The organism is Bradyrhizobium sp. Ce-3, assembly GCF_022835695.1.
Lineage (GTDB): Bacteria > Pseudomonadota > Alphaproteobacteria > Rhizobiales > Xanthobacteraceae > Bradyrhizobium.
This window is the reverse complement of the sequence record NZ_BQUV01000012.1, coordinates 1-200,005: the sequence shown is the minus strand read 5'-3', so window position 1 is coordinate 200,005 and position 200,005 is coordinate 1. Positions and strand designations below refer to the sequence as shown.

Below are 200,005 nucleotides of genomic sequence, written 5' to 3'. Positions count from 1 at the left end.
AGCTCGCCCTCATTGCCGTTGCTCGAAAGCTGCTCACCATCCTCAACGCCATGATGCGCGACAGAAAGCCCTATCGGACAGCCCCTTCAACATAACAGTTGCCTGCTTTCGCAGGGACGACACCGACTGTGTTGGATGGCCACTGGGCGCGTAGGCGCCCCCCGTTGGCTCATCCGGGCTACAAACTACAAACGATCTCCGTCACATCAGCTTCAGCGGCGCGTCGTGCACCAGGCGCAGGTCGATGCCGCCGATCAGCCGCGCGCGGCGCGCCTCGGCGGTGCTGATCGCGGCCTCGGTCTGCCGCAGCGTGCTGACATTCGACCCGAGCGACACGATGCCGCCGAGCACCAGCGCGATCGATCCGAGTGCTGCCGTCTCACCGGAACTGAACAGGCCAAGCAGCGCAGTGAACAACAAGACGAACCCGCCGGCGATCGCGATCTTCGAGCCGAGAATGATCCGCCGGGATCGCTCGGCGCTCTCGGCAAGCTCCTCGATCTGCGCCTCGATCTCGGAAATCTCGTCGGCCGGCTCGTCTTCGGTCATCAGACTGAAACCTGTAGGGCGGGTTAGGCGTAAGCCGTAACCCGCCGCGGATCGTGCGGAGCGAAGTTGGCGGGTTACGGTTGCGCTAACCCACCCTACGCTCTCGTCACAACGGCAGATTGTCGTGCTTCTTCGCGGGGATCTCGACCTTCTTATCCCTGAGCATCGCGAGCGCCCGCGCGATGCGGCGTCGGGTCGAATGCGGCATGATCACGTCGTCGATGTAGCCGCGCTCGGCGGCGATGAAGGGCGACAGGAAGCGGTCTTCGTATTCCTTGGTGCGCGCGGCGATCTTGTCGGGGTCGCCGATGTCGGAGCGGAAGATGATCTCCACCGCGCCCTTGGCGCCCATCACGGCGATCTGGGCGGTCGGCCAGGCGTAGTTCAGATCGGCGCCGATCTCCTTCGAGGCCATCACGTCGAAGGCGCCGCCATAGGCCTTGCGGGTGATGATGGTGACGAGCGGCACCGTGCATTGCGAATAGGCGAATAGCAGTTTCGCGCCGTGCTTGATCAGGCCGCCATATTCCTGCGCGGTGCCGGGCAGGAAGCCCGGCACGTCGACGAAGGTGACGATCGGGATGTTGAAGGCATCGCAGAAGCGGACGAAGCGCGCCGCCTTGCGTGAGGCATCGCTGTCGAGCACGCCCGCGAGCACCATCGGCTGGTTGGCGACGAAGCCGACGGTGCGGCCGGCGATGCGGCCGAAGCCGGTGACGATGTTTTTCGCAAAGGTCTCCGAGATCTCGAAGAAGTCGCCCTCGTCGACCACCTTCAGGATCAGCTCCTTCATGTCATAGGGCTTGTTCGGATTGTCGGGGATCAGCGTGTCCAAGGACATGTCGAGGCGGCCGATATCGTCGAAGCTCGGCCACTCCGGCACGCCGTCGGTGTTGTTCGACGGCAGAAAGTCGATCAGGCGGCGCATCTGCAACAGCGCATCGACGTCGTTCTCGAACGCGCCGTCGGCGATCGAGGAGCGCGTCGCGTGCACCGAGGCGCCGCCGAGCTCCTCCGCGGTCACCACCTCGTTGGTGACGGTCTTCACCACGTCCGGGCCGGTGACGAACATGTAAGAGGTGTTCTTCACCATGAAGATGAAGTCGGTCATCGCGGGCGAATAGACGTCGCCGCCGGCGCAGGGGCCCATGATGACCGAGATCTGCGGGATCACGCCGGAGGCCTGCACGTTGCGGCGGAACACATAGGAATAGCCCGCCAGCGCGGCGACACCCTCCTGGATGCGCGCGCCGCCGGCGTCATAGAGGCCGATGATCGGCGCCCTCGCCTTCATCGCCATGTCCTGAAGTTTTGTAATTTTCAGCGCGTGCGTTTCGGAGAGCGAGCCGCCGAACACGGTAAAATCCTTGGCAAAGACAAAGGTCTTGCGGCCGTTGACCGTGCCCCAGCCGGTGACGACGCCATCGCCGGGAACCTTGGTCTTCTCCATGCCGAACTCGGTCGAGCGGTGCTCGACGAACATGTCGAATTCCTCGAACGAACCCTTGTCCAGCAACAGCTCGATCCGCTCGCGGGCGGTCAGCTTGCCACGGGCGTGCTGCGCCTCGATGCGCTTTTCGCCGCCGCCCAGCTTGGCGCCGGCGCGCCGCTCTTCGAGGGTATCGAGGATGTCTTTCATTTGTTTCCGCCCGTGTTAGCTACAGTCCGCGGACCGGCGCGAGCCAGGTCCGCTTCGTTCGGAATGGCTTTAGCACGGCCATTTCGGAACCGGAAAGGCGCTTGTGGGCAGGTTTGGGCGCCAAAACGGTAGGATTTTCCGACATCTGGGGAGACAGCGATGACTGATACGACCACGGCCGAGACCGGCGCTGCGACCGGCGGGGTGCGCACCCTGCTCCGGCTGGAGGGGCTGGTGCTGTTCGTCGGGATGACCGTGCTCTATTACAAGTGGGAAGGCTCCTGGCTGATCTACGTCCTGCTGTTCCTGGTGCCGGACATCAGCTTCGCCGCCTACCTGATCAGCCCGCGGGCCGGCGCCATCGCTTACAACGCCGCCCACACCTATCTGGCGCCGGTGGCGCTGATGACGCTGGGCTTTGCCGGCGAAGGCCCCTTGGTGCTCTCGATCGCGATGATCTGGCTCGCCCATATCGGGATCGACCGCGCCCTCGGCTACGGGCTGAAATACTCCAAAGGCTTTGGCTTCACCCATCTCGGGCGGATCGGGAAAGCGCAGGAGCCGGCGTAGCGCCCTCCGCCTTTTCAAACGCGCCATGCCCGGCCTTGAGCCGGGCATCCACGTCTTCACTTTCGATCAGAGAGGACCGACTTGCTCAGGCGAAGCGGCGCGCGAATACGACGCAGGCGACGACCAGCATGGTCGCCGCGATCATCGACCAGGCGACCGGCTCATGCAGCAGCAGCCCGGCGAGCGCGAGGCCGAAGAACGGCTGCAACAGCTGCAACTGGCCGACGCTGGCGATGCCGCCGAGCGCAAGGCCGCGATACCAGAACACGAAGCCGACCAGCATGCTGAAGATCGAAACATAAGCGAGCCCAAGCCAGGCCGGCGCGCCGATGCCTTGCCAGCTCGGCGGCAGCGTCATGATCGTCATCACGAGCACCACCGGCATCGAGAGCACCAGCGCCCAGGAGATCACCTGCCAGCCGCCGAGCCGCCGCGACAGCGCCGCCCCCTCGGCATAGCCGAGGCCGCAGACGATGATGGCGGCGACCATCAGCAGGTCGCCGGCCAGCGACGCCGATCCGTCGCCCGACAGCGCGAAGGCGCCGACCGTCGCGCTGCCGATGCAGGAGAACAGCCAGAACAGCGGCTTCGGCCGCTCGCCGCCGCGCAGCACGCCGAACACCGCGGTCGACAGCGGCAACAGCCCGATGAACACGATCGAATGTGCCGAGGTGATGTGCTGCAGCGCGAGCGCAGTCAGCAGCGGAAAGCCGATTACGACGCCGAGGGCGACGATGGTCAGCGACACCAGGTCCCTGCGCTGCGGCCAGGGCTGCCGCAGCCCCGCCAGCAGCACAGCACCAAGCAGCGCCGCGATCGCAGCCCGCGCCGAGGTCAGGAACAGCGGTGTGAACCCGGCGACCGCGACGCGGGTGGCGGGCAGCGAGCCGCTGAAGATGATCACGCCGAGCAGGCCGCTGCCCCAGCCTTCCAGCGAGGTGCCGCTACTGCCCGTCCAGGATTTCCCTGACAACGTCTTCCCCGACAATGTCTTCGAATCGCTCATCGCGCACCTCATCTTTCGCAAGCGAGGATAGCGGCGGCGGGCTGGCCAAGGCAGCTACGGATCAGTACAATATCGCCAAACTGTATGGGTAAAGGTAGGCATACACTTGCGAGAGCCATCCAACGCGCCGAAGGCGACCCGGACCACCGACGTCATGAATGCGATCCGCGCCAGGATCGCGAGCCGCGCGCTCGCCGCCGACGACCGCTTGCCCTCGATCCGCAGCTTTGCCGCGACCATGGGCGTCTCGCCCTCGACCGTGGTCGAGGCCTATGACCGGCTCGCTGCCGAGGGCCTGATCCGGGCGCGGCCGGGCTCGGGATTCTATGTCTCCTCCGCGGCGCTGCCGCCGCTTTCGCTGGCCAAGGACCAGCCGCAGCACGACCGCGCCGTCGATCCGTTCTGGGTGTCGCGGCAATCGCTCGACGCCGCGAGCGGCGCGCTGAAGCCGGGCTGCGGCTGGCTGCCCGCCGACTGGATGCCGACCGAGGCGCTGCGGCGCGCATTCCGCGGCCTGGCGCGGGCCGACGACGCCGTGCTCGCCGATTACGGCGCGACGCGCGGCTCGCTGGCGCTGCGCCGCATGCTGATGGCACGGTTCGCCGACGAGGGCCTCGAAGTGTCGCCCGAGCAGGTGCTGCTGACGATGTCCGGCACCCAGGCGATCGACCTGATCTGCCGCTTCCTGCTGCGGCCCGGCGACACGGTGCTGGTCGACGATCCCTGCTATTTCAATTTCCGCGCGCTGCTGCGCGCCCATCAGGTCAAGCTCGTCAGCGTGCCGTACACCCCGTCGGGGCCCGATGTCGCACGCTTCGAGGCGGTGCTCGAAGCCGACCGGCCACGGCTCTACATCACGGTCTCAGGACTGCACAATCCGACCGGGGCGACGATGTCCCCGCAGACCGCGCACCGCGTGCTGAATGCTGCTGCCGCCTACGACCTCACCATCGTCGAGGACGACATCTTCGCGGATTTCGAGCCGGAGCCGTCGGCGCGGCTCGCGGCGCTCGACGGGCTGAACCGCGTGATCCGGATCGGCAGCTTCTCCAAGACGTTGTCGGCATCGTTGCGCTGCGGCTTCATCGCGGCGCGCGCCGACTGGATCGAGCAGCTGGTCGATCTGCAGGTCGCGACCGGGTTCGGCGGCCCCTGCGCGGTCGCGACCGAAATCATCGCCAGCGTGCTCGCGACCGGCTTCTACCGCAAGCACGTCGAGCAGCTGCGCCGGCGGCTGGTGCGCGCCCGCCGCGACGTCGGCGAGAAGCTGCAGCGCATCGGCATCGAGCCGTGGCTGATGCCGCGCGGGGGCTTTCAGCTCTGGTGCCGCCTGCCCGACGGCTGCGACTCCGCCGACGTGGCGCGCGCCGCGCTCGCCGACAACATCGTCCTGGCGCCGGGCAACGTATTCTCGACCACGCAATCGGCCACCGGCTTCATGCGCTTCAACGTCGCGCAATGCCGTGATCCGAAACTGATGCCGGCGTTGCAGCGCGCGATCGCGCGCTAGTCGAACCGATCGCCGTAGTGCTCCCTCTCCCCGTTCTTACGGGGAGAGGGTTGGGGTGAGGGGCTACGTCCGCACATTCGGCAATTGCTGCGTTCGCGGAGGCTCCCCCTCACCCGGATCGCATCTGGCGATGCGATCCGACCTCTCCCCGCAAGCGGGGCGAGGTGAAGCGGAGTGCGCTTCGCTACTTCTCGCCGACCTTGAACGGCTCTTCCTTGCCCGGCGGCACCGTCTCCTCGGCCATCGCCAGGATCATTGCCACCATCACGTAATTGCCGGCGAGCGCCGTGAGATCGACGATCTGCTGGTCGTTGAAGAACTTCTTGGCTCGCGCATAGGTCTCATCGGAGACCTTCTTGGTCGTGGTCAGCTCGGTGACGAAGTCGTACACGACGGCCTCATCGTCGGCCATCTTCGACGGCCGGGTGCCGGCCTTGAGCTCGGCGATCACATCGGCCGACAGCCCGGCCTTGGCCGCGAGCGGCGCGTGCGCGAACCATTCGACCTGCGAGCGCCACTGCCGGCCGATGATCAGGATCGCGAATTCGTTGAGCCTGGTCGGCACCGAGGTCTGCCAGCGCAGGTAATAGAACAGATCGTAGAGCCGCTGGCCGAGCACCGGGCTGCGGATGATCGGATTGTAGGGCCCGCCGATGCCGACGCTCGACACCTTCATGATCTGCTCGCCGAGCGGCTTCTGCTGGTCGTTGAGCTGATCCATGGTGAGCTGCGGAAAGCGCGGCTCCTTGCTGGTGGCCGGCGCCGAGAACATCGTGGCCGCGAGCCAGCCACCGGCCGCGGCCAGCGTGAGCGACGAAAGCCAGACGGTTGCCGAATGCATGATTTCCTCCGATTTGCTTTTATCGGAGGATGCTAGTGGAGGCGCGAGGTCACGACCAGCCGCGGCGCGCGCAAGTCAGCCCCTCACAGCGCGACGATATCGGTGAGGCACTGCTGCGTGACGCTCATCCGCGCGTCGATCTGCGCCTGGGTCTTGCAGTCCATGTTCATCGCGAACACCGTGACGTCGCTGCCCTTCTCGGCCCAGCCGACCAGCCAGCCGAGCGAGCCGTGCTCCTTGTCGGTGAGGCCGGTCTTGGCGCGAATGACGGCGTCACCGACTTTGGTGACAGGGAGGATGTCGCAGACCAGCTGCTGGCTGCGCTTGCCGACGGGCAGCACGCCGCGGCGCAGCCGGTCGAGGAAATCGATCTGCTGCACCGGATCGATCCTTAAGCTGCCCGCCACCCAGAACTGATCGATGCCGCCGCCGATGTCGCGGTTGCCGTAGTCGATGATGTCGACATACTTCTTCATCCGCTCTTCGCCGATCCGGCGGGCGATCTCCTGGAACACCGGGAATGCCGACACCGCGATCGCCGAACGCAGCGTATGATCCTTGTTCCAGGCCTCGATGCTGCGGGTTGTGCCGTCCCACTTGAAGACGTCCTTGTCGGGGTCCTGCACCACGCCGGTCTCGAGCGCGATCAGCGCGTTCGGGATCTTGAAGGTCGAGGCCGGCAATTTGCCCTCGCCCGAGCGGGTCTTGTCGCTGGCGATGATCAGATAGTCGTCGATCTTGTAGCCGACAAAGGTGCCTTCAGTTCCGAGATCGAAGAACCGCTTTTGCAGATCCTCGCGAAACTCGCTGCGCTGGTACGATACGTTGGCGAAGCTGCGCTGTGGCAGGATGCTCGCGGCGGCAAGCAGACCGAGCGCATGGCGGCGATGGATCACGACAGGACCTGAGCTTGTTCGGGTTGACGACGATGCTGATGCCATCGTGGTGAAAGGATGGCAATGAGGCTCTCTTGTCTGACGCGCTTTCTTCACGCGAACCGGTGCCCACTTCGCTTGAAAACGCTATGCTACCGCGCCCGTCCCGACATTCGCAGCACGAACACCAGCACCTCGGCGACGGCCTTGTAGAGCTCGGCCGGGATCTCGTCGCCGAGCTCGACGTTGGAGAGCGCGCCGGCCAAGACCTCGTTCTCCTCGATCGGGATGTCGTTGGCCTTGGCGACCTCGATGATCTTGGCGCCGATCGCGCCCTTGCCCTTGGCCACCACGCGCGGCGCGCCGGCGTGGTCGTAATGCAGCGCGACCGCGAGCTGGTTCTGCGTCTCGCTCATGATGCGCGGTCCAGGAAATGGCCGGCGCGCGCCGGCGCAGGCTGCGGTGGGCTGCCGTCGCGAATCTCGATGTCGCCGGGCGTAAGCTCTGCCCGGGTCAGCGCCTGGCTCAGCTCGGAAGCACCGGCGCGCAATTGCGCGGCGGTCGAGGGACGCTCGGCCCACATCCGCACCGAGGTGCGCTCGCCGGTCAGCGAGACCAGCGCGTGCACCGGCCCGGCCGGCTCGACGTCGAGCGTGAAGCGCGCCCGCCACACCCGCTTGGCGGCCTCGACCTCGTTGCCGCCGCCGTCGCGGGAGATCTCGAACTGCGCCATCGCCGTGCCCTGCTGGGTCAGGAACGGGATCTCGAAATTCCAGCGCGGCACCATGGCGTCGAGCTGCGGGCGCGTGCCGTCGCCACGATCGGGCAGCGAGGCGATTTGGAGCAGCGTCTGCCGCGAAAGTGCGGCGTCGGTGTTTTCCAACAGGCGATGCGCGGCGGTTGTGAGTGGCGTGCCAGGCGCAATCGACGGCTCCGCAACGGGCTGGGCCGACGGCAGCGCGCCGTGAAGCGGCGGTGGCGGCGTGCTGCCGCGTGCGGACATATCGCCGGGTAGCATCTCCCGCGGCGCGGCGCCCTGCCGTGCCGGATTGCCGAGCTCGTGCAGCGCTTCCTGGATGAGATTGAGCGCACCGCCCGATGACGGGCCGGCATCGAGCGCCTCCGCGAGCGCGCCGGCGAGGCTCGTAGCGCTGCGAGTCATATCCTCGGCAACTGGCACGCGCGCCTGCGGCAGCAAGATCTCCTGAACTTCGAGCTCGGGCATGGACGGCGGCACGAGGCTCGGAGCTGTTCCGACATTGGCAAGCGCCGGCTGCTGCAACGGCGTGGATGGCGGCTTGGCGGCCTCTCCGGCGCCGAGCGAGGTCAGCGCCTGGCGCAGCACGATCAGCGCGGCCTTCAGGTCGGGCGCGCTGCTGCTCGCCGGCGCTATGCCCGAGGCCAGCGTCGCCTCGAACAGCAGTCCGGATTTCTGGAAGCCGGTCTTGACGGTGTCGCCGCTCAAATTCTCGTCGAGGCCGGTCTGCTGCGCCAGCACCTGCGCGATCGCGGCCTGCAGCTTGGGCGGCAGATTGGCTGATACGACCGCAGCGAGATTGGCGAACAGCGGCGCCTGGCTGCCCTGCACGGCGGCCGCATGCTGCGCCGTCGCGGTGATGGTGACGCGCTCGAGCGGCGTCAATGCAACCCTCGGCGCCGCGACAGCGGGCTGAGCGGCCGACGAGACGTTGGCCGCCTGTGGCGACAGCTGCACCGCATCGCCACTGTCCGCGCCCGGTCCGACCAGTTGCAGGCGAACGCCACCGTCATTGCCCTGCGAGACCGCGAGTTGCAGGGTCTGGCCCTGCTGCAGCGGCACCTCGGTCTGGACGTCGATCGACAGGCTCGCGATCGCGATCCGCACCAGGTCGGCGGACAAGACCTTCAGCACCTGCGCATTGACGACGCTGCCCGCCTCAAGCGTGAGATCAGGCGCAACGCTGTCGGCCTCCTTCGAGGCAAGCACCGGCAGCACGGGATTGATGGCGAGTGCCATGTCAGGGGTCTCGGCCAGACGCGAGGGACATGCCGCAGGCTAGCCCGGCGCCGTAAACCCCTCGTTAACCGGCAGCCGGCCGGAGCTGCCTGAGAACGCCGGCGGCGGCCTTGAAATCGAGCTGGCGGGCGGCGCGGCGCGCCGCCACCTCCTCGTCGACGCCCCATTTCTCGATGTTCCAGTCCTCGTCGACATGGGCGGCGGCCCAGACCTGGTCCTCGTCGCGGGCGCCAAGCGCCAGCGCCAGCGCCAGCAACGCCGAGCCGGTCAGGGTCGTCACCACGTGGAGTGCCGCGACCGACCACGGATCGGTCGGGAACGCCGCACGCGCCGCCCTGACCGCGGGCTCGGGCTGGCCGACATGCATGACGCCCTCGGCCATCACGAAATGGGCGCCGAGCGCATCGGCCGCCCAGAACAGGATCGGGTCCCAATGCTGGGCCTCGCGCGCCACCAGCGTCTCGGGATGGCCGGCGCGGTAGAACAGCAGATCGCTGCCGAGGAATTTTGCCGCATCGTCGGCGACCTCGTCGACGCGATCGATCACCCCCTCGATCACGCTGTTGGCAAGGCGCGTCAGCGGCATGGTCATGGGATCGATGGTCTCGCCTTGCGCATTCCACTCCGCCGCGACCGCATCGGCAATGGCCCGGGTCGGCACCACGATCGGTTTGCCGGACGGCGAGCGGATCTGCTTGCCGTCGAGCGTGACCGCAAATCCGCCATCGGCCTCGGCAACGCCCACGCTGGTGTAGAAGCGCTTGCGCTGGGGCGTGCGGATGTGGCGCCGCACCGCCTCCTGCGGGTCGAGCGGGGCTTGTTCAGGGATATCGTCGAAGAGTTCGCGCATCGCGCCGGCCGGCTTTCGTTCGGAAGGATTTCCCTGCAAGATATGTCAGCGGCAACGGCAAATAAAGCTGATGGGACGCGCCAACTTCCTCGCGGGTTTTTCGCTGGTTGCGGCGGTTTTCGCGGCCGCCACCGCCTGCGCCGGGTTCCGGTCGCCGGAATCGCTGATCCGCAACGTCTACGCCCATTATGGGCAAGGCAGCGCCGAATTCTCCAACGGCCTGCCGCGGGACGAAGAGACGGCCCGGCGCTTCTTCGACCCCGCCCTGCGCCGCGCCTGGACCGCGCTGCACGATGCGCCCTACGATTTCCTGGTGCAGAGCCCGAGCTGGCGGCTCGGCCCGATCTCGATCGCAATCCCGCGCCGGCAGTTCGACAGGACCGACGTGACGGTGACATTCGACAATGAAGGCCGCGCGGTCACGCTCAATTTCGTCGTCGTCAACAGTCCCGACGGCTGGGTGATTTCGGACGTCGAGAGCCCGCACGATTCGCTGCGGATGTTCCTTGTCCAGTTCCGGCGCTAGGCCACGACGATCCGCGGATGTGCCAACCGCCGCGCATCGCGAACTGGAGGCAGCCTTTCCGCTTGCTTTGCTGTAAGGCTGGTGGGCGGCATCGACGCAAAGGAATGGATCGTGGCCAACGAACCTGACAGCTCCAATGACGGGCCACTGGATCGGGCCATCGCGATCCTGACCTTTGTCGCCGAACAGAAGAAGGCGCTGTCGGCAGCCGAGATCGCCACAGCGCTTTCCCTCCCTCTTCCGACCGCGCATCGGTTGATCGGCAATCTCGAAACCCGGGGCCTGATCCAGAAGGCGCTCGGCACCAAGCGCTACGTGGTCGGAAGCAGACTGGTGACACTCGCCGCCAAGACGATCGGTGCCGCGTTTCGCACCGTGCGGCGGCATGCTGTCCTGAGTGCGGTGGCCGACCGCATCGGCGAGCAGTGCGAGATCGGCGTCGTCCGCGACAACGTCGTGGTCTATGTCGACAGCGTTCGCTCCAAGCAGCAGCAGGCGTTGCAGTTCAATCCAGGCGAAGCGGCACCGCTGCATTGTACGTCGACGGGCAAGATCTACATGAGCCGGCTGCCCGCGAAGGTCCGCGAGCGGCTGGTCAGATCACTCCCGCTCGTCCGCTACACCCCGACCACCATCGCCGATCCCGACGCGCTCTTGGCATTGCTCGAGGAGACGCGGCGAAGGGGCTGGGCCAAGACCAACGAGGAATTCGTGCGGGGCGTCGTCGGCTGCGCGGTGCCGATCGTCTCACCGGACGGGGATCTAATCGCGTGCCTCGGCGTCTCCGTGCCGGCGGCGCGGGTCGGCTTCGCCGGGCTCGACGCATTCATCGCCCCATTGCAGGAGGCAGCAACGCTGCTGTCCGAGACCATCCTACAGGATCATGAAGAAGAATTCTCATATTCTCATTTTTCGGAATAAATACTCTCGTTTTTCGAAGTAAGCCTCGCGCTCGTGCCGATCCTGTGTATCCTTGAGGCAGTTGATTGCACTGACCATGATTGAGGCAGCGCGCTCCAAGTCCACTTTGCGACTTCAGACCTGATCGCGCCGCCGGCCCGTCCGGCGGGACGTCTTGCCGTGCCCAAAGCCACCGGAGTGATCATGCGCCAGCACTACGACATTGCAGCCGTTCGCAAGGCCTTCCCGGCCGCCGAGCACGTGGTGTACCTCGACAGCGGCTTTCAGACGCCTCTCTCGCGTCCGGTAAAGGACGCCTACGAACGATTCCTGTGTGAAAGCTTCGAAAACGCCGGCCCCAAGCAGATCTGGCTCAACCGTCTCGAACAGACCCGCGCCAAGGTCGCCGATTTCCTCGGGGTCAAGCCGCACGAAATCGCCTTCACCAAGAACACCTCCGAGAGCATGAACATCGCCGCCAATGCGCTGCCGCTTCGTGCCGGCGACAAGGTTCTGATGATTCACGGCGATCATCCCAACAACGCCTACGCCTTCCTCAATCTGCGCAGGAAGGGCGTCGAGATCGTCTTCATTCCGATGACCGACGTGGTGGATGCGGAAAGCTTCAGGCCGCATATCGACGAACGAACGCGGGCGATCTCGATGTCGTACGTCACCTTTCATGCCGGCCATCGCTTCGATGTCGCGAGCGTCGGCGAACTCTGCGCGCAGCATTCGCTGTACTTCGTCGTCGACGCGATGCAGGGCATCGGCGTGGTGCCGATCGATGCCAAGGCCATCAAGGCCACCTTCATCGGGTCCGGCACGCACAAGGGCCTGCTCGTGCCGCAAGGGCTCGGTCTGCTGTATTGGGACGCGACGCGGACCGAGCTGGAGCCGGCCTATCTCGCGGCAGCAAGTCTTGCCGAACCGCCGCTCGACTTCATCGCCAGGGCGGACAACATGGCCCTGCCCGCGACCGCGGGCCGCTTCGAGCTCGGCAATTTCAACCTGCCGGCCATCCAGGCTCTGGGCGCCGCGATCGACTTCATCAATCAGATCGGGATCGAGAAGATCCAGCAGCACTGCTTCGACCTCGGCGACGACCTGATCGAACGCCTCGATCAACTCGATATCGGCCTGGTCGGTCCGCGAGAGCGGCAGCACCGCGCGCCGCACATCTACGTCATCGCTCTGCCGGCTGCCGACTGGCTGGACTACTTCACCCGGAACGGCATCCGCGTCTCGCCAGAGCGCGACGGCATTCGCGTGTCGCTCGGCATGTTCAATACCGCTGATGATATCGACCGCCTCATCGACGCCATCCGCAGTCGCAACGCGCCAACAACCCAGGCCCGCACGGCCGTCTTGTCCAAGCTCGGTTAGCCGTACCGGCTCTCCGTTTTAGATTCAGCGGCACCCCGAGACGCCGGAAGGCGCGCCACAGCTCGGATGCCGTAACTCCCGGTGGCGAAGGATCACGTCATGCAGGCAGGCAGCAGAACCCAGACTTCGAGCACGCTGACCACATACATCATGGTGAGCCTGTTGCTCGGCATCGCCGTGGGTTACGCGTGCAACACTCTCGCGAGCCCCGAACAGGCCAAGGCGATCGCCGGCTATTTCGCCATTATCTCCGACATCTTCCTGCGCATGATCAAGATGATCATCGCGCCGCTGGTGTTCGCCACCATCGTCTCCGGCATTTCCAGCCTTGGTGCCAGCGGCGGTGCGGTGGGACGGATCGCGGTCAAATCGCTGGCCTGGTTCATCACCGCCTCGGTGGCGTCGCTGACGGTCGGGCTCGTGCTCGCGAACCTGCTGCAGCCGGGGCACGGCCTCGGTCTCGCGCTGCCCGACGCGAATGCCACCGCCAATGTCCAGACCAGCGCCCTGAACGTCAAGGATTTCGCCGCGCACGTCTTCCCGATCAGCGTCGTGCAGGCGATGGCCGGCAACGAAGTGCTGCAGATCCTCGTGTTTTCGATGTTCTTCGGCTTTGCGCTCAGCGCCGTCAAAGGCACGCTGGCCCCCGACATCGCGCGCTCGATCGACCAGATCGTCCCGGTCATGCTGAAATTCACCGACTATGTGATGCGCTTTGCGCCGGTTGGCGTGTTCGCAGCGATGGCCGCGGTCATCACCACGCAGGGGCTTGGGGTGCTCATCACCTACGGCAAGTTCGTCAGCGCCTTCTACTTCGGTCTGGTGGTGTTGTGGGCGATCATCATCGGTGCCGGCAGCGTTGTGCTCGGCGGCTCGATCAGGAACCTGCTTCGCCTGCTCCGGCAACCGATGATGATCGCGTTCTCGACATCCAGCAGCGAGGCCGCGTTCCCGAAGATGATCGAGCAGCTGATGAAGTTCGGCGTATCGGAGCGGATCACCGGCTTCGTGCTGCCGCTCGGCTATTCGTTCAATCTCGACGGTTCGATGATGTATCAGACCTTCGCCGCGCTGTTCGTCGCGCAGGCCTTCAACATCGAGATGCCGATCACGACCCAGATCGCGATGCTGCTGCTGCTGATGATCACCAGCAAGGGCATCGCCGGCGTGCCGCGCGCGTCGCTCGTGGTTGCCGCCGCTACCCTCCCCACCTTTGGCCTGCCTGCGGGCGGCCTCGTCCTGCTGATCGGAATCGACGCCTTTCTCGACATGGGGCGGACGATGACCAACGTGATCGGAAACGGCGTCGCGACCGCCGTCGTTGCAAAATGGGAGAACGAACTCGGCGAGCCTGCCGAGCAGGACGCCAAATTCCTGCCGACGGCTGTGCCGGGGTAGCGACGATTGCGAGCTAGCGGCGCTTCTGTGAAAGAGCGGGATCGATCGGCGGCAACATCGGCTACGAGTTGATGCCTTGGCGCAACCGCCCGGCCCGGCCCGTCATCCAGTGACGTCTACTTGCTGCGGTCACCGCCAAGAAGGTTCTTGTAGACCTTTCCGTCTTTCATGATGACCAGGAAGTTCTTTGCCGGGTCCTCGATCAGCTTGATGTTGTCGAGCGGATTGCCGTCGACCAGCACAAGGTCGGCCAGCGCACCTTCCTCCACCACGCCCAGCCTGCCCGGATACGGATTTCTAAGCCCGGACAGGCTGAGCAACTCGGCGTTCGTCGATGTCGCCATCGCGAGCGTTTCGGCCGGCGTATACCATCGCGTCAGCGTCGTCAGCATGGCGCCTTGCCGGTCGGCGAGCGCCTTCGAGAACAGAACGTCGGTGCCGAATGCCGTCTTCAGCTTGTACTTCTTCGCGAAGCCGTAGACCCTGTCGGTGCCGGCAACGACCTGCCGCATCTTCTCCTGCTCGGCAGGTCCAAGGGCACTGGCGCCCGACAGATCGAGGAAAGGCTGGGTGCTGAGCCAAATTCCCTTCTCGGCCATCAGACGGGCCGATGCGTCGTCCATCAGGTGACCGTGCTCGATCACCTTGACGCCGGCTGCGATCGATCGCTGGATCGCGGCCGACGTATAGGCGTGGACGGCGACATAGGTACCCCAGTTCTCGGCGGCTTCGACCGCGGCACGCACCTCCGGTTCGGTGAAGGTCGAGACATCGATCGGACTGAACGGTGACGCCACCCCGCCGCCCGCCGTCAGCTTGACCTGCGTCGCGCCTTGCATGAGCTGCTCGCGCGCGCGGACGCGGACCTCATCCGGGCTGTCGGCGACCATGGCGCCGCCGATCCGCTCCATACGGCTGAGCATGCCGCCGATCGTTCTGGGTAGTTCGGACAGCTGCCGGAAGTCGCCATGGCCGCCGGTGATGGTGATGATGGCACCGGATGGGTAGATGCGCGGACCAACGACCAGCCCCTCGTCGATCGCCCGCTTGAGGGAAAATGCCGGTCCGCCCATGTCGCGTACGGTGGTGAAGCCTCGCATCAGCGTGGCTGTTGCCTCGGCGGCCGCAAGAAGGTTGGTGTAGCCGACGTCGCCGGCTATCGCAGCCGCCGGCGTCGGGCGCACCAGCATCGCGTGCCAATGCGCGTCGATCAGCCCGGGCATCAGCACCCGTCCGTCGCCCGCGATGATTTGGGCGTCGGCCGTGATCGCCGCCGTCGAAATCTTCTCGATCTTGTTGTTGCGGATCAGCACATTGGAGGGTGCCGAGAGCGCGCTATTCCTGCCATCAAAAATGCGGACGTTCTGGAACAGCACGCCGGCGTCCTGCTGCGCGCGCGCCGGCGGCGAACCAGCGAGGCTCGTCCCGACCAAGGCGACCAGTGCCGAAATGCAGAGGCTCTTGCTCAAACCTGGCATGTCCGCTCTCCGGCGATAGGGCATCGTTCGAGATCGTCATTTGATCCCGCAGCGTGCGGGACCTGATGGCTGATTGCAGTTCCTTGACGGCCTACCGAGCCGTCCTGGCGACAGGCTGCAAGGCGTAGGACAGCCATCCCACGCCATGAGACAGCAAATCGATCCCCAGCAGCAGCCCGAGCACCCACAGCCCGGTGACCGGAAACCCGGTCAGAATGACGAGACCTGCGAGCATACCAAACACGCCGGATGCCAGCATGATCCAGCCGGACTGCTGCCAATGGCCGATGCCGACCAGCATACGCACAACCCCGGAGACCAAAAGCAGAAGACCCAGAGCATAGGTCAGAAGCAGCGCGCTCGCCACCGGCTGGCTCAGCAGGACGATCCCGCACGCAAGGTAGAGCACCCCGAGCAGAAGCTGCCACACGAATCCGCCCCAGCCCTTGGTCCAGAACGCGTGCACGATTTCGAACGCGCCGGCGACGACGGCGGTCCAGCCGATGAAGATCGCGCTGATCACGGTGAAAAGCACGACGTCCCCCAGGACCAGAAGGCCCGCGCCGATCATGACGAGGCCAAGCAGAACGCAGACCCATAAAGGCGGCCCAGGCAGGCCGCGGAGCATCGTGGAACTGTTCTCATAGGTGGCCATGTCGTCCTCCCTTAATCCCAGGCGACAACGGCACGGTCATGCATTCCATTTCTTCCATGCCCGGCTCCTCGCAGTTGTTGCTGAGAGTTTCCTGCGGCGAGGCCAGCATCCAATCAGGCCGATCGCTCGCCCTCGCCTGTCGCTGCGTCATCAGGTATTTCTCCCGGCCGGTAGTCCGGCAGCCGGCCTGCGGGAATGATCGCAAGCAGCGCCAGGCCGGCCATGAACAGCAATCCGATCTTCAGCGCGCGCAGGCGCGCCTCGGTGTTGACCCGAACCGCCTCCTCGACCTGCTGCGGCGTACCGCTGGTGCCCTCGAGCACACCGCGCAGCCGGTCATTGCTGACGAAGGTGATGTTGCTCAGGTCGACCTGGCTCTGAAGCTCCTTGGTCAGCACCGGACTGGCCGTGATCTTACCGAGCGCGATCGTGCTCAGGAGACCGACGAGAAGAGCTCCGGCCACCGCGGTACCGACCGCAGCCGCCAGATTCTGTGTGGTTCCGCGCACCGACCCGACATCCCCCGCCAATTGCTTGGGCGAGGCCGTGACCAGAACGTTGAACAACAGCGTCACCAGGGAGCCCTGACCGATGCCGAACAGCACGAGCCCAAACAGAACTGGAATCTCGCTCCAGTCGTTGCGCACGACGAACGCGAGCCATAGCAACGCGACGGTACACAGACCGAAGCCGAAGCGTCCGATCTGGCGAGGCGTCAGTTTGTCGTAAAGATTGACGATCAGCATCGCCGCGACAAAAACGGTCAGATTGAAGGGCATCATCGCGATCGCGGTCGCGATCGGCGAACGTCCCTGCACGATCTGGATGTAGAGCGGCACCGTAAAGTTCAGGGCGGCCTCGAGCGCCACGACCGCGAACAGCGCGTAGACGGCGCACCTCTCCTGTGGCGAGTCGATCACCTCCAGCGCCAGCAGCGGCGTCCTGCCTGCGGCTTGCTGCCGATGCGTCCACATCAGGAATCCCTGCCCGAGCACAATACCGAGGACGATCAGGATCGGTGCCGGCGAAACGCCCAGCAAGTCGAACGGTGCGTTGGCGGTCGCCAGGATCACGCCCCATCCATTCAGATTGTTGAATCCGAAACTGATGAAGATGATTGCGCTCGCGGCAAGGGCAACGCCGATCAGATCGATCTGAACATCCGGGCGCCCGCGGTCCGGCCGCAGACGGAAACTCAGCGCGAAAGCGATCGCCGAGGCAGCGATGAGAATTGCAAACGCGGGGCGCCAGCCGATATAGGTGCCGAGCAGCCCGCCGATGACAAATGCCAGCACGCCGGCGGCAGCCCGCGCCGAGCCAAGCGCACCAAGGGCCGTCGCCTGCTGGCGTCCGGCATAATTCTCGGCAATCAGCGCGACGAGCGACGGCACAATCACCGCGCCTGCGGCGCCGCACAGCGCCTGAGCGGAAATCATGACGGAGGCCGTGGGGCTGAACGTCATCGCGATCTGCGCTATCAGGAATAGTACGACGGCAGCACGAAATACCTGCACCGCCCCGAACCTCTGGGCGAGCTTCGCGCCCAGCATCACGAACCCGGCGACCAGCATCGAGTAGGCCACGATTCCGGTCGCGACCGTGGTCGGCGGCACCCCGAAGCTCGCCACCATTCCCCCCATCGCAACCGGCAGCGATGCGACGTTGAACGACATGATCATCTGACCGCATGCGATCGCGATCATGGGGACCCATGATGCGCGCGCGTCCTGCCCAATGTCGCCGATCGAGATTGCTTGAGTTGCCATCGCGTCCTCCAACCTGCCCGGCCTTGCGATCGACTGAGCCATAGCTCCACCGATCCCCGGTGCCTCTTGTTCACTCGTCCGGTTGGGACACGAACAGATCCATGCCCAGTCTCTGCGACAGGAACTTGGCGGCGAGCTGCCCTCGCACGCTGTTGCCGGCCGCATCCAGTGGTGGCCCGAAGGTGCCGAAACCACCTTTTCCCGGCGCCACCGCGACGATGCCGCCACCGATGCCACTCTTGCCGGGCAGACCGATGTCGTACAGCCAGTCGCCCGACGTCTCGTACAATCCGGCGGTCACCATGACGGCCAGCGCATAATGGCAGATAGCCGCATCGACCACCCGCTGCCGGGTGACCGGATTGACCCCGCCATCAGCCAGCGTCGCGCCCATCACGGCGAGATCCCTGGCGCTCACATTCAGGGAACATTGCCTCGTGTAAAGATCGGTCGCCTGCTTGGCGTCGCAGTAGATCCGGTCGTAGCTCTCCAGCAGCCGCGCGATGCTTCGATTGCGAAAATTGGTCTTCGAGGCCGACGCATAGACTTCCTCGTTGAGCGGGAGCTTGCGGCCCGCGAAGCGCGACAGACCGTCATGGATGAACCGCCATTGCTCCTCCGCGCTTGCGCCCGGCACCAGGCTTGTGGTCGCGATCGCGCCCGCATTCACCATCGGGTTGGTCCGCCCGGTCCCGTGCTCGATCGCGGCCAGCGAATTGAACGGCAGCCCGGTGGCATTGGCACCCAATTTCTCCCGGGCCGCTTCGGGACCGATCGCCTCGCACACCAGCGCGAACACGAACGGCTTCGATACGCTCATGATGGAGAATTCATATTCGATATCGCCGGCGCCATAGACGCGCCCGCTGGTCCCGGCCACGCAGACGCCGAACAGCTCGCTCGGCACCCTGGCCAGCGCCGGGTAGACCTGAGAATTGTTCCCTTCGCTGTTCGACTTGAAGCGCAGGTGAGCTTCAGACACGAGCTCCCGCACCATCTCGGGATCGGGCAAGTGCCCCGTCGAGATGAAAGGCCGCTCCGCTTGTTCCGCGATCGAAGGTCGCCACATTGGCCCTCCTTCCGGATTTCGACCTTACTGTTTCAGGTCTTCTAGTCGGCAACCCAAAGTAGGCGCCCAAAAAAACACGGAGTCAACGATCCGCACCTACAGCATTTGCAATGCTTGCGTTGGTCTAGATTACTTTACGATAAATGGGCCGAACACGCTGCGCGGCGCAGAATTACAGCGCTATGCAAGTTGTGCCATTCCATCGACCGCTGCGACGTTCAAGCGCCGCTGTGTCAGCAGCGCTGCCCAATCGCCATTGGCGCAATTGAATCAAAAGAGAAGTCATCATTCACAAACGAACAATTTCCATCATTGGCGTGCGAGAGTACGATCGTCGCGTGCGGATGTGAGCCTGCCGTTTGTCCGAGCAACACCGGCACGCGGCGATGGTGGGATGACCGCATCACTTGCAGAGTGAGGTTGATCATGGTGGCGCGCGCAAGCGACGGGCAGTTTCTGCTGGTAAAGAAACTTGGTGGGCTGTTTGCTATCGTTCTTGGCTGCTTGTTGACGGCGGTGGGTGTGACGTTCGAATCCACGAGCACAACCGTTGTCGGCGTCCTGTTTCTTGCGCTTGGAGCGGTGCTACTCACGCTCAAGATCATGCGACGAAATCAAAGCGGTCCGTTTGGATAGCCAAACGGATTCGCCCGTTCGACCGCCTTGAAGCCGATCGCCGCGCACGTCTCGTGCATCGGAACGGTGTGCTCATCAGACGGCCCTGCCCTGGTTCCATGCTGTTGGCGCAGCACTGCGGACAGGGCGACAGGCTCGGCGACGGAAAAAAATCTGAGGCTCGCCTGCGCGTCCTGCTTTCTCCGCAATTCAGTCCGCAAGTGATCCATCCGATTGATCGCTCAGCAGGTTTGAACGTCGCGCGCAGTTCTGCGTCGAAGTGCCGCAAGTTTCTGTCATCTACGTGTTAAAAACCTGCCAGATTTCGGCAACAACGCACGGCTAGCCTCCCGACACCAAACAGAAGCATTTGTCGACCATCGCGGTCGCAAGACGTGGACTGACGTCACGCGTGGCGTCGGTAGCGCGCTTGCGCGCCTATGTCGACGTATTGGCGGGGCGGCGTGGCACGACGACTTTCGACCGCATGTTGTGTCATCGCCGCGACCTGCCTCGGGCTTGCCGTGAGCGGGATGACGGCCTGGCTCGGCGCAACGGGCTTGCAGAATGTGTCGCCCACGCAACCGGACGTTTGTGCGCGGCCTGAGCCGGGAAGCGCGATCGAGGAATCCGCCGAATTGCGTAGCCGCGACGGCGTGCTCGAAACCGACCTCGGCATCCACGACGAGAAGCTGCCGGATGGAACGAGCCGCTATTGCTATCTGACGCCGGACGGCAAGCCGTCGCCAACTCTGCGCCTGAAGCCGGGCGATCAGCTGGTCATCCATTTCAAGAACGACCTCGTCGACCTCGACACCACAACGCCGGCGATCGACCGCCCGCTCGCCGGCGCGCCGATCTGCACGACGCGAAAGCCGGCCGATATTTGCGAAAGCGGCGCGATGAAGCCGGTCTCGACCAATCTGCATTTCCACGGACTAACCGTGCCGCCGATCTGCCACCAGGATGACGTGCTGAAGACCTCAATCCAGCCCGACGATGCGCCGTTCGAGTATCGGCTGCGGATTCCGGATGACGCGCCACCGGGGCTGTACTGGTATCACCCGCATCTGCACGGCTTCAGCAAGACGCAGGTGCTCGGCGGCGCCTCCGGCGCCATCATCATCGAGGGCATCGAGCGCGCCGATCCACAGCTCGCCGGCCTGCCCGAGCGCGTGCTCGTGATCCGCGACCAGGATCTCGTCAATCCCGACGCCCCGCCGTCGAAGTCCGAGCCGGTCATGACGAAGAGCCAGCTCGACAATGATGGCGACGTCGCCAACTCCGGCACCGGATTCGGCAAGCCGTCGAAGGATCTCTCCGTCAACTTCGTGCCGGTGCCCTATCCGAATTATCCGCCGGCCAGGCTGAAGATGAAGCCGGGTGAGCGGCAGCTCTGGCGCGTGCTGAACGCATCCGCGATCACCTATCTCAACCTCGCGCTGCTGGTCGGTCGCGCGCCGCAGCAGATCGGCATCGTCGGGATCGACGGCGTGCCGCTGCAGTTCGGCGGCAGCCCGTCGCCGTCAGTGCAATGGGTGAACCACATCGGCCTGCCGCCGGGCTCACGCGCCGAGTTCATCGTCGAAGGACCGCCGGCCGGCGCGCAAGCCTTGCTGGTGACCCGCGCGGTCGACACCGGGCCCGCCGGCGAGAACGACCCCAACCGCGCGCTGGTTGCGATTACCGCTTCAGCCGATGCAAGCGAGCCGCAGGCCGCGCTGCCGAGCCACGCCGAACCGCTGCCGAAGCCGGAGCGGCCATGGGTCGGGACCGTCGCACCGGTGCGCGTCCGAAAACTGTTCTTCTCAGAGCAGCCGGAGAATCCAAACGATCCGAACAGTCCGACCAAGTTCTTCATGACCCTCGACGGAGAGACGCCAAAGCCGTTCGATCCGCACTCGGACATTCCCGACATCATCGTGCGGCAGGGCGACGTCGAGGACTGGATCATCGAGAACCGCTCGATGGAACTGCATGACTTCCATATCCATCAGCTTCACTTCCAGCTGCTCGACTGGTCCGGCGTCGCCGTCAACGAGCCGTTCCTGCGCGATACCGTCAACGTCCCCTACTACAACACCCGGATGCTGAAATATCCGAGCGTGCGGCTGCGGATGGATTTCCGCGATCCGAACATCGTCGGCACCTTCGTCTACCACTGCCACGTCCTCGAGCATGAGGACGGCGGCATGATGGGACGGATCAAGGTCGTGCCGCGGGACACTGCAAGTTCTACCAAGCCACTTAGTCTGCAAAAAGGAGAGCTTTAATGCGCGACAGGCACAAGTCACGTTGGCTGCAGGGTTGCCGCCTCACCCTCAGCGCGCTTGCGCTGGGTCAATTCACCGCCGGCCCGGTGCTCGCGGAGGATTGGAATCACCACGGTGGACACGAGACCCGGTCGCCGATCAAGCACGTGATCGTCATCATCGGCGAGAACCGCAGCTTCGACCACGTGTTCGCGACCTACGTGCCTGAGCGGCGCGAGGAGAGCGTGTTCAACCTGCTGTCGCAGGGCATCGTCAAGCTCGACGGCAACAAGAACGCGATCCCCGGCCCCAACTTCGAGAAGGCGCATCAACAGGCGGCGACCGATACCGGCCTGAACGATGCGTTCCTGCTGAGCCCGCCGAAGCAGAACTTCCCCAAGGATCAACTGCCGGCGCCGCTGGTCGGCGGCCCCAAGGTCGCCTACATCCCGAACAAATGCGGCAGCTCGCCGATCACCACCTGCGAAGCCTCGCTTGCGCTGGCGCAGCAGTCGGAATCCGGCCTGCCGTCCGACTACTACCAGTTCCTGCTCTCCGGAGGCACCGGTCAGTCGTCGCAGACCCCCGACCAGCGCATCACCAATGTCAGCGCGCTGCCGGCCGGTCCGTTCCAGCTCACCAACAACGATGCGATGCCCTATGACTCCTATTCGGCAAGCCCGGTGCATCGCTTCTATCAGATGTGGCAGCAGCTGAACTGCAACCATTCGGCGGCCAGCCGCGACAATCCGTCGGGCTGCGGCGGCAACCTGTTCGCCTGGGTCGAAGTGACCGTCGGCGCCGGCTCCAACGGCGCGGCGCAGCCCTCCAACTTCTCGACCGAATATTCGCCGACGGCGACGACCACGGGCGAAGGTTCGACGGCGCTCGGCTTCTACAACGTGCAGAAGGGTGACGTGCCGTACTTCACGTCGCTCGCGCAGAAATACGCGATGAGCGACAACTTCCACCAGTCGGTCAACGGCGGCACCGGTGCCAACCACATCATGTTCGGCCATGCCGACATGCTCTATTTCAGCGACACCTACGGCAACGCCGCCGTGCCGCCGAACGGCACGCAGGTGTTCGGCGGCACGCCCGACGCCGGCATCGTGCATCAGATCGAGAATCCGAATCCGGCTTCCGGCACCAACAACTGGTACACCGAGGACGGCTACGGCGCCGGCGGGAATGGCGGCTTCCCGCCGCCCTACCAGACGAACCCGGTCTCCGGCGGCGGCTCCTACAGCGACTGCTCGGATCCGGGCCAGCCCGGCGTCAAGCCGATCCTGGACTATCTGAAGGGGATCCACATCAACGCGAATTGCGAACCCGGCCACTACTATCTCCTGAACAACTACAATCCGGGTTATTTCGGCAACGGCAAGAACGCCTACACCGACACCAACCCGTCCAACACGCCGTTCACGATCCCGCCGTCGACCCGCAAGAGCATCGGCGACAGCCTGAACGAGCGAAGCATCTCCTGGAAGTATTACGGCGACCAGTGGAACAACTACGTCAACGATCCGTACCAGCTCAACTGGGGCGTCGCTGGTCCGACCGCGGACGAATACTGCAACATCTGCAATCCGTTCCAGTACGACACCTCGATCATGTCGCACCCGGATCAGGTCGCGGCCCATATCAAGGACTCGGTTGATCTGTACTCCGACATCTCCAAGCACTCGCTGCCGGCGGTTTCGATCGTCAAGCCGAGCGGCTTCACCGACGGTCACCCGTCGTCGTCCAAGCTCAACCTGTTCGAAGGCTTCACCAAGAAGATCGTCGACCAGGTCCAGGCTTCGGACTATGCGAAGGACACCGCGATCTTCATCACCTTCGACGAGGGTGGCGGTTACTTCGACTCCGGCTATGTGCAGCCGCTCGACTATTTCGGCGACGGCACCCGCATTCCGCTGATCGTGGTGTCGCCGTTCCTGCGGCAGGGCCACATCTCGCATGAATATGCCGATCACGTCTCGATCATCAAATTCATCGAGCGGAATTGGCGGCTGGAGCCGATCACCCATCGCAGCCGCGACAACTTCCCGAACCCGGTTGCGGTGCCCGGCAATCCTTATGTTCCCGTCAACAGCCCGGCGCTCAGCGACCTGTTCGACTTCTTCGACTTCGACGACGGCGGTCATCATGGCGGCGGCTGGGATCACGGCGGAGGCTGGGATCACTGACGACCGCACCTCGCGACACACCGATCCGCCGGCCCGAAAGGCCGGCGGATCTCGTTTGCGCCGGGCCGGACGATTGATTTTTCAGGTCAGGCAGGAATTGCGGGCACCTGTGCGGCTGCGCTGGCGGCGATATTCGGGCGGGGATAGCAGCCCTCACGCGCCAGCATGTCCAGCGCGGCAAGCTCGGCGGAGATGCGGCGTTCAACATATGCGCGCTCGAGATCGGAAAGATAGGTCTCGAGCAGCCGGCGGTAGCGATGGATATTGTCGCGGTGGCCCCGCGAGCGCGCTAACTTTTCTTCAGGTGACATCGTCGTCCTCCCTCGCCACCCATGCGAACCAAGGAGTTCGAAGGAGCCGGATCGGACGCCGTGTCGACATGGGTGCGATAATGGCTTAACCCGTGCTCTACGTCGCTGCGCCAGCGCAATTGCCGTAGCTGCAGAGCCATTGCTGCTGTTGCAGGCGCGACCTGCTCCATGGAGATGATCTCAATGACGCGGATCGCCTTCCGCCAGGCCCGCCCCGCCGACCTTCCGGCGATCATCGCACTGCTTGCCAATGATGTGCTGGGGCAGCAGCGCGAGGATGCCAGCTCCCCGCCAAACCCGAGATATGTCGATGCATTCACGGCCATCCTCGCCGATCCCAACCAGCTGCAGGTCGTGGCGACCTTGGACGACGAGGTGATCGGAGTCCTGCAACTCACCTTCATTCCGGGGCTGGCGCGCCTGGGCGCATGGCGCGGGCAGATCGAGGCGGTCCGAATTGCGGAGGCGCACCGCAGCTCGGGCGTGGGGCAGCAGATGTTCGAATGGGCGATCGCGCAATGCAGGGCGAAGGGCTGCCAGCTCGTGCAACTGACGACCGACAAGGCCCGCCCCGACGCACACCGCTTCTACGAGCGACTGGGATTCGTCGGCAGCCATATCGGCTATAAGCTGACGCTTTGAGCGTGCCGTAGCGCGTTCAGGCACCAGCCGGCGGCGCGATCACAACACCTCGATGCGGCGCGGCCGAGCGTTGTGATATGGCGCCGGCTTTGGCAGTGTCGGTAAACACCGGAACGATGCGGGAGCCGACAGCATGCGGCGCTTCATTCTTGCGACACCCTTGCTGGCCGTCATCTGGCTGCTGCTGCCGCTTCCCGCCCAATCGGCGCCGTGCCTGCTCGTCACCTTGACCGGCACCATGAGCGGTCCCGCCTTGATCAATGGAGTCGCCGGCGCCGGCACGCTTGTGCGCTATGGAGACGACGGTAACGACTGCGGCGCGCTCAAGCTGCAGTTCGACGCAGGCCGCGGCACCTTGTTGCGGCTGTCACAACTGAACGTCGATCCCGGCAAGATCGACGCCGTCTTCCTCACGCACATGCACTCGGATCACACCGAGGGCTTCGCCGACCTGCTGCTTGCGCGCTGGAACTGGAATTCCGGCGGGCCCAAGCTCGATGTCGTCTGCAGCGGCGATGCCCCCTCACCGCTCGGCTTCACCTTGAGCTGCGGCAAGTTTGTCGCGCATATCGGCGACGCCTTCGTTCAGTCCGGCGAAATCGCACAGCGGGTCTCGGAGGACAAGACGCGACTGGCGGGCGGTCCTGCCGAGCTTGCGCATCTCATCACATTCGAGCCAAATGACGAGCCGCAGGTGATCTGGTCGAAGGGCGATGTCAGCGTGAGCGCGATCCGCTCGACCCACATCGCAGGCCATGCCTCCTATCGCGTCGACACGCCCGCCGGCAGCGTCGTGATCGGCGGCGATGCCAGCAATGACAGCACAGCTCCGCCACGTCCAACGTCGACTTCAGCGCAAGTCGAGAAACTGGCGCAAGGCGCCGACGTGATCGTGCACTCGACCATGCATCCGGTCATGGGTCCGGAGCGCGATAGCGGCATGCCGCCACCCGTATTCTACCGCCAGAGCCTGACGCCCGACCTTGGCGCCATGGCAAAACGCACGGGCGCCAAATACCTGATGCTGACCCATCTCGCGCCCCAGGTCGGAGCGACGCACCACGGCCCGTACCATGTACCAGGCGGTGCGCTAACCGAAGCGGACTATCGCGCCGCCGCCGAGGCAGGCGGATTCACCGGCACGACGGTCGTCGGCTCGGATCTCGCCACGCTGCGCCTTCCCGCCAGATAGGCCGACGAAGCGCGCCAATGGATCGATGTCACGCCCTCGCGCCTCAGTCACGGCTGTTGGCGCAGGATCGCGAATAGGCGGCGCGATCGCCGGGGTGCACACCGGCGGCTGCGGCCTGGTCCAGGCACCGGCCGACGCGGTCACCGAACGAACTGCGCGGCGGGGAGCGGAGGTTCGGTTGCGTCACCGCGTCCATCTTGGGGACGGGCGGCACCTCGATCTTCGGCGACGGCAGCGGCGGAGGCGGCGGTGGCAGCGACGGGCTCAAGATGATCGAGGCGCCGGGCTGAACGGGTTGCGCAGGGCCGGCGAACGCGCCCGCCGCCCAGAGCAAGGTGCCGGCAACAATCAGGGATCGCTTCATGGTCCATATCTCGTGACGGAGCGGCCACGGTTCAAGTGACCGCCGCATACGTCAACGCCGCCCTTGACATGCGAGTTCCCCGGCCAGCGTTCACGGCTTCTGATAGATCACGTGACCGGCACGGATGGTGGTGCTCACTTTCGCGAGATTGGCGACGTCGCTGAGCGGATCGCCGTCGAGCACCACGAGATCGGCGTCAAAGCCCTGCTCCACCCTGCCCTTCTTCGCCGCCTTGAAGAACCGCGCCGGATTGGTGGTCAGCGAGGCCAGCACCTGGCGCTCCGACAGCACGCGGTGCATCAGCTGGAATTCCTGCGTGGTGTCGTATTGCTTGGTGAAGCCGACATCGGTGCCGAACAGCACGGTGCCGCCATTCTCCGAGAACTGCTTGAGCTGGTTGACGGTCGCGGCCACCAGACGGTTGGTGACGTTGGGGTCGAGCACGACGGTGGTGAACAGCCCCAGTGTCGGAATCAGCGCCGTCCCCTGCGCCTTGAACCGCGCCAGCTGGTCATCGCTGTAGCTCCGCTCGCTCGGCGTGGTGTGCGCGAGCACGTCGACGTCGGATGCAATCACCGTCTCGACGCCGATCTTGTTCTGCGGGTGCGCGAACACCGGCCTGCCCTGCGCATGCGCGACATCGACGGCTGCCTTGGCGATCGCGGGGTCCATGTTGATGACGGGCTTGTCGCCCATGAAGGCGCCGGTGAACAGCTTGATGCCATCCTCGCCCATCGCCAGCCAGTCGCGTGCCCACTTCGCCGCCTCCTCGGGCGTCGCGGCCTCGGGAAGCTGAATTTCAGGCGGCAGGTAGACCGGGTGACCACCCTTGGGAAACACGTTGCCGGCAAGCAGGATGTTGGGACCGGCGACTTCACCGGCGGCGATGCGCTTGCGCAGCGGCAGCGTGTTCCTGGGATCGGAGCCGAGGTCCCAGACCGTGGTGAAGCCCCAGCGCGTCAGCATCTCCTGCATGTGCTGCGTCAGCGGTGCAGCCGGCGTCTCGCCGGCGTTGTGCCAGACATGTTCGGTGAAATGCACGTGGCTGTTCCAGAACCCGGCAACCACGGTCTTGCCGCCGCAATCGATCACCCGTGCATCCGGGGGCACCGTGACATCGCCGGATTTGCCGACCGCGCTGATGACGCCGTCTGAGATCACGATCACCGCATCCGGCAGCGCGGCCGCATCGGGCGATACGTAAAGCGTGCCGCCGCGGAGCACCACGGTCTCGGCATGTGCCGCCACCGAGGCGAGCGCCGAGCCGACGAGGAAGAGCGCGATGCGCAGCCAGATCCCGATCATGGACAACCTCTTCGATGATTGCATGCCGGCGATGGCCGGCGCGCGGCAACATAGCCGCGGCGCTCCGAGCCGCTTTGATCGTTCTTGCTGTCGGCGCCGATATCAGGAGGCCACGCCCCGGGGGCGTCACTCCTCGGGCGCGTTCTCGATCGGGTCGAAGCGGTCGGCCTCGAGCCCGAGCAGATTCCAGGATTGCAGCATGTGCGGCGGCAGCGGCGCGGTGGCGTCGATCACGCCGCCGCGCGGGTGCGGAATCACGATGCGGCGGGCGAGCAGATGCAGCCGGTTCTGCAGGCCGCCCGGCAGCTGCCAGTTCTCCTTGTTGAAGTATTTGGGGTCGCCGACGATGGCGTGATCGATATGGGCCATATGGGCGCGCAATTGATGGGTGCGGCCGGTGACCGGCTTGAGCGAGACCCAGGCGAGCTTGGTCGCTGATGTTTCGACGACGGCATAGTAGGTCACCGCGTGGCTGGCGCCCTCGTCGCCATGCGCCGCGATCCGCATGATGCTGTCCTCCTCGCTCTCCTCCTTGGCGAGGTAGGTCGAGATCCGGCCCTGCTTCGGCTTCGGCACGCCGGCGACCAGCGCCCAGTAGATCTTGCGCGCCGAGCGATGGCGGAACGAGCCGGTCAGAGCGGTCGCGGCAAAGCGTGTCTTGGCGATCAGGAGGCAGCCCGAGGTCTCGCGGTCGAGCCGATGCACCAGCCGCGGCTTCTGGCCCTTGGCGTCGCGCATCACCTCAAGCATGTCGTCGACATTGCGCGTGATGCCGGAGCCGCCCTGAACCGCCAGACCTGCGGGCTTGTTCAGCACCATCACGTCGGCGTCCTCGAACAGGGTCATGTCCTTGAGGTCCTGGAGGGTCTTCTTCGCTGCTTCGGAGAGGCTGGCGGCTGCCTTCGGCGTATCGAGCTTGAGCGGCGGAATGCGGACGCTCTGCCCTTCTTCCAACCGGTCCTTGCTGTCTGCGCGCTTGCCGTTGACGCGCAGCTCGCCCTTACGAACGATGCGCTGGATGTGGGAAAAGGACAGGCCGGGGAAGCGCGCCTCCAGAAAGCGGTCGACGCGCATGTTGTCCTCGTCCGCCGTCACCACCACGGTCTGCACCTTGGTCGGCAGCGGCGGCGGCTCGGCCACGCTCTTCTCCGGCTCGGGCACGAACGGCTTGGGCGCCCGCTGCTTGTCGCCGAGGCGCACCGCCGGCTTGCCGCCGCCACGATGCGCCGGCCCCCGCTCGGCTGCCGGGCCGCGATGGGGCCGCGCGCCTTTGGCGCGGTCGCTCGCTGGGCGGAGAGGTCTCTTGACGCGGCGGCTCATGGGGTTGCAACTCCGAAGTTAAGCCCGTGGGTAGCGCAAATGCCGCGAATCGTCACGGCGAAATCGGTACAAATCCGGCGCAACGTCGGCGATGTTCGGCCGCGTCCGCGATCGAGCAGAGCCCTGGAATGCCCCTTGGAAGCCCCCTTGGAAGGACCCTTGGAATGAGACTAGCAGTATCGGCTTTGGCGACGGCCCTGATGCTCGCGGGCCCGGCGCTGGCCCAGCAAAGCCCGATGCCGCAAGATCCGATGCCGGAAGATCTGGCCTGGAAGCTCCTGGAACTCGGCCGCGTCGTCGACCTGCCCAGGACGGCCGCGCTCTACGCACCGCTGCAACAGAAGGAGCCCTATCAGGGCGTCAAGGTCGAGCGCGACCTCAAATACGGCCCCGCCGACCGCCATCTGCTCGACGTCTTCACGCCGGACACCGCCTCGCCGCCGCGGCCGGTGCTGATCTACATCCATGGCGGCGGCTTCATCGCCGGCAACAAGCGCGCCCCCGGCAGCCCGTTCTACGACAACGTCATGCTGTGGGCGGCGAAGAGCGGCTTTGTCGGCGTCAATGCCACCTACCGCCTGGCGCCGGCCTTTCCGTGGCCGGCAGGCGCCGAAGACATCGGCGCAATCGTGCAATGGGTCGCGGAGAACATCGCCTCCCGCGGCGGCGACCCCAGCCGCATCTTCCTGATGGGCCAGTCGGCCGGCGCGATCCATGTCGCGAGCTATGTCTCGCATGGCGAATTCCACAAAGTGAAGGGCGGCGGCCTCGCCGGCGCGATCATGGTGTCGGGCATCTACGATCTGACGGCTTCGCCCGCCGGCGATGCCGAACTCGCCTATTACGGCTCGGACCCGTCGCGTTATGCCGAGCGCTCGTCGCTGCAGGGCCTGGTCGCGAGCCCGATCCCGTTCCTGATCACCGCGGCCGAACTCGATCCGCCGCGCTTCGTCGAGCAGTTCGAGCTGTTGAAGCAGGCCAGCTGCAAGCGGCCCGCCGGCTGCGCCCGCAGCTTCATGCTGCCGCAGCACAGCCATATGTCGGAGGTCTATGCGATCAACACCCCGGATACGCGGCTGACGAATGAGATTCTGGAGTTCGTGAAGAGCGTCAAGTGACACGCGGAGCAATATGAAGTACGGGCCGTCGCAGCGGGCGTTGCCAAAATATCGAAAACAACCCCATGCACAGTAGCCGGCGGGGCCGCCGGCGTCCGACCAAAGACTTGACACGTCGGGCAACTCAGGGATACATTTCGAATATTCCGAAGTCGCGCAAGCGTCCCTCGCCCAAGGCCGTGTACATTTGCGGGCTTCTGCAACTGACGCTCCCACGCTAGCGGGCGGGAACGGGAACGCGCATTATTCGCGGCCGCAGCCTCTCGTCTAGGACGCGGACTCACCAGGGCGCAGCCGCAACCGGATTGACGCGAGTTGAACAAATGCAAGGTAGCTGGCGGCGAGCCTGTCAATTGCTCGGCTGTCAGGCGCAGCTGATCGCTATGCACCCGAAAGCGGACCTATTGTGCTTACCTTGAGTTTTATCGTTCATGACCCGAAGCGAACATGCATCCTTCAGGCGTTCAGAGAGCGTGTAGTAGACAGCTTAACTCACGCAGCAGTTAGGGAGGCCAATGAGCAGTCGAAACGATATCGAAAACCGCCTTGCAGGTAATCCAAGGTCGGCTCGCACTTAAGCTCGCGCCCAATCACCGTTGTGACCATGACCGTGCCAAAGCCCTGCTTTCCAGGTGGCTGGATGGGTGGGCCGCCGATCTCCGTCCACGTCAGGGAAAACCGATCGTCCTTAATCTCCCAGGCGACATCCGCACGGCCCGCCGACACGGAAAGAGCGCCGTATTTTGCGGCGTTCGTTGCCAGTTCATGGACCACCAGCGCAAGGGTTTGTGCTGTCCTTGCCGGAACCAAAACATCAGGTCCGCTCACGATGATGCGCTCGCCGTGAGATCGAAGCTCTGCGGTCATGATGTCTTTCAGTTGAACGCTTTCGGCGGATTCATCGGTGAGCGTGCTGTAGGTGTTGGCCAAAGCGCCGAGGCGTCCGATAAAAACCTCCCGGGCCTCATCGAGCGTGCGCTCGCCGCTCAGCGAGCGCCGTGCGATGGACTGAATAACCTGGAGGAGGTTCTTTCCGCGATGTGCGAGTTCGCGCATCAGCAGCGCCTGGCGTTGCTCGTGCTCGAGCAATTTTCTCGCCGCGATACTGCGCTCAACGTGGCGACCCGCAAGCTCTGCACAGAGATCCAGGCCTGCCAGCTCACGGCTGTCTGGCCGATGCTCTTCGGGCCAATACACGGAAAACATCGCCAGCACATTTCCCGCTTTGTCCAGGACGGGAGTGGAGACGGCACCTACCGCGCCATATGAACGGAGGGCTGCGGCGATCTCGGTGAAATCATGATCTTTGCGCAGGTCGCGAACGATCACGCGGGCGCGGCGGTTCAAGGCCACCGCACAGGTTGAACAGTCGCGCAGCGTGACCACGGCAAACTCGTCGAGGATGCTCGCGCCGAAACCTACCTGGCCGACCATTTCGAGCTGGCCGTCGCCATCGAGTAACTGCACCGAGCCGAGAGGGGCATCGACCAGCTTCACAGCAGTCTTCAGCACGTCCTTGAGACCTTCGGCCAACGTGGAGGCCTCACCAAGCCGAAGGCTTAGACCGTGAATTTCTCTGAGATCTTCAATTTTGGCTGTTAGCAGCCGCTCGTTAGCGGAGAGATAGTCGGTTTCCAAGGCTAGAGTCATTGGTGGCGCTCCACGTTACAGGCGGGAGCGCAATTGTCTCTCAGCCACCAACGCCTGCAGGCGAAAAGCCGCTGCGGATGGTGTTCCCATGATGCATGAAACTTCGAGGGGAGCAAAGACCCTCTTTCGCAGGGCGCCGGCGTTCCCTCTGTGTTCTCCGGGGCAGCCCAATGGAAGTTCCATAAATGACTCGGAACGATTGGGTTACCGGGCTATTAATAGTCCATCACCGTCCGACCCGTGGCTTTTATCGGTGATGAGAACGCCCGGTTAGCGCTCCCGCCTTCCTCTTGATGGAAAGGAGCGCGCCATGAGCATCGAGCGGCGTCGTTTCAGGCAGACAAAACCACTCCGAGAGCGACTTCTGGCTTTTGCAAAAGAGGCCCGGGAAGAGGCTTCGCGCATGCCGGTCAGCGAGGAACGAGAGGCACTCTTGAAGCATGCGCGGCAAGCCGAGACGGCCTCGCACCTTGACGAATGGATCAGTTCGCCCGGATTGAAGTCGCCGACATAAGTCGGCGCGCATGGCTCTCTATTTTTTCGATTTCAGAGCGAGAGAGACATTCTCAAAGGACACGCTGGGCGTCGAACTGCCGGACGCCGAGGCGGCGCACGACATGGCGCTGGGCGCACTCGTTGATGCGGCTCGCGACGCGGTTGTGGAAGGCTCGCTTATCCAGCGCTTCGCGGTGGAAGTCCGCAACGGGACCGGCCCGGTGCTGGAGGTTTCTGCCGTCTTCAGCTCCAGGATTTTCAGAAAACAGTAACGGAGAAGCACGAGTCATTTGTGCCGGTCTTTCTCCGTTTGGTAGCAATTCGATTCACGTGCGTGCAGCTGAACAGACCAGTGCCGTAGCAGGCCGCCGCGGTGCTTCGACCACAAGTAGACTTGAGACGACTGGCCTTTGCCACCGGTGCCGGGATGTTTTTGAAACGACGGAACGAACCGGGCCCAGGCAATGTTGGCTTCCATGGCGACCGAATCTGCACGAGGAGCGGGACAGTCACCATCGCAGCCGGAGCGGTAACGCCGCATGGTCGCGATCAAGCCCATCCCTTCATCGCCAGAGAATCACCATGAACAGACCCAAGCCGACCTATTTTCGCAATTCGTTGGATTTAAGAAGCAAAGTTCAGGTCAAGATCCTGCGCAAGCGACTGAAGCTTTCCGATGAGCAGTTTGCCAATATCGTTCGCAAGTCGGGCAGTTCGATCTCAGCCATCACCAAGGAAGCCTCTACCTTGAAGTAGTCCGCGTGTCTCGTGAGGTATGTAGCGGAGGAAAGGTGGCGGCATCCGGCAAAGCCAAAGATCTGGTGCTGGTGGTCGAGGATGAGACCCTGATCCGTATGGATTCGGCCGATGTCATTCGCGATCTGGGGCTCGAGGTCCTGGAAGCGGTCGACGCCGATCACGCAATCTTTCTTCTGGAATCCGTCCCGGGTGTAACCGTCATGTTCACGGACATTCAAATGCCCGGATCAATGGATGGCCTGCTGCTTGCCACCGTTGTACGGGAGCGCTGGCCGCTGATTTCCCTCTTAGTCACTTCCGGGAGAACGCGTCCTGCGTCATCCGATATGCCGATAGGCGCCCAATTCATTTCCAAACCATATTCGTCATTCGAACTGCGACGGCAGCTTCAGACACTCACGGGACGACGCTGACCTGGGGCGAACGAGGTTCGATTTTCTGCTCTCCACCGGCCGCCCAACGCATTTGCTAAATTTGGTCTGCAGCGGCCCTTTTGCGATCGTGCCGGGGCCGGTTCCGGTATTGGCCCTTCTCCGCTTTCGCGCCGCTGTTGGGGGACAAGCGGACATCGATTCACGCGGTCAATTTAAGAGTACGCGGCCTAGGACGCGGACTCATTGCGACGCAACCATAGCCTGATTGACGCGAGCTGAACGAAGGCAAGGTAGTTGGCGGCCGGCCTGTCCTAGCGCGTCGCCACGCGACGACATTGTTTGATCCTGTTGAAGAACCGCTCGACCTGGTTGCGAGCGCGATAGAGATAGGGGCTAAAGCAGATCGGATCGCTGCGATTGCTTTTCGGCGGGATGTTGGCCCATGCGCCCTTCTTCATGGCAAGTTCTCTGATCCAGTCCGCGTCATAGCCACGGTCGGCAAGCAGCATTGACCCGGATTTCAGACGAGACAGCAGTTTTCCGGCAAGTCGAACGTCATGGGCTTCACCCGAGCTCAGCGCCAGCCTTACCGGCAGACCATTGCCATCGACCACCGCATGGATTTTGCTCGTCAACCCGCCGCGAGACCTTCCAATCGATTGGCGCTGGTTCGCTGTGATGCAGGCTCCATGCTGATGCACGCGGACAATGGAGGTGTCGATCATCTGGACAGCGGCATCATGAGCAGTGGCAAGCGTTTCAACGATGCGGCCCCAAACGCCGGCCCGCCGCCACCTGACGAAGCGGTTGTAGCAAGTGGTGTATGGGCCAAACGCCGTCGGCAGATCACGCCAAGGTGCTCCTGATCGGAGGACCCAGAAGATGCCATCCAGGACCCGTCTGTCGTTCACCCGACGAACGCCACGCGGCTTGTTCGGTAGCATCGGCTTGATGGCGGTCCATTCATGGTCCGTGAGTTCGTAGCGCATGATTCGAGCCTCCAGTTCAGGAGTTTGAATCACGGTAGTCGGGCCAAACGCAACGATCCTGGCTCGCTCCTGGTACGGCGCTTATGGACAGGAGCGGACATCAACCAGTCCTCAATTTCTGCCAAATGCGTCGAAAATGACCCGAATGTGGAAACCAGTCCCTCACAAACCTACATTCCTGTAGTCTGGCGACTTGAAAGGCGGAGGAGACATGAGGACGCACCGTAGAGTTCTTGGAGCGTGCATGGTCGCGGCTTTCGGGCTGTCCTTGCATGCAAATAGCGCCGCCGGGCAGCAGCCATCGATGAAGGAAGGCCTCGTCGGAACATGGATCGCGGCATCCTGGGAGCAGAAGAAAAACGATGGCACCATGTTGCGGCAATTCGGAGAGAGCCCAGCGGGAATGGCCATTTTTGATGCAGGTGGGCGATACATCATCACGGTCATGCGCCCAGACCGCGCCAAATACAAAAGCAATGCGCTGTGGCGCGGTACTCCGGAAGAAAATGAAACAACAGCTAATGGGACCCAGACCTACTTCGGGACGTACACCGTGAATGAGGCAGACCGCAGCATCGCAATCCATGTTGAAGGTAGCTCCTTTCCCAACTGGAACGGGTCAGATCAGAAGCGCTTCGTTACGATCACTGGGGATCAACTCACACTGACCATTCGCCCTCCGAGCGGAGAAAATGTCGATGTGACCTGGAAGCGAGCAAAGTGAATTACTTTCCAAGTATCAACAATGCCGCGACTCGATCAGATTGAAGCGGCCGGCGCGGAGAACCGCGATGGGACGGAAGCCGCTCTCGGTCAGGAGCCGGCAATATTCCCTTTCCGTCCGTTCCCGTCCACCTGGACCGCGCAGCATGTTTAAATCGCTCATCGCGCACGACCTGCCCGCGTCATCGTTACCAGGCAATTCCGGCATCGCACGTTCGACCAATAGCAGTCTACCTTTTTGGGGAAGCGCTTTGCGGCAGTTTCCCAAAATGATGCGGCTGCGCGCATCATCCCAGTCGTGAATAATGCTTTTCAGCATGATCGCGTCGGCCACCGCAGGCACCGCGTGAAAGAAATCGCCTGCAACAAAGTCGACGCGGTCGGAGATTCCGAGGTGCCCGAAATGCTGGTTGGCGGCCTCGGCGCATCTCGGAAGATCGAAAACCGTTCCTTTGATATTCGAGTATTCTCTCGCCACGGCGCCCATGAGTTCCCCGGAGCCGCCTCCGACATCCATCAAGTGAGAGACCGTGCCAAAGTCGTAGGCCTGCAGCAGATCGTGCGTGACCAGCCGTGTCAGGTCCGCCATCGCGTCATTGAATATCCGCACATGCTCTGGCGTGCGCGCCATCAGATCGAAATTGTCGTCGACGTCCTGGAGTTGGGCAGCCGTCTTCCCCGACATGATCGAATCCAGAAGACCATCCCACCTCTTGACCAGCATGGAGCCTTCAAAGATGACCCAGTTCTTGCATGATCGTTCAGCAGCACCGTCGAGTCCGGCCCCGAGTTCGGTCAGCACGTAGCGGCCTTCGCCGACGCGAGAGCAAATGCCGACGGTCGAGAGAGCGACGAGCAAACGGGCCAGTGCGTCCAAGTCCGCGTGAGTTCTATTCGCGAGCTCTTCGACCGTTCGCGGTCCGTCGCGCAGCAATTCGGCAAGGCCCAGCCTGGCAGCGACATAGATCACAGCCGTCACGCGGTGCGATTGAACAAGGTCCAACAACTTTTCGCGGGGATCGGTGGTCATGTGCCGCTTTAGTCCTCGATCGGGAATCCTGACGCCCTGACGATCGGTCCCCAGCGTTCGAACTCGGCACGCTGGATATGTTTAAGCTCGTCCGATGTCGTTCCTGTCGGCTCGCAGCCCATGGCATGAATCTTTGCGCGCATTTCGGGATCGCTCCCGATTGCAATGATCTCCTTGCCCAGGCGCTCAACGAACTGACGCGAGGAATGGGCAGGCGCATAGAATGCGAACCACCCGGCCGCGTCGATATCGATCCCGCTCTCCTTGAGCGTCGCGGTTTGGGGCAGGAAGGAGGATCGAGCGGCGGCTGCGGTGGCGATGATGCGTATGCCACCATCCCGGTGCTGCTCCAGGAGTTCGGAAACAAACGCCATATACATCGGGACCCGGCCGGCCAGCACATCCGGGAGGGCAGCGGGCGTACCCTTGTAGGGCGTATGGCGCAGGTTCAGGCTTGTGATCCGGCCAAACTCGCCGCAGATAAAATGAGGTGCCGTACCCGCTCCGGGCGAGCCGTACACGGCTTGTGCGGGATTGGCCTTCATCCAGTCGATGAGCTCATGCGCCGAATGGATGGGCAGCTTCCCGCTGACCGCCAGAGCCAGATCCACCGTCATCACCTGCGAAAGAGGCACAAAATCACGCTCTGCATCGTATCCCAGGCTCCTGAAGAGATGCGGCTGAAGTGTGAATTGGGAAGCGGAAGCAAACAGCACTGTCTCCTCGCTTGGTGCGGCATTCTTGACCGCCTGAGCGCCGATGCGCCCGCCAGCGCCAGCAAGGTTCTCCACGATGGCCACCTTCCCGAGCCTGCTATGGAGTTGCTCGGCGAACAGCCGGGCGATCGAATCTCCCGACCCGCCAGGCGCGAATGGAAATACGATCTTCAGCGGCTGGTCAGCAGCAACAACGGGTAAAGGAAGAGCCAGAGCCGAAAACCCGCCCAGTATGGCGCGACGCGAGTAAAGCTGCATGGCGTTCTCCATGTGCTTCGGACAGCAACGCAATGAACCGGCCGGCTTTCCATCTCGCTATCCTGAGGCAACAACGCTATAACCCAAAATCGCAATTCCCTATCGGGCTATAACGTGAGGTGAATACTCATGCAGTGGCAGGACCGCATCGGCCGACGCCTGCGCCTCAAGGATCTGCATACGCTCCAGACTGTCGCAGAGGTCGGCAGCATGGCCAAAGCGTCTCACCGTCTTGGATTGTCGCAGCCGGCGATCTCCAAGGCCATCACCGACATGGAGCACGCCGTCGGCGCTGCGCTGCTGGATCGCACCTCGCGCGGGGTTGAACTCACTGAGTGTGGTCGCCTTCTTGTCGATCGCACGCGCGTCGCTTTCGACGAAATAAAGCTGGGTGTTGCCGACATTGTGCAAAGGTCGGATCCGGCGCAAGGGCTCGTTGCGATCGGTACAACCGAGCCGGTCACCGCGATCGTTACAGAAATTATCGGACATCTCGTCCGCAGATATCCAGGCATCAGGTATCATATCACGATAGGTGATCGGGATGCGCTGGAGCATGCTCTGCGCCAGAGAATGCTCGATCTGGCCATCACGCGCTGGGCGCCGTTGCCTGTCGCCGATGACCTGTCCGCGGAGGTGCTGTTTAGATCCTCCCTTGCGGTGATGGCGGAGCGACGGCATCCGCTCCTGCGATCGAGGAAGAAGTTGAAGCTCGCAGAACTTATGCAAGAGCAATGGACGCTCTCGCCGCCCGATTCTTTTTTGGGGCGTACCGGGGTCGAGCTATTTCGACGCCATAACCTGCCGCTTCCGCCAACGACCGTCACCACGATTTCAATCTACATGCGGTTGAATCTGCTGGCGAGCAGCCGATTTATAACCCTGTTGCCGATGCAGATACTGAGAATGCGATCGAGTAGCGCATGGCTGCGCGCGCTGAACGTCGATCTTGGCGATACTTCCGCCCCGATAGCCTCAATCACCTTGAAGGGACGACGGGCCGGAGGTGCTGTCAAGTTATTCCAAGAGGCCAGCCGGGAGGTCTGTAAGGCGCTGGTTGGAGTGAACTGATTGGTCCGAGCGGACTGTTCATCAGCGGAACTGACGAGTTTATGAGTACGCGGCCTAGCTCCCGCCGCGCTCCTTGCGCAGCCTGCTCCAGTAATCCAGCCGCTTGCGGATCTCGCGCTCGAAGCCGCGGTCGGGCGGATCGTAGAAGGTCTGGCGGCCCAGCGCTTCCGGGAAATAGTCCTGACCGGAGAACGCGTCGGGCGCATCGTGATCGTATTGATAGCCCGAGCCGTAGCCTTCCGACTTCATCAGCTTGGTCGGCGAATTCAGGATGTGCTTCGGCGGCAGCAGTGAGCCGCCCTGCTTCGCAGTCTGCATCGCGGCGCCAAACGCGGTGTAGACCGCGTTCGATTTCGGCGCGGTGGCGAGATAGACCACGGCCTGCGCGATCGCGAGCTCGCCCTCGGGCGAGCCCAGGAAATCATAGGCGTCCTTGGCGGCGTTGCAGACCGCCAGCGCCTGCGGATCGGCGAGACCGATGTCCTCGACCGCCATCCGCACCACGCGCCGCGCGAGGAACAGCGGATCCTCGCCGGCATCGAGCATCCGCGCCAGATAATACAGCGCCGCATCAGGATCGGAGCCGCGCACCGACTTATGCAGCGCCGAGATCAGATTGTAATGCCCGTCGGCCGATTTGTCGTAGATCGGCGCGCGGCGCTGCAGGATGTCCTGCAGCTGCTCGGCATTGAACACCTCGCCCTTGCGCGCGGCGCGCCAGACCTCCTCGGCCAATGTCAGCGAGGCGCGGCCGTCGCCGTCGGCCATTCGCACCAGCACCGCACGCGCCTCCGCATCGAGCGGCAGCGCCTTGCCTTCGATCTTCTCGGCATTGGCGAACAGTTTTTCGATCGCCGCGGTGTCGAGCGAGTGAAACACCAGCACGCGGGCGCGCGACAAGAGCGCCGCGTTGAGCTCGAAGGACGGGTTCTCCGTGGTGGCGCCGACCAGCACCACGGTGCCGTCCTCCATCACGGGCAGGAAGGAATCCTGCTGCGCGCGGTTGAACCGGTGCACCTCGTCGACGAACAGCAGCGTGCCCTTTCCGGTCTCGCGGCGGGCCCGCGCGGCATCGAACGCCTTCTTCAGGTCAGCGACGCCGGAGAACACCGCGGAGATCTGCTCGAAATGCAGCTCGGTGGCGTCGGCCAGCAGCCGCGCCACGGTCGTCTTGCCGGTGCCGGGCGGGCCCCAGAACACCAGCGAGCCGAGCGTGCGCGTCTCCAGCATGCGGGTCAGCGCGCCGTCGGGGCCGAGGATGTGATCCTGGCCGACGACGTCGGCCAGCGTGCGCGGGCGCAACCGGTCCGGCAGCGGGTGTGGCGCGTCCTGCTCCATCCCCGCCGCAGCAAAGAGATTGCTGGCCTCGCGCGGTTGCTTCGGGCTCACTTGCGGTTCACCTTGGGGCTCATCCGCCGAGCGTCACGTTGATCTGCTGGCCGCCGCGCACCAGCGTGATGCGCCAGACCCGCGAGCCGCCCTTCGATACCTTGTCGAGGTCGCTGGTTCGCACGATCTTCTCATTGTTGACGGCGAGGATGATGTCGCCCTTCTGGAAGCCGACATTGGCTGCGGTGCCGTCATCGGCGAGCTCGGTCACGACGACGCCCTCGGCACCGGCGTCGAGATGCAGCTCGTCGGCCAGCGCCGGCGAGATGTTGGCGACCCTGGCGCCCTGGAACGGCGAGCGCGCGGTCAGCACGATCTCGTCGCGGTTGGTATCGGGCGCGGTCTCCAGCGGCACCGTGAGCTTCACCGGCTTGCCGGCGCGTTGCACCTCGATCTCGGCGTTGCCGCCGAGCGGACGGGTGGCGAAACGATAGTCGAACGCGTTGGGATCGTCGATCGCCGTGCCGTCGATCCCGACGATCAGGTCGGAGAGCTTGAGCCCGGCCTTCGCCGCGGGGCTGTTCGGCGCGACATTGGCGACCAGTGCGCCGGTCGGCAGCTTCAGCCCCAGCGTCTCCGCGATCTCCGGCGTCACCGCCTGCAGCCGCGCACCGAGCCATGGCCGCTTCACATTCTTGCCGCCGCTCTTGGCGGAGGCCACCACCACCCGCACCATGTTGGCCGGGATCGCAAAGCCGATGCCCTGCGAGCCGCCGGAGCGCGAGAAGATCGCGGTGTTGATGCCGGCGAGCCGGCCGGTCATGTCGACCAGCGCGCCGCCGGAATTGCCGGGATTGATCGCGGCGTCGGTCTGAATGAAGAATTGATAATCCGTGATCCCGACTTGAGTGCGCGCCAGCGCCGAGATGATGCCATGCGTCACGGTCTGGCCGACGCCGAACGGATTGCCGATCGCGAGCACGACGTCACCGACCTGGAGCTGGTCGGAATTGGCGAAGTCGAGCGTGGCGAACTTCTCCTTGTTGGTGCCCTTCAGCCGTAGCACCGCAAGGTCGGTGCGGCTGTCCTTCAGCACGATCTCGGCCTCATATTCGCGCTTGTCGGCGAGCGAGACCTTCACCTGGTCGGCGCCTTCGATCACGTGATTGTTTGTGACCACGAGGCCCGACGCATCGACCATGACGCCGGAGCCGAGCGAGCGCTGCATCTGCTCGGGCTGCTGCCCCGGCACGCCGAAAAAGCGGCGGAAAATCGGGTCATCCAGGAACGGATTGCGGCTCTGCACCGTCTTGGCGGCGTAGACATTGACCACCGCCGGCTGAACTCGCTGCACGATCGGCGCATAGGATAGCTGCAGCTCGGCCTGCGAGGACGGCACGCGGCGGTCCTGGGCTGCGGCCGGGGAAAGTGTCCCCATGAAAGCCAACGTGCACAGAGCGGATATGGCAGCAAAGCGGACAGGTCGGAGCATTCTCACCTCTCGAGGAAACGCCGGAATATAGGCGTGTTCGCTGGGCAATTGAAGGGCGCCCGGCCGGATAAACGCCCCCCGCCGGACCGGTGCAAAACCCGCGGCTGCCGCGTTGAAGCGCCCCGCCAAACTTCTATGATGGCTGTCATCTCACTGCGCTGCTCCGCCTGTTGCCTGCGGACAACAAGCGGAACTGCGATGCCTGGAAAGCGCTGTCGTGCGTCAGTCACGTTCAACTCCTAGGACGCTTTGGTGAGTGAGTGGGGAAGTCAAACACAACAGGGGTGCACAATGGGTGCGACAAAAGTTGGTGCAATCGCCATCGGGCTTGCGGGGGCACTCGCCGCCTCGCCGGCCTATTCGCAATCGGCCGGCGGCGGCAGTGATGCCGAGATCGCGCTGCTCAAGCAGCAGCTGAAGATGCTCGAGCAGAAGCTCGATAAACTGCAGAAGCAGACCAATGCCAACACCGCGACCGCGGCCAGCGCAAATGCCAACGCGAAGGCGGCCGATGCCAAGGCCGCGCGGGTCGCAAGCGCGAACGCCGCGATCCCGGTCAAGGGCCCGGTCGCGCCGTCCGGCGTCGTGGTGACGATGCCGAACAACCGGCCGACGATCTGCACCGCGGACGAACAGAACTGCGTTGCGATCACCAGCCGCGTGCACTGGGATGTCGGCGGCTACGACTATCGTCCGAACACCGCGGCGACCTCTCCGCAGAAGCTCGACAGCGGCGAGAATCTGCGCCGCGCGCGTATCGGCATCGTCGGAAAATTCTTCGGCGACTGGAATTACGCGCTGATCTACGACTTCGGCGGCTCGTCCGATGGCTTCGGAGGCGCAGCGGCGGGATCGCTGCCCGGCGGCGGCACCTCCGGCGTCGAGAATGCCTATCTGAGCTACACCGGCCTGAAGCCGTTCGGTGGCAAGATGGCGATCGAAGGCGGCATCATGGACCTGCTCTGGACCATGGACGAATCGACCAGCTCCAACGACATCCTGTTCATGGAGCGCGCCTCGGCCGGCATCATCGCGCAGAACGTCGCGGCCGGCGACTTCCGTTCCGCGATCGGCACCCGCTGGTGGAACGACCAGCTCTGGCTCGGCGGCTATGCCACCGGACCGACCACCGGCCAGATTCATTCGGCCTCCAGCGTCACCCCGGCCGGATCATCCGAGCAGTATGGCGCGGTGGTCCGCGTCGCCGGCAATCCGATCAGCGGCAAGGACTATTCGGTGCATATCGGCGCCGATGCCGAATGGCTGGTGCAGCCGCCGCGCAACCAGCTGACGCAGGCGCAGACGTTGACGCTGAGCGACCGGCCCGAGCTGCGCATCGATCCGACGACATTGATCTCGACCGGTGCGATCGCCAACGTCTCAGGCGCCCAGGTCTACGGCGTCGAGGCGGCGGCGACCTACGGCTCGTTCATCGCACAAGGCGAATACTACTGGTTCAATGTCGATCGCACTGCGAATACCGGGCTGCCGCCGTTCGGCGCGCCGAGCCTGAAATTCGACGGCGGCTACGCGCAGGTCGGCTACGTGCTGACCGGCGAGAACCACGCCTACAACCCGTCAACGGCCTCCTACAGCGGGATCAAGCCGCATGATCCGTTCTCGCTCGCCGGCGGCGGCATCGGCGCCTGGGAAATCGCCGGCCGGGTCAGCCAGATGAACCTCAACGACCAGGTCGGCCAGGCCGTCGGCGTCGCCGGCGGACGGCAGACCGTCTACACCGCCGCGCTGAACTGGTACGTCAACAACAACGTCCGCTTCATGCTGAACTATCTGCACGGCGACGTCGCCAAGCAGGTCTCGTCGACCTCGACCGCGGATGCCGGCTCGAAGTTCGACGCGGTCGCGCTGCGCACGCAGGTTGCGTTCTGACGCGATCAGAGTAGCGCCGACAACAAGCAGACGGCCGGGGCATCGCTCCGGCCGTTTTCATTGTGCGTTTGCCAGAGGCGGCGTCGTCACGCGAACGGCACCCACTTCGCTCGATATGCCTCTGCGCGTGATGGGATCGGCCGAATGGCGACCACGACCGCACCGCGCTCCCTCGCCCCGTTCTTACGGGGAGAGGTGAAGCAGAGCCCGCCGCTCGGTTCGCTTTAGGCCGCGCGCTTCTTCTTCACGACGGCTTCCGGCGCGGGCGCGCAGGACAGCCGCTCCTGGTGGCCCTCGCCCCAGGCTTTCAGAATATCGATCACCGGGCGCAGGCTCTCGCCGAGTTCGGAGAGCGTGTATTCGACCCGCGGCGGCACCTCGGCGTAGACCTTGCGGGTCACGAGGCCGTCGTCCTCGAGCGCCCGCAGCTGCTTGGTCAGCATGCGCTGGGTGATGCCGGGCATCCGCCGCCGCAACTCGCCGAAACGCTGGGTGCCGGCCTGCAGGTGATAGAGGATCACGCCCTTCCATTTGCCGTCGATCAGGTCGAGCGCCGCCTCGACCGCGCAGCCCGGCCGGCGGGCGAAATTCTTCCGTTTCATCGGATATTTCCCAATAGTATACAAACAGGGACTAGTTCCCCGAAATTACAGTACTTGCCAAAAGGACGCCAGCGCGACAGGTAACACGGCAGGCAACCGCCCACCACGGAGACCAGGCATGAAGGCCGTCGGATACCAAAAATCGCTGCCGATCGAGGCGGCGGATTCGCTCGTCGATTTCGAGATCGCCACGCCCGAGCCGAAGGGGCGCGACATCAGGGTCGCGGTGAAGGCCATCTCGGCCAACCCGGTCGACTACAAGGTGCGCAAGCGCGCCGCGCCGACCGACGGCGGCTACAAGATCCTCGGCTTCGACGCGGCCGGCGTGGTCGACGCGGTCGGGCCCGACGTCTCGCTGTTCAAGCCCGGCGACGAGGTGTTCTACGCGGGCTCGATCCTGCGCCAGGGCACCAATTCGGAATTTCATCTGGTCGATGAGCGCATCGTCGGCAACAAGCCGGCCTCGCTGACCTTCGCGCAGGCCGCCGCCCTGCCCCTGACCTCGATCACCGCCTGGGAATTGCTGTTCGACCGGCTCGGCGCGGTGCCGGGCAAGAGCCTCGATCCGCGCACGCTGCTGATCACCGGCGGCGCCGGCGGCGTCGGCTCGATCCTGATCCAGTTGGCGCGTCGCCTCACCGGCCTGACGATCGTCGCCACCGCGACGCGGCCGGAATCGCAAAAGTGGTGCCGCGATCTCGGCGCGCATGCGGTGATCGATCACTCGCAGCCGATGAAGGAGCAGATCGAGAAGTTGAAGCTGCCCCCGGTCGGCCTCGTCGCCAGCCTCACCTTCACCGACCAGCACTACAAGTCGATCGCCGACTTCATCGCGCCGCAGGGCAAGTTCGGCCTGATCGACGATCCCGCCGAATTCAACGTCGCCGCCTTCAAGGGCAAGGCGGTGTCGGTGCACTGGGAATCGATGTTCACGCGCTCGTCGTTCCAGACGCCCGACATGATCGCGCAGCATCACCTGCTCAACGATGTCGCCGACCTGATCGACAAGGGCGTGCTGCGCACCACGCTCGACCAGACCTTCGGCACCATCAACGCCGCCAACCTCAAGCGTGCCCACGCGCTGCTGGAGAGCGGCAAGTCGCGCGGCAAGATCGTGCTGGAAGGCTGGTAGGACGATCTGAACGAATACGCAGGGCAAGCGCCAGCGCAACTCGCCCTGCGCACTTCCCAAGATATCCCCACAGGCCGATGCGCGGCTTTGCCAAAGCCGCGGCATCGCCTGTATGATTTGCGCAACGATCACCCCGCCCTCAATCCAGCCGCGCAAGTCGCGGCGGAGCGGTGGTGACGCCCCAAGGGGCTGCAAAGGGGATGGGAGGAAACCGATGAATTTGCTCACGGCCGATCCGTCGCGGATCGATCCGGAGTGGATGACGCGGGCGCTGCGCGCGGCCGGTGTGATCGACCAGGCCGGGGTCGTCGATCTCGTCTGCAAGCCGGTCGGCAATGGCCTGGTCGGCGACAGCTATCGATTTCACCTGACTTATGACGGCGACGAGCCGAACGCGCCCGCGAGCGTCGTCGGCAAATTCCCGGCCGCGGATCCCGACAGCCGCCGTTCCGGTTCCGCGCATACGCTTTATGTCCGCGAGGTCGCATTCTATCGCGAGCTGGCGGCGACCGTCGCGATTCACACCCCGCGGCCGATCCTCGCCGAGATCGATCCGGCAACCGACGACTTCACACTGATCCTAGAAGACCTGGCGCCGGCACGCCCGGGCGACCAGCTCGCCGGCTGCGCGATCAGCGACTGCCTGACCGCGATGCGTGAGGCCGCCGCGCTGCATGCGCCGCGATGGAACGATCCGACGCTCGACGCCGTGCATTGCTTCACGGTTGCCGCCAGCCGGCGCAGAGACCTTCGCGCGGTGCTGCCCGGCATCATCGGTCACTACAAGGAGCGCTATCACGGCGTGATCGAGCCGGAATTCCTTGATCTGATCGACCGGCTTCCGGACGCGATCCCGCGCTACCAGTCCGATCGGTCCGCGCCGCGAACGCTGCAGCATGCAGACTTCCGGCTCGACAACATGCTGTTCGAGGTGCGCGGCAACACGCATCCGATGGCGACGCTGGACTGGCAGACGCTGACGGTCGGGCCTGGCATCGTCGATGTGGCCTATTTCCTGTCAGCCGGGATCGATCCGTCCGAACGGCGGCTTCATGAAGGCGATTTGGTGCGGTTCTATCATTCAGAGCTGATCCGGCGCGGGGTGCGGGACTATGGCTGGGATGATTGCTGGCGGGATTACCGGCGCTACACGCTGCACGGCATCATGATGGGCGTGGTCTCGGCGCTCAGCGTGCAGCGCTCCGAGCGCGGCGACGCGCTGTTCCTGAAAATGACCCGCGGCGCCTGCGCGCAAGCGCTGGACCACGACAGTTTCTCATACTGGCGGGAATGAGGACTATCGAAAGGAAGCGGCGTGCTCAACAAACTGGACGACTTCCCGATCCACCAGACGCCGGAGCCGATCGCGGTTCCCGCAACCAGCGACCGCAACGTCTACGACCGGACCTGGTTCAACGGCTACACCGCCGACGGCGCGTGTTATTTCGGCATCGGGATTGCGATCTACCCGCACCGCAGGATCCTCGATTGCGCCTTCAGCGTGGTGGAGCGCGGCGGACGGCAGCATTGCTTCTACGGCTCACGGCGGGCGCCGCTCGAGCGCACCGAGATGCAGGTCGGCCCGTTCAGGCTCGAGGTCATCGAACCGATGCTGCGGACCCGCGTCGTGCTCGACGACAATGCAGCGGGGCTTTCCTGCGACCTCACCTTCTCGGCGCGGACCGCCGCGATCCAGGAGGCGCGGCAGACGCTGTGGTCGGGCGACCGCCGCGCGATGGATGCAACCCGGTTCGACCAGTTCGGCCGCTGGCACGGCGTCGTGCGTCACCCCGATGGCGAGATCAAGGTCGACGATCACGCCTGCTACGGCACCAAGGATCGCTCCTGGGGCGTGCGCAATGTCGGCGAGCGCGACGTCGGCGGCGCGCCGATGCCGCCGCCGAGCGTGTTCTTCCTGTGGGCGCCGCTGGTCTGGGACGACCACATCTCGCACGCCATCTTCTTCGACGGGCCGCAGGGCGAGGCGCTGGTCCGCGAAGGCATCACCGCGCCGCTCTACCGCAGCGAAGCCGAGATCCCGGGCGTCGTCGACGGGCTCGACCGCCGCATGGCGACCGCGCGCCATCGCGTCAGCTATGTGCCGAACACGCGGCTGGCGCGCTCGGCCGAGATCGACCTGGTCGATCTCGACGGCCACACCGCGACCATCGCGCTCGACCCGATCCTGAAATTCCAGATGAAGGGTCTCGGCTATGGCCATCCGCAATGGGGCCAGGGCATGTGGAAGGGCGAACTCGAGATCAGCGGCGAGTCGTTCGATCCCCTGACGCTCGACCCGCTGGCGCGCGAGAACGTGCACGTGCAACAGGTGGTGCGCGCCCGTCAGGGCGACAGGACCGGAATCGGCGTGCTGGAGCAGATCTGCTTCGGCCCCTACCGCCCGGCCGGCTTCAGCGAGTTCCTCGACGGCGCCAAGGGATAGCCAAGATTAGCCGAGGGTTAGCTCGGCGGCACGCCTTCCACAAACATCAGCCGCCGGTCGAGCGCCGTCCGCCGATGCTTGAGCGCCTCGGCATATTCCGGCGACCCGTACCATTCGCGCAGACGCGACATTGAAGGAAACTCGACGACGATGATGTTCTTCGGCGGCGGTCCGCCTTCGACCAGTTCAGCGGCCCCGCCGCGTACCAGATAACGCCCGCCATACTGCGCGATCGCCTTGGCGGCGATCGTGCGATAGGCCTCGAAACCCGCGGCATCCTTCACGTCGACCTCGGAAATCACATAGGCGGACATCGCCGCACCTCAGGCAATGGTGTTGACGATGCCGCCCTCGGCGCGCAGCGCGGCGCCGTTGGTCGCGGAGGCCTGCTTCGAGCAGACATAGACCACGAGGTTGGCGATCTCCTCGGTGCTGGCAAAGCGCTGCAACAGCGAGGTCGGCCGGTGCTGCTTGACGAAGTTGGAGGCCGCCTCCTCGACCGACTGGCCGTTCTGCCTGGCGAGATCCTTGACGAAGGTTTCGACGCCCTCGGACATGGTCGGTCCGGGCAGCACGGAGTTGACGGTGACTGCGGTGCCCTTGGTCAGCTCCGCGAGCCCGCGCGAGATCGCGAGCTGCGCGGTCTTGGTCATGCCGTACTGGATCATCTCGGTCGGGATGTTGAGGCCGGATTCCGAGGAGATGAAGACAATGCGGCCCCAGTTGCGCTTCAGCATGCCCTGCATGTAGCCGCGCGACAGCCGCACGCCCGACATCACATTGACCTCGTAGAAGCGGCTCCAGTCCTCGTCCGGAATGTCGAAGAAGCCCTTCGGCTCGAAGATGCCGGCGTTGTTGACGAGGATGTCGACCTCAGGCAGCGCCGCCAGCAGCGCCTTGCAACCGGCCGCGGTCGAGACGTCGGCGGCGATGCCGCGGACTTTCGCGCCCGGCACCGCCTTGGTGATCGCGGCAACCGCCGCATCGACCTTGGCCTGACCGCGGCCGTTGACGACGACTTCGGCGCCGGTTCCTGCCAGCCCCTTGGCAATGGCGTTGCCGATGCCCGCGGTCGAGCCGGTCACCAGCGCTGTCTTTCCGGAAAGGTCGATCTTCATCTGTCATCTCCATTGATGTCGATGGGATATCGGGCGCGGCATCATGCACTGCAATTGTGTCTCACCGATGCGTGAGGAAGTAGAACACCCCCCGTCGTCCTGGCGAAAGCCAGGACGACGCGGATGGAGCGTGGGCACCAAACAAAAACGGCGCCCGAAGGCGCCGTTCTCAAAACTCTCGCTCAAGAGCGGCTTACGCCGCCTCGGCTTCCTTGTCCTGGGTCGGACCGGAATCCTGGCCCTTGGCGTCGACGTCGCGGTCGACGAACTCGATCACGGCCATCGCCGCGTTGTCGCCGTAGCGGAAGCCGGCCTTGATGATGCGGGTGTAGCCGCCCTGGCGGTCCTTGTAGCGGGTCGCCAGCGTGTCGAACAGCTTCTTGACCTGGTCGAGGTCGCGCAGCTCGGAGATCGCCTGGCGGCGCAGCGACAGACCGCCCTTCTTGCCGAGGGTGACGAGCTTCTCGACGATCGGCCGCAGCTCCTTGGCCTTCGGCAGCGTGGTGACGATCTGCTCGTGCTTGATCAGCGCGGCCGCCATGTTGGCGAACATCGCACGCCGGTGCTCGGCGGTGCGGTTGAGCTTCCGATGAACCTTGCCGTGACGCATTGACTCATTCCTTCTTCAATTCTGCCGCGGTGGTTCAGCGACAAGTTTTGCAGGTGGGCATCCTGCGTTCGCCCGCAAAAGCCGCGAGGTCGCGCTTTAGCTACTTGGTCTGGGCATGATCCTCTTCGGAAAACCGCTGCGCACTTTTCCGGGATCGTGCCGTAAAAAATCGTGGCCGGAGATTCTCCGGCCACGACGGTGAAAACGGATCAGTAGTGATCCTCGAAGCGCTTGGCGAGCTCGTCGATGTTCTCCGGCGGCCAGCCCGGCACTTCCATGCCGAGGTGCAGACCCATCTGGGCCAGCACTTCCTTGATCTCGTTCAGCGACTTGCGGCCGAAGTTCGGGGTGCGGAGCATTTCCGCTTCCGACTTCTGCACGAGGTCGCCGATGTAGACGATGTTGTCGTTCTTCAGGCAGTTTGCCGAACGCACCGACAGCTCGAGCTCGTCGACCTTCTTGAGGAACGCCGGGTTGAACGCGAGATCGGGGATGATCTCCTGCGTGACTTCCTTGCGCGGCTCTTCGAAGTTGACGAACACGTTGAGCTGATCCTGCAGGATGCGCGCAGCGTAGGCCACCGCGTCCTCCGGCGTGATCGCGCCGTTGGTCTCGATCGTCATGGTCAGCTTGTCGTAGTCGAGGATCTGGCCCTCACGGGTATTCTCGACCTTGTAGGAGACCTTGCGGACCGGCGAGAACAGGCTGTCGACCGGGATCAGGCCGATCGGCGCATCTTCGGGACGGTTGCGCTCGGCGGCAACGTAGCCCTTGCCGGTGGTCACCGTGAATTCCATGCGGATCTCGGCGCCGTCGTCCAGCGTGCAGAGCTGCAGGTCGGGGTTGAGCACGGTGACGTCGCCGACGGTCTGGATGTCGCCGGCGGTGACGGCGCCCGGGCCCTGCTTCTTCACGACCATGCGCTTCGGGCCTTCGCCCTGCATCTTGATCGAGATGTCCTTGATGTTGAGGACCATGTCGGTGACGTCTTCACGGACACCGGCGATCGAGGAGAACTCGTGCAGCACGCCGTCGATGTGCACCGACTGCACCGCTGCACCTTGCAGCGACGACAGCAGGATGCGGCGCAGCGCGTTGCCGAGCGTCTGGCCGAAGCCACGCTCGAGCGGCTCGGCGACCACGGTGGCGAACCGGCTCGCGTCCGAGCCCGGCGTCACCTGCAGCTTGTTCGGTCGAATGAGTTCTTGCCAATTTTTCTGGATCGTCACTTGTTCACCCATGTGCCAGTCGCAGGGCCCGTCGAATGGCCGAACCTGGCGTTGGAGATCGCGGAACAGTCCGCGCGGTCAATTCCAAAAACCATCGCAGGGCGGCCAGCGGCCGCCCGCGACTTACAGATCAAACGCGCCGACGCTTGCGCGGACGGCAGCCATTATGCGGGATCGTGGTCACGTCGCGGATCGAGGTGACGGTGAAGCCCGCAGCCTGCAGCGCACGCAGCGCCGACTCACGGCCCGAACCCGGGCCGGCCACTTCAACCTCCAGCGTGCGCATGCCGTGTTCCTGCGCCTTCTTGGAGACGTCTTCGGCCGCGACCTGCGCGGCATAGGGGGTCGACTTGCGCGAGCCCTTGAAGCCCATCGTGCCGGCCGACGACCAGGCGATGGTGTTGCCCTGCGCGTCGGTGATGGTGATGGTCGTGTTGTTGAACGACGAATTCACGTGCGCGATGCCGGAGGCGATGTTCTTGCGTTCGCGGCGGCGTACGCGGGTGGCTTCCTTGCCCATTTCAAACCTTTCCTGTGATCTCAACGCCGCCGTAGTGCCAGCGGCTACACCTCAAAACGCAAATGGCGAGTAGCGAATTTCCATTCGCTACCCCCCACCTGCAATTCGCAAAACTTACTTCTTCTTGCCGGCGATCGCCTTGGCCGGCCCCTTGCGCGTGCGCGCATTGGTGTGGGTGCGCTGGCCGCGCACCGGCAGGCCGCGGCGATGACGCAGGCCGCGATAGCAGCCGAGGTCCATCAGCCGCTTGATGTTGATGCCGACCTCGCGACGGAGGTCGCCCTCGACCAGATAGTCGCGGTCGATGACTTCACGGATCTGGAGGACCTCCTGGTCGGTCAACTGATTGACGCGACGGTCCACCGGGATCTTGACCTTCTCGATGATGTCGGCCGCGTTCTTCTGGCCGATACCATGGATGTACTGAAGCGCGATCAGGACGCGCTTGTTGGTAGGAATGTTGACGCCGGCAATACGGGCCACGGACTTCTCTCCTGTCGCCGCTCCATCACGGATACGGGCTTCTCAAGTTCTTGCTCTCTGCGGGCTTGTGTCCACAAACGCGAACACGACGCCCTTCCCCTCATGTCCTTCGGGGCCCGGCATCGTCATAAAACTATCCAACTTGGATGCGGGGCTTATTAAAGGATTCATGTCGGTTTCGTCAACCGCTCCTAGCGTTTAGCTCGCTTTTTCGTGAGCTTTTTTGCTGCCTTTTTGGCGGCTTTTGCCCCCTTGCGGGCATTCGAGGAGCGGACGGTGGTCTTCGCAGCCCTTTTGGCCGGCTTCTTCGCGGCTTTTGCGGCTGACTTGGCCTTGGAAGCCGGCTTGGCAGCCCCCTTGGCGGCCTTCCGGGCCGGTTTGGCGGCCTTTTTAGCCGATTTGGCTGCCTTGTTGGCGGGCTTCTTGCTGGTCTTCCTGGTCCCCTTGGCGGCCTTCCGGGCCGACTTGGGCGCCTGATCCTCATGTTCCTTCGGTTCCAGCGCGCCGAGCGCGGTCAGGATCCGGTTGATCTCGCGGGTGACGTGCTCGATGGTCATCATGCCATCGACCGTCAAAAGCTTGCGCCGCTCCGAATAATAGTGAATCAGCGGTTCCGTCAGCGAACGGTACTGCGCCAGCCGCTTGGTCAGCACTTCCGGCGTGTCGTCGAGGCGGACGTCCTCGCCGCGCGCGCGGGTTTCCTCGGCACGCTTCTCGACGCGGGCGAGCAGCGCGCTCTCGTTGACGCGCAGCTCGACGACGGCATCGAGCTTGAGGTGCTTCTTCCGGAGCAGCTCGTCCAGCGCCTCGGCCTGCGGGACGGTGCGCGGGAAGCCGTCGAGAATGAAGCCCTTCTTGGCATCGGGCTCCTCGATTCGGTCGGCGATGATTCCCACCACGACCTCGTCGGGAACCAGGCCGCCATTGGCCATGATCTCCTTGGCCTGCAGACCGACCGGGGTGCCCGCGGCAACCGCGGCACGCAGCATCTCGCCGGTCGAGAGCTGAACGATGCCGTGCCGGTGCACCAGCCGCTGCGCCTGGGTTCCCTTGCCCGAGCCCGGCGGCCCCAAAAGGATCAATCTCATATCTGTTTCGCCCCCCGGCTAGGTGGGCGAATTCCGCACACCTGTGTTTTGAGTTCGGCGCCGCGCCGCGATCAGCGGCGGCGGCCTCCCCTGAGCTTCGACTTCCTGATCAGCCCTTCATACTGATGAGCGAGCAGATAGCCCTGCACCTGCGACACCGTATCCATCGTCACGCTGACGACGATCAGGAGCGAAGTGCCACCAAAGTAGAACGGGACCGATGCGTAGGAAATCAGAATTTCAGGAATCAGGCAGACGATCGCGAGGTAGATCGCGCCGAGCACCGTGATGCGCGACAGCACGTAGTCGATATATTCCGCCGTGCGCTCACCGGGGCGGATGCCCGGGATGAAGCCGCCGTGCTTCTTCAGATTGTCCGCGGTCTCGGTCGGGTTGAACACGATCGCGGTGTAGAAGAAGGCGAAGAACACGATCAGCGCCAGATACATCAGCAGGAACAGCGGACGGCCGTGGCTGAGCTGGGTGGTGAGCCACTGGAACCACTCCGGCCCCTTGCCGGCATTGAAGTTCGCAACCGTGGTCGGCAGCAGCAGCAGCGACGAGGCGAAGATCGGCGGAATCACGCCCGAGGTGTTGAGCTTGAGCGGCAGATGCGAGGACTGGCCCTCGAACATCTTGTTGCCGACCTGGCGCTTCGGATACTGGATCAGCAGCCGGCGCTGCGCCCGCTCCATGAACACGATGAAGGCGATCACGGCGACCGCCATCACGATGACGATCAGGATCAGGCCGGTCGACATCGCGCCCTGGCGGCCGAGTTCCAGCATGTTGGCAAGCGCCGACGGTAGTTCGGCGACGATGCCGGACAGGATGATCAGCGAGATACCGTTGCCGATGCCGCGGGAGGTGATCTGCTCGCCGAGCCACATCAGGAACATGGTGCCGCCGGTCAGCGTGATCGCGGTCGATATCCGGAAGAACATGCCGGGGTCGCTGACGACGTTGCCGGCACCCTCGAGGCCGATCGCGATGCCGTAGGACTGGAACAGCGCCAGGATCACCGTCAAATAGCGGGTGTACTGGTTCAGCGTCTTGCGGCCCGCCTCGCCTTCCTTCTTCAGCGCCTCGAGCTGCGGCGACACGGTGGTCAACAGCTGCACGATGATCGATGCCGAGATGTACGGCATGATGTTGAGCGCGAAGATCGCCATACGGTGGATGCCGCCGCCGGCGAACATGTTGAACATGCCGAGGATGCCGCCGGACTGGCTGCGGAACACCTGCTCCCAGATGTTGGGGTCGATGCCCGGCAGCGGGATGTAGGTGCCGAGCCGATAAACAAGCAGCGCACCCAGGGTGAACCAGATGCGCTTCTTCAGCTCGTCGGCTTTCGCCAGCTGTCCGAAATTGAGGTTGGCGGCAAGTTGTTCGGCTGCTGAGACCATGGTTCGGCTTTCTTCCCGGAGCCCCTTCGCCGGTGCCCCCTCTGGGCAGCCGGCAGACGCCGGACATTATCTGGTGCTCGGCCTCGATAAGTCCATCATTCGATCTGCGGATTGCCCGCGCAGGAAGCGGGCAATGACGCAGATGTTACGCCGCCTCGCCTTCGTCCTTGGCGGGCGCCAGGATCTTGACCGAGCCGCCGGCCTTCTCGACCGCGGCAATGGCCGACTTGGAGGCGCCGTGCACCTCGATGGTCAGCTTGGTCTTGATCTCGCCACGGCCGAGCAGCCGCAGGCCGTCCTTGGCGCGGCGCAGCACGCCGGCCTTCACGAGCGACTCGGCGTTCACCGTCGCGCCGGCATCGACCAGCTTGTTGTCGATCGCTTCCTGCAGACGGTCGAGATTGATCTCGGCGAAGTCGAGCCGGAAGATGTTGTTGAAGCCGCGCTTCGGCAGACGGCGATGCATCGGCATCTGGCCGCCTTCGAAACCCTTGATGCGGACGCCCGAACGCGCGGTCTGGCCCTTGCCGCCGCGGCCCGAGGTCTTGCCCTTGCCGGAACCGATGCCACGGCCGACACGCATGCGCTTCTTGCGCGAGCCGGCGTTGTCGGCGATATCGCTGAGCTTCATCGCCCTTCTCCTTATCTCTGCTTACTCGCCGACGACGCGGACGAGATGCTGAACCTTGCTGATCATGCCGCGAACTTCAGGGGTGTCCTGCAGCTCGGCAACCCGGCCGATCTTGTTGAGCTTGAGGCCGATCAGCGTCGAACGCTGCGAGTGATGGCGGCGGATTGCGCTGCCGGTCTGCTCGACCTTGATCGTCTTGCTGGCCTTGGCCATCGTCTTGAACTCCAGAAAGCGCTGGTCGCGCGGGTTATTCCGCCACCACTTCGGCGTCGCCGCCGACGCGGCGCGACTGCAGGGTGGAGACCTTGATGTTGCGGCGCGCAGCCACCGAGCGCGGCGAATCCTGATGCTTCAGCGCGTCGAAAGTCGCGCGAACCATGTTGTAGGGATTCGACGAGCCGATCGACTTCGCCACCACGTCCTGGATGCCGAGCGTCTCGAACACCGCGCGCATCGGGCCGCCGGCGATGATGCCGGTACCCGCCGGAGCGGTACGCAGATAGACGCGGCCGGCACCGTGACGACCGGCGACGTCGTGATGCAGCGTGCGGCCTTCGCGAAGGGCAACGCGCGTCAAATTGCGCTTCGCCGACTCGGTCGCCTTGCGGATCGCTTCCGGAACTTCGCGCGCCTTGCCGTGGCCGAACCCGACCCGGCCCTTCTGATCGCCGATCACGACCAGCGCCGCGAAGCCGAAGCGCTTGCCGCCCTTGACGACCTTCGCCACGCGATTGATGTGGACGAGCTTGTCGACGAACTCGCTGTCGCGCTCCTCGCGCTCCCTGCTCCGTTCGCGTCCGCCGCGTTCGCGTTCACCTGCCATGGTGTTTTCCAATCTCTAGGAGGCCTTACGCCTCTTTCCTTGTAATCGATCGATTCGTTTAGAAGCTCAATCCGCCTTCGCGCGCCGCATCCGCGAGCGCCTTGACGCGCCCGTGATAGATGTAGGCGCCGCGATCGAACACGACTTCCTTGACACCCTTCTGCGCCGCGCGCTCCGCCAGCAGCTTGCCGACGGCCTTCGCCGCATCGATGTCGGCGCCGGTCTTGCCAGCGTCGCGCAGGGTCTTCTCCAGCGACGAGGCGGAGGCGAGCGTCTCGCCCTTCTGGTCGTCGATGACCTGGGCGTAGATGTGCTTGGACGAGCGGAACACCGACAGCCGCGGACGGCCGCCTGCCGAGCGGCGAAGCGCAAGGCGCACGCGCTGCTTGCGCCGGGCATTCGTAACCTTGAGTGACATGACCGGCTCCGTTACTTCTTCTTGCCTTCCTTGCGGAAGATGAATTCGTTGGCGTACTTCACGCCCTTGCCCTTGTAGGGCTCCGGCGGACGGTAGGCGCGGATCTCGGCGGCGACCTGGCCGACGCGCTGCGGATCGTTGCCAGTGATCATGATCTCGGTCGGCTTCGGCACCGCGATGGTGATGCCTTCCGGGATCGCATAGACCACGTCGTGGCTGTAGCCGAGCGCGAGCTGCAGGTTCTTGCCCTGCATCGCGGCGCGGTAGCCGACGCCGGTGATCTCGAGCTTCTTCTCGAAGCCCTTGGTGACGCCCTCGACGAGGTTGGCGACCTGCGCGCGCGCGGTGCCGTACATCGCCTGCGCGCGGTTGGTCTTGACGCGCGGCGCGACCTTGACCTGGCCGTTCTCGAACTTCACCTCGACGTCGTCGTGCACGACGAACTGAAGCTGGCCCTTCGGCCCCTTCACCTTGACGGTCTGGCCCTCGACGGTCGCCGTCACACCCGACGGGATCGCCACCGGCCTTTTGCCGATACGTGACATCGTAAAATCCTTCCTCAGAACACCGTGAAGAGAACTTCGCCGCCCACGTTGGCGTCGCGCGCCTCGTGGTCAGCCATGATTCCCTTCGGCGTCGACAACACCGAAATGCCGAGACCGTTGTTCACGCGCGGCAGGTTCTTCACCGAGGCGTAAACGCGGCGGCCCGGCTTCGACACCCGCTCGATCTCGCGGATGACCGGCTCGCCATCGAAATACTTCAGCTCGATCTCGAGCTCGCTGCGGCCCGAGGCATGCTCGACGCTGGCGTAGCCGCGGATGTAACCCTCGGACTTCAGCACTTCGAGCACGTTGGCGCGCATCTTCGAGCCGGGGCTCGAGACCTTGGACTTCGAACGCATCTGCGCGTTGCGGATGCGGGTGATGAGATCGCTGATCGGATCGTGCGTAGACATTGTTCCGACCCTCCCCTTACCAGCTCGACTTCACGAGGCCGGGAACCAGGCCCTTGGAGCCGAGTTCACGCAGCGCGATGCGCGAGAGCTTGTTCTTGCGATAGTTCGAGCGCGGACGCCCGGTCAGCTCGCAACGGTTGCGGATGCGCGTCGGCGACGAGTTGCGCGGCATCTCGGCGAGCTTCAGCGTCGCCGCGAAGCGCTCTTCCATCGGCTTGGTCTTGTCGGCGATGATCGCCTTCAGCTTCTCACGCTGCGGAGCGGCGTTCTTCGCCATCCGCTTGCGCCGGTTGTTCTTCTCGACTGAACTCTTCTTTGCCATGCTTGGCTCCTGGGTATCCGCGTTTGAGTGGCTTTGGCTCAGCTACTCACTGCCGGAACGGGAAATTGAAAGCGGTCAACAAGGCACGCGCCTCGTCGTCGGTCTTGGCGGTGGTGCAGACCGTGATGTCCATGCCACGCGCTTCCGAGACCTTGTCGAAGTCGATCTCGGGGAAAATGATGTGCTCTTTGATGCCGAGCGAATAGTTGCCGCGGCCGTCGAAGCTCTTCGGGTTCAGGCCGCGGAAGTCGCGGACGCGGGGCAGCGCCACGTTCACCAGGCGGTCGATGAACTCGTACATATGGGTCTTGCGCAGCGTGACCTTGCAGCCGATCGGCTGGTTCTCGCGCAGCTTGAAGGTCGCGATCGCGATCCGCGAATAGGTCACGATCGCCTTCTGGCCGGCGATCTGGCTCAGCTCGGCGGCGGCGGTCTCGGCCTTCTTGCGGTCGTTGACGGAATCGCCCACGCCCATGTTGAGCACGACCTTGTCGAGGCGCGGCACCTGCATCACGTTGGCATAACCGAACTTCTCGGTCATCATGCCGCGGATCTTCTTGTCGTACTCCGTGCGCAGGCGCGGAATGTAAGCGGTATCAGCCATCGATCTCTGCTCCCGAGCTCTTGGCAACACGAACCTTCTTGCCATCGGCCTGAATCTTGAACCCGATGCGGGTCGGCTTTCCGTCCTTGCCGACATACGCGACGTTCGAAAGGTCGATCGGCATCTCCTTGGAGATGATGCCGCCTTCCTGGTTCTGGGTCTGCTTCTGGTGACGCTTCACCATGTTGATGCCGCGAACGAGAGCCTTGTTCTCGTCCGGACGCACCTCGAACACCTCGCCGGTGCGACCCTTGTCGCGCCCGGTGAGCACCATCACCTTGTCGCCCTTGCGGATCTTGGCAGCCATCACAGCACCTCCGGGGCGAGCGAAATGATCTTCATGTGGTTCTTGGCGCGCAGCTCGCGCGGCACCGGCCCGAAGATACGGGTGCCGACCGGCTCGGACTGATTGTTGATCAGCACGGCGGCGTTGCGGTCGAAACGGATGACCGAACCGTCGGCGCGGCGGATGTCCTTGCGGACCCGGACCACGACGGCCTTCATCACGTCGCCCTTCTTCACCTTGCCACGCGGAATGGCTTCCTTGATCGACACAACGATAACGTCGCCCACGGTGGCATAGCGGCGCTTGGAACCTCCAAGAACCTTGATGCACATGACACGGCGTGCGCCTGAATTATCGGCCACGTCGAGGTTGGTCTGCATCTGAATCATTGATGCACCTCGTCCTCTTTCTGCGCTTTAGCGCGCCCAAAATTTCCCTGAATGACTTCGGCCAGGCCGAGGTAATCAGGCCGTTTTCTTGTGTTCGCCCCGGACCACGGTCCAGCGCTTCAGCTTCGAGATCGGCTTCGATTCCTCGATCCAGACCATGTCACCCGGCTTGAACTCGTTGCTCTCGTCGTGCGCGTGGTAGTTCTTGGAACGGCGGATCGTCTTCTTGTAGATCGGGTGGGTGAAGCGGCGATCGACGCGCACCACGATGGTCTTGGCTTGCTTGTCGCTGACGACCACGCCCTGCAGAGTACGTTTCGGCATAGCCTAGCCCCTTACTTCTTCTTCGCGCGCAACTGCGCGGCGATGGTCTTGATACGAGCGATATCGCGGCGGGCTTCCCGCATCCGCGAGGTGTTCTCCAGCTGCCCGGTGGCGCGCTGGAAACGCAGGTTGAAGCGTTCCTTCTTCAGGTTAAGGACCGCGTCTTCCCGCTGGTCGTCGCTCATCGCGCGAATGTCTTCAACTTTCATCTCGGCCATGGCGATTACTCCGCAATGCGCGCAACGAAGCGCGTCTTGATCGGCAGCTTGGCGGCGGCGAGGGTCAGCGCTTCCTTCGCAGTCTGCACCGGCACGCCGTCGATCTCGAACATCACGCGGCCCGGCTTGACGCGGACCACCCACAATTCCGGGGCGCCCTTGCCGGAGCCCATGCGGACTTCGGCGGGCTTCTTCGACACCGGCACGTCCGGGAACACGCGGATCCAGACGCGGCCGGCGCGCTTCATGTGACGGGTCAGCGCGCGGCGGGCGGCTTCGATCTGACGGGCGGTGACGCGCTCAGGCTCCATCGCCTTCAGGCCGAACTGGCCAAACGCCAACGTCGCGCCAGAGGTCGCAACGCCGTGGATACGGCCCTTATGCGCCTTCCGGAACTTCGTTTTCTTAGGTTGCATCATGGCTTTAAGCCCTCAAATTCCTGCTTTGCCTCAAGCGGCGTCGCGGCGCGAACGCGGCGTGTTGTCGCCCTCGGCCATCTTCTTGTCCTGGGCCATCGGATCGTGCTCGAGGATCTCGCCCTTGAAGATCCAGACCTTGACGCCGCAGGTGCCGAAGGTCGTGAACGCGGTGGCAACGCCGTAGTCGACGTCGGCGCGCAGCGTGTGCAGCGGCACGCGACCTTCGCGGTACCACTCCATGCGCGCGATTTCGGCGCCGCCGAGACGGCCCGAGCAGTTGATACGGATACCCTCGGCGCCGAGACGCATCGCCGACTGCACGGCGCGCTTCATGGCACGGCGGAACGCAACGCGGCGCTCGAGCTGCTGGGCGATCGATTCAGCGACCAGGGTCGCGTCGAGCTCCGGCTTGCGGATTTCGACGATGTTGATGACGACGTCCGACGAGGTGATGTCGGCAACCTTCTTGCGCAGCTTGTCGATGTCGGCGCCCTTCTTGCCGATCACGACACCCGGACGGGCCGAATGGATCGTCACGCGGCACTTCTTGTGCGGACGCTCGATCACGATGCGGGCGACGGCCGCCTGCTTGAGCTCCTTGTGCAGGATCTCGCGGATCTTGACGTCCTCGTGCAGCAGCTTGCCGTATTCCTGCTTGCCGGCGAACCAACGGGAGTCCCAGGTCCGGTTGATGCCGAGACGCAGCCCGATTGGATTGATCTTTTGACCCATCGTCTTCTCCTGCGCCCTTCTTAGGCGCTTGCCTCGGCCTCGACCTGACGAACCACGATGGTCAGGTGCGAGAACGGTTTGAACACACGGCCCGAACGGCCACGGCCGCGCGGAGCAAAACGCTTCATCACGATGCCGTTGCCGACATGCGCCTCGGCAACGACGAGATCGTCGACATCGAGGTCATGGTTGTTCTCGGCGTTGGCGATCGCCGATTCCAAGCACTTCTTGACGTCGACCGCGATCCGCTTGCGCGAGAACTGCAGGTCGGCGAGCGCAGCGGACGCCTTGCGGCCGCGGATCAGCTGCGCCACCAGGTTCAGCTTCTGCGGGCTGACGCGCAGCATGCGGGCGACGGCCTTGGCCTCATTGTCCGCGAGGCTACGTTCGCGCTTTGGTTTGCTCATCGTCTATTCCTCAAGCCTTCTTGGCTTTCTTGTCGCCCGAGTGGCCGTGGAAGGTCCGGGTCGGCGAGAACTCGCCGAACTTGTGACCCACCATTTCCTCGTTGATCGCCACCGGCACATGCTTCTGGCCGTTGTAGACACCGAAGGTCAGGCCGACGAACTGCGGCAGGATGGTGGAGCGGCGGCTCCAGATCTTGATGACGTCGTGACGGCCGGACGCACGGGCGGCATCTGCCTTCTTGAGCAGAGAACCCTCGACGAACGGGCCTTTCCAGACTGAACGAACCATGTCCGGCGTTCCTTACTTCTTCCGCTTGTGGCGGCTGAGGAGAATGAATTTGTTGGTCGACTTGTTGGTGCGGGTCTTCTTGCCCTTGGTCGGCTTGCCCCACGGAGTAACCGGGTGACGACCGCCCGAGGTACGACCTTCACCACCGCCGTGCGGGTGATCGATCGGGTTCATGACGACGCCGCGGTTGTGCGGACGCCAGCCGAGCCAGCGGGTACGACCGGCCTTGCCGATCGAGATGTTCATGTGATCCGGGTTCGAGACCGCGCCGATCGTGCCGCGGCAACGGCCGTGCACGAGACGCTGCTCGCCCGAGTTCAGGCGGACGATCACGTAGTCCTGGTCGCGGCCGACGATCTGGGCATAGGTGCCGGCGGAGCGCGCCAGCTGGCCGCCCTTGCCGATCTTCAGCTCGATGTTGTGCACGATGGTGCCGACCGGCATGTTGCCGAGCGGCATGACGTTGCCCGGCTTGACGTCGACGTAGTTGCCGGCGACGACGGTGTCGCCCGCGGCCAGACGCTGCGGCGCCAGGATGTAGGCCAGCTCACCGTCCTGATACTTGATCAGCGCGATGAACGCGGTGCGGTTCGGATCGTACTCGAGCCGCTCCACGACCGCCGGCATGTCCACCTTGTCGCGGCGGAAGTCGACGGTGCGGTAGGCCTTCTTGTGGCCGCCGCCGCGGAAGCGCACGGTGATGCGACCGGTGTTGTTACGACCGCCGTTGCCGAGCTTGCCCTCGGTCAGGGTCTTCACCGGCTTGCCCTTGTAGAGCGCCGAACGATCGACCATGACCAGCTGGCGCTGGCCCGGCGTCGTGGGATTAAAGGTTTTCAATGCCATCGTCGTTGCGCCTTATAGTCCGGTAGTCACGTCGATGCGGTGGCCCTCTTCCAGGGTCACGATCGCGCGCTTGATATCCGACTGCGAGCCGAGATTGCCGCGGAACACCTTGGTCTTGCCCTTGCGGACGAGGGTGTTGACGCTCTTCACCTTGACGTCGAACAGCTTCTCGACCGCTTCCTTGATCTGCGGCTTGGTCGCCTTGGCGGCGACCTTGAACAGCACCTTGTTGTGCTCCGAGGCGAGCGTCGCCTTTTCGGTCACGACCGGCGAGATGATGATGTCGTAGTGGCGCGGATCGATGTTCTTCATTTGAAGCGCGCCTCCAGCGCATCAACCGCAGCCTTGGTCAGCACCAGCTTGTGGCGGCGGAGAATGTCGTAGACGTTGATGCCCTGGATCGGCAGCACGTCGATGTTCGGGATGTTGCGGGCCGCGGTCGCGAAACCGTTGTTCAGCTCCGCGCCGTCGATGATCAGCGCGTTGGTCAGGCCGAGACCCGAGAAGTGACCGAGCAGCGCCTTGGTCTTGGCGGCCTCGAGCTGCGCGTTGTCGATCACGATCAACCCGCCGTCCTTGGCCTTGGCCGACAGCGCATGCTTCAGCGCCAGCGCGCGCACCTTCTTCGGCAGGTCGGTCGCATGGGAGCGAACCACCGGACCGAACGCACGGCCACCGCCGCGGAACTGCGGCACGCGGGCCGAGCCGTGACGGGCGCCGCCGGTGCCCTTCTGCTTGTACATCTTCTTGCCGGTGCGCCAGACGTCGGCGCGGCCCTGGGCCTTGTGGGTGCCGGCCTGACGCTTGTTCAGCTGCCACTGCACGCAGCGCTGAATGATGTCGGCGCGCGGCTCGAGACCGAAGATCGCGTCCGACAGCTGGACCGAACCAGCGTCCTTGCCTTCAAGGGTGGTGACTTTCAATTCCATCTCACACCCCCTCCTTCTCGGCCGAAGCCTCGACAGCCTCGCCGCCGGCAACCTTGAACTTGCCGGGCTTCGGGGCTTCCTTCGGCAGCGGCTTCTTGACGGCGTCGCGCACCGAGATCCAGCCGCCCTTGGAGCCGGGAACGGCACCTTCGACGAGGATCAGGCCGCGCTCGACGTCGGTCTGCACCACGCGCAGATTGAGCGTGGTGATGCGGTCGACGCCCATGTGACCGGGCATCTTCTTGTTCTTGAAGGTCTTGCCGGGGTCCTGACGGCCACCGGTCGAACCGATCGAACGGTGCGAGATCGACACACCGTGGGTGGCGCGCAGACCGCCGAAATTCCAGCGCTTCATGCCGCCGGCAAAGCCCTTGCCGATCGAGGTGCCGGTCACGTCGACGAACTGGCCGACCACGAAATGGTCCGCCTGGATTTCCGCGCCGACCGGGATCAGCGCGTCCTCGGACACGCGGAACTCGGCGACCTTGCGCTTCGGCTCGACCTTGGCGACCGCGAACTGGCCGCGTTCGGCCTTCGGCATGTACACCGTCTTGCGGGCGCCCGAGCCGAGCTGAAGCGCGACATAGCCGTTCTTCTCGGTCGTGCGGTGGCCCAGCACCTGGCAGTTGCCCAACTTCAGCACGGTCACAGGGATATGCTCGCCGGTCTCCGTAAAGACCCGCGTCATCCCGACCTTCTGTGCGATCACTCCGGAGCGCATCGGCGTGCTTCCTGTCTTTCTGTCCGCAAGCGGCGGACGTAAAAATCCAAAACCTTAGAGCTTGATCTCGACGTCGACACCGGCGGCCAGGTCGAGCTTCATCAGCGCATCGACGGTCTGCGGGGTCGGGTCGACAATGTCGAGGAGGCGCTTGTGAGTGCGCATCTCGAATTGCTCGCGGCTCTTCTTGTCAACGTGCGGCGAACGGTTGACGGTGAACTTCTCGATGCGGGTCGGCAGCGGAATCGGTCCGCGAACCTGCGCACCGGTGCGCTTCGCCGTGTTCACGATCTCACGGGTCGACGTATCGAGGATTCGATGGTCGAACGCTTTGAGACGGATGCGAATATTTTGGCCGTTCATTGCCGGATTCTTTCTTTAGTGAGTGGCGAGTAGCGAATAGCGAATGGTGATCCACCCGCTACTCGCCATTCCCTATTCGCGTACTTACTCGATGATGGCGGCGACGACGCCGGCGCCGACGGTGCGGCCGCCTTCGCGGATCGCGAAGCGCAGCTTCTCTTCCATCGCGATCGGCACGATCAGGTGCACTTCCATCGCGATGTTGTCGCCCGGCATCACCATCTCGGTGCCTTCCGGCAGATGCACGACACCGGTCACGTCGGTGGTGCGGAAGTAGAACTGCGGACGGTAGTTGGTGAAGAACGGGGTGTGACGACCGCCCTCTTCCTTGGTGAGGATGTAGGCCTCAGCCTTGAACTTGGTGTGCGGCTTGACCGAACCGGGCTTGCACAGCACCTGGCCACGCTCGACTTCCTCGCGCTTGGTGCCGCGGAGCAGCGCACCGATGTTGTCGCCGGCCTGGCCCTGATCGAGCAGCTTGCGGAACATTTCGACGCCGGTGACGATGGTCTTCTGGGTGTCGCGGATACCGACGATCTCGATTTCCTCGCCGACCTTGATGATGCCGCGCTCGACACGGCCGGTGACGACGGTGCCGCGGCCCGAGATCGAGAACACGTCTTCAACCGGCATCAGGAACGGCTGGTCGATCGGGCGCTCCGGCTGCGGGATATACTCGTCGACATTGCGCATCAGCTCGAGGATGGCGTCGTGGCCGAGTGTCTTGTCCTTGTCTTCGAGGGCGGCGAGCGCCGAACCCTTGATGATCGGGATCGTGTCGCCCGGGAACTCGTACCGCGAGAGCAGCTCGCGGACTTCGAGCTCGACGAGCTCGAGCAGTTCCGGATCGTCGACCATGTCGCACTTGTTGAGGAACACGACGAGCGCGGGCACGCCGACTTGGCGGGCGAGCAGGATGTGCTCGCGGGTCTGCGGCATCGGGCCGTCAGCAGCCGACACGACCAGGATCGCGCCGTCCATCTGGGCGGCACCGGTGATCATGTTCTTGACGTAGTCGGCGTGGCCGGGGCAGTCGACGTGGGCATAGTGACGATTCTTCGTCTCGTACTCGACGTGAGCGGTCGAGATCGTGATGCCGCGCGCCTTCTCTTCCGGCGCCTTGTCGATCTGGTCGTAGGCGGTGAACGTCGCGCCGCCGGTCTCTGCAAGCACCTTGGTGATCGCTGCGGTCAGCGAGGTCTTGCCATGGTCGACGTGACCGATGGTGCCGATGTTGCAGTGGGGCTTGTTACGCTCGAATTTTGCTTTGGCCATTTGACTCTCCGTTCAGTCGTTAGTTGCGAACCAACGACAATCAAGCAAACTTTTTCTGGACTTCAGCCGACACGTTCGCCGGTGCTTCGGCGTAGTGATCGAACTGCATAGTGAAGGTCGCGCGACCCTGGCTCATCGAGCGCAGGTTGTTCACGTAACCGAACATGTTCATGAGCGGCACCATCGCGTTGATGACGTTGGCGTTGCCGCGCATGTCTTGGCCCTGGATCTGGCCGCGCCGGGAATTCAGGTCGCCGATGACCGAACCGGTGTAGTCTTCCGGGGTCACCACCTCGACCTTCATGATCGGCTCGAGCAGGACGGACTTGCCCTTCGTCAGCGCCTCGCGGAACGCGGCCCGCGACGCGATTTCGAAGGCCAGCGCCGACGAGTCGACGTCGTGATACTTGCCGTCGACCAGCTGCACCTTGACGTCCACCACCGGGAAGCCGGCGACGACACCGGAGCCCATCACGCTGTTGAGGCCCTTTTCGACGCCGGGGATGTATTCCTTCGGCACCGCGCCGCCGACGATCTTCGATTCGAACTCATAGCCCTTGCCGGGCTCGTTCGGCTCGACGACGATCGACACTTCGGCGAACTGACCGGTACCGCCGGTCTGCTTCTTGTGCGTGTACTTGACTTCGGCCTTCTTGGTCACGCGCTCACGGAACGCCACCTGCGGCGCGCCGATGTTGGCATCGACCTTGTAGGTGCGCTTGAGGATGTCGACCTTGATGTCGAGATGCAGTTCGCCCATGCCTTTGAGAATGGTCTGGCCGGACTCCTGATCGGTCGACACGCGGAACGACGGATCCTCCGCGGCGAGCTTGGCGAGCGCCACGCCCAGCTTTTCCTGGTCGGCCTTCGACTTCGGCTCGATCGCGATTTCGATCACCGGCTCCGGGAATTCCATCTTTTCGAGGATCACCGGCTTGTCGGGATCGCACAGCGTGTCACCGGTGCGCGCTTCCTTCAGGCCCGCCAGCGCGACGATGTCGCCGGCATAGGCTTCCTTGATGTCTTCGCGGTTGTTCGCATGCATCAGCAGCATCCGCCCGATCCGCTCCTTCTTGTCGCGGGTCGAGTTCACCACGCCGGTGCCCGAGGCCAGAATGCCCGAGTAGATGCGGCAGAAAGTGATGGTGCCGACGAAGGGGTCGTCCATGATCTTGAACGCGAGCAGCGCCAGCGGCTCCTTGTCATCCGCCTTGCGGATGACTTCGTTGCCGTCATCATCGATGCCCTTGATCGCGGGCACGTCGATCGGCGACGGCAGGTAGTCGACCACGGCGTCGAGCAGCGGCTGCACGCCCTTGTTCTTGAACGCGGAGCCGCACAGCACCGGATAGAACGCACCGGTCAGCACGGCCTTGCGGATCAGACGCTTCAGGGTCGCCTCGTCCGGCTCCTTGCCGTCGAGGAAGGCGGCCAAAGCGTCGTCGTCGAGCTCGACGGCGGCTTCCACCATCTTCTCGCGATATTCCTTGGCCTGCTCGATCATGTCTTCCGGGATGTCGACATAGTCGAACTTGGCGCCGAGCGATTCATCGTTCCAGACGATGCCCTTCATGACGACCAGGTCGACGAGACCCTTGAAGTTGTTCTCGGCACCGATCGGCAGCTGGATCGCGATCGGCTTGGCGCCGAGGCGGTCGACGATGTCGGACAGGCACTTGAAGAAGTCGGCACCGGTCTTGTCCATCTTGTTGGCGAAGACGATGCGCGGAACCTTGTACTTGTCGCCCTGGCGCCAGACGGTCTCGGTCTGCGGCTCGACGCCCTGGTTGGAGTCGAGAACGCAAACGGCGCCGTCGAGCACGCGCAGCGAACGCTCGACTTCAATGGTGAAGTCGACGTGGCCGGGGGTGTCGATGATGTTCAGGCGCTTGCCGTTCCAGAACGCGGTGGTCGCAGCCGAAGTGATCGTGATGCCACGCTCCTGCTCCTGCTCCATCCAGTCCATCGTCGCGGCACCTTCGTGCACTTCGCCGATCTTGTGGCTCTTGCCGGTGTAATACAGGATGCGCTCGGTGGTCGTGGTCTTGCCGGCATCGATATGCGCCATGATACCGAAGTTGCGGTAGTTCTCTATGGCATGAACGCGAGGCATAAGGCTGTTCCTTAAATTCCGTGTTTCGCCGTTACCAGCGATAGTGCGAGAACGCGCGGTTGGCTTCCGCCATCCGGTGCACGTCTTCACGCTTCTTGACCGCGTTGCCGCGATTGTTCGAGGCGTCGAGCAGCTCCGCCGAGAGACGCTCCGTCATGGTCTTCTCGTTGCGCTCGCGGGCGGCCGAGATCAGCCAGCGGATGCCGAGCGCCTGACGGCGCACCGAGCGGACTTCCACCGGCACCTGGTAGGTCGCACCACCGACGCGGCGGGAACGAACCTCGATGGTCGGCATCACGTTCTCGAGCGCCTGCTCGAACACGCCGAGCGGCGGCTGCTTGGTCTTGGCCTCGATCATGCCGAGCGCACCGTAGACGATGTTTTCGGCGACCGACTTCTTCCCGGCGTACATCACCGAGTTCATGAACTTCGTAATGATGATGTTCCCGAACTTCGGATCCGGAAGAACTTCACGCTTCTCAGCAGAATGGCGACGCGACATCTGATCGTTTCCCGCTTACTTAGGACGCTTCGCGCCGTACTTCGAACGACGCTGCTTACGGTTCTTGACGCCCTGGGTATCCAGCACGCCGCGGAGGATGTGGTAGCGCACGCCGGGCAAGTCCTTGACGCGGCCGCCGCGGATCATCACCACCGAGTGCTCCTGAAGGTTATGGCCTTCACCCGGGATGTAGCCGATCACCTCGAAGCCGTTGGTCAGGCGCACCTTGGCGACCTTACGAAGCGCCGAGTTCGGCTTCTTCGGGGTCGTGGTGTAGACGCGCGTGCACACGCCGCGCTTCTGCGGCGACTGCTGCAGCGCCGGCACCTTCTTGCGCGACTTCTGCACTTCACGTGGTTTTGCGATCAGCTGGTTGATCGTCGGCATGCAGCCTTCACCCTTTAGTTCGCGCGAAAACCTTGAATGGCTCCGCAAATTTCTTCTCGGGACTAGCCGCCCCGCACGGCCCGCTCGACGCGGAACAAACACCCGCGCAAAGCGAAATCGCGCCAACCACCCATCGCTGAGCGGAAAGCGCATCGACGCCACAGAGGACCGCGATTCCGAACCGTTCAGCGTTCGCTGTCCGGTCCACCACCGAGGTCATGCATCCGAATTCACTCTCAAGAGGACGTGCTCAAGAGAACCAAAATCGTCCTGGCATTGCCTAGCTATCATCGACAGCGTTTGAGCGGCATTCGTCGAGGTTGGTGCCCGTCCGGCGCCTGAAAAAGGGCCTTCGGGTGTTCCGTTCCGACGCTGGCGTAGCTCACCGCCTGTCGTTAAGTGGCCGCCTTGTATAATCGAGAGATAGTGAAGTCAAGCAAAACGACAAGCAAAGAAACGCCTCTGGCACTTGCAGATTTCGCATTTCGCCAACGCTCGGCGCAACCTGAAATATGACGGCCGACGGGCCTCCCCTCGCCGTCATCCGAATCTCGGGCACATGCCCGATGGCGTATTGTACCCGGATAAAATAAGAATAGAAACAACTCTCCCCAACTTAGCCCCGAAGGCAAACTTCGAAACTAAGCCTTTATTTGCCATTCGCAGCGCAAAAATTGCGGTCTACGGCCACGGAAACCCTCATGCGGTACACGGACATCGCGATCATCGGCGGAGGTCTTGCGGGCTCGACCGCGGCCGCCATGCTCGGCCGTGCCGGGATACCGACCGTCGTGATCGACCCGCATCAGGTCTATCCGTTCGATTTCCGCGTCGAAAAGATCGGCGGCGACCTCCAGCTCGCGCGATTCGCCAGCACCGGGCTTGCCGAATCCGTGCTGCGTTCGGCGACACTCGACGGCGAGAACTGGATCGCGCGATTCGGCCATCTGCTCGACCGGCAGCCAAGCCGGCAATACGGCATCATGTACGACGCGCTGATCGCAGCGATTCGGGCCGAGATCGCAGCACCGGCTGAATTCATCTGCGACAAGGTGGTCAATGTCGCGACCAGCTCCGAGCGACAGCGGCTCGTGCTGTCCGGCGGCGAGGAAATCTCGGGACGCCTCGTGGTGCTCGCCAACGGGCTCAATGTCGGGCTGCGCCGGATGCTCGGCATCGAGCGGCTGGTCACCAGCGTCTGCCACTCGATCTCGATCGGCTTCGATTTCGTGCCCGTCGGCCGCCCCGCCTTCCCGTTCGCGGCCATGACCTACTTCTCGGAGCGGCCGAGCGACCGCATCCCCTACATCACGCTGTTTCCGGTCGGGAACCGGATGCGCGCCAACCTCTTCACCTATCGCCCGGCGGACGATCCCTGGCTGCGGGCCATGCGCCGCAATCCGGTCGAGACGCTGAACGCCGCGCTGCCGCGGCTGCGCCGGCTGACCGGCGAGTTCGACGTCGCCGGCGACATCAAGATCAGGCCCGCGGACGTCTATGTCAGCACCGGCTATCGGCAGGCCGGCGTCGCGCTGGTCGGAGATGCCTTCGCCAGCACCTGCCCGGTCACCGGCACCGGGACCGACAAGGTGTTCACCGACGTCGCCCAGCTCTGCAACGTCCATATCCCGGCCTGGCTGTCGACCGACGGCATGGGTGAGGAGAAGATCACCGCGTTCTACGACGATCCGGTCAAGACCGAATGCGACGCCTGGTCGAACGCCAAGGCGTTCGACTTCCGCCAGGTCTCGATCGGCACCACGCCCTACTGGCAAGCCCAGCGCTGGGCGCGCTTCCTCGGCTATCTCGGCCGCGGCTGGCTGCGCCGTCTGTACAGCCCGCCGGCGGCCGCATCAGCGGCACGGCCGGCCAGTCGCTTCCGGCAGCATCCGCACGCGGCGGACAGGGTGTAAACTGGCGCCCGACCGGGACCGGCAAGGCGGCGTGCGCGTCACGCCTCCTCGTCTTCGTCCTCATCCTCGTCGTCTTCATCATCGTCCGCGTCGTCGTCATCCTCGTCGTCGGCGTCGTGATGCTTATGCCCCTGGTCGTCCCACAGTTTGCGGTAGACGCCGCCCTGCGCCAGCAGCTCCGCGTGCGAGCCGCGCTCGATCGCCCGGCCGCCGGAGATCACGATGATCTCGTCCATCTCGACCACCGAGGTCAGGCGGTGCGTCGACCAGATCATGGTGCGGCCCTCGGCGACCTTGAGCAGCGTGCGGTTGATCGCCGCCTCCGTGGTCTGGTCGAGCGCCGAGGTCGCCTCGTCGAGCAGCAGCACCGACGGGTTGCGGATGATCGCGCGCGCGATCGCGATGCGCTGGCGCTGGCCGCCGGACAGGGTGTCGCCGCGCTCGCCGACCGGCGTGTCGTAGCGCTGCGGCAGGCTCATGATGTAGCGATGGATCTCGGCCTTCTTGGCGGCGTCCTCGACTTCCGCGTCGGTGGCCCCCTCCTTGCCGAGCCGGATGTTCTCGCGGATCGACATGTTGAACAGCATGTTCTCCTGGAACACGACCGCCATGCTGGCGCGCAGCGATTCCCGTGTCACCCGGCGGATGTCGACGCCGTCGATGGCGACGCGGCCTTCGTCCGGCACGTAGAGCCGCAGGATCAGGTTGATCAGCGTGCTCTTGCCGGAGCCGCTGGGACCGACGATCGCGATGCTCTTGCCGGCGTTGAGCTTGAGGCTGAGATTGTCGAGCACCGGCGTCTGCGCCCCCTCATACTGGAAGGTGACGCGATCGAACGAGATGTCGTTGGTGATGCGCGGCAGATCCGGCGCGCCGGGACGGTCGGCGCCGCGGGTCGGCTCTTCGAGCAGCTCCTGGATGTGCCGCACCGCCGCCGCCGACTGGATCGAGACCGGGATGAAATGCATGAGATGGGCGATGTTGTACGACACCTCCCAGAATGCGCTCTCGAAGGTCACAAAGGTGCCGACCGTGATCTGCCCCTTGGTCGCGAGATAGGCGCCGATCGCCAGCACCACGAGGTGGAGCAGCAGCACCGCGATGGTGACGGTGCGCTCCACCATGGTCGACAGGAACATGGCCGAGGCGGCCTTGGCGCGCACGTCGCGGTTGCGCAGCGTGAACCAGCCGAGCGCCCGGCGCTGCAGATTGAACGCCTTCACCACCGCCTGCGCGGCGACGTTCTCCTGCACCATTCCGAGCAGCGCGGCTTCGTTCTGCTTCTGCTCGTAATTGGCCTGCACCGCCTTCGGCGTCAGGATGCGCGGCCCGATCAGCGTGATCGGAAACACCAGCAAGGCGACCACGGCGAGCTGCCAGTTCAGGAACAGCATCAGGATGATGCCGGCGATCAACTCGAGGCCCGGCAGCGCCGCGCTGTTGGCGAAGGTCTTGACCGAGCCCTCGAAGGCCGAGAGGTCGATCGAGAAGCGGGACAAGATCTCGCCGCGCTTGGTGCGCGCGAAATAGGCCGAGGGCAGGTTCTGGACGTGGTCGAAGATCCGCGTCCGGACGTCGGCGATGATGCCGGCGCCGAGCCGCGCATCCCAGCGCTCGTACCAGACCGCGATGATCGAGGTGACGATGCCGGCCACCGCGAGCACGCCGAGGATCTTGTAGAGGGCCTGGAAGTCCTCCTCGCCGAGCGCGTCGTCGATCAGGAATTTCAGGCTGAGCGGCATGATGACGTTGAACAACGTCTCGACCAGCACGCCGAAGGCGACGAAGGCGAGCGGCTTCTTGTAGTTCGTCAGGATCGGCCTGACGAAGCCGAAGATCGTGGAGAGCGCGCCGGCGGCTTCCTTGGCGGTGAAGACGACGAGGTCCTCGTCATCATCGTCGTCGAGCTCGAACTCGTCGTCCTCATCCTCGTCGTCGTCAGCGGGCGCAGCGGCGGGCTTCGCGGAGGCGGCTGGCGCTGGCGGACCGGCCACGACCGCGGGCTTCTTCAGCTCGGGATCGTCAGCCGCCGCTCGCGTCGGATCGTCTGATGCAGGAGGTTTTGGCGCCATGAAACCAACCGTTGCTCCACGGCCGGCATGACCGCAAATCGAAACCGCAGCCGATAACGCTGCCGGTACAATCCTATGCGATCACAATGAATTCGGCAAAGCGTTTGGCGCGCGCGGCACGCGACCACAAGGTCGCCGTGGATTCGCGATCACAGCGCGGCTGCCGTTTGACGATTGGTTGACGCAAGGCCGATCGCCTTGCGCCCGGTGTCGTCGGTCGGCGCGGTCAGCCGGCGCCGTTAGTCGTCGAGGTCGGCTTCGACCTTGTCGAAGAACGAATAGCGCAGGCTGTCGGAGTCGGCGTACCACTGCCCCGGCCCCTTGTTGGCGGCCAGCGTCAGCGTCCACAGCGCGTCGGTGCAGTCGCGGCGATGCATCGACAGGTCGAAGCCGTTGCCGAAGAACAGTTCCGACCACTCCCACCAGGTGCCGAGCTTCTTCACCCCGCGCAGCAGGTCGTAGCGATCGATCACCGCCGGCGCCATGTCCGAGGTCACCGACGCGAACACGACACCGGTCTTGACGACACGATTGAGCTCGCGCACGCCGCGCACCACCTGCTTTTCGCCGAGATGGCACAGCGAGGTCTCGAACACGAAGTCGAACTCGTTGTCCTTGAACGGCATGTCGGCGACCGAGCCGAGCTTGTTGTACTTCTTCAGCGCCTTCGGCGTCTTGCCGTGGATGTAGCGGTTGTTCTCGATGCCCCAGGCATCGATGCCCCGCTCGCGCAGCGCGCCGACCAGCTCGCCGCTGGCCGAGCCTGCGATCAAAAGCTTGTAGCCCTTCGCCCTGCCCCACACCGTCTTGATCAGATCCGTCAGATAGGCCGGGTCGGTGAAGGTGCGCCAGGCTTCGCTGTAGGGGCCGACGCCGCGATAATTCTCGAAATAGCTGCGGTCGATCTTGTCGGACAGCGAACTTTCGTCCTGCGCGCGGCTGCGGCGCAGCCGCATCATCTCGGTGACGATGATGTCGGTCGCGGCATCGGAGGAATCGAGCAGCCCGTTCAGCGTCGAATCGAACAGATAGTCGCCGACCACCACGATGCCGGGATGCTCCTTCGGCTCGGGGCGGTGATTGGTCATGACGTCGCGCACCGGCAGGCCGCCCGGCAGCGCGTTGACCGACGACAGCCAGCGATGGGTCTTGCCCTCGAGGAAATGCGCGCGCGCATCGCCGAGCGAGGCCGGCAGCGTCTTCAGCGCGGCGTCGATCAGCTCCTGGTCGCTGAGATTGGCGAAGGCGAGCGCATCGGAGCCCGCGATCAGCCAGTTCAGCACGCCATGCTTGCCGACATCGTGGCGCGCGCCTTCGTTGTAGACGCAGCAGCCGCCGAACGCTTCCGACATGAACCAGGCGCCCGGGATCTTCTCGCCCCAGAACGGCTCGTCGAACAGGATCGAGACCCGCAGATAGTGCGCGGGACGGTCGAAATAGGCGACGTGCTTGACCATCGATTTGCGCAGCTGTTCGCCGTCCCAGCGCATGGTCGCGAGCCAGGAGTGCGGCAGGCAGACCAGCACGAGATCGAAGTCACGCGTCTCCGGCCCCTTGCCGTTCATCATGTTGAGCTGGTAGCGGCCGCTGGCCGTCTTGCCGACCTTGAGGACGCGGTGGTTGAGCTGGATGTCGGCGCTGACTTCCGAGCGCAGGCAATCGATCAGCTGCTCGTTGCCGTTCTGGATCGAGTACAGCCCGATATAGCCGTCGACATCCATCACGTAGTTCTTCAGCGCGTTGAGGCCGTTGGTGTTGTGGCTCTCGGTCGCGAGATCGGAACGCGCCATCACCTTGAAGAAGCGCTTCGCGGTCGCGTCTTCGACCTCCTCGTCGAGGACCTGCTCGGCGGTCTTGTAGGCCCACGGATGCTCGTTGTCGTGAGATCCGATGCCCTCGTAATATTCGTGCGGCGATACCAGCTCGCTGCAGCGCTTGCGGAACGCCTCGATCGCGGCTGCGGTCTTCGCGCCGTATTTGCGGCGCATGCCGGGAACGTCAGCGAGCAGCTCGCCATCGAGCTGCACCTGCTCGGCGTCCATCGGGATCGTCTGCAGACCGAAATGCTGGATCAGCTCGCGCAGCGGGTCAGGGCCCGTCATCGAGTAGTCGTAGATCTCGGCAACGCCGGCCTCGTACATCGCCGGCGCGCTGTCGAATTTGCGCGTGACGATCTTGCCGCCGAGGCGGTTCGACGCCTCGAAGATGGTGATGCGGCAGAGGTCGCCGAGTTTGCGCTTCAGATACCAGGCGCTCATCAGCCCCCCGGGGCCGCCGCCTACAATAGCCAAGTCGAGCATATCGATTCCGTCGTCTCCGGCGCGAGCCAAACGGCCGGTCTAAGTCACCTTAGCAAAAGCACTTTTTTGCCTGAAGGAAAGATGAACAAACTGCGTCCCTGCACCGCAGCAGGGAAAGAAAGCAGCAAAAAGGCCGGCTAAACGCCGGCCTTCTCGCCATATCCGTAGTCTTGCGGATGCCTATTCCGCGGGCGGCAGCGCCAGCGGTTCCGCTTCCGGAGCCGTCGGCACGATCGCCGCCTGCTGCTTCTCGCGCTCGTCGAGGATCAGCTTGTCGCGCTTGACCGCGACTTCGCGGATCCGCGCCATCGAGGCGCCGGTGCCGGCCGGGATCAGGCGGCCGACGATGACGTTCTCCTTGAGGCCCTCGAGCGGATCGATCTTGCCGTTAACGGCCGCCTCGGTGAGCACGCGCGTGGTCTCCTGGAACGACGCCGCCGAGAAGAACGAGCGGGTCTGCAAGCTCGCCTTGGTGATGCCGAGCAGAACCGGCGTACCCGTGGCGGGCTTCTTGCCCTCCTCCTTGGCCTTGGTGTTGAGCGCGTCGAACTCGATCTTGTCGACCTGCTCGCCGGAGATCATGTCGGTGTCGCCCTGATCGGTGACCTCGACCTTCTGCAGCATCTGACGGACAATCACCTCGATGTGCTTGTCGTTGATGAGCACGCCCTGCAACCGGTAGACCTCCTGGATTTCGTTGACGAGATAGGCAGCGAGCTCCTCGATGCCCTTGATCGCCAGGATGTCGTGCGGCGCCGGATTGCCTTCGACGATGAAATCGCCCTTTTCGACGATATCGCCGTCCTGAAGGTGGATGTGCTTGCCCTTCGGGATCAGGTACTCGCGCGGCTCCTCGGTCTTATCCATCGGCTCGATCGAGATGCGGCGCTTGTTCTTGTAGTCGCGGCCGAAGCGGATCGTTCCCGCGGTCTCCGCGATGATCGCCGCATCCTTCGGCTTGCGAGCCTCGAACAGTTCCGCCACCCGCGGCAGACCGCCGGTGATGTCACGCGTCTTGGCGCTCTCGGTCGAGATACGCGCCAGGATATCGCCCGGCATCACCTTCGCATTGATGTCCACCGACAGAATGGCGTCGACCGACAGCATGTAGCGGGCATCACCGCCACGTGCGAGCTTGAGCACCTTGCCGTCCTTGCCCTTGACCACGATGGCCGGACGCAGGTCCGAACCGCCGCGCGTCGTGCGCCAGTCGATGACCACGCGCTTGGCGATACCGGTCGATTCGTCGAGCGTTTCCGAGATCGACTGGCCTTCGACCAGGTCCTCGAACCCGATCGTGCCCTCGACTTCGGTGAGCACCGGGCGGGTGTAGGGATCCCACTCGGCGATGCGCTGGCCGCGCTTGACGGTGTCGCCTTCGTCGACGTGCATCTTCGAACCGTACTGAATACGGTGGGTTGCACGCTCGGTGCCGTCGGCATCGACGATCGCAACGACCATGTTGCGTACCATCGCGATCAGGCTGCCTTCGCTGTTGCGGGCGATCGCCTTGTTCCTGATCACGATCTTGCCGTCGAAGTTCGATTCGACGAACGACTGCTCGTTGAGCTGGGCGGCGCCGCCGATGTGGAACGTGCGCATCGTCAGCTGCGTGCCCGGCTCACCGATCGACTGTGCCGCGATGACGCCGACGGCCTCACCGTGGTTGACCGGGGTGCCGCGGGCTAGGTCGCGGCCGTAGCACTTGGCGCAGATGCCGTTGATCAGCTCGCAGGTCAGCGCCGAGCGGATCTTCACTTCCTGGATGCCGGCCTGCTGGATCGCGTCGACGTGGCTCTCCTCCATCAAGGTGTCACGCTTGATGATCACCTCGTTGGTGGCGGGATCGCGCACGTCATCGCAGGCCGTACGGCCCAGGATGCGCGAGCCGAGCGAGGCAACGACCGTGCCGGCGTCGACGATGGCGCGCATCTTGATGCCGAGCGTGGTGCCGCAGTCGGTCTGCGTGATGATGCAGTCCTGCGCGACGTCGACCAGACGCCGGGTCAGGTAGCCCGAGTTCGCGGTCTTCAACGCGGTGTCCGCGAGGCCCTTGCGGGCGCCGTGGGTCGAGTTGAAGTACTCGAGCACCGACAGACCTTCCTTGAAGTTGGAAATGATCGGCGTCTCGATGATCTCGCCCGACGGCTTGGCCATCAGGCCGCGCATGCCGGCGAGCTGGCGCATCTGGGCCGGCGAACCACGCGCACCGGAGTGCGCCATCATGTAGATCGAGTTGATGTCGGCGTCCGCGCCCGCCGCCGTCTTCTTGGTCGACGAGATCTCCTTCATCATCGCCTTGGCGACTTCTTCACCGGCCTTCGACCAGGCGTCGACGACCTTGTTGTACTTCTCGCCATGGGTGATCAGGCCGTCATTGTACTGCTGCTCGAAATCCTTCGCCAGCGTACGGGTCTGGTCCACGATCTTCCACTTCGACGCCGGCACGACCATGTCGTCCTTGCCGAACGAGATGCCAGCCTTGAAGGCGTTGTAGAAGCCGAGCGCCATGATGCGGTCGCAGAAGATCACCGTCTCCTTCTGACCGCAGTGCCGGTAGACCTGATCGATCACGCCGGAGATCTCGCGCTTGGTCATCAGCTTGTTGATGATGTCGTACGAGATCTTGGTGCTCTTCGGCAGCAGGTTGCCGAGCATGACGCGGCCGGCGGTGGTTTCGATCCACCGCTTCGACATCTTGCCTTCCTCGTCCATGCCTTCCCACCGGTACTTGATCTTGGTGTGGAGGTGGATGACCTTCGAATGCAGGGCGTGCTCGAGCTCGGCCATGTCGCCGAAGATCTTGCCCTCGCCGGGCAGGCCTTCACGCATGATCGAGACGTAGTAGAGACCGAGCACGATGTCCTGCGACGGCACGATGATCGGCTGGCCGTTCGCCGGATGCAGGATGTTGTTGGTCGACATCATCAGGACGCGCGCTTCCAGCTGCGCTTCGAGCGACAGCGGAACGTGCACGGCCATCTGGTCGCCGTCGAAGTCGGCGTTGAAGGCGGCGCAGACCAGCGGATGCAGCTGGATCGCCTTGCCTTCGATCAGCACCGGCTCGAACGCCTGGATGCCCAACCGATGCAGCGTCGGCGCGCGGTTCAGCAGCACCGGATGCTCGCGGATCACCTCATCGAGGATATCCCAGACCTCCGGACGCTCCTTCTCGACCAGCTTCTTGGCCTGCTTCACCGTGGTGGACAGACCCTTGGCGTCGAGCCGCGAGTAGATGAACGGCTTGAAAAGCTCGAGCGCCATCTTCTTCGGCAGGCCGCACTGATGCAGGCGCAGCTCGGGACCGACCACGATCACCGAACGGCCCGAATAGTCGACGCGCTTGCCGAGCAGGTTCTGACGGAACCGGCCCTGCTTGCCCTTCAGCATGTCGGCGAGCGACTTCAGCGGGCGCTTGTTGGCACCCGTGATGACGCGGCCGCGGCGGCCGTTGTCGAACAGCGCGTCGACGGCCTCCTGCAGCATGCGCTTTTCGTTGCGGATGATGATGTCCGGCGCACGCAGCTCCATCAGCCGCTTCAAGCGGTTGTTGCGGTTGATGACGCGGCGATACAGGTCGTTGAGGTCAGAGGTCGCGAACCGGCCGCCGTCGAGCGGCACCAGCGGACGCAGGTCCGGCGGAATCACCGGCACCACCGTCATGATCATCCATTCCGGCTTGTTGCCGGAGACGCGGAACGCCTCGACGATCTTCAGACGCTTGGCGAGCTTCTTGTGCTTGATGTCGGAGTCGGTCTCCGCCATGTCGGCACGCAGCGTCGCCTCGAGCTTTTCGAGCTCGAGTCCCTTGAGCAACTCGCGGATCGCTTCCGCGCCGATCATGGCGGTGAAGCTGTCCTGGCCGTACTCGTCCTGCGCCTTCAGATACTCGTCTTCCGACAGCAGCTGACGGTCCTTCAGCGCGGTGAGACCCGGCTCGAGCACGACGTAATATTCGAAGTACAGGATCCGCTCGAGATCCTTCAGCGTCATGTCGAGCAAGAGGCCGATGCGCGACGGCAGCGACTTCAGGAACCAGATGTGAGCGACCGGGGCCGCCAGCTCGATATGGCCCATGCGCTCGCGCCGGACGCGCGACAGCGTCACCTCGACCGAGCACTTCTCGCAGATGATGCCCTTGTACTTCATCCGCTTGTACTTGCCGCACAGGCACTCGTAGTCCTTGATCGGCCCGAAGATGCGCGCGCAGAACAGGCCGTCACGCTCCGGCTTGAAGGTGCGGTAGTTGATGGTCTCCGGCTTCTTGATCTCGCCGTAGGACCAGGACAGAATCTTCTCCGGAGACGCGATCGAAATCCGGATCTGGTCGAAGACCTGGGCCGGCGTCGTCGGATTGAAAAGATTCATAATCTCTTGATTCATGGTCTTCTCCTCGCGTGCCGGTCGTCACCGGCAGCAAATTCGAAAGTTTTATTCAGCGCGCGCCCCACTCAACGTCCGAGCGGAGCGCGAAGGCCCGGCGCTGTCGCGCCGGGCGTCAATCAACGCGTTACTCGGCCGCTTCCGACGTCGACGCCGGTCCCACCTTGGAATTGTGCAGGTCGACGTTGAGGCCGAGCGAGCGCATTTCCTTGACCAGCACGTTGAACGATTCCGGAATACCGGCCTCGAAGGTGTCGTCGCCGCGCACGATCGCCTCGTACACCTTGGTACGGCCGGCGACGTCGTCCGACTTCACGGTCAGCATCTCCTGCAGCGTGTAGGCGGCGCCGTAGGCTTCCAGCGCCCAGACCTCCATTTCGCCGAAGCGCTGGCCACCGAACTGCGCTTTGCCGCCCAGCGGCTGCTGGGTGACGAGCGAGTACGGGCCGATCGAACGCGCGTGGATCTTGTCGTCCACGAGATGGTGCAGCTTGAGCATGTAGATGTAGCCCATCGTCACCTTGCGATCGAATTGGTCGCCGGTACGGCCGTCATAGACGGTCGACTGGCCGGAGGCGTCGAAGCCCGCGAGCTTCAGCATCTCCTCGATGTCGGCTTCCTTGGCGCCGTCGAACACCGGCGTCGCGATCGGCACGCCGTGGCTCAGATTGCGGCCGAGTTCGACCAGCTCGTTGTCGTTCAGCGACTTGATGGTTTCATCCTCGCCGTAGATCTTCTTCAGGGTCTCGCGCAGCGGCTTGAGGTCCTGCTTCTGATAGTAGGCGTCGATGGTCTGGCCGATGCGCTTGCCGAGGCCGGCGCAGGCCCAACCGAGATGGGTCTCAAGGATCTGACCGACGTTCATGCGCGACGGCACGCCGAGCGGATTGAGCACGATGTCGGCATGCGTACCGTCCTCGAGGAACGGCATGTCCTCGATCGGCACGATCTTCGACACCACGCCCTTGTTGCCGTGACGGCCGGCCATCTTGTCGCCGGGCTGGATCTTGCGCTTCACCGCGACGAAGACCTTGACCATCTTCATCACGCCGGGCGGCAGCTCGTCGCCACGCTGCAGCTTCTCGACCTTGTCGAGGAAGCGCTGCTCGAGGCCCTTCTTCGACTCGTCGTACTGCTTCCGCATGGCCTCGATCTCGGCCATCAGCTTGTCGTTCGGCGAGGCGAACAGCCACCACTGCGACTTCGGATACTCGTCGAGCACCGCACGGGTGATCTTGGTATCCTTCTTGAAGCCCTTCGGGCCGGCGATGCCCTGGCGGTTCTCCAGGAGCTCGGCGAGGCGGTTGTAGACGTTGCGGTCCAGGATCGCCTGCTCGTCGTCGCGGTCCTTGGCCAGACGCTCGATCTCCTCCCGCTCGATCGCCAGCGCACGCTCGTCCTTGTCGACGCCGTGGCGGTTGAACACGCGGACTTCCACGATGGTGCCCTGCACGCCCGGAGGCACGCGCAGCGAGGTATCGCGGACGTCGGAGGCCTTTTCGCCGAAGATGGCGCGGAGCAGCTTCTCTTCCGGCGTCATCGGGCTCTCGCCCTTCGGCGTGATCTTGCCGACCAGGATGTCGCCGGCGCGGACTTCCGCACCGATGTAGACGATACCGGCTTCGTCGAGGTTCTTCAGCGCTTCTTCCGAGACGTTCGGAATGTCGCGGGTGATTTCCTCGGGCCCGAGCTTGGTGTCGCGGGCCATCACCTCGAATTCTTCGATATGAATTGAGGTAAACACGTCGTCCTTCACGATCCGCTCGGAGAGCAGGATCGAGTCCTCGAAGTTGTAGCCGTTCCACGGCATGAACGCGACCAGCACGTTGCGGCCGAGCGCGAGCTCGCCGAGATCGGTCGACGGACCGTCAGCGATGATGTCGCCCTTCTTGACGATGTCGCCGACCTTCACCAGCGGACGCTGGTTGATGCAGGTCGACTGGTTCGAGCGCTGGTACTTCATCAGCCGGTAGATATCGACGCCCGACTTGGTCGGATCGAGATCCTCGGTGGCGCGGATCACGACGCGGGTGGCGTCGATCTGGTCGATCACGCCCGAGCGGCGCGCGGCAATCGCCGCGCCCGAGTCGCGGGCGACCACGCCTTCCATGCCGGTGCCGACGAACGGCGCCTCGGCGCGGACCAGCGGCACCGCCTGGCGCTGCATGTTCGAGCCCATCAGCGCGCGGTTGGCGTCGTCGTTCTCGAGGAACGGGATCAGCGCCGCGGCGACCGAAACCAGCTGCTTCGGCGACACGTCCATGTAATCGACCTTGTCCGGCGTCACCGGCAGCACTTCGCCGGCATGACGGCAGACCACCAGATCGTCGGTGAAGCGGCCCTTGGCATCGAGCGGCACGTTGGCCTGCGCGACGCGGTAGCGACCCTCTTCCATCGCCGACAGATAGACCACCTCGTCGGTGACCCGGCCGTCCTTGATCTTGCGATAGGGCGTCTCGACGAAACCGTACTTGTTGACGCGCGCGAACGTCGCCAGCGAGTTGATCAGGCCGATGTTCGGACCTTCCGGCGTTTCGATCGGGCAGATCCGGCCGTAATGCGTCGGATGCACGTCGCGGACTTCGAAGCCGGCACGCTCGCGGGTCAGACCGCCGGGGCCAAGCGCCGACAGGCGCCGCTTGTGGGTGATCTCCGACAGCGGGTTGGTCTGGTCCATGAACTGCGACAGCTGCGAGGAACCGAAGAACTCGCGCACCGCGGCGGCCGCGGGCTTGGCGTTGATCAGGTCCTGCGGCATCACGGTGTCGATATCGACGCTCGACATGCGCTCCTTGATGGCGCGCTCCATGCGGAGCAGGCCGATCCGGTACTGGTTCTCCATCAGCTCGCCGACCGAGCGCACCCGGCGGTTGCCGAGATGGTCGATGTCGTCGATCTCGCCCTTGCCGTCGCGCAGGTCGACCAGCGTCTTGATCACCGCCAGGATGTCTTCCTTGCGCAGCGTGCGATGGGTATCGGGCGCATCGAGCTCGAGGCGCATGTTCATCTTGACGCGGCCGACCGCGGAGAGGTCGTAGCGCTCGGAATCGAAGAACAGCGACTGGAACATCGCCTGCGCCGAATCCAGCGTCGGCGGCTCGCCCGGACGCATCACGCGGTAGATGTCGAACAGCGCGTCTTCACGCGTCATGTTCTTGTCGGCCGACAGCGTGTTGCGGATGTAGGCGCCGACATTGACGTGATCGATGTCGAGCAACGGCAGGTCCTTGTAGCCCTGCTCGTTCAGCACCTTGAGCGACTTCTCGGTGATCTCCTCGCCGGCTTCGGCGTAGATCTCACCGGTCTTCGGGTTGACGAGGTCCTCGGCGAGATAGTTGCCGACGAGTTCCTCGTCCGACATCCGCAGCGCCTTGAGGCCCTTCTCCTGCAGCTGGCGCGCCTGGCGCACGGTCAGCTTCTTGCCGGCCTCGAGCACCACCTTGCCGGTGTCGGCGTCGATCAGGTCGTTGACGGTCGAATAGCCGCGGAAGCGGTTGGCGTCGAACGGCACGCGCCATCCGTCCTTGGTCCGCTTGTAGGTGATCTTCTTGTAGAAGGTCGACAGGATCTGCTCGCCGTCGAGACCGAGCGCGTACATCAGCGAGGTCACGGGGATCTTGCGGCGGCGGTCGATGCGCGCGAACACGATGTCCTTGGCGTCGAACTCGATGTCGAGCCAGGAACCGCGATACGGAATCACGCGCGCGGCAAACAGCAGCTTGCCGGACGAATGGGTCTTGCCCTTGTCGTGGTCGAAGAACACGCCGGGCGAACGGTGCATCTGCGAGACGATGACGCGCTCGGTGCCGTTGACGACGAAGGTGCCGTTCATCGTCATGAGCGGGATGTCGCCCATGTAGACGTCCTGCTCCTTGATGTCCTTCACCGACTTGGCGCCGGTTTCCTCGTCGATATCGAACACGATCAGGCGCAGCGTCACCTTGAGCGGCGCAGCGAAGGTCATGCCGCGCTGACGGCACTCGTCGACGTCGTATTTCGGCTGTTCGAACTCGTAACGGACGAATTCGAGCATCGAGGTGCCGGAGAAGTCCGAGATCGGGAATACCGAGCGGAACACCGCCTGCAGGCCCTCATCGAGCCGACCGCCGGTCGGCTCGTCGACCATCAGGAACTGGTCATAGGATGCCTTCTGAACCTCGATGAGGTTCGGCATCTCGGCGACTTCCTTGATGTGACCGAAAAACTTGCGTACGCGTTTGCGACCGGTGAATGTCTGCTGCGCCATCGTGGCCTCTCATTTTCGTCGCCTTTGTGGGGCGAACCTTCCGGGAGCGACTGCCATCGACCCCGGGTTGAATTTCGAATCGTCCCGAAGGAACGAAGCGCAAAGTCAGGAATTAAATCCCCGGCCCGGCCCCCATTGCCTCCAAAACGCAAAACGACGCGCGGGGCGCATCACTGCACCCGCTCGTCCAAACGCTCCGCTTTACGGACTGAAAAAGCCCGAAATCTGACTGTCTCCCAACGGCTCCCGCCGGGTGCCCTGCCGCCCCCGCCGCCTACCGTGTTTTTCCGCTGCCAACCCGATATGGGATGGCAATAAAGGAGATTCGAGGGTTAAGTCCACGGATCCCCACACTTTTTTGTGTCCGGCGCGCCACGTGACAACCTGTCGCACGCCGCTTGCATGGCCCGGGAGCGCCCAGAGGCGCTCCCGGATCGCGCATTACTTGAGGTCGACCTTGGCGCCAGCCTTCTCGAGCTGGGCCTTGATCTTGTCGGCTTCTTCCTTGTTCACGCCTTCCTTGACGGGCTTCGGAGCGCCTTCGACGAGGTCCTTGGCTTCCTTCAGGCCCAGGCCGGTGATGGCGCGGACTTCCTTGATGACTTCGATCTTCTTGTCGCCCGCCGAAGCCAGCACAACAGTGAATTCGGTCTTCTCTTCAGCCGGAGCAGCGGCAGCGCCGCCAGCGGCCGGGCCGGCCACCGCAACGGCGGCAGCGGCGGACACGCCCCACTTTTCTTCGAGGAGCTTGGCGAGTTCGGCGGCTTCGAGCACGGTGAGGCTCGAGAGGTCGTCGACGATTTTCTGCAGATCAGCCATTGTTCAGTTCCTTAAACGTTTGGTTCGAACCAGGTTTGAGATTAGCGAAGGGTCAGGCCGCTTCGCCCTTTGAGGCATGAGCCTGAATGACACGTGCGAGCTTGGCCGCAGGCGCGTTCGACAGCTGAGCGAGCTTGGTCGCCGGCGCCACGAGGAGGCCCACGATCTTGCTGCGCAGTTCGTCGAGCGACGGCAGTGAGGCAAGCGCCTTCACGCTGTCGACATTCAGGACGGTTTTACCCATCGAGCCGCCGAGGATGACGAACTTCTCGTTCGCCTTGGCGAATTCGATGGCAACCTTTGGCGCCGCAACCGGATCGTTCGAAGTAGCGATCACGGTCGGCCCCTTCAGCAGGGAACCGATGGCAGCGACGTCAGTGCCTTCAAGAGCAATTTTGGCGAGACGGTTCTTCGAGACCTTCACCGACGCGCCCGCCTGCTTCATCTGCATGCGCAGCTTCTGCATCTGGGCCACGGTGAGGCCGGAATAATGAGCAACGATCGCAACCGACGTGGTCTTGAAGACCTCGTTGAGTTGTTCGACCGACTCTTTTTTTGCCGCTCGTTCCACAGCAAGCTCTTTCCGGTTGGCGGCCTTTCCGCGAAGGCAGGACCGCCGGGTTGCACCCATCGTCCCGCCCTAAACCTGATCCGCAGGGTGCAAGACCCTTCGGACATGCCGGGCAAGACGACATCTAGAAGCCTGCCCTCCCAGAGCCTTGCGGCCATGGGCTGTCGAGGTTCGAACCAAACCAGCCTCTCAAGCCGCGAACTGATCGCGACCTGGAGTACAAAATCCGGTCTTCACCCGTCTATGCAGGCCATGCGATTAAGCCGTTGAAAACACGAGGTTCTCGCGGGCGCCTGCAGTCTTGGACAGGATCGGGCTATCGGCCGAGGCCGAACGCCCTGCTCTCATTCCTCTGGAGGCGACGGGTCTCCTTCCTTTCGAGCATCCTTGCGGGCATGCGGAAAGGAATGATCTCCTATCATCTCAGGTTTTCGGAATGCGAGCACGGACATGCCAGCAAGTGCCAGCACGCCCGGAAGGCGCTATGTAACCGGTCTCGCCCTGCTTGCCAAGAGCAAATTTCAGACCAGTTTCATATAGCGGCCGGGAACCGGTTCCAAGGCCGGAACCGGCAGCCGCTCAGGCGTCCCTCACCTCATATGGCAGCGGCCTGCCGGCAAAGAACGCGGCAAGATTGGCAAGGACGCAGTCCTGCATCGCGACATGCGATTCCAGGGTGTGGCCGCCGAGATGCGGCGACAGCGCCACGTTCGGCAGCGCGGTCAGCGCGCCGGGCGGATGCGGCTCCCGGGCGAACACGTCGAGCCCGGCGCCGGCGATGGTGCCGTCGGTCAGAGCCGCGACCAGCGCCTGCTCGTCGATCACCGAGCCGCGCGAGATGTTGACGACGAAGCCGTCGCTGCCGAGCCGGCGCAGGATGTCGGCATTGACCGCATGGGCGTTGTCAGCGCCAGCGCGCACCGCGATCATCAGCACGCTGCACCAGTCGGCCAGCGCCTCCAGGCTCGGCAGGTACTGATACGGCAGGTCGTATCGGGTGCGGCTGAAATAGCCGACCTCGGTTTCGAAGGCAGCGACACGCGCGGCGATCTTGCGGCCGATCTCGCCCATGCCGTAGACGCCGACCTTGCGACCGCGCATGCCGGCCTGCGGCCGCATCATCGGCGACGGCTTTGCACCGGCCCAGTCGCCGCTCCGGACATAATTGTCGGCCACATGCAGGCGCCGCACCGACGCCAGCATCAGGGTCAGCGCCGTGTCGGCGACCGACGCCGCGTTCGCCCCCGGGCTGTGGCCGACCGCGATGCCGCGCCTGGCGGCGGCGGCGAGATCGACGCCGTCATAGCCGGTGCCGTAGCAGACGATCGCGCCGAGCTTCGGCAGCATGGCCATCGCCTCGGCGCCGAGCGCCGTGCCGCCTGCGGTGATCATGGCTCTGACGTCGGCGAGCTCGGCGGCCGGGAACGCTTCGTCGAGCCGCTTGCCCGCTGCGTTCAGCAGCTCATAGCGCTCGCCGAAGCCGGTCAGCTGGGCCTTGGGAAAGCGCGAATAAACCAGGACCTTATCGGGCATTGTTGTCGTTTCCTGTGAGAGGCTTCGCCCCCCAAGAGAGCGGAAAGACAAAGGGCGGAACCGGTTGCCCGATCCCGCCCCTCTTTATCTCGTCACGGCCAAAGACCTTAGCCGAGGATCGTGCCCGGCTCGACCTTCACGCCCGGGCCCATGGTGGAGGAAACCGCCACGCGCTGGATGTAGGTGCCCTTGGAACCCGCCGGCTTCGCCTTGGAGACCGCGTCGGCGAGCGCCTTGACGTTCTCGACCAGCTTGTCCTCGGAAAACGAGGCCTTGCCGATGCCGGCCTGCACGATGCCGGCCTTCTCGACGCGGAACTCGACCGAGCCGCCCTTGGCGCCCTTCACGGCGTTGGTGACGTCCATGGTCACGGTGCCGATCTTCGGGTTCGGCATCATGCCGCGCGGACCGAGCACCTTACCGAGGCGGCCGACCAGCGGCATCATGTCGGGCGTGGCGATACAACGATCGAAATCGATCGCACCGCCCTGCACCTTCTCGACCAGGTCTTCCGCACCGACGACGTCGGCGCCGGCGGCCTTGGCTTCCTCAGCCTTGGCGCCGCGCGCGAACACGCCGACGCGCAGCGTGCGGCCGGTGCCGTTCGGCAGGTTGACGACGCCGCGGACCATCTGGTCGGCGTGGCGCGGGTCGACGCCGAGATTGATCGCGATCTCGATCGTCTCGTCGAACTTCGACTTGGCGCGCTCCTTGACCATCTTGATGGCGTCCGCGAGCGGGTAGAGCTTCTCACGATCGACGCCCTCGCGGGCCTTCTTCAAACGCTTTCCGATTGTCATGGCCCGTTACCCCGCAACTTCCAGACCCATCGAACGGGCAGAGCCCTCGACCATCTTCATGGCCGATTCGATGGTGTCGCAATTCAAGTCCTTCATCTTCTTCTCGGCGATCTCGCGCACCTGCGCCTTGGTCACCTGGCCGGCCTTGTCGCGGCCCGGCGCCTTCGATCCGGACTGGATCTTGGCGGCCTGCTTGAGGAAGTAGGACATCGGAGGGGTCTTCATCTCGAAGGTGAAGGACCGGTCCGCATAGATCGTGATGATCACCGGGATCGGGGTGTTCTTCTCTTCCTTCTGGGTCTGCGCGTTGAACGCCTTGCAGAACTCCATGATGTTCAGACCGCGCTGACCAAGCGCGGGACCGATCGGGGGCGAAGGATTCGCCGCACCGGCCGGGACCTGAAGCTTCAGGTATCCGGTCACTTTCTTTGCCATTTATCACTCCTGTTGTGCCGGACGGGGCCGGCGGTTTCAGGTTCCGTGGTTCGGTTGAAGGGGCTGGCGACCGCCTCCTCCCTCCCACGGCCTCTCACTTGACGGGGGGCATATAACCCCACGCCGTCCGGTCAGACCACCTTTTCGACCTGACCGAATTCCAGTTCCACGGGGGTCGCGCGGCCGAAGATCGACACCGCGACCTTCACGCGCGAACGCGCCTCGTCGATTTCTTCCACCACGCCGGAGAACGAGGCGAACGGGCCGTCGGCCACGCGCACGTTCTCGCCGATCTCGAACGACACCGACGCCTTGGGACGCTCCACGCCCTCCTGCACCTGGTGCAGGATCCGCATCGCTTCCGATTCCGAGATCGGCATCGGCTTGTTTTCCGCGCCGAGGAAGCCGGTCACCTTCGGGGTGTTCTTGATCAGATGGAACGCCTCGTCGGTCAGCTTCATCTTCACCAGCACATAGCCCGGGAAGAACTTGCGCTCGGCGTCGATCTTGCGGCCGCGGCGCACCTCGGTGACCTTCTCGGTCGGCACCAGCACCTGCTCGAACAGCTCTTCCAGCCCGCGCTGCTTGGCCTGCTCACGGATCGATTCCGCGACCTTCTTCTCGAAGTTCGAATAGGCGTGAACGATGTACCAGCGCTTGTCCATCAATTGAGTTCCCATGCTCATCAGTGGATGCCCAGTATCAGGGTGATGAGGTAGCGGATGACCTGGTCCGCGGCGAAGAAGAAGATCGAGGCCAGCGCCACCATCACGAACACCATGATGGTGGTGATGGTCGTCTCGCGGCGCGTCGGCCAGGTGACCTTGGCGGTCTCCGAGCGCACTTCCTGCAGGAATTTGAACGGGCTGAAAGCCATCGTGAGATCCGCGTCCGTCTCCGGACGATTGCAACGTTTCAAGGAATCCGAACAGCCGACCTTGCGGACCCAGCCCTCGTTTGGAAGGTTGAGCCGATAAACGAGCTCGAATGTTCGGGGAATTAGGCCGCGCCGGATATCCGCCATCGAAGCGGGCCGGCTGCGAGTGGGCGGTATCTACTGCGAGACCGGCCAAACGTCAAGGTCGGCGAGATCGCATCCGGCGCCCACCCGGTTCGGACCGATCGGGCATTGGCCTCTCCGGATCAAGGGCTTAGCCGGCATCCCGGGGCCGTGCCGGACTTCCCGTCAGCGTCAGGACGACGCTCCGGTCGCGCGCGGCCCCAGTCTGGCCTCCCCTAGGCCAGGACGGGCGTGGGTGGCAGCAGCATCGAGACAAGCAATCCGCTCGGCTCGCCCGGCTTCAACGCGATGCTGCCGCCGTGCCGTTTGACGATATCCTGGGCGATCGACAGCCCCAGCCCAAAGCCGCCGCTGCCCTGGCGCGCGCTGTCGGCCTTGAAGAAGGGTTCGAACACCTTGTCGCGCAGCGCCGGTGGGATGCCGGGGCCATCGTCGGCCACCGCGATCTCGACATGGTCGGCCTCCGCAAGGCGGAGCGTCACCGCGACCAGGCCGCCGTGCTTGACTGCATTCTCCACGACGTTGGTGACGGCGCGCGACAGCGCGCGAGGCCGGCAGACATAGGGCAGCCGCGCCGGCCCGGCATAGGACACCGCATGGCCGGTATCGGCGAAGTCCGAGCAGATGGTCTGCAGAAAGCTCGGCAGGTCGATGCACGATGCCGCCTCCGTGCGGGCATCCTCGCGCAGAAACTCCAGCGTCTCGTTGATCATGCGCGTCACCTTGGCGATATCGCCAAGCATCGCCGTGCGCAGCGCATCTTCGCGGACACGCTCGGAGCGCAACCTGAGCCGCGTCAGCGGCGTCCGCAGGTCATGGCTGATCGCCGCGAGCATGCGGGTGCGGTCGTCGAGCAGCGCGGCGATACGGGTGCGCATGTCGTTGAGCGCGTCGGCGACCTGGGCGATTTCGCGCGGCCCGCGGCGGCGCAGCACCTCGGAAGTCCGCGGCGAGCGGCCGAACGAGGTCGCAGCGCGCGCGACGTCGGCCAGCGGCGCGATCACCCAGCGCACCGCATAGACCGACAGCAGCAGCATGGAGATCAGCACGACGATCCCGCCCCCGGCCGCCGGGCGGAGCAAAGTGGACCAAAGGCCGCCTTTGACCGCAACGTCGGCCATCAACGCGTGGCCGTCGTCGAGCCTCACGATCACCTGTGACGACGAGCCTGCCGGATGGCGCAGGTCTTCCAGCGACTCAATTCCGGGCTCGGCAGCCAGTTGCCGGAACGCTCTCATGGAAAACGACCGCGTCTCTGCGGATGTTCGAGGCACCAATTCGCCCAGGGCGACGCGCCTGACGTCGAGACCGCCGCGCCTGGCCGCGGCCAGCAGTTCATCTGCGTCTGCCGGCGTCTTCGTGGAACGCACAAGCTGTGTCAGCTCCGCGACCCGCCCGGCCAGAAACTTCTGCGTGTCGGTGATCGAGGGAGAATCGAACAAATAGATGATGGTCACCGCCGCGAGCGTGATGCCGATCAGCTCGGAGACTGCGACGAGGCTCATCAGTTGCGCGGCGACGCTGCGCGGCATCAGCCGCTGTGCCCATCCCATCAGATCTGCTCGACCGCCGGCGTGAACAGGTAGCCGCCGAGCCGCACCGTCTTGATCATCGAGCGGTCCTTCGGATCCGGCTCGATCTTCTGCCTGATGCGGCTGATATGGACGTCGACGCTGCGCTCGACCGATGCAATCAGGCCACCGAACGCCTGCTCGATCAGCTGCTCGCGCGACAGCACCTGGCCGGGATTGCGGCAGAACGCCAGCAGCAGATCGAACTCGGCCCCGGTCAGCGTGATGCGGACGCCGGCCGGGTCATGCAGTTCGCGCGTGGTGGGATTGATGCGCCATCCGGCGAAGGTCAAAGGACGCGGTCGCGAGCGCGCCACCGAGCCGCTCTCGACCCGGCGCAACAGTGCGCGGATGCGAGCCACCAGCTCGCGCGAATTGAACGGCTTGGTGACATAGTCGTCGGCGCCGAGTTCGAGGCCGAGAATCCGGTCGATATCCTCGCCCCGCGCCGTCACCATGATGATGGGGATCGAGGACACCATGCGCAGGCGCCGGCAGATGCTCAGTCCATCCTCGCCCGGCAGCATCACATCGAGCACGATGAGATCGAAGCTCTCGCGCTTGAGCAATGCATCCATCTCCATGGCCGAACCGACCAGCACTGCTCTGAAGCCGTTGTCCTGCAATACCTCGGCCAGCATGCGCGCGATATCGGCGTCGTCCTCGACGCAGAGAATGCGCGCGTTGGTGACGGGGAGAGCCACGAGGTCGTATTCCAGGATCTGCATCACGGCATTTTAGAGGCGTTTGCCTCCGATGCGCAGTGCGCAAATATAGCGTTTTGTTAAGGCTGCACGGCCAAATGTGGCTCAAATAGGTCGCGCGGTTTCGCAGTCTATATCTGACTTAATATCTCTTAATCCCGGCCTCGGCGGCCCCGCCCTATCGTGACACGCGATCGGTTCTGGGGTGAGCGGTCGTTCGAGGGGTGACATGAAAATCAAGTTTCGACCGGACTCTGCCGCTGACGCGCAGGGCACCGACCGGGTTTGGCTCGATCGCCGGTACAATCGGCCATCCGCACTCGCCGGAGCCGCGGTCGCGGCCGCGTTGTTATCGGGCTGCGCCAGCGCGCCGATGACCAAAGGCGGATCACTGGCATCCTACGACAAACTGACCCCGTCCGACGGGCTGCTGGCGAAATCGCTGGTTCACGTCAACAAGGAGGACGTGCTCGCCGCGAAGACGGTACGGATCGTGCCGACGACCTTCGCGCAGACAGCCTCGCCGACGCTTTCGCAAGAGCAGCGGCGCCTGGTCGCCAACGTGATCGACCGTTCGCTCTGCGTCGGCCTCAGCGATCGGCTCGAAGTCGTTGCTCCCGATCAGCCAGCCGATCTGACCGCGCACGCGCTCGTCACCCAGGCGGCGCCCACCGACGAGGTCGCCGCAGGCGCCTCCAAGGTGCTCGGCTTTCTGCCGACCGCACTTAGCGCCAGCGTGCCAGTGCCGGTGCCGCGGTTGCCGGTCGGCCTCGGCAGCCTGACGGTCGAAGCCGAGGTGCGCGATCCAGCCAGCCGCCAGCAGGCGGCGATGGTGTGGGCGCGGGGCGCAAATTCATTCACCAACTCGCCGAGGGTTTCGAGCGCCGCCGACGCCTACGACCTCGCCTCCTCCTTCAGCGACGATTTCAGCAAGCTGGTCGTCACCGGCGCGACGCCGTTCGGCAAGCCGCCGGAACTGCCGTCATTCGACAAGATCGGCGCCACGCTCGGCGGCAAGCCGAAATATGCGGCCTGTGAGGCGTACGGCCGCAATCCCGGCCTGATCGGCATGGCCGCCGGCAAGCTTGGCCTGCCGCCGGAGTGGTCGGACAAGGCGCCGAAGACAGCCGGCCAATAGCCGGGCTATCCGGCAAAGCTCCTCTGCACCGCCTGATCCAGCGTCGCGCCGCCGACATAGCGCTGCCGCAGCTCCCGCTTCAGCAGCTTGCCGCTCGGGTTCTTCGGCAGGCTGTCGACGAAGATGACCTGCTTCGGCACCTTGAAATGGGCCATCGACGCCGCACAATGCTTGATGACGGCGTCGGCCTCCAGGCTCGCACCGGCCTTGACCACGACGATCGCGGTCACCGCCTCGATCCAGCGCGGATCGGGCAACCCGACCACAGCAACCTCGGACACCGCGGGCATCCGGTAGATCATCTCCTCGACCTCGCGGCTCGCGACATTCTCGCCGCCGCTCTTGATCATGTCCTTCACCCGATCGACGACGGTGATGTAGCCGTCCGCATCGACCGTCGCGAGATCGCCGGAATGAAACCAGCCGCCGGCGAACGCCGCCGCGGTCTTGACCGGATCCTTGTAGTAGCCGGACAACAGATGCGGCGAGCGGTGCACGATCTCGCCGACCTCCCCGACCCCGACGTCGGTCATGTCAGGCCTGACCACCCGCGTCTCGACATTGATCGCGGGCTTGCCGGCCGAGCCTGCCTTCGGCAGCTGATCCTCCGGCGAAAGCACGGTCGCGAGCGGCGCGATCTCAGTCTGGCCGTAGAAATTCCAGAACTTCACCTCGGGCAGCCGGCGCTGCAATTCGAGCAGCACCTCGACCGGCATGATCGAGGCGCCGTAATAGCCCTTGCGCAGGGTCGACAGGTCGGTGCGGTCGAACGCCGGCGAACGCAACATCGCGATCCAGATCGTCGGCGGCGCGAAGAACGCGTTGATCTTGTGGGCCGCGATCAGCGCCAGGACGTTGTCGGGCACCGGCTTGCCGGTGATCAGGCTGGTGGCGCCGAGATAGATCGCGGGCCCGAGGAAGACGTCGAGCTGCGCGCAGTGGTAGAGCGGCAGCGCGTGCAGCACCGTGTCGTCGGTCGCCATGCCGCCGTCGATGATGCAGCTGACATACTGCCACATCACGGCTTCATGGGTGAGGATCGCGCCCTTCGGCAGCGACTCGGTGCCGCTGGTGTAGATGATCTGCGCGGGATCGCGGCTGTCGACCGACGCATCCGGCACCGAAGCGTCGCTGTGCAGCAGGCTGTCGAAGGTCGTGATGCCCTCGGGCGCGGTGGCGGGATCCTCGCCGGGCAGCCAGATCAGGGTTTCGACCGCCGAGCCCTTGGCGGCCGCGGCGTGCGCGGTCTCCACGAAATCCGGGCCGACGGCGAGCAGCTTGGCGCCGGAATTGGCCAGGATGAAATTGATCTCGTCGGGATTGAGCATGAAGTTGATCGGCACCAGGATGGCGCCGATCCGCGCCACCGCGAAACGCAACGCGGCGAAGCCGTGCGAGTTGCGCGACAGCACCGCGACGCGGTCGCCCTTCGCGATGCCGAGCGCGAGCAAGCCTCGTCCGAGCCGATTGCAGATCGCGTCCATCTCCGCGAAGGTCCAGCTCACCTCGCCGCAAATCAGCGCGGTCTTGGTGGGATAGCGTTTCGCGGACCGGCGCAGCAGGTCGCCGATGCTGTGCTCGCGGGCGCGCTGGATGGTCGCTGCGATGTCGTCGCTCATATGTCCCTCCCGAATGTGCTTTTTGTCGTTGTCTTGTCTTCGACCGCGCCGTCGCTACTGCCGGGCGGCGTAGGCGTGTTCCATGTAGGTGTGCTCGACCGAGCGATCGAGCGAGGCGATCTTCTCGAAGCCGCGCCGCCAGTCCTGCAGATGCCGCCGCGTCCACAACACGCCGGCCTCCTTGTCGCGTCCCCTGATCGCATCGAGGATGTGGCGATGCGCCTCGACGAGGCGCGCGCCACCCTCCCGCACGCCGCCGACGATCATCTCGGTGGTCGGAAAGAACAGCTGCGCGGCGGGCTCGCGGGCGAGCTGCAGCACGCGGTTCTGCGAGGCCTTGGCCATCAGCACGTGGAATTCCGCGTCGAGCTCGGCGAGCTCGGCGGGATTTCCAACCAGCGCGGCGCTGCGCGCGAGATTGCCGGCGAGCTCGGCGATGTTCTCCTCGGTCGCACGCTCCACCGCGCCCTCGACGCTCGCGACCTCCAGCGTCATCGAGGTCTCGAACAATTCGCGGAACGTCACCTCATGCAGGATCAGCGCGCGCGACAGCCGGGTTGCGAGCTTGTTGTAGCGCGGCAGGCAGGCCTGCAGCCGGCGGCTCGAATCGCGGCGGATCAGCCCACCCTCCTCAAGCACGCGGATGCCTTCGCGGACCGTCGAGCGGTTGACGCCGAACTGCGCGACCAGTTGCTGCTCGGTGCCGATCGGCTCGCCCGGCTTGATCCGGCCGTTGATGATCTCGCGCTCGATCGCGTCGGCGACCTTCTGGTAGGCGGGCGCGACATCGATGCGCCGGAACAGCGGCGTGGCGGGCATCCTCGGCTCCCTGGATCTCTCGGTTGTTGTTTGTCGGACAAAGGATAGGCGAAAGGCCGTTGGAGCGTCAAATGGCCTCGCTGCAGCCGGATTGTCGCACCCGGCCGGCCGGAATTGACACCGGAACCGGGCAAATCTAGCTTTGTCGGACAAACGGATAAAAACACCCGGGGAGGCGCATCACCATGAAATCCATCGTCACGAGTCTGTCCGCTGCCGGCCTGCTCACAGCCGTCCTGGCGGGCCCCGCGCTCGCGCAACAGGCGCCGCTCAAGATCGGCGTGCTGACCGATTTCCAGTCGGTCTATTCCGACATCGGCGGTGCCGGAAATGTCGAGGCCACCAAGATGGCCATCGAGGAGTTCGGCGGCTCGATGTTCGGCAAGCCGATCGAGCTCGTCACCGCCGACGCCCTCAACAAGGCCGACGTCGCCGCCACCATCACCCGCAAATGGTACGAGGCCGAGAATGTCGACATGATCATCGACATGCCGACCTCGGCGACCGCGCTCGCCGGCATGGAGATGTCGAAGCAGTTCGAGAAGATCATGATCGTGACGGATGCGGCGAGCTCCGACATCACCGGCAAGTCCTGCTCGCCCTACACGCTGCACTGGACCTACGACACCTACGCCAACGCCCACACCGTCGGCAGCGCGATCGTGAAGAACGGCGGCGACAGCTGGTTCTTCATCACCGCCGACTACGTGTTCGGCCATTCGATCGAGCGCGACACCGGCGACGTGGTCCGCGCCGCCGGCGGCAAGGTGCTCGGCAGCGCCCGGCACCCGCTCAACACGCCGGACTTCTCATCCTTCCTGCTGCAGGCGCAATCGTCGAAGGCCAAGATCGTCGGCCTCGCCAATGGCGGCGGCGACACCATCAACGCGATCAAGCAGGCGGCCGAATTCGGCATCGTCGCGGGCGGGCAGAACCTCGCCGGCATCGTGATGTTCATCTCCGACATCCACAGCCTCGGGCTGAAGCTCGCGCAGGGCCTGATCATCACCGAGGCCTACTACTGGGATCTCAACGACCGCACCCGCGCCTTCGGCAAGCGCTTCTTCGAGCGCATGAAGCGGATGCCGACCATGAACCAGGCCGCGACCTACAGCGCCACCCTGCACTACCTCAACGCCGTGAAGGCCGCCGGTACCAAGGAGACCAAGCCGGTGCTGGCCAAGATGCGCGCGACCCCGGTCCGCGACGCCTTCACCGACAATGGCGTGGTGCGCGAGGACGGCCGCATGGTGCACTCGATGTTCCTGTTCGAGGTCAAGAAGCCGGAGGAATCGAAGGCGCCGTGGGATTACTACAAGGTGCTCGCCGAGGTCCCCGGCGACCAGGCGTTCCGGCCGCTGAAGGACGGCGGCTGCCCGCTGATCAAGTAGGTCAAAATGATCATGGCCGGGGTCCGGGACCTCGGCCAAGGCATTTAAATTAAGACATTCCAATTGTTGGCTAAAAGCTGGCAGGAGTGGCAGGGCTCGAACCTGCGACCCCCGGTTTTGGAGACCGGTGCTCTACCAATTGAGCTACACTCCTGCAGGGAACCGGCGTCGCCGCCGGTTCGCGCCGTTTCAAGCACAGGGCATGGCCGGTTTGCAAGGGCGAAGCGGTGAAGCTTCTGTTCATTGCAAAACTTCTGCGCCAGACTTGGGTCATCACGCCACGTCGGCACTCCGCCGCAAGAATCAAGAACCAGGGAGAGACCATGAACGCCCAGACCGCCACCAAGCACGCCGCCAGCCAGACCACCCCGTCCCTCCCGCTCGCCAAGCCCGAATCAATCGGGCTGTCGAGCACGCGGCTGCAGGCGCTGTCCGACACCTTCAAGCGCGAGGTCGACAAGGGAACCGTTCCCGGCGTGACGGTGCTGGTGGCGCGGCGCGGCCAGATCGGCTGGTTCGACGCGATCGGCCGGCAAAGCGCGGCAGCCGCCGCTCCGATGGAGCATGACACGATCTTCCGCATCTTCTCGATGACCAAGCCGATCGTCTCGGTCGGCATCATGCAGCTGCTGGAGGACGGCCACTTCCTGCTCAACGACCCCGTCGCGAAGTTCATTCCCGAATTCGCCGAGACCAAGGTCGGCGTCGAGCACAACGGCAAGCTCGAGCTGGTCCCGGTGCAGCGGCAGATGACGATCCAGGACCTGCTGCGCCACACGTCCGGGCTGACCTATGACCACACCGGCAACGGCCAGGTGCAGCAGCTCTACCAGCAATCGCGGCTGCGCAGCCGCAAGATCACCAATGCCGAGCACGCCACCATGCTGGCCGCCATGCCGCTGGTCTGCCAGCCCGGCGCCGAGTGGAACTACAGCCGCTCCACCGACATCCTCGGCCGCATCATCGAAGTCGTCAGCGGCCAGACGCTCGGCGCGTTCCTGACCGAGCGCATCCTCGCGCCCCTGCAGATGACCGAGACCGCCTTCCATACCGGGGAAGCCAATGCCGGCCGCCTCGCCGAGGCCTTCGCCAACGATCCCTGGACCAGCGAGAAGGTGCAGCTGTTCAACATGCTGGAGAAGCCGGCGATGGAATCCGGCGGCGGCGGACTGGTCTCGACCACGATGGACTATGCCCGTTTCGCCCAGATGCTGCTCAACGGCGGCGCGCTCGACGGCACCAGGATCATCGGCCGCAAGACGCTGGAATTCATGGCCTCCGATCACCTCGGCGCCGGCGTCAAGGTCCAGGGCACGCTGGTGTCGCCCGGCCACAGTTTCGGCCTCGGCTTCGCGGTGCGCATGCAGCAGGGTATCGCGCCGTTCTCCGGCTCGGTCGGCCAGTATTTCTGGAGCGGCATGGCCGGCACGTTCTTCTGGATCGATCCGAGCGAAGACCTGATCGCGGTCTTCATGATGCAGGGCCCGGGCCAACGCGAATATACCCGCTCGCTGGTGCGCAACGGCGTGTACGCGGCGGTGGAGTGAGGCGAGCCCGCCTCCCTCCTCACCCAACACCGTCATGCCCCGCGCATGCGGGGCATCCAGTACGCCGCGGCCCATCGGCTCAAGCACAGCCGTCGCTGGAATACTGGATCACCCGCTTTCGCGGGTGATGACGAGTTGAGCCGGTGGCGCGCTTTGCGCATCAACGCCGGCGTCAGCTGATCGTCGCGCCGCCGTCGATCACCACGGTCTGGCCGGTCATGAAGTCACCGGCGCGCGAGCCCATGAACACGGCGGCGCCCGCGATCTCGTCGGGCACGCCGATCCGCAGCAGCGGCGAGCGCGCGGTCGAGGCCTTCAGATTGTCCGGATTGTCCCACAGCGCCTTGGCGAAGTCGGTCTTGATCAGGCCGGGCGCGATGCAGTTCACGCGAATGTTGTGCTTGCCGTATTCGCAGGCGAGGTTGCGCGCGAGCTGCATGTCGGCCGCCTTCGAGATCGCATAGGCGCCGAGGATGGTCGAGCCCTTCAGGCCGCCGATCGAGGACACGATGATGATGGAGCCGTCCTTGCGCTCGATCATCTGCGGCACCACCATCGAGATCAGCCAGTTGTTGGCGACGATGTTGTTGTCGAGAATTTTTCTGAACTGATCGTCGGAGATGCCGGCGAGCGGACCGTAATACGGGTTCGACGCCGCGTTGCAGACCAGCACGTCGATCTTGCCGAAGGCGCGGTTGCTCTCGTCGATCAGGTTCTGCAGGTTCTCCTTCGACGAGATGTTGGCCGCGATCGCGACCGCGGTGCCCTTGCCGTAGCTGTCGTTGATCTCCTTCGCCACCTGCTCGCAGACATCGGCCTTGCGCGAGGAGATCACCACCTTGGCGCCGTGCTCGGCCATCCGCTCGGCGATCGCGCGCCCGATGCCGCGCGTCGACCCGGTGATGACGGCGACTTTCCCCTTCATGTCGAACAAGGTCATGGTTCTCTCCCTGATGTAAGCGTTTGAATTCTGTTTCGAGCTTAGGCAGCGTTCCTGTCTTGCGATAGCGGCAATCACGCAAGCTTGCTGGCCGGGCGGACTTCAGGTCCGGACGGCTGATGCATCGCGGCGTGCCTGGGATCGGCGATCCAGGGCTGCTGGTTCACCATCGGCAGCCGCCAGGTCGACAGGCCGATGCCTGCGATGTGATCGAGCCGCGTCACCGAGACATTGTCGATGTCGAAGGACAGGCCACGGTCCGGCTGGCCGCCGAGCGCGAGGCCGACCGCGGCCCGGATCACGCCGCCATGGCCGACCGCGATGATGTTTTTGCCGGGCTCTGCGGCCGTGATCCGCACGATGGTGCGACACACCCGCGTGTAGAGATCCATGAAGCTCTCGCCGCCGGGTGCGGGCTCGTTGACGTCGGCAAACCAGCTTCGGCCGGGCGGCTGGCTCGCAAGCAACGCGGCGCGGTTCATGCCCTGCCACCGGCCGAGATGCTGCTCGGCGAAATCGCGTTCCTGCGTCATGTTGGCCGGCTTCGGAAATCCTGCGGCCCAGATCGCTTCCGCGGTCTTGTGCGTGCGCTTCAGATTGCTCGAATACCAGACTGCATCGCGCGGCAGCATCTTGGCGACCGCCTCGAACACCTCGACGTCGCCGGTGTCACAGTCGATGTCTTCTTGTCCGTAGATGTTGCCGCCGTCGCTGCGCACCGGCGCGTGACGGACCCACCACCATCGCGTCACCGTCACGTTAGGCTTGTCTGGATTGGACATCGGATGAGCCCTTCAATATTGTCCCCCGTCGCTGTACGTCACGCCGCACCTCGTCTCAAGTGCTTCGGACGTTTGAAATTTTGTTTGAATTCCGTCGCGCGGCAGACGCGCCACGGATCACGTGAACAGGGAGAAAAACATGGGCCGCCTCGAAGGCAAATCCGTCATCATCACCGGCGCCGGCAGCGGGATCGGCCGTGCGGCGTCGCTGCTGTTCACCAAAGAAGGCGCCAGACTGATCGCGGTCGATCGCACCGATGGCGTCAACGAGACCGCGAAGCTGGTTCGCGATGCCGGCGGCACCGTCGAGGCCGTCACTGCGGACGCCGGCTCGGAGAGCGATGTGAGGGCCTTCATCGAGAAGGCAATTTCGAAATACGGCAAGCTCGATGCGATCTGGGCCAATGCCGGCGTCAGCGGTGGCCTCGTGCCGCTCGCCGATCAGACTCCGGAACATTGGCAGGAAGTGCTGCGCGTCAATCTGATCGGCCCGTTCCTCGCGATCAAGCATTCGATCCCGCACATGACCAAGCAGGGCTTTGGCTCGATCGTCTGTACCGCCTCGGTCGCAGGTCTGAAGTCGGGCGCCAGCGGCCACCCCTACGGCGCCAGCAAGGCCGGCGTCATCAGCCTGGTGCAGACCACCGCCTACTCGCTGTCCGGCACCGGCGTCCGCATCAACGCAGTCTGCCCCGGCCTGATCGAGACCGGCATGACCAAGCCGGTGTTCGATCGCGCCAAGGAGCGCGGCACCCAGGACAAGATCGGCCAGCTCAATCCGCTGAAACGTCCCGGCCAGCCGCACGAGCTCGCCGCGATGGGATTGTTCCTGGCGAGCGACGAAGCGTCCTACGTCAACGGCCAGGCCATCCCGGTCGACGGCGGGCTGACGGCGTCGATGCCGTATACGGGCAAGCCGATTTAGTAGCGGAAGTCTCCGTTCGCGGCGCTGGCCAAGTCCGGACGACGCGATAACGTCGCCACATTCACCGCTGTCGTCCCGGCGAAAGCCGGGACCCATGCTCCGCGGCCGGGGTTGTGAACGGGACTCGTCGTTCCGACGTCGCGCAACAAGCTGGATTGGTGGTTATGGGTCCCGGCCTTCGCCGGGACGACACTGAATGTCTTGCATGGTCTGTGAGCCATACTTCTGCATTCTTGCGAGATGACATCCGGCAGCGGTCCGAATATTGCTTGGCCTTGGCAGGCAAACCAGCTGTTATACTTTGCTGGCAGGATCGCCACCACGCTCACAATCCCTGCACAATCCCTCGCAAACGAACAGGCCATGCAAAATCAACGCCCCGACCGTATCCGCAAGCTATTGGCCGACCTCGTCGCGTTCGACACCATCAGCGATCGCAGCAACCTGCCCCTGATCGACTACATCGAACGCTACCTCGCCTCGCTTGGCGTCGGCAGCCAGCGCATCGTCGATGACACCGGACAGAAGGCCTCGCTGTGGGTCACGGTCGGCCCGGAGGACAAGGCTGGCCTCGTGCTCTCAGGGCATACCGATGTGGTGCCGGTCGTAGGACAGGTCTGGAGCCACGACCCGTTCGAGCTCGTGGAGCGTGACGGCCGGCTGTACGGCCGCGGCACCACCGACATGAAGGGCTTTGTCGCGGTCTGTCTCGCGATGGTTCCGGAAATGCTCGCGGCCAACCTCAAGACGCCGATCAATCTTGCGATCTCCTATGACGAGGAGATCGGCTGCGTCGGCGTGCGCCCGATGCTGCGCGAGGTCGCACGCAAGCCGGTCAAGCCGCTCGGCTGTTTCGTCGGCGAGCCGACCCAGATGCAGGTGATCGTCGGCCACAAGGGCAAGCACGGCGTGCGCGCCACCTTCCGCGGGCTCGCCCGGCATTCCTCGATCGCGCCCGACGGCGTCAACGCCATCGAATACGCGGCCGACCTGATCACCGAGATCCGCCGCCGCGCTGCGGTGCTGGCGGCGGATGCCGAGCGCGACAGCCTTTACGACGTCCCGCACTCGACCCTGCTCACCAGCATCGTGCATGGCGGCGCCGCGCTGAACATCGTGCCTGACAGTTGCGTGGTGGAATTCGAATGCCGCGGCATCGGCATCACCGAGTCCAGAGAGGTGACGGACGCGATCATCGCCTGGGCCAAGGCCGAGATCGAGCCTGCCATGCGCAAGCGGCATCCGGACTGCGGCATCGATTTCGAGGAGATCCTCGACTATCCCGCGCTCGACACCGAGGCCGACGCCGCCATCGTCACGCTCGCCAAGCAGCTTGCCGGCCGCAACGACCACGCCAAGGTCGCGTTCGGCACCGAAGCCAGCCTGTTCGTCAGCATGGCGGATGTGCCGTCGGTCGTGGTCGGCCCCGGCGGAATCGCGCAGGCGCACACGCCGGACGAGTTCGTCGAGATGTCGCAGCTCGCAGCCTGCGGCGATTTCGTCGCACGGCTGATCGCGCATTGCGCGAAGTGATAGTCTGATGCGTAGGGCGTGAAACAGGAGCCCGGGACCGTGTCGACCGAGAAGCAACGTCAGCAAGGCGGAGTGGCGGAAACCCTCCGCGTGGTCGTGCAGGCGCTGATCCTCGCGCTGGTGATCCGCACCCTGCTGTTCCAGTCGTTCAACATTCCGTCCGAGTCGATGGAATCGACGTTGCTGGTCGGCGACTACCTGTTCCTCTCGAAGTACAGCTACGGATACACGCACTACTCTCTGCCCTTCTCGCCGCGACTGTTCTCCGGCCGCATCTTCGGCTCCGAACCCCAGCCGGGCGACGTCGTGGTGTTCCGCCTGCCGAGCGACGATTCCGTCGATTTCATCAAGCGCGTGATCGGCCTGCCCGGCGATCGCATTCAGATGATCGACGGTGCGCTCTACATCAACGGGACCGCGGTCAAGCGCGAACGCGTCGACGACTATGTCGATCGCGACGAGGGGCCGCGCCCGGTCCGCGTCAAGCGCTGGCGCGAGACGCTGCCGAACGGCGTCAGCTACGACACGCTCGATCGCATCGAACGTTCCGAATACGACAACACGCAGACCTATGTGGTGCCGCCGGGGCATTTCTTCGCGATGGGCGACAACCGCGACAACTCGGCCGACAGCCGCGTGCCGCCGGCGCGCGGCGGGGTCGGCTACGTTCCGTTCGAGAACGTCATCGGGCAAGCCAAGATGATCTTCTTCTCGATCGGCAACGACGCTCCGGCATGGCAGGTGTGGCGCTGGCCGTCCTCGGTACGCTGGAATCGGCTGTTCACGGGCATTCACTGAGGCAAGTCGGCCAGCGACAGGTCGAAAACCCGGATCACGGCGTAGCCCGCATGAGCGGAGCGATATGCGAGAGCACCTTCCCGGGTATCGCTTTCGCCTACGCTCTTCGAGCTACGGCGGACAAGTCGCTCACCCAGGCTACGAAGAGCGCTACGGACGACGATCACAACCCATCCGGCGGCAGGCCCGGGCCCGTGGCGGCCGGGCGGAGCTTGTCGCGCTGGCGCTCGCGGTAGAAGGCGTAGAGGCCGGAGGCGACGATGATCGCAGCACCGGCGAGCATCGCGCCGTCGGGCTTGTGGCCGAAGGCGAGATAGCCGGTCAGCATCGCCCATGGCAGCGCGGTGTAGCGGAACGGCGCCACCGCCGAGATGTCGCCGGTGCGCAGCGACACGATGATGCATTGATAGCCGATCAGGATCAGCACTGCGGCGAATGTGAGCAGGCCGAGCGCGTGGCCGGACGGCGGCTTCCAGCCGCCGAGCGGGACCAGGACGACGGCGCCCGCCGTCGTCACCGTCACTGTCGTGAGCAGCGTGATGAACACGGTCGGCAAATGCTTCGGGATGCGGCGGGTGGCGAGATCGCGCACCGCGCAGAAGCCGACCGACGCCAGCGCCAGCAGCGCAGGCTGGCTAAAACCCTCAGCCCCCGGCCGAACGATGACGAGCACGCCGATGAAGCCGGCGGCGATCGCAAGCCAGCGCCGCCAGCCGACCGGCTCGCCGAACACCAGCGCCGCGCCGAGCGTGATGACGAGCGGCAGCGCCTGAAAGATCGCCGAGGCATTGGCGAGCGGGATCTGGGCGATCGCGGACAGATAGGTCAGCGTGCCGCCGATCTCGCCCATGACGCGCAGCCCGACCGGCCAGATCAGCAGCGCACTGAAGCTGCGCAGCGCGTCGCGGTACCAGGCGAGTGCCGCGACCAGCACCATCGCAACCAGGCCGCGGACCAGCAGGACCTCCCCGATGTTGAACTCCGCCGACACCGCCTTGGTGATGGTGTCGTTGACCGTGAAGCTGGCCATGGCGGCCGCCATGAACAGGCTGCCGCGAAGATTCGGGGAAAGGGGCAAGGTGAAAATGTCCGATCAGGACCAGGGCGGGCGTTGATCGGACTGACTTGCCAAAGCGGCACCGCGAACTCAAGTCACAGATGGCTACAATGCGGAAACATGCCGCAGTTCGCAGCAGCGGCGCGAACCCTGGGGGATCGCGCCGCGTTCTCGGATCAGGTTGCGCCGGCCTTCTGCGCGTATTCCCATGACGCCTGCGACAGCGGCACGGTGCGCTTGGCCGACTCAAGGGCCTTCGCATTGGCAGCGGTGCCGTCGCGGACGCGGCCCGCAATGCCCTGCGTGATGCCGGCGAGGCGGAACAGGTTGTAGGAGAAGTACCAGTTCAGATCCGGCACAGCCATGCCGGTGACGTTGCAGTAGATCTGCGCCGCCTCATCCTGGCTCGGAATGTTCAACGCCTTGAGGTCGGCGTTGGCGAGGCCCGGCATCGTCCACTGCATCAACAGATAGGTGAAGTCGGCCATGGGATCGCCGAGCGTCGACAATTCCCAGTCCAGCACCGCCTGTACCCGAGGCTCGATAGCGTGGAAGATCATGTTGTCGAGGCGATAGTCGCCATGCACGACCGAGACGCGCTTCTGCTCCGGCACCGTCTTCGGCAGCCACTCCGCGAGCTTCTCGAATTCGGGAATGTGCTGCGTCTCGGACGCACGATACTGCTTGGTCCAGCGATCAACCTGGCGCGCGAAATAATTGCCGGGCTTGCCGAAATCGCCGAGGCCGATCTTTTCGGGATCGAGGATGTGCAATTTCGCCAGCGTCTCGATCTTGCTGGTAAAGATTTTCCGCCGCGCATCCGGCTCCTGGCTCGGTAGCGTCGGATCCCAGAACACCCGCCCCTCTTCCATCGACATGATGTAGAAGGCCGAGCCGACCACCGCGTCGTCGGTGCACAGCGCATAGGCTTTCGCGACCGGGAAATTCTGCTTGCCGAGCGCCGCGATGACGCGGAACTCGCGATCCACCGCATGGGCCGACGGCAACAATTTACCGAACGGACGGCGGCGCATCACGTAGTTGCGGCCAGGGGTCTCGAGCTTGTAGGTCGGGTTGGACTGGCCACCCTTGAACTGCAGGACCTTGAGCGGGCCCTGATAACCCTCGACGTGTTCCTGCATCCAGGCCGAGAGGTTCGCCTCGTTGATACGATGGCGCTCCTCGACTTCCCTTGTGCCGGAAAATTCTTCGTCTTTCCTGACGCCGTCCGCCACGGTGACGCTCCCTCAACTCGATTTTTCAGGGAGCGCATCGGGGCGCCCCCTCAATCAGGCTGGTACGCCAGCCTGATTTCTCTTTTCATTCTGAGCACGACGTCAGCGTGAACGCCATGCGTTCCGCGTCATGCTCAGTGCGACGTGTTTGCATACTTCCGAAGTTCAAGTCTGGCAATGGCGCGATTGTGCACCTCGTCCGGACCATCCGCCAAGCGAAGCGTGCGGATGTGGGCGTAGTCCTTGGCGAGCCCGGCTTCGTCGGAGACGCCGCCGCCGCCATAGGCCTGGATCGCCTGGTCGATGATCTTCAGCGCCATGTTGGGTGCTGCGACCTTGATCATCGCGATCTCGGCCTGCGCGGTCTTGTTGCCGACCTTGTCCATCATGTCGGCGGCCTTGAGGCACAGCAGGCGGTTCATCTCGATGTCGGTGCGGGCCTCGCCGATGCGCTGCTCCCAGACCGAATGCTCGATGATCTTCTTGCCGAATGCGGTACGCGAGGCGAGCCGCTTCACCATCTTCTCCAGCGCCTCCTCGGCCTTGCCGATGGTGCGCATGCAGTGATGGATGCGGCCCGGACCGAGCCGGCCCTGCGCGATCTCGAAGCCGCGGCCTTCGCCGAGCAGGATGTTCTCCTTCGGCACGCGGACGTTCTCGAGCAGCACCTGGGCGTGGCCGTGCGGCGCATCGTCGAAACCGAACACCGGCAGCATCTTCTCGACCTTGATGCCGGGGGTGTCGAGCGGCACCAGGATCTGCGACTGCTGCTGATGCTTGGCGGCGTTGAAATCGGTCTTGCCCATCAGGATCGCGATCTTGCAACGGGGATCGCCGACGCCCGACGACCACCATTTGCGGCCGTTGATGACGTAGTGATCGCCGTCCTTCTCGATCCGGGTCTCGATGTTGGTGGCGTCAGACGAGGCAACCGCCGGCTCGGTCATCAGGAAGGCGGAGCGGATCTCGCCGTCCATCAGCGGGCGCAGCCATTTGCGCTTCTGTTCCTTGGTGCCGTAGCGGATGAACACTTCCATGTTACCGGTATCGGGGGCGGAGCAGTTGAAGACCTCAGACGCCCAGGAGATGTGGCCCATCTCTTCCGACAGCAGCGCGTATTCGAGGTTGCTCAATCCCGCGCCGTGGAATTCGTCATCCTCATGCGAGGACGGCGGCATGAACATGTTCCAGAGACCTTCGGCCTTCGCCTTCTTCTTCAGATCCTCGAGGATCGGGATCACCTTCCAGCGCGGACCTTCGGCGTCCTGCTTGTCGTAGATCGGCACGGCGGGACGGACATGCGTTTTCATGAAGGCCTGAACGCGCTCAAGCCATTCCTTCTGCCTGGCCGACATCGTGAAATCCATGGGACGCTCCTCGTTTCCTAGACTTGGGCCGTGGCCTTTTTGGGCCACACTCTTCACCTCGCCTCCGCGCGCCGCAAGGGCCTTCGCAAGATCGGCGGCGGTGGTGTGCCAGAATGCCGTCCGCATTGTTGCGGATTGACATTGCCGACTGTTCAAACGATAGTTTCATACAAATGTTTGAAATGCAACTCCCTGTCGTCTTCCTCATTCCCCGGCGCACCGCGGAATAACGGAAAGGCTCTCAGCCATGGCCAGCGACCAGACCCGATCCGCAATTCTCGCCGCCGCCGAACGGCTCTATGCCGACCGCGGCTTCGGCGACGTCACGCTGCGCGACATCGTCGCGGAGGCGAACGTCAACCTCGCGGCGGTGAACTATCATTTCGGCTCCAAGGACGAATTGATCGCGGAGCTGTTCGTCACCCGCAGCATCCAGACCAACCGCGAACGTCTCAACGAATTGAAGGCGGCGGAAGAGGCCGGCGGCGGCCGCGCCTCGATCGAGGACATCATGCGCGCCCTCGTCGGCCCCACCTTGCGCGGCTGCCTCGGGCCCGATCGCGAGGGCTCGACCGCGGCGCGCTTCATGATCCGGGCCTCGATCGAATCGGTGCCGCCGATCCGCCGCATCAAGAACCGCGAGGTCGATCACTTACGCAAATTCGCCGCCGCAATGCGCCGCGCGATGCCCGGCCGCGACGACACCGAACTCTATTGGGGTCTGCACTTCGCGCTCGCGATGGCGCACCACACCATCCGCGAGAAGGAACGCCTGCTGCGGCTGTCGGAAGGCAAATGCGATCTCGACGACGTCCGCGCCATCATCGATCGCGTGGTCACGGTCTCGGTGATGGCGCTGACGATGGGCGACGCTCCGAGCAAGCCGGCCGCGCGGCCGGTCCTGGTGCACGGCCGGCTGACGCGGCAGGATTTGTGAGAGCCCTGCCCTCACACCATCGCGATGCAGTCGATCTCGATGTCGAACGGCCCGGTCCATTCCGGGATGCAGACGAAGATCCGCGCCGGCAGATCGTCCGCGAAATATCTCCGGTAGATCGCATTGAAGGTCGCGAAGTGTTTTGCCGATGTGCAGAAGATGTTGCACTTCATCACATTGTCGAACGACGCGCCGGCGGCCTCAAGGCACTGCTTGAGCTGCTCCATCACGAGTTCGCTCTGCCGCTCGATCGACGCCCCGGCGGCGATCTCGCCGGTTGCGGGATCGAACGGCGGCAGGCCGGAGACGAAGATCATGTTGCCAGCGCGCGTGACCGCCGACGCCGGCGCCTTCCAGCGCTCCAACCAGCTCGAGATCGGTTCGACGCGGATCACTTCCCGTTTCATGATTGGCACCTTCGATAGGGATCGATGGCGCCAATCTAGCAAGTAGGTGTCAATGATGCTTCGGTAGCGATCGAAGTGTCACTAGCGGAACCACTGTCGAACCGTCGCCCTGAGGAGGCCGCGCCGTCTCGAAGGGTCGACGGCCACCAGCCGGGCCGTGCATCCTTCGGAGACGCCGCCAAGTGGCCGCTCCTCAGGATTACGGGGAATCCGCTCCGCCTAGCTCGGAATGCAGGCCTACAGAATCCCCTGCGCCTTCAAGCCTTCGACCTTGGCGTCGTCGTAGCCGATGGTCGCCAGCACGTCCTTGGTGTCGGCGCCGAGCAGCGGCGGGGCGCGGTAGTCGGTGATCGGCGTGCCTGAGAAGGTCAGCGCATTGCGGATCAGCGACAGGTTCGGCTCGAAGGGATGATCGACCTTGACCCGCATGCCGCGCGACTGCACGTGCGGATCGCTGAACACCTGCTCGAAATTGTTGATCGGGCCGGATGGCACGCCGGCCTCCTCGAGCTTGTCCAGCCAGTAGGCGACCGGATGCTTCAGGAACAGGCCGGCGAAGATCGCCATGATCTCCTTGCCGTGCACGACGCGGTCGTTGTTCTTGACGAAGCGCTTGTCGTTGGCGAGCTCGGGCTCGCCAAGCACGGCGCAGGTGCGCTGGAACTGGCCGTCATTGCCGACCACCAGCATCAGCTCGCCGTCGGTGCAGCGGAACACGCCGGCCGGCATGCCGCCATTGCCCCAGGTGCCGCGGCGCGGCGGCATGTTGCCGTTGACGAGGTAGATCTGCAGCCAGTGCGACAGCGAGGCGATCACGGTGTCGAACAGGCAGACGTCGACATGCTGCCCTTCGCCGTTGTTGGCGTCGCGATGGTACAGCGCCGAGAGAATGCCGATCGAGGTGTTCATGCCCGTCATGTAGTCGACGATCGAGGGGCCGACCTTCATCGGGCCCGCGCCGGGCTCGCCGTCGATATGGCCGGTCACGCTCATCAGACCGCCCATCGCCTGCAGGATGGCGTCGTAACCGGCGCGCGTGGCGTACGGGCCGGTCTGGCCGAATCCGGTCACCGAGCAATAGATGATGCCGGGGTTGAGCTGCTTGATGGTGTCGTAGTCGAGGCCGTAGCGCTTGAGATCGCCGACCTTGTAGTTCTCCATCATCACGTCGACCGACTTGGCGAGCTCGCGGATGATCGCCTGCCCTTCGGGCTTGGCGATATTGACCGTGACGGACTTCTTGTTGCGGTTGGCGCAGAGGTAGAACGAGTTGTTGTTGTTCGCCTTGCCGTCGGGATCTTTGAGATAAGGCGGGCCAAAGGCGCGGGCGTCGTCGCCGCCGCCGGGCCGCTCGATCTTGATCACCTCGGCGCCGAGATCCGCCAGCATCTGGGCCGACAGCGGGCCTGCGAGCACCCGCGTCAGGTCGAGAATCTTGATGCCCGAAAGTGGCAGAGCCGACATGAACGTTCCTCCGATATCCTTGCAAGATCTTGATTATGTGGCGCCGGACCGGGTCCTGCCCGTGTCTTTGGCGCGCCAGAGCTTGCCGATACACCATTTTGCTGCCGCGAGCACTGCATTGTCGGCATGAAGCCATCCCCGGACGGCCTATGTGCGGCCACGCTGGCGGGAACCGGGCCGATTGCCGCCACGCGAAATTGTGAATATCAACGACACCGATTTGTCTCAACGCCGACGGTATCCTGCCGAGACGAGGATGACCGCCTGCTCAACAGCAAGCTGAAGAGCATCTGCCGCGGCTGCTAGGACACGGACTCATTCTAGAGTCAAAACACGTCGATCGTCGGAAACCGGGCATCCCCGGTGATGCAATCCCAAAGGTAGATTGCAAGGCCGATGTCGCCAGTCCAAAGCGAATACCGACCGCGGCCGGTAACCATCTGAGCGCCACGAAACTGGACGATGGCCGTCATGGCGAACTGGCGCGCGCGGTCGAGCCAGATCGGGTCATTCGTGCGTCGGTAGAGCTTGAGGAACGCGTAGCCATTTCCTGCCGTGCCGTGGCAGAGGTTCGAGCCCTTTGTCAGCGGTCCGGCGGCCCAGACAAAGCGCCCGCCATCCAGCAGCAGCGCGTCAAATTCCGGCGTCGCGAACGGCGCGTCCGCAAAGCTCGTCACCATTCCCGGCGCACCGTGACAATGCTGACATATGAAAAGCCGTTTCTCGCGCTTGCTTCTCGGGCCCCATGTTGTGCCAATGTCGTACCGCCACGCATTTGCTTCAAGCGACTTCGGCACGAACTCGGCGACGTGCGCCTGCTGCGCCGCCGTCAACCAGTCCCATCCGAGCAATAGCGGGACCACGTTGCCGGCAAAGCCGTGAACCGGCCCGAGAAAGCGATCCGTGGCACCGTAGAGATCCTGGGTCCAAAGCGGACCCTGCGGCGTGTCCTCCAGTTCGGCCAACAGCCGCGCCGCCTGCACTTCGAACAGGCCGCGCCATCGCGATTCCCCGGTCATCCTGCTGATGTGGACTGCCGCGATCATCGATCCCGGCATTCCCCACATCAGCTCCCGGATCGGCAGTTCATTGTTTGCTTCGGCCCGCCTATAGACCAGGTCGGCGAGGCTCGATGTCGGCTCAAGGCGCATTGCGAGAAGTGCCGCCCCCATGTCGCCGCGAAGCAGCGAACCATGCTTCTCATAATCGGGCAGCGAACTGGTGTTGTGGTCGATGACAGTCCGCTCGATCAGCTTCGGCAGCACGGGGCGGAAATCGCGGGCGACCTGGGTAGCCCCCGTGCGGTGCAAGTAATCCAGTGCCCAAATGACCCCGGCCGCCCCCTTATAGAAGCTGGGATCACCGTCTCCTCCGCCGTCTTCACTCGGGTGAGCCGGCCAGAACGTATCGGGATGGAAATGTGCGACCGCATCGACCGCAATTTCTTCGATCGTGCCTCGAACAGCCGCTTCATTCCAGGCGTCCTGTACAAGCGGACGATGACGTCCCGCGGTTATCATGGCGTCGGGGCTCCTGCTCCTGAGCGCGGTCCATTTGCAGATAAGGCAAGGAAGAATGGCACGATTGAACGAAAGCTCTATCCAAAAGCACGCCCCGCGGCAAACCAGCTGCCCCTGAGATGATTCAGCGCGACGCAGCCGTGAGGCGTCAATGGCTGCACCTGCCCCATCGGGACATTGGCAAAGGCGATGAGTATCGCAGCCGAACGGACGTTGACGAAGATTTATGAGCACGCGCCCTGGTTCGCCTGGCTCAAGCCGGCGCCGGGACTTTAGGACGCGATTGCCTGCCGCGGCTGCGCGGTGGCGCCGATCAGCTTGCCGATCTCCGGCTTGCAGCCGCCGCAATTGGTGCCGGCCTTCAGGCAGCGGCCGATCGCCTCGACGCTGTCGGCGCCCTTCCTGATCTCGGCGGTGATCTGGTGCCGTCCGACGCTGTAGCAGGAGCACACGATCGGGCCGACATCCTCGCCCGCGCCGAACGGCCGTCCGGCGAGCAATGCCATCCGCGCATTGGCCGACAATTGCTGTTCCGCGAACAGCCCGGTCAGCCAGGCGCGCGAGGGCAGCGCATGATCGGGCGCGATGAAGACGCAGCCCTCGAGCCGGCCGTCACGCACCGCCGCGTAGCGGAAGCGGCCGGCGGCCGGATCGCGATAGGCGATCCATTCGATCTCGACGCCCTCGAGGCCAAGTTGCGCCCTCGCCCAGTCGCGCCAGCTCTCGGGGCGAACGTCGAGCGCGAGCTCCAGCCGCGTGCAGTCACCGGCCTTGCCGTAGACCCAGTAGCCGCTCGCCGGACGCCTGATCGCATCGCGGCTCAGGATGAAGGCATGCCACTTCGGCATATAAGGATCGGCCTTGACCGGCGTGTGCTTGGACTCCGGCTGGCCGGACAGCGGATCGACCGCCGGGTTGACCAGCGCGTTGACGCGCCCTTCCCCGGCGAACTCCTCGTTCCAATGCATCGGCACGAACACGCAGCCGCGGCGCTGGTCGGCGCTGACCACGACGCGCGCGATCATCTCGCCCCAACTGCTGGTCAACCGCACCAGGCCTTCGCTTTGCAGCCCGGCCTGCCGCGCATCCTCCGGATGAAACTCGGCATAGGGCTCGAAGATGTGCGACAGCAGCCGTCCGGTCTTCCCGGTCCGGGTCATGGTGTGCCACTGATCCCTGACACGACCGGTGTTGAGCACCAGCGGATAATCACGGCTGGTCGCATGCCGCGCCGCGCGCGGCGCGACCGGCACGAAGCGCGCCTTGCGGTCGGGCGTGAAAAACTTTTGGCTCTCGAACATCCGCGGCGTACCGGCCGGATGCTCCGAGGTCACCGGCCACTGCACCGGCGCCAGCGCGTCATAGCCGCCGTCGTCGAGCCCAGCCAGCGCCGAGATGTCGAAATCGCGTTGGCCGTTATTCTCGAAGCCCGACAGCTCGGCGTGCTCGCGGAATACCTCGGCAGCTGACGCGTAATCGAAGCCGGCATATCCCATGTTTCGCGCGACGTCGCAGATGATCTGCCAGTCGGCGCGCGCTTCGCCCGGCGCTGACAGGAACGGGCGCTGCCGCGAGATCCGCCGCTCGGAATTGGTGACGGTGCCGTCCTTCTCGCCCCACGCCAGAGCCGGCAACAGCACATCGGCATGGCGCGTGGTGTCGGTGTCGCGCATGCAATCCGTCACCACGACGAGCTCGCAGGCTTCCAGCGCGGCACGGGCGCGGTCCGCATCGGGCAGGCTCACCACCGGATTGGTCGAGATGATCCAAACCGCCTTGATGCGGCCGTCGGCGATCGCATCGAACATGTCGACCGCCTTCAGCCCGCCCTTCTCCGCGATCACAGGCGCGCGCCAGAACCGCTGCACCAGCTCGCGATGCGCGGGGTTCTCGATCTCCATATGCGCAGCCAGCTGGTTGGCGAGCCCGCCGACCTCGCGGCCGCCCATCGCGTTGGGCTGACCGGTCAGCGAGAACGGCCCCATGCCGGGACGGCCGATCCGCCCGGTCACAAGATGGCAATTGATGATGGCGTTGACCTTGTCGACCCCGCTCGACGACTGGTTGATGCCCTGCGAATACAGCGTGACGACGCGCTCGGTCTTCGTGAACCAGTCGAAGAACAGCCCGACCGCGCCTTCAGTCAGGCCGCAGGTCGCGGCGGTCTGCGCCAGCGTTTGCCCGGCCACCTGCTTGAGCGCGTCGACAATCCCTGTGGTGCAATTGCCGACAAAGCCGCGATCGACCGCATTGCTGCCGGCCAAATACGCGAACAGCCCGTTGAACAGCACGGAGTCACTACCGGAACGCAGCGGCAGATGCAGATCGGCGCCCTCGCAGGTCGCGGTGCGGCGCGGATCGATCACCACGATCTTGCAGGCCGGGTTCTTCTCCTTGGCCGCCAGCATGCGCTGGTGCAGGATCGGATGGCACCAGGCGGCGTTGGAGCCGACCAGCACCAGAAGCTCCGCCTGTTCGAGATCTTCATAGCAGCCCGGCACCGTGTCGCTGCCGAAGGCGCGCTTGTGCCCGGCGACGCTGGAGGCCATGCACAGCCGCGAATTGGTGTCGATATTGGCGGTGCCGACGAAGCCTTTCGCCAGTTTGTTGATGACGTAATAGTCCTCGGTCAGGAGCTGGCCGGAGACATAGAACGCGACCGCGTCGGGTCCGTGCTCGCGGATGACCTTGTTAAAGCCATCGGCGACGCGATCGAGCGCGTCGTCCCACGCCACCGGCACGCCGTCGACCATCGGCTCCAGCAGGCGTCCGTCGAGATCGATGGTCTCGGCGAGCGCCGAGCCCTTGCTGCACAGCCGGCCGAAATTGGCCGGATGCTGCTTGTCTCCCTCGACCCGAACGGCGCCCGCCGCGTCCCTCGACGCGATGACGCCACAGCCGACACCGCAATAGGGACACGTGGTCTTGACGGACATTGCCTGACCCGACCGTTCAGCTCACCGCAGCCGCCTGCCGCACCGACAGCCAGACAACGCCGTTCTCGACCTTGGCCGGATGGGTATGCGTGCAGCCCTCGTCGGGCGCGACCGCCTGCCCGCTCGCCAGCTCGATGACGAAATTATGCAGCGGACAGGTCACGCGCTTGTTGTGCACGATGCCCTGCGACAGCGGTCCGCCCTTGTGCGGGCAGCGGTCGTCGAGCGCGAACACCTCGTCGCTCTCGGTGCGGAACACCGCGATGTTGCCGCCCGGCGTGCGCACCACGCGCGAGCCGAGCCGCGGGATGTCGTCGAGCGCGCCGATTTCGATCCAGCTGGTCATGCGAGCTCCAATTCGGCGAGAGGCGCGAACTCGTTGCGGTCGACGCCGCGGCTGGCGCGCTCGGCCCACGGATCGGTCTGCGCGAACTGCTGCGAATGGGCAAAGCGGGCGAACAGTGCCTTGCGGTTCGCGACGTCGTCGACCACCCGCTTCCTGATCTGCTCCAGACCGACGCGGTCGCACCATTTGTACATGCGCTCGAGATACCAGCCCTCCTCGCGATAGAGCTGGGTCAGCGCCACGATCACCTCGAGCGTCTCGTCCTCGGTCTCGACCTTGGTCAGGAACTCGGTGCCCTTGATGTGCAGGCCGGCGGCGCCGGCGAAATGGATCTCGTAACCGGAATCGACGCAGACCACCCCGACGTCCTTGCAGGTCGCCTCCGCGCAGTTGCGCGGGCAGCCGGAGACGCCGAGCTTGACCTTGGCCGGTGTCCACGAGCCCCACATGAACTTCTCGAGCTTGACGCCGAGGCCGGTGGAGTCCTGGGTTCCGAAGCGGCACCATTCCGAGCCGACGCAGGTCTTCACCGTGCGCAGGCCCTTGGCGTAGGCGTGGCCCGACACCATGCCGGCGTCATTGAGATCGGCCCACACTGCAGGCAGGTCTTCCTTCTTGACGCCGAGCAGGTCGATGCGCTGGCCGCCGGTGACCTTCACCGTCGGGATGTTGAACTTCTCGGCAACGTCGGCGATGGCACGCAGCTCGCCCGGCGTGGTGACGCCGCCCCACATCCGCGGCACCACCGAATAAGTGCCGTCCTTCTGGATGTTGGCGTGGACGCGCTCATTGATGAAGCGCGACTGCTGGTCGTCGCGATATTCGCCGGGCCAGGTCGCGAGCAGATAGTAGTTCAGCGCCGGACGGCAGGAATGGCAGCCGTTGAGCGTCTTCCACTCCATGAAGCGCATCACGGCCGGAATGGTCTTGAGCTGCTGCTCGACGATGACGCGGCGGACGTCGTCATGGCTGTGATCGGTGCACTTGCACAGCGGCTTGACCTTCGGCGCCGCCGAATAGTCGCCGCCGAGCGTGAACGCCAGCACCTGCTCGACGAGGCCGGTGCAGGAGCCGCAGGACGACGACGCCTTGGTATGGGCGCGGACGTCGTCGAGCGTGAACAGCTTCTTCTCGGAGATCGCCTTGACGATCGCGCCCTTGCAGACGCCGTTGCAGCCGCAGATCTCGGTCTCGTCGCTCATCGCCGCGACCGAGTTCTGGCCGCTGACGCCGCCGTCGCCGAGATTGGCGGCGCCGAACACCAGGCGCTCGCGCATATGCGAGACGTCGGTGCCGTCACGCAGATGCTGGAAGTACCAGGGGCCGTCGATGGTGTCGCCGTAGAGCACGGCGCCGACGATCTTCTTGTCCTTCAGGATGATGCGCTTGTAGACGCCGCGATTGGCGTCCTGCAGCACGATCTCTTCCTTGTCCGGCCCCGGCGCGAAGTCGCCGGCCGAGAACAGGTCAATGCCGGTGACCTTCAGCTTGGTCGAGGTGACCGAGCCGTCATAGGTGGCAAAGCCCTTCATCGCGAGATGGTTGGCGCAGACCTTGGCCTGGTCGAACAGCGGTGCAACCAGACCGTAGGTCTGGCGGCGGTGCTGCACGCATTCGCCGACCGCATAGATGCGGCCGTCATAGGTCTGCATGGTGTCGGAGACGACGATGCCGCGCTCGCAGTAAAGCCCGGCCTTCTTGGCGAGCTCGAAGTTCGGGCGGATACCGACCGCCATCACCACGAGATCGGCCGCCAGCTCGGTGCCGTCGCCGAAGCGCACGCCGGTGACACGGTCCTCGCCCAGGATCGCCTGGGTCTGCGCCGGCATCTTGAACACCATGCCGCGCTCTTCCAGCGACTTGCGCAGGAGACCGCCGGCCACCGGATCGAGCTGGCGCTCCATCAGGGTGTCGAGCAGATGCACCACCGTGACGTTCATGCCGCGCTTCATCAGCCCGTTGGCGGCTTCGAGGCCGAGCAGGCCGCCGCCGATCACGACGGCGTTGCGATAGTCGGTCGAGGCCTTGATCATGCGGTCGACATCATAGATATCGCGGAAACCGATCACGCCCGGCAGGTCCTTGCCCGGCAGCGGCAGCATGATCGGATTTGAGCCGGTCGCGATCAGCAGGCGGTCATAGGGAACGCGATCGCCGGCATCGGTCACGACTTCGCAGGTCCGGCGATCGATCATCGCGATCGTCTCGCCCTTGCGCAGCGTGATGTTGTTGTCCTCGTACCAGTCGACGGTATTGAGCATGATGTCGTCGACGGTCTTCTCGCCGGCGAGCACCGGCGACAGCAGGATGCGGTTGTAATTGCCGTAGGGCTCGGAGCCGAACACCGTGATGTCGTAGAGATCGGGCGCGCGCTCCAGCAGCGCCTCGACCGTGCGGATGCCGGCCATTCCGTTGCCGATCACCACGAGCTTCTGCTTGGTCACCTTGTCGAGCATGGTCTGCCTTTCAATTCCGACGGCGCTAGGCAGCGACGCGACGTGCGTCGTTGATGGGCACCGATAAAGGTTGGAGTTGTAGGAAGCCCAGCCGCGGGCGCAGACCGTCTTCGATGACGACCGATGTTCCGTTACTGACTGATATTCAAAACGCGTGCCAACTCGGCGAGGACGAATCTCATTGCAAAATCAACGAGTTTTCTGCGACCTCGCATGTGCCTGATGACGCATCGCGCGGCTGTCTGGCCGAATTTTTAGCCACGCCGATGATCTCTTGTGCATCACAGCATGGCCGGCTGCGACGGCAATCGCGACTCCGCGATCGATACGCCATCGCGCACGCGTGACGCATCGCACAAGAAAGCATCAGCATGCGCGTTTGCGCGGCGGCGCTTGCCGCAAGCCACGCCAATCCCGAGCGCGCGATGCGGTTCGCGATCTCGCGGCAACGTCTTGCGACTGCAAGGCAAAGCGACGCGATCGATTCGATGGCACGCAAATTGCTGACCTGAACTCTTGACGGAGTGCGTCTCAACGACGAGCGCACTCACCATTCACCCACATTCGATTGATCTGCGCCCGAGACGACCGCACGCGTGCGGCTGTCTCCGCCGCATCACCGCGAGACGTTGCGATGAAGCTAGCCGAGTTCAAGAAGGCAGGTCACTGGCCAACCCTGCTCGCCGCGTTCCTGTATTTCGACATCAGTTTCATGGCCTGGGTCGCGCTCGGACCGCTGATCGTCTACATCGCGCGCGACATGAATCTGGCAGTGAACGAGAAGTTCACCCTGGTCGCCATTCCCGTGCTGGCCGGCGCGCTGCTCCGCGTGCCGATGGGCATCCTCGCCGACATCATCGGCGCCAAGCGCACCGGCATCATCGCCCAGCTCGTCGTCATCGCGGCGACCGCGTCGGTCTGGCATTTCGGACTGACCAGCAAGCTCGCGATCGAGCTGTTCGGGCTGGCGCTCGGCGTCGGCGGCGCCTCGTTCGCGGTCGCCCTGCCCCAGGCCAGCCGCTGGTATCCGCCGCAATATCAGGGCGTGGTGATGGGGATCGCCGGCGCCGGCAACATGGGCGTCGTGCTCGACACGCTGCTGGCGCCGACCATTGCCGAGCATTGGGGCTGGCAGGCCGTGTTCGGCTGCCTGTTGATCCCGATGCTGATGGTGCTCGCCTATTACGCGGTCGCGGCCAAGGACGCGCCCGGCGAGCGCAAGAAGATCTCGCTGAAAGCCTATGGCGCACTGCTGAAGGATTCCGACAGCCGCTGGTTCATGTTCTTCTACTTCATCACCTTCGGCGGTTTCGTCGGCCTCGCCAACGCGCTGCCGCTCTATTTCACCGTGCAGTATCATGTCTCCGGCGTCGCGGCCGGCATGCTGGTCGCGCTGATCGTCGCGTTCGGCTCCGGCTTCCGCCCCGTCGGCGGCATGATCGCCGACCGCATCGGCGGCATTCGTTCGCTGTCGATCCTGTTCGGTGTGGTCGTGGCTGCCTATCTCGTCATCGCCTTCATGCCCGAGGGCCCGACTGCGCCGGCTGCGGGCGGCTGGGCGTTGACCGAATTGCCGCGGATCGCCTGGGTCTCGGTGCTGCTGTTCTCGATCGGCGTGCTGGCGCTCGGCATGGGCAATGGCGCGGTGTTCCAGCTGATCCCGCTGCGCTTCCGCCACGAGATCGGCCTGATGACCGGGCTGGTCGGCTGCGCCGGCGGCGTCGGCGGCTTCTTCCTGGCGCAGACGCTCGGTTACGCCAGGGGCATGACCGGCAGCTTCGGCGCCGGCTTCCTGTTCTTCGGCGCGCTGGCGTTGCTTGGCTTCATCGGACTTGCCATGGTCAAGGTCCGCTGGCGCACCACCTGGGGCGCAGTGTCGGGAGCGCGCGTCTAGGGGCTCGCTCCGGAGAGGACGAGTTCGGACGTGGCAAACGGCGCGCAACACGACCTCGGCGTTCGCGTTGGCTTTGCCAGCGAGACCGGCAAGCGCGCCGCCAATGAGGACTACGTCGCAGTGTGCCTCGGCCAGCCGGGCACGCTGCATCGCGACGTCGTGGCCGCGGTCGCCGACGGGGTCGGCGGCCACAAGGGAGGCCGCGAGGCCGCGGAGGTCGCGGTCCGCAGCTTCATCGATGCCTATTATTCGCTGCCCGAGACGCTCGGCGTCCGCCGTCGCGCCGCGCGGGCGCTGGAGGCCGCCAACAGCTGGATCTACGGCCAGGGCCGGGTCGATGCCGCGCGCAGCGGCATGGCCTGTGCGTTCTCCGCGAACATCCTGTCGCGGCGGCAATGCCATGTGATCCATATCGGCGACACCCGCGCCTATCGCCTGAGCGACGGACGGCTGGAGCGGCTGACGCAGGACCATATCGCCGGCCGCGGCGACCTCGCCCACATGCTGAGCCGCGCCATCGGCTTCGAGGAGTTCGCCCGGTTCGACTACACTTCCGTCGGGCTGCGGCAACATGACCGTCTCGTGATCTGCAGCGACGGGGTTCACGGCGCGCTCTCCGATTCCCGTCTCCAGCAGCTGCTGGAGGAACGCACGCCGCCCGACGAATCGGCGCGCAGCATCGTCGATGCCGCGCTCGCGGCCGGCAGTAGCGACAACACGACCGCGCTGGTGCTCGACGTCGTCGACCTGCCCCCGGCGGATCGCGAAGACCTCACCCACGCAATCGCGACGCTGCCGATCCTCGATTTGCCGCTGAGCGGCGACACGATCGACGATTTCGCGCTCGGCGACGTGCTGTCCGACGGACGCTACAGCCGCCTGTTCAGGGCTGTCGACAAGCGCGCCGGCCGCGAAGTCGTGCTGAAATTTCCGCATCCGCGGGTCGCCAGCGAGGGCTCCTACCGCCTCGCCTTCGTGCGCGAGGCCTGGGTCGCCGCGCGGGTGCGCAGCCTGTGGATCGGCGAGATCATCGAAGTGCCGGCAGAGCGGCAGACCCGGCTCTATTCGGCGATGCCGCTCTACGAGGGCGAAACGCTGGAGCAGCGGCTCAAGCGCGCGCCACGGCTGTCGCTCACCGACGGCATCGCGATCGCAACCAAGCTGGTCCGCGCGGTCACCGCGTTGCATCGCGCCGGCATCATCCATCGCGACATCAAGCCCGACAACGTGATCCTGCTGAAGGACGGCGGATTGCGCCTGGTCGACCTCGGCGTCGCGCGCGTGCCGCTGCTGGAGGATTTCCCCGCCGAGGACATTCCGGGCACCGCGAGCTACATGGCGCCAGAACTGTTCGGCGGCAAGGCCGGCGACGAGGCCTCCGACCTGTTTGCGCTCGGCGTCACCGTCTACCGGATGTTCACCGCGAACTATCCGTTCGGCGAGATCGAGCCGTTCTCGCGGCCGCGGTTCGGCAAGCCGGCGCCGCTGTCACGCTACCGGCCGGACCTGCCGGCCTGGCTCGATGCCGTGATCGGCAAGGCGCTCAGCGTCGAGCCCGCGCAACGCTTCGGCGACGCCATCGAGTTCGCGCACGAGCTGGAAAACGGCGCCACTTGGGCTGGCCCCGCCGTCACGACCCGCAAATCGCTGCACGACCGCGATCCCGTGACGTTCTGGAAGGTGCTGTGCGCGATCCTGGCCCTGGTCATCGTGGCGCTGCTGGCGCGGCACTAGGCACGCGAACGGCGACGGCGCGACGAATGCCGTTCGTCCGTCCCTCAAGACCCGGCGCGGCGGATCGTGATCCGGGTCTCGTCGGTCATATCCTTCAACTCCTTGTTCGGCGCGCGATAGAGATGCCGCTCGATCACGACGGTCCGGCCATCGGTGGTCTTGCTGCATGTCTCGTCGACGAAGACGCCGCCGACCTCCTGCTTGTCGGCGCCCGGCTTCGCCTCCGAGCAGCTCCAGCCGTCCTCGCCGTAGCGCGACTTCGCCTGCAGGCCGAGCAGGAACGCCTTCTTGCGCAGATAGAGCCGCGCCTTCGGATCGGTCACGATCGTCAGCGCCGCGATCCTGGCGTCCTTGTCGATCATCACCGTCAGGATCGCCGGATGGCCACCGACCATGGTGCCCTCCCGCGCGGTCTCGCGGTCGTACTCGAAGCTGACGCCGCGCAGCTGGTCGGGTCCGGCCGGGCAAGCCGCCCACTGCGCCCATTCCGCCAGCCTGTGCGTCTTTTCCCCGACGCAGGTCAGGTTGATGTATCCGGCGTCCGGCACGCTCGTGATCGCCATGCCGACATTGATGTCGCGCAGGTCGCCCGCGGTTGCCATCGCCGGCACGGCGGCCGTGACAGACGCAGCGAAGACGAGCCCACGAATTGCCGATCGATGCTTGCTCATGGCTTTGCCTTCTCGCTTGGGTCGGTCGGCGCGGCGGCGTGGCCGGCCTCCTTGTAGATGTTGCAGACGCGCGAGCCATCGCCGAAGAAGGCGATGCATTCGTCATAGCTCGGCTCACCCTTGCCCTTGACATGGGCGAGCACGTAATCGGCGACGGCCTCGATCTCGTTCGGCCGCAGGAACACATTCGCCTCGGGCGGCATGCGGTCCGCGACATCCTGCCGGGTCATCTCGTAGCATTTCGTGGTGTCGTAGGAGCCGCGCACGAAGAACGGCATGCCGGTGCCCGGCCGTCCGCAGGTCACGGTCTCGATGATCTGCTCGCGCGTCAGCTCGGTCTTGCGCAGCGACAGCGCGTCGCCGCCATAACCGCCGCCGCCATTGCCGTGCCATTTGTGGCAGCCCATGCAATTGCCTCGCTTGAACACCGCCTTGCCCGCGTCGGTCGGATCGCTCGCCGACTGCGCCTGCGCCGTACTCACAAATCCCACCACAAGCGCGCAGCCGAGCCACGCACCAACCAGCCATGTCTGCTTCATTTGTCTTGCTTCTTCTTATTTCTCGCGGCCACGTCGACGCGGGAGGCCCCTTACCGAGGCCTCCCGCGGTTACGACATCAAAGGGCGAACACGTAGAGCATCGAGCCCGGCTGCATCCGCTTCAGCTCGGGCGTGGCATCGATGAACCACTTGTCCCAGGCTCCGCCGAGGCCGACCAGGATCGCTACATACTGCTTGCCGTCCACCGAGAACGTCATCGGGGGCGCGTTGACGCCACCGCCGGTGTTGAACTGCCAGAGCTCCTTCAGCGATTTGGCGTCATAGGCGATCACTTCGCCGGACGGCTGTCCGGAGAACACGAGGTCGGGTGTCGCCAGGATGCCGCCGAGGTTCGGGAATTGCGTCTCCGCCTTCCCCGCCACCTTGCCAGTAGTGACGTCGATCGCGGTCACGCTGCCGGTGATCTTGACGTTCTGGCTCGGCCCGCCGCCGGTGAAGAACTCGCGCGCCTTCACCTTGTCCGGCGTCATCTCCTCAACCTTGATGTGGTTGCAGCTCTCGATGACGGGGATGTACCAGAGCTTCAGGGTCGGATTGTAGGCGGTCGGCGGCCAGTTCTTGCCGCCCATGTTGCCCGGGCAGATGTCCGTCTCCTTGTTGGTTCGGCTCGGCGTCACCGACGCGTTGTACTTCTGCACGCCCTGCTTCGGATCATACTCCACCGGCTTGCCGGACTCGGGATCGAGACCCTTGGTCCAGGTCACCTTCTTGACGAAGGGCAGACCCCAGACGAACTTGCCGCTGTTGCGATCGACCGCATAGGCAAAGCCGTTGCGGTCGGCCTCGAGCGCGAGCTTCAGCGTCGTGTTGTTCGGGCCGGGGACGTCGACCAGCACGTTCTCCGCCACGCTGTCATAGTCGTAGGGGTCGTTCGGCGTGTGCTGGTAGTGCCACTTGATCTTGCCGGTGTCGGCATCGAGACCGAGCGAGGAGTCGGTGTAGAGGTTGTCGCCGGGCCGGTACTCATTGTCCCAGTCCGGTCCGGGATTGCCGACGCCCCAGACGATGGTGTTGGTCGACGGGTCGAAGCTGCCGGTGACCCAGGTCGATCCGCCGCCGCTCGCCTTGGCGTTCTTGTCGTCCTTCCAGGTCTCAGAACCGGGCTCGTCCTTGCCCGGGATGGTGTGGGTACGCCACACTTCCTTCTGGCTCTTCAGGTCGGTCGCGGCGATCCAGCCGCGAATGCCGTATTCGGCGCCGGCGACGCCGGTAATCGCCATGCCCTTGACGATCAGCGGTGCGCCGGTGATCACCTCACCCTTGTCGGGATCGGCGACCTGGCGTTGCCAGGCGACCTGCCCGGTCTCCTTGTTGGTCGCGATCAGGCGGCCATCGAGCGTGTGCGAGATCACGAGGTTGTCCCACAGCGCGACGCCGCGGTTGTCGACGCCGCAGCACGCGACCGCGCCGGCCCAGTCGTGGTCGGTCTTGGGGTCCATCTTCCAGAGCAGCACACCTTTGCCGCCATGCGCGTCGATCTTGTAGACCGAGCCCCAGCCGTCGGTGACGTACATGAATCCGTTCTCGACGATCGGAGTTCCCTCCAGGCCGCCGTGGCCCCAGATGCCGCCGCCCTCGACGCCGCCGAGATGCATGGTCCAGGCGACCTTCAGGTTCTTGACGTTGTCCTTGTTGATATCAGCCAGCGACGAGAAGCGGGTCGCCGAATAGTTCTTGTGATGGTGCAGCCAGTTGCCTGCTTCCTTGTCAGCGTTGAGCAGACGGTCCTGGTTGACATCCTCCGCAAGCGCGAAAGAGCCCGCGAGGGTCGCGGCGGATGCTACGGCCGCCGCAAGCATGTGCGATTTAACCCAATTCAACCTTGTCATCAGTTCATTTCCTCCGGATCCAGCATTCTTCATTGATCGAACCGCCCGTCACATACGGGCGATTGCGCGAGAAGCCTTGAGTCCCGGCGATCGGCTGTGCCGCCCGCCGCCTTCCTTAGTCACTTGTCTTGGTCACTTCTGGACCTGTACCTCCGTCTCGATGGTGCCTGCTTTCTGAAAAACGATGGCGCATTTGAAGCTCTCGCCGGGCGCGAGCGCCTGACGCAACTGCAGCAGCATGACGTGATAACCGTCGCGCTTGAGCTCGAGCGTCGCCTTGGCCGGGACTGGTATATTGGATATCGAGCGCATGGCGGGCGCGCCTTCGCCGCGATCGACGATGTGACGCTCGGAAAAATTTGCGACCGGGCAGCGGACACGGAGCAGCGCGTCGGCGCTGTCGGCCTCGTTCTTGATCGTCATCGTCAAGGGAAGGTCCCCGCCCGCTTTGTCGACCGCCGGTACGCGCGCATCCACAATCTGAAGGGATTCGTTCGCGACGGCGTTATGCATCATTCCGAACGTGCCGATCAGGCAGAATAATGGCAACGCACTCCAAGCCTTGAACTTACAAGCCTTGAACTCAATTGTTCTGCGCTTGACGGTCTTGCACGCAATGGCGCTATGCAACCCCCGCTCGAACGACATCAAGCTTCTCCCGACGTGATTTTTGCGGCATTGTTTCATGCTTCGTCGCGCGCTGCCAGCGATTGAAGATCGGGAACCGCGCTTGATTGCGATTTCGGCACGCATAGCGGTCATGCTACATATTTGCGCATGAGCGTTCTCGATACGCTAACGCAGACAGAACGCGATGCAGCGCATACTGCACTGCGTGAGGTGATCGGCGCGGCAACGATCGACGCCGTCACATCTATCTCAGGCGGCGCAACATCGGCACGGCTGTTCCGGATCGATGCCGGCGGCGAGAATTATTTGCTACGGATCGAGGGCGTACCGAGCCCGCTGCGCAATCCATATCAATATGTTTCGCTGCGGATTGCCGCCGAGGCAGGCATCGCGCCGCGACTCCATTATGCCAATGAAACGTCGCGCGTCGCGGTGATGGATTTCGTGCAGCGGCAGCCGCTCGGTCGCTATCCCGGCGGGCCGCCGGCGCTGGCGAAGGCACTGGGCGAATTGCTGGCGCGCCTGCAGGCGACGCCGACCTTTCCCGCTTTCGTGCGATATCCCGATATCGTAGCCCGGCTCTGGGCTCATGTCGGCCGCGCCGGCCTGTTCGCGCCGGGCGTGCTCGACCGTTACAACGACCATCTCGCGCAGATTCGTGCAGCCTATGCGTGGGACGAGGCGAACTCGGTCTCGAGCCACAACGATTCGCTGCCCGCCAACATCCTGTTCGATGGCACCAGGCTCTGGATAATCGACTGGGAATCCGCCTACCGCACCGATCCGCTGGTCGATCTCGCCATTGTCGGCGACAGTGTCGCGCGAACGCCGGAGCTTGCGGATATTCTGCATCGCGCCTGGCTCGGCCGCCCGCTCGACGCGGCGCTGCGCGCCCGGCTCAGATTGGTGCGCGCCCTTACCCGGCTCTATTATGCCGGCGTGCTGCTCAGCGCATCCGCGACGGCGCCGCGCGCCTCACCTGACACCAGCCTGACGGCGCCGACGCTGGCCGAACTCGCCGAGGCCAGCCGTGCCGGCCGACTCAAGGCCGGCACGACTGCGGCCAAGCACGTACTCGGCAAGATGTTCCTTGCCTCGTTCCTGACCGAGGTCGCGACGCCCGGCTTCGACCTTTCGGTGTGACGGCCCGCCCGACTGGGCCGCAAAGCCAGGCAGATTGCGTCTACGATCCCGCCCGCGCCTGTTTCGCTGCGATCTGCTGCAGCGCCCAGCGCGCGTTCTTCCTGACATCGGGGTCGGGATCATTCGCCACCAGCGCCAGGTACGCCTCACCGTCGGCATCGGCGATCTCGCCAAGCGCGGCGGCGGCTTCCTTGCGCAGGTTTGCCTGATCATGGCTGATGCACTGGCCGATCGGACGCACCGCACGGGCGATCTTCATCCGGCCGAGGCTTCGGATCGCCTTCAACGTCACCTGCCAGAATGGATCGGACAGCGACACGACCAGCTGATCGGCTGCCAGCGCGCCGTTGACATTGAGTCCCAGCGTCTCCGCGGCCATCTCCCGCACCATCCAGTCGGCATCCCCGAGCGCCCGCGTGATCGTCTCGGCCGCCGTCTTCAGCTGCGAGAACGCCAGCGCGCTCACCGCGGCGCGGCGCACATGAGCGTCGGGATCGCCGATCAGTGCCGTCAACGCCGGAATAGACTCCTCGAGCTTGAGGAATCCGATGACACCGATCGCCTGCACCCGTACCGCCGCATCGGGATCCTGCAGCGCCTCCAGCGCCGGCTTCAGCGTCTCCCGGCAGCGCAACTCCTTCAGCGCCCGCAACGCGCCCATGCGCACGAATGCGTGGCTGTGCTTGACGAGCGGGAGAATGGCGCCGGCACAGGCGGGATCCTTGAACTCGGCCATGCTGTCGGCCGCAGCCGACGCCACGATGCGCTCCGGGTCGACGAGCAGTTTCACCAGCGCATTCGCGGCCTCCGGCCCGTCGAACTCGCCGAGCGCCATCGCGACCTGCTGGCGCACGCCGGCATCCGGATCGGAGACCATCCCGGCGAGATGGCCGATCGCGGCAGGATCACCGGAATGGCCGAGCGCGATGATCGCGACCCGGCGTTCGGCGGGATCGGCCGCCTGGAGCCGCTCGTCGGCGTCGTCGAGATCGTCATAGGATTCGAACGGACTCGACATGGTCACCTCAAGAGATACGGAATGTTGACGGTGACGGCGCCGGTCGGACAATCCGCTTCGCAGGGCATGCAGTACCAGCACTCGTCATAGGCCATGTAGGCCTTGCCGGTCATGTCGCTGATCCGCAGCACGTCGAGCGGGCAGACATCGACACAGACCGTGCAGCCCTTGTCCGCGATGCATTTGGCGTCGTCGACCACCACCGGGACCGACGTCTGATAGGAAGCGAGGGGCATCGTCCAATCTCCTGTTGTTGTGCTGCGAAAGCGTTTTCGAGCGAAGTGGATACCGGTTCGCGTGAAGCAAACGCGTCAAGCAAGAATCACGCGCTGGCGCGGATGCGCTGCTTGTCGTAGAGATCCTTCTCGTCGTCGGCGATCGGCACGACATACGGTTCCACGGCGCGCTTGGTGCTCGTCATCCTGCCGTCCTGCTTGGACAGCAGGGTGTGGCAGAACCAGTTCTCATTATCCTTGTCCGGAAAGTCGGTGCGCCAGTGGTAGAGCCCCCAGCGGCTCTCTTCGCGGAACAGCGAGGCATGGGCGGCCATGTCGGCGCAATCCATGATCGACTGCACCTCGAGCGCGCGGAGCAATTCATGGGCGTTGCGCGCGATCATCCGCTCGTTCATGTCCTCGCGCACTTCGGCAAGCCGGCGCATGCCGAGCTCGTATTTGCGGGTGACCTTCGGCGGCTGCAGATAGTCATTGACCAGGCGCCGCGTCTTGTACTCGACCTGGTTCGGCGGAATGCCGTCCTCCCGCCTGGTCGGCGCCATCACGCGATCCCGTTCGACCGCAACGTCGGCGGCGTCGAAATCAGCGTAATCGTGGCTGTCGGCGAATTCCATCGCGTCGATGCCGGCGACCGAGCCGTTGGTGAAGGCGCCCAGCATGTAGTTGTGCGGCACGCTCGCCATGTCTCCGGCTGCATAGAGCCCGGGCACGGTGGTGCGGGCATTGTCGTCGACGAACACGCCGGAGGCGCTGTGGCCGGAGCAGAGGCCGATCTCCGAGATGTGCATCTCGATCGACTCGCTGCGATAGTCGACGCCACGTCCTTCCTGGAACAGCCCGCGCGTCGGCCGCTCGACCTTGTGCAGGGTGGACTCGATCTCCGAGATGGTGTCGGGATGCAGATGCTTGAGTTGCAGGAACACCGGCCCCTTGCCCGACAGCAGCTCGTTATAGAACTCCAGCATCATCTGGCCGGACCAGTAGTCGCACTCGATGAAGCGCGAGCCCTCGTTGTTGGCGGTGAAGGCGCCGAACGGACCAGCAACATAGGCGCAGGCCGGCCCGTTATAGTCCTTGATCAGCGGATTGATCTGATAGCACTCGAGATTGGCGAGCGCGGCGCCTGCATGATAGGCCATCGCGTAGCCGTCGCCGGAATTGGCGGCGTTCTCATAGGTACCGAACATGTAGCCCGAGGTCGGCAGGCCGAGCCGGCCTGCGGCGCCCATGCAGAGGATCACCGCCTTCGCCTTGATGACCAGCATCTCGGCGGTGCGGGTGTTGACGCTGATCGCACCGGCGATACGGCCGTCGCTCGACTTGAGCAGCCGGGTCGCCATGTAGCGGTTCGAGATCAGGATACGGGCGCGGCGCAGCTGACGATAGAGCGCCTTCTTGACCGTCTCGCCATTCGGCATCGGCAGAACATAGGTGCCGATATGGTGCACCTTCTTGACGGCGTAATCGCCGTTCTCGTTCTTCAGGAAGCGGATGCCGAAGCTGTCGAGCTCTTCGATGACCTTGTAGCAGTTCTGCGCGTATTTGTAGACCGCCTTCTGGTCGACGATGCCGTCATTGGCGATGGTGATTTCCTTGGTGTACTGCTCCGGCGTCGCATAGCCGGGGATGACGGCGTTGTTCAGCCCATCCATGCCCATCGAGATCGCACCGGAGCGCTTGACGTTGGCCTTTTCGAGCAGCACGACGTTGGCATTCGGGTTTTTCAGCTTCGCCTTCAACGCAGCCATCGGGCCGGCGGTGCCGCCGCCGATCACCAACACGTCGCAGGACACCTCGGACAATCCGTCGACGATCTGATCTAGTGCCATCTCACGCTCCTGGTTCGCCGGCGCAAGCCGGGGGCGCCTGTGCGCCAGATTTGTTCAGCCGGCTCGCCGGCGATAGCAATTAGTTGTCGCCGGAAAGCGATTTTGCCTCACCGCTCGACGAAGGCCTTCTCGATCACGAAATGGCCGCCCTGGCTGTGATTGCCCTCGACGAAGCCGCGCGCGGACAACATCGCGGGGAGTTCCTCGAGCATCGACGGGCTGCCGCACAGCATGATGCGGTCGGTCTCGATGTCGAGGCCCGGCTGGCCGATGTCGTCGAACAGCTGGTTGGAGGCGATCAGGTCGGTGATGCGGCCACGATTTCTGAACGGCTCACGGGTCACGGTCGGGTAGTAGACAAGCTTGTCGCGGATCAGCGGCCCGAACAATTCATGATTGCGCAAGCCTTCGACCAGCTGCTCGCCATAGGCGAGCTCGGAGACCTGGCGGCAGCCATGGGCCAGCACGATGGTCTCGTAGTTCTCGTAGACATCCGGGTCCTTGATCAGGCTGGCAAAGGGTGCAAGGCCCGTTCCTGTCGAGAGCAGCAGCAGGCGCTTGCCGGGAATCAGGTTGCCGGTAATCAGCGTGCCCGTCGCCTTGCGGCCGACCAGGATGATGTCGCCTTCCCTGATCTTCTGCAGCCGTGAGGTCAGCGGACCGTCCTGAACCTTGATCGAGAAGAACTCCAGCGCGTCCTCATGATTGGCGCTCGCCATGCTGTAGGCCCGCATCAACGGCCGGCCGTCGACCTCGAGCCCGATCATCGCAAACTGGCCATTCTGGAAACGGAAGCCGGGATCGCGCGTCGCCGTGAAGCTGAACAGGGAATCGGTCCAGTGCCTGACCGACAGAACCGTTTCCTTCTGAAATGCGCTCATTCCTGGTCTCTCCCCCTGCTGCGGAACACGGCGCAAGGTTTCGGAGAGAGGCCGCTCGGGCAACGCCGAACTGAAATTCCCGGTCGATTAGTTTCACAATTCGCAGACCGCGGCTGAAGCGCGGACGGTCGTGCGCGCTCGATCGGCCTGAACTCGCGTCCGCACCGGCAATTAATTGCTATCGCCGCGGCCCTGCGACGACCTAGAGAGGAAGAGGAGATTGATCATGACCATGACCGCATTGGTGGCGCCGACGGTGGCCGATTACGAAGCGAGCGCCGATCTCGCGACGCTGCTCGTCCGCACCACGCAGGACGACAGCCTGAGCCTGCCCGCCGAGCAGCTGCGCCTGTCCTGCAAATGCGCCCACTGCACCCGCGCCCGAATCGATGGTCGCTTCCCCGAGAGCTTTCCCGGCATCGCGATCACGGAGATCCACGATTTGGGCTACGGGCTGAATATCGCATTCTCCGACGGGCACAATCGCGGCATCTACCCAAAAATTTATCTGATGAGCCTGGCGGGACACTAGCCGGACTTCCGTTCTATCCGAGGTCCGGACGGGCGAATGCCTGTTCCGTAAATCTCCGGTTTGCAGTGATGAATTTCCGGGCCGCCGCGCTTCGAGCGGACCCGGCATCATGCGCCGTTCAGCGGCCGGCCGTCCCCCACTTGCCATCCCGCTCTGGCACGGACATTGCTCTTGTTTAGATAGGTTTTAGATCGGGTAGATCGGCTCGAACAATTCGGAGGCGGCTCCATGTTGCTGCAGGCGGCCAATGCGGCTCGCGGGACCGCTCCCGCAACAAACCGGCCTGCCGGCAATTCATCGCTGCTGCTCACCGAAAACCAGCAGTGGATCGGCGGGCCGCCGCCGCTGATGGACAAGCTCAGCCTGCGCGAGCGGGAACTGGTCCTGAAGCAAGGCCGCCGCAAGGTGCTCAACCGCGGCCAGACATTGTTCAGCCAGGGCGGCAGGCATGACGGCATCTGGCTCGTCGAAAGCGGCCGGATCCGGGTGTTCTACACGTCCCCTCTGGGCCGCGAGATCACGCTCGCCTACTGGCATGTCGGGAATTTCGTCGGCGGGCCTGAAGTGTTCGAAGGCACCGTGCATCAATGGTCCGGCGTTGCGTCCAGCAATTGCAGCGTGGTGCACCTTCCCGGGAAGGAGCTGCGTGTCCTCGCCGCCGAGATCCCGAACCTTGCGATCGGCCTGATCGAAGGCCTCACCTTCAAGGGCAAATGCTATTCGGCGCTGGCGCAGATGCTGGGAACGCGCTCGATCACCCAGCGCCTCGCGCACCTGCTGCTCCACCTCGTCGAACTCTACGGCGTCGAGGACGGCGACGGCACCGTGATCGCCGCCGCCTTCACCCATGCCGACATCGCCCACATGGTCGGCGCGACCAGGCAATGGGTCACGATCAGCCTGAAGCGCATGCAGGAGAAGGGAATCGTCCTGACCAAGCGTTCCCAGATCGTGGTCTGTCGGCCGGAGGTGCTCGAGGAGATGCGCGGCCAGGCATCCGAGTAAAGCGGCGACAGGCAACCCCGATGCACATGCAAGCGGCGCTCACCGGCGGAATTGCACAAGGACTATGCAACCGGCTTTTCCGGGCAACTAATCGACTGCATCGGTAAATCCGGATTTGCCCGGCTCACCCGCTCGCCCAATCATGGCAGCCACAGCACATCCAACCGAATGAGGATGAGAATGGTCCGCCACCTTCCCACGCTCTCGCTCGTGACGTCGGTCACGGCGTTGGCGCTATTCCTCGCGCAGCCGGCCTTCGCAGAAACCGTCACGCTCGGCATCGGAACGCAGGACACCACGACCAACACGGTCACGGCTGGCGTCGTCATCCGGCAGCTGCATCTGCTCGAAAAATACCTGCCGAAGGACGGCAAATACGCCAACATCAAATTCGAGCTGGAGTGGCAGAACTTCACCTCAGGTCCGCCGGTCACCAATGCGATGATGGCGAACAAGCTGCAGATCGGCATGATGGGCGACTATCCGCTGATCGTGAACGGCTTCACGTTCGACAGTAATCCTGAAAGCAAGAGCCGGCTGATCGGAATTGCCGCCTACAGCCTGTCCGGCTCCGGCAACGGCATCGTCGTCCACAAGGACTCGCCCTACTACGATCTCGCCGATCTCAAGGGCAAGGTCGTCAGCGTGCCGTTCGGCTCGGCCGCGCACGGCATGGTGCTGAAGGCGATGCAGGACCGCGGCTACGCCTCGGATTTCTTCCAGCTCGTCAGCCAGAGCCCGGAGGTCGGATCGACCAATCTTCAGGAGAAGAAGATCGACGCCCACGCCGACTTCGTTCCCTTCGCCGAGCTGCTGCCGTTCCGCGGTTTCGCGCGAAAGATCTTCGACGGGGTGGAGACCAACCTGCCGACGTTCCACGGCATCGTGGTGCGCACCGACTTCGCCGAGAAATATCCGGAAGTCGTCGTCGCCTACCTCAAGGCGCTGATCGCCGCCAACCAGTGGCTGCGCGAAGACCCCAAACGCGCCGCCGAGCAGATCCAGCAATGGACCGGGATCAACAAGGAGGTCGTCTACATCTTTCTCGGCCCCGGCGGCAACATGACCACCGATCCGACGATCAAGCAGCCGTTGATCGACGCGGCGACGGCCGACGTCAAGGTCCTGCAGGCTCTCGGCCGCATGAAGCAATTCGATCCGAAGAAGTGGGTCGACGACAGCTACATCCGCAAGGCCTATGCCGAGATGAAGCTCGACTATGACGCCGAGCTCGCCAGCACGAAGAATTACGAGATTTCGGGTCAGGATGCCTTCTGCAACAAGCCGATCGCCGATCCGCGCAAGGCCGGCGAGGTCTGGGTCGACGACGCCGGCATCCTCCCCTTCGCATCCGCGGCCTGCACGCTCGGTGCTTATGCCGACTACAAGGCGAAGGGAAAGAAGATCAACGTCGCCTACGTCTTCGATACGATGCGCGGCATCAAGCTGTTTGCCGACCAGGCCTTCTTCGCGGTCGGCAATGGCGACGTGGCGCCGTTCCTGCTGAAGAAGGATGCCGAGGCCTATGCCGCGAAGATCAGCGGCAAGGTGCTCGGCTTCGATGACGCGGTGAAGGCGGCGGTCGGGGGAGGCAAGACGTGAGCAGCCCGGCCTTCCTCAGACATCCCGAGCACAGCATGCAGGCCCCTCCTGCGACCGCGGAGGCGGCCGCCGTCCCCGCCGCCGTTCCAGCCGTGGCGCCCTCCTTCGGTACGCGGGCTGCGCGCTGGTACCGGCTCAACCAGGACCGGCTGCGCGCCGCCGCAATCGGCATCGTCGCGCTGCTCGCCTTCGTCCTGGCCTGGCACCTGCTGACGACCTACCGCGTGGTGTTCTTCGTGCGCTTCACCAACGTGCCCTCCCCGGTCGAGGTCTATGCGAGCTTTACCAGGGCGATTCACGATCCCAAGTTCCTGATGCACATCCTGCTGAGCTGCCGGCGCATCTTCATCGGCTTCTCGCTCGCGGCAATCGTCGGGGTACCGCTCGGCCTGATCATGGGCCGCTTCAAGCTGGTTCACGAGATCGTCTTCCCGGTCGCCGAGGTGCTGCGGCCGATCCCGGCGATCGCCTGGGTGCCGATGGCGATCATGCTGTGGCCGACCAACGAGCAGAGCATCGTCTTCATCACCTTCCTCGGCTCGTTCTTCCCGATCCTGGTCAATACGCTGCACGGCATGTCGCTGGTCGATCCGGTGCTGGTGCGCGCCGCGCAATGCCTCGGCGCGCGCGAGCGCTCGATCTTCCGCGAGGTGTATTTCCCGGCGTCGCTGCCGCACATCTTCACCGGGCTGACGATCGGCATGGGCGTGGCCTGGGTGTCGTTGATCGCAGCCGAGATGATCTCGGGACAGTACGGCATCGGCTACTTCACCTGGGAAGCCTATTCGCTGGTCCAGTACGCCGACATCGCGCTCGGGATGATCGCGATCGGCGTGCTCGGCCTCGGATCGAGCGTCTTGATCCGCGGCGCCGGCCACCTCGTGATGCCATGGAGATCGAAATGAGCGAGACCGCGACCGCCGCATCCAAGGGGCATATCGAGGTCAGCAACTTCTCGCTGAGCTATGAGACCATCGACGGCGCGGTCCAGGCGGTCACCGACACCCACATCCATGTCAAGCCGGGCGAGTTCGTCTCGATCGTCGGGCCGTCGGGCTGCGGCAAGTCGACCTTCCTGAACGCGGTCGCCGGATTTCTCAAGCCGACCACCGGCATCATCACGGTGGACGGCGAGCGGGTCAACGGCCCGAGCGCCGAGCGCGGCATGGTGTTCCAGCAATATTCGCTGTTTCCCTGGAAGACGGTGCGCGAGAACGTCGAGTTCGGCCTGAAGATGCGCGGCATGCCGCGCTCGCAGCGCGAGCGCGCCGCGCGCACCCTGCTCGGCCTCGCCGGGCTCGAGGCGTTCGAAAAGCACTATCCCGAAAAACTGTCCGGCGGCATGAAGCAGCGTGTCGGCATCGTGCGCGCGCTGGCCACCGGGCCGAAGGTGCTGCTGCTCGACGAGCCGTTCGGCGCGCTTGACGCGCAGACCCGCGTCATCATGCAGCAGATCCTCACCAACATGTGGCAGCGGTTGAAGATCTCGGTGCTGTTCGTCACCCACGACATCGACGAGGCGATCTTCCTGTCCGACCGCGTCTACTGCATGACCGCGCGCCCCGGCTCGATCAAGGCGGAGATCCCAATTCCGCTCGAGCGGCCGCGGCAGCAGTCGATGATGATGTCGTCGGAGTTCCTGGCGCTGCGCCGCGGACTGATGTCGCTGATCCGCGAGGAGAGCCTGAAGGCGATGGGCGGCGAGATCAACGATCTCGGCATGCAGGGATTGAACATCGAGCTGCAGGGACACTCGCTCGCCGAGGTGCTCTAGCCTGTCGCGTTGCCGCGCCTTCTTCACGCCAACCGGCGTCGACTTCGCTGGTCGGCGCGCTAATCCGGCGGATTGAAGGTGCGCGCAAAGAACACCGGCGCCTTGGCCTTCTTCAGCCGATAGAGCTGCGCCGGGCGGTTCGGCCCCTTGCGCATCTTGGCGACCGGCTCGATCAGGTCGGCGGCCAGCATGCGGGTGCGGAAGGCGCTCTTCTCCAGCGGGCGGTCAAGCACGATCTCGTAAGTCCGCTGCAATTCCGGCAGGGTGAATTCCACCGGCATCAGGTAGGCCGGCAGCGAGGTGTACTCGACCTTGCTGCGCAGCCGCTGCACCGCCGCCTGCAGGATCTCGGCATGGTCGAAGGCAAGCTTCGGCCGCACCCGCTCACCCTCCACCGCGAACCACTGCGCGTCCGCGGCGAGCGCGCCGCCGGCCGCCTGCTCCGGCAGCAATGCGAAATAGGCATGCGTCGCAGACCAGCCGCGCGGGTCCCTGCCGGCACTGCCCCAGCTGCCGAGCTGCTCGAGATATGGACTGACCACGCCGGTCTTGTCCTTCAGCTTGCGCGCGGCGCAGGCCTCGAGGTCGCGGTCACCGGCGATGTCGACGAAACCGCCGGGCAGCCCCCAAGCTCCTGGAAACGGCTCGGTTTCCGCTTTCGGGCGTTGAACCAGCAGGACCTGAAGCGCGTCTGACCTGATGGCGAAAATGACGACGTCGACCGTCGTCAGCGGCCGCGGAAAGTCGAGTTCCGGCTTCTCGGGCATGGTCTCCCCGCTTGTCATTGAGCCTCTCGTCATGACGCGTTGTCTTCACGCGAACCGGTGTCCGCTTTGCTCGAAAACGCTCCGGGGCGTGAACCTTTTCACGTCCCGGCTTGACAATAGCATACTTAGTTGTACAGTCCAACTAACTTAGTTGTTCAGACACACTTACTTAGGAGTGCACGCCATGTTCGGTCTCCGCTTCATCAAGGCCCAGCCGACCACCTATCTCATGAAATACCGCCGCGGCGCGGTGACCCAGCAAGGCGCCGGCCTGTCCGGCTTCTATTATGGCCCGGTCACCTCGCTGGTGGCGGTGCCGATCGGCAGCCGCGACGCCGCCTTCATCTTCCAGCAGATCGCGCGGGACTTTCAGGCACTGACCATTCAGGGCCATGTCACCTACCGGATCAGCGAGCCGCAGAAGGCCGCCGCGATGCTCAACTTCACCCTCAAGGCCGACGGCAAGACCTATGAGTCCGACGACCCGGAAAAGCTGCCGCAAAGGATTTTGGCTACCGTCGAGGTGCTCGCGCAGCAAGCCGTGAAGGAGCTGACTTTGAAGGAGGCGCTGCAGGCCGCCGACCGCATCGCCGGCCTGATCGAGAGCGGATTGCGCGGCCGCGCCGATATCGCCTCCCTCGGCCTCGAAGTCCTCGGCGTCTCGATCCGCGGGGTGAAGCCGACGCCGGATACCGCCAAGGCGCTGGAAGCCGAGGCGCGCGAGGCAATCCTCAAGAGCGCGGACGAGGCGATCTTCGCGCGGCGCAACTTTGCCGTGGAGCAGGAGCGCGCCATCCGCGAGAGCGAGCTCGACACCGAGATCGCGGTCGAGCAGAAGAAGCGCTCGATCCGCGAGACCCAGATGGACGCCGAGGCGAGCGTCGCGGCCAAGCAGGCCGAGCTGCGCGAGGCCGGCATGGTCGCCGACATCACGCTGGAGAGCAAGCGCAAGGACTTCGTCGGTCTCAACGCCGAGAACACCCGCACCTTGGCGGATGCGGAGGCCTATCGGGTCGGCGCGCTGATGAAGATCTTCGAAGGCGTCGACACCCGCGTGGTCCAGGCTTTGGCCGCAGCCGGCATGCAGCCGGGCCAATTGATCGCGCAGGCCTTCAGCGGCATCGCCGAGAAGGCCGAGAAGATCGGCCAGCTCAACGTCTCGCCCGATCTGCTCAACACGCTGCTGGACAAGCCCGTCGCGGAGGCTCCCCGTGCCCGCCGCCAATGACCGCAAGATCGTCCTCGTCACCCGCAAAACGCGGCTCGAGGAGCTGATCGCGAAATACCTGACGGCGGCGCAGGCGCGCTTCTATGTCGAGCATCTCGGCGCCGACTTCTCGGACTACCAGCGCGAGCACGATGTCTACCAGGTCGAGCGCCGCGTCACCGTGCAGGCGCTTGAGCAATGGGGCCGCTACCAGATCATCGACCGGAGCTTTCTGCCGAACTTCATCTTCGGCCCGTCCGACATCGTGGTGGCGCTCGGCCAGGACGGCGTCGTCGCCAACACGATGAAGTATCTCGACGGCCATCCGCTGATCGGGCTCAATCCGGATGCCAAGCGCTACGACGGCATCCTGCTGCCCTTCGTGCCGCGCGACCTCCCTGCCCTGCTGGGCGAGGTCGCAGGCGACAAACGCGGCCACAAGGCGGTGACGATGGCCAAGGCCGCACTCACCAACGGCCAGACCCTCTATGCCGTCAACGACCTCTTCATCGGTGCCCGCACCCACACATCGGCCGTCTACGAAATCGCCCTCGCCGATCAGAAGGAGCGGCAGTCCTCGAGCGGCCTGATCGTCGCAACCGGGCTCGGCTCAACCGCCTGGTTCAAGAGCATCGTCACCGGCTCGCTCGCGATTGCCGGCGCCTTCGGCGGCGGTGTCGGCAGCCCGCCCTATCTGCCGCAGCCGTGGGACGCTGGCGCCCTGCGCTTTGCAGTGCGCGAGCCGTTTCCGAGCCGCAGCTCGCAGGTCACGCTGGTGTGCGGCAGCCTCGACCGCGCCGAGCGCCTCAGCGTGCGCTCGCTGATGCCGGAGAACGGCGTCATCTTCTCTGACGGCATCGAAGCCGACCGGCTCGATTTCAATTCGGGGACGGAAGCGCAGATCACGGTGGCGGATCGCGAAGGACGGCTGGTGGTATGAGCCGCTGGCTCGGTGCTCCCTCACTGTGGGATTGGGTGCAGCCTCGCCAATTGGTCGATCGACAGTGCGGCCTCCCGCTCCGTCAGCGGAAAACGAACGATGACGTCTTGACGCGCAAGCTGTCCCCACAGCGCATCCGACGACCACTTCTGTGGCTCCGGTCCGCGCGGACCGTCGACCCAAATGAAATACCACTCCGCCATCGACACGACCAAGCCTGTCCTCCCCGAAGATTGGTCCTTCGCCGGCCGATCCGCAACGCCCGATTTTCGCACCGGCGCGGCGCACGCGCCCCGCATATCGCGCTGCAAACCGGGGAACAACGTCAGATTGCTGTCGGCATCAGGCTACACTTCTCATAAGGCGGAAATCCCGTTAGGATTAGGCAACGAGAAGCCGGACGGGGGGCGCGATCAATGACCGTTGTCAGCGATTTTACGGCAATTCTCTCGGGCTATACGTGGTGGGGCAATCCGGCTTCGGGCGTTGCTGCAACCAATCGGCCGACCTTCATCAGTTACTCCTTCGATACGGTCATTTCCCCTTCAGAGCTGGCGTCGCCGGATTCGCAGGCCTTCAAAGACAGCTTTCGGCCCTTTACGGCGGATGAAGCCCAGATTGCACGCGGAGCCCTTCAGCAATGGGCGGACGCCAGCGGAATTGTTTTCTTCGAGGTCCCGGCGGGTCTCGGCGACATCCGGTTCAGCTCCTTTAATTTTTTTGCCGATCCAAAATACGTTCCTTACAACGGCGCTGGCCGCAGTCCCGACGTCTCGATCGGCGCCGATCTCAACACTCCGATCGGAGGCGACGTCTTCATCAATTATTTCAAGGTCACGACTTTTCTGTTGCTGCACGAGATAGGACACGCTCTGGGGTTCAAGCATCCGTTCGAAGGCGATCCGACGCTTTCGAGTACATTGGACAACAATTCCCAGACCGTGATGAGCTACACGACCACGACGCCCGGCAACGTGCTCGGGCCGCTGGACGTCCAGGCCGTGCAATATCTCTACGGCGGCCCGGGAACCGACGGATCGCAGGATCTGGCGTGGCGCTGGACGCCCTCCTACAATTTGATTCAGGTCGGCACCGCCGGCGCCGACGCCTTCCGCGGCTTCAACACCGGTGACGTCATTTCCGGCGGGGCCGGCAATGACATCGCAATGCTCGCCTATGGCGGCGACCAGATGTTCGGTGGGACCGGAGCCGACAGCATCTTTGGCGATGCCGGCAGCGATACGCTGTCCGGCGATGGCGGCGATGACACGCTATACGGCGGCGCGGACATCGATTTCCTGTTCGGCGGCGCTGACGCGGACCTGCTCTATGGTGGCGACGATCTGGATGTGATCGATGCAGGCGCAGGCAACGATCTGGTCTATGGCGGCACGGGCAACGACACGATCACCGGTGGTGCGGGGAACGATACTCTGGTCGGCGACGCCGGCACCGATTTTTTCAGTTTTTCGGCACCGCGATCCGCATACAGCATTTCGCTACTCGACGACGGAAGCGGAGGCAAGACCGTCATCGTCGATGGCGTCGACGGTACGGACGTGGTCTATAGCGGAGAGTATCTCGACTTTGCCGACGGCAACTATGCCGTCACTGGACTGATCGCCAACACGCTTTTGCTCGCCGCGGATCCGGCCGGCCCGGCGACCAATGACAGCCTTTATGGCGGGGCCGGCGGCGACACCCTTGCCGGCGGCGCCGGTGCCGACGTCCTGGTTGGGCTTGCCGGCGACGACACCGCCTACGGTGGCACCGGCAACGACTATTTCTACGGCGGCGACGGCAACGACGTGTTCTCCGGCGGCAGCGGCGTCGATGTCCTGGTCGGCGGCAATGGCAACGACGTGGCCTATGGCGGCGACGACCAGGACTATCTCTACGGTGGCGCGGGCAATGACGTGCTGGCCGGCGGCGGCGGCGTCGACGTGCTGCTCGGCGAGACCGGCGACGATTTTCTCTACGGCGGCGATGGCGGCGATTACTTCTACGGCGACATCGGCAACGACACCGGTTACGGCGGAGGCGGCAACAATATCTTCGTCATGGGATCAGGCAACGACGTCGCGGTCGGCGAGGACGGCCAGGATTATTTCTACATGGGGGACGGCAACGACATCATGTATGGCGGCGCCGGCGTCGACGTGCTGCTTGGCGAAGGCGGCAACGACACCTTCGACGGCGGCGAAGGCACCGACTATTTGTTCCTCGGGCCCGGCGGCTCCGACCAGGTGCTGTTCAATGCAGACTCCGGCGTCGACGTGGTCAACGACTTCGAGGTCAGCAGCGACAACATCCGCCTGGAGGGCACCATGCTGACCAGTTTTTCGGACGTGCTTGCCGCCACCACCGACTACGGCTCGTTCAGCATCGTCACGATCGACCCGAACACCGCGATCTGGCTGATCGGCGTCAACAAGAGCCAGCTCCTCGCGACCGATTTCTCGTTCGCCTGAGCCGAACCCCGCTTCCCGGTGCACCGGACCGCATATCGACCAACAACGAGAGATTGTTCACGGCATCACGGTACACTTTGCTCACCGCGGAAATCCCGCTAGGATCGGCTATTAAGCTGCCGGCTGGGGAGCACAATCAATGACTGCGGTAACAGATTTTACGGCAATTCTCTCGGGCTATTCCTGGTGGGGCAACACGGCGACGGGCGCTGCTCCGACCAACAAGCCGGTCTTCGTGACCTACTCGTTCGATACCACCATTTCCAGCGCTGAGCTGGCGTCGTCCGATAGCCAGGCTTTCAAGAACAGTTTTCGGCCCTTCACGGCGGATGAAGCGCAGCTTGCACGGGGAGCGCTGCAGCAATGGGCCGACGCTAGCGGAATTATCTTCCTGGAGGTGCCGGCGGGTCTCGGTGACATCCGGTTCGGCTCCTACGATTTCTCCACTGATTCGAAATATACGCCCTACTCCGGGTTCGCCTATTACCCCAACGTCGCGATCAGTTCGGATTACGACAATCAAATCGGAGGCGACGTCTTCGTCAATTATGGGAAGGTCGCGACCCCGCTGCTGTTGCACGAAATCGGACACGCGCTCGGATTCAAGCATCCGTTCGAGGGCGATCCAACGCTTGCGACCGCATTGGACAATAATTCAGAAACGGTCATGAGCTACACCCATACCGTTACGGGCAACGTGCTCGGGCCGCTGGATCTCCAGGCCGTGCAATATCTCTACAGCGGCCCGGGAGCCGACGGATCGCAGGTTCTGGCGTGGCGCTGGACCGGCTCCTACAATCTGATTCAGGTCGGCACCGCCGGCGCCGACACCTTCCGCGGCTTCAACACCGCCGACGTGATTTCCGCGGGCGCCGGCAATGACATTGCGATGCTCGACGACGGCGGCGATCTGATGTTCGGCGGCTCCGGAGCCGACAGCATCTTTGGCGACGCCGGCGGCGATACGCTGTCCGGCGATAGCGGCAACGACACGCTGTTTGGCGGCTCCGGCATCGACTTCCTGTTCGGCGGCGCCGACGCCGATTTCCTCTATGGCGGTGACGACTATGATGTGATCGATGCAGGCTCGGGCAACGATCTGGTCTATGGCGGCGCCGGTAACGACACGATCACCGGCGGCGCCGGCAACGATTCTCTGATCGGCGACGCCGGCACCGACTTTTTCAATTTCTCGGCGCCGCGCGCCGCCTACAGCATCTCGTTGTTCAACGACGGCAGCGGCGGCAAGACCGTGGTCGTCGATGGCGTCGACGGCACCGACACGGTCTATAGCGGCGAGTACCTCAATTTCGCCGACGGCAATTACGCGGTCACCGGACTTGTGGCCAACACGCTTTTGCTCTCCACCGATCCGGTCGGCCCGGCGACCAATGACAGTCTCTATGGCGGGGCCGGCAGCGACACCCTTGCCGGCGGCGCCGGTGCCGACGTCCTGGTTGGATTCGCCGGCGACGACACCGGTTACGGCGGAACCGGCAACGATTATTTCTACGGCGGCGACGGCAACGACGTGTTCTCCGGCGGCGCCGGCGTCGATGTCCTGGTCGGCGGCAATGGCAACGATGTCGCCTATGGCGGCGACGATCAGGACTACCTTTACGGCGGTGCCGGCAACGACATCCTGGCCGGCGGCGGCGGCGTCGACGTGCTGCTCGGAGAGGCCGGCGACGATTTTCTCTACGGCGGCGATGGCGGCGACTATTTCTACGGAGACATTGGTAACGACACCGGCTATGGCGGAGGCGGCAACAATATCTTCGTCATGGGATCCGGCAACGACGTCGCCGTAGGCGAGGACGGCCAGGATTATTTCTATATGGGAGATGGCAACGACGCCATGTATGGCGGCGCGGGCGTCGATGTGCTTCTTGGCGAGGGAGGCAACGATACCTTCGATGGCGGCGAAGGCACCGACTATTTGTTCCTCGGGCCCGGCGGCTCCGACGAGGTGCTGTTCAATGCGAACTCAGGCGTCGACGTGGTGAACGACTTCGAGGTCAGCAACGACAACATCCTGCTGCAGGGAACGATGCTGACGAATTTCTCCGACGTGCTGGCCGCCACCACCGACTACGGCTCGTTCAGTATCGTCACGATCGATCCAAACACTGCCATCTGGCTCGTTGGCGTCAACAAAAGCCAACTCGTCGCGACCGACTTTTCGTTCGCGTGAAGAAAACGCGTCAAACAAAACGCTAGGGATTCGGTTCTGATTCAATCAGAACCGAATCGCCAGGTGGCTGTCGTCGGCGACCTGTCGATCGCTGTCAGCCACGCCCGACCAGATCCCTGGCCATCAGAATATCGTCGTAGTAGCGGCCGTCGATCTTCAGCGCGTGCTGCTCCAGCCCGTACTCGACAAAGCCCATGCTCCGGTAGAGCCGGATGGCCGGCTCGTTGCCCTTGACCACGATGAGTTGCACCAGCTCGACTGATTGCGCGGCAAGCTCGAGTGCGGCTTCGACCAGACGCCGGCCGACGCCCGCGCGGCGGGCCGCCTGACGCACATACATGCCGACCAGCGCGCCCTTGTGCTGCCGCTTCGGTCCCTCGGCCGCGACAAAACCGACGATGCCGGCGAGTTCGCGGCCACAAAACGCCCCGAGGATCACCGCACCGTGCACGAGCCGCTCCGCGAACCACTCGACGGGGTGCACGCTCTCCGTCTCAAACGCACTGCCGAACGCCTCCGGGGCCAAGCGCAGCGCCTCGAGACGGATATCGCGATAGAGCGCCGCGTCGGCCGGCAGGAGGCGGCGGACTTCGATGGACTGCGCATTCATTCCATGTCACCTGGCGCCGACGGCGCTCACCATTTCAATGCGGCCGTGCGCACCGGGGCGTCCCACAAGCCGGCCGTTTCGGCATCGAGCAGGCTTACCGTGAGCGAGCAGCCGGCCATGTCCAGCGAGGTGACGTAGCTGCCGACCAGCGAGCGGGCGATCCGCAGGCCGCGCTGCTCGAGCATGCGGCGCGCCGCGTTGTACATCAGATAGAGCTCGATCGTCGGCGTGCCGCCGAAGCCGTTGACCAGCAGCAGGGCCTCGGAGCCCGCGGGCGCAGCGAGATCGTCGGCGATGGCGGTCGTCATTTCCGACGCGATCGCATCGGCCTCGGCGAGCTTGACGCGGCGGCGGCCCGGCTCGCCGTGGATGCCGACGCCCATCTCCATCTCGTCCGCACCGAGCGCGAACGTCGGCGTGCCCGCGGCAGGCACCGTGCAACTGGTCAGCGCCACGCCCATCGAGCGGGTCCGCGCGTTGACGCGCTCGCCGAGCGCCACGCAGGTCTTGAGATCGGCCCCCTTCTCGGCTGCGGCGCCGACGATCTTCTCGACGATCAAGGTGCCGGCGACGCCGCGGCGCCCGATGCTGTAGGTCGACTTCTCGACCGCGACATCGTCATCGGTCACGATGGTGGCGGTACGGCCTTCGGCGATCTCGGCCGCCATCTCGAAATTCATGCGGTCGCCGGCATAGTTCTTGACGATGAACAGCACGCCGGCATCGCCCGCGACCGCCTGCGCGGCCTCGACGATCTGGTCCGGCGTCGGCGAGGTGAACACCTGGCCGGGACAGGCCGCATCCAGCATGCCGTAGCCGACGAATCCGGCATGCAGCGGCTCATGCCCGCTGCCGCCGCCCGAGATCAGCGCGACCTTCCTGCCGCTCAGCTCGCGGCGGCGGACGAATTTGCGCTCGGCGCCCAGCGTGACCAGATCGGCATGCGCGGCCGCGAAACCATCGAGGCTTTCGCCGAGCAAATTGTCGACCGCATTGATGAACTTCTTCATGGTGTCCTCCCCGCTTGGTTCGGCGTTTTCGCCTATTTTTCCCGCATGATGCCGATCAGGCGCCGCGTGAACTCCTGCAGCAGCGTGTCGAGCTCGGCGTTGCGCTTGGCGCTGCCGAGATCCGGCAGATGCAGCGTCAGCGTCCGCTCGTGCGAGCCTTCGCTCAGCCGGCCGACGCGGCGCGGATGGGCGCGGGCATAGGCGCGCAAGAAGGCGGTCTTCGCCTGCGGCGGGAAGTGGCAGACGTCGAAGATCGTGTTGAGATGCTGCACCGGGATCGGCACCGGATAGGCCGGATTGCTGATCTGGCTGACGAAGCTGCGGTTCTTGCCCATGGCATGGGCGAGGCGCAGCCGCATGCCGGACGGGCGGCTCTCCAGCACCTCCTTGAAGATGCGCTTGTAGGCCGCAACCGCGCCGGCTTCGGGCGCTTCATCGGCCGCCGTATCAGCCAACGCCGCCTCCGCTGCTCAGCCGGTCGATGGTCTGCTTGATCTGCGCCAGCGCCGACGCATTGACCGACAATTCACGCAGCCCGCAACTCAAAAGCGCGGGAAGGCAGCGCGGATCGCCCGCCATGTCGCCGCACAGGCTGACACTGACGCCGGCGCGGCGGCCGTGCTCCGCGGTCCGCGCGATCAGCTCGAGCACTGCGGGATGCAGCGGGTCCATCAGGGGGGCGAGAGCTCCGTTGGAACGATCGCAGGCCAGCACATATTGCGCGAGATCGTTCGAGCCGATCGAGAAGAACGACGCCTTGAAGCTCGAGACCGAAAGCGCCGCCGCCGGAACCTCGACCATGATTCCGAGCTCCGGGAGCATCGCGGCAATTCCGTCGGCCTGCAAGCGTTGCACGGTGTCGGCGAACAGCTTCCGTCCCGCCTCGAGCTCGTCCGCCGACGTCACCATCGGGAACATGACCTTGAGATTGCCGCGCACCGCGGCGCGGGCCAGCGCGCGGAGCTGGACGGCAAAAATCTCGGGCCGGGCCAGGCAAAGCCGCAAACCGCGCACGCCGAGGAACGGATTGGCCTCGCCATTCAGCGTGAAGCCGGGCACCGGCTTGTCGCCGCCGGCGTCGAAGGTGCGGATCGTGACCGGCCGCTGGCCGGCCCAGCGCAACACCGCATCATAGGCTTGGAACTGGGTCTCCTCGTCCGGCAGGTCGCTGCGCCCGGCGAGCAGGAATTCCGTCCGCATCAGGCCGATGCCGTCGGCATATTGCGCATCGGCGTGATCGAGGTCGTCGACGCGCTGGATATTGATCAGAAGCTTGATGTGCTCGCCGCGCCACGAGGCCGTCGGCCGCCGCAGGATCGCGCGCGCCGATGCCCTGCTCTTGCGGTGACTCTCGCGCCGCTTCTCAAAGATCCGCACCTGCTCGGCGCTGGGATCGAGCTCCAGCGTCGCGCCCTCGCCGTCGAGCAGCGCCGTGGTGCCGGCATCGGGAATGGCGCCGAGCTGCACCACCATCGGGATGCCGCGCGCCCGCGCCAGCATCGCGACATGGCTGGTCGGACTGCCGTGCAGCAGCGCCAGGCCGCCGCCACCGGACCAGTCGATCTCCAGGAAACGCGACGGCGGCAGGTCGTCGGCGCAGACGACGCCTCCGCTCGGAATCTTCAGCGGTTCGCTCGCATCGCCGCGCAGGATGTGGACCACGCGGTCGCGCAAATCCGCAAGATCCGACGAGCGGGCCTGCAGATACTCATCCGCCGCCGAATTGTACTCCGCGATCTGCTCGTCGAGCGTCGAACGCCAGGCGACATCGGCCGCGCGCCCCTCGCCGATCGACGCGAAGATCGCCTCGATCAGATCCTCGTCCTCCAGCAGTGCGACCTGGAATTCGAGGATCTGGGCGGCTTCGCCGCCGGCGGTCGCGGCAAGATCGGCGATCTGCCCGCTGGCGCGATCGATCGCCTTGCGCAAGGCCAGCGCCTCCTCGACCAGCGTGCCGGCCACCCGCTCGCCGCCTGCGCCGGCATCGACGCGGACCAGCGGCCCATGGGCAAAGCCGATCGAGGCGGTCCTGCCGCGGTAAGCCAGTCCTGCCGCGCCGCCCTGCATGCTAGCCCGCTCCATCCGGAAAATCCCTGGCAACCAGATCGACCAGCGCGGCGACGGCGGCCTCGGCGTCACTGCCCGACGCCTTGAACTCGATCGTGCTGCCGTGGGCGGCGCGCATCGCCATGATCTTGGCCACGCTCTTGGCATTGATCCATTCGGGCGCACCCGCGACCCGCACCGAGATCTGGGCCTGGAACTTCTTGGCGAGCTTGGTCAGCTTGACCGCCGGGCGCGCATGCATGCCGACCGCGTGCACCAGCCGCACATTCCCGGTGAAGTTCTGTCCGTCCGCTTTATCAAGCATGCTCATCATCCATCATCACTTCGCCGACATCTCAGTCGGCTGAGAGTTCTTCGGCCACGGCCTTGACCTGGGCCAGCGTGCTGCCACCCGCCGCTTCGGTCGCCGCCATCACGGCGCCCTCGACGATCGGCGCGTTGCAAACGACAACGAGATCGCGCCGCGCAGGCTCCAGCATCTCGACCGCCATTTCGCTGTTGGTCTCGGCGCCGCCGAGATCGACCAGCACCGCGACACCCTTGGGAGACCAGGCAGCATTGATGGCGTCGATGATCAGCGGCACGCTGGTGCCCAGTCCGCCGTCCGGATTGCCGCCGCAGAAGGCCACCTTGACCTCGCTGCCGACCATCTGCCGCACCATGTCGGCGGTTCCCTTGGCGATATCAGCTGAATGCGAGACGATCACGATCCCCACGGTGTCGGTCATGCGCGTGCCTCCAGGCCGGCGCACACCGCCTGCACCAGAACACAGCTCGACCGCGCGCCGGGATCGACATGCCCGACGCTGCGCGCGCCGAGGAACGACGCGCGTCCCTTGGTGGCCTGCATCGGCGCCGTCCGCTCGACCGCCTCGGCCGCAGTGCTGCGCACCCGCGCGATCAGATCGGGCTGACCGGCCGACGCCTTCAAGGTCTCCAGCACGGGAACCAGCACATCCAACATCGTCTTCTCGCCGACCTTCGAGCGGCCGCGCGCGCTCACGGCGTTCACGGCGCTGCCGAACACGTCGGCGAGATCGTCGGGCAGCTGCTTGTCGTGCGAGAGCGCTTCGCCTGCGGCGAGAAAGAAGCTGCCATAGAGCGGCCCGGAGGCGCCGCCGACCGTCATCACCAGGGTCTTGCCGATCATCTTGAACGCTTCGTCGAGCGGCTGTGCCGAGATCGCATCGAGCTTGCCGAGCACAGCTTCGCAACCGCGCTTCATGTTGGTCCCGTGGTCGCCGTCGCCGATCGCCTGATCGAGGCTCGTCAGCTCCGGCGCGCTGGCGATGACCTGCTCCGCGGCCGCCTTGACCAGCGACTTGAATGTTTCTGATGGCACCGACATCTCTTCGATCCTCTCGCCCCCTCTAATGAACCGCCGCGGCAATGCGCTGCCCGGCACGGTCGAAACACAACGGATGCACCAGATTCAAATCGACCTCCTGACCGGCCTGCAGCGGCTGATGCGGATCGGCCAGCGTCACCAGCGTCTCGCCCTTATAGTCCAGATGAATATGATTCTGCTCGCCGAGGTGCTCGACCCGATGCACGCGGCCGACCATCTGCCCGCCATTGCGCGCGGCGAGTTGAAGATGCTCGGTGCGGATGCCGACCGTCTCGGTTCCGGGCGGCATCGCGACATCGGCGAGCAGGCGCGCCGGCAGGAAATTGATCTGCGGCGTCCCGAGCCGCGAGGCAACGTAGCTGCTGGACGGGCTTTCGTAGATCTCCCGGGGCGTGCCGAGCTGAAGCAACTGGCCGTCCTTGATCACGCCGATGCGCGAGGCCATCGTCATCGCCTCGACCTGGTCGTGGGTGACATAGAGGATGGTGGCGCCGAGCTCGATCTGGATCCGTTTCAGTTCGAGCCGCAGCTCGGCGCGGAGTTTTGCGTCCAGCGAGGACAGCGGCTCGTCCATCAGATAGATCGAGGGATCGCGCACCAAAGCGCGCCCGATCGCGACGCGCTGCATCTCGCCGCCGGACAGCCGGGTGGCGCGGTTGTTCAGCTTGCTTCCGATATGCAGCAGCTCGGCGGTCTGCTCGACGCGCTTGCGGATGATCGGCTCCGCCACCCGCCGCGCCGGAGAGCGCAACGGAAACGCCAGATTGTCGTAGACCGTCAGATGCGGATACAGCGAGTATTGCTGGAATACGAATGCGATGTCCCGGGAGCCCGGCGGATCCTGCGTCACGTCGCGCCCGTCGATCATGACGGAGCCTACATCGGGGCTCTCCAGTCCGGTGATCAGCCGCAACGTCGTGGTCTTGCCGGCGCCGCTCGGCCCGAGCAGCACCAGGAACTCGCCGTCGTTCACCGTCAGCGAGAGGTCGCGGACGGCTTCCACCGCGCCGAAACGCTTGGTGACGTTGCGCAGGGTGACGTCAGCCATGGCGCGCGCCCTCCTCGCCGGCGGTCTTGATCGCAAGGCCGCTGCCGATGTCGAACAGCGCCAGCCGCGCGGCGTTGAATTCGAGACCGATGGTCTCACCGATCCGCACCGACGCGCTGGAAGGCAGCCGTGCCGCGACCCGCCCATAAGCTGTGTCGACGGTGACGATCTGGGTGGTGCCGAGATATTCCGCGCCGAACACCTCGCCGCGAACGGCGCCCGCGTCGACGAAGCGGATATGCTCCGGACGGACGCCAAGCGCGAGCGGCGCATTGGCACGATCCTCGCGAATCTCGGGCACCGCAAGCCGGGTATCGTGGAACGAGACCGCGCGATCGCCGGATCTCAGGCCGCCCTCGAAGCGCAGGAAGTTCATCGGCGGCGAACCGATGAAGTCGGCGACGAACATGCTCGCGGGCCGGTCATAGACCTGCTGCGGCGTGCCGATCTGCTCGACGCGTCCCTTGTTCATGATTGCGATCTGGTCGGCCATCGACATCGCCTCGAGCTGGTCATGCGTGACATACACCGTGGTCGCCTTGATGCGATCGTGCAGGTCGCGCAGCTCGCCGCACATCAGATGGCGGAACTCGGCGTCGAGCGCGCCGAGCGGCTCATCCATCAGGAACGCCTTCGGCCGCCGCACCATGGCGCGCCCGAGCGCCACGCGCTGCCGGTCGCCGCCGGAGAGTTTCGAGGTCTTGCTCGACAGCAGATGCTCGATCCGCAGCATCCGCGCGGTCTCCTGCACCCGCTCGCGGATCTCGCGCCTCGCCATGCCCTGACACTTCAGCGGGAAGCCGATGTTCTCGCCGACATTCATGTGCGGATAGAGCGCGAACAGCTGGAACACGAAGGCGATGTCGCGCGCTGCGGCGCGATGGAACGTGACGTCCTCGCCGTCGAGCAGGATCCTGCCCTCGGTCGGCAGTTCGAGGCCGGCGATCATGCGCAACGTGGTGGTCTTGCCGCAGCCGGAGGGCCCGAGCATCGCGAAGAACGTGCCGTCGTCGATCGTGAAGGTCGAGCCTTCCACCGCGGTGAACTGATCGAACGACTTGCGCAGGCTTTCGATGCGGATCTGTGCCATGGCGCTATTCCGGAAAATGGCTGACGACGACGAAGCCGACCGTGCCGGCCAGGATCGTCACGAACGAGTAGCTGTAGAGATCGATCGACCAGGGCTGCACCAGCATGATGATGCCGCCCCCGATCAGGGTCATCGCGATGGACTCCCAGGGCCCGCGACGGAACCAGCGCGCTACGTGACCCTTGGCAACCATTGAGCTGCTCATTTGCGCACCGCTCCGAAGGTGATGCCGCGCAGCAGATGCTTGCGCAACAGCACGGTGAACATGACGATCGGGACCACGAACAGCGTGGTCGCGGCGGCTACCGCCGGCCAGTCCTGCCCGCCCTCGCCAATGATGAAGGGAATGAAGGGCGGCATGGTCTGGGCCTCGCCGCTGGTCAGCAGCACTGCGAAGGCGTACTCGTTCCAGGAGAAGATCAGGCAGAAGATCGCGGTCGCCGCAATTCCCGTGACGGCCTGCGGCAGCACCACTTTGCGCAGCGCCTGCAGCCGGGTGTAGCCATCGACCAGCGCTGCTTCCTCATATTCGCGCGGGATCTCGTCGATGAAGCCCTTGAGCAGCCAGACCGCGAGCGAGACGTTCACTGCGGTATAGAGCAGGATCATGCCGAGCCGCGTGTCCGTCAGGTTGAGCTGCCGGTACATCAGATAGATCGGGATCGCCACCGCGACCGGCGGCATCATGCGCGTCGAAAGGATGAAGAACAGCAGATCGTCGGCCAGCGGTATGCGGAATCGTGAGAACGCATAGGCTGCGAGCGTGCCGAGGAAGACGGCAAGGAAAGTCGAGCCGAAGCCGATGATCAGCGAGTTGACGAAGCGCGGCACCACCTTGGATGGCCCGGCGATCACCATGTCGCGCTTGCGCACCAGCTGGTCGTACCAGGTCTCCGGCGGCGGCAGCTTGGCGATGAAGTCCGGCGTCTGACGCGTCCGCACGGTGAATAGATTGACATAGCCTTCGAGGGTCGGCTCGAAGATCACCTTGGGCGGATAAGCAATAGCATCGCTTTGCGACTTGAATGCAGTGGCGACGATCCACAGCAGCGGCAGGATCGTGATCACGGCATACAGGATGACGAGACCGCTCGCGAACGCCTTGGCGCGCGGCGAGGCTTCGACGATCGAATGCGCGGTGGATCTGGTGGCGGCAGCGGTCATCGTTGCTTCACCTTGTTAAGCGTCTTGACGTAGATGTTGGCGGCACCGAACACGGTCACGAACAGGATGATGGCGAGCGCCGACGAATACCCGGTGCGCCACTTCTCGAACGCCGCGCGTTTCAGCGAGATCGACACCAGCTCGGTGGTCGAGCCCGGCCCGCCCGAGGTCAAGAGGTTGACCATGTCGAACATCTTGAAGTTCTCGATCGCGCGGAACAGCACCGCGAGCATCAGGAACGGCACCGTCATCGGCAGCGTGATCGACCAGAACTGCCGCCACGCCGAGGCGCGATCGACTTCGGCGGCCTCATAGATGTAATCGGGGATCGAACGCAGCCCGGCGAGGCAGATCAGCATGACATAGGGCGCCCACATCCAGGTGTCGACCAGCACGATGGTCCACGGCGCCAGCGCCACCTGCCCGGTCATGCTGAACGAGCTCGGCGGGGCGCCGGTGAACAGGCTGATCAGGTAGTTGAACGGGCCGATCTGCGGCTGCAGCAGCAGCGTCCAGAAATTGCCGACCACCGCCGGCGACAGCATCATCGGCAGCAGGATGATCGTGGTCCAGAAACTGTGGCCGCGAAACTGGCGGTTGATGAGGAGCGCGAGGCCGAAGCCGACGACCACTTGCAACGCCACCGACGAGATCACGAACTGCGCCGTGGTCTGCAGCCGGAACCAGACATCCTCGTCGGTGAGGATGTCCCTGAAATTGTCGAGGCCGACGAACCGCAGCGGCAGATAGGACATGCTGAGGTTGAGATTGGTGAAGGACAGCCGGATCATCCAGATCAACGGGAAGATGTTGATGGCGAGCAGCAGCGCGATCGTCGGCGCGACGAACAGCCAGGCAATGGTCCGGTCGGACAGGCCGTGGACCCGCCGGGCGGCGCGGGATGTAACAGGCTTGCTCACGCCTGGGATCGTAGCATGATCGGGTTGCAGGATCGTCGTCATCGTGTCCATCGGCTGGGCTGGTTCGGCTTCCCCGAGGCGTCCTCGGGGAAGCCAGTTCAGGTGACGTGCGAGCTCGGACTATTGCGAGGAGGCAACTTCCTTGCCCTGCTCCTTGAACACCTTGGTCCAGTCCTTGACCAGGAGATCGAGCGCCTGCTGCGACGTGCCCTTGTCGGCGACGACGTAGTCATGCACCCGCTTCTGCATGTCGAGCAGCAGCTGCGCGTAGGACGGCTCGGCCCAGAAGTCCTTGACGATGCCCATCGACTCCAGGAATTGCGGCGCGAACGCCGCGCTCTTCGGGAAGTCGGGCGCGTCGACCACGGCCTTCAGCGCCGAGTAGCCGCCGATCTGCCACCACTTCTGCTGCACGGCGGGCTGCGCGAACCACTTGATGTAGGCGAGCGCGTCGTCCTTGTGCTCGGAGGTTGCCACCACCGAGATGCCCTGCCCGCCGAGCTGGGTGAAGTGCCCCTTCGGGCCTGCCGGATTGACGAAGAAGCCGATCTTGTCGCCGCCGACATTCGGATCCTTGTAGAGGCCGGGGAAGAACGCGAACCAGTTCATCTGCATCGCGACCTGGCCGGACTTGAAGGCATCGAGCCCTTCCTGCATGTAGGCGTTGGTCATGCCCGGCGCCGTGCAGCACTTGTAGAGCTCCTTGTAGAACTCGAGCCCCTTGGCCGCGTCGGCGGAATTGACGATGCCCTGCATCTGGTACGCCTTCTTCGGATTGTCGTAGGCGAAGCCGTAATTGTAGAGCACGTTGGTCACGCCCATCGTGATGCCTTCCGAGCCGCGCTCGGTGAAGATGTAGGCGCCATAGACTTTCTTGCCGTCGATCTCGCGGCCCTGGAAGAACTCGGCGATCTGCTTCAGCTCGTCATAGGTCTTCGGCGGGGCCAGGTCGCGGCCGTACTTGGCCTTGAACGCGGATTGGATCTCGGGCCGCGAGAACCAGTCCTTGCGGTAGGTCCAGCCCACCGCATCGGCCATCGCCGGCAGCGCCCAGTAGTTCGGCGTGTTCTTCGGCCATTGCGAGTAGCCGACCACGGTCGCCGGGACGAAATCGTCCATCGAGATCTTCTCCTTGTCAAAGAAGTCGTTGAGCTTGACGTACCACTTGTTCTCGGCGGCGCCGCCGATCCATTGGCTGTCGCCGATGATCAGGTCGCAGAGCTTGCCGTGGGAGTTGAGCTCGTTGAGGAAACGATCGGCGTAGCTCGTCCACGGGACGAACTCGTATTTCATCTCGATGCCGGATTGCTTGGTGAAGTCCTTGCCCAGCTCGACCAGCGCATTGGCCGGATCCCATGCCGCCCAGCACAGTGTGAGCTGCTTGCCCTGCGCTGCGGCCTCGCCGCCGCCGAGCGCCCCGAGCGCTGCGGTCGCAACAACCGCGGACGCCACCGTACTGCGTAACCATCCCAATCTTCGCATATCCATTTCCTCCCTATCGTTGAAGCACCTAACCCGCTCGGCGCATCCCTGCCGGATTGACGCCGAGGACTATGAAACCGAGTTGATGAGCGATGATGGAGAGACGAGACGAAACGCATCCGGACATCAGGGTCCGGAGGGCTGGGCTCCTCCCGTCCATCGGCTCGATGCACGATGTTTATCGTTTTTGTAATACTAAACGTATTACTAAATTCGCGAGTCCGTCAAGCGGGTTTCTTGGGAGCCGCAAAGAAGGCGCCTGGCGCTCGCGCGCACCGGCGTAGCGACCGCAGTGCAACGATGGAAGCTGGATGACTGCCGGCGATCGCGATCGCCGCACGGACGATTGCAGGCAGCGGAAAGATCGCAATCCCTGCTGTATTGCAGCAAATCCGGTTTGCAACTGCACAGCCGCATGAATGTCCGGAGCGACCGCCTCAGATTCAGTTGGGACGGACGGATCGTTCGCGTTCAGCCTTGAGGGCTGCGCCTTGCAGCAAGCCAACGCCACGCCGATGACCGAAAGCCCGCAGGCTTGGCCAAGCTGCGTGTTTAATAAATGATTTTACTGAACGTTCAGCGCAACGACGTTAGACGTCGAAGAACACCGTCTCGTTGTCGCCCTGCAGATGGACGTCGAAGGTGTAGGTGCCGCCGGCGCCGGCTTTCTTTGCGATCAGGGTGGCGCGGCGATCGGCCGGCACCAGCGCCAGCACGGCATCGGCGGCGTTGCCGGCTTCGTCGTCGAAGTAGATCCGCGTGTAGAGATGCAGCAGCATGCCGCGCGCGAACACCGCGAGCACGATGTGCGGCGCTTGCGGCTTGCCGTCGGCGTCCGGCACTGAGCCGGGCTTGATGGTGTCGAAGGCGTAAGCGCCGCTCTTGTCGGTGCCGACGCGGCCGAAACCCTTGAACGACGAGTTCGGCAGCGCGCGCGCATCCTGCGGATCGGAGAAGCGGCCCTGGCTGTCGGCCTGCCAGATCTCCAGCATGCAATCCGGGATCACGGCGCCGTCGCCGTCATAGACCTTGCCCTCGACCCGGATGCGCTCGCCGGATGTATCAGGCGTCAGCAGGTTGTTGGTGAAGGCGTCGTTCCATTCGTATTCGCCGTTCGGCGTCAGGCCGTACTTGAAATAGGGACCGACGGTTTGCGAGGGCGTAACTCCATCAGGGCGTTGGTTCGACACTTACTTGGTCTCCATCGGCGTGGCGTTGCGGCCGCGCAGCACGATATCGAAGCGGTAGCACAGCGCCCAATCCGGCTTGGTGTTGTCGAGATCGAACGATGAGATCATCCGCGCCCGCGCCTTCGCATCGGTCACCGAATTGAAGATCGGGTCGAACGGAAACAAGGGATCGCCGGGGAAATACATCTGCGTCACCAGACGCGAGACGAAGGAATGCCCGAACACGGAGAAGTGGATATGTGCGGGCCGCCATGCATTGTGGTGATTGCCCCATGGATAGGCGCCGGGCTTGATGGTGATGAACCTGTAGTAGCCGTCGGCGTCACTCTGCGTGCGGCCGGCGCCGGTGAAGTTGGGATCGAGCGGCGCCGGATGCTGGTCGACGACATGGATGTAGCGGCCGCAGGCATTGGCCTGCCACAGCTCGACCAGCGTGTTCGGCACGCCGCGGCCGTCCTCGTCACGCACATGGCCGTGCACGATGATGCGCTCGCCGAGCGGCTCGCCCTTGGCCTGGATGGTCAAGTCATTGTCGTGCGCGCGCACCGTCTCATGGCCGTAGACCGGCCCGGTCAGTTCCGAGAGCGTGTGCCGCATCGGGATCAACGGCTTCTGCGGCGAACGCTTCAGCGCGCTCCGGTATGCCGGAGACAGCCGCGCGGGATGGACGCGGTTCGAAGCAACCGGATAGATCAACGTCATGGGCATTCTCCAGACGGGTTCGCCGCCAGCCGCCGAGCCAGGTCAGGCCGGCGCCTTGAAGTCATACGAGATGCGTCCGGCCGGCAGATAGAACAGCGCGATGACAGCGCCACCCCTCACTTCCGGATAATGCCGGCTGCCGGGATCCGGCGCGGTCCAGCCCGGCCCCTGCCAGCCCTGCAGCCCCTTCAACTCGGCGCCCTTGTCGAGGGGAACGACGAGGTTGAGCTCGCCATAGGGGTGGCCGTGATACTGTCCGCGCAGCACGTCATGATCGTCCTCGTCCTTGAAGCGGCGCGGATCGGTGCTGTTCATGTAGACAGCGGTGATGCTGAACTGGAACGTTTCGGCGACGGGCTCGAGGATGCGGCTACGCCGATAGTTGCGGCCTTCGACCTCCTGGTTCGCCGCCCAGCCCTCCTCGACCCCCAGTTTGATGAGGCGCGCGAGATCCTGGTAGAGCGCGCTCTGCTCGCCATAGGTCGCGTTGAGCCATCGCTCCATCGCCGCGCCCGGCGTCATGTCCTTGACTTCACGCAGAAACGGAATGCTGCGTTCGATAAGCTGTTCCCGGCTTCCCATGACTGTCTCCTGTTCTAGTTCTCGAAACCACTGAAGGAGGCGAACGCCTCCAGATCCGCGCGCGGCATCAGCCGCCGCCTCGCCGGCACCTTGGGGTGTCCCATCGAGATTCCGCAGGCCACCATCTGCTCGGCGGGAATCGACAAGCGCGGACGCAATATCCGGTGGTATTTGGCGAAGGTCTCCTGCGGACAGGATTGCAGCCCGCGGCCCACCGCCGCCAGCATCACGTTCTGGATGAACATGCCGAGATCGAGCCAGCTGCCCATCGCGAGGCGGCGATCGATGGTGACGATCAGGCCGACCGGTGCGCCGAAGAACGCAAAATTTTTCGCGGTCTGCCGGCCGCGCGCCGCGGTGTCGCTCTGTGCGATCCCGAGCGAGTCGTAGAACAATCGCCCGAACTCCCGGCGGCGGCCAAGATATGGCTCCGGAAACTCGCTGGCGTAGTATTGATATTCGGAGACGTGCGCGCTCGGCTCCGTCTCATACGCATGCAGGAGCGCGGCCGACACTTCGGCCCTCGCGGCGCCTGCCAGCACATAGACGTGCCAGGGCTGGACGTTTGCGCCGCTCGGCGCGAACCGCGCCACGCGCAGGATCTGCTCGACGGTCGATCGCGAGACCGGACTGCCGGAGAACTCGCGGCATGACAGCCGGCCGGCGATCACTTCGTCGATCGGATTGCGCGCAACGTCGGACGCTGCGGCCTGATCGATCACGACTTCTTCACAAGCGGACATCCACCGTCCTCCATCGCTCTGAAGGCCTCTTCCCCGGGGATCGTGGCCAGCAGCTGGTAGTAGTCGAACCGGTATTTCGACTCCTCCGGCGACTTGACGCGGAACAGATACATGTCGCGGACCAGCCGGCCGTCGGGACGGATCTTGCCGTTGCGGGTCATGAAATCGTTGACCGGCAATTCGCGCATCCTGGCGGCAACGGTCGGTCCATCGAGCGTGCCCGCGGCCTCGACCGCCTTCAGGTAGTGCATGACGGCGCCATAGGTGCCGGCGTGGATCATGGTTGGCACCTTGCCGGTCTTGTCGATGAAGCGTTTCGACCACGCGCGCGTCTCGTCGTTGAGGTCCCAGTAGAACGCCGAGCTGAGCATCAGGCCTTGCGCGCTCTGCAGTCCGAGGCTGTGGATGTCGGCGATGAAGACGATCAGGCCGGCAAGCTTCTGGCCGCGCGTCACGCCGAACTCGCCGGCCTGCTTCACGGCGTTGATGAAGTCGCCGCCGGCATCGGCGAGCGCGATCACGTCGGCCTTGGAGGCCTGCGCCTGCAACAGGAAGGACGAGAAGTCGGGCGTGTTGATCGGGTGCTTGACGGCACCGACCACCTTGCCGCCGGTGGCGTCGATCACCTTGCGGCTGTCGGCCTCGAGCTGCGCGCCGAGCGAATAGTCGGCCGACAGGAAGAACCAGGATTTGGCGCCGAGACGCGAGATCGCGCGCGTCGTCCCCTGCGACAGCGCATAGGTGTCGTAGGTCCAGTGGATCCCGGTCGGCGAGCACTCGTCGCCGGTCAGCCGCGAGGTGGCCGCGCCGGTCGCGAGGAACAGCTTCTTTTTGTCGCGCGTGATGCCCTGCACCGCCAGCGCCACGGCGGAATTCGGAACGTCGAGGATCGCCTCGACGTTCTCGTTCTCCAGCCACCGCCGGGCGATCGCCGACCCGATATCCGCCTTGTTCTGATGATCCCCCGCGACGATCTCGATCGGCCGCCCGAGCACCCTGCCCTTGAAATCGTCGACCGCCATCTGCGCCGCAACGACCGAGCCCTGGCCGCCATTGTCGGCGTAGAGCGACGACATGTCGGTCAGCACGCCGAGCCTGACCGGCCCGTTCTGTGCGCTCGCCGACGTCGCCGCCACCAGCGTCAGCGCCAGTCCGATCGATCTGCAACCGGCACGTCGCGCCGATCTCACCCAGGCCTTCATTGTCGTTCTCCTCCCAACCCGGCGCCGGCAATCTTGGCCAGAACGCTTGATTGCGGAAGTGAAAGTCTTGCAGGTTGATCCTGAACCGCCTTCAGAACGCCTGCGGCGAGGCGCCCTCGGCACGCCGATCGGTTGCATCGGTTGCTTGCCTGGCCTTAACTGCGCGCGATCCGCATCGGACAGGACTCGCAACGTGTCGGTTTCCTTCAAGACCCTGGACTTGAACCTGCTCAAGGTGTTCGACGCCGTCATGGAGGAGCGCAGCGTGCTGCGCGCCAGCCAGAAGGTCGCGCTGAGCCAGTCCGCCGTGAGCCACTCGCTGGCGCGGCTGCGCGAGATGCTGGACGACGAGCTGTTCGTCCGCACCGCGACCGGCATGCAGCCGACGGCGCGCGCGCTGACGATGGCACCACAGGTTCGCCAGGCGCTGCGATCGCTCGAAGCCGCAGTCGAGCTGCCGACCTTCGCGCCGGCGGTCTCCACCAAGCCGTTCACGCTGGCCGCCAACGACTTCACGACGATGGTGCTGGCGCCGCCGCTGCTGAAGATACTGAGTCGGGAAGCGCCCGCGATCGACCTCACGATCAAGCCGGTGACGCGGATCGATCTCGCCGAGCAGATCGATCTCGGTCGCATCGACGTCGCCATCGGCGTGTTCTCGTCGCCGCCGAGCCGCTTCCGCTCGGCACTGCTGTTCGAATATGACGATGTGCTGATCGTCGGCAGGAAGCGCAAGCTCGGCCGGCTCGACAAGGCAAAGCTCGCGAGCTTGCCGTTGGTCGTGGTCTCCTTCGGCGGCGAGCAGGAAGGCGCGATCGGCGGCTTCATCTCCGAGCGCGGGCTCGCCAGACGTTCGGAGATGTACGACCGCCCCGCGCTGGAACGGGCGCTGGCCGACAGCGACCGGCCGCCGCGGATCGCGGTCTCGCTGCCGCATTTCCTCGCCCTGCCCGCACTGCTGGTCGATTCCGAACTGGCGGCGATCGTGCCGCGGCCGCTGGCGCGTGCGCTCGAACAGGCGCATGCGATCGCGACCCATGAACTGCCCTACACCACGACGCCCGTGGAGGTCCGGCTGCTCTGGCACGAACGCGTCGACGACGAGCCGTCGCATGAATGGCTGCACGAGGTGCTGCGGCGCGCCACCGAGGAATTGCGGCGCGGGCATTAGCGGCCGCCATGATCGCCGGCCTGGACTCATTGCGCGGCCATGGCTCCCGACATCGGCACCCAGCGTTCGCCGTCGAAACGCTGCGGCCGCAGCGAGGTGATCAGGCGATAGTCATCCGGGCTGCTGTTGACGGTGATGCCGGGGATCAGGCCCGGCAGTGCTAGGTTGTTCAGCGCGGTGGCCTGCTTCATGATGTTCTGCCGGGACAGGTCGTCGCCGCAGGCCTCGATCACCCTGGTCATGAGCACGGCGACATTCCATCCGGTAAAGTTGAGCTGATCCTCGATATCGCCCTCGGGATAGTATTTCTTCATGAAGGCCAGCCACTCCAGATAGGCGGGGTCGTTGGCCCATTCGGGATCGCCGACCGACTTGGTCGGCGTCGCCGAGATCGCCCCCTTGGCGTTCTCGAGCCCGGCCGGCTTGAGGATGGTCGGCACGAAATTGCTGCCGATCGGCAGGAACTGCTGCGCATGCCAGCCAAGCTCGCCGGCCTTGCGGATCGCCTGCGAGGTGAACTTGCCGGTCGATGCGTTGAGGAAGACGTTGGCATTGGTGCTGGCGAGCGCCACGACCTGTGAATCGACCGTCGGCGACGTGACCTCATAGGGCGAGGCCGCGACGATCTCCGCCTTGGGATCGAGCCGCGCCAGCTCGGCCTTGAAGCTGCGCAGGTATTCGCGGCCGTAATCGTCGTTCTGATACAGCACAGCGACGCGCGAGCCGGGCGTGTGCTCGGCCACCAGGCGCGCATAGATCGCAGCCTCGGTGCTGAACAATGTCATCCCCGAGATCGTATAGGGGCTGGTCTTCGGATCGGCGAAACGCTCGCTGGCCGCGAACACGAACAGCTGCGGGATCTTCTTGGCGTTGAGGTATTTCTGGACCGCGGCATTCTGCGCCGTGCCCATGCTGCCGAAGATCGCGACCGCCTCGTCGCTCTCGATCAGCCTGCGCGTCTGCTCCACGGCTTTCGGCGGACTGTAGCCGTCGTCGAGCGAGATCAGCTTGATTTTGTGGCCGTTGATGCCGCCGCGATCGTTGATCATCTGGAAATAGCGGGTCTGCACCTTGCCGACCGCGCTCAAGGCCGAGGCCGGCCCGCTATAGGGCATGGTCTGGCCAAGGATCAGTTCGGTTTCTGCCGCACCGGCCGGGCCGCAAGCCGCCACCAGGACAGCAAACGAGATGATCGCGCGAAGTCCGCGCATGGGCTCCTCCCTGTTTTCTTACTTGGAATATTCTTCCTAGGAAGATAATTGTCAACCCCGCCCCTGAGGCAAGGCGGCAAATGGCCGCTTCGCGGCGCGGCGCGTCCGGCCTGCAGCGCCACCAGGAACTTGCGTGGCGACACGTCATTCCGACGGTGTTAGATTGCTGCGACGCATGATGCCGCCGCCATCGGCGCGGGACGAAGGGACTGGACGGGAATGAAGAAAAGCAGCGTGTCACGCCGCGCCGAACCCACGATCAAGCAGCCGCTTACGCCCGACAGCACCCTTTACGACGACATCGAGGCGGCCTGGCTGGCGCAGCGCCCGGACCTCGACCTTGCCGCGGCCTGCACGTTGCTGCGGCTGGAACGCGTCAACCAGCTCCACGAAATGCGCTTGCAGGCGATAGCGAAGGCCGTCGGTCTGCAAACTGGCGAGCTCTATGTCCTGCTCGCGCTCCGGCGCTCGGGCAAGCCGTACGAGCTGCGCCCGACCGACCTGTTCCGCGCCCTGCTCGTCACATCGGGCGCCATGACCAAGCGGGTGGCACGGCTCCAGGAAGGCGGCTTCGTGCTGCGCGTCTCGGCCAGCGACGATGGTCGTTCGGAGCTGGTCCGCCTCACTGCCAAGGGGCTTGCGACCGCCGATCGCGGCATCGCCGAGGTCGCGAGAGTCGTTGAAGCCGTGACCACGGCAAGCGGATTGACCAAGGCGGAGCTCGCCATGCTCGATCGCTGCCTGCGCAAGCTGCTGGCGGTCCGAACCGTGAAGGCGCCGAAGAAGTCCGGCCGGCTTGCGGGCGCGGATTAGCTCCGCCGCCTGCAACATCTACGCAACGGCTCTGCCGGCGGTCTTCAGGAGCGACTTGAGATCACAGCAGGTGTCCCCCGCCTGCTCCGGCGTCGGTGAGATGCCGGCCGCGATCAGGCGTCGCGCCACCATCTGGTCTGCAGGATTGTTGATGCTGTCGACGGCGACCAGCCTGTCCTGCCGGTAATTGAACACGGAGAACCGGCCGGCCTCGATCGCGCCGCGGATCACGAACCGGTCGCTGCGCGCCGCGAGGCCGACGCTCTGAAGCTTGAGATCGTGCTGATCCGACCAGAATCGCGGCACGCTGTCATACGGCTCATGGCTGTCCGCGATCGCAAGCCCGACCGTCCTGCCCTGGTCCTGCGCGTGCTGAACCGATTCCAGCCTGATCCAGCCCTCGGCAAACCGGCTGTAGTGATTGGCGCAATCGCCGGCGGCGTAGATGCCGGGGTGTGCCGTTCGGCCAAGCTCATCGACCACGATACCGTTGGCGCATTCGAGCCCGGCGGCCACCGCGAGCTCGTCATTGGCAATGCCGCCGATGCCGACGACGACGAGGTCCGCGCCGAGACGGATGCCTCCTGCCAGCTCGACCGCCGCGACCCGTCCGTCCTCCCCGATCACGGCCGAAACGGCGGTGCCGAACTTCATCGCGACACTCGCCTCGGCATGACGCTCGAGCAGGACGCGCGACACCACCGGTGAGACGGCCCGTTCGAGCAATCGGGATGACGCCTCGATCACCGTCACCCGCTTGCCGAGCCTGGCGGCCGAGGACGCGACCTCGAGGCCGATGAAACCGCCGCCGATGATCACGATCTCGCTGGCATGGCCGAGCCGCGCCTTGAGATCGACGGCGTCCGCGATCGACCTGAGATAGCAGACGCCGTCGAGTTCAGCGCCGCGGACCGCGATCCGCCGCGCGCGCGAGCCGGTCGCGATGACGAGGCGGTCGAAGCCGAGCATCGTGCCGCCGGCCAACACCACCCCGCGCGCGTTGCGATCGACCGCGACGACGCGGTGGCCCAGCATCAGTTCGACCCTGTTGTCGGCGAAAACGGCTTCGTCGTGCATCAGGAGGCCCTGCGCGCCGATCTCGTCGAGCAGAAAATCCTTTGACAGCGGTGGCCGCTGATAAGGCAGCGCGCGCTCATCGGCGATCACGGTCACCCGCTCGGCGTAGCCGGCGGCGCGCGCCGCGAAGGCCGCCTGAATGCCGGCATAGGAAGCGCCGATGACGACGACGCCGCTCACGGGTTGGTGCCCGCGCTGCCGTCACCGGCGGGTTCCAGAGCAGCACCGCCGTCGAGCTGCACATAGATCTCGCCATCGCGGATCTCGACCTTGAAGGCCGCGATATCCCTGTACGCACTCGACCGGCATTTGCCGTCGCGGACATCGAACATCGCGCCATGCAGCGGGCATTCGATGACATACCCTTCGAGAAATCCTGATGACAGCAGCGCAAACGCGTGCGAGCAGACGTCGTCGGTTGCGAAGATGTCGTCGTCGATCTTGTAGAGCGCGACGCGGCGGTCGCCCACCTTGAAGCCCAGCGGCTCGCCGTCCGACAGTCTCGCGGCGGCACAGAGATGGTGCCAGATCATGTGATCTCCTCTCCGGGGAATTGGGCGCGGACACGGCATCCGCGCCCTCGCCTTCTCAGGGCTTGCGATCAGCGGGGAATCTGCCGCCAATCCTCCGAGGCCGACGCGAGCCTGCCGCCGACCGCGCGGATGTCCTTGTAGGACATGGTCTCGCTCTGGCCGCTCTTCGGCGCCTTGCCATCCATGAAGCCGCGCACCTCGTCGAGCAGCTGACGCCGCACCCGGACGATCGCCTGGTCGGCCGAGCAGAGATATTCCTGCGAGCGGTCGACGATCGGGCCCATGCTGACCATCACCACGAAATCCTCGATGACGATCTCGTGGAAGCCGGTGCTATTGCCGGCATCCATGATCTGGCGGTTCTGCCCCCAATTGCTGCTTTGATCGCCCGGCAGGCCGCCCGCCATCGGCCACTGGTTGGCGCGCTGCACCTTGCGCCAGGAATCCACCGGCTTCTCAGGATTGTAGAAGATGTACCACTGGATCAGATTCTCGTCGTCGATCGGCACCGCGATGATCGCGGTGCGATCCTGCTGCGGTCCGGAGAAGATCGGCGCGATCAAGCCGTAATAGGGCATCACGAACTCGGTGACGCGGGCGAGGCACGAGCCATCCGGCGCGGTGCGCAACGCCGCGGCGCGGAAGCCGTAGGACTTCTTCTCGAACTCGTAGCCGACTTCGGTGTTGACGCGGGTGGCGCCGAAATCGGTCGACGAGGTCGCGGTCCAGCTCTGGTGCAGCAGCGCGACATGCGAGGAATCGATGGTGGCCTCGACACCCTGCAGCCAGTTGGCGTTGAGCTCGATGCCGGCCGCGTAGACCTGGTCCGGCGGCAGATCCATCCACTCGAAATCGGGCGCCGGCGGCGCGGTGCCCTCGCCGAGCCAGACCCAGATCAGCCCGGCGCCTTCCCGCACCGGATAGGCTTTCGCCTTGACGGTCTTGGCGAACTCTTTGGGGTTGTTCGGCTCGTTGGGAACGTCGAGCACCTCGCCATCGGCCTTGATCTTCCAGCCGTGGAACAGGCAGGTCAGCGAGCAATCATCGACCCGCGCCAGCGCGAGCGAGGCGCCACGATGCGGACAGGCCTCGTCGAGGAATCCGACGGTGCCGTCCTTGCCCCTGAACGCCACGAAGTTGCGGCCGAACAGCTTGACCCGGACCGGCGCCTCGCCCTTGCGCACGCGCACCGAGAGCACGGCCGGCAGCCAATAATGCTGCCGCAGCATGCGTCCCATCGGCGCGTCGCCCGTGACGCGGCACAGCAATTCGTTCTCTTCCCTGGTCACCATCGCGAAACCTCCCTGGTTGACGCCTTCGACGTTCGTGGCTTAATATCTTCCTAGGAAGATTATTGTCAAGTTATCTTCCGAAGAAGCCATATCGGGAGATCGCATGACCAAGGCACTCAAGGATCGGATCGCGCTGGTGACGGGAGGAAGCCGCGGCGTCGGCAAGGGCGTGGCGATCGGCCTCGCCGAGGCCGGCGCGACCGTGATCGTCACGGCACGCACGCGCAACAGCGGCGGATCGGAATGGCCCGGCTCGCTCGACGAGACCATTGCCGCGATCGACGACGCCGGCGGCCGCGGCATCGGCCTGCTGTGCGATCATGCCGACGATGGTTCGGTGCAGCAGGTGTTCGATCTGATCCGGCGCGATCACGGCCGCCTCGACGTGCTGGTCAACAACGTGTTCGCGGCGCCCAACGTGATGCCGGTCAATGTCCCGTTCTGGCAGGTGCCGGCCTCGCTATGGGACACCATGCATCGCGTCGGCCTGCGCTCGCATTTCGTCGCCAGCCAGTTCGCCGTGCCGTTGATGCTGCCGCAGGCGCGCGGCCTGATCGTCAACACCTCGTCGGGCGGCGGCGTCCGCTACACGTTCAACGTTCCGTTCGGCGTGCAGAAATCCGGCGTCGACCGGATGGCGCGCGACATGGCGCATGAGCTCGAGCCGTTCGGCATTGCCGCGGTCTCGATCTGGCCCGGCTACATCAAGAGCGAGAAACTTGCGGCGCAGCCCGAGCGGGTGCCGCCGGCACTGGCCAGACTGATCGCCGAACGCGGCGAGACGCCGCTGTTCGCCGGCCGCGCGGTGGCGGCGCTCGCAGCCGATCCCGGCGTGATGGCCAAGAGCGGCCAGATCCTGCTGGCGTCAGAACTGGCGGCCGAATACGGCTTCACCGATGTCGACGGCAAGGTGCCGCCGCCGCCGAGCCGCGATCCGGCACCGCTGTCCGTGTTCAAGCCAGGCGCCACGACCTGAGATCTGGTACGTCATTCCACAGACACCCGACGAAGCGCCCTACCTTACCCCGGGATCTCCGAGCCAAATGTTGTTGGCGATATAATGGAAGAACGGGTCCTGGTAATCCTCCGGATCGTTCGTGTTGGCGGTGTGGCCGAATTGCGCAGCACGGCTGCCGCCGTACCAATCGTCGACAATGTGCGCCTGCTGCTCGAGGCCGAACTTTCCGAATGGCGTGTCGGGCGTACCGTACGAATAAGCGTCCGCGCCGACGCTGGCGCGCCGCTTCGTGACATAGTCGCAGAGCAGCCCGACGGAGGCGCGGTGATAGATTTGCCAGGCATGGGTCAGCTCGTGAATGAAAACCTGGCCCGGACGGGTGTAGTTCTTCCTGCCCGCCCAACCCATCGGATTCGCGAAACAGGCGTCGCCGAGATTGACGAGGATCGTGCCGTCGATGTTGGGCACGGTGAATTTTCGGCCGCCGTCGATATCGGCATCGGTCGAAGCGACATTGGTGAGGATGATCTGATTTTGCGGCGGTAGCGTTCCCTTGAAGATCCGGTTTGCGAAACGGTACTCGTCGTCATTGATGGTGCGATGCTTGATGGCGATTGCGCTGACGACGCCTGCCAGCATGCCGACCGTGAAGCCGAGCGGGCCGAGGAAAAGCACCGATGCGCCTGCGACGACGACTCCCACGAGCCCGCCCGGGCCGACGACGCGTACACCGAGATGTTTTCCCAGCGCGCTCCCGATCAGCACGATGCTGGCCAGCGCAGGTCCACCGACCGCGGCACCGACCAACCAGGCTGCGATATCGTCCACAGCCGCCTCGACGGTGCCAAGGACGCCCGTGTCCTTGTAGGCATGCATCACCGAGAATTTTGCGTCGGCAATGTCCGGCCAATGGTCGTGGAGAAAGCTGATCTGCTGCTTCACTTGCAGATCCGCAACTTGCGCGGGATCGGAGATCGTGTTCGATTCCTCGTGGTGGAAGTCGCGTCCACCCCCGCCGATGATGTGTCCCTGGATCGAACCGTTGGCCTGCAATGCCAGCGCGACACCGTTGGCCGTCGTCAACATCAGCCGGACCGTGAAGCTGTAATCATCGGCGCCGCTGTCGTGCATATGGCAGGTGAAGTCCCAGGTGGCGTTGCTCCGGACCGTCAGCGCGACGTTTCCTCCGAGCGCGGTTCCGGTGGGCGTCAGGACTTGGGCCGAGAAGGTCTTCTCGTCCGGGGTGACGATCACCTCGCCGTCGTCCAGCAAGTAGCCGAAGCCGTACTGGAATCGAACAAGCGTGCCGACCTTGGCAGAGCCAGGCGGCTTGGCGCCTGGCGTGACGGCGGTCGGGTAGCCTAGCCATCCATCCATCATTCCGGCGCTCTCCCAGGTCGAGGCGAGCGCACCGGGCACCTCAAAAGCGCCGAACGCGGCTGTCCATGCGATGATGCCGTGCTCGAAGCGCGAGTAACGGCCGACCCCATCGGGAGCAACCAGCTCGTTGCTGGTCGGCCGGCCCAGCGTCTTGACGAGGTCTGCCGATCTCCAGCGCGCCAGAATGGCGCCGCGCATCTCGTGCGCGCCCGCCGTGGCGGAGTAGTGAATCTCGCCCTGATCGAACGGTGACAGACGGCCGCCTTCCCAGCCCATCTCATCGTAGGTCGGCCAGCCGAGCGACGGCATCCGGCCCGGTGTGCGCACGTCACCGAGATCCTGATAGCAGCTCCAGATCGCCCCATACACCACGTAGGACCGGTTGCCGGGCCGCGCGACGATGAGGCCTCCCTTGAAGCGCTGGGCGAACCCCGACTCCGCCGTCGCGAAGGTGTCCTCGATCGGCACGCCGAGGATCAGCTGGATGTTGTCGGCAGTGATCGATTTATCCAGCCATTTTGCGAGAATCGGATTGCCGATGAAGAATGCTTCGGTCAGCGATACCTGCCAGATCGCGCCGTTCTCGAAGCGCATCATCGTGCCAAGTCCGTTCGGCAAATCGTGCGGCAGCTCGAGGGGGTTGCCGAGGAAGCTCTGGCCGCCCAAGGCAGCGTATTTGCGGCCGATGACGGAGGCCGGATCGACCCCGAGGCAGGTACCGGTCAGGGATAGATTGGCGCCAAAGGGATCACCGCCGATGATCAACTTGGCGGCAAACGGCCCCGGCGCCGTCCCGGTCGGAAGATTCACCACGACGGACACATTGACCATGTTGCCGGCGCCGACGTTCAGCGGCGCGCCGTCCGACGATCCGGCAGGCTCGCCGACCCAGTCGTAGGTCGGCGGCGCATGGGATGGCAGATCCACCGGATCCACCTTCTTCAAGGTCAGCGTCGCCGTGGTGATCGAGACCGCGCTGAAAATCCTTGGATCGCCCTGGATTTGAGCCTGAACGGTGGTGGGCGACGGAGCGATCCACTGCGTCACGGCAAACAGATAATCGCGGGTGCCTATCGGAAGGGTGCCGAGTTCGGTGTGGGTGTACGGCGGAGGCTTTGGCGGTGAGGTGATCATGCCTGCCTCCCCGCGACGGTGATCAGAAGCTGCGCCGCCGATCGAACAGGAAGCGGCGTCGAGCGATTTTCAAACGATGATGCAGCGCTCGTGCCCTCGGTGCCGAGGGTGACATTCCAGGAAATCGCGGCCATCGCGCATTCTCCTTTCCGGCGGAGGTTGGTTCGGCGGCATGCCTTGCGGCAGCGGATGTCGTGTGGTGCAGTCCGATGTGTTGGTTGCAAGCAGCCCGATGCGCGCATCCCATGGTTCGCGATCCACTGATGGAGATAGCCCGCAATAACAATGCAATTTTAGATTGAACCGCAGTCCGATCGTCGCGTGCAGGAATTTATTCTCGGGAGCTTGGCGGGGTCTCAAAGACTTGATTGTCGCAATAATTGTTTAGTCGCGGCCTCAACGACGACGTTCAATGCCTTTTGATACACGTATTGGTGTTCAGGCATCGGCCCCCGCCGAAGCGGCGCATTCCAACGAACGGGAGGTTGGGGAGAGATGGCCTGTCGGCGGCCGCAACATGATTCTGCGAATTTGGAGCGGGTGAAGGGAATCGAACCCTCGTATTCAGCTTGGAAGGCTGCTGCTCTACCATTGAGCTACACCCGCATCGCGCGTTCCCTAACACGGCCGGGCGGCGGCCTCAACTGTCCCGGCTGCCCCTGTCGTTTGCCGCAAGCAGCCATTATTTCTGCACATTCCGCCGCGTTTCACGCCCGGACCAGGCGCCGGCGGCCTTAACAGACGCGGATTCGCCACCTATATTGCTGGTCCCATCAACAAAGAAAGGAGGTGATCTAGTGTCTTGTCTCAAGCGCTGTCACCTCGCTGGGATCGCCCGCTAGGCGCTGAGCAATCAGCCTGGCATCGGGGCGCTCTCAGCCCTGGACCAGCGAGACATCAAAATCGGGGGCGCGGCGGAAGCGATTCCGCCGCGCCTTTTTGCTGGGCCGCGCACCCATGCGGCGAGCGGGATAGCTTGTCGCAGCACAAAAACGGTCCGATCCGCTACGTATGAAATGTCGGCTGGGATGGCCGCGAGACGTCCTTCGGCCTGCGCATCAAAAACAGGGAGCACCATCGATGCTTTATGCCATCCTGGCCTATCACGTCGAAGCCGAGGTCAAAGCGTGGAACGCCGAAGAGGACGCCGCCGTGATGAGCGGCCTGCGCGAGGTCCATCAACGGCTGAAGGGCCGGCTCGGCCCGGCTGCACGGCTCGGCGACACCCGCAACGCCAGCACCCTGCGCGGGCCCGGCCACGGCGTGGTGATCGACGGCCCGTTTTCAGAGACCAAGGAGCATCTGCTCGGCTTCTACGTGATCGATTGCGCCGATGAGGCGGAGGCGATCGCGGCGGCGCGCGATCTGCGCAGCGTCAACCCGTCGGCGGTCTACGAGATCCGCCCGCTGAAGCTCTTCATCCCCGGCGCGCCGTTTCCGGAAACCGCAGGCCCGAGCGACGCGTAGCGTTGCTCAACGGCTGGAGCGTTTCGGCAGCTTGGGCAGCCTGCTCGGATCGAACTTCGGCAGCGGCAGATCCGGCGGCGGCTCGGGCGGCACGTCATGGCTCGGCATCAGCGTCACCTCGAAGGCGAGATCGGGCACCGCATCGGCCCTGCCCTTGCAGGTCGCGATCGCGCCGCTGAAGACACCGTCGAGCCGCACCACGAGATCGTCGGTACCGAACACGGTCGCATGACCTTCGGAATGCCGCCTGGTGGTGAGGACCGCGGAGAAGCGCTCGCCGTCGACCTCATACGTGCCGCTGTAGAGCATGATGGCATCGCTGCCCCACAGCCTGCCGTCGGCGACGTGCACGATGCCGGTGCCGTCCGCGAGCGACGTGCGAAACCAGGCCGCATAAGTGCCGTTCTTGAGCATGGAGCCTGTCTCCACGTGCTCCGTTTCACCGGACACGATCTGGGCACCGTTGCGTTAACAGCGGGTGAAGGAACCCGGCTCCCGCGCTCATTGACCGTCGATTTGCCGTCCCATGATGGCGATCGCCTTCTGATAGACCCCTGCCGCGTTCCACGCCTCGATCGCGGCGAAGTTGGGTTCCCCGGGCTGATAGCCGGCGCCGGCGCGCCAGCCATTGGCGCGCAGGAAGTTCGCCGTCGAGCTCAGCGCATTGGCCGCGACGTCGAGGTTGCCGGTGCCGTAGGCCAGCACGTTCTTCGGCATGAACTGGGTCTGGCCGATCTCGCCGTGCATCGAGCCGCGGGTGCTGCCGGACAAGGTGCCGCGGTCGATCAGCTTCAACGCGGCATAGAGCTGGTCGGTGAAGAAATCCGGACGGCGGCAGTCGTAGGCCAGGGTTGCGATCGACGACAGCATGTTCTGGTTGCCGCGCTGGCTGCCGAAGCCGCTCTCCATGCCCCAGATCGCGATCAGCGGTCCCGGCGGCACGCCGTAGCGCTGCTGGATCGACGCGAACATCGCCGCCTGCGACTGCTTCAGCGAACGGCCGCGCGCCACGATGGTCGCAGATCCGCGCTTGGCCATGAACTGCTCGAGCGACAGGCCGAAGCTGCGCTGGCCGCGATCCGCGGCAATCGTCGCGCTGGCATAATGCGTCTGCATCAGCGCGTCGACCGCCGTGGCGCCGACGCCCTTGGCCCTTGCCTCGCCGGCGAATTGCTCCTTCCAGGATTCGAAGCCGCCCGGCCCGTTGCCGCACTGTGCCGCGTTCGCCTCAGCGCCCAGCGTCGCAACCATCACGACGATGGCAAGCGCCGACGCCGCAATCTGCCAGCCCCTGGTCATCCGAAACCTCCTCCGCAAAAATGTGCCGCGCGCCCCGCGGGCGCGGCGCCGACGATGGCCGGATTGACATGACCCGGCGATGAACGATCCGCCTCAGATTCGGCCGCGAAGCGTCACGATATGTCGCCGGCGGCGGATTGGCCATCCCGGCCGGCGGCGGTCTCACCGCCGTCGTCCTGGCGAAAGCCAGGACCCATAACCACCGAATTCGGTAATGAACGGGATCGTGGCCCCAGCGTCGCGCAGCAATTGGGATTTGGGGTAATGGATCCTGGCTTTCGCCAGGACGACGCTGAGTGTGTGGCTCGTCAGTCGCCAAATGTCGTCGTTCTGGCCCGGCACGCAATTGCGCATGGGAGCCGGGACGACGGCGAGGACGGTTCGCGATTCATCACGGCACGTCGCCTCGCCTGATCGGACCGACGGTCTGCGGACGATTGAGGAAGAACTCGCGGTTGCCGAGCGCGGCTTCCGCGTACTGGTCGATCGCCACGATGATCGCCTGCACATGGTGGTAGCACCAGCCTTCCCGCGTTGCCCGGTGCCGGACTTCGGCCAGCGCCTTGATCCAGGGCGCGTGGTCATCGCTGTCGTGGAAATACCGAAGCGGCTCTCTCATCTTTCCTCCGGCAGATCACGTCCTCGAGCTCGGCGCGCTTGCGCGACAGCAGAAGCTGCGCCGATGCACTGTCCCGCCCGGCTCGCCTGAGCCGATTCACGGATGCGTCGAGTGCGCGCAACTCGGCGCGCAGCCGCTGCATCCTGACCGCGTCGTCACGCACGCGCTTCGCCGGCGACGAGCTCGCGCTTCGCCGGGCAAATGAAGCCGACCGTCGCGGCGCGGCGGCGCGGCGCAACGCTCGCATGCACGATGATCGGCTCGCGGTCGCCAAGGATGCCGCGTTCCTCGACTAGTCGGCTCATCACCAGGCGCATCTTCAGGAGGTCGCCGGCGACGAAGGCGCAATCCTCATCCCGGTTGATCTGCTGGCGCATGATCGCCTCGGCCTCGAGCATGCTGACACGCAGTGCCCTGATTTGCCTGCGAATTTGGCTGATACGGTTGTCCATGGCGGCCTCCTATTCACGGTGGAGGGCAATAAGAACAAAACAAGAACATAAAGTCAAGCCGCGGAGCCGCCGATCCGGACATTATCGTCATCAAGCGATCGGGCGGGTTCCTGTCGCAGGAACCGATCGGCTCACCATCACGACTTCAACGTAGGGATGTCGGACATCAGGCCGGATCAAGCGAGCCGCGCGCGCGAGCATGAACGACCCTGATCGCGTGCGAACATTCAGCAAAGCAGCAGGACGCGGTGACGTCGCGACGGAGCGTCACAGCCGGCGGCCTCTTTCATTTGCCACCCGGACAAACGGCCGACATATGACTGTGGAACAATCTGTCATTGAACTTGTCTACTCCAATAGACAAGTTAGATTGGAGCCGATTCTGTTTCGATCATTGCGCAGTCCATGACCAAGTCCTCCAAATTGGTTGCCGCGAAGCGCGGCAAGGTTCTTCTGGTTAGACGCCGATCTGACGGGCTGTGGATGTTCCCCGGCGGACGCAGGCGCGCGCGCGAAACCGGCAAGGATTGCCTGAAGCGTGAGATCAAGGAGGAGCTGCCGAAGCTCAAGCTCGGCAGGCTCAGCCTCTGGAAGGAAGTCACAGCCAAGAACAAGCGTTCCGGCCGCCGGATGAGTGACGCGATCTTCATCGCCAAGAACGCCAAGGGACGGCTCGCGATCGGCGACAAGAAGGAGATCGACCGCGCCGCCTGGCAGAAGCCGCGTGGCATTCGCCTGACGCCGACCTCGCGCTACATCCGCGATCGGCTGTTTCCGAGAAAGCAGCGGCGCCAAAGATAGGCGGTGGGATATTTGCCGTCACGGAGAAGCGCAGATTTCGGCTTTCGCGTGTGGCGGCGACGTCGGCATACCCTGCTGATTTCCTGGGCTTTGCGTATCACCGGCGCGTGCTAAGACTGACCTGATCGGTCCATGTTGGACCGCGACATCAGCCAGAATACCGCCAGAATGACCTTCCCTTCCAACCGCCAGCGGCGGCTGTTCAGACTGGTCTCCGCGCGTTGGCAACGCCGGGCCATCTTCCTGCTGGGCGGCATCGCCGTCGGTGCGGCCGCCGTCGCGCTCGCACAGCTCGCCGATCTGGCGCAGATCGCCTTCTCCGCGCTGGTGTCGCATCTCCGTTATGCCTCGCTGGTGGTGACGCCCGCGGGCTTTGCGCTGTCGGTCTTCCTGACCAATCGCTTTTTCCAGAACGCGCAAGGCAGCGGCATCCCGCAGGCCATCGCCGCCCGCCATCTGACCGATCAGACCGCGCGCGAAAGCCTGGTGTCGCTGCGCATTGCGGCCGGCAAGATCCTGCTGACCCTGTTCGGCCTGCTGTGTGGCGCGTCGGTCGGGCGCGAGGGACCGACCGTGCAGATCGGCGCGTCGATCATGTTCGCGCTCGGCCGCTTCTCGCCGCGGCGCCAGCCCGGCCTGATCCTGGCCGGCGCGGCCGCCGGCGTCGCGGCGGCCTTCAACACGCCGCTGGCCGGCATCGTGTTCGGCATCGAGGAAATGAGCCGCGCCTTCGAGACCCGAACCTCCAGCCTGATCATCGGCGCGGTGATCGCCGCGGGCCTGACCTCGCTCGCCTTGATGGGCAACTACACTTATTTCGGCACCAGCGCGACCGCCCTGCGCAACGGCACCGACTGGCTCGCGGTCCCCATCTGCGGTGTCGCCGGAGGCCTTGCCGGCGGTCTGTTCAGCCGCATCCTGATCACGATGGCGCGCGGATTTGCCAATCCGGCCGGGCGCGCGATCAAGCGCTATCCGGTCGGCTTTGCCGCGATCTGCGGCTTTGCCGCGGCGCTCTGCGGCATTGCCTCCGACGGCGCGATCTACGGCACCGGATATCAGCAGGTCAAATCCGCGCTCGAAGCCGGCGCACAATTGCCCGCGAGCTTCAGCCTGTGGAAATTCCTCGCCACCACGTTCGCCTCGATCAGCGGCATGCCGGGCGGCATCTTCGCGCCTTCACTCGCGGTCGGCGCCGGGCTCGGCTCCAACATCGCGCCGCTGTTTCACGGCGCGCCGCTGCCGGCCATCATGCTGCTCGGCATGGTTTCATATTTCGCCGGCGTGGTGCAGGCGCCGATCACGGCCTTCGTCATCGTCACCGAAATGACCGACAATCACGCCATGGTCGTGCCGCTGATGGCCGCGGCCCTAATTGCCCATGCGAGTTCGAAGCTGATCTGCAAGGAAGGCGTCTATCACGCCCTCGCCAAGGGGTTCATCGACCGGGCCTCGCCGCAGCCGAAGGCGTCGACCTGAATTCCAGGCAAGCGCCGACTTCAAGCACCAATGGGAACGGCCCCAGCGTCTCGCGTTGCCGGGGCCGTCCCTATTCCCATGCTCACGCCGAACCGCCGCTTCCGATAATCAGGCGGACCCTCTGGGCCTTGAAAAAAATGTTCTTAATGAAAAACGACTGCCCAGTACGCCCGAATGATTCACCCGATCCGGCGTTCCGAAAAATAACGCGTGTGAATCGAATCCAAATAAATCTCTCCCGACGCAAACGAAATGTTTCAGTGACCCCTGATGCGTGAACCGAGTTCCAGGTTCCTTCGGGAGCCGACGTCTCGCCGCGGCGTTGATCCATGGGCAGTCCCCGAGAAAGGGGGAAGCGCCATGGTCGACAACGCATTCAATAACCCCGCCTATTGGCGGGATCGCGCCGCCACGACACGCGCCAAGGCGGAGTTGTCCAGGTACCAGAACTCACGCGCGAACCTCTTGAAGATCGCCGAGGAATACGACCGCCTGGCACACTATGCCGAGCAGCAATCGCTGCACGCACCGACAGTGAGCCTGTCCGGCGAGCTTTAGCTGTTGTAGGCGAACAGCTCGATCGGCTCGCTGAAGCCGCGCACCGCATGCTCGCCGACATGTTCGAGCGCGAAATCGTGCTCGACCAGATCGGCGAAGGCGCGTGACAGCAGCACGTTCTTTTTCAGCTGCTTGGTCAGCGCCTCGAGCCGCGAGGCCATGTTCACCGCCGGGCCGATCACGGTGAAGTCGAGCCGGCTGCGCGACCCGATATTGCCGTACATGACGTCGCCGACATGGACGCCGATGCCGTAATTCATCGGCGCCCGGCCCATCATGCTGTTCTTTTCACTCAGCTCCGCCATGGCCACCCGCGCCTCGGACACCGCACGCAGCAAATTGGCGCAGGCCTTGGGGTCGCTGAGCGGGAAGATCGCGAGCAGGCCGTCGCCGATGAACTTCAGGATCTCGCCGCCATGCCGCGCGATCGGCTCCGACATCGCGTCGAAATAGTCGTTGAGCAGATCGATGACGTCGTCGCGCGGCCAGGAGTCCGAGATCCGGGTGAAATCCCTGAGGTCGCAGATCATGATCGCGGCGCGCACGGTCGTGCCGCTGCCCCGCCGCGTCGCACCGGCCAGGATCAACTCGCCGGCATGGGACCCGACATAGGTCTCGAGCAGGGTCCGCGCCAGGCGGTTCTTCATGCGGATCTCGCTGACCAGCGCCAGCACCGGCAGCACCTTCGAGAGCTCGGCAACATGCGCATCGTCGAAGCCGCCGGGGCGGTCGGTCGCAAAGGTCACGACATGGCGCTTGCCGAGCGTATGCAGCAGTGGCCACGCCACATAGTCGGTCAGGCCCTGCGCGCGCATCTCGTCATAGAGCGCGTGCTTGCGGCCATCGGCGCGCTCCAGCCGCTCGCGCACTTCGGTGGCGCCCTGATGGATCTCGTAGACCGGGCTGCCGATATATTCCGAGCGCTGCTGCACCTCGTAGTCGACCCGCGTGATCTCGGCCTCGCGCTTGCCGTCGGCCCAGATGATCCGGGCGCCGAGCCATTGCGGATGCTGGATCAAAAGATTCATCGTCGCCCGCTTCAGCGGGATGCGCCTGCCCTGCAGCCGGATGCAGAGTTCGGCGAGGATGTTGTCGATGAAGCGCTGGTCGCGGGTCTCGTTGGTCAGCCAGGCCACGACCTCGCCATCGGACTGCGGCGTGACGGATTCGGTATTGGGCGCGTTCATGGCTGGCTCCGGAGCGGCGATTTGGATTGGCGGGTGATATGTCGTGTTTCCGCGCGGCAACGTCAACGCTACCAGCGGTATTGTGATCGCCGGCGCCGGGTGGTGGCTGGGTCGCTGCCGGCCTGCCCAAGCCCCTCGCGGGCAGCCGAGCGCAACTCAACTGGTTAGCGATCGATTAATTGTAGCGCGCGGACGTTGCATCGCGGGCACACCGGGTTTTGTTTCGCTGCGAACGACACAACCTTCATTTGTCAGCTCACAGTGAGTCACATAGCGTAACACACATCTGCTGCCGGCGAAGGTTTGCCGGAATGCAACCTGCCGGGCAGCGGCAAGAACAAGGAACTGAGCACCATGCGCGAATGCATCGGGGCTGCGACGATCGCACGACACGTTGGTGACACCACACTCAATCCGCGCCGGACGCGATCTGCGTCCCGCACCCGCGCGCAGTTCCAGCACCTGCTGCTGCTGAGCGCCTCGGTGGCTGCGCTCGTAGCGCTCCAACCACGATCCGCCGCAGCGCAGAATTGGACCGGTGCCACCAGCAACGACTGGACGGTCGGCTCGAACTGGACCGGCGGAGCGGCACCGGCCGGTGGTGCGGTCGCCGTCGACAAGACCTCGAACATCGTCCTCGGCGTGGCCGCTGGAGCGACCGGCACGACGGGCAATTTCAAGTTCGGCGGAGTGACGGCCGGGGTGAATGCCAACCTCACAATTCAAAACGGCGCGGTCCTGACCACCACCGGCAACTCCCTTACGATCGGCAATACCGCTGGCACCACGTCCACGGTGACGGTGACTGGGGCCGGGTCGCGATGGAACATCAACGGCATCCTGACGATCAACGCTGTCGGCACAAACACCCTCAACATCGAGAACGGTGCGACCGTTGCGACGACAGGCAGGCTCGTCGTCACCGCCCCTGCCGGCACCGGCACAGGCACCCTCAACATCAGCAACGCCACCCTGCAAACACCCAGCATCGCGATCAACAACGCCGGCGGCCAGGTCAATTACGACAATGCCGTTGTCCGGATAACCGCCAACGCCACAAGCATCTTTGGCGGAACGGCTGCGCAAAACCACATCGCTGCGGGTGGGCTGACCGTCGACACCAACGGCTTCGTTGGGATTGCCTCAACCGCTGGCGGTCTCAGCGGCGTCGGCGGATTGACCAAGACCGGCGACGGCACCTTGTTCCTCCGCGGCGGCAGCACCTATACCGGTGAGACGGTGATCCAGCAGGGCACGTTCGCGATCGGCGTCATCGCTGGCGCCAGCGATGCCCTCATCAATTCAAGCCGCGTGGTCGACAACGCAACCCTCGACATCACCCGCGTCTTCGACGCCGCCTCGCACATTCAAAGCCTTGCCGGCAACAGCGCCGGCACCGTCCTGCTCGGCGCAAAGGACCTGATCATCACCAATGCGAACGACACGTTCGCAGGCTCCATCAACGGCACCGGCGGATTGCAGCTCACCGGCGGCACGCAGGCGCTGTCCGGCGTCCAGGCCTATACCGGCGCGACCACGATCGCGGGTGGCACGCTGGCGCTGACCGGCGCGGGAGCGATCGGCGCGTCGAGCCGCGTGGTCAACAACGCCGCCTTCGACATCTCGGGCGTCAGCGGCGGCGGCACCAGCATTCAAGGCCTCGCCGGCAGCGGCAGCGTCGCCCTCGGCGCCAACACCCTGACGCTGACCGCCGCCAACGACACCTTCTCCGGCGTGATCGGCGGCAGCGGCGGGCTGACGCTCACGGGCGGCACCGAGACGCTATCCGGCGCCAACACCTATAGCGGCGTGACCACGATCTCGGCAGGCACGCTGGCGCTGGCGGGCGCCGGATCGATCAGCAATTCACGCGTGGTGGCGAACGCCGCGTTCGACATTTCCGGCCTCGCCGGCACCTCGACCAGCATTCTGAGCCTGGCCGGCAGCGGCAACGTCGCGCTCGGCGCCAAGACGCTGACGCTGACCAATGCCAGCGACACGTTCTCCGGAGCGATCGGCGGCGCCGGCGGGCTGACGCTCACAGGCGGCACGCAGACGATCTCGGGGAGAGGCACCTACAGCGGCGCGACCACGCTCACCGGCGGCACGCTGCGCGCAGGTGCGGCCGATGCGTTCAGCTCGGCATCCGCCTTTACCGCGAGCGCGAGCAGCACGGTCGACCTGAACGGCTTCAGCCAGATCATGGGGGCGCTCAGTAATGCCGGCACCGTCAGGTTCGGCGCGACACCCGGCACTGCGCTGACGGTTGTCGGCAATTATGCCGGCAATGGCGGCACGCTGCTGTTCAACACCGTGCTCGGCGGCGACGGCTCGGCGACCGACCGGCTCTTGGTCGGCGGAAGCACGTCGGGCAGTTCGACCGTGCGGATCAACAATGCCGGCGGCGGCGGCGCGCAGACCTCGGACGGCATCAGGCTGATCGACGTCAACGGCGCTTCCAACGGCACCTTCACGCTGGCGGGCAACTACTCGCTGCAGGGCCAGCAGGCGATCGTCGCCGGCGCCTATGCCTATACCTTGCAGAAGAACGGCGTCGCGACGCCGACCGACGGCGACTGGTATCTGCGCTCCACGCTGGTGCCGTCGAGCGATCCGGCCGCGCCGAAGCCGCCTGCCGCGCCCGCTGGTCCGCTGTACCAGCCCGGCGTGCCGCTTTACGAGAACTACGCCCAGGTGCTGCTCGGCATGAACGCGCTGCCCTCGATGCAGGAGCGCGTCGGCAACCGTTACTGGGGCGGCAATGGCGGCCCGAGCGAGGCGATGGCGCGGATGGGCGTCTCGCCGGCGGCGACATCAGACAGCTCATGGACGCAATCGGCATTCTGGGGCCGTGTCGAGGGCGGGCAGACCAATCTGCGGCCGTCGAACACCACGGGCTCGACCACCAGCAGCGACGACTTCAAGGCGCAGGCCGGGCTCGACGGCCTCGCGCTCGAGAACAATTATGGCCGCCTGATCGTCGGCCTCACGCTGCAATACGGCCTGACCACGGCTTACGTGAATTCGTTCTTCGGCAACGGCCGGATCCGCGCCGAAGGCACCGGCGTCGGCGCCACCGCGACCTGGTATGGCGACAACGGCGTCTATCTCGACGGCCAGATGCAGACCATGTTCTACCGCGGCGATCTCACCTCCGACCTCGTCGGCAGCATGGCGCATGGCAATGAAGGCCTCGGCTTTGCCTTCAGCGTCGAAGGCGGCAGGCGCATCACCATCGGCAACGGCTTCTCGCTGACGCCGCAGGCGCAGCTCGCCTATTCCAAGGTCGAGTTCGACGGGTTCGCCGACCGCTTCGGCGCACAGGTCTCGTTGACCAATGCCGACAGCCTGCTCGGCCGCGTCGGCCTGTCGCTCAATCACCAGAAGAGCTGGAGCGACGGCGCCCGCTCCGACCTCTATGCGATCGGCAATCTGCACTACGAATTCCTCGACGGCACCAATGTCGGCGTCGCGGGCACCAGCTTCGCCAGCGCCAACGACCGGCTGTGGGGCTCGATCGGCGGCGGCGGCAGCTACAGCTGGGCGGGCGGCCGCTACACCGTATTCGGTGAAGCGACCTATCGCGCCAGCCTGCAGGATGCCGGCGACAACCACAGCTACAAGGGCACCGCCGGTCTCCGCGTGGTGTGGTGAGGCCGGACGCTCCGCCAAAATATCGAAAACAACCCCATGCAAAGTAGCCGGCGGACACGGCACTTGACACGTCGGGCAACTCAGCGGTACTTTTCCATTATCCAGAAATCGTGCAGGCGCACTCGCCTTGCTCCGTGTCATCACCCGCGCATGCGGGTGATCCGGTATTGCAGAGACGTCTGCGCTTGAATCGAGGGGCCGCGGCGTACTGGATCGCCCGGTCCATGTGCGCAATTGCGCACAGGCCGGGCGATGACAGTGGTGAACGAGGATATAGCCTCAGAACCTCTCCAGATGACGCGATGATTGCTCACCTTGCTCAGCGTCATCACCCGCGCATGCGGGTGATCCAGTATTCCAGAGACGTCTGCGCTTGAATCGAGGGGCCGCGGCGTACTGGATCGCCCGGTCGAGGCCGGGCGATGACAGCGGTGGACGAGGATATAGTCTCACGCTCGGAACCAGACATCTACCCACCCAGCCGGTCGACTTCGGCCTTGCCGGCCTTCATGACCAGCGGGATCTGCTCGCCCTGGCCGAGCAGGCAGCTCACATCGCGCAGCGGGTTGCCCTCAACGACCAGCAGGTCGGCGAACGCTTCCGGCGCGATGCGGCCGAGCTTGCCTTCCATGCCGAGCACCTCGGCGCCGACGACGGTCGCGCTATGGATTACCGCCTGCGCGCCGAGCAGTTCGGCGCGGATGCGGAATTCGTCGCTCTGCAGCCGCTGCGATGGCCCGAGCAGGTCGCTGCCATAGCCCATCTTGACGCCGGCCTCGCGATAGATCGCAAGCGAGCGCAGGCCGGCATCGCGCACGTCGGCGATCTTGGCGACGCTCGCCGCCGGCAGGCCGTATTTGGCGCCCTCGTTGGCCAATGCCTCGTAGGTGATCAGCGTCGGCACCGCATAGGCGCCCTGCTCGGCCATCAGCCGCGCGGTCGGAAGATCGACCAGATTGCCATGCTCGATGGTGCGCACGCCGCAGCGCACCGCGCGCTCGATCGCCTCCGCGGTGTAGGCATGGGCCAGCACATAGGTGTGCCGCGCCTTCGCTTCGGCAACGATGGCGCGGATCTCGTCCTCGGAATAACCGTAGGCGCCGATCGGATCGGTCGGCGACGCGACACCGCCGGACGCCATGATCTTGATCTGGTCGGCGCCCATCTGCAGTTCCTCGCGCACCGCCTTGCGCACCGCATCGACGCCGTCGACGACGCGCGCGATCGCGCCGACCCGCACGCAGCAGGAACAAGTCGGGTCGGCCAGATAATCCGAGCGGGCGCGCCCGTCGCCGTGCCCGCCGGTCTGGCTCAGCGCGCGGCCGGAGACGAACAGCCGCGGACCATCGGTCAGGCCGGTGTCGATCGCCTGCTTCAGCGCATAGCCGGCACCGCCGGCATCGCGCACCGTGGTGAAGCCGCGCTTCAGCATGCCCCGCAGCAGCATGGTCGAGCGCAGCGTCACCAGCACGTTGGCCATGCGGGCCTGCTGCGACAGGTCGAGTTCGACCGCAACCGCGTGCACATGCAGGTCGATCAGGCCTGGCATCAGGGTCTTGCCCCTGAGGTCGATGACGCGATCGACTGACGCCTCGATCGGCCGGTCGGAGACCTCCTTGATCAGGCGATCCTCGACCAGCACGTGATGGCCTTCGAGCAGCTCGGAGTGCAGCGAATCGAGCAGCGCGGCATTCTTGAAGAGGGTCGTGGACATGATGATCTCCTAAGTGCCGCAATCACGCAGCTTCGCTTGCGATGTCTTCCAGCGACCGGCCGCGCGTCGGCACGCCCATCAGCACGACGGTCAAGGCGCCGATCAACAGCACGCTCGTGGTGACGCCGAACACGCCGGCAAAGCCGAAATTCGGATAGAGGTAGCCGACCAGAATCGGCGCCACGATCGCACCGATGCGGCCGATCGCCGATGCGAGCCCCGCGCCCGTGGTTCGGATCGATGTCGGAAACACCTCCGCCGTGTAGGCATAGACGCCGGCATAGGTGCCGTTCATGAAGAACGACAGCAGCAGGCCAGCCGTCATGATCTCCCCGTCGCTCTTGGCAAAGGCGAGCCCCAGCGCGCTGATGCCGCCGAGCAGCATGTAGGTCGCGATCGTGGCCTGTCGGCCGATCCGCTCGTTGAAGAAGGCGGCGGTGAAATAGCCCGGCACCTGCGCGCAATACATCGCGAGCGAATAGCCGAAACTCTTGGTGATGCTCATGCCGTTCTGCACCAGGAGACCGGGAATCCAGACGAAGAAGGAGTAATAGCTGAAGGTGATCGACAGCCACATGATCCAGGTCATGGTGGTGATCCGCGCCTGGCGACCCGCCAGCAGCGCGGCGAAATTGCTCAGCAGCGTTCCCGACGATACCGCAGGCGCAGCGGGCTCTGCGACCGGAGCCGGCAGCACCCGGCCCTCGCGCACGAAGCTGGCCTCGATCTTGTCGAGCACCGCTTCGGCTTCCTCCGCCCTGCCCCGGCTTTCCAGCCAGCGCGGCGATTCCGGCAGCGAGCGGCGCCACCACAGCAGCATCACGACGGGGATGGCGGTGATCACGAGCACGATGCGCCAGCCATTCTCGTAGGCCGGCACGATGAAATAGCCGAGCAGCGCGGCGGCGACGAAGCCGAACGAGAAGAAGCCGGCCAGCGCGCCGGTGAAGGCGCCGCGGTAGCGCCGCGCCACGAACTCGGCGAGATACGGCGCGATGATCGCGCTCTCCGCGCCGGTGCCCATGCCGGCGACGACGCGCGCGGCGAAGAACGCGGGCCAGCTGTCCACCGCGGCGCTGACCAGCGAGGCCGCGCTATAGAGCGCGAGCGCCGACATCATCACCGCGCGGCGGCCGATCAGGTCGCCCAGCGTGCCCGCGAGCAGCGCGCCGAAGAGATAGCCGACGAAGGTGCTGGAGCCGAGCACGCCGGTCTCGACATTGGTGAGGCTCCAGGCCGTGCGCAACACCGGCAGGATGAACGCCAGCACCGCGGCATCCATCGCGTCGAACAGATAGCCCAGGCCGCCCATCAGCAGCAGGTGCACATGGAAACGCGCGAACGGCAGGCGCTCGATGCGCGCCGAGATCATCGACATGAATAGCCCCCTCCGCCCCGCGGTCGGCACGCGCCGCGAGGTCGGTCGGGGAATGATAGACAAACCAATATTATCCGAATAATTTATAATTGTTATCTGGCACATCACCATGGTGAATATCGCCCGTGTCCTTCCGCACGCTCGACCTCAACCTGCTGAAAGTCTTCGAGGCGCTGATGACCGAGGGCAGCGTCACGCGCGCCGCCAGCGCGTTGACGATGACCCAGCCCGCGGTCAGCAATGCCTTGGCGAGGTTGCGCGACGCGCTCGACGATCCCCTGTTCGTCCGCACCGCCAGCGGCATCCGCCCGACCCAGCGCGCGGTGGCGCTGTGGCAGCCGATCGGCGATGCGCTGGAGCACGTCCGCCACGCGCTCGACGAGGACGCCTTCGATCCGGGGCGCACCGCGGCCGAGTTCAGCCTGTCGATGTCGGACTACGTGTCCTCGCTGGTGATGCCGCGGCTGCTCAACCGCTTCAGCGAGGTGGCGCCTTCGGCGCGCATCCACACCCTGCCCAACACCATCCTCGAGATCGGCGACCGGCTCGAGGACAACCGGGTCGATTGCGTGCTCAGCGTCTATGTCAACGAGGCGCAGCAGCCGCCGGCCGCGATCCGCTCCCGCTCGCTATGGACCGTCGAATATGCCTGCATGATGCGGCGGGATCATCCGCTCGCCAAAAAGCAGCGGCTCAACGCCCGCAGCTTCCTCAGCGCCAAGCATGTCGATGTCAGCCTCGCCGGCAAGACGCTGCCGACCTACGACCAGTTCCTCGCCTCGCGCGGGCTGTCGCGCAACCTGGTCACGACCGTCAATCACTACAACGCGGCCTACGAGATCGTGCGCCAGTCCGACCTGATCGCGGTGCTGCCGCGCGATCTCAGCGCGCAGTCCCGCCACGCGCCGCATCTGCATGCGGTGGCGGTGCCACTGCCGGCGCCGCCGCGCATCGTCAGCCTGTTCTGGCACCAGCGCAACGACACCGTCCCCGCGCAGCGCTGGCTGCGCGAGACACTGGTGGAGCTGTTTGCGCGGATGGAGTGAGTGTTTACCGGCAGCGGCTGACGCTGATCATTGCATGGAATCGCCATCGCTTGTCCGGCTAGGGCCGCGAGATGTCGAAGTGCAATCCGAACCTGTCGTTTCATCCGGCTGGAAGAGCGGTTGGCGAGGCTTGAGGTCGCGGGGATGCAGTCGTCGCCTGTCGTCCAATATCGACTGAGAGGCGACCAACACTTCTCTTGCTACTCATAGTAGACACTACCCATGATTGTGATTACAGTACATGTTTATTCAAAAAAATTTCTTTGTAGGAGATGAACCCATGAGTGAGCAGCGATCCATATATGGCGGTCACGATCTGCAAAAAATCAACAATGTAGAACAAGGGGTTATTCAGAAGCTACGCGAGCTTGGCGTCACTGATATTGAGCAAGCACTTGCAATACTCTCAAACCAGAAAATAGCCGACAATATCAAAGAGCATTTGGGTCTCTCGGACGACGAACTCGACGGTCTAGTTGGCGAGTTTTCCAAGGAAATCGGAACACGTAGCGCCGAAGTCGCAACCTCCGGCACGACTTTTAACTACCAGCGCGGAGCACTGCCTCCTACTCCGGAGATGGACTTGGATAATCAATCCATTGCGTCCACTCCTCCCCTAGCCCTGCCTCCAAACGTCAACCACTCGAAGCTCATGCCGCCTATCCGCAACCAAGGTGGTCGAGGTACGTGCGTGGCATTTGCCATGACCGCAGTTCATGAGTTTTACCGGAAGATGTCTGGCTCACCCCAGGATTTTTCGGAGCAATTCCTCTATTGCGAGACAAAACTGATAGATGGAGCGCCGAAAGATTGCGGTACATGGCAGACCAAAGCAGCCCAAGTCTTGCAGAGCATTGGTGAATGTCGCGAGAACGTCTGGCAATACAATCCGTATCCGCCTTGCAACAACAATGGGGTTGAGCCCACGAATGCTCATGCTGACGCGGCGCAATTCAAGTTGCCGACCGTGATCTTAAATCCCAGGGACTTGAACGGCATTAAGAACGCGCTGGCTCTAGGATCAGTGGTCGGATTCTCGATCCCTGTCTATGATAGCTGGTACAATTCATCCTATGTGCAGCAAACCGGACGTATCAACATGCGCGTAGGAAGCGAGCCAGTCGACGGCGGCCACGCGATGTGTCTCGTTGGCTATCAAGATGATACTTCCGTACCCGGCGGTGGTTTCTTTATCTTGCGAAATAGTTGGGACACGACGTGGGGCAGTCAATGCCTTTATGGCGCAGGAAACGGCACTATCCCCTATGCTTATCTGGCGACTGATTGCTGGGAGGCGGTCACAACACCACCGCCAAAGCCGCATGTGGCTAGCCTTCAACAGGGATCGGCCAATGCGTCTCCATCGGCGGATTCATCGGATGCTGCGCCCGGCTCGAACGGAGCGATAACAACTCCAATAGGTCCCGGGATGCCACACGTGGCCGGTCATGGTGCTCTCACCGAGCTTACTGATCCCGGAACTCCGAACGTGGACTTCGAAGGGAGACTACACTCCCTTGCGATACCGCCACTGATTGCCGCAAGAATTTCGGCAGTTCCAAACCTGCCGCCTTTCTCCGTTCAATGGTATTGGGTCAACCACGGACCAGAGTACATGTTTGTTTCGGCGAACTACTCGGCTCACATTTATTATCGTGATCATGGTCGGAATGACGTGTCGCAGACGCTTCAATTCACTGCCCCAACTCTCACGCCGTCATTCAATTTCGGTGGACGCATAATCGGCGGTGTCTTCAGTTGCACTTGCTCGATAAATTGGCGCCGGACAACCGATGGTCATACTGGAACAACCGCGCCTGCGACAAGCGAGTGGGGAATCTTGGGTGACAATCCACTCAAGGCAAACATTAGGGCAATGCTTTCCGATCGAGCGCTACAGGTTATTGCCTACAAAGAATCTAGATTTCGGCATTTCGACAACCAAGGACTGCCACTGTTCGGGCCTCCTCGTGGCTTCGGCGTAATGCAGCTTGATACCCCGCCACCATCAACCCAACAAGTGTGGGATTGGAAGCAAAACGTTGCTGGCGGCGTCGCGCTTTATAACAAGAAGAAACAAGAGGTCTCACAGCATTTTCAAAACATTTACACGGCAAATCCTGGTGCCCAGCACCTTTCGGACGAGCAATTTAGGCTTGCGCTATATCAGTACTACAACGGTGGCTTCTACTGGGATTGGGACGGAGCAGCTAAAATTTGGAAGAAGGTTGGTGTGACAGCTTACGGCGATGATGCCATGCGGATCGAAAAACTCGTGGCCGCCGGTACTCCGCCTGGCGACTGGAATTGAGATCCTAGATCTAAATCCTATCGCTACTGAACCTAACGATGGGAGCGGGATGCCCGTTCCCATCGCCCTCGAAATGTCGACACACACGCGAGCGCGCGGGGCTTTGGCTGAAGAGTTTGTGTCGATGTTTCTCAACGACGGGGCCTTCTCGAAATCGGCTTCTGCCAGCCGCCGCCCAGCGTGAGACCAGAATGGTCGTTATTCCTATTGGCCATCTGCGGCCACCTACAACACCGGCCATCCCGTCGCTGTTGACGCCAAGCTCCGCGCATACTTGTGTTCTTCGACACTTCGGTCCTAGGACCCCCTATGGGCGCGCACCTGCTTGACGGTGGTGATCCCGGCCAGCGGCAGGAAGAGTCCGAAGTGATCGGGAAAATCAGCTTAGGCGCAGGCGAGCGTTTCGCCGGTGTCCGCATCCTCGGCCTCAACGGTTTCCCATCGGTGGCGAGGATGAAGTGGGCTTTCGCCCTAGCCGTGGGAGGGCCAGCTTTCAGCGCAGCGAGGGTCATCACCGCGCGGCGACCGATCAGGGTGGCCCAAAGACCGCGCGATCTCAGCGCGCAGTCCCGCCACGCGCCGCATCTGCATGCGGTGCCGGTGCCGCTGCCGGCGCCGCCGCGCATCGTCAGCCTGTTCTGGCACCAGCGCAACGACACCGTCCCCGCGCAGCGCTGGCTGCGCGAGACGCTGGTGGAGCTGTTTGCGCGGATGGAGTGAGGAGGCGCACGGTGTGCTCCCGTCAGGTGGTTGTGGGCGCGGGTTCGATCGCGGCCTCGTCCGCGGCCGGCGACGGGACGCTGCGCGCCAGCGGACGTCCAAACAGCCGATGCAGCGCAAGGTAGCTCACCATCGCAACGCCGATGCCGGTGAGCCACGACAGGTCGACCCCGCCGGTCGCCAATGCAAGCGGACCCTGCATGGCCTTGATGGTGCCCATCTGGAACGCCCACGCCGCTGCGAAGCCGGCCGCAAAGGCGATCAGCCCGGCCCAGTTGAAATCGCGATCCCGACCCGGCTCCGCGTAGAGCGAGGCGACATCGATGCGGCCGCGCCGTACCAGATAGAAGTCGGCGAGCGTGACCCCGGCCCATGGGCTGATCCAGACGATCAGGGCGACCATGAAATTGTCGAAGGCATGGGCAAAATCGCCCGACTGCAGGAAGCCGTAGAGGATCGCAGAGGCGATCAGGCCTGAGACCACCGAGATCACCCAGCGCGGCCGCCGCAGGTCGAGCGCCAGCGACGACAGCGCCGCCGAATAGATCACGACGATGTTGGTCGCGATCGGACCATGGAGCAGCACCAGCAGCACCGGCAGCGCCATCGTGCCGAACGCTGCGATGATCAGCTTCGACGGATCGGACCCGGCGCCGGCGGACGCAATGGCCGCACCAAGGAAAGCGAGCCAGACCGTGGGCAGGAACATGCCGAGGAAGGTCGCCCGAAACACCTTGGCGGCACTGAGCGAGGGCCTGGTGAAGCGCGTATAGTCGGAGGCATAAGTGAGCCACGAAATGCCCCAGCCGATGCCGATCGCGGTCATCAGCTGCGTCGCCGCGGCGAATGCCGGCATGCCGGTAACGGTCGAGGCCTGCCACTTGATATCGACGCGCAGGAACGCCAGCGCGGTCATGATAGCCATTATCAGCAGTATGAACGGCATGGTGTAGCGCTCGAACACCTTGATGGCATTGAAGCCCCAGGCCGCGATGCCGATTTGAAGCAGCATCACCAGCACCGCGATCGCGTATTTGAGCTCGACGCCGCCACCAATGCCCATCCGCTCCAACGCCGCCATGCAGAGGTCGAGCACGATCCAGGTGTTGATCGCGACCCACCCCATCGGCATCAGCACCTGCGCCAGGGCCGGCAGATAGGCGCCGCGGCGGCCGAACGCCAGCCGGCCCAGCACCATCTGCGGCACGCCGGTGCGATGCCCCATCAGGCAGAAGGCGGCAAACAGCGCCGCGCCGAACAGATTGCCGACAAGGATGACGGCAAGCGTTTGCAGCAGGCTGAGGCCGAGCTGGATGCCGAGCGCGCCGAGCACCCAGTTGATCGGCGCGATGTTCGCGCCGGCCCAGATCCAGAACTGGTCGAACGCGGACGAGGTGCGGTGCGCCGCCGGCACCGGCTCGATTCCGTGGGCATCGAAGCCGGCCTCATCCTGCGCCGGAAGCTGTGTCTGCTTGAGCAACATGTTTCCCCCGTTGTCCGGCGCATCGGTTTGGGCCGGGATGGGGACATCTGAGCAGCAGGCAGCCGTGAGGCGGTAATGAGAAATCCTCAAGCCGGGTTGAGGCGACATCCAGAGTGAAGGCTGCGTGCAGCGAGCCGGAAAAACGCGCCGCCGTCGGGCGCGGTCGCCGCGGCATCATGGCGCGCCGCTTCACTGTTGAGATTTTCTCAACCCGGCTGCCGGATTCGTCAATCACGCTGCCCCGGGCACCCGGTCATTGTGGAGCAATGCACTGCCCCCAAATCAGCCGAGGCCAGGGATGACGACACTTCTGCATATCGATGCCAGCCCGCGCGGCGACCGTTCGGTCAGCCGAAAACTCTCCAAATCGTTCGTCGAGCACTGGCTGACGCACGAGCCCGGCGCGACCATCATCCCGCGCGACGTCGGCCGCAACCCGCCGCCACTCATCACGGAGGCATGGGTCGCCGCCGCCTTCACCGCGCCGGGCGACCGCTCGGCGGAGCAGCGCGATGAGCTCCGTGTCTCCGACGAACTGATCGACGAGCTCGAACGCGCCAACATCATCGTGATCGGCGCGCCGATGCACAATTACGGCATGCCGGCTGCCTTGAAGTCGTGGTTCGACAAGGTGATCCGGATCGACAAGACCTTCAGTTTCGATCTCGCGCGGGGCGACTTTCCGCTCGAGCCGATCATGCGCGGCAAGACGCTGGTGGTGCTGAGCTCGCGCGGCGAATTCGGCTTCGGCCCCGGCGGCGTGCGGGAGGCCATGAATCACCTGGAAACCCACATCTTCACCTGCGCCCACTATCTCGGGGTGCAGGAGAGCCATCTGATCGCGGTCGACTACCAGGAGTTCGACGACGAACGCTACCGGCGGTCGGTCGCCGACGCCTTTGCCGCGATCCCCGTGCTGGTCCGGCAGTGTCTTGGAATCGACGGGCCTGTTAATGTCGCGGCGGAATGATGCGCCGCTGTCCGCCGTCCGCATGAGGATGATCCGATGATAAAGAATCCCATCCCCTGGCCAAACGGCGCGCGCTGCGCCTGCGCGATCACCTTCGATGTCGACGCCGACAGTCTCATTCATATCGCCCGGCCGAAGGATTCGTTCGACCGGCTCTATCCGATCACGATGGGACGTTACGGGCCGACCGTCGGCGTGCCGCGTATCCTCGAAACCTATCGCCGCCTCGGCCTGAAGCAGTCGTTCTTCATGCCGGCCTGGACCATGCAGCGCTATCCGGATGCGGTGGAGGCGATCCTTGAGGGGGGCCACGAAATCGGCCATCACGGCTACATCCACGAGGATCCGACGGAGATTTCCTCGGCGGCGCAGCGCGAGGCCTTCGAACAGGCGCTTGCCATTCATGTCGCGATGACCGGGCGCAAGCCGCGTGGCTACCGCGCGCCGGTCTACAATGCCAACCAGACCACGATCGATCTCCTGATCGAGCACGGCTTGGTCTACGATTCGTCGCTGATGGCCGACGACATCCCCTACCAGATGCGCACCGCGCGCGGATCGCTCTACGAGATGCCGCCGCATTGGGGTTCGGACGATTGGCCGCCCTTCGCCCACTATGCGGAGATCGGCTACATGATGCCGGTCAAATCGCCGAGCGAGGGCCTTGCCGCCTCGTTCGAGGAATTCGAGGCCGCCTACGAGGGCGGCGGCTTCTGGATGGGGATCTGGCACCCGTTCCTGACCGGCCGGCTTGCCCGCTGGCGCGTGGTGGAGCGCTGGCTCGAAGAAATCGTCGCCGAACGCAAGGTGTGGTTCGCATCGCTCGAGGACATCGCCGCGCATCTCGACGGCCTGGTCAGGGCGGGCACCTACCAGGTCCGCGTCGAGACCCTGCCCTATTTCACGCAGCCCGTGTCATGACCTCGCCGGGAGCCGCCCGAAAGGCCGCGGCCTCGGCGCGCAGCCAATCGGTGAATGCCGTCGCCGATTTGCGCCGAGCAGCGCCCGGCGCATCCACCAGACGATAGGCGAAGCCTGCAAGCGCGGGACCGTCGAGCCGTCGCAGCGTGCCCTGACGCAATTGCTCGTCCACCAGCGCATCGCTGCACAACAGGGGTCCGAGCCCGCGCTCGGCGGCATGCAGCGCCAGCGGCTCCTCGCTGTACCAGGAGATGCGGAAGTCCCGGCCGGGATCATGATCGGCCTTCGCGAGCCAGGCAGACCATGCGGGCGAATCCAGTGTGGCGTTCTTCCAGCGGAACGCCAGCAGCGAACGCGAGCGGACCTCGTCAATGGCGGCACGCGCGCCGGGCGGACAGATCGCGCTCGCCGCAACCGCAATGTAGCGATCGCTGAACAGCACCGATGCCTCGCCGGCGCGGTCAATGCGTCCGTAGCGGATCGCCAGATCGACGTCCTCCGTGCCCGGCGTCCTCACCTCCTCGGTCGCATCGATATGGACCACGACCGATGGGAACGCGGCATTGAAGCGCGCGAGCCGCGGCATCAGCCAGCGCTCGGCGAAGGCGCGCGTGGTCGATACGGTGATCGCATCGCCGTCGGCCGGCGGCCTGATCGCGGCGAAGGCGCTCGCCATGCGGTCGAAGCCGTCGCGCAGCATCGGGAACAGCGCACGCCCCTCCGCGGTCAGCACCACCGCACGGCCGGAGCGCTCGAACAGTCTGTGTCCGAGGAGCGCTTCGAGCTGCCGGACCTGGTGGCTGATCGCGGTCACCGTGACGCAGAGCTCACCGGCGGCGGCGGTGAAACTCTCGTGGCGCGCCGCCGCTTCGAACGCGCGGACGGCATTGAGGGGCGGCAGCTTGCGCATGGTGGTTCTCCGCGCGGCCAGTATCAAGCGATGAGAAAATGGGCGTCGGTCGGCCGCATGTCGTTCACCGGCACCATGTCCTGCGGACAGGCCGAGAACACGATGACAAGGTCCATCTCGGCGCGCAGCGCCACATACTGCCCGGCCGCGCTGACGGGAGGCTTGAAGTCCAGTTGTCCATGGTCGGCGACGGGGACATTCATGAACAGATTGAGCGGCGCCGGCGTCACCGCAGCCGACAGGCCGACCGCCTCGAGCGCATGCGCCAGGTTCTGCGTGCAGTTGTCGTGGTGGCCGACGGCACCGAGCTGGCGATAGCGGTGGATGTCGCAGGCCGCGATCAGGGTGTCGTGGATTCCCGGCGACGTGTCGGCGACCAAGGTGAGGATCGCGCGGCGCCGGTTGGTGGTCAGCGTGTCGCCCACGCGCGGATTGAGCCGCAGCATCGACGCACGGCTGTGCTCCATCGACATGAACTCGCCGGTGTCGCGGACATTGAAGGCCCAGGTGTCGACCACCTGCTTGCCGTGAGTGTTGACGACCATGACGGTCTCGCCCGCATCGAGGCGAGCGGCCACGCCGTTGCGGGCCGGAATCAGACGGGCGCGGGTCAGATCGATGGTTGCTGCGGTCACGTGATCTCTCCTCGATGGCTCGTGGCGCCATTGGAGCACCGCCCGTCATGCAATTCTAATAATATTAATTGTGTCCATTATAGCAGATTCGTATAGTGGTCCGATGCGCCTCAGACAGCTCGAATGCTTCCGCGCCCTGATGCTCCACGGCACCATGACAAGGGCGGCCGAACTGCTCGGCATGTCGCAGCCCGGCATCAGCACGATGATCGCCGGCCTCGAGCACGAGACCGGCCTCAATCTCTTCCTGCGCCGCGGCGGACGCCTGCAACCGACCCCGGAAGCCAAGCTGTTCTATGTCGAGGCGGCGCGCGCCCTCGAAGCCGCCGAGAATGCCTCGCGCGTCGCGGCCGAGATCAGGTCCGGCCGGCGCGGTCACCTCGCGATCGCGGCCTATCCGAGCATTTCGATCAACCTGCTGCCGCGGCTGCTGTCGCAATTCGCCAGGAACAGACCGGAGCTGCAGATCAAGATCATCACGCGGAATTCCGCGACCGTCCGGGAGCTGATCTCGACCCAGCAGTTCGATCTCGCGGTCGCCGAACTGCCGCTGGACTATCCGACCTCGCATATGGAGGTGTTCTCGTATGAATGCGTGTGCATGCTGCCGCACGGGCATCCGCTCGCCAAGCTGAAGCAGATCACCCCTGCCGATCTCGACGGCGTCCCGTTCGTGACGCTGTTTCGCGGCGATCCGATCTACCAGCAGCTGGCATCGGCCTTCTCCGAATACGGCGCGCGCTGGAACGTGGTCGCGGAAACCGAATTCTTCTCGACCGCATGCCAGCTCGTCGCCGAGGGCCGCGGCGTCGGCATCGTCGATCCGGTGGTGAGCAAGCCCTTCACCGAGGGCCTCGTCCTTCGCCCGTTCAAGCCGAAGATCCAGTACCAGATCGCGATCCTCTCCCCGACGCATGAGGCGCTGTCCCAGGTGGCGCAGGATTTCGCCAAGCTGCTGCGGCGCGGGCTGCGGGGCTGAGGTTCGCCCGCGGCACGAGATGCTCGCACGGCTGGAGCGAGCCGCTGCATTGGCGCGCTCGCGGACGTCCGTCATCCCCGTAACGACACGGGGATGCTGATTAACCCTCAGGCTGCTTTCCCAATTGACGCTCTCGGGGGCCGAGGTGATAGGCTACCGCCATTTCAGGCGGCCATTTCAATGCGCGAGTTATTTGGACAGTATCAGCTTCTGCTGACGATTTTGATCTTCGTGCCGTTCGAGCAAATATTTGCTGCGAGGCCCCAGAAGATCTTGCGGCGTGGCCTGCTCACCGACATGGCCTTCCTGTTTCTCAACGGGTGGCTGGTGCTGGTCGGCGTGACCGCGGTCCTCGCGGTGGCCACGCTGATCAATCAATCGATCATGCCTTCGGCGGTAAAGCCGGCGATCGGCGATATTCCGTATGTGGTTCAGGTGCTGATTGCGATCTTGATCGGAGACCTCGGAGTCTACTGGACGCATCGCGTTCTGCATGCCGTGCCGGCGATGTGGCACATCCATGCCGTCCATCACGCCATCGAAGACCTGGACTGGCTCGCCGCGGTCCACCAGCACCCGCTTGACCTGACATTCATGAAGGCCGGCTCGCTGTTTCCGCTCGTCGCATTCGGCTTCTCCACCGAAGCGGTCGGAGCTTATCTCGCCATCTACTACTGGCAGTCCTGGCTGACGCATGCCAACGTGCGCGTGAGCTACGGTCCGCTGCGCCACGTCCTGGTGTCGCCGGAATTTCATCACTGGCACCACAGCAGTGAGCTGGAAGCCAGGGACAAGAACTTCGCCGGGCTGTTCTCGTTCTACGATGTGCTGTTCGGGAGCATCCATCTCCCGAAGGGACGGAAGCCGAAGACATTCGGCGTCGACCATCCGATGCCTTCCGGCTATCCGGCGCTCTTGGCCTATCCCTTCAAGGTATGGGCCTCGAAGCAAAAGCGCGACGATCCGTCGGCACCTCGCCGAAGCGAAGTGGCTTAGAGGCTGTGCACCAGCGCAACGAGAGCCTACCGCCATCTCGGCCAGCGACGCATCCGAAGATGGGGGTTTTGCCGGCTTGCCCAGCCGTAGTTCGCGAAGCGAGGCAAGTCTTGCGGACACAGCCCGCCTGCGCCTCTGGGCTTCGGCGCGGCAGCCTTCGCTCACTTCGCTACGATGGAGTCTTGCTGGCTTGCCTAGCCGTAGCTCGCGAAGCGATCGAAGGATGGTGGGGGAGGCAGGACTCGAACCTGCGAAGCCATGAGGCGGCTGATTTACAGTCAGCTCCCTTTGCCACTCGGGACACTCCCCCGTCCAACAGCATCAGACCGGCCGCGCGAGTGGCGGCGGACCGGGTCATCGAAATGACGCTGATAACCGCGGCGGCCCCGAAGCGGGTGCGCGGTCGGGCGCGTTTATGAGGGAAGGCGGTCCCCAAAGTCAACCAAGCCAGCCGCCTATTTGCCGGTTAAATTGCCAATAATCGAGAGCCGTGACACAAGCCTCACATGAGCGATCGCGACCGCAAACCCAATTTCCGAGGCAAGGGCGGTAAACCCTTCCAAAAAGGGCCAAAATTCGGCCGGCCACCGGCTTGGCGGGAACGCGAATCCGGTTCCGACGGACCGGTGATTCTGTATGGCTGGCACACGGTGGCGGCCGCACTTGCCAACCCGGACCGCCAGATCCGCAAGCTTTACCTCACGGAGAACGCTGCCAAGCGCCTTGCCGACGAGAATATCGCGACCCGAGTCACCCCGGAGCTGGTCCGGCCGAGCGATATTGACCGCCGGCTCACCCCCGATGCCGTGCATCAGGGCCTGCTGGCGGAGGCCGATCCCCTGCCATCGCCCGGCATCGACACGCTGGCGCTGGAGGGCATCGTGCTGGTGCTCGACCAGATCACCGACCCGCACAATGTCGGCGCCATCCTGCGTTCGGCTGCGGCATTCGCGGTCAAGGCGATCGTCACCACCGCGCGCCACAGCCCGGAGGCAACCGGCGTGCTGGCGAAGTCCGCCTCCGGCGCGCTCGAGCTGGTGCCCGTTGTCACGGTGCAGAACCTGGCGCGCGCGCTGACCGAACTGAACGAGCGCGGCTTCCAGACCGTCGGCCTCGACAGCGAGGGCACCGAAGATCTCGGCAAGGTGGCGTTGCAAGCGCCGCTGGCGCTGGTGCTCGGCGCCGAGGGCAAGGGCCTGCGGCAATTGACGCGCGAGACCTGCAGCACCGTCGCCCGCCTCGACATGCCCGGCGAGATCAAGAGCCTGAACGTCTCGAACGCCTGTGTGCTCGCGCTTTATATCGGCGCCAGCCGGCTCGGGCTGATGTGAACGAAAACGCCCGCTCGCCAAAGCTCCGCTCCGATGGAATCGGAACGGAGTTCTGGATTCTTGTTTGACGCGTTTTCTTCACGCGAACCGGCAGCCACTACGCTCGAAAAGGCTCTGGGCCGCGAACGGGCGCTGATGTCTTGAACCGCCGATCGGATCAGTAGTAGCGGCGCAGCACCGGATGGCCGTAGCGATGCGGCGCGTAGCCGTAGCGATAGCCGTAGTGCGGACGATAGCCGTAGTGATGGCGATAGCCGTAATGACGGTACCCATAGTGGCGATAGCCGTAATACGGACGGCCGTAGCCTTCGCGGTAATACGGGCGCGGCGCCCAATTGCCCGGACCGGTGTAGGTCGGGCCCTGGTTGACGTAATAGTACTGCTGCGCAGCGCTCGGATAAGCGGCATCCGGGTCGGGCAGCCGCTCGACCGCGCCGTAACCGTAACCGCCGTAACCGCTATAGCCACCGCAACCGCCGCAGCCGTAATTCACCACGGGCGCGGAATAGCCGCACGGGTTGAATCCGCACGCCATCGCGGGTGCGGCCACCATGACGGCCACCGCCGCAATCAGTCCTTTGATCATTTGACGCATTACTCTCTCCTGTAGGGTCTTTGTTCGTCGCGTAGCTCTTGATGGCTATGGTGGCCCCTGTTCGAGGGGCTCTTGATTTATGGGCCTCGTGGACGTGGCGTCCGCGGGACCGGCCCCGGCAGCGGCCGCGGTCCGTTGAATTGCGGCGCGTAGATCACCGGCGGCGGATCGACCGGCACGTTGGACTGCGCCGGCAGCGGCGCGGATTGCGCGCCCCACGATTGATGATAACTCTCGGCCGGCTTGGGCAGGCGGCGGTTGGCCGGCGGCTCGATCTCGAGGCGGCCGTAACCCGGCATGCGACCGAGGCTCGGATAATAATGGCCGACATTCGGCTCGGGATCGATCGGGCGGCCGCCATAGACGGTCGGCACCAGCGAGTCGTTGCGGGCGAGCCCCATCGCGCTCTCGATCACCGCATAGGAAGCGTCGACGCCGTTGATGATGATCGGCACGCCGGGCCGCGAGGGCACGACGATGTCGAAGCCGCCGCCGGCCAGCGCCGTCGAGGTCGTCGCAGCCAATATTGCAAGCGCAAGACTTCCGCGCATGTTCACCCAGCGTCCCGAATTGTTCCATCCGCAGCCTAATCCAACGGCTTGGCGGAAGGGTTAAGGGCGCGGGCCAATCTAGCGGTAAGCCTAACGCGTAAGCATCGGCATCCGGTCAATGCGGCCGTGCAGGATCAGAAATCGTTAACGGCCGACAACCAAGCGGCAACGCCGGGTCAGGAGAACGCGTTCTCGACGATCGAATGGATGCCGATCGCGATCGTGACGGCGCCGACCGCCAGTTGCAGGCCGCGATTGGCCCAGGTCAGCCAGCGCGCCGAGGCCGCCAGCGGCACTGCGATCACGCTCGACAGCACGCCCATCCCGATCATTGAGCCGATGCCGAACAGCGCGACATAGCCGAGCCCGATCACCGGACTCGGCGCCTGCGACACCGTCAGCACCAAGAGCGCCGCCGAGCCCGCCATGCCGTGCATCAGGCCGACCAGCAGCGTGCGCCAGCGGAAGCCGTGCGCGTGGCTGTGCGCGGTACGGGCGTGCGCCGCAGTTTCGCCGGCGTGGCTGTGGGCGTGGAAATGAGTGGTGCCGTCGCCATGCGAATGGGTATGGAAGTGCACGCGGTCGCGCCACAGCCGCCACCACAGATGCGCGCCGAGGCCGACCAGCATGACGCCGACCGCGGTCTCGATCGGCTGCGATACCGTCTCGGGGATCGCATGCCCGAGCAGGATCGCGGCACCGGCGAAGACGAACAGCGTCAGCGTGTGCCCGAGGCCCCAGGTCAAGCCGTGCTTGACGATGTCACCGACATGGGTGCGCCGTGCCGCGATGCTCGACACCGCTGCGATATGATCCGGCTCCAGCGCGTGCTGCATGCCGAGCAGAAAGCCGAGACTCAAGATTCCGAACATCAATCCCCCGCGCCCGCGCCTGGCGACACATCAAACACCACACCGCCGGTCTTGTCAGGCCGGCACATTCTCAAACAAGCACTTCGTCGAACAAGCCTTGCATCGCCGCCCAGGAGCGGCGGTCGGCCCGTGCATCATAGAGCGCTGACTTCATGATCGAGCCGTCCGCGGTCGGGTTGGTGAATCCATGCAGCGTGTTGCCGTAGCTGATCACCTGCCAGTCGGCAACCTTGCCGGCGCGCATCTCGTTCTCGAAGGCCGTGACCTGGTCGGGCGGCGCCAGCGGATCGTCGGCGCCGGTCAGGACAAGCACGCTCGCTTTCACCGCGCCCGTCGCCGCCGGTTGCGTGGTCGAGAGCACGCCATGAAAGCTGACGGCGGCCTTCAGGTCGGCACCGTCGCGCGCGAGCTCGAGCACGACGGTACCGCCGAAGCAGAAGCCGATCGCGGCGCATCTGGTGGCGTCAACCTCGGGCAGTGCCGTGAGTGTGGCAAGCGCCGCGCGGGCCCGGGCGCGCAGCGCGGCGGGGTTCGTGCGCAGGCCGCCGATCAGCGCCATCGCCTGCTGCAAATCGGCGGCCTGCCGCCGCTCGCCGAACATATCGGCCGCGAGCGCGACATAGCCACGCTCGGCAAGCCTGCGCGCCCGCTCCATCGCGAAATCGCCGAGCCCGAGTCCCTCGTGGAATACCAGCACACCGGGACGCTTTTCGCTGCTGTCCTTGCAGGCGAGATAGCCGCGCAGATTGGCGTCGCCGGCGGCGTAGTCGATGTCACGAACGTGCATCCAATTCCCTTCAAAGGCGCATGATCCGGAACGCATCTTGCGCGCGCGGCTCGGAACTTCACACTGGTTTGAACGCGGGGCAAGGTCGCGCCGGAACAGGCGCGGCATAGCGAGATTAGCTCGTCACAACGATGAGAGGAGATCCTGCATGACACAGCTCAAGATTTTTGGCGCAGCAGCCCTGCTCGCTTCGATACTGGCCGGCCCCGCGATGGCGCAACAGACCATCGGCAGCGCCGCCCGCTGCTCGAATGCCGATCCATCCGCCCGATGCGAGACGATGGCACCCGGCACCACGCGCACCGCCTATCGCCACCACGCCTACCGGCGGGATCGCGACTGGCAGGGCAGCTACAACCGCTACGACCCCGGCCCTGCCGGCGTCGCGGCCGGCGTGGTCGGCGGCGCGGTCGGCACTGCGGCTGCGATCGCCAGTGCCCCGTTTGGCGGCCCCGACTATTATGGCCGCGCCCCGATCGGTGGCGAGGAATATGCCCGGCAAAACGGCTTCGTCTGCACCCCCGGCACCTGGTTCCGCGGCAGCGACGGCCTCCAGCACCCCTGCCAGTAGCTCAGGGCGTAAGCACTAGCGACGCAAAAGGCGGCCCTTGGGCCGCCTTCCTGCGCGGTTGAAAGCTGAACGACAAGCCAGACCCCGGCGTTCGACGATATGTATTTGCGCGCTTGTCCACGTTCTCGACGGACATCGCGATCGACCGATCGCGTCCAAGGCTTGTCGCAAGCCAGTGACCCAGATCCCGAAGTCGGGTTCGCGGCGGGCGTATGCGAAACGGTCGCGGTGACGCAGCCAATGTGATCCGTTAGGCTCGCAGGAGCCGCAATCGCCTTTTTTTTCACACCCCGCTCGTCGCTATTGAAACGGAAGGATATTGCGGATGGCCAATTTCTACGGAACCGACGCCGCCGACAATCATACCGGCACCGAAGACCAGTTCTATGGCGGCGCAGGCGCCGATACGCTGGAAGGAACTGGAAGCAGCGGTCAACTCATCGATGGCGGTGCGGATTCTGACCTCATCACCGGTGGCCAGGGCAACGATATTCTGATCGGTGGCAGTGGAGACGATATCGTCTGGGGCGTTTATGGCGCTGCCTCGGATGACGTGATCTATGGCGGCTCTGGCTTCAACGGTCTGTACGGTTTCGACGGCAACGACACGATATTTGGTGACGACGGAAACAACCCTGCCAACTACCTCTTTCTCAACCCATGGAAGGGCGGCCTCTACGGCGGCAATGGCGACGATTACCTCGACGCCGGCACCGGCAGTTCGTATCTGTCCGGAGACGCCGGAAACGACGTGCTCGTGGGCGGCGTCGGCGCCGACAGCCTGTATGGTGGCGACGGCAACGACGCGCTGTTCGGCGTCTCGGGTACGGCCATTCTATCCGGCGATGCAGGCGACGATATCATCTACGGAAGCAGCAGCAATGACACGGCGTACGGCGGAGCGGGTAACGACACGCTCGTCGGCGTCGGCGGGCTCGATGTGCAGGAAGGCGACGACGGAAACGACTACATCTATCTGTCGCCGGGCAGCGGCAGCATGGCGTATGGCGGCTCCGGCAACGACGTTCTGGTCGCCTCCCAAGGCAATGCGATCATGATCGGCGATGATGGCGACGACACCATGTTCGGCTATGTCGGCCAGGATTACTTCTATGGCGGTGCCGGCAACGATCAGATGTTCGGCGGAGACGGCACCGACGTCCTGATCGGCGGCGCCGGCAACGACTATTTCGACGGCGGATCGGGGGTCAATTACTATTTCGGCGGCAATGGCGGCGGCCCCGGAAGCGGCGTAGGTCTCGACACGTTCGTCGTCAACGACGTGCCGGGCGTCCAGGTGATCCAGGACTGGGCCCAGCCGAATGACACGGTTCTCTTCGTAGGGTCGGGCTTCACGTCATTTGCCGACGTGATCGCGCATTCCTACCAGAACGGGGCCTACCTCGTTGTGCAGGTCGATAGCGACACCGCGGTCTGGTTGAACGGGGCAACCGCAGCCACGGTGACGGCAGCCAATTTCAGCATCGCGAATTGATCGACCAAGAGCGATGGTGCCGGCGGAGAGGATCGAACTCCCGACCTTTGGTTTACAAAACCACTGCACTACCGCTGTGCTACGCCGGCCTCACCCGCTCATACAAAATAGCGACGATCGCGGCAACCGCGCTCGCCTGCGGTGGTTCAATTTACCCCTTGAGTTACCTCTAGCCGTCATCGCATTGAAAAACCATGCATATCGAACGCCGAGCCGCTGTTTTTAAACTGAAGGTCGGAGGTTCGTTCCCCTTAGCCGGCACCAGCCTTTCGCGACCCGCCGTGCCGTCATCGGGCAAGCGGTGGCGTCCCTACTGCCGGGTGCAGGTCAGGTTCTGGGGGATGTGGCGTTCCGCCACCGTGATCGCGAGGGCTTGCGCTCGCTGAAAACATTCCGCAAAATTGTTCCATTGGGGAGCCACAGGCGGATTCGGGCAGGCACCGGATGACGGAAAAGCAGTTGCGGGCGAGGACATCGCTGCTGAAGGCAATGCTGTTGGTCTCGGCTCTCCTGATGGGCTACTCGGATCTCGTCACCACCAACGAGATATTGCAGCGCGGAATGGGTGAACTGAACCCGTTCATGCGGTTCTCCCAGGAGTGGCTGGGCGAATGGTGGCTGATCGCCAAGCTGGGCCTCACCTTTCTCGTGATGTGGCTGCTGTGGCAGGGCAAGAGCGAGCGCCATGTGGCCTATGTGGTCGCGCTCATTGCCGTGCCCGTCTACAACAACCTGATCATCCTCGCCGCCACCAATTGAGCTGACCCTGCGTTCGTGCCGGCCAGCCGCAGCGCGGTCGCCCGAGCTCTCGATGCCGCGCCTCTGCTGTGACATTCCGTTGATGTTTGGAAACATGTTCGAGCGGCGCGACCGAGGATAGCGTTGGACAATGCGCCGGCACCGGTCCTAAGCTTTACCTGTCGCGGCAATGCAACAGGGGCTGCTCGGCGCGGTTCTCACCATGGACTGGTCCTACTATCTCGTGGGCGGTGCTGTCGTCCTGCTCCTGTTCGCCTATCGCCTGCATGGCGGGCTGTTCAGGAAGGATTCACTGCGCGACGAGAAACTGAATCGACTGATCGACGAACGCATCGATCGCATGGATCTGAGGCGCGAGAAAAAGCACGAGCCGTCCGGGCTATCGTGACCGGCCGGCGATGTTTCGCCGGTTGGCTCTTCAGTCTGCGGAGATCGACCGTCGCCCTCGGCAGCCTCGCCAGCTCGAGGGAGAATACGGCAGCTCCGATGGGCTCGCGCGCTTTGGCGCTTCCGAACCGGCCGGTGCACAATTCTTCGATGCAGATGCCGACGCCGTGCGTTCCTGCAGATCTCTCGTTGATCCCGTGAATGCCGACCGTCCTGCTGCGGATGTCGCCTTCAAACCGAAGTGCCTGGGCATCTCGTCCTCCATCCAGATCCACGTGGCTCACGCCGTGTGTCGTCCCCAGGTCCAATCCGAACACGTCGTTGCGATTCAATCAAAGCGCTTCACTTGATTGCCCACAAGTACGGAGAGAGCCGTAGTATTCCGGTTGCCGCGAGCGCTTCGCATCGTCGTCGATCGTGCTCACCGGCGCGCAATGCGACGAGCTCTACGTGTCGCGGGGCTGTTGCGGGCAGCCCTAACGAGCGCGTTGTGTGCGCTGTCCGCGACTACTTGTGATTTTGTATCTGCTGGTTATTGTGGCGCGCTTTCGTTTTGAGGAATTTCCAACCATGAAGATCGTATTCTGCGCGGCCATCGCCATGTCGGCTCTGGCCGTCGCTCCAGCGAGCGCGAGGGAGCGCAGCGACAGCCCTCACTCCCAGGCCTGCATGGCCAAGAACGGCTTCACCCTCGAGATGTGGCGCGCGCACGCCGCAGGCACCGACGCGCAGGTCCTGCGATACATTCAATGCCGGGATCGGGTGTCCGCGGCGCAGGCCAAGGCGATCGGCATTCGCGACCACAATTTCAGCGCCGGCTATCGATGAGCCGTGAGGGCGTCACGAAGCCGCACTTGCCATCGCCTGGCTTGACCCGCCCTGGCAGAAATCGTGGGATTATCCCCGTAGGATCACCCATCCCGCGCGTTGCTTCTGTTCTTGCAGCCCGAGAAGGGGTATGCAGAATGCGGGGTAGGACTCAGCCAATGACCTATTTGATCCTTGCCCGGGATGGCACCAGCCAAATCGTGCTGAAGCGCGACAGCGAAGACGCGGCCGAGAAGAAGGCACGCGAGCTGAAGGAGATGGGCTGGTTCGAGGTCGAGGTCCGCGAGGACAAGGCCGGCGCCGCAGTTCCCGATCGCTCACAAACGCTTCAGTGAACCTTTACGTGACGGCCCTTACACATGTGTGAGGAGCCACCATGTCCGACACAGCACATTACCGCTTCCAGTCCGATCAGGCGCGACGGCTGGCCCGCCAGGTTACCGACGCCGCCGTGCGCGAAAAGCTGCTCGAAATGGCCGACGAGTATGGCCGCTACGCCGACCTGATCGAGGCGCGCAGCACCGAGCGCGCGCCCGCCGAGGCGACCGCCCATTAGCGGCCCCCGGCTCCTGACGCTGCACCTTAGCGTGAGGTCAAATCCCCGCGAAAACGCCTGAGGATTTGTTCGGAACATTATGCCCCCTCACGCGATTTTCCTCGCATGAGGCGACCCGAAACCAACCGCAATTTGCTCCTTCTGAGCAGCTTCACGCTGCTGAGCATGGCCGCCGCCGGCATCGTCGCCTTGCTCGATCCGGCGCCCGCGCCGGCCAGCGCAGCGCCCCGGCCGGCTGCGAATCAGGCGCCCATCGCCAGTCAGGCACCGGTCCGGATCGTCGGTACCCCGTTCGTCCCGAACACCAATCCGCGCCAGCGCTGACCCATCCCCGCGCCCGAGCACGTCACAATTTTGTCACCGCGCCTCCAAAACAGGCGTCTTCGTCAACCATCATGATGGCCAGTGCTTGATTCCGCGGGGTTGCTCTGCTGCAATCCGCGCGCTCAAGGTGCGCCATGAAGTGGATGAAGGAACGCGATCTCCTGATCGCGCAGACAATGGCTTTCGTACAGTCGGTGAAGGGCAAGCTGCCCGACGCCGAGTTGCCGACGCCTGCCCTGCGGACAGCCGCGCCAGTGGCGCCTGCCCCGCTGCCCGTCGCTCCGACGGCCGTGACCGAGGCCAAGCCCAACCTGGATAACAAGCCCGCGCTGGACGAGACGGCTCTCCTGGAGATGAAGGCTGCCCTGGAGATGAAGCCGACAGCCGAGGTCCGGGTGGTGATGCCGCCCCCGCTTCCGGTGCCGACCGTGCTCGAAGGCCCGCCCCCCGCAC

General features: G+C 64.4%; 195 protein-coding genes, 4 tRNA genes and 5 pseudogenes. 67 read left to right on the top strand and 137 right to left on the bottom strand.

The genetic code is table 11. The features are described from left to right. Positions 1–201 precede the first annotated feature (201 nt). A complete protein-coding gene (locus BRSPCE3_RS33435; RefSeq protein WP_244070980.1) occupies positions 202–549 on the bottom strand; it encodes a hypothetical protein in 348 nt (115 codons plus the stop codon). A 106-nt stretch (positions 550–655) separates the two neighbouring features. Continuing rightward, positions 656–2,188, bottom strand: a complete 1,533-nt coding sequence (locus tag BRSPCE3_RS33430; RefSeq protein ID WP_244070978.1) for an acyl-CoA carboxylase subunit beta — start codon at positions 2,186–2,188, stop codon at positions 656–658. Between the two features lie 159 nt (positions 2,189–2,347). Between BRSPCE3_RS33430 and BRSPCE3_RS33425 the strand changes: the two genes are divergently transcribed. Continuing rightward, positions 2,348–2,758, top strand: a complete 411-nt coding sequence (locus tag BRSPCE3_RS33425) for a DUF4260 domain-containing protein (RefSeq protein ID WP_244070976.1) — start codon at positions 2,348–2,350, stop codon at positions 2,756–2,758. 85 nt (positions 2,759–2,843) lie between these two features. On the opposite strand, the gene BRSPCE3_RS33420 is transcribed toward BRSPCE3_RS33425, so the two are convergent. Continuing rightward, positions 2,844–3,764, bottom strand: a complete 921-nt coding sequence (locus tag BRSPCE3_RS33420) for a DMT family transporter (RefSeq protein WP_244070974.1) — start codon at positions 3,762–3,764, stop codon at positions 2,844–2,846. Between the two features lie 154 nt (positions 3,765–3,918). Between BRSPCE3_RS33420 and BRSPCE3_RS33415 the strand changes: the two genes are divergently transcribed. Then, entirely contained in the window at positions 3,919–5,274 is a 1,356-nt protein-coding gene (locus tag BRSPCE3_RS33415) for a PLP-dependent aminotransferase family protein (protein ID WP_244070989.1), read from the top strand. Between the two features lie 184 nt (positions 5,275–5,458). Here the strand turns inward: BRSPCE3_RS33415 and BRSPCE3_RS33410 are convergent, their stop codons facing one another. The 5 genes from BRSPCE3_RS33410 to BRSPCE3_RS33390 all read right to left on the bottom strand — a co-directional run bounded on the left by BRSPCE3_RS33410 (position 5,459) and on the right by BRSPCE3_RS33390 (position 9,836). Beyond that, complete coding sequence (locus tag BRSPCE3_RS33410) at positions 5,459–6,115, bottom strand: carboxymuconolactone decarboxylase family protein (RefSeq protein ID WP_244070972.1); 657 nt, start codon at positions 6,113–6,115, stop codon at positions 5,459–5,461. Positions 6,116–6,198: 83 nt separating this feature from the next. Beyond that, positions 6,199–7,011 carry a class D beta-lactamase gene (gene blaOXA / locus BRSPCE3_RS33405; protein ID WP_244070970.1) on the bottom strand — a complete coding sequence of 271 codons (813 nt, stop codon included), beginning with the start codon at positions 7,009–7,011 and terminating at the stop codon, positions 6,199–6,201. Between the two features lie 131 nt (positions 7,012–7,142). Continuing rightward, the gene (locus BRSPCE3_RS33400; RefSeq protein WP_021081624.1) at positions 7,143–7,406 is read right to left on the bottom strand and encodes an EscU/YscU/HrcU family type III secretion system export apparatus switch protein; all 264 of its coding nucleotides are present in this window, start codon (positions 7,404–7,406) and stop codon (positions 7,143–7,145) included. Then, positions 7,403–8,986: a flagellar hook-length control protein FliK gene (locus BRSPCE3_RS33395; protein ID WP_244070969.1), complete on the bottom strand. Its 1,584-nt coding sequence runs from the start codon at positions 8,984–8,986 to the stop codon at positions 7,403–7,405. Before BRSPCE3_RS33395 ends, BRSPCE3_RS33400 begins: the two co-directional genes overlap by 4 nt. A 64-nt stretch (positions 8,987–9,050) precedes the next feature. Beyond that, positions 9,051–9,836 (bottom strand): ATP12 family chaperone protein, encoded by a 786-nt coding sequence (locus tag BRSPCE3_RS33390; RefSeq protein WP_244070967.1) that lies wholly within the window; start codon positions 9,834–9,836, stop codon positions 9,051–9,053. Positions 9,837–9,906: 70 nt separating this feature from the next. Between BRSPCE3_RS33390 and BRSPCE3_RS33385 the strand changes: the two genes are divergently transcribed. From BRSPCE3_RS33385 to BRSPCE3_RS33370, 4 genes are all read left to right on the top strand, one after another. Next, positions 9,907–10,362 carry a hypothetical protein gene (locus BRSPCE3_RS33385; protein WP_244070965.1) on the top strand — a complete coding sequence of 152 codons (456 nt, stop codon included), beginning with the start codon at positions 9,907–9,909 and terminating at the stop codon, positions 10,360–10,362. A gap of 111 nt (positions 10,363–10,473) precedes the next feature. After that, complete coding sequence (locus tag BRSPCE3_RS33380) at positions 10,474–11,283, top strand: IclR family transcriptional regulator (RefSeq protein ID WP_244070963.1); 810 nt, start codon at positions 10,474–10,476, stop codon at positions 11,281–11,283. Between the two features lie 183 nt (positions 11,284–11,466). Continuing rightward, complete coding sequence (locus BRSPCE3_RS33375; protein WP_244070987.1) at positions 11,467–12,648, top strand: aminotransferase class V-fold PLP-dependent enzyme; 1,182 nt, start codon at positions 11,467–11,469, stop codon at positions 12,646–12,648. Positions 12,649–12,747: 99 nt separating this feature from the next. Continuing rightward, positions 12,748–14,046, top strand: a complete 1,299-nt coding sequence (locus BRSPCE3_RS33370) for a dicarboxylate/amino acid:cation symporter (RefSeq protein WP_244070961.1) — start codon at positions 12,748–12,750, stop codon at positions 14,044–14,046. A gap of 116 nt (positions 14,047–14,162) precedes the next feature. Here BRSPCE3_RS33370 and BRSPCE3_RS33365 read toward each other — a convergent pair whose 3' ends face one another. The 5 genes from BRSPCE3_RS33365 to BRSPCE3_RS33345 all read right to left on the bottom strand — a co-directional run bounded on the left by BRSPCE3_RS33365 (position 14,163) and on the right by BRSPCE3_RS33345 (position 19,553). After that, positions 14,163–15,524, bottom strand: coding sequence for an amidohydrolase family protein (locus tag BRSPCE3_RS33365; RefSeq protein WP_244070959.1), 1,362 nt, complete (start codon positions 15,522–15,524; stop codon positions 14,163–14,165). 91 nt (positions 15,525–15,615) lie between these two features. Continuing rightward, entirely contained in the window at positions 15,616–16,179 is a 564-nt protein-coding gene (locus tag BRSPCE3_RS33360; protein ID WP_244070957.1) for an HdeD family acid-resistance protein, read from the bottom strand. A 113-nt stretch (positions 16,180–16,292) separates the two neighbouring features. Then, positions 16,293–18,110 carry an MFS transporter gene (locus BRSPCE3_RS33355; protein WP_244070955.1) on the bottom strand — a complete coding sequence of 606 codons (1,818 nt, stop codon included), beginning with the start codon at positions 18,108–18,110 and terminating at the stop codon, positions 16,293–16,295. Continuing rightward, on the bottom strand, positions 18,016–18,942 hold the full coding sequence (glsA, locus tag BRSPCE3_RS33350) for a glutaminase A (protein WP_375709994.1): 927 nt from the start codon (positions 18,940–18,942) through the stop codon (positions 18,016–18,018). The genes BRSPCE3_RS33355 and glsA overlap by 95 nt, the downstream gene beginning before the upstream one ends. Positions 18,943–19,247: 305 nt before the next feature. Next, a complete protein-coding gene (locus BRSPCE3_RS33345) occupies positions 19,248–19,553 on the bottom strand; it encodes a hypothetical protein (protein ID WP_244070951.1) in 306 nt (101 codons plus the stop codon). Between the two features lie 540 nt (positions 19,554–20,093). Here BRSPCE3_RS33345 and BRSPCE3_RS33340 point away from each other — a divergent pair. Together BRSPCE3_RS33340 and BRSPCE3_RS33335 are read left to right on the top strand one after the other, a co-directional pair. Next, positions 20,094–21,902: a multicopper oxidase family protein gene (locus BRSPCE3_RS33340; RefSeq protein ID WP_244070949.1), complete on the top strand. Its 1,809-nt coding sequence runs from the start codon at positions 20,094–20,096 to the stop codon at positions 21,900–21,902. Further along, a complete protein-coding gene (locus BRSPCE3_RS33335) occupies positions 21,902–24,073 on the top strand; it encodes an alkaline phosphatase family protein (RefSeq protein ID WP_244070946.1) in 2,172 nt (723 codons plus the stop codon). The genes BRSPCE3_RS33340 and BRSPCE3_RS33335 overlap by 1 nt, the downstream gene beginning before the upstream one ends. A gap of 86 nt (positions 24,074–24,159) precedes the next feature. Here BRSPCE3_RS33335 and BRSPCE3_RS33330 read toward each other — a convergent pair whose 3' ends face one another. Continuing rightward, a complete protein-coding gene (locus BRSPCE3_RS33330) occupies positions 24,160–24,384 on the bottom strand; it encodes a hypothetical protein (RefSeq protein ID WP_244070945.1) in 225 nt (74 codons plus the stop codon). Between the two features lie 174 nt (positions 24,385–24,558). Between BRSPCE3_RS33330 and BRSPCE3_RS33325 the strand changes: the two genes are divergently transcribed. Then, positions 24,559–25,026, top strand: coding sequence for a GNAT family N-acetyltransferase (locus BRSPCE3_RS33325; RefSeq protein ID WP_375709993.1), 468 nt, complete (start codon positions 24,559–24,561; stop codon positions 25,024–25,026). Between the two features lie 133 nt (positions 25,027–25,159). Further along, positions 25,160–26,218 carry an MBL fold metallo-hydrolase gene (locus BRSPCE3_RS33320; protein ID WP_244070941.1) on the top strand — a complete coding sequence of 353 codons (1,059 nt, stop codon included), beginning with the start codon at positions 25,160–25,162 and terminating at the stop codon, positions 26,216–26,218. 43 nt (positions 26,219–26,261) lie between these two features. Here the strand turns inward: BRSPCE3_RS33320 and BRSPCE3_RS33315 are convergent, their stop codons facing one another. The 3 genes from BRSPCE3_RS33315 to BRSPCE3_RS33305 all read right to left on the bottom strand — a co-directional run bounded on the left by BRSPCE3_RS33315 (position 26,262) and on the right by BRSPCE3_RS33305 (position 29,207). Further along, entirely contained in the window at positions 26,262–26,582 is a 321-nt protein-coding gene (locus tag BRSPCE3_RS33315; protein ID WP_244070939.1) for a hypothetical protein, read from the bottom strand. Positions 26,583–26,672: 90 nt separating this feature from the next. Continuing rightward, entirely contained in the window at positions 26,673–27,887 is a 1,215-nt protein-coding gene (locus BRSPCE3_RS33310) for an amidohydrolase family protein (protein ID WP_244070937.1), read from the bottom strand. Positions 27,888–28,013: 126 nt separating this feature from the next. Continuing rightward, complete coding sequence (locus BRSPCE3_RS33305; protein WP_244070935.1) at positions 28,014–29,207, bottom strand: RluA family pseudouridine synthase; 1,194 nt, start codon at positions 29,205–29,207, stop codon at positions 28,014–28,016. Between the two features lie 164 nt (positions 29,208–29,371). Between BRSPCE3_RS33305 and BRSPCE3_RS33300 the strand changes: the two genes are divergently transcribed. Continuing rightward, positions 29,372–30,325, top strand: a complete 954-nt coding sequence (locus BRSPCE3_RS33300; protein ID WP_244070933.1) for an alpha/beta hydrolase — start codon at positions 29,372–29,374, stop codon at positions 30,323–30,325. Positions 30,326–30,817: 492 nt separating this feature from the next. Here the strand turns inward: BRSPCE3_RS33300 and BRSPCE3_RS33295 are convergent, their stop codons facing one another. Next, positions 30,818–31,975: a sensor histidine kinase gene (locus BRSPCE3_RS33295; protein ID WP_244070932.1), complete on the bottom strand. Its 1,158-nt coding sequence runs from the start codon at positions 31,973–31,975 to the stop codon at positions 30,818–30,820. A gap of 310 nt (positions 31,976–32,285) precedes the next feature. Between BRSPCE3_RS33295 and BRSPCE3_RS33290 the strand changes: the two genes are divergently transcribed. The 4 genes from BRSPCE3_RS33290 (at position 32,286) to BRSPCE3_RS33275 (ending at position 33,642) form a co-directional block, all read left to right on the top strand. After that, positions 32,286–32,489, top strand: a complete 204-nt coding sequence (locus tag BRSPCE3_RS33290) for a hypothetical protein (RefSeq protein WP_244070930.1) — start codon at positions 32,286–32,288, stop codon at positions 32,487–32,489. 10 nt (positions 32,490–32,499) lie between these two features. Next, the gene (locus tag BRSPCE3_RS33285; RefSeq protein WP_244070928.1) at positions 32,500–32,742 is read left to right on the top strand and encodes a DUF6894 family protein; all 243 of its coding nucleotides are present in this window, start codon (positions 32,500–32,502) and stop codon (positions 32,740–32,742) included. 310 nt (positions 32,743–33,052) lie between these two features. Further along, the gene (locus tag BRSPCE3_RS33280) at positions 33,053–33,226 is read left to right on the top strand and encodes a DUF3606 domain-containing protein (RefSeq protein ID WP_244070926.1); all 174 of its coding nucleotides are present in this window, start codon (positions 33,053–33,055) and stop codon (positions 33,224–33,226) included. Positions 33,227–33,261: 35 nt separating this feature from the next. After that, positions 33,262–33,642, top strand: coding sequence for a response regulator (locus tag BRSPCE3_RS33275; protein WP_244070924.1), 381 nt, complete (start codon positions 33,262–33,264; stop codon positions 33,640–33,642). A 188-nt stretch (positions 33,643–33,830) separates the two neighbouring features. Here BRSPCE3_RS33275 and BRSPCE3_RS33270 read toward each other — a convergent pair. Continuing rightward, positions 33,831–34,592: pseudogene (locus tag BRSPCE3_RS33270) on the bottom strand (IS5 family transposase). A gap of 244 nt (positions 34,593–34,836) precedes the next feature. Between BRSPCE3_RS33270 and BRSPCE3_RS33265 the strand changes: the two are divergent. Further along, positions 34,837–35,316, top strand: coding sequence for a lipocalin-like domain-containing protein (locus tag BRSPCE3_RS33265; RefSeq protein WP_244070922.1), 480 nt, complete (start codon positions 34,837–34,839; stop codon positions 35,314–35,316). Between the two features lie 15 nt (positions 35,317–35,331). Here BRSPCE3_RS33265 and BRSPCE3_RS33260 read toward each other — a convergent pair whose 3' ends face one another. Both BRSPCE3_RS33260 and BRSPCE3_RS33255 read right to left on the bottom strand, forming a co-directional pair. Then, positions 35,332–36,345 (bottom strand): acetylserotonin O-methyltransferase, encoded by a 1,014-nt coding sequence (locus BRSPCE3_RS33260; RefSeq protein WP_244070920.1) that lies wholly within the window; start codon positions 36,343–36,345, stop codon positions 35,332–35,334. An 8-nt stretch (positions 36,346–36,353) separates the two neighbouring features. After that, on the bottom strand, positions 36,354–37,319 hold the full coding sequence (locus BRSPCE3_RS33255) for a tripartite tricarboxylate transporter substrate-binding protein (protein WP_244070919.1): 966 nt from the start codon (positions 37,317–37,319) through the stop codon (positions 36,354–36,356). Between the two features lie 129 nt (positions 37,320–37,448). Between BRSPCE3_RS33255 and BRSPCE3_RS33250 the strand changes: the two genes are divergently transcribed. Next, complete coding sequence (locus tag BRSPCE3_RS33250; RefSeq protein ID WP_244070917.1) at positions 37,449–38,390, top strand: LysR family transcriptional regulator; 942 nt, start codon at positions 37,449–37,451, stop codon at positions 38,388–38,390. Between the two features lie 54 nt (positions 38,391–38,444). Here the strand turns inward: BRSPCE3_RS33250 and BRSPCE3_RS33245 are convergent, their stop codons facing one another. Then, complete coding sequence (locus tag BRSPCE3_RS33245) at positions 38,445–39,779, bottom strand: replication-associated recombination protein A (RefSeq protein ID WP_244070915.1); 1,335 nt, start codon at positions 39,777–39,779, stop codon at positions 38,445–38,447. A 19-nt stretch (positions 39,780–39,798) separates the two neighbouring features. Next, a complete protein-coding gene (locus tag BRSPCE3_RS33240; protein WP_244070913.1) occupies positions 39,799–41,157 on the bottom strand; it encodes a DegQ family serine endoprotease in 1,359 nt (452 codons plus the stop codon). 345 nt (positions 41,158–41,502) lie between these two features. Here BRSPCE3_RS33240 and BRSPCE3_RS33235 point away from each other — a divergent pair, with 345 nt between their 5' ends. Next, positions 41,503–43,101, top strand: a complete 1,599-nt coding sequence (locus tag BRSPCE3_RS33235) for an OprO/OprP family phosphate-selective porin (RefSeq protein ID WP_244070911.1) — start codon at positions 41,503–41,505, stop codon at positions 43,099–43,101. A 224-nt stretch (positions 43,102–43,325) separates the two neighbouring features. On the opposite strand, the gene BRSPCE3_RS33230 is transcribed toward BRSPCE3_RS33235, so the two are convergent. Next, complete coding sequence (locus tag BRSPCE3_RS33230) at positions 43,326–43,703, bottom strand: helix-turn-helix domain-containing protein (RefSeq protein ID WP_244070909.1); 378 nt, start codon at positions 43,701–43,703, stop codon at positions 43,326–43,328. Positions 43,704–43,821: 118 nt separating this feature from the next. Here BRSPCE3_RS33230 and BRSPCE3_RS33225 point away from each other — a divergent pair, with 118 nt between their 5' ends. The 3 genes from BRSPCE3_RS33225 (at position 43,822) to BRSPCE3_RS33215 (ending at position 47,278) form a co-directional block, all read left to right on the top strand. Beyond that, positions 43,822–44,835, top strand: coding sequence for a zinc-binding alcohol dehydrogenase family protein (locus BRSPCE3_RS33225; protein WP_244070907.1), 1,014 nt, complete (start codon positions 43,822–43,824; stop codon positions 44,833–44,835). 214 nt (positions 44,836–45,049) lie between these two features. Then, positions 45,050–46,129, top strand: coding sequence for an ecdysteroid 22-kinase family protein (locus BRSPCE3_RS33220; RefSeq protein ID WP_244070905.1), 1,080 nt, complete (start codon positions 45,050–45,052; stop codon positions 46,127–46,129). A gap of 21 nt (positions 46,130–46,150) precedes the next feature. Further along, complete coding sequence (locus BRSPCE3_RS33215) at positions 46,151–47,278, top strand: hypothetical protein (RefSeq protein ID WP_244070903.1); 1,128 nt, start codon at positions 46,151–46,153, stop codon at positions 47,276–47,278. A gap of 17 nt (positions 47,279–47,295) precedes the next feature. Here the strand turns inward: BRSPCE3_RS33215 and BRSPCE3_RS33210 are convergent, their stop codons facing one another. From BRSPCE3_RS33210 to rpsL, 33 genes are all read right to left on the bottom strand, one after another. Then, positions 47,296–47,592, bottom strand: coding sequence for a DUF1330 domain-containing protein (locus BRSPCE3_RS33210; protein ID WP_244070901.1), 297 nt, complete (start codon positions 47,590–47,592; stop codon positions 47,296–47,298). A 9-nt stretch (positions 47,593–47,601) separates the two neighbouring features. Continuing rightward, complete coding sequence (locus tag BRSPCE3_RS33205) at positions 47,602–48,396, bottom strand: SDR family NAD(P)-dependent oxidoreductase (protein ID WP_244070899.1); 795 nt, start codon at positions 48,394–48,396, stop codon at positions 47,602–47,604. A gap of 193 nt (positions 48,397–48,589) precedes the next feature. After that, positions 48,590–49,006: a 50S ribosomal protein L17 gene (rplQ, locus tag BRSPCE3_RS33200; protein ID WP_244070897.1), complete on the bottom strand. Its 417-nt coding sequence runs from the start codon at positions 49,004–49,006 to the stop codon at positions 48,590–48,592. A 209-nt stretch (positions 49,007–49,215) separates the two neighbouring features. Beyond that, positions 49,216–50,247, bottom strand: coding sequence for a DNA-directed RNA polymerase subunit alpha (locus tag BRSPCE3_RS33195; protein ID WP_097675082.1), 1,032 nt, complete (start codon positions 50,245–50,247; stop codon positions 49,216–49,218). Between the two features lie 118 nt (positions 50,248–50,365). Further along, positions 50,366–50,755, bottom strand: a complete 390-nt coding sequence (gene rpsK / locus BRSPCE3_RS33190; protein WP_006021048.1) for a 30S ribosomal protein S11 — start codon at positions 50,753–50,755, stop codon at positions 50,366–50,368. A 114-nt stretch (positions 50,756–50,869) separates the two neighbouring features. Next, complete coding sequence (gene rpsM, locus BRSPCE3_RS33185) at positions 50,870–51,238, bottom strand: 30S ribosomal protein S13 (protein ID WP_050420404.1); 369 nt, start codon at positions 51,236–51,238, stop codon at positions 50,870–50,872. A 191-nt stretch (positions 51,239–51,429) separates the two neighbouring features. Further along, on the bottom strand, positions 51,430–52,326 hold the full coding sequence (locus BRSPCE3_RS33180) for an adenylate kinase (RefSeq protein WP_244070895.1): 897 nt from the start codon (positions 52,324–52,326) through the stop codon (positions 51,430–51,432). Positions 52,327–52,397: 71 nt separating this feature from the next. Continuing rightward, positions 52,398–53,732 carry a preprotein translocase subunit SecY gene (gene secY / locus BRSPCE3_RS33175; protein WP_021081647.1) on the bottom strand — a complete coding sequence of 445 codons (1,335 nt, stop codon included), beginning with the start codon at positions 53,730–53,732 and terminating at the stop codon, positions 52,398–52,400. Between the two features lie 145 nt (positions 53,733–53,877). Continuing rightward, positions 53,878–54,363, bottom strand: coding sequence for a 50S ribosomal protein L15 (gene rplO, locus BRSPCE3_RS33170; RefSeq protein WP_244070893.1), 486 nt, complete (start codon positions 54,361–54,363; stop codon positions 53,878–53,880). A 21-nt stretch (positions 54,364–54,384) separates the two neighbouring features. Then, positions 54,385–54,576: a 50S ribosomal protein L30 gene (gene rpmD / locus BRSPCE3_RS33165; RefSeq protein WP_024578582.1), complete on the bottom strand. Its 192-nt coding sequence runs from the start codon at positions 54,574–54,576 to the stop codon at positions 54,385–54,387. A 34-nt stretch (positions 54,577–54,610) separates the two neighbouring features. After that, a complete protein-coding gene (gene rpsE / locus BRSPCE3_RS33160) occupies positions 54,611–55,186 on the bottom strand; it encodes a 30S ribosomal protein S5 (RefSeq protein ID WP_021081649.1) in 576 nt (191 codons plus the stop codon). A gap of 58 nt (positions 55,187–55,244) precedes the next feature. Continuing rightward, on the bottom strand, positions 55,245–55,604 hold the full coding sequence (rplR, locus tag BRSPCE3_RS33155) for a 50S ribosomal protein L18 (RefSeq protein ID WP_106318312.1): 360 nt from the start codon (positions 55,602–55,604) through the stop codon (positions 55,245–55,247). 11 nt (positions 55,605–55,615) lie between these two features. Beyond that, positions 55,616–56,149, bottom strand: a complete 534-nt coding sequence (gene rplF / locus BRSPCE3_RS33150; RefSeq protein ID WP_244070891.1) for a 50S ribosomal protein L6 — start codon at positions 56,147–56,149, stop codon at positions 55,616–55,618. Positions 56,150–56,163: 14 nt separating this feature from the next. Then, positions 56,164–56,562: a 30S ribosomal protein S8 gene (gene rpsH / locus BRSPCE3_RS33145; RefSeq protein ID WP_021081651.1), complete on the bottom strand. Its 399-nt coding sequence runs from the start codon at positions 56,560–56,562 to the stop codon at positions 56,164–56,166. Between the two features lie 16 nt (positions 56,563–56,578). After that, positions 56,579–56,884 carry a 30S ribosomal protein S14 gene (gene rpsN / locus BRSPCE3_RS33140; protein ID WP_066499431.1) on the bottom strand — a complete coding sequence of 102 codons (306 nt, stop codon included), beginning with the start codon at positions 56,882–56,884 and terminating at the stop codon, positions 56,579–56,581. A gap of 46 nt (positions 56,885–56,930) precedes the next feature. Then, complete coding sequence (gene rplE, locus BRSPCE3_RS33135) at positions 56,931–57,488, bottom strand: 50S ribosomal protein L5 (protein ID WP_244070889.1); 558 nt, start codon at positions 57,486–57,488, stop codon at positions 56,931–56,933. After that, positions 57,481–57,795: a 50S ribosomal protein L24 gene (rplX, locus tag BRSPCE3_RS33130; RefSeq protein ID WP_244070887.1), complete on the bottom strand. Its 315-nt coding sequence runs from the start codon at positions 57,793–57,795 to the stop codon at positions 57,481–57,483. The genes rplE and rplX overlap by 8 nt, the downstream gene beginning before the upstream one ends. Further along, positions 57,795–58,163, bottom strand: coding sequence for a 50S ribosomal protein L14 (rplN, locus tag BRSPCE3_RS33125; RefSeq protein WP_011473865.1), 369 nt, complete (start codon positions 58,161–58,163; stop codon positions 57,795–57,797). Before rplN ends, rplX begins: the two co-directional genes overlap by 1 nt. 75 nt (positions 58,164–58,238) lie before the next feature. Continuing rightward, positions 58,239–58,487 carry a 30S ribosomal protein S17 gene (gene rpsQ, locus BRSPCE3_RS33120; protein WP_195784316.1) on the bottom strand — a complete coding sequence of 83 codons (249 nt, stop codon included), beginning with the start codon at positions 58,485–58,487 and terminating at the stop codon, positions 58,239–58,241. A gap of 11 nt (positions 58,488–58,498) precedes the next feature. After that, the gene (gene rpmC, locus BRSPCE3_RS33115) at positions 58,499–58,705 is read right to left on the bottom strand and encodes a 50S ribosomal protein L29 (RefSeq protein ID WP_021081654.1); all 207 of its coding nucleotides are present in this window, start codon (positions 58,703–58,705) and stop codon (positions 58,499–58,501) included. A gap of 5 nt (positions 58,706–58,710) precedes the next feature. Then, positions 58,711–59,124, bottom strand: a complete 414-nt coding sequence (rplP, locus tag BRSPCE3_RS33110; RefSeq protein WP_244070885.1) for a 50S ribosomal protein L16 — start codon at positions 59,122–59,124, stop codon at positions 58,711–58,713. 30 nt (positions 59,125–59,154) lie between these two features. Beyond that, positions 59,155–59,856 (bottom strand): 30S ribosomal protein S3, encoded by a 702-nt coding sequence (gene rpsC / locus BRSPCE3_RS33105; protein ID WP_018272135.1) that lies wholly within the window; start codon positions 59,854–59,856, stop codon positions 59,155–59,157. Between the two features lie 20 nt (positions 59,857–59,876). After that, positions 59,877–60,263, bottom strand: a complete 387-nt coding sequence (rplV, locus tag BRSPCE3_RS33100) for a 50S ribosomal protein L22 (protein WP_018272136.1) — start codon at positions 60,261–60,263, stop codon at positions 59,877–59,879. Between the two features lie 10 nt (positions 60,264–60,273). Continuing rightward, a complete protein-coding gene (gene rpsS / locus BRSPCE3_RS33095) occupies positions 60,274–60,552 on the bottom strand; it encodes a 30S ribosomal protein S19 (protein WP_018272137.1) in 279 nt (92 codons plus the stop codon). 12 nt (positions 60,553–60,564) lie between these two features. Then, entirely contained in the window at positions 60,565–61,398 is an 834-nt protein-coding gene (gene rplB, locus BRSPCE3_RS33090; RefSeq protein ID WP_024578573.1) for a 50S ribosomal protein L2, read from the bottom strand. Between the two features lie 12 nt (positions 61,399–61,410). Beyond that, complete coding sequence (locus tag BRSPCE3_RS33085) at positions 61,411–61,710, bottom strand: 50S ribosomal protein L23 (RefSeq protein WP_244070883.1); 300 nt, start codon at positions 61,708–61,710, stop codon at positions 61,411–61,413. Next, positions 61,707–62,327 (bottom strand): 50S ribosomal protein L4, encoded by a 621-nt coding sequence (rplD, locus tag BRSPCE3_RS33080; RefSeq protein ID WP_074126941.1) that lies wholly within the window; start codon positions 62,325–62,327, stop codon positions 61,707–61,709. The genes BRSPCE3_RS33085 and rplD overlap by 4 nt, the downstream gene beginning before the upstream one ends. Position 62,328: 1 nt before the next feature. Beyond that, positions 62,329–63,048, bottom strand: a complete 720-nt coding sequence (gene rplC / locus BRSPCE3_RS33075; RefSeq protein ID WP_244070881.1) for a 50S ribosomal protein L3 — start codon at positions 63,046–63,048, stop codon at positions 62,329–62,331. A gap of 54 nt (positions 63,049–63,102) precedes the next feature. Then, entirely contained in the window at positions 63,103–63,411 is a 309-nt protein-coding gene (rpsJ, locus tag BRSPCE3_RS33070; protein ID WP_002712302.1) for a 30S ribosomal protein S10, read from the bottom strand. A gap of 84 nt (positions 63,412–63,495) precedes the next feature. Next, positions 63,496–64,686, bottom strand: coding sequence for an elongation factor Tu (tuf, locus tag BRSPCE3_RS33065; protein WP_244070879.1), 1,191 nt, complete (start codon positions 64,684–64,686; stop codon positions 63,496–63,498). A 40-nt stretch (positions 64,687–64,726) separates the two neighbouring features. Beyond that, positions 64,727–66,799: an elongation factor G gene (gene fusA, locus BRSPCE3_RS33060; protein WP_244070877.1), complete on the bottom strand. Its 2,073-nt coding sequence runs from the start codon at positions 66,797–66,799 to the stop codon at positions 64,727–64,729. A 31-nt stretch (positions 66,800–66,830) separates the two neighbouring features. Next, entirely contained in the window at positions 66,831–67,301 is a 471-nt protein-coding gene (gene rpsG, locus BRSPCE3_RS33055; RefSeq protein WP_021081660.1) for a 30S ribosomal protein S7, read from the bottom strand. Positions 67,302–67,316: 15 nt separating this feature from the next. Next, positions 67,317–67,688, bottom strand: coding sequence for a 30S ribosomal protein S12 (rpsL, locus tag BRSPCE3_RS33050; RefSeq protein WP_028168167.1), 372 nt, complete (start codon positions 67,686–67,688; stop codon positions 67,317–67,319). Between the two features lie 701 nt (positions 67,689–68,389). Between rpsL and BRSPCE3_RS33045 the strand changes: the two are divergent. Then, positions 68,390–69,721, top strand: a pseudogene (locus tag BRSPCE3_RS33045) (FAD-dependent oxidoreductase). Here BRSPCE3_RS33045 and BRSPCE3_RS33040 read toward each other — a convergent pair. The 13 genes from BRSPCE3_RS33040 to BRSPCE3_RS32980 all read right to left on the bottom strand — a co-directional run bounded on the left by BRSPCE3_RS33040 (position 69,640) and on the right by BRSPCE3_RS32980 (position 90,080). Continuing rightward, positions 69,640–71,673: an ABC transporter ATP-binding protein gene (locus tag BRSPCE3_RS33040; RefSeq protein ID WP_244070873.1), complete on the bottom strand. Its 2,034-nt coding sequence runs from the start codon at positions 71,671–71,673 to the stop codon at positions 69,640–69,642. The pseudogene BRSPCE3_RS33045 and the gene BRSPCE3_RS33040 sit on opposite strands and share 82 nt — an antisense overlap. Before the next feature lie 239 nt (positions 71,674–71,912). After that, positions 71,913–73,973 carry an FAD-dependent oxidoreductase gene (locus tag BRSPCE3_RS33035; protein WP_244070871.1) on the bottom strand — a complete coding sequence of 687 codons (2,061 nt, stop codon included), beginning with the start codon at positions 73,971–73,973 and terminating at the stop codon, positions 71,913–71,915. 180 nt (positions 73,974–74,153) lie between these two features. Then, the gene (gene rpoC, locus BRSPCE3_RS33030) at positions 74,154–78,356 is read right to left on the bottom strand and encodes a DNA-directed RNA polymerase subunit beta' (RefSeq protein ID WP_244070869.1); all 4,203 of its coding nucleotides are present in this window, start codon (positions 78,354–78,356) and stop codon (positions 74,154–74,156) included. Between the two features lie 127 nt (positions 78,357–78,483). Beyond that, complete coding sequence (gene rpoB, locus BRSPCE3_RS33025) at positions 78,484–82,602, bottom strand: DNA-directed RNA polymerase subunit beta (RefSeq protein ID WP_244070867.1); 4,119 nt, start codon at positions 82,600–82,602, stop codon at positions 78,484–78,486. Positions 82,603–83,043: 441 nt separating this feature from the next. Next, complete coding sequence (rplL, locus tag BRSPCE3_RS33020; RefSeq protein WP_212358242.1) at positions 83,044–83,421, bottom strand: 50S ribosomal protein L7/L12; 378 nt, start codon at positions 83,419–83,421, stop codon at positions 83,044–83,046. A 52-nt stretch (positions 83,422–83,473) separates the two neighbouring features. Continuing rightward, positions 83,474–83,992: a 50S ribosomal protein L10 gene (gene rplJ, locus BRSPCE3_RS33015; protein ID WP_244070985.1), complete on the bottom strand. Its 519-nt coding sequence runs from the start codon at positions 83,990–83,992 to the stop codon at positions 83,474–83,476. Between the two features lie 579 nt (positions 83,993–84,571). After that, positions 84,572–85,525: a 2-hydroxyacid dehydrogenase gene (locus BRSPCE3_RS33010; RefSeq protein WP_244070865.1), complete on the bottom strand. Its 954-nt coding sequence runs from the start codon at positions 85,523–85,525 to the stop codon at positions 84,572–84,574. Between the two features lie 107 nt (positions 85,526–85,632). Continuing rightward, positions 85,633–86,325 (bottom strand): 50S ribosomal protein L1, encoded by a 693-nt coding sequence (gene rplA, locus BRSPCE3_RS33005; protein WP_021081669.1) that lies wholly within the window; start codon positions 86,323–86,325, stop codon positions 85,633–85,635. Positions 86,326–86,331: 6 nt separating this feature from the next. Next, positions 86,332–86,760: a 50S ribosomal protein L11 gene (gene rplK, locus BRSPCE3_RS33000; protein ID WP_016840552.1), complete on the bottom strand. Its 429-nt coding sequence runs from the start codon at positions 86,758–86,760 to the stop codon at positions 86,332–86,334. Positions 86,761–86,891: 131 nt separating this feature from the next. After that, the gene (nusG, locus tag BRSPCE3_RS32995) at positions 86,892–87,425 is read right to left on the bottom strand and encodes a transcription termination/antitermination protein NusG (protein WP_044538613.1); all 534 of its coding nucleotides are present in this window, start codon (positions 87,423–87,425) and stop codon (positions 86,892–86,894) included. A gap of 20 nt (positions 87,426–87,445) precedes the next feature. After that, positions 87,446–87,637: a preprotein translocase subunit SecE gene (gene secE / locus BRSPCE3_RS32990; protein WP_173637168.1), complete on the bottom strand. Its 192-nt coding sequence runs from the start codon at positions 87,635–87,637 to the stop codon at positions 87,446–87,448. Positions 87,638–87,996: 359 nt separating this feature from the next. Then, positions 87,997–89,313 carry an ATP-binding protein gene (locus BRSPCE3_RS32985; RefSeq protein WP_244070863.1) on the bottom strand — a complete coding sequence of 439 codons (1,317 nt, stop codon included), beginning with the start codon at positions 89,311–89,313 and terminating at the stop codon, positions 87,997–87,999. Between the two features lie 20 nt (positions 89,314–89,333). Continuing rightward, positions 89,334–90,080 carry a response regulator gene (locus tag BRSPCE3_RS32980; RefSeq protein ID WP_244070862.1) on the bottom strand — a complete coding sequence of 249 codons (747 nt, stop codon included), beginning with the start codon at positions 90,078–90,080 and terminating at the stop codon, positions 89,334–89,336. 205 nt (positions 90,081–90,285) lie between these two features. Between BRSPCE3_RS32980 and BRSPCE3_RS32975 the strand changes: the two genes are divergently transcribed. Continuing rightward, positions 90,286–91,194 (top strand): DUF3313 domain-containing protein, encoded by a 909-nt coding sequence (locus tag BRSPCE3_RS32975; RefSeq protein ID WP_244070860.1) that lies wholly within the window; start codon positions 90,286–90,288, stop codon positions 91,192–91,194. 5 nt (positions 91,195–91,199) lie between these two features. On the opposite strand, the gene BRSPCE3_RS32970 is transcribed toward BRSPCE3_RS32975, so the two are convergent. Both BRSPCE3_RS32970 and BRSPCE3_RS32965 read right to left on the bottom strand, forming a co-directional pair. Next, the gene (locus BRSPCE3_RS32970) at positions 91,200–92,813 is read right to left on the bottom strand and encodes an acyl-CoA synthetase (RefSeq protein ID WP_244070858.1); all 1,614 of its coding nucleotides are present in this window, start codon (positions 92,811–92,813) and stop codon (positions 91,200–91,202) included. A gap of 54 nt (positions 92,814–92,867) precedes the next feature. Continuing rightward, positions 92,868–93,632 carry a FadR/GntR family transcriptional regulator gene (locus BRSPCE3_RS32965; protein ID WP_244070855.1) on the bottom strand — a complete coding sequence of 255 codons (765 nt, stop codon included), beginning with the start codon at positions 93,630–93,632 and terminating at the stop codon, positions 92,868–92,870. A gap of 185 nt (positions 93,633–93,817) precedes the next feature. Between BRSPCE3_RS32965 and BRSPCE3_RS32960 the strand changes: the two genes are divergently transcribed. Then, positions 93,818–95,023 carry an ABC transporter substrate-binding protein gene (locus tag BRSPCE3_RS32960; RefSeq protein WP_244070854.1) on the top strand — a complete coding sequence of 402 codons (1,206 nt, stop codon included), beginning with the start codon at positions 93,818–93,820 and terminating at the stop codon, positions 95,021–95,023. Positions 95,024–95,101: 78 nt separating this feature from the next. On the opposite strand, the gene BRSPCE3_RS32955 is transcribed toward BRSPCE3_RS32960, so the two are convergent. Beyond that, a tRNA-Trp gene (locus tag BRSPCE3_RS32955) sits at positions 95,102–95,177 on the bottom strand. A gap of 169 nt (positions 95,178–95,346) precedes the next feature. Between BRSPCE3_RS32955 and BRSPCE3_RS32950 the strand changes: the two genes are divergently transcribed. After that, a complete protein-coding gene (locus BRSPCE3_RS32950; RefSeq protein ID WP_244070852.1) occupies positions 95,347–96,570 on the top strand; it encodes a serine hydrolase in 1,224 nt (407 codons plus the stop codon). A 172-nt stretch (positions 96,571–96,742) separates the two neighbouring features. Here BRSPCE3_RS32950 and BRSPCE3_RS32945 read toward each other — a convergent pair whose 3' ends face one another. Both BRSPCE3_RS32945 and BRSPCE3_RS32940 read right to left on the bottom strand, forming a co-directional pair. Further along, positions 96,743–97,510 carry an SDR family NAD(P)-dependent oxidoreductase gene (locus BRSPCE3_RS32945; protein ID WP_244070850.1) on the bottom strand — a complete coding sequence of 256 codons (768 nt, stop codon included), beginning with the start codon at positions 97,508–97,510 and terminating at the stop codon, positions 96,743–96,745. A 74-nt stretch (positions 97,511–97,584) separates the two neighbouring features. Continuing rightward, positions 97,585–98,292 carry a histidine phosphatase family protein gene (locus BRSPCE3_RS32940; protein WP_244070848.1) on the bottom strand — a complete coding sequence of 236 codons (708 nt, stop codon included), beginning with the start codon at positions 98,290–98,292 and terminating at the stop codon, positions 97,585–97,587. A 139-nt stretch (positions 98,293–98,431) separates the two neighbouring features. Here BRSPCE3_RS32940 and BRSPCE3_RS32935 point away from each other — a divergent pair, with 139 nt between their 5' ends. The 3 genes from BRSPCE3_RS32935 to lepB all read left to right on the top strand — a co-directional run bounded on the left by BRSPCE3_RS32935 (position 98,432) and on the right by lepB (position 101,548). Further along, a complete protein-coding gene (locus BRSPCE3_RS32935; protein ID WP_244070846.1) occupies positions 98,432–99,217 on the top strand; it encodes an SDR family NAD(P)-dependent oxidoreductase in 786 nt (261 codons plus the stop codon). Between the two features lie 363 nt (positions 99,218–99,580). Then, entirely contained in the window at positions 99,581–100,750 is a 1,170-nt protein-coding gene (argE, locus tag BRSPCE3_RS32930; RefSeq protein ID WP_244070844.1) for an acetylornithine deacetylase, read from the top strand. Between the two features lie 39 nt (positions 100,751–100,789). Continuing rightward, positions 100,790–101,548, top strand: a complete 759-nt coding sequence (gene lepB / locus BRSPCE3_RS32925) for a signal peptidase I (protein WP_244070842.1) — start codon at positions 100,790–100,792, stop codon at positions 101,546–101,548. Positions 101,549–101,711: 163 nt separating this feature from the next. On the opposite strand, the gene BRSPCE3_RS32920 is transcribed toward lepB, so the two are convergent. The 3 genes from BRSPCE3_RS32920 to BRSPCE3_RS32910 form a co-directional block, all read right to left on the bottom strand. Then, positions 101,712–102,626, bottom strand: coding sequence for a DMT family transporter (locus tag BRSPCE3_RS32920; RefSeq protein WP_244070840.1), 915 nt, complete (start codon positions 102,624–102,626; stop codon positions 101,712–101,714). 155 nt (positions 102,627–102,781) lie between these two features. Continuing rightward, positions 102,782–103,840: a phosphotransferase family protein gene (locus BRSPCE3_RS32915; RefSeq protein WP_244070839.1), complete on the bottom strand. Its 1,059-nt coding sequence runs from the start codon at positions 103,838–103,840 to the stop codon at positions 102,782–102,784. Positions 103,841–103,974: 134 nt separating this feature from the next. Next, the gene (locus BRSPCE3_RS32910; protein ID WP_244070836.1) at positions 103,975–105,207 is read right to left on the bottom strand and encodes an acyl-CoA dehydrogenase family protein; all 1,233 of its coding nucleotides are present in this window, start codon (positions 105,205–105,207) and stop codon (positions 103,975–103,977) included. A gap of 247 nt (positions 105,208–105,454) precedes the next feature. Between BRSPCE3_RS32910 and BRSPCE3_RS32905 the strand changes: the two genes are divergently transcribed. Continuing rightward, positions 105,455–106,144 (top strand): TetR/AcrR family transcriptional regulator, encoded by a 690-nt coding sequence (locus tag BRSPCE3_RS32905; RefSeq protein WP_244070835.1) that lies wholly within the window; start codon positions 105,455–105,457, stop codon positions 106,142–106,144. Between the two features lie 11 nt (positions 106,145–106,155). Here BRSPCE3_RS32905 and BRSPCE3_RS32900 read toward each other — a convergent pair whose 3' ends face one another. The 6 genes from BRSPCE3_RS32900 to nirB form a co-directional block, all read right to left on the bottom strand. Beyond that, positions 106,156–106,551 carry a Rid family hydrolase gene (locus tag BRSPCE3_RS32900; protein ID WP_244070834.1) on the bottom strand — a complete coding sequence of 132 codons (396 nt, stop codon included), beginning with the start codon at positions 106,549–106,551 and terminating at the stop codon, positions 106,156–106,158. 237 nt (positions 106,552–106,788) lie between these two features. Next, the gene (locus BRSPCE3_RS32895) at positions 106,789–108,015 is read right to left on the bottom strand and encodes a CaiB/BaiF CoA-transferase family protein (RefSeq protein WP_244070833.1); all 1,227 of its coding nucleotides are present in this window, start codon (positions 108,013–108,015) and stop codon (positions 106,789–106,791) included. Between the two features lie 326 nt (positions 108,016–108,341). Beyond that, entirely contained in the window at positions 108,342–109,535 is a 1,194-nt protein-coding gene (locus BRSPCE3_RS32890; RefSeq protein ID WP_244070831.1) for a LanC-like protein, read from the bottom strand. A gap of 272 nt (positions 109,536–109,807) precedes the next feature. After that, positions 109,808–112,471, bottom strand: coding sequence for a nitrate reductase (locus BRSPCE3_RS32885; RefSeq protein WP_244070829.1), 2,664 nt, complete (start codon positions 112,469–112,471; stop codon positions 109,808–109,810). Positions 112,472–112,487: 16 nt separating this feature from the next. After that, the gene (gene nirD / locus BRSPCE3_RS32880) at positions 112,488–112,817 is read right to left on the bottom strand and encodes a nitrite reductase small subunit NirD (RefSeq protein ID WP_074130559.1); all 330 of its coding nucleotides are present in this window, start codon (positions 112,815–112,817) and stop codon (positions 112,488–112,490) included. Further along, entirely contained in the window at positions 112,814–115,273 is a 2,460-nt protein-coding gene (gene nirB, locus BRSPCE3_RS32875; RefSeq protein WP_244070827.1) for a nitrite reductase large subunit NirB, read from the bottom strand. The genes nirD and nirB overlap by 4 nt, the downstream gene beginning before the upstream one ends. A 113-nt stretch (positions 115,274–115,386) precedes the next feature. Between nirB and BRSPCE3_RS32870 the strand changes: the two genes are divergently transcribed. The 3 genes from BRSPCE3_RS32870 to BRSPCE3_RS32860 all read left to right on the top strand — a co-directional run bounded on the left by BRSPCE3_RS32870 (position 115,387) and on the right by BRSPCE3_RS32860 (position 118,901). Further along, positions 115,387–115,620 carry a hypothetical protein gene (locus BRSPCE3_RS32870; protein WP_244070825.1) on the top strand — a complete coding sequence of 78 codons (234 nt, stop codon included), beginning with the start codon at positions 115,387–115,389 and terminating at the stop codon, positions 115,618–115,620. Positions 115,621–115,907: 287 nt separating this feature from the next. Next, a complete protein-coding gene (locus BRSPCE3_RS32865) occupies positions 115,908–117,167 on the top strand; it encodes an MFS transporter (protein ID WP_244070823.1) in 1,260 nt (419 codons plus the stop codon). Positions 117,168–117,197: 30 nt separating this feature from the next. Then, the gene (locus tag BRSPCE3_RS32860) at positions 117,198–118,901 is read left to right on the top strand and encodes a bifunctional protein-serine/threonine kinase/phosphatase (RefSeq protein ID WP_244070821.1); all 1,704 of its coding nucleotides are present in this window, start codon (positions 117,198–117,200) and stop codon (positions 118,899–118,901) included. Between the two features lie 44 nt (positions 118,902–118,945). Here BRSPCE3_RS32860 and BRSPCE3_RS32855 read toward each other — a convergent pair whose 3' ends face one another. From BRSPCE3_RS32855 to BRSPCE3_RS32840, 4 genes are all read right to left on the bottom strand, one after another. Beyond that, entirely contained in the window at positions 118,946–119,572 is a 627-nt protein-coding gene (locus BRSPCE3_RS32855) for a hypothetical protein (protein ID WP_244070819.1), read from the bottom strand. Continuing rightward, positions 119,569–120,111: a c-type cytochrome gene (locus tag BRSPCE3_RS32850; protein ID WP_244070817.1), complete on the bottom strand. Its 543-nt coding sequence runs from the start codon at positions 120,109–120,111 to the stop codon at positions 119,569–119,571. The genes BRSPCE3_RS32855 and BRSPCE3_RS32850 overlap by 4 nt, the downstream gene beginning before the upstream one ends. A gap of 77 nt (positions 120,112–120,188) precedes the next feature. Beyond that, complete coding sequence (locus BRSPCE3_RS32845) at positions 120,189–121,961, bottom strand: PQQ-dependent dehydrogenase, methanol/ethanol family (RefSeq protein WP_244070815.1); 1,773 nt, start codon at positions 121,959–121,961, stop codon at positions 120,189–120,191. Between the two features lie 132 nt (positions 121,962–122,093). Continuing rightward, positions 122,094–122,609, bottom strand: a complete 516-nt coding sequence (locus tag BRSPCE3_RS32840) for a copper chaperone PCu(A)C (protein WP_244070813.1) — start codon at positions 122,607–122,609, stop codon at positions 122,094–122,096. Between the two features lie 129 nt (positions 122,610–122,738). On the opposite strand from BRSPCE3_RS32840, the gene BRSPCE3_RS32835 reads away from it, so the two are divergent. After that, a complete protein-coding gene (locus BRSPCE3_RS32835) occupies positions 122,739–123,734 on the top strand; it encodes a phosphotransferase (RefSeq protein WP_244070811.1) in 996 nt (331 codons plus the stop codon). A 40-nt stretch (positions 123,735–123,774) separates the two neighbouring features. Here BRSPCE3_RS32835 and BRSPCE3_RS32830 read toward each other — a convergent pair whose 3' ends face one another. The 4 genes from BRSPCE3_RS32830 to BRSPCE3_RS32815 all read right to left on the bottom strand — a co-directional run bounded on the left by BRSPCE3_RS32830 (position 123,775) and on the right by BRSPCE3_RS32815 (position 127,698). Then, on the bottom strand, positions 123,775–124,752 hold the full coding sequence (locus BRSPCE3_RS32830; RefSeq protein WP_244070809.1) for a HEAT repeat domain-containing protein: 978 nt from the start codon (positions 124,750–124,752) through the stop codon (positions 123,775–123,777). A gap of 2 nt (positions 124,753–124,754) precedes the next feature. Further along, positions 124,755–124,988: a ferredoxin family protein gene (locus tag BRSPCE3_RS32825; RefSeq protein ID WP_008141081.1), complete on the bottom strand. Its 234-nt coding sequence runs from the start codon at positions 124,986–124,988 to the stop codon at positions 124,755–124,757. A gap of 86 nt (positions 124,989–125,074) precedes the next feature. Continuing rightward, positions 125,075–126,817 (bottom strand): fumarate reductase/succinate dehydrogenase flavoprotein subunit, encoded by a 1,743-nt coding sequence (locus BRSPCE3_RS32820; RefSeq protein WP_244070807.1) that lies wholly within the window; start codon positions 126,815–126,817, stop codon positions 125,075–125,077. A 107-nt stretch (positions 126,818–126,924) separates the two neighbouring features. Then, positions 126,925–127,698 carry a ferredoxin--NADP reductase gene (locus BRSPCE3_RS32815; protein ID WP_244070805.1) on the bottom strand — a complete coding sequence of 258 codons (774 nt, stop codon included), beginning with the start codon at positions 127,696–127,698 and terminating at the stop codon, positions 126,925–126,927. A 226-nt stretch (positions 127,699–127,924) separates the two neighbouring features. Between BRSPCE3_RS32815 and BRSPCE3_RS32810 the strand changes: the two genes are divergently transcribed. From BRSPCE3_RS32810 to BRSPCE3_RS32790, 5 genes are all read left to right on the top strand, one after another. Next, a complete protein-coding gene (locus BRSPCE3_RS32810) occupies positions 127,925–128,230 on the top strand; it encodes a gamma-butyrobetaine hydroxylase-like domain-containing protein (RefSeq protein WP_244070803.1) in 306 nt (101 codons plus the stop codon). A gap of 228 nt (positions 128,231–128,458) precedes the next feature. Then, positions 128,459–129,235 (top strand): Crp/Fnr family transcriptional regulator, encoded by a 777-nt coding sequence (locus BRSPCE3_RS32805; protein WP_244070801.1) that lies wholly within the window; start codon positions 128,459–128,461, stop codon positions 129,233–129,235. A gap of 180 nt (positions 129,236–129,415) precedes the next feature. Then, a complete protein-coding gene (locus BRSPCE3_RS32800; RefSeq protein ID WP_244070799.1) occupies positions 129,416–130,837 on the top strand; it encodes an ABC transporter substrate-binding protein in 1,422 nt (473 codons plus the stop codon). Then, positions 130,834–131,742 carry an ABC transporter permease gene (locus BRSPCE3_RS32795; RefSeq protein ID WP_244070797.1) on the top strand — a complete coding sequence of 303 codons (909 nt, stop codon included), beginning with the start codon at positions 130,834–130,836 and terminating at the stop codon, positions 131,740–131,742. Before BRSPCE3_RS32800 ends, BRSPCE3_RS32795 begins: the two co-directional genes overlap by 4 nt. After that, the gene (locus BRSPCE3_RS32790) at positions 131,727–132,611 is read left to right on the top strand and encodes an ABC transporter ATP-binding protein (RefSeq protein WP_375709990.1); all 885 of its coding nucleotides are present in this window, start codon (positions 131,727–131,729) and stop codon (positions 132,609–132,611) included. Before BRSPCE3_RS32795 ends, BRSPCE3_RS32790 begins: the two co-directional genes overlap by 16 nt. Before the next feature lie 59 nt (positions 132,612–132,670). On the opposite strand, the gene BRSPCE3_RS32785 is transcribed toward BRSPCE3_RS32790, so the two are convergent. After that, positions 132,671–133,396, bottom strand: coding sequence for an NUDIX domain-containing protein (locus BRSPCE3_RS32785; protein ID WP_244070793.1), 726 nt, complete (start codon positions 133,394–133,396; stop codon positions 132,671–132,673). Between the two features lie 166 nt (positions 133,397–133,562). Between BRSPCE3_RS32785 and BRSPCE3_RS32780 the strand changes: the two genes are divergently transcribed. Both BRSPCE3_RS32780 and BRSPCE3_RS32775 read left to right on the top strand, forming a co-directional pair. Then, positions 133,563–134,606 carry an SPFH domain-containing protein gene (locus BRSPCE3_RS32780; RefSeq protein WP_244070791.1) on the top strand — a complete coding sequence of 348 codons (1,044 nt, stop codon included), beginning with the start codon at positions 133,563–133,565 and terminating at the stop codon, positions 134,604–134,606. Next, complete coding sequence (locus tag BRSPCE3_RS32775; RefSeq protein ID WP_244070789.1) at positions 134,590–135,525, top strand: sugar kinase; 936 nt, start codon at positions 134,590–134,592, stop codon at positions 135,523–135,525. Before BRSPCE3_RS32780 ends, BRSPCE3_RS32775 begins: the two co-directional genes overlap by 17 nt. 20 nt (positions 135,526–135,545) lie before the next feature. Here the strand turns inward: BRSPCE3_RS32775 and BRSPCE3_RS32770 are convergent, their stop codons facing one another. Both BRSPCE3_RS32770 and BRSPCE3_RS32765 read right to left on the bottom strand, forming a co-directional pair. After that, entirely contained in the window at positions 135,546–135,734 is a 189-nt protein-coding gene (locus BRSPCE3_RS32770; protein WP_244070983.1) for a hypothetical protein, read from the bottom strand. 336 nt (positions 135,735–136,070) lie between these two features. Next, positions 136,071–136,394 carry a hypothetical protein gene (locus BRSPCE3_RS32765; protein WP_244070787.1) on the bottom strand — a complete coding sequence of 108 codons (324 nt, stop codon included), beginning with the start codon at positions 136,392–136,394 and terminating at the stop codon, positions 136,071–136,073. Between BRSPCE3_RS32765 and BRSPCE3_RS32760 the strand changes: the two genes are divergently transcribed. Further along, positions 136,374–137,996 carry a calcium-binding protein gene (locus tag BRSPCE3_RS32760; protein ID WP_244070785.1) on the top strand — a complete coding sequence of 541 codons (1,623 nt, stop codon included), beginning with the start codon at positions 136,374–136,376 and terminating at the stop codon, positions 137,994–137,996. The two genes, BRSPCE3_RS32765 and BRSPCE3_RS32760, sit on opposite strands and share 21 nt — an antisense overlap. A gap of 139 nt (positions 137,997–138,135) precedes the next feature. Then, a complete protein-coding gene (locus BRSPCE3_RS32755) occupies positions 138,136–140,190 on the top strand; it encodes a reprolysin-like metallopeptidase (RefSeq protein WP_244070783.1) in 2,055 nt (684 codons plus the stop codon). Between the two features lie 94 nt (positions 140,191–140,284). Here BRSPCE3_RS32755 and BRSPCE3_RS32750 read toward each other — a convergent pair whose 3' ends face one another. The 18 genes from BRSPCE3_RS32750 to BRSPCE3_RS32665 form a co-directional block, all read right to left on the bottom strand. Continuing rightward, positions 140,285–140,800: a GNAT family N-acetyltransferase gene (locus tag BRSPCE3_RS32750; RefSeq protein ID WP_244070781.1), complete on the bottom strand. Its 516-nt coding sequence runs from the start codon at positions 140,798–140,800 to the stop codon at positions 140,285–140,287. Positions 140,801–140,826: 26 nt separating this feature from the next. Then, complete coding sequence (dhaK, locus tag BRSPCE3_RS32745; RefSeq protein WP_244070779.1) at positions 140,827–141,810, bottom strand: dihydroxyacetone kinase subunit DhaK; 984 nt, start codon at positions 141,808–141,810, stop codon at positions 140,827–140,829. Positions 141,811–141,842: 32 nt separating this feature from the next. After that, positions 141,843–142,265 (bottom strand): hypothetical protein, encoded by a 423-nt coding sequence (locus BRSPCE3_RS32740; protein WP_244070777.1) that lies wholly within the window; start codon positions 142,263–142,265, stop codon positions 141,843–141,845. Then, complete coding sequence (gene ptsP, locus BRSPCE3_RS32735) at positions 142,258–143,877, bottom strand: phosphoenolpyruvate--protein phosphotransferase (protein ID WP_244070981.1); 1,620 nt, start codon at positions 143,875–143,877, stop codon at positions 142,258–142,260. The genes BRSPCE3_RS32740 and ptsP overlap by 8 nt, the downstream gene beginning before the upstream one ends. Position 143,878: 1 nt before the next feature. After that, positions 143,879–144,181, bottom strand: coding sequence for an HPr family phosphocarrier protein (locus BRSPCE3_RS32730; RefSeq protein WP_244070775.1), 303 nt, complete (start codon positions 144,179–144,181; stop codon positions 143,879–143,881). A 31-nt stretch (positions 144,182–144,212) separates the two neighbouring features. Continuing rightward, a complete protein-coding gene (gene dhaM / locus BRSPCE3_RS32725) occupies positions 144,213–144,605 on the bottom strand; it encodes a dihydroxyacetone kinase phosphoryl donor subunit DhaM (protein ID WP_244070773.1) in 393 nt (130 codons plus the stop codon). Continuing rightward, positions 144,602–145,225, bottom strand: a complete 624-nt coding sequence (gene dhaL / locus BRSPCE3_RS32720) for a dihydroxyacetone kinase subunit DhaL (protein WP_244070771.1) — start codon at positions 145,223–145,225, stop codon at positions 144,602–144,604. The genes dhaM and dhaL overlap by 4 nt, the downstream gene beginning before the upstream one ends. Positions 145,226–145,247: 22 nt before the next feature. Then, positions 145,248–146,273, bottom strand: coding sequence for an ABC transporter ATP-binding protein (locus tag BRSPCE3_RS32715; protein ID WP_244070769.1), 1,026 nt, complete (start codon positions 146,271–146,273; stop codon positions 145,248–145,250). Beyond that, positions 146,266–147,363: an ABC transporter ATP-binding protein gene (locus tag BRSPCE3_RS32710; RefSeq protein ID WP_244070767.1), complete on the bottom strand. Its 1,098-nt coding sequence runs from the start codon at positions 147,361–147,363 to the stop codon at positions 146,266–146,268. The genes BRSPCE3_RS32715 and BRSPCE3_RS32710 overlap by 8 nt, the downstream gene beginning before the upstream one ends. 4 nt (positions 147,364–147,367) lie before the next feature. After that, positions 147,368–147,568 carry a hypothetical protein gene (locus BRSPCE3_RS32705; protein WP_244070765.1) on the bottom strand — a complete coding sequence of 67 codons (201 nt, stop codon included), beginning with the start codon at positions 147,566–147,568 and terminating at the stop codon, positions 147,368–147,370. Next, positions 147,565–148,527, bottom strand: a complete 963-nt coding sequence (locus BRSPCE3_RS32700) for a carbohydrate ABC transporter permease (RefSeq protein WP_244070763.1) — start codon at positions 148,525–148,527, stop codon at positions 147,565–147,567. Before BRSPCE3_RS32700 ends, BRSPCE3_RS32705 begins: the two co-directional genes overlap by 4 nt. Continuing rightward, a complete protein-coding gene (locus tag BRSPCE3_RS32695) occupies positions 148,524–149,498 on the bottom strand; it encodes a carbohydrate ABC transporter permease (RefSeq protein ID WP_244070761.1) in 975 nt (324 codons plus the stop codon). Before BRSPCE3_RS32695 ends, BRSPCE3_RS32700 begins: the two co-directional genes overlap by 4 nt. A gap of 69 nt (positions 149,499–149,567) precedes the next feature. Then, the gene (locus BRSPCE3_RS32690) at positions 149,568–150,929 is read right to left on the bottom strand and encodes an ABC transporter substrate-binding protein (RefSeq protein ID WP_244070759.1); all 1,362 of its coding nucleotides are present in this window, start codon (positions 150,927–150,929) and stop codon (positions 149,568–149,570) included. A gap of 590 nt (positions 150,930–151,519) precedes the next feature. Beyond that, positions 151,520–152,119, bottom strand: a complete 600-nt coding sequence (gene pcaG / locus BRSPCE3_RS32685) for a protocatechuate 3,4-dioxygenase subunit alpha (protein ID WP_244070757.1) — start codon at positions 152,117–152,119, stop codon at positions 151,520–151,522. Further along, positions 152,120–152,821, bottom strand: a complete 702-nt coding sequence (gene pcaH, locus BRSPCE3_RS32680) for a protocatechuate 3,4-dioxygenase subunit beta (RefSeq protein WP_244070755.1) — start codon at positions 152,819–152,821, stop codon at positions 152,120–152,122. A 42-nt stretch (positions 152,822–152,863) separates the two neighbouring features. Next, a complete protein-coding gene (locus tag BRSPCE3_RS32675) occupies positions 152,864–153,403 on the bottom strand; it encodes a DUF4863 family protein (RefSeq protein WP_244070753.1) in 540 nt (179 codons plus the stop codon). Between the two features lie 14 nt (positions 153,404–153,417). Next, positions 153,418–154,146 (bottom strand): nitroreductase, encoded by a 729-nt coding sequence (locus tag BRSPCE3_RS32670; protein WP_244070751.1) that lies wholly within the window; start codon positions 154,144–154,146, stop codon positions 153,418–153,420. Further along, positions 154,122–155,348: an ABC transporter substrate-binding protein gene (locus BRSPCE3_RS32665; RefSeq protein WP_244070749.1), complete on the bottom strand. Its 1,227-nt coding sequence runs from the start codon at positions 155,346–155,348 to the stop codon at positions 154,122–154,124. The genes BRSPCE3_RS32670 and BRSPCE3_RS32665 overlap by 25 nt, the downstream gene beginning before the upstream one ends. A 193-nt stretch (positions 155,349–155,541) precedes the next feature. On the opposite strand from BRSPCE3_RS32665, the gene BRSPCE3_RS32660 reads away from it, so the two are divergent. Continuing rightward, entirely contained in the window at positions 155,542–156,519 is a 978-nt protein-coding gene (locus BRSPCE3_RS32660; protein ID WP_244070747.1) for a LysR family transcriptional regulator, read from the top strand. A 26-nt stretch (positions 156,520–156,545) separates the two neighbouring features. On the opposite strand, the gene BRSPCE3_RS32655 is transcribed toward BRSPCE3_RS32660, so the two are convergent. Then, positions 156,546–157,730: an ABC transporter substrate-binding protein gene (locus BRSPCE3_RS32655; protein ID WP_244070745.1), complete on the bottom strand. Its 1,185-nt coding sequence runs from the start codon at positions 157,728–157,730 to the stop codon at positions 156,546–156,548. A 219-nt stretch (positions 157,731–157,949) separates the two neighbouring features. Between BRSPCE3_RS32655 and BRSPCE3_RS32650 the strand changes: the two genes are divergently transcribed. Then, positions 157,950–158,543: a MarR family winged helix-turn-helix transcriptional regulator gene (locus BRSPCE3_RS32650; protein WP_244070743.1), complete on the top strand. Its 594-nt coding sequence runs from the start codon at positions 157,950–157,952 to the stop codon at positions 158,541–158,543. A gap of 18 nt (positions 158,544–158,561) precedes the next feature. Here the strand turns inward: BRSPCE3_RS32650 and BRSPCE3_RS32645 are convergent, their stop codons facing one another. The 3 genes from BRSPCE3_RS32645 to BRSPCE3_RS32635 form a co-directional block, all read right to left on the bottom strand. Next, complete coding sequence (locus BRSPCE3_RS32645; RefSeq protein WP_244070741.1) at positions 158,562–159,800, bottom strand: NAD(P)/FAD-dependent oxidoreductase; 1,239 nt, start codon at positions 159,798–159,800, stop codon at positions 158,562–158,564. Next, positions 159,797–160,153, bottom strand: a complete 357-nt coding sequence (locus BRSPCE3_RS32640) for a non-heme iron oxygenase ferredoxin subunit (protein WP_244070739.1) — start codon at positions 160,151–160,153, stop codon at positions 159,797–159,799. Before BRSPCE3_RS32640 ends, BRSPCE3_RS32645 begins: the two co-directional genes overlap by 4 nt. A 68-nt stretch (positions 160,154–160,221) precedes the next feature. Continuing rightward, the gene (locus BRSPCE3_RS32635; protein WP_244070737.1) at positions 160,222–161,445 is read right to left on the bottom strand and encodes a Rieske 2Fe-2S domain-containing protein; all 1,224 of its coding nucleotides are present in this window, start codon (positions 161,443–161,445) and stop codon (positions 160,222–160,224) included. A gap of 103 nt (positions 161,446–161,548) precedes the next feature. On the opposite strand from BRSPCE3_RS32635, the gene BRSPCE3_RS32630 reads away from it, so the two are divergent. Next, entirely contained in the window at positions 161,549–162,421 is an 873-nt protein-coding gene (locus tag BRSPCE3_RS32630; protein ID WP_244070735.1) for an SDR family NAD(P)-dependent oxidoreductase, read from the top strand. A gap of 39 nt (positions 162,422–162,460) precedes the next feature. Here BRSPCE3_RS32630 and BRSPCE3_RS32625 read toward each other — a convergent pair whose 3' ends face one another. From BRSPCE3_RS32625 to BRSPCE3_RS32615, 3 genes are all read right to left on the bottom strand, one after another. Further along, complete coding sequence (locus BRSPCE3_RS32625) at positions 162,461–164,548, bottom strand: LGFP repeat-containing protein (RefSeq protein ID WP_244070733.1); 2,088 nt, start codon at positions 164,546–164,548, stop codon at positions 162,461–162,463. A 365-nt stretch (positions 164,549–164,913) separates the two neighbouring features. Further along, positions 164,914–165,051, bottom strand: a complete 138-nt coding sequence (locus tag BRSPCE3_RS32620) for a hypothetical protein (protein ID WP_244070731.1) — start codon at positions 165,049–165,051, stop codon at positions 164,914–164,916. 398 nt (positions 165,052–165,449) lie between these two features. Continuing rightward, positions 165,450–165,523, bottom strand: a tRNA-Gly gene (locus BRSPCE3_RS32615). 474 nt (positions 165,524–165,997) lie between these two features. Between BRSPCE3_RS32615 and BRSPCE3_RS32610 the strand changes: the two genes are divergently transcribed. After that, positions 165,998–166,384: a YciI family protein gene (locus tag BRSPCE3_RS32610; RefSeq protein ID WP_244070729.1), complete on the top strand. Its 387-nt coding sequence runs from the start codon at positions 165,998–166,000 to the stop codon at positions 166,382–166,384. A 6-nt stretch (positions 166,385–166,390) separates the two neighbouring features. On the opposite strand, the gene BRSPCE3_RS32605 is transcribed toward BRSPCE3_RS32610, so the two are convergent. From BRSPCE3_RS32605 to BRSPCE3_RS32590, 4 genes are all read right to left on the bottom strand, one after another. After that, complete coding sequence (locus BRSPCE3_RS32605; RefSeq protein WP_244070727.1) at positions 166,391–166,798, bottom strand: hypothetical protein; 408 nt, start codon at positions 166,796–166,798, stop codon at positions 166,391–166,393. 87 nt (positions 166,799–166,885) lie between these two features. Further along, the gene (locus BRSPCE3_RS32600; protein WP_375709992.1) at positions 166,886–167,635 is read right to left on the bottom strand and encodes a lytic transglycosylase domain-containing protein; all 750 of its coding nucleotides are present in this window, start codon (positions 167,633–167,635) and stop codon (positions 166,886–166,888) included. A gap of 439 nt (positions 167,636–168,074) precedes the next feature. Beyond that, entirely contained in the window at positions 168,075–168,302 is a 228-nt protein-coding gene (locus BRSPCE3_RS32595) for a hypothetical protein (RefSeq protein ID WP_244070722.1), read from the bottom strand. A gap of 155 nt (positions 168,303–168,457) precedes the next feature. Then, a complete protein-coding gene (locus tag BRSPCE3_RS32590; RefSeq protein ID WP_244070720.1) occupies positions 168,458–168,700 on the bottom strand; it encodes a hypothetical protein in 243 nt (80 codons plus the stop codon). A gap of 459 nt (positions 168,701–169,159) precedes the next feature. Here BRSPCE3_RS32590 and BRSPCE3_RS32585 point away from each other — a divergent pair, with 459 nt between their 5' ends. From BRSPCE3_RS32585 to BRSPCE3_RS32575, 3 genes are all read left to right on the top strand, one after another. Next, positions 169,160–169,555 (top strand): NUDIX hydrolase, encoded by a 396-nt coding sequence (locus BRSPCE3_RS32585; protein ID WP_244070718.1) that lies wholly within the window; start codon positions 169,160–169,162, stop codon positions 169,553–169,555. A 168-nt stretch (positions 169,556–169,723) separates the two neighbouring features. Next, positions 169,724–171,034 (top strand): chloride channel protein, encoded by a 1,311-nt coding sequence (locus tag BRSPCE3_RS32580; RefSeq protein ID WP_244070716.1) that lies wholly within the window; start codon positions 169,724–169,726, stop codon positions 171,032–171,034. A 360-nt stretch (positions 171,035–171,394) separates the two neighbouring features. Beyond that, entirely contained in the window at positions 171,395–171,592 is a 198-nt protein-coding gene (locus tag BRSPCE3_RS32575; RefSeq protein ID WP_244070714.1) for a hypothetical protein, read from the top strand. On the opposite strand, the gene BRSPCE3_RS32570 is transcribed toward BRSPCE3_RS32575, so the two are convergent. Further along, positions 171,589–172,779 (bottom strand): adenylate/guanylate cyclase domain-containing protein, encoded by a 1,191-nt coding sequence (locus BRSPCE3_RS32570; protein ID WP_244070712.1) that lies wholly within the window; start codon positions 172,777–172,779, stop codon positions 171,589–171,591. The genes BRSPCE3_RS32575 and BRSPCE3_RS32570 overlap by 4 nt on opposite strands. A 303-nt stretch (positions 172,780–173,082) precedes the next feature. Between BRSPCE3_RS32570 and BRSPCE3_RS32565 the strand changes: the two genes are divergently transcribed. Beyond that, positions 173,083–176,433 carry an autotransporter outer membrane beta-barrel domain-containing protein gene (locus BRSPCE3_RS32565; RefSeq protein ID WP_244070710.1) on the top strand — a complete coding sequence of 1,117 codons (3,351 nt, stop codon included), beginning with the start codon at positions 173,083–173,085 and terminating at the stop codon, positions 176,431–176,433. A 469-nt stretch (positions 176,434–176,902) separates the two neighbouring features. Here BRSPCE3_RS32565 and BRSPCE3_RS32560 read toward each other — a convergent pair whose 3' ends face one another. Both BRSPCE3_RS32560 and BRSPCE3_RS32555 read right to left on the bottom strand, forming a co-directional pair. After that, positions 176,903–178,147, bottom strand: coding sequence for an amidohydrolase family protein (locus BRSPCE3_RS32560; RefSeq protein WP_244070708.1), 1,245 nt, complete (start codon positions 178,145–178,147; stop codon positions 176,903–176,905). Positions 178,148–178,169: 22 nt separating this feature from the next. Then, a complete protein-coding gene (locus tag BRSPCE3_RS32555; protein ID WP_244070706.1) occupies positions 178,170–179,525 on the bottom strand; it encodes an MFS transporter in 1,356 nt (451 codons plus the stop codon). Between the two features lie 116 nt (positions 179,526–179,641). Here BRSPCE3_RS32555 and BRSPCE3_RS32550 point away from each other — a divergent pair, with 116 nt between their 5' ends. Then, on the top strand, positions 179,642–180,571 hold the full coding sequence (locus BRSPCE3_RS32550) for a LysR family transcriptional regulator (protein WP_375709991.1): 930 nt from the start codon (positions 179,642–179,644) through the stop codon (positions 180,569–180,571). Between the two features lie 241 nt (positions 180,572–180,812). Beyond that, entirely contained in the window at positions 180,813–182,882 is a 2,070-nt protein-coding gene (locus BRSPCE3_RS32545) for a C1 family peptidase (RefSeq protein ID WP_244070702.1), read from the top strand. A gap of 315 nt (positions 182,883–183,197) precedes the next feature. On the opposite strand, the pseudogene BRSPCE3_RS32540 reads toward BRSPCE3_RS32545, so the two are convergent. Beyond that, a pseudogene (locus tag BRSPCE3_RS32540) lies at positions 183,198–183,391 on the bottom strand (type IIL restriction-modification enzyme MmeI); the annotation flags it as partial. A 34-nt stretch (positions 183,392–183,425) separates the two neighbouring features. On the opposite strand from BRSPCE3_RS32540, the pseudogene BRSPCE3_RS32535 reads away from it, so the two are divergent. Continuing rightward, a pseudogene (locus tag BRSPCE3_RS32535) lies at positions 183,426–183,602 on the top strand (LysR family transcriptional regulator); the annotation flags it as partial. A 22-nt stretch (positions 183,603–183,624) separates the two neighbouring features. On the opposite strand, the gene BRSPCE3_RS32530 reads toward BRSPCE3_RS32535, so the two are convergent. Next, a complete protein-coding gene (locus BRSPCE3_RS32530; protein WP_244070697.1) occupies positions 183,625–185,085 on the bottom strand; it encodes a cytosine permease in 1,461 nt (486 codons plus the stop codon). 298 nt (positions 185,086–185,383) lie between these two features. Between BRSPCE3_RS32530 and BRSPCE3_RS32525 the strand changes: the two genes are divergently transcribed. Together BRSPCE3_RS32525 and BRSPCE3_RS32520 are read left to right on the top strand one after the other, a co-directional pair. Continuing rightward, entirely contained in the window at positions 185,384–186,055 is a 672-nt protein-coding gene (locus tag BRSPCE3_RS32525; protein ID WP_244070695.1) for an FMN-dependent NADH-azoreductase, read from the top strand. 36 nt (positions 186,056–186,091) lie between these two features. Beyond that, on the top strand, positions 186,092–186,976 hold the full coding sequence (locus BRSPCE3_RS32520; protein ID WP_244070693.1) for a polysaccharide deacetylase: 885 nt from the start codon (positions 186,092–186,094) through the stop codon (positions 186,974–186,976). Here the strand turns inward: BRSPCE3_RS32520 and BRSPCE3_RS32515 are convergent. Both BRSPCE3_RS32515 and BRSPCE3_RS32510 read right to left on the bottom strand, forming a co-directional pair. Then, positions 186,957–187,886 (bottom strand): LysR substrate-binding domain-containing protein, encoded by a 930-nt coding sequence (locus BRSPCE3_RS32515; RefSeq protein ID WP_244070691.1) that lies wholly within the window; start codon positions 187,884–187,886, stop codon positions 186,957–186,959. The two genes, BRSPCE3_RS32520 and BRSPCE3_RS32515, sit on opposite strands and share 20 nt — an antisense overlap. Before the next feature lie 23 nt (positions 187,887–187,909). Then, complete coding sequence (locus tag BRSPCE3_RS32510; protein ID WP_244070688.1) at positions 187,910–188,521, bottom strand: DUF1989 domain-containing protein; 612 nt, start codon at positions 188,519–188,521, stop codon at positions 187,910–187,912. Positions 188,522–188,624: 103 nt separating this feature from the next. Between BRSPCE3_RS32510 and BRSPCE3_RS32505 the strand changes: the two genes are divergently transcribed. Continuing rightward, positions 188,625–189,500 carry a LysR family transcriptional regulator gene (locus BRSPCE3_RS32505; RefSeq protein WP_244070686.1) on the top strand — a complete coding sequence of 292 codons (876 nt, stop codon included), beginning with the start codon at positions 188,625–188,627 and terminating at the stop codon, positions 189,498–189,500. Positions 189,501–189,593: 93 nt separating this feature from the next. Beyond that, positions 189,594–190,496 carry a sterol desaturase family protein gene (locus BRSPCE3_RS32500; RefSeq protein WP_244070684.1) on the top strand — a complete coding sequence of 301 codons (903 nt, stop codon included), beginning with the start codon at positions 189,594–189,596 and terminating at the stop codon, positions 190,494–190,496. 224 nt (positions 190,497–190,720) lie between these two features. Here the strand turns inward: BRSPCE3_RS32500 and BRSPCE3_RS32495 are convergent. Next, positions 190,721–190,806, bottom strand: a tRNA-Tyr gene (locus tag BRSPCE3_RS32495). Between the two features lie 196 nt (positions 190,807–191,002). Here BRSPCE3_RS32495 and rlmB point away from each other — a divergent pair. Further along, positions 191,003–191,827: a 23S rRNA (guanosine(2251)-2'-O)-methyltransferase RlmB gene (rlmB, locus tag BRSPCE3_RS32490; RefSeq protein ID WP_244070682.1), complete on the top strand. Its 825-nt coding sequence runs from the start codon at positions 191,003–191,005 to the stop codon at positions 191,825–191,827. 157 nt (positions 191,828–191,984) lie between these two features. Here the strand turns inward: rlmB and BRSPCE3_RS32485 are convergent, their stop codons facing one another. The 4 genes from BRSPCE3_RS32485 to BRSPCE3_RS32470 all read right to left on the bottom strand — a co-directional run bounded on the left by BRSPCE3_RS32485 (position 191,985) and on the right by BRSPCE3_RS32470 (position 194,632). Then, a complete protein-coding gene (locus BRSPCE3_RS32485) occupies positions 191,985–192,422 on the bottom strand; it encodes a hypothetical protein (RefSeq protein WP_244070681.1) in 438 nt (145 codons plus the stop codon). 77 nt (positions 192,423–192,499) lie between these two features. After that, positions 192,500–192,973: a hypothetical protein gene (locus BRSPCE3_RS32480; RefSeq protein WP_244070678.1), complete on the bottom strand. Its 474-nt coding sequence runs from the start codon at positions 192,971–192,973 to the stop codon at positions 192,500–192,502. Positions 192,974–193,149: 176 nt separating this feature from the next. Next, entirely contained in the window at positions 193,150–193,845 is a 696-nt protein-coding gene (locus BRSPCE3_RS32475; protein WP_244070677.1) for an urease accessory protein, read from the bottom strand. Between the two features lie 70 nt (positions 193,846–193,915). Then, positions 193,916–194,632 carry a dienelactone hydrolase family protein gene (locus BRSPCE3_RS32470; protein WP_244070674.1) on the bottom strand — a complete coding sequence of 239 codons (717 nt, stop codon included), beginning with the start codon at positions 194,630–194,632 and terminating at the stop codon, positions 193,916–193,918. 148 nt (positions 194,633–194,780) lie between these two features. Here BRSPCE3_RS32470 and BRSPCE3_RS32465 point away from each other — a divergent pair, with 148 nt between their 5' ends. Both BRSPCE3_RS32465 and BRSPCE3_RS32460 read left to right on the top strand, forming a co-directional pair. Continuing rightward, entirely contained in the window at positions 194,781–195,203 is a 423-nt protein-coding gene (locus BRSPCE3_RS32465) for a hypothetical protein (RefSeq protein ID WP_244070672.1), read from the top strand. 325 nt (positions 195,204–195,528) lie between these two features. Continuing rightward, positions 195,529–196,698, top strand: a complete 1,170-nt coding sequence (locus tag BRSPCE3_RS32460) for a calcium-binding protein (protein WP_244070671.1) — start codon at positions 195,529–195,531, stop codon at positions 196,696–196,698. A 14-nt stretch (positions 196,699–196,712) separates the two neighbouring features. Here BRSPCE3_RS32460 and BRSPCE3_RS32455 read toward each other — a convergent pair. Further along, positions 196,713–196,787, bottom strand: a tRNA-Thr gene (locus BRSPCE3_RS32455). A gap of 355 nt (positions 196,788–197,142) precedes the next feature. On the opposite strand from BRSPCE3_RS32455, the gene BRSPCE3_RS32450 reads away from it, so the two are divergent. From BRSPCE3_RS32450 to BRSPCE3_RS32420, 7 genes and pseudogenes are all read left to right on the top strand, one after another. Continuing rightward, entirely contained in the window at positions 197,143–197,457 is a 315-nt protein-coding gene (locus tag BRSPCE3_RS32450) for a DUF5658 family protein (protein ID WP_244070669.1), read from the top strand. Positions 197,458–197,626: 169 nt separating this feature from the next. Then, a complete protein-coding gene (locus tag BRSPCE3_RS32445; protein ID WP_244070667.1) occupies positions 197,627–197,845 on the top strand; it encodes a hypothetical protein in 219 nt (72 codons plus the stop codon). A 569-nt stretch (positions 197,846–198,414) separates the two neighbouring features. After that, a complete protein-coding gene (locus BRSPCE3_RS32440) occupies positions 198,415–198,672 on the top strand; it encodes a hypothetical protein (RefSeq protein ID WP_244070665.1) in 258 nt (85 codons plus the stop codon). A gap of 158 nt (positions 198,673–198,830) precedes the next feature. Beyond that, entirely contained in the window at positions 198,831–199,007 is a 177-nt protein-coding gene (locus BRSPCE3_RS32435) for a hypothetical protein (RefSeq protein ID WP_244070663.1), read from the top strand. A gap of 41 nt (positions 199,008–199,048) precedes the next feature. Beyond that, on the top strand, positions 199,049–199,228 hold the full coding sequence (locus BRSPCE3_RS32430; RefSeq protein ID WP_244070661.1) for a hypothetical protein: 180 nt from the start codon (positions 199,049–199,051) through the stop codon (positions 199,226–199,228). 105 nt (positions 199,229–199,333) lie between these two features. Further along, the gene (locus tag BRSPCE3_RS32425) at positions 199,334–199,552 is read left to right on the top strand and encodes a hypothetical protein (protein WP_244070659.1); all 219 of its coding nucleotides are present in this window, start codon (positions 199,334–199,336) and stop codon (positions 199,550–199,552) included. Between the two features lie 134 nt (positions 199,553–199,686). Beyond that, positions 199,687–200,005: pseudogene (locus tag BRSPCE3_RS32420) on the top strand (hypothetical protein); the annotation flags it as partial.

Coding starts and splice junctions, on each gene's coding strand:
- BRSPCE3_RS33430 (WP_244070978.1), bottom strand. CDS start 2,188: ATGAAAGACATCCTCGATACCCTCGAAGAGCGGCGCGCCGGCGCCAAG.
- rplP (WP_244070885.1), bottom strand. CDS start 59,124: ATGATGCAACCTAAGAAAACGAAGTTCCGGAAGGCGCATAAGGGCCGT.
- BRSPCE3_RS32845 (WP_244070815.1), bottom strand. CDS start 121,961: ATGACAAGGTTGAATTGGGTTAAATCGCACATGCTTGCGGCGGCCGTA.
- rplQ (WP_244070897.1), bottom strand. CDS start 49,006: ATGCGTCACGGCAAGGTTCATCGGAAGCTCAACCGCACCGCCGAGCAC.
- BRSPCE3_RS33285 (WP_244070928.1), top strand. CDS start 32,500: ATGGCTCTCTATTTTTTCGATTTCAGAGCGAGAGAGACATTCTCAAAG.
- BRSPCE3_RS32825 (WP_008141081.1), bottom strand. CDS start 124,988: ATGCCCCTCGCTTCCTATCAGACGTCGGTCCCGGTGGTGGTCGACGAC.
- BRSPCE3_RS32750 (WP_244070781.1), bottom strand. CDS start 140,800: ATGAATGCGCAGTCCATCGAAGTCCGCCGCCTCCTGCCGGCCGACGCG.
- BRSPCE3_RS32585 (WP_244070718.1), top strand. CDS start 169,160: ATGACCAAGTCCTCCAAATTGGTTGCCGCGAAGCGCGGCAAGGTTCTT.
- glsA (WP_375709994.1), bottom strand. CDS start 18,942: ATGGTGCGGGAGCTCGTGTCTGAAGCTCACCTGCGCTTCAAGTCGAAC.
- rplN (WP_011473865.1), bottom strand. CDS start 58,163: ATGATTCAGATGCAGACCAACCTCGACGTGGCCGATAATTCAGGCGCA.
- BRSPCE3_RS32810 (WP_244070803.1), top strand. CDS start 127,925: ATGACCATGACCGCATTGGTGGCGCCGACGGTGGCCGATTACGAAGCG.
- BRSPCE3_RS32840 (WP_244070813.1), bottom strand. CDS start 122,609: ATGTCGTTCGAGCGGGGGTTGCATAGCGCCATTGCGTGCAAGACCGTC.
- BRSPCE3_RS32600 (WP_375709992.1), bottom strand. CDS start 167,635: ATGGTTGCGACGCTGGGCGCTGAGGCGAACGCGGCACAGTGCGGCAAC.
- BRSPCE3_RS33040 (WP_244070873.1), bottom strand. CDS start 71,673: ATGGCGCCAAAACCTCCTGCATCAGACGATCCGACGCGAGCGGCGGCT.
- BRSPCE3_RS32985 (WP_244070863.1), bottom strand. CDS start 89,313: ATGCCGCGCAGCGTCGCCGCGCAACTGATGAGCCTCGTCGCAGTCTCC.
- BRSPCE3_RS32580 (WP_244070716.1), top strand. CDS start 169,724: ATGACCTTCCCTTCCAACCGCCAGCGGCGGCTGTTCAGACTGGTCTCC.
- rplK (WP_016840552.1), bottom strand. CDS start 86,760: ATGGCAAAGAAAGTGACCGGATACCTGAAGCTTCAGGTCCCGGCCGGT.
- rplE (WP_244070889.1), bottom strand. CDS start 57,488: ATGGCTGATACCGCTTACATTCCGCGCCTGCGCACGGAGTACGACAAG.
- BRSPCE3_RS33410 (WP_244070972.1), bottom strand. CDS start 6,115: ATGCATTCGGCAACCGTCTGGCTTTCGTCGCTCACGCTGGCCGCGGCC.
- BRSPCE3_RS32755 (WP_244070783.1), top strand. CDS start 138,136: ATGACTGCGGTAACAGATTTTACGGCAATTCTCTCGGGCTATTCCTGG.
- BRSPCE3_RS32675 (WP_244070753.1), bottom strand. CDS start 153,403: ATGGGAAGCCGGGAACAGCTTATCGAACGCAGCATTCCGTTTCTGCGT.
- BRSPCE3_RS32730 (WP_244070775.1), bottom strand. CDS start 144,181: ATGCTTGATAAAGCGGACGGACAGAACTTCACCGGGAATGTGCGGCTG.
- BRSPCE3_RS32445 (WP_244070667.1), top strand. CDS start 197,627: ATGCAACAGGGGCTGCTCGGCGCGGTTCTCACCATGGACTGGTCCTAC.
- BRSPCE3_RS32890 (WP_244070831.1), bottom strand. CDS start 109,535: ATGATAACCGCGGGACGTCATCGTCCGCTTGTACAGGACGCCTGGAAT.
- BRSPCE3_RS33375 (WP_244070987.1), top strand. CDS start 11,467: ATGCGCCAGCACTACGACATTGCAGCCGTTCGCAAGGCCTTCCCGGCC.
- BRSPCE3_RS33415 (WP_244070989.1), top strand. CDS start 3,919: ATGAATGCGATCCGCGCCAGGATCGCGAGCCGCGCGCTCGCCGCCGAC.
- BRSPCE3_RS32850 (WP_244070817.1), bottom strand. CDS start 120,111: ATGAAGCAGACATGGCTGGTTGGTGCGTGGCTCGGCTGCGCGCTTGTG.
- BRSPCE3_RS32545 (WP_244070702.1), top strand. CDS start 180,813: ATGTTTATTCAAAAAAATTTCTTTGTAGGAGATGAACCCATGAGTGAG.
- BRSPCE3_RS32610 (WP_244070729.1), top strand. CDS start 165,998: ATGCTTTATGCCATCCTGGCCTATCACGTCGAAGCCGAGGTCAAAGCG.
- BRSPCE3_RS32450 (WP_244070669.1), top strand. CDS start 197,143: ATGACGGAAAAGCAGTTGCGGGCGAGGACATCGCTGCTGAAGGCAATG.
- BRSPCE3_RS33315 (WP_244070939.1), bottom strand. CDS start 26,582: ATGAAGCGATCCCTGATTGTTGCCGGCACCTTGCTCTGGGCGGCGGGC.
- BRSPCE3_RS32965 (WP_244070855.1), bottom strand. CDS start 93,632: ATGCCCGCCACGCCGCTGTTCCGGCGCATCGATGTCGCGCCCGCCTAC.
- BRSPCE3_RS32820 (WP_244070807.1), bottom strand. CDS start 126,817: ATGGCACTAGATCAGATCGTCGACGGATTGTCCGAGGTGTCCTGCGAC.
- BRSPCE3_RS33390 (WP_244070967.1), bottom strand. CDS start 9,836: ATGCGCGAACTCTTCGACGATATCCCTGAACAAGCCCCGCTCGACCCG.
- BRSPCE3_RS32800 (WP_244070799.1), top strand. CDS start 129,416: ATGGTCCGCCACCTTCCCACGCTCTCGCTCGTGACGTCGGTCACGGCG.
- BRSPCE3_RS32670 (WP_244070751.1), bottom strand. CDS start 154,146: ATGTCCGCTTGTGAAGAAGTCGTGATCGATCAGGCCGCAGCGTCCGAC.
- BRSPCE3_RS33435 (WP_244070980.1), bottom strand. CDS start 549: ATGACCGAAGACGAGCCGGCCGACGAGATTTCCGAGATCGAGGCGCAG.
- BRSPCE3_RS33085 (WP_244070883.1), bottom strand. CDS start 61,710: ATGAAGAACATCGATCCGCGCCACTACGACATCATCATCTCGCCGGTC.
- BRSPCE3_RS33395 (WP_244070969.1), bottom strand. CDS start 8,986: ATGGCACTCGCCATCAATCCCGTGCTGCCGGTGCTTGCCTCGAAGGAG.
- BRSPCE3_RS32815 (WP_244070805.1), bottom strand. CDS start 127,698: ATGAGCGCATTTCAGAAGGAAACGGTTCTGTCGGTCAGGCACTGGACC.
- BRSPCE3_RS32945 (WP_244070850.1), bottom strand. CDS start 97,510: ATGACCTTGTTCGACATGAAGGGGAAAGTCGCCGTCATCACCGGGTCG.
- BRSPCE3_RS32710 (WP_244070767.1), bottom strand. CDS start 147,363: ATGGCACAGATCCGCATCGAAAGCCTGCGCAAGTCGTTCGATCAGTTC.
- rplA (WP_021081669.1), bottom strand. CDS start 86,325: ATGACAATCGGAAAGCGTTTGAAGAAGGCCCGCGAGGGCGTCGATCGT.
- BRSPCE3_RS33230 (WP_244070909.1), bottom strand. CDS start 43,703: ATGAAACGGAAGAATTTCGCCCGCCGGCCGGGCTGCGCGGTCGAGGCG.
- BRSPCE3_RS32650 (WP_244070743.1), top strand. CDS start 157,950: ATGAAGAAAAGCAGCGTGTCACGCCGCGCCGAACCCACGATCAAGCAG.
- rpsQ (WP_195784316.1), bottom strand. CDS start 58,487: ATGCCGAAACGTACTCTGCAGGGCGTGGTCGTCAGCGACAAGCAAGCC.
- BRSPCE3_RS32830 (WP_244070809.1), bottom strand. CDS start 124,752: ATGTCGAGTCCGTTCGAATCCTATGACGATCTCGACGACGCCGACGAG.
- BRSPCE3_RS32575 (WP_244070714.1), top strand. CDS start 171,395: ATGGTCGACAACGCATTCAATAACCCCGCCTATTGGCGGGATCGCGCC.
- BRSPCE3_RS33310 (WP_244070937.1), bottom strand. CDS start 27,887: ATGATCGGGATCTGGCTGCGCATCGCGCTCTTCCTCGTCGGCTCGGCG.
- rpsH (WP_021081651.1), bottom strand. CDS start 56,562: ATGTCTACGCACGATCCGATCAGCGATCTCATCACCCGCATCCGCAAC.
- BRSPCE3_RS32805 (WP_244070801.1), top strand. CDS start 128,459: ATGTTGCTGCAGGCGGCCAATGCGGCTCGCGGGACCGCTCCCGCAACA.
- BRSPCE3_RS32895 (WP_244070833.1), bottom strand. CDS start 108,015: ATGTCGGCTCTGCCACTTTCGGGCATCAAGATTCTCGACCTGACGCGG.
- BRSPCE3_RS32425 (WP_244070659.1), top strand. CDS start 199,334: ATGAGGCGACCCGAAACCAACCGCAATTTGCTCCTTCTGAGCAGCTTC.
- BRSPCE3_RS33260 (WP_244070920.1), bottom strand. CDS start 36,345: ATGACCACCGATCCCCGCGAAAAGTTGTTGGACCTTGTTCAATCGCAC.
- BRSPCE3_RS32695 (WP_244070761.1), bottom strand. CDS start 149,498: ATGGACACGATGACGACGATCCTGCAACCCGATCATGCTACGATCCCA.
- BRSPCE3_RS33425 (WP_244070976.1), top strand. CDS start 2,348: ATGACTGATACGACCACGGCCGAGACCGGCGCTGCGACCGGCGGGGTG.
- rpoC (WP_244070869.1), bottom strand. CDS start 78,356: ATGAATCAAGAGATTATGAATCTTTTCAATCCGACGACGCCGGCCCAG.
- rplL (WP_212358242.1), bottom strand. CDS start 83,421: ATGGCTGATCTGCAGAAAATCGTCGACGACCTCTCGAGCCTCACCGTG.
- BRSPCE3_RS32910 (WP_244070836.1), bottom strand. CDS start 105,207: ATGGATTTCACGATGTCGGCCAGGCAGAAGGAATGGCTTGAGCGCGTT.
- fusA (WP_244070877.1), bottom strand. CDS start 66,799: ATGCCTCGCGTTCATGCCATAGAGAACTACCGCAACTTCGGTATCATG.
- BRSPCE3_RS32480 (WP_244070678.1), bottom strand. CDS start 192,973: ATGCGCGGAAGTCTTGCGCTTGCAATATTGGCTGCGACGACCTCGACG.
- rplB (WP_024578573.1), bottom strand. CDS start 61,398: ATGGCATTGAAAACCTTTAATCCCACGACGCCGGGCCAGCGCCAGCTG.
- rpmC (WP_021081654.1), bottom strand. CDS start 58,705: ATGGCCGAGATGAAAGTTGAAGACATTCGCGCGATGAGCGACGACCAG.
- nusG (WP_044538613.1), bottom strand. CDS start 87,425: ATGGACAAGCGCTGGTACATCGTTCACGCCTATTCGAACTTCGAGAAG.
- nirB (WP_244070827.1), bottom strand. CDS start 115,273: ATGCTCGACAAGGTGACCAAGCAGAAGCTCGTGGTGATCGGCAACGGA.
- BRSPCE3_RS32620 (WP_244070731.1), bottom strand. CDS start 165,051: ATGGCCGCGATTTCCTGGAATGTCACCCTCGGCACCGAGGGCACGAGC.
- rpsS (WP_018272137.1), bottom strand. CDS start 60,552: ATGGTTCGTTCAGTCTGGAAAGGCCCGTTCGTCGAGGGTTCTCTGCTC.
- BRSPCE3_RS33420 (WP_244070974.1), bottom strand. CDS start 3,764: ATGAGCGATTCGAAGACATTGTCGGGGAAGACGTTGTCAGGGAAATCC.
- BRSPCE3_RS32560 (WP_244070708.1), bottom strand. CDS start 178,147: ATGTCCACGACCCTCTTCAAGAATGCCGCGCTGCTCGATTCGCTGCAC.
- BRSPCE3_RS33300 (WP_244070933.1), top strand. CDS start 29,372: ATGAGACTAGCAGTATCGGCTTTGGCGACGGCCCTGATGCTCGCGGGC.
- rplO (WP_244070893.1), bottom strand. CDS start 54,363: ATGAAGCTCAGCGATATCGCCGACAACGCCGGCTCGCGCAAGAAGCGC.
- nirD (WP_074130559.1), bottom strand. CDS start 112,817: ATGACCAGCTGGATCGAAATCGGCGCGCTCGACGACATCCCGCGGCTC.
- BRSPCE3_RS32935 (WP_244070846.1), top strand. CDS start 98,432: ATGGGCCGCCTCGAAGGCAAATCCGTCATCATCACCGGCGCCGGCAGC.
- BRSPCE3_RS32465 (WP_244070672.1), top strand. CDS start 194,781: ATGACACAGCTCAAGATTTTTGGCGCAGCAGCCCTGCTCGCTTCGATA.
- tuf (WP_244070879.1), bottom strand. CDS start 64,686: ATGGCCAAAGCAAAATTCGAGCGTAACAAGCCCCACTGCAACATCGGC.
- BRSPCE3_RS32655 (WP_244070745.1), bottom strand. CDS start 157,730: ATGCGCGGACTTCGCGCGATCATCTCGTTTGCTGTCCTGGTGGCGGCT.
- BRSPCE3_RS32855 (WP_244070819.1), bottom strand. CDS start 119,572: ATGAGCAAGCATCGATCGGCAATTCGTGGGCTCGTCTTCGCTGCGTCT.
- BRSPCE3_RS33385 (WP_244070965.1), top strand. CDS start 9,907: ATGGGACGCGCCAACTTCCTCGCGGGTTTTTCGCTGGTTGCGGCGGTT.
- BRSPCE3_RS32885 (WP_244070829.1), bottom strand. CDS start 112,471: ATGTCCGTCAAGACCACGTGTCCCTATTGCGGTGTCGGCTGTGGCGTC.
- BRSPCE3_RS32635 (WP_244070737.1), bottom strand. CDS start 161,445: ATGGTGACCAGGGAAGAGAACGAATTGCTGTGCCGCGTCACGGGCGAC.
- BRSPCE3_RS32785 (WP_244070793.1), bottom strand. CDS start 133,396: ATGACAAGCGGGGAGACCATGCCCGAGAAGCCGGAACTCGACTTTCCG.
- rpoB (WP_244070867.1), bottom strand. CDS start 82,602: ATGGCGCAGCAGACATTCACCGGTCGCAAACGCGTACGCAAGTTTTTC.
- secE (WP_173637168.1), bottom strand. CDS start 87,637: ATGGCTTTCAGCCCGTTCAAATTCCTGCAGGAAGTGCGCTCGGAGACC.
- BRSPCE3_RS32870 (WP_244070825.1), top strand. CDS start 115,387: ATGACGACCGATGTTCCGTTACTGACTGATATTCAAAACGCGTGCCAA.
- BRSPCE3_RS32865 (WP_244070823.1), top strand. CDS start 115,908: ATGAAGCTAGCCGAGTTCAAGAAGGCAGGTCACTGGCCAACCCTGCTC.
- BRSPCE3_RS32790 (WP_375709990.1), top strand. CDS start 131,727: ATGGAGATCGAAATGAGCGAGACCGCGACCGCCGCATCCAAGGGGCAT.
- BRSPCE3_RS33240 (WP_244070913.1), bottom strand. CDS start 41,157: ATGGGGACACTTTCCCCGGCCGCAGCCCAGGACCGCCGCGTGCCGTCC.
- BRSPCE3_RS32570 (WP_244070712.1), bottom strand. CDS start 172,779: ATGAACGCGCCCAATACCGAATCCGTCACGCCGCAGTCCGATGGCGAG.
- BRSPCE3_RS33360 (WP_244070957.1), bottom strand. CDS start 16,179: ATGGCCACCTATGAGAACAGTTCCACGATGCTCCGCGGCCTGCCTGGG.
- BRSPCE3_RS32980 (WP_244070862.1), bottom strand. CDS start 90,080: ATGCAGATCCTGGAATACGACCTCGTGGCTCTCCCCGTCACCAACGCG.
- rpsC (WP_018272135.1), bottom strand. CDS start 59,856: ATGGGTCAAAAGATCAATCCAATCGGGCTGCGTCTCGGCATCAACCGG.
- rplX (WP_244070887.1), bottom strand. CDS start 57,795: ATGGCTGCCAAGATCCGCAAGGGCGACAAGGTGATGGTGCTCACCGGG.
- BRSPCE3_RS32475 (WP_244070677.1), bottom strand. CDS start 193,845: ATGTTCGGAATCTTGAGTCTCGGCTTTCTGCTCGGCATGCAGCACGCG.
- BRSPCE3_RS33365 (WP_244070959.1), bottom strand. CDS start 15,524: ATGCCAGGTTTGAGCAAGAGCCTCTGCATTTCGGCACTGGTCGCCTTG.
- BRSPCE3_RS32605 (WP_244070727.1), bottom strand. CDS start 166,798: ATGCTCAAGAACGGCACTTATGCGGCCTGGTTTCGCACGTCGCTCGCG.
- BRSPCE3_RS32705 (WP_244070765.1), bottom strand. CDS start 147,568: ATGAGCAGCTCAATGGTTGCCAAGGGTCACGTAGCGCGCTGGTTCCGT.
- argE (WP_244070844.1), top strand. CDS start 99,581: ATGCAAAATCAACGCCCCGACCGTATCCGCAAGCTATTGGCCGACCTC.
- BRSPCE3_RS33255 (WP_244070919.1), bottom strand. CDS start 37,319: ATGCAGCTTTACTCGCGTCGCGCCATACTGGGCGGGTTTTCGGCTCTG.
- dhaL (WP_244070771.1), bottom strand. CDS start 145,225: ATGTCGGTGCCATCAGAAACATTCAAGTCGCTGGTCAAGGCGGCCGCG.
- BRSPCE3_RS32530 (WP_244070697.1), bottom strand. CDS start 185,085: ATGTTGCTCAAGCAGACACAGCTTCCGGCGCAGGATGAGGCCGGCTTC.
- BRSPCE3_RS33290 (WP_244070930.1), top strand. CDS start 32,286: ATGAGCATCGAGCGGCGTCGTTTCAGGCAGACAAAACCACTCCGAGAG.
- BRSPCE3_RS32430 (WP_244070661.1), top strand. CDS start 199,049: ATGTCCGACACAGCACATTACCGCTTCCAGTCCGATCAGGCGCGACGG.
- BRSPCE3_RS32525 (WP_244070695.1), top strand. CDS start 185,384: ATGACGACACTTCTGCATATCGATGCCAGCCCGCGCGGCGACCGTTCG.
- rpsJ (WP_002712302.1), bottom strand. CDS start 63,411: ATGAACGGCCAAAATATTCGCATCCGTCTCAAAGCGTTCGACCATCGA.
- BRSPCE3_RS32700 (WP_244070763.1), bottom strand. CDS start 148,527: ATGACCGCTGCCGCCACCAGATCCACCGCGCATTCGATCGTCGAAGCC.
- BRSPCE3_RS32905 (WP_244070835.1), top strand. CDS start 105,455: ATGGCCAGCGACCAGACCCGATCCGCAATTCTCGCCGCCGCCGAACGG.
- BRSPCE3_RS32485 (WP_244070681.1), bottom strand. CDS start 192,422: ATGCGTCAAATGATCAAAGGACTGATTGCGGCGGTGGCCGTCATGGTG.
- BRSPCE3_RS32715 (WP_244070769.1), bottom strand. CDS start 146,273: ATGGCTGACGTCACCCTGCGCAACGTCACCAAGCGTTTCGGCGCGGTG.
- BRSPCE3_RS32470 (WP_244070674.1), bottom strand. CDS start 194,632: ATGCACGTTCGTGACATCGACTACGCCGCCGGCGACGCCAATCTGCGC.
- rpsG (WP_021081660.1), bottom strand. CDS start 67,301: ATGTCGCGTCGCCATTCTGCTGAGAAGCGTGAAGTTCTTCCGGATCCG.
- BRSPCE3_RS32440 (WP_244070665.1), top strand. CDS start 198,415: ATGAAGATCGTATTCTGCGCGGCCATCGCCATGTCGGCTCTGGCCGTC.
- BRSPCE3_RS33370 (WP_244070961.1), top strand. CDS start 12,748: ATGCAGGCAGGCAGCAGAACCCAGACTTCGAGCACGCTGACCACATAC.
- pcaH (WP_244070755.1), bottom strand. CDS start 152,821: ATGACGTTGATCTATCCGGTTGCTTCGAACCGCGTCCATCCCGCGCGG.
- dhaM (WP_244070773.1), bottom strand. CDS start 144,605: ATGACCGACACCGTGGGGATCGTGATCGTCTCGCATTCAGCTGATATC.
- BRSPCE3_RS32665 (WP_244070749.1), bottom strand. CDS start 155,348: ATGAAGGCCTGGGTGAGATCGGCGCGACGTGCCGGTTGCAGATCGATC.
- BRSPCE3_RS32505 (WP_244070686.1), top strand. CDS start 188,625: ATGCGCCTCAGACAGCTCGAATGCTTCCGCGCCCTGATGCTCCACGGC.
- BRSPCE3_RS33035 (WP_244070871.1), bottom strand. CDS start 73,973: ATGCTCGACTTGGCTATTGTAGGCGGCGGCCCCGGGGGGCTGATGAGC.
- BRSPCE3_RS33225 (WP_244070907.1), top strand. CDS start 43,822: ATGAAGGCCGTCGGATACCAAAAATCGCTGCCGATCGAGGCGGCGGAT.
- rpmD (WP_024578582.1), bottom strand. CDS start 54,576: ATGGCCAAGGCCAGCAAGACGATCAAGGTCGAGCAGACCGGCAGCGCA.
- BRSPCE3_RS32520 (WP_244070693.1), top strand. CDS start 186,092: ATGATAAAGAATCCCATCCCCTGGCCAAACGGCGCGCGCTGCGCCTGC.
- rplR (WP_106318312.1), bottom strand. CDS start 55,604: ATGTCACTCAAGGTTACGAATGCCCGGCGCAAGCAGCGCGTGCGCCTT.
- rlmB (WP_244070682.1), top strand. CDS start 191,003: ATGAGCGATCGCGACCGCAAACCCAATTTCCGAGGCAAGGGCGGTAAA.
- BRSPCE3_RS32595 (WP_244070722.1), bottom strand. CDS start 168,302: ATGAGAGAGCCGCTTCGGTATTTCCACGACAGCGATGACCACGCGCCC.
- BRSPCE3_RS32835 (WP_244070811.1), top strand. CDS start 122,739: ATGAGCGTTCTCGATACGCTAACGCAGACAGAACGCGATGCAGCGCAT.
- BRSPCE3_RS33250 (WP_244070917.1), top strand. CDS start 37,449: ATGCAGTGGCAGGACCGCATCGGCCGACGCCTGCGCCTCAAGGATCTG.
- secY (WP_021081647.1), bottom strand. CDS start 53,732: ATGGTCTCAGCAGCCGAACAACTTGCCGCCAACCTCAATTTCGGACAG.
- dhaK (WP_244070779.1), bottom strand. CDS start 141,810: ATGAAGAAGTTCATCAATGCGGTCGACAATTTGCTCGGCGAAAGCCTC.
- BRSPCE3_RS33355 (WP_244070955.1), bottom strand. CDS start 18,110: ATGCGGCCGGCAACAGCGTGCGAGGGCAGCTCGCCGCCAAGTTCCTGT.
- BRSPCE3_RS33335 (WP_244070946.1), top strand. CDS start 21,902: ATGCGCGACAGGCACAAGTCACGTTGGCTGCAGGGTTGCCGCCTCACC.
- BRSPCE3_RS32460 (WP_244070671.1), top strand. CDS start 195,529: ATGGCCAATTTCTACGGAACCGACGCCGCCGACAATCATACCGGCACC.
- BRSPCE3_RS33320 (WP_244070941.1), top strand. CDS start 25,160: ATGCGGCGCTTCATTCTTGCGACACCCTTGCTGGCCGTCATCTGGCTG.
- rplF (WP_244070891.1), bottom strand. CDS start 56,149: ATGTCACGTATCGGCAAAAGGCCGGTGGCGATCCCGTCGGGTGTGACG.
- BRSPCE3_RS32500 (WP_244070684.1), top strand. CDS start 189,594: ATGCTGATTAACCCTCAGGCTGCTTTCCCAATTGACGCTCTCGGGGGC.
- BRSPCE3_RS33330 (WP_244070945.1), bottom strand. CDS start 24,384: ATGTCACCTGAAGAAAAGTTAGCGCGCTCGCGGGGCCACCGCGACAAT.
- BRSPCE3_RS32435 (WP_244070663.1), top strand. CDS start 198,831: ATGACCTATTTGATCCTTGCCCGGGATGGCACCAGCCAAATCGTGCTG.
- BRSPCE3_RS33400 (WP_021081624.1), bottom strand. CDS start 7,406: ATGAGCGAGACGCAGAACCAGCTCGCGGTCGCGCTGCATTACGACCAC.
- BRSPCE3_RS33180 (WP_244070895.1), bottom strand. CDS start 52,326: ATGAGATTGATCCTTTTGGGGCCGCCGGGCTCGGGCAAGGGAACCCAG.
- BRSPCE3_RS33205 (WP_244070899.1), bottom strand. CDS start 48,396: ATGAAGATCGACCTTTCCGGAAAGACAGCGCTGGTGACCGGCTCGACC.
- BRSPCE3_RS32960 (WP_244070854.1), top strand. CDS start 93,818: ATGAAATCCATCGTCACGAGTCTGTCCGCTGCCGGCCTGCTCACAGCC.
- BRSPCE3_RS32630 (WP_244070735.1), top strand. CDS start 161,549: ATGACCAAGGCACTCAAGGATCGGATCGCGCTGGTGACGGGAGGAAGC.
- BRSPCE3_RS32970 (WP_244070858.1), bottom strand. CDS start 92,813: ATGAGCGACGACATCGCAGCGACCATCCAGCGCGCCCGCGAGCACAGC.
- BRSPCE3_RS33265 (WP_244070922.1), top strand. CDS start 34,837: ATGGTCGCGGCTTTCGGGCTGTCCTTGCATGCAAATAGCGCCGCCGGG.
- BRSPCE3_RS32780 (WP_244070791.1), top strand. CDS start 133,563: ATGTTCGGTCTCCGCTTCATCAAGGCCCAGCCGACCACCTATCTCATG.
- BRSPCE3_RS32590 (WP_244070720.1), bottom strand. CDS start 168,700: ATGCTCGAGGCCGAGGCGATCATGCGCCAGCAGATCAACCGGGATGAG.
- BRSPCE3_RS33295 (WP_244070932.1), bottom strand. CDS start 31,975: ATGACTCTAGCCTTGGAAACCGACTATCTCTCCGCTAACGAGCGGCTG.
- BRSPCE3_RS32555 (WP_244070706.1), bottom strand. CDS start 179,525: ATGTCGATGATCTCGGCGCGCATCGAGCGCCTGCCGTTCGCGCGTTTC.
- BRSPCE3_RS32940 (WP_244070848.1), bottom strand. CDS start 98,292: ATGTCCAATCCAGACAAGCCTAACGTGACGGTGACGCGATGGTGGTGG.
- ptsP (WP_244070981.1), bottom strand. CDS start 143,877: ATGCAGGGCGGCGCGGCAGGACTGGCTTACCGCGGCAGGACCGCCTCG.
- BRSPCE3_RS33235 (WP_244070911.1), top strand. CDS start 41,503: ATGGGTGCGACAAAAGTTGGTGCAATCGCCATCGGGCTTGCGGGGGCA.
- BRSPCE3_RS32950 (WP_244070852.1), top strand. CDS start 95,347: ATGAACGCCCAGACCGCCACCAAGCACGCCGCCAGCCAGACCACCCCG.
- BRSPCE3_RS32900 (WP_244070834.1), bottom strand. CDS start 106,551: ATGAAACGGGAAGTGATCCGCGTCGAACCGATCTCGAGCTGGTTGGAG.
- BRSPCE3_RS32975 (WP_244070860.1), top strand. CDS start 90,286: ATGAAAATCAAGTTTCGACCGGACTCTGCCGCTGACGCGCAGGGCACC.
- BRSPCE3_RS33210 (WP_244070901.1), bottom strand. CDS start 47,592: ATGTCCGCCTATGTGATTTCCGAGGTCGACGTGAAGGATGCCGCGGGT.
- BRSPCE3_RS33305 (WP_244070935.1), bottom strand. CDS start 29,207: ATGAGCCGCCGCGTCAAGAGACCTCTCCGCCCAGCGAGCGACCGCGCC.
- rplV (WP_018272136.1), bottom strand. CDS start 60,263: ATGAGCAAACCAAAGCGCGAACGTAGCCTCGCGGACAATGAGGCCAAG.
- rpsN (WP_066499431.1), bottom strand. CDS start 56,884: ATGGCAAAGAAGAGTTCAGTCGAGAAGAACAACCGGCGCAAGCGGATG.
- rplD (WP_074126941.1), bottom strand. CDS start 62,327: ATGGAATTGAAAGTCACCACCCTTGAAGGCAAGGACGCTGGTTCGGTC.
- BRSPCE3_RS33325 (WP_375709993.1), top strand. CDS start 24,559: ATGATCTCAATGACGCGGATCGCCTTCCGCCAGGCCCGCCCCGCCGAC.
- rpsE (WP_021081649.1), bottom strand. CDS start 55,186: ATGGCAGGTGAACGCGAACGCGGCGGACGCGAACGGAGCAGGGAGCGC.
- rpsK (WP_006021048.1), bottom strand. CDS start 50,755: ATGGGCAAGGAAGCCACCCGCGTACGCCGCCGCGAACGCAAGAACATC.
- BRSPCE3_RS32515 (WP_244070691.1), bottom strand. CDS start 187,886: ATGCGCAAGCTGCCGCCCCTCAATGCCGTCCGCGCGTTCGAAGCGGCG.
- BRSPCE3_RS33280 (WP_244070926.1), top strand. CDS start 33,053: ATGAACAGACCCAAGCCGACCTATTTTCGCAATTCGTTGGATTTAAGA.
- BRSPCE3_RS32690 (WP_244070759.1), bottom strand. CDS start 150,929: ATGCGAAGATTGGGATGGTTACGCAGTACGGTGGCGTCCGCGGTTGTT.
- BRSPCE3_RS32640 (WP_244070739.1), bottom strand. CDS start 160,153: ATGATCTGGCACCATCTCTGTGCCGCCGCGAGACTGTCGGACGGCGAG.
- BRSPCE3_RS33220 (WP_244070905.1), top strand. CDS start 45,050: ATGAATTTGCTCACGGCCGATCCGTCGCGGATCGATCCGGAGTGGATG.
- rplC (WP_244070881.1), bottom strand. CDS start 63,048: ATGCGCTCCGGAGTGATCGCACAGAAGGTCGGGATGACGCGGGTCTTT.
- BRSPCE3_RS33195 (WP_097675082.1), bottom strand. CDS start 50,247: ATGGGTGAACAAGTGACGATCCAGAAAAATTGGCAAGAACTCATTCGA.
- rpsL (WP_028168167.1), bottom strand. CDS start 67,688: ATGCCGACGATCAACCAGCTGATCGCAAAACCACGTGAAGTGCAGAAG.
- BRSPCE3_RS33010 (WP_244070865.1), bottom strand. CDS start 85,525: ATGCCCGATAAGGTCCTGGTTTATTCGCGCTTTCCCAAGGCCCAGCTG.